Source organism: Bacillus salitolerans, assembly GCF_042680805.1.
Lineage (GTDB): Bacteria > Bacillota > Bacilli > Bacillales > SA4 > Bacillus_CJ > Bacillus_CJ salitolerans.
The window spans coordinates 517099-707650 of sequence record NZ_JBHUEM010000003.1; the positions used below are offsets into that span (position 1 = coordinate 517099).

Genomic DNA, 190552 nt, shown 5'->3' on the forward strand with positions numbered 1-190552 from the left:
ATCTTGTTACTGATGGTCTCCCAGCTATGGCTCTTGGATTAGACCAAGCTGAAGGTGATGTTATGAGAAGAGCCCCAAGAAATCCAAGGGAGGGAGTTTTTGCTAGAGGGCTCGCATGGAAGATTATTAGTCGCGGTTTCTTAATAGGGGGTGTAACTCTAGCAGCATTTATGATTGTCTATTACAGGGATCCAAATAACTTAATGTATGCACAGACGATAGCCTTTGCAACACTCGTAATGGCACAATTGATACACGTATTTGATTGTAGAAGTGATCGATCAGTATACCACCGAAATCCGTTTGAAAATAAATATCTTGTGTTTGCAGTTCTTTCATCGATCTTATTAATGTTAGTAGTTATTTACTATCCACCACTACAGCCAATCTTCCACACAACTGCGATTACACTAAGAGATTGGCTATTAATACTAGGTCTTTCTGCTGTACCTACATTCCTACTTGCAGGATCACTTTTAACAAAGAAAAAGGCATAGAATAGCTTGGAAAGGGCAATAGATAAAAATCTATTGTCTTTTTTTGTTTTAGGAAACGATAAACGCTCTTCACTTGTGAATAACTGAGTATGTGCGTACTAATCCTTCTCCAGTGCCCAGCCCCTCGAAATCAAATGCTCTGCCTGAGGCTAAACGGGGTTCATAAAAATGTTGTTCTAAATTTTTTGAAAATTATTGATAACCTGCTTTTCACTATCGAATTCTTGAAATAGGTGGTAAAATATATTGACTAGGAGTTAGGATGTGATAATATGCTAGCTAGTATGACTGGTTACGGACGGGTACAGAAACAATACGATAGCTTTTCTATTACAGTTGAAATGAAATCTGTCAACCACCGTTTTTGCGAGGTCAATATCCGTCTCCCAAGACAATTGATGATGCTTGAGGAAAAAATAAAGAAGACGGTATTACGTAACATTAACCGAGGACGGGTTGAGGTTTTTATTACTATTGAAGGAAATACCCTTTCAAATAAAACTTTTCAAGTAGATTGGGAACTACTTAAACAATATCATTCTGTTTTACATAATATGAAGCAAGTTTTTGAATTAAAGGATGAAATCACCTTAAATCTATTACTTAATCGAGCGGAAATCGTGGAAGTTATTGAAACAGATACTGAAAATCTAGAATTGGAACATGCTGTTATAGAGACTGTGCAACAAGCGACTATGCAGTTAAGAGAAATGAGATTGAATGAAGGAAAAGAGCTTTACAAAGATTTAAAGATTAATCTTGGCTTAATTGAAGAGTGTACAGAAATTGTTTCAAACTATGCACCTCTTGTTGTAGAACAATATCGAGAAAAGCTTATGAAAAGAGTAGCCGAATTTACAGAAGGATCCATAGATCAATCTAGGGTCCTAACAGAGGTAGCTTTATTTGCTGATAAAGCTGATATAAATGAAGAAATAACAAGAATTAAGAGTCATCTGTCCCAATTCCATATGACAATCGATGAAAACCAAGAAGTGATAGGGAGAAAACTCGATTTCCTTGTTCAAGAATTAAATAGAGAAGTGAATACAATTGGCTCAAAAGCAAATGACATACGTATTGCACAGCAAGTTGTTAATATGAAAACAGGGCTGGAGAAATTAAAAGAACAGGTTCAAAACATTGAATAGAAGGCTTATAATCCTTGATTAACAGGGTAAGAATAGATTTGTGACAATATAGGAGGATATAATGAGTATAAAGCTAATAAATATAGGATTTGGAAATATCGTTTCAGCAAATAGAATTATAGCAATTGTAAGTCCTGAATCTGCTCCTATTAAACGAACCATACAAGAAGCACGTGACAGAGGAATGCTAATTGATGCTACATATGGAAGACGTACGAGGGCTGTCATTATAACAGACAGCGGTCATACAATATTATCAGCAGTTCAGCCAGAAACAGTAGCACAGCGCTTTATAAATAAAGAAGATTTAACGGATGAAGGGTAGGTTTTAAAAACTCATGAGTGAGAGAGGGTTACTAATCGTACTGTCAGGTCCTTCTGGTGTAGGGAAAGGTACAGTAAGGAAAGAAATATTTAGCGATGAAAATACAAATCTTCAATACTCAATTTCCATGACAACAAGAAGCCCTCGAGAGGGAGAAATCGATGGTGTTGATTATTTCTTTAAATCACGGTCAGAATTTGAGAAGCTTATTGAAGAAAATAAGTTACTTGAATGGGCCGAATATGTAGGTAACTATTACGGTACACCTATTGAATATGTAGAAGAGACATTACAAAGTGGAAAGGACGTAATGCTAGAGATAGAGGTTCAGGGAGCTCTTAAAGTTCGCAATGCCTTTCCTGAAGGTCTGTTTATCTTTTTAGCTCCACCTAGCTTAAGCGAATTGAAAAATCGTATCCAAACGAGGGGAACTGAAACAGAGGAGCTTATAAATAATCGTATGACAGTCGCAAAGGAAGAAATTGAAATGATGGATGCTTACGATTATGTAGTAGAAAACGATAAAGTGGAGCTTGCCTGTGAAAGAATTAAGGCAATCGTCGTTGCCGAGCATTGTCGTCGTGAAAGAGTTGCGCCCAGATATAAAAAAATGTTGGAGGTTGATGAAAGATGTTAAATCCGTCTATTGATGCATTAATGAAGAAAGTAGATTCTAAATACAAATTGGTGACCGTTGCAGCTAAACGAGCTAGAGCATTACAAGATAAGCAAGGTCTATTAATTTCCAAGCCTGTATCACACAAATTTGTTGGAAAAGCGTTAGAAGAAATTGATGCTGGCGTATTAGTTGTACAAGATGTAATCGGACCATTAACTGTTGATGAACAAGATCAATAATCTGTTGAGTAATCAACATTTCATATTACTAACGATGAATAGTAAAAAGTAACAACCTATTTTAGGTTGTTATTTTTTTAAATGCTATCTTATTATATTTTCATTTGTAATCCGGCTCAGCACCTAGCCAAGATGAAATTATGACACTCTTTCTAATTTCATCCTACTTTAGGTAAAAAACGTTAGAGTAAAAGGAAGAGCGCCCTTTTTTCGATTAGAGGAACATTTGCTCTGGATGAGGCTAACGGTGCCCCGAGCCTTTTGTTCAAATGGGGGAGGAATTTTTCGATGCAAAAAAATATTTTACTATGTATTAGTGGCGGTATTGCAGTCTATAAGGCAGCATCGCTGACAAGTAAATTAGTACAAGCAGGCTTTCATGTGAAAGTCATCATGACTGAATCAGCTTGTCAGTTTGTTACCCCACTAACGTTCCAAGCATTATCTAGAAATCCAGTATATACCGACATTTTTGATGAAAAGGATCCGAGTGTGATTGCACATATTAATTTAGCAGATTGGGCCGATCTCGTTATAGTTGCACCAGCAACTGCAAACTCGATCGGAAAATTAGCGAATGGAATAGCTGATGATATGTTAACAACAACGCTGTTAGCAACAAGAGCTCCCGTTTGGATTGCGCCAGCTATGAATGTACATATGTATGACCATCCTGCGGTAAAACGAAATATTGAGAGACTATATCAAGATGGATATCGCTTTATTGAACCTTCTGAAGGATACTTAGCTTGTGGTTATGTAGGGAAAGGAAGGTTAGAAGAACCTGAAAATATTACACAGCTAGTTGAGGATCACTTCACGCTGAACCAGAACCTGCTTCAAGGAATGTCGCTACTTGTAACTGCTGGACCTACAAGAGAAAAAATTGATCCTGTAAGATTCTTTTCTAACCTTTCATCAGGAAAAATGGGGTTTGCTATAGCAGAACAAGCAGCAAAACTAGGTGCAAAAGTGACGTTAGTTACTGGCCCATCTCATTTAATAGATCCAGTAAATGTAAAAGTGATCAGAATAGAGTCGGCAAGTGACATGTATGATCATGTTATGGAGCAGTTTCCTTTAAACGATATAGTGATAAAATCAGCTGCTGTTGCTGATTATAAGCCCGCTATTACCTATAACGAAAAAATGAAAAAACAAGATGGAGTCCTAACGATTGAATTCGAAAGAACAATTGATATCCTAAAAACTTTAGGAACGATGAAAGGAGACAAAGTATTAGTTGGATTTGCTGCTGAGACGGGTCGTATAGAAGAGTACGCGAAGAAAAAACTACTTTCTAAAAACCTTGATATGGTTGTTGCTAACAATGTAAACGAAAAAGGTGCTGGTTTTCAAGGAGATACGAACATCGTTTCATTTTTCATGAAAAATGGGGTAGTAAAACATCTTCCAATGATGGATAAAAAAGATGTTGCCTTAGAACTGTTAAATGAAGTGTTTGCAATATGGAGCGAGAAAAAATGAAGATTGCTAAGGTCATTCTGGATGTTCAGGCTATTCAATTAGATCGTCCATTTGATTATTTAGTCCCTGAAGAACTAGTCGATATTATACAGCCCGGAATAAGAGTAATTGTTCCATTTGGTCCTAGGAGTGTACAAGGTTTTGTCATTGACATAGGTGAAAACACAGACATAAAAAAACTGAAGCAGATTACTAAAATATTGGATGTAGAACCTATTTTAAATAAAGAACTGTTAGAGCTTGGAACATGGCTTTCAAATCAGACGCTTTGCATGCAAATATCGTCTTATCAGGCAATGCTTCCTGTTGCTTTAAAAGCAAAATATGAGAAAGAGATTGTACTCACTGAATCTTGTAATCTTGATGACTTACATTCAAATTTAAAAGGCTTACTCTCATCTAAACACACGATAAACTGGACAGAGGTTGAGGAAAAGCCAGAGATATTTAAATTGGTAAAGCAAGAAATCCAAAGAGGAAATGTTGAAGTGCAATATCTCGTGAAAAATCGAGCCAATAAAAAAACACATAAGGTGCTAACGTTGGAAAAGAGTGTAGAGGACATACTCCAAATTATTAATACGTTTCCACAGCAAGCTGCGAAACAAAAAGAAGTTCTTGAATTTTTTATTGAAAAAAATCTCGATTCTTATCCTCGATTATCTTTAATGCAGGAGCTGTCTATTACAGATTCACCTCTAAAAGGATTGATTAAGAAAAATCTGTTAAAAGAACGAGAAGTTGAAATATATCGAGACCCACATGCCCAAAAGCGATTCAAGAAAACTACCCCCTTACCGTTAACAGTTGAGCAACAATCTGCTATCATGCCGATTCTTCAATCCATTGAAGAAAGTAAACATCAGTCTTATTTACTATTTGGTGTAACTGGTAGTGGAAAAACAGAGGTTTACTTACAATCTATTGAAGAGGTTTTGAAGAGAGGTAAACAAGCGATCGTGCTTGTTCCTGAGATATCATTAACTCCTCAAATGGTAGAACGCTTTAAAGGCAGGTTTGGATCAAGTGTTGCCGTATTACATAGTGGTCTATCAGTTGGTGAAAAATATGATGAGTGGCGAAAAATTCATCGAAAAGAGGTGAATGTTGTAGTTGGGGCAAGATCGGCTGTCTTTGCACCATTTGATAATTTGGGAATCATCATCATTGATGAGGAGCATGAAACGAGTTATAAGCAAGAAGAAAACCCCCGTTATCATGCTAGAGATGTTGCCATTTGGCGAGGAAAATACCATCAATGTCCTGTTGTATTAGGTAGCGCAACCCCTACACTTGAAACATTTGCTAGATCATCAAAAGGAGTCTATCAACTTCTTACACTTTCAAAGCGAATGCACGATAAAGGTATGCCAGATGTAGAAATCATTGATATGAGGGAAGAATTAAGAGAAGGCAATCGCTCAATGTTCTCTAAGCTTCTTTTTGAAAAAATGCAAGATAGACTTGAAAAAGGAGAACAAACCGTTCTGTTTTTAAATCGAAGAGGGTACTCAACTTTCATTATGTGTCGCGATTGTGGTTTTGTTGTAAACTGTCATGAATGCGATATTTCTCTTACATATCACCGAAATGAGCAAAAGGTCAAATGTCATTATTGCGGACATGAAGAGAAAGTACCTAGCTTATGTCCTTCTTGTAACAGTGAACATATACGTTTTTTTGGAACAGGCACTCAAAAAGTAGAAGAGGAAATCGGAAAACTGTTGCCCAATGCTCGTATTATTAGAATGGACGTTGATACAACTAGCAGGAAGGGGTCTCACGAAAAGTTATTAACAGCATTTGGCGAGGGAAGGGCAGACATTTTATTAGGAACTCAAATGATTGCTAAGGGTTTGGACTTCCCTAAAGTTACATTAGTTGGTGTACTAACAGCCGATACGATGTTACATTTGCCAGATTTTCGTTCAAGTGAAAAAACATTTCAATTATTAACACAAGTAAGTGGCAGAGCAGGAAGGCATGAACTGCCTGGAGAGGTTGTCATTCAAACGTATACACCAGAGCATTATAGTGTGCAATTAGCAAGCGGGCATGATTATATGCAGTTCTATCAAACTGAAATGGGACTTAGAAAAATTCATCAATATCCACCTTTTTATTTTTTAGCGCTTGTAACAATCTCACATCCAGAAATCACAAAAGTGGTTTCAGTTACTGAAAAGATATCCAGCTACCTATTGAATCATTTATCGAACAAAGCTATTGTTCTTGGTCCAGTAGCTTCTCCAATACCTCGAATCAAAAATAGATATCGATATCAGTGCATGATAAAATACAAAGATGAACCTTTGCTAAGGCATTATTTAAAAGAAATCATGAGTCATTATCAAAAAGACATGCAGCAAGAACTACAGATTACAATTGATATGAATCCATATATGATGATGTAAGTATCAATAGTCGGGAATTGAAAAACATCTCCCGGCTACTTACATTTTTCTCTCAGTATAAATTGAACTGCTCAAAAGCTAGAGAAGACATACATAATCTTGAAATAATTGAAAGGAGCGAAATGAATGAATATAAAAATTGTATTTATGGGTACTCCAGATTTCTCTGTTCCAGTATTAAAGCGACTAATCAACGATGGATATGATGTAATAGGTGTTGTCACTCAGCCAGATCGTCCTAAAGGAAGGAAAAAGGTCTTAGCACCGCCACCTGTTAAAGAAGAAGCTATACGACAAGGTATTCCAGTATTTCAGCCAGAGAAGATTCGTGTAAAAGAGGAATATGAAAAAATCATCGAAATGGGTGCAGATTTAATTGTAACGGCTGCCTTTGGACAAATTCTACCGAAGGAACTTCTAGAAAGTCCTCGGTTTGGATGCATTAATGTACATGCTTCCTTACTGCCTGAACTTAGAGGCGGTGCACCAATACATTATTCCATTCTTCTAGGAAAAGATAAAACTGGTGTAACCATTATGTATATGGTAGAGAAGCTGGATGCTGGAGATATTTTAACGCAGGCTGAAATTCCAATACTTGAAGAGGATCATGTTGGGTCACTGCATGATAAATTAAGTGCATGCGGAGCTGAATTATTATCCAGTACGATTCCTTCTCTCGTAAATGGTGAACTAACCCCTATTAAGCAAAATGAAAAAGAGGCTACGTTTGCCTATAATATCAAAAGAGAACAGGAACGAATTAATTGGTCCAATACAGGTGAAGTTATTTATAATCATATTCGAGGTCTCCATCCTTGGCCGGTCGCTTATACTTCATTAAAAGGCCAAGTGATGAAGGTATGGTGGGGTATGAAAGTAACAAGTAATCAATTATCAACTCCTGGAGAGGTAATTAGAATGGATGAGGATGGATTTGTGGTTGCCACAGGTAATATGACCGCGATAAAAATAACGGAGCTCCAGCCTGCTGGAAAAACCAAAATGAGTGGTGAACAATTTTTGCGCGGAGCTGGATCGTCTCTTCAATTAGGAGATATATTAGGAGATGAACATGAAGACAACAACTAAAAATGTAAGGGAAGTTATTGTTGATATACTCATGCAAATAGAGAAAAATCAATCATACAGTAATCTCCTTATCAACCAGGCAATTAAACATAATCATGTACCTATAAAGGATGTACCATTATTAACTGAAATTGTGTATGGATCTATTCAGAGGAAAATCACTCTTGATTATTACATAACTCCTTTTTTAAAGAATCCAAAAAAAATAGAAGATTGGGTCATCGTTTTATTAAGAATGACGGTTTATCAGATGTATTACTTAACTCGTGTACCGGATCGTGCTGCTATATTTGAAGCGGTTGAGATTGCGAAAAAAAGAGGTCATAAGGGTATTGCTTCAATGGTCAATGGTGTATTGCGATCGATACAGAGAGAGGGCAAGCAATCACTTGAAAAGATAAATAACCCAATCAAAAGATTATCACTTGAAACTAGCTTTCCTGAATGGATGGTTAATAGGTGGGTGAATCAGTTTGGTATGGAAGAGACAAGACAAATGTGTGAAGCTTCTCTCTCTCCTCCAAATGCCTCTGCAAGGGTAAATCAAACTCAGATTACGATTCATAATTTGTTAAACAAATTAGAGGAAGAAGGAATTCATGCAACAGAGGGAGATCTTTCAATTGACGCCATCAAACTAGAAAAAGGTAATGTTGCAAACACACTCGCTTTTAAAGAGGGCTTATTAACGGTTCAAGATGAAAGTTCGATGTTAGTGGCGCGTGCCTTAGGGATTCAAGAGAATGACAAAATTCTTGATTGCTGCGGGGCTCCAGGTGGTAAAACAACCCATATGGCCGAGATTTTAAGTGATACTGGTGTAGTAGTTTCAGTGGATCTACATGCCCATAAAGTCAAATTGATTGAAGAACAAGTTTCACGTTTAAAATTGTCAAATGTAGAGACCCTTGTAATGGATAGCCGAAAATTATCTGAAAGGTTTCAAAATGGACACTTCGATCGAATTTTAGTTGATGCTCCTTGTTCTGGGCTCGGGGTTATTCGGAGAAAACCAGATATAAAGTATCAAAAAAGGGAAGAAGATATTGACCATTTAGCAAATATCCAGTTAACGATACTTAGTTCTGTTGCTCCTTTACTGAAAAAAGGTGGAACGCTTGTATATAGTACATGTACAATGGATAAAGAGGAAAATGATGGGGTAGTTACTAAATTCCTTGAGAAATTTATAGACTTTGAGTTAGATACAGAATTAATGAACAGGCTTCCTGAAAAGATTCGTTTGAAATCTATATGCAAAGACGGACAAGTACAAATCCTCCCACATCACTTTAATACGGACGGATTTTTTATATCATGTTTTAGAAAGCGGGTGTAATAGTGGTAAGAGAACAAACATCAACGAGTGGTCAGCACGATCTTGAAAATAATAAAATCTCAATTTACTCTTTAAGACTTGAAGAACTTGAGTCTTGGCTAAAAGAAAACGGTGAGCCAAAATTTAGGAGTACACAAATTTTTAGCTGGCTTTATGAAAAAAGGGTTTCAGCCTTTGAGGAAATGACAAACATACCAAAGGCTTTACAAGAAAAATTAACGGAGCAATTTTCGATTACAACGTTGAAAACCCTTATCAAACAAGAATCAAAGGATGGAACGATTAAGTTTCTTTTCGAGCTTCATGATGGATATTCAATTGAAACAGTTCTGATGAGACACGAATACGGTAATTCCGTCTGTGTGACTACTCAAGTCGGCTGCCGAATTGGCTGCACATTTTGTGCGTCCACTCTAGGTGGACTAAAACGGAACCTTGAAGCAGGAGAAATCGTTGCTCAAGTCGTAAATGTACAGAAGGCTTTAGATGAAAGTAATGAACGGGTAAGTCATGTTGTTATCATGGGGATAGGAGAACCGTTCGATAATTACGATAATATGTTATCGTTCTTAAAAATCATCAATCATGATAAAGCCTTAAATATTGGTGCAAGACATATCACAGTTTCAACAAGCGGAATCATTCCAAAAATATATGCATTTGCAGATGAGCAATTACAAATTAATTTTGCTCTTTCCCTTCATGCACCTAACACAGAGCTAAGAAGCAAGCTAATGCCGATAAATAGAGCCTATAAGTTGGATGAATTAATGAAAGCCATCCGATATTATATTGATAAGACGGGGAGAAGAGTTAGTTTTGAATATGGATTGTTTGGCGGTGAGAATGATACGGTTGAACATGCAGAAGAGCTTGCAAAGTTGATTAAGGGTTTAAAATGTCATGTCAATTTGATTCCAGTAAACTATGTACCAGAGCGAAATTATGTTCGTACACCTAAAGAGCAAATCTTTGAATTTGAGCGGACATTAAAAAAACATGGCATAAACGTAACAATAAGAAGAGAACATGGCCATGATATTGACGCTGCCTGCGGACAATTAAGAGCGAAGGAGCGTAAAGAGGAGACGAGATGAAAGATGAATACGTTTTTTCTTACTGATAGGGGAAAAGTTCGGCAAAATAATGAAGATAATGGTGGAGTGTTTCAAAATCTAGATGGTCAAACCTTGACTATAGTCGCTGACGGAATGGGAGGACACCGTGCTGGAGATGTTGCTAGCACAATGACAGTGGAAGCTTTTAAACAATTTTGGTGTGAAGCAGAGTCCATTACCACACCAGAAACCGCAGAAAAATGGATTCAGGAGCACGTTAATCTTGTGAATGAATCTTTATATCATCATTCAATACAGCATGATGAATGCGAAGGAATGGGGACAACCTTAGTGCTTGCCATTTGTCATGATGAATTTATTACAATTGCCCATGTAGGTGATAGTAGATGTTACATTGTCAAAGAAAATAGTTTAACACAAGTAACCGAGGATCACTCCCTAGTAAACGAACTTGTTCGACATGGGCAAATTTCAAAGGAAGATGCAGAATATCATCCGAGAAAAAATGTTTTATTGCGTGTACTAGGGACGGAAAGAAATGTCCAGGTTGATATAAAAACAATAACGACTGATGATGTACAATATCTTCTTTTATGTTCAGATGGCCTATCAAATAAAGTGACATCAGGAGAACTGCTATCTCATATAGAGAATGATGGGACTCTTGAAGAAATAGGAACAAATTTAGTAATGAAAGCAAATGAATATGGTGGGGAAGACAATATAACTATCGTATTAGTTGATTTTGATAGATCCTTTGCTGAAAGTGGTGACCACGATGATAGGTAAACGATTAAACGGTCGCTACAAAATAATGGACACCATTGGTGGCGGAGGTATGGCAAATGTATATTTAGCAAGAGATATGATACTAGAGCGTAATGTTGCTGTAAAAGTACTTCGGCCAGATTTTTCAGACGATGAAGAGTTTATTAGACGATTTCATAGAGAGGCTCAAGCAGCAACCAGTCTTAATCATCCGAATGTTGTAAGTATTTATGATGTAGGTGAAGAGGATCAAATCTACTATATTGTGATGGAATATATTGATGGGACAACGTTAAAGCAATATATTCAAAAATATGGACCATTATCGAACGAAGAAGCCGTTAACATTATGATTCAATTAACATCGGCATTAGAACATGCCCATGAGAATCATATTGTTCACCGTGACATTAAACCTCACAATATATTAATCGATGAAAATGGGATTGTAAAAGTAACCGACTTTGGAATTGCCGTAGCTCTAAGCTCAACCACGATAACACAAACCAATTCTTTTCTTGGTTCCGTACATTATTTATCACCAGAGCAGGCACGTGGTGGAATGGCTACAAAGAAATCAGATATATACTCCTTAGGAATTGTGTTATTTGAACTGATTACAGGGAGACTTCCCTTTTTTGGAGAGTCTGCTGTCTCGATCGCTCTTAAACACTTGCAAAGTGATACACCGTCACCAAAGAGATGGAATCCCTCAATACCACAAAGTTTAGAGAATATCATACTAAAAGCAACTGCTAAGGATCCATTTCACCGTTATGATACAGTCGAAGCGATGGAAGAAGACATTAGAACGTCTTTAAATCCTGATCGTCTAAATGAGCGTCCGTTTAAAGTTCCGCAATTGGATGGTGAAGTAACTAAAGCAATTCCTATTATTACGTATGATAAGAAAATAGAAGAGTCGGAAAATACAATCGTACACAGTGAATATAAAAAAGACCCTGCTAAGAAAAATAAAAAAGGTAAAAAAATAGCTCTGTGGATTATCTCCATATTTTTTATGCTAGCTCTTGCAGGGGTTGCATCACTTACTATCATTCCTTCTCTCTTTCTTCCAAAAGATGTAATAGTACCAGATGTGTCAAACAAGGAATATGAAACAGCTTTTAAGGAGCTAAGTTCTTTAGATTTCAAAATCGGGGATACAATTGAAATCTTTGATCAAAATATTGCTGAAGGCTATGTCATTCGTACAGATCCTAGTGCTGGAGAAGTTGTGAAAGAAGGTAACTTGATTACCATTTATAAAAGTAAGGGTAAAGAAAAGGAAGAAGTAGAGAACTATATCGGACAAAACTTTGAAGACGTAAAGATGAAAATCTCTAATAAATTTGGAGTAGTAACGGACAATTACATACCTTCCTCAGATAAACCCGCTGGAGAAATACTAGAGCAATCACCAAAATCTGGTTCGTTTGTTTTAGAGGATACTGAAATCACATTTTGGATTAGTAAAGGTCCGCAGCCATTTACTTTTACCGATCTTAGAGGCTATACGATGAGTCTTGTAAATAATTACGTATTAGAAAAAAAGCTAAAATTATTAAATGTAGACGAACAACATTCAGATGAATACGAAAAAGGGACTATAATATCGCAGAAACCTGCACCGCATACCGAGTTAAAAGCAGGAGATGAAATATCAGTTGTAGTGTCATTAGGTCCAGAGGAAAAACCAAAAACCGTTAACAAGGATATCCTTGTTAAATATGAACCGTCCGAAGAGGGAATGCCTCAATCTGTTCAAATATATATCGAAGACTTAGATCATGAAATGACAGGTGAGCCTGTTGTCATTGAAGCTATTGTCGAGGATAAGTTGTTTTCTATACAGTTGAATATTCCTTACAAAAAGAGTGCGTCATATAAGGTTGTTAGAGATGGTACCGTTATACTAGAAGAGACGGTCATGTATGATCAGGATTAATGATCAAGGAGTGAGGATATGCCAGAGGGCAAAATTATTAAAGCATTAAGCGGCTTTTATTATGTAGCTTCAGAAGATGGTATAACGCAGTGTCGTGGCAGAGGTGTCTTTAGAAAAAACAAAGTGACACCGTTAGTTGGGGACAATGTTATCTTTCAAGCTGAGAATAAACAAGAAGGATATATAATGGAAGTATTGGATCGGAAAAATGACTTGATTCGTCCACCAATCGCGAATGTTGATCAAGCTATACTTGTATTTTCTGCCTTGCAGCCGGATTTTAATCCAGGATTATTAGACCGCTTCTTAGTTTTAATTGAGTCGAAGCATATATTACCCATCATCTGTATAAGTAAAATTGATCTTGTTGCAAAAGAAGATTATGCTACGATTGAAGCCTTTGCAAATGATTATAAAGATATAGGTTATGATGTGATATTAACATCAATGGATGATGAAAAAACAGTTGAGTTGTTGTTGCCTTACTTTAAAGATCGCGTGTCAGTTTTCGCAGGTCAATCGGGTGTTGGGAAATCTTCTATCCTACAAATACTCCGCCCTGATCTTGAAATAAAAACAGATGAAATCTCTGCCCATTTAGGTCGTGGTAAACATACTACGAGGCATGTAGAACTCATCGATATAGGAGAAGGATTAGTTGCTGATACGCCTGGATTTAGCTCTCTTGAATTCAATGACATTGATGACATGACAGAATTATCATCTTGTTTTCCAGAAATGAAGAGACTCCAAGTACACTGTAAGTTCAGAGGCTGCATGCACCTTTCTGAGCCTAAATGTGCGGTGAAAACGGCATTAGAAAATAAAGAAATAAAAGAGTACCGCTATCATCATTACATGAGTTTCATTCAAGAAATAAAAGATAGGAAGCCGAGGTATTAATGATGCATAAAATAGCACCATCGATATTGTCAGCTGATTTTGCCAAATTAGGGGAAGAAATAAAAGATGTAGAACTAGCAGGTGCAGACTATATACATGTAGATGTTATGGATGGACATTTTGTTCCTAATCTTACAATCGGACCATTAATTGTAAAGGCTATTAGGCCTGTTACGTCTCTTCCGTTAGATGTACATTTAATGATAGAAAATCCTGATAATTATATTCAAGAATTTGCGTTTGCAGGTGCTGATATTATTTCCGTTCATTTAGAAGCGTGCCAGCATCTTCACCGAACGATTCAACTAATTAAAGCACAAGGAAAAAAAGCGGGTGTAGTAATCAATCCAGCTACGCCTGCAGAAATGGTAAAGCCAATTTTATGTGATATTGATTTACTGTTAGTGATGACTGTGAACCCAGGTTTTGGTGGCCAATCTTTTATCTCTTCAACCATCCCAAAAATTAAACAAATAGCAGAGTGGATAAAGGAAGAGAATCTAGCTGTAGAACTGGAAGTTGACGGCGGAGTAAATCGCGAAACAGCTAGACTATGTATAGAAGCAGGAGCAAATGTTTTAGTCGCTGGTTCAGCTATATTTAATGAAGTTGATCGTCGAAAGGCTATTTCAGCTTTAAGATAATCTTCAATATATTTTTGAAGAAATAGACTGTTTTGATAGCAGTCTATTTTTGTTATTGTTTAGGTAACTATAAAAGCTCATCATTTGAGGATAGCTGATGATGTGCGTAGTAATCCGGCTCCAGTGCCAAGTTCGCCTGAGGTCAAATAACTTGTAATAAAAAAGAGAAAGGTTGCCCTTTTCTTTATTGCAGAACATTTCTCTGCCTATGGCTACCAGGTCGCCTTGAGCCTTTAGTTATTAGAGAAGTAACTTTATCAGTTGAGAGGAGAAAATGAATGATTATTCATATTGTTGCCGGTGGACCTATCGAAAACATCCCAGACTTAAGTCAATATAACTTGGAAGATGTAAGGTGGGTTGGTGTAGATCGCGGGTTGTTATACATATTAAAGAATGGAATTAAGCCAACCGTAGGATTGGGAGATTTTGATTCTGTTTCAAAAGAAGAGTTAGCTTGGATGCAACAACAATGTAAGTATATAGATATATCACCGGCGGAAAAGGACGAAACGGACAACGAACTCGCCTTATCTTGGTCACTAAGCCAGAATCCTTCTATTATTCGTATATTCGGTGCGACTGGAGGAAGATTAGATCACGAACTTATGAACTTTCAATTGCTTTATAAAGGTATAAAAGAAAAAATATTTATTGAAGTCATAGACCATAAAAATAGGCTAACCATGTTATCTCCAGGAACATATTCTTTTAACAGGACCAATTGCTATAAATATATTTCGTTTTTACCCTTTACAAATGAAGTGAAGGGTATTACGTTAAAAGGCTTTAAGTATCCACTTACGAACCATGAGATATCTTGGGGGACAACGTTATGTGTAAGCAATGAAATTCTTGAAGAAAGTGGTACTTTTTCCTTTACAGATGGCATAGTCATAATGGTAAAGAGTAAAGATTAATTTGGAGTATGTAGGTACTTTTTTGATTTTTACGAATATACTTATAGTGAAATTGTCTATGTTCATACTTTAATAAGTGTAATCTGTTTGAGGAGGGACATTATGAAATTTTATACGATTAAATTACCGAAATTCTTAGGAGGTATTATCCGCGCCATGCTAGGCTCCTTTAAAAAGGATTAGAAAAAAGCACCCAGTAGGTGCTTTTTTCAATGGGATAAAAAAGACGATGAATCCTATCATCGTCTTTTATACATTCATTATACGCGTTCTACTTTACCAGACTTAAGTGCTCTTGCTGAAACATAAACACGCTTTGGTTTACCGTTAACTAGGATACGAACCTTTTGAAGGTTTGCTCCCCATGAGCGTCTATTTGCGTTCATCGCGTGTGAACGGGAATTTCCGAAAGAAGCCTTTTTACCAGTGATTACACATTTACGAGCCATTTATTTTCCCTCCTTACTACTTATCCAAATAGCACTTTCTTTCATGTGCTGATTTATTTACATGTTTAAGGTAAAAATACTTTTTTACTTTATCATAACCATAACAATAATGCAATAATGGAATCAAGAAAAAAACCTTGACATAGTATTTTTTTAATTGCTGTATAATAATAGTAGCGGAATCTTTGTATATCGCCGTTTTTGCTTTTAAATCAATGATAAATATAGTAAAATGACGGTAGCCATTATGTAGCCAAACATATTGATCTCCTATGTCTGGACTCTAGTTCGAAAATTCAAAGGGGGAAACAAAATGTCCATCGAAATGAAAACACAGTATGGAAATATTGATATTTCAAATGATGTAATTGCGTGCATTGCTGGAGGCGCAGCTGTAGACTGTTATGGAATTGTAGGAATGGCATCAAAGAAACAACTAAAAGATGGGTTAACTGAGATTCTAAAAAAAGAAAACTTTACAAAAGGTGTAGTTGTTCGACAAGAAAATGATGAAATCTCAATCGATATGTATATAATTGTGAGTTATGGTACAAAAATCTCAGAGATTGCTCATAACGTTCAAACTAAGGTGAAATACACGCTAGACCAAACGTTAGGACTAGCTGTGGAAGCCGTCAACATCTATGTGCAAGGAGTTCGTGTGACGAACGTATAGTGAGGAGGAAGTTTTAGTGACAATTACAAAGTTGGATGGGAAACGTTTTGCACAAATGGTGATTCAAGGTGCTGAAAATTTAGCAAATAACGTTACCATGGTAGATGCTTTAAATGTTTTTCCAGTTCCTGATGGTGATACTGGGACCAATATGAACTTATCTATTAGTTCTGGTGCAAAAGAAGTAAGAAATAATGTAAGTCCGCATATAGGGAAAGTAGGAATAAGCTTATCGAAAGGTCTTCTGATGGGAGCGAGAGGCAATTCTGGAGTTATTTTATCTCAACTATTCAGAGGTTTTTCTAAGGCAATTGAGAATAAAGAGACAATCAACAGTGTAGAATTTGCGCATGCTTTAGAAGCAGGAGTTGAAACAGCCTATAAAGCTGTTATGAAACCGGTTGAAGGAACTATTCTTACAGTTGCAAAGGACTCTGCTAGAAAAGCGGTAGCTGTTGCAAAGAAAGAAACTGACATCGTTGCCCTTATGGAAGAGGTACTTAAAGAGGCAAGAGCGTCATTAAAGCGTACTCCAGATCTTTTACCTGTTTTGAAAGAAGTAGGAGTAGTTGATAGTGGTGGACAAGGACTCGTTATTGTTTATGAGGGATTTGTAGCTGAATTAAAAGGTGAACGCCTTCCTACCTCATCTATTACCCAGCCTTCCATGAATGAGTTAGTAAATGCAGAACATCATAAGAGCGTTCAAAGCCATATGAATACAGAGGATATAGAATTTGGATACTGTACTGAATTTATGGTCAAATTTGAACAAGATAAGATAAAAAATAATCCTTTTTCTGAAGAATCTTTTAGAAACGATTTAAGTAAGCACGGTGACTCCTTGTTAGTTGTTGCTGATGATGAGCTCGTAAAAGTACATATACACGCTGAATACCCAGGTGAAGTTCTTACTTACGGTCAAAAATATGGAAGTCTAATTAATTTGAAAATTGAGAATATGAGACAGCAACATAGTAATTTGTTATATGAAGAAAATCACTATCAAGCTCCTGTTTCTACTACTGAACAACCTAGCGTAGTGAAAGCAAAATCACCATATGGTATTGTAACAGTTGCTATGGGGACTGGAATTGCAGATTTATTTAAGAGCTTAGGGGCTGGCACTGTTATTGAAGGGGGCCAGACTATGAATCCAAGTACTGAAGATATTGTAAAAGCGATTGAAGAGGTTCATGCTGAACAAGTGTTCATTTTACCAAACAATGGAAACATTGTCATGGCTGCCGAGCAGGCTGCATCAGTTGTTGGAGAACATGTTGCAGTTATACCTTCAAAGACGGTTCCTCAAGGAATGTCTGCTTTACTAGCCTTCAATCCATCTCTTTCCATGGAAGACAATATAGAAGCTATGAAGGAATCGTTAGGAAATGTAAAAACTGGTCAAATAACATTTGCGGTGCGAGACACGACTATTGATGGTGTTACAATCGAAAAAGATGACTTCATGGGTATTGCAAATGGAAAAATTATTACAACATCAAAAAATCAACTTGATGTAGCAAAAAAGCTATTATCTGATATGATAAGTGAAGAGGATGAAATTATTACAATCCTCCAAGGGGAAGATGCAGCTGATGATGAAGTCGAACAACTAACCTCATTCCTTGAAGAAACATTTGAGGATATCGAAGTAGAAGTTCATAAAGGGCATCAGCCATTATATTCGTACATTTTTTCAATAGAATAGAAATGACATATAGAAGGGGTAATCCCTTCTATTCGTTTGTGTTTGTATGTAATCTGGAGGAGGGGAGATTCTATATGAAATATAGAAGTGTTTTTGATATTATTGGACCGATTATGATCGGACCTTCTAGTTCTCATACTGCAGGTGCTGCTAGAATTGGGAGAGTTGCTCGAAATTTATTTGGAAGAGAACCAAAGTGGATTAATGTATCATTTTACGGTTCCTTTGCCAAAACATATAAAGGTCACGGAACCGATGTGGCAATTATTGGTGGTGTTCTTGATTTTGACACGTTTGATGAACGAATTATTTCTGCAATTAAAATTGCAGAAGAAAAAGGGATCACAATCACATTTCAAGAAGAAGAAGCCATAACAGATCATCCCAATACAGCGAGAGTCAAAATTGGTGATGACCAAGGGGAGATTGAACTTGTCGGTATCTCAATTGGCGGTGGAAAAATAGAAATTACAGAGTTAAATGGATTTGAATTAAAATTATCAGGTTCAAACCCGGCTATCCTAGTGATCCATAATGATAGGTATGGAGCAATAGCATCGGTTTCTAATGTGCTTGCAAAACACGAAATCAATATTGGACATATGGAAGTCTCGAGAAAAGAAAAGGGACAACTTGCCCTTATGACGATTGAAGTGGATCAGCCAATTGATCAAAAGGTAATTGAAGAGCTAATGACTCTTCCAAATATATTACAAGTTACAAAGATTGTGGATTAAATGTAGATGATGTTTGTTAACGCTTACAAAATATCCCTAAAATAATGAAACAGGGGGGACGGATATGTTTAGAAATGTAGCAGAATTGGTAGAACTAGCTGAAACAAAAAATAAGAAGATATCAGATATTATGATAGAACAAGAAATGAGAGTTACAGGAAGAACCCGTGAAGAAGTAATCTCATTGATGGAAGCTAATTTAACTGTCATGGAACAGGCTGTTGAAAAAGGTATCGCCGGGGTTAAATCTCACTCAGGTTTAACCGGGGGAGATGCTGTCCTTCTTCAAAAATATATTGAAAAAGGTAATTTTCTAACTGGAAAAACAATACTTGACGCAGTAAGTAAAGCAGTTGCTACAAATGAAGTGAATGCGGCAATGGGAACGATTTGTGCAACACCTACTGCTGGTTCTGCAGGTGTAGTACCAGGAACTTTATTTGCAGTTCGAGATAAACTGAATCCTACTCGAGAACAAATGGTGGAATTTCTCTTTACAGCCGGCGCTTTTGGATTTGTGGTTGCAAATAATGCTTCTATTTCAGGGGCTGCTGGGGGCTGTCAAGCGGAAGTGGGATCTGCATCAGGAATGGCGGCTGCAGCCATTGTAGAGTTAGCTGGTGGGACCCCAAGCCAATCAGCAGAAGCGATGGCTATTACACTCAAAAACATGCTTGGTTTAGTGTGTGATCCAGTAGCAGGACTTGTTGAAGTTCCTTGTGTAAAGAGAAATGCAATGGGAGCTGCGAATGCAATGGTGGCTGCTGATATGGCACTTGCAGGAATTACAAGCAGAATTCCTTGTGATGAAGTTATTGATGCGATGTTTAAAATAGGACAATCAATGCCTACGGCTCTAAAAGAAACAGCTCAAGGTGGGTTGGCGGCTACACCAACAGGTCGAGAATTAGAGGCTAAGATTTTCGGTATTCCGCTTAATAAAAATGAATAGTGAGCTACATCAACCAGTAACTGTCGTAAAGGGTATTGGGGATGAAGGAGAAAAAGCTCTTAATGATATGGGAATATACACAGTATTAGACCTATTGGAGCATATTCCTTATAGATATGAGGATTACCGATTGAAACAACTAGAAGATGTGAAACATGATGAGCGTGTTACTGTACAGGGGAAGGTTCATAGCGAACCTTCTCTCACTTTCTATGGTCGAAAGCGTTCGCGCCTAACGGTTAGAGTTTTAGTTGAAAGGATATTAGTTACCGCGGTTTTCTTTAATCAAGCGTACTTAAAGAATAAAATTGAACTTGGTGGAAGTATCACATTAACCGGAAAGTGGGATCAACATCGGCAAACCATTAATGTAAGTGAAATGAAAATGGGAGATGTAACGAGGACTTCGGAATTAAAACCGCTATATCATACAAAAGGTGATTTAACAACGAAATCACTTCAAAGGCTTATTACAAATGCATTTCAGCAATATGAACATCATATAGCTGAAATAATACCTACAAGTCTTCTAAAACAGTATAAACTCCCCTCAAGAAGTCAAACCCTTCGACTATTGCATTTTCCAAACAGCTTCGAGCAAATTAAACATGCAAGACGTAGAATGGTTTACGAAGAATTTTTATTATTCCAGCTCAAGATGCAAGCGTTACGAAAATTTGAAAGAGAGAATTCTAGTGGGATCTGTCATGAATTTAAGCCTGAAGCATTATCAATGTTTATTCAGTCTTTACCTTTCCCATTAACAAAAGCCCAAGAACGTGTAGTTGAAGAGGTTATTGCTGATATGAAATCTCCATATCGAATGAACCGGTTATTACAAGGAGATGTTGGCTCAGGGAAAACGGTTGTCGCGGCTATTGCATTATATGTCTCCTGTTTAGCTGGCTACCAAGGAGCACTAATGGTACCGACTGAGATATTAGCAGAGCAACATGCTCACAGTTTAACGATTTTACTTTCTCCTTTGAATATAAGGGTTGAAATCTTAACATCCTCTATTAAAGGAAAACAACGAAAAGCAATCTTAGAAGACTTAAAGCAAGGAAACATTAACATTTTGGTTGGCACACATGCGCTTATTCAAGAAGAAGTTGATTTTCTTTCACTAGGACTCGTTATTACCGACGAACAACATCGTTTCGGTGTTGAACAGAGAAGAGTACTTAGAGAAAAAGGTGAATCTCCGGATGTGTTATTTATGACAGCTACACCGATTCCTCGGACATTAGCCATTACAGCATTTGGAGAAATGGATGTATCGGTTATAGATGAGCTCCCAGCAGGTAGAAAGCAAATTGAGACTTATTGGGTAAAACATAATATGCTAGATAGAATTCTTAGTTTCGTAGAGAAGGAATTACAAAAAGGTAGACAGGCTTATGTCATATGCCCTTTGATTGAAGAATCTGAAAAACTAGATGTACAAAATGCATTAGATGTTCATAGTATCCTTACTCATTATTTTGCTTCGAAGTACTCAGTTGGTTTAATGCATGGTAGGCTTACATCAGACGAGAAAGAAGAAGTAATGAGAGCATTTAGTACAAACGAGGTGAACGTCCTCGTTTCTACAACAGTTGTTGAAGTGGGCGTGAATGTACCAAATGCAACAATCATGGTTATTTATGACGCTGAAAGGTTTGGGCTATCACAGCTACATCAGCTTAGAGGGAGAGTTGGACGTGGTGAGAATCAGTCCTACTGTATTTTGCTTGCTGATCCAAAGTCGGAGACTGGAAAAGAACGAATGCGGATTATGACCGAAACGAACGATGGTTTTGTTTTATCTGAAAAAGATTTAGAATTAAGAGGACCGGGTGATTTTTTTGGAAAAAAACAAAGCGGTATGCCTGAATTCAAGATTGCTGATATGATTCATGATTATCGAGCGTTAGAGGTAGCAAGACAAGATGCCGTAAACCTAATACAGTCGAGGGAATTTTGGGATCAAGAGGAATACAAGCTTTTAAGGGAAAGAATAGAGAAATCAGGAGTATTAGCGGGAGAAAAGCTAGATTAATAATGTTGACTAAAGGCAGATTGTAACTAATGGTTGCATTCTGCCTTTTTAAATTATATACTACTTTTAGTACCTAGTCTTAATAGCGCGAAAGGTGTTTACGATGCGAAAAAACAAAAAGGAGAGGCAGCTTCTTCTTCAAGAGACTATAATAGAGAATCCATTTATTACGGATGAGGAGCTAGCTGAAAAGTTTACTGTAAGTATACAAACAATTCGGTTAGACAGGTTAGAACTATCGATCCCAGAATTGCGTGAGAGGATTAAACATGTAGCAGAAAAGCAACTAGATCAAGAAGTTAAGTCCTTACCAATTGAAGAAGTGATCGGTGAGATTGTCGATATTGAATTAGACCATTCTGCCATATCAATCTTTGATGTAAAAGAAGAGCATGTGTTTAAACGGAATCTTATTGCACGCGGACATCATTTGTTTGCACAAGCTAATTCGCTTGCTGTTGCTGTAATAGATGATGAACTTGCACTTACAGCAAAGGCGAATATTCATTTTACAAGGCAAGTGAAGGTGCATGAACGAGTAATTGCAAAAGCAAAAGTAGCAACAGGTGACAACAAAAAGGGAAGAACCATTGTTCAAGTAAATAGTTATGTAGGAAATGAGCCGGTTTTTTCAGGAGAATTCCATATGTTTCGTTCGAGTAATGTAGAAAATAAAAATTGAAATAGAATCCCCTAATAAGGATGATGATAATGAAAATAGCAATTGACGCAATGGGCGGTGATCATGCACCAAAAGAAGTTGTCTTAGGTGTAATGAAAGCCATTGAAACTTTCACAGATTTATCTGTAACATTAGTTGGAGATGAAAAGCAAATTCAGCCCTTACTTCGATCTTCCGATAGAATTCAAATAATACATACTGATGAAGTAATTGAGGCAACTGATGAGCCTGTTAAAGCCGTTAGGAGAAAAAAGAACTCGTCAATGGTGCTAATGGCAAAAGAAGTTAGTGAAAAAAGAGCAGATGCATGTATTTCAGCTGGAAATACTGGGGCACTTATGACGGCTGGACTTTTCGTCGTTGGTAGAATTGAAGGCATTGATAGACCAGCTCTTGCTCCAACTCTACCAACTATTAGTGGAGATGGCTTTTTATTTCTAGATGTCGGTGCAAATGCCGATGCAAAGCCAGAACATTTATTACAATATGCAATTATGGGTTCTATTTATGCTGAGAAGGTACGTGGCATTAAGAAGCCGAGGGTTGGACTACTAAATGTGGGAACAGAAGAAAAAAAGGGAAATGAACTAGCACGAGAAGCCTTTCGATTAATCTCAAATGAGGATTTGCATTTTGTTGGAAATGTAGAGGCACGCGATTTGTTAAACGGAGTAGCAGATGTAGTCGTTACAGATGGGTTTACAGGGAATGTTACATTAAAAACAATTGAGGGTACTGCTTTATCAGTATTTTCTATGTTGAAAACAGCTTTACATAGCAGTGTAACTAGTAAGTTAGCTGCAGCTGTGTTAAAGCCAAAATTAGTTGGTATTAAAAACACGATGGATTATTCTGAATATGGTGGAGCAAGCTTGTTTGGATTAAAGGCACCAGTGATAAAAGCGCATGGATCATCCAATGCTAATGCTGTTTTTCATGCGATTAGACAAACGAGAGAAATGCTTCAAAAACAAGTAACAGAAACCATAACATCTGCTGTCCAGACAAAGACAGAGGAGAGCAATGAAGAAAGGGGAGAATAATCATGAGTAAGATCGCTTTTATTTTTCCGGGGCAGGGTTCTCAAAGTGTAGGTATGGGGAAGCAATTAGCGGATTTGTATCCAGAGGTCGCAGATTATTTCAAGCGTGCAGACGTTAAACTTGGTACCTCATTATCATCTCTTATTTTTGAAGGTCCACAAGAGCAATTGACGCTAACGGCCAATACACAGCCTGCTCTTTTAACAACAAGTGTGGCAATCTATGAAAAGTTTAAGCAATCTGGGATTGTCCCTGATTACGTAGCTGGACATAGCCTTGGTGAGTATACCGCTCTTGTTGCTTCTGAAGCGATATCCTTTGAGGATGGGGTTTATGCAGTTAGAAAGCGCGGAGAATTTATGGAGGAAGCCGTACCTGCAGGTCAAGGTGCTATGGCGGCAGTACTTGGAATGGAAGCCGAATTACTAGATAAGGTATGTTCAAGTGTGAGCCAAGAAGGCTACCCTGTTCAACTCGCTAATTTAAACTGTCCCGGACAAATTGTCATATCTGGTTCTGCAAAGGGTGTAGAGATAGCTTCGATACGTGCAAAGGAGAATGGCGCAAAGCGTGTTATACCTTTAGAAGTCAGTGGTCCTTTTCACTCAAGCCTGATGAAGCCTGCAGCTGAAAAACTAAGACAAACATTGGAAAGTATTGAAATTAAGGAAGCTAAAGTTCCACTTATTGCAAATGTAAACGCTTCTCCTGTTACCAATTCAATGGAGATTAAGGATTTACTCATAGAGCAATTGTATTCACCTGTTCGTTGGCAGCAATCAGTCGAAAAGATGGTAGAGTATGGCGTGGATACATTTGTTGAGATCGGACCAGGTAAAGTATTATCAGGTTTAGTAAAAAAAGTAGATCGGTCATTAAAGGCATTTGCTGTGTATGATGAAGAATCTCTTCAACTCGCAATTCAGTCTTTAAAAGGGGGTAGTGAATAATGATTGAGGGTAAAGTGGCTTTAGTTACAGGTGCTTCAAGAGGAATCGGAAAAGCTATAGCTTTAGAGCTTGCAAGTAAAGGTGCAACAGTTGCTATTAATTATGCAGGTAGTGAAGCAAAAGCTAATGAGGTTGTAGATGAAATTAAATCGATGGGCCAAGAGGCAATAGCTATTCAGGCAGACGTATCAAGTAGTGAAGATGTTACAAATATGATTAAAACAGTAGTAGACACATATGGTCGTCTAGACATTCTCGTAAATAACGCAGGGATTACGCGGGATAACCTATTAATGAGAATGAAAGAAGAAGAGTGGGATGCTGTAATCAATACAAATCTTAAAGGCGTCTTTCATTGTACAAAAGGGGTTACTCGCCAAATGATGAAGCAAAGAAGTGGAAAAATCATTAACATTGCTTCAATTGTAGGGGTAAGTGGTAATCCTGGACAAGCTAATTATGTAGCAGCAAAAGCTGGTGTTATAGGTTTAACAAAAACAACTGCAAAGGAGCTAGCATCTAGAAATATAAATGTAAATGTCGTCGCACCAGGGTTTATTACAACAGATATGACTGACGAACTTCCAGAGGATGTAAAGAATGAAATGCTTAAGCAAATTCCATTGGCTCGGTTTGGTGAGCCTACTGACATTGCAAAAGTAGTATCATTTCTAGCTTCGGACGATAGTAAATACATGACAGGTCAAACTCTGCATGTAGATGGTGGCATGGTTATGTAACATAGGTATGTCCCAAAACTAGTATTTCTTGCAATAATTTACTATAATAACTTGAGGGGAGGTGATTTAAAGTGGCAGAAGTATTAGAGCGCGTAACAAAAATCATCGTAGATCGTCTTGGAGTAGATGAAGCGGAGATCAAGCTAGAATCGAAATTCAAAGATGATTTAGGTGCTGATTCCCTAGACGTAGTAGAACTAGTAATGGAATTAGAAGACGAGTTTGACATGGAAATCTCAGATGAGGATGCTGAAAAGATTGTAACAGTTGGAGATGCTGTTAATTACATACAAAGCAATGTATAATTTTTTCTCATCAAAGATTTGAATGGAAAGTCCCGTATTGATGTGCGGGGCTTTCCTAATATGTATTGAACTGCTTCACTAGAGACTATTATTATGTGTATTTTAATATGGAGGACAAGTTTCCGTGAAATCATCAAACAGAAGATCATTTAGCAAGCAAAAGGAAGCATTTCAAGCTTTTCAGCAAAAAATCGGTATTTACTTTCAAAACGAAAAACTATTATACCAAGCTTTCACGCATTCATCTTATGTGAATGAGCATCGTAAACGACCATTTGAGGACAATGAGCGATTGGAATTTTTAGGTGACGCCGTATTAGAGCTTACCGTTTCAAAATTTTTATTTGAAACTTTTCCTATGATGAGTGAAGGAGAGTTAACGAAGCTACGTGCAGCAATCGTTTGTGAACCATCACTTGTAAAGTTCGCCAATGAGCTTACGTTTGGTGAACTCATCCTATTAGGAAAAGGAGAAGAGCTTACCGGTGGAAGAGAGAGACCTGCTCTATTAGCTGATGTTTTTGAGTCTTTTATTGGCTCTCTCTATTTAGATCAAGGCCTTCCAATTGTGTGGAAATTTTTAGAAGATGTTGTCTTTCCAAAAATTCAAAAGGGTGCTTTTTCTCATGTGATGGATTTTAAAAGTCAATTACAGGAGCTTGTGCAACGTGATGCCATTGGGATTATCGAATATAAGATTTTACAAGAGAAAGGCCCTGCTCATAACCGGGAATTTGTCTCACAAGTATATTTAAATGGTGAAACACTAGGGACTGGGGTAGGAAAATCAAAGAAAGAAGCAGAGCAGCAAGCAGCTCAAATGGCCCTGCAAACATTAAAGGAAAAATAAAGGAATCCCTAAGAAAAAGGGGATTCCTTCTTCATTTTATGATAAAATCAAGCAGAAGAAGACTTATAATAATCGAAACATGAGATAGATAGTAGGAGTGGAATCAATGTTCCTCAAGCGTTTAGATATTGTTGGATTTAAATCATTTGCTGAACGAGTATCAGTAGATTTTGTACCAGGTGTTACAGCCGTGGTAGGCCCAAATGGTAGTGGGAAAAGTAACATTACAGATGCTATTAGATGGGTATTAGGAGAGCAGTCAGCCAGATCACTACGTGGTTCAAAAATGGAGGATATTATCTTTGCTGGAAGTGATTCACGTAAGGCTTTGAATGTTGCTGAAGTTACTTTGACGTTAGACAATGAAGATCAATTTCTTCCCATTGATTATCATGAAGTAAGTGTAACAAGACGAGTGTATCGTTCCGGAGATTCTGAGTTTTACATAAATAAGCAATCATGTAGATTAAAGGATATTGTTGATTTGTTTATGGATTCAGGACTTGGTAGAGAAGCATTTTCAATCATATCCCAAGGTAAGGTTGAAGAAATTTTAAGCAGTAAGCCTGAAGAACGTAGAAGTATTTTTGAAGAGGCGGCTGGGGTTTTAAAATATAAAACCCGAAAAAAGAAGGCAGAGTACAAACTCGCTGAAACACAAGAAAATTTAAACCGTGTTGAAGACATTTTGCATGAGCTAGAGAATCAACTTGAGCCCCTAAAGCTACAGGCATCAATAGCAAAGGACTTTCTTGAGAAAAAAGAAGAATTAGAAAAAATCGAAGTAGCATTAACTGTTTATGAGATTGAAGAATTGCATGAAAAGTGGGAAAGACTACTTAAACAACTTGAAGAGAATAAGGATAAGGAAATTGGTCTAGCTTCAACGATTCAAAAGGAAGAAATTGAATTAGAACAATTAAGGGACCATGTTCGTTCACTTGACGAATCAATTTCTCAGCTGCAAGAAGTATTGCTACTTGCAAGCGAAGAACTTGAAAAAGTAGAGGGGCGCAAGGAAGTATTAAAAGAAAGAAGGAAAAATGCTTCTCAAAATCAATCACAGTTAGAAAAGCAAAGGGCCGATAATGAACAAAAAATGAAAGATCTTCAGTCTGCGATTCTTCTCGAATCAGAAAGACTTTCTGAACTGAAAGGTGTTGTAGAAGAACTTTCCACTCAACTAGTAGAGAAAGAGAGATTATCGAAATCATACTCGCAAAATATTGAGGCAGATCTTGAGAATGTAAAAAGTGACTATATCGAGAAGCTGAATGAGCAGGCTACAACTCGAAATGAAATTACGTACATTGTTGACCAGTTAAAGCAACAACAAGCCAAAAGTGAGAAAATTGACTCTTCTAATGAGCAATTTCTTCTTCAGCGTAAAGAAGTTGAGTCTAAAAAACAAGAACTACAGGGCCAGCTACAATCACACCAAGAGGTCATTGATCATCAAATTACTGAATACCGAAAAAAACAACAGAAGCTGGAAAAGGATAAAGAAGAATATCAGAAAAAAGAATCCATGCTATACCAAGCTTATCAAGTCCTCCAGCAGACTAAGTCTAGAAAAGAAACATTAGAAGAAATGCAGGAGGATTATGCGGGCTTCTTCCAGGGTGTTAAAGAAGTTTTAAAAGCAAGAGATCATAAGTTAGAAGGCATCGAAGGAGCTATCGCTGAGTTAATAAGCGTCCCAAAAGATTATGAAATAGCCTTAGACATAGCACTAGGGGCTTCAACGCAGCATATTGTTGTGGACCAAGAAGTGAATGCTAGAAAGGCAATTGCGTTCCTCAAAAAAAATCATTATGGAAGAGCTACATTTCTACCAATGTCAGTTGTCTCGGGTAAAAGTGTTCAACAAGAACATATCCAAAAAATTAAACATCATGATTCCTTTATTGGTATCGCTGCAGATCTTATTTCCTATCAATCAAAACATGATCATGTTGTCAGAAGCCTACTCGGTAATGTCATTATTACGACCGATTTAAAAGGGGCAAACGAATTAGCGAAAATTATCAACTACCGTTATCGACTGGTCACCCTTGAGGGTGATGTTGTAAGTCCAGGGGGAGCAATGACAGGAGGAGCAGTTAAGCAGAAATCCAGTTCATTACTTGGGAGACAGCGAGAATTAGAGCAATTGACACAAAAGCTAGCTAGTATGGAAGAAAAGACTGAGAAGCTTGAAGGGTTTGTGAAGAATTTAAAACAGACAATCCTAGCAGATGAATCATCGTTAGAAGAATTAAGGGCAAAAGGAGAAAATTTGAGGTACGAACAACAAACCTTGAAAGCTTCCATACGTGAACTAGAGGTAGAAGAGAAAAACTTAAATGAAAGACTAGCTCTTTATGATCACGACAAAAAATTATTTCTATCAGACCAAAAGGAGTTAGGTGATCGGAAAGAACGACTTCAAAAGCAATTAGTAGTATTGCAACTCGACATAGAAAAACTTGATGTGACGATTAAGGAATTAACAAATTTAAAAACAGAACAACAATCATCAAGAGAAACAGTTCAATCTGAGATTACGAATTTAAAGGTTCAATTAGCTGAGAAGAAGCAGCTCCTGTTCAATCAACAAGAAAAAGTGGATCGATTACAAGAAGATAAGGAGAATGCCGCTTCTGCACTTCGATTAGTGTCAGACGATTTACAATTGCTTACTAGTGAGATGAATTCTACTGATTCAGGTGAAGAACAGCTTGAACAACAAGCGAAACAAAGACTCCAAGAAAAAAGTGATACCATATCTCTTATTTCTTCAAGAAGAGAAGAAAGACTTCAACTCCAAAACAAGATTGATGACCGAGAAAATGAGCTAAAAGAAATAAGAAGGGCTTATAAGCAACTTGTCGAGATTGTGAAGGATGAGGAAGTAAAGAGTAACCGTTTGGATGTTGAACTCGATAATCGATTAACTCATTTAAGAGAAGAGTATATGCTTACCTTTGAAGCTGCCAAAGAAAAATATCCACTTCACATAGAGGTAGCTGACGCTCGGAAAAGGGTAAAGCTGATTAAACTTGCGATTGAGGAGCTCGGAACCGTAAACTTAGGTTCAATAGAAGAGTATGAACGCGTATCAGAACGTCATCACTTTTTACTAGAGCAAAAGAACGATTTAGTTGAGGCGAAAGAAACACTATTTAGAGTTATTGATGAAATGGATGATGAAATGAAAAAAAGGTTTGAAACAACCTTTACGAGTATCAAATCCCATTTTGAAGGTGTTTTTCGCTCTTTATTTGGCGGGGGACGAGCTGATTTAGTGCTAACAAATCCAGAAGATTTGCTAAATACAGGTGTAGATATTGTAGCTCAGCCACCAGGAAAGAAGTTGCAAAATCTAGGCTTAATGTCTGGTGGAGAGAGAGCCTTAACAGCGATTGCGCTTCTGTTCTCAATATTAAAGGTACGCCCTGTTCCATTTTGTATTTTGGACGAAGTTGAAGCTGCATTGGACGAAGCAAACGTTCACCGATTTGCTATGTATTTAAAGAAATTTAGTAATGAAACACAGTTTATTGTAATTACTCATCGAAAAGGCACAATGGAAGAATGTGATGTCCTATATGGTGTAACCATGCAGGAGTCTGGTGTTTCAAAGCTAGTTTCAGTAAGATTAGAAGAAACAAAAGAACTAGTTGAATTATAAATCTGTGAAAGAGGGTTAAGGATGAGCTTCTTTAAAAATTTGAAAGAAAAAATTTCGAAACAAACTGAAACGGTAACAGAAAAATTCAAAGAGGGCTTAACGAAAACAAGAAATTCGTTTTCAGAAAAAGTGAATGATTTAGTATACCGTTACCGAAAAGTGGATGAAGACTTTTTTGAAGAGCTAGAAGAAATTTTAATCTCAGCTGACGTTGGGGTACAGACCGTAATGGAGTTAATAGATGAATTAAAGGATGAAGTAAAAAAGCGTAATATTCAAGATCCCAAAGATGTTCAGTCCGTTATTTCAGAAAAACTAGTTGAGATATACAATGGTGATACCGATGAAGAACAAGCATCACTCAATATAAAGGAAGGGTTAACGGTGATTTTAGTTGTTGGAGTAAACGGTGTCGGAAAAACAACCTCTATCGGGAAACTAGCCCATAAACTAAAACAGGAAGGGAAATCTGTACTTTTAGCGGCAGGGGATACATTTCGTGCTGGAGCAATCGAACAGCTAGAGGTCTGGGGCGAAAGAGTTGGGGTAGATGTGATTAAACAATCTGAAGGCTCAGATCCAGCAGCCGTCATGTTTGATGCTGTACAAGCAGCAAAGTCAAGAAATATAGATGTCCTACTATGTGATACAGCTGGAAGATTACAAAACAAAGTCAATCTAATGAAAGAATTAGAGAAGGTAAAACGAGTTATTGAAAGAGAAATTCCAGGAGCTCCGCATGAGGTTCTACTAGTTCTTGATGCAACAACTGGACAAAATGCAATGAGTCAGGCAAAGACGTTTACCGAAGCAACAGATGTTACGGGAATTGTGTTAACAAAGCTGGATGGAACGGCAAAAGGTGGGATTGTACTAGCCATTCGCAATGAATTAAATACTCCAGTTAAGTTTGTTGGACTAGGTGAAAAAATGGATGACCTACAAGAGTTTAACGCTGAGCAATTTGTATACGGATTGTTCAGTGATATGCTAGAAGAAGTAGAACAAGCCGAATAAAGAAATGATTCTTCGATACTAATTGTATACGGACAATAAGGACATCTGTCAAGATGAATAACTTGACAGATGTCCTGCTATACGGTAATATAATTGGTTGTAATGGCAATTCACTTAACAAGGGGATGTTCCCGTGCTTGAAAAAACGACGAGAATGAATTTTTTGTTTGATTTTTATCAATCACTATTAACGCCAAAGCAGCGAAGCTATATGGAGCTTTATTACTTAGAGGATTACTCATTAGGTGAGATTGCGGAAGAGTATGAGATTAGCAGGCAAGCGGTCTATGACAATATCAAAAGAACAGAAGCGATGCTTGAAGAGTATGAATATAAGCTACTGCTTTTTGAAAAATTTCAAACAAGAAAACAACTCATAAATCAATGTAAAGAACTAGTGAAGGAAAACGAACCTCTTTCTAGGCTGTTATCCGAGCTTGAGAAATTGGAGTAGGGGGTGTAAATCGTGGCGTTTGAAGGTTTATCAGAACGTTTGCAAAGCACAATCCAGCGTATTAAAGGTAAGGGGAAAGTAACAGAAGCAGATGTAAAAGAGATGATGCGTGAAGTTCGTCTAGCCTTATTAGAGGCGGATGTAAACTTTAAGGTTGTGAAGGACTTTGTAAAGCGAGTATCCGAGCGTGCGGTCGGACAAGAGGTTATGACAAGTCTAACTCCAGGTCAGCAAGTCATCAAAGTAGTGCAAGAAGAGCTTACCGCCCTTATGGGAGGAGAACAAAGTAAAATTGCGGTTTCTAATCGTCCTCCTACCGTTGTCATGATGGTTGGACTTCAAGGGGCGGGTAAAACTACCACTACTGGGAAGCTAGCAAACCTCCTCCGAAAAAAATATAATCGCAACCCGATGCTTGTTGCAGCGGATATTTACAGGCCTGCTGCTATAAAACAGCTTGAAACTCTGGGGAAACAATTAAGCATGCCGGTATTTTCACTTGGTGATCAAGTAAGTCCAGTTGAAATTGCTAAAAGAGCCATTGAAGAGGCAAAAAAAGAGCACTACGATTATGTCCTAATTGATACTGCAGGTCGTCTCCATGTAGATGAACACTTAATGGATGAGCTAAGAGAAGTTAAGGAAATTGCAAAACCTGATGAGATTTTTCTCGTGGTTGACGCGATGACAGGTCAAGACGCAGTTAATGTTGCAGAAAGCTTTAATGAACAATTAGACATTACTGGAGTTGTATTAACAAAGCTTGATGGAGATACTCGAGGTGGTGCGGCGCTATCTGTAAAAGCCGTTACAAATACTCCAATAAAATTCGTTGGACTTGGTGAAAAAATGGATGCCATTGAACCTTTCCACCCTGAAAGAATGGCTTCTCGAATACTCGGTATGGGTGATGTACTAACCTTAATAGAGAAAGCTCAAGCAAATGTAGATGAACAAAAAGCGAAAGAATTAGAGCAAAAAATGCGAACTATGTCTTTCACTTTTGATGACTTTCTAGAACAGTTGGACCAAGTTAGAAAAATGGGACCGCTAGATGAAATTCTTGGGATGCTCCCAGGAGCTAACAAAATTAAAGGCTTGAAAAATGTCCAGGTTGATGATAAGCAGATTAGTCATGTTGAGGCTATTATCAAATCGATGACGAAAAAAGAGAAAATTCAACCCGAGTTGATTAATGCAAGTAGAAAAAAGCGAATTGCCAAAGGAAGTGGTACTTCTGTTCAAGAAGTAAATCGCCTTTTAAAGCAGTTTGAAGATATGAAAAAAATGATGAAGCAAATGACAAACATGCAAAAAGGTAAGAAAAAAGGCGGGTTTAAATTACCTTTTATGTAATGATTGAATAGTCTAAATTTTGTGGGTTTCTTTTAAACATAGTTCTTTGGTAATCTGGCTTCAGTGCCCTGCCACTCGAGGTCAAATAACCCTTTTTCTCTCCAAGGAACATTTTCTTGTCGCGAGAGCACAGGATGTGCAGGGTTTGGCCGTTACCGACAGGAAGTCGGCGATTTTAGGCCAAACTGGGGGCACTTAAGCTTTTTTCTATAACTGTTAAGAAAAAATACTTTACAAACATTTTGCTTACTGATATTATAATCTTTGTTGTTTACTAACAAAGGTTTATAAATATAAACACATTACAGTAAAAATATTCGGAGGTGCTATATAAAATGGCAGTAAAAATTCGTTTAAAGCGTATGGGTTCAAAGAAAAATCCTTTTTATCGTGTAGTAGTAGCAGATTCTCGTTCTCCTCGTGACGGTCGTAATATCGAAGAGATTGGGACATACAATCCAGTTGCTGCTCCAGCTCAAGTGAATATCAACGAAGAGCTAGCTCTTAAATGGTTACAAAATGGTGCTAAGCCATCTGATACAGTTCGTAACTTATTTTCAAAGCAAGGAATTATGGAAAAGTTCCACAATGCAAGAAATAGCAAGTAGAACGTGGTAAATATGAAGGAATTAATCGAAACGATTGTAAAGCCTTTGGTTGACTATCCAGAAGAGGTTGTCATTACGGAAGTAGAGGACAATCACACAATCACGTATAAATTAGCTGTTCACAAAGAGGACGTAGGAAAAGTAATTGGTAAAAACGGACGAGTAGCAAAGGCAATCCGAACTATTATTTATTCCACGACTTCTAAAAACAATAAACGTATTCATCTAGATATTCAATAACACTAAAGATCACAAACGTTTCATCATGATCTACTAGAAAAAAGGGCGAGGATTTCCTCTCCCTTTTTTTAAATCTCAAGAATGTTTTACACCCTTTACCTCCAATCCTTGTTTCCTTTCACAGGTTTCAGTTTGAATACTTCGATACAACATTCAAATGAATTTTAGGAGCCTAATGTTTTTTAAAGCCTAGTCTTGATACATATTTTTAGGAGATGATATGCTTGAAAATCCTTCAAAAAGTGGTCGTCAAACAAGTCCTAACTGAAAAAAGCAAGCTGGAACTGAGTGAAAAACTGAATGAAAAAAAACTTCAGTTACAAAAGGAACATGAACAACTACGCTTTGAGCGAAAGAAACTTGAATCAACTACTTCATACCCATCTCCTGCAGCAAGAATATATGAGAAAGAAATGAAACAAAGATTGGAAAAAATTAAAAACATTGATTTTCAAATCCAACAACTACATATGCTACCATTAGGTAGTGAACTAAAAGAAAAAGAAGTACAAGCTATGGTTGACGTTAATGTCGGTGATAACTGGGTAGATCTTGACAAAACAATCATTATCAAGGAAGGCAAGGTAATTGAAATACGATAGAGGTGTTGTGAGTGCAAAAATGGTTTAATGTAGGGAAAATTGTTAATACTCAAGGAATAAAAGGAGAAGTTCGGGTCATTTCAACCACCGATTTCCCGCAGCAACGATATGCAAAAGGAAATATGTTATTTATCTTTACAAATCAAAATGAAAAACCGGTCCCTGTAAAGGTGGCATCTCATCGAGTGCATAAGAATTTCGATTTACTAACGTTTGAAGGACTCCATACTATTAATGATGTGGAAAAATTCAAAGGGAGTATATTAAAGGTTCCAGAAGAGCAGTTAGGAGAGCTAGATGAAGGTGAGTATTATTATCACGAGATCATTGGTTGCCAGGTAATTTCTGAAGATGGTCTTGAGATTGGTAAAATAAAAGAGATCATTTCAACCGGAGCCAATGATGTCTGGGTCATCAGTAGAGAAGGAGAGAAGGATGTCTTAATTCCTTATATTGAGGATGTAGTCTTACAGATTGATACAGAACATAAGAAAATCATAATTCATCCCATGGAAGGATTGCTTTCATAATGAAGATTGATATATTAACACTGTTTCCTGAAATGTTCGTGGGTGTGTTAAATAATTCGATTTTGAAAAAGGCTCAGGAGAAAGAGGCTGTAACGATACAAGCTCACAATTTTCGTGATTATTCTGAGAATAAACATAAAAATGTTGATGATTATCCTTATGGTGGAGGAGAAGGTATGGTTCTTACCCCTCAACCGATATTTGATGCTGTGGATCAACTCACATCCCATAAGGAAAAAAAACCTAGAATTATTCTAATGTGTCCTCAAGGGGAAACCTTTACCCAAAAAAAAGCGGAAGAGTTAGCTAATGAAGAACACTTAATTTTTATTTGTGGGCATTATGAAGGGTATGACGAACGGATTCGTGAACATTTAGTGACTGATGAAATATCAATAGGCGATTATGTCTTAACCGGTGGAGAGCTAGCTTCAATGGTGATTGTTGATAGCGTTGTGCGGCTTTTACCCGATGTGTTAGGAAATGAACTATCCCATATGAGGGACTCCTTTAGTACTGGTTATTTAGAGCATCCACAATACACGAGACCTGCCGATTTTAGGGGGATGGTGGTACCCGAGGTGCTTTTATCAGGTAATCACAAACATATTGAAGAATGGCGTTCAAAAGAGTCTTTAAAACGAACATTTCAGAGAAGACCTGATTTAATAAAAAAAGAGGTGCTTTCTGCTGAGCAAATAAAATGGCTAAAGGAATTTGAAAACGAATAGAACTAGCTATTGAATATATTTCATTCGTATGGTATGATATCACATGTGACTTAGGCAAATATGTCAGTCGTTATCAAGGTGTTCCGCTGCAATGATACAAGCATTGTTATGAGCGTCTGTTGGAAGGAGTTGAAGACGATGCAAAAACTAATTGAAGAAATTACAAAAGACCAACTTAAGTCTGACTTACCTGCTTTTCGTTCTGGAGACACTGTACGAGTACACGTAAAGGTAGTTGAAGGAAGCCGTGAGCGTATCCAGATTTTTGAAGGTGTTGTAATTAAGCGTCGTGGTGGTGGAATTAGCGAAACTTTCACAGTACGTAAGATTTCTTACGGTGTTGGTGTTGAGCGTACATTCCCTGTGCATACACCAAAGATTACGTTAATTGAAGTGATTCGACGCGGTAAAGTACGCCGTGCGAAGCTTTACTACTTACGTAACCTACGTGGAAAAGCTGCACGTATCAAGGAAATTCGATAATAAAAATGTAAAGGAGCTTGTGAATCAAGCTCCTTTTTCACACCAATAATATGAATCGTGGCACAAAGAAGCACTATTTTAATATTCTATGTTGGAGGAGAGAAAATGACTCGTCAAAAAAGCGAAGCATGGGAATGGATTAAAGCGCTTGCTATAGCCGTGTTACTAGCAGGAGCGATTCGCTATTTTCTTTTTGCACCAATAGTTGTAGACGGACTTTCCATGATGCCGACCCTCCATGACCAAAATAAAATGATTGTAAATAAGTTTAGTTACCAACTCGGAGAACCAAAACGATTTGATATTGTCGTTTTTCATGCACCTGAAGAAAAAGATTATATTAAGCGTATCATTGGTTTACCTGGTGATCATGTCTCTTATAAAAATGATGTTTTGTACATAAATGGTGAACCCGTTGAAGAACCTTATCTTCAAACCGCTAAAAACGAAATTGTTGATTCTCCATTGACCTATGATTTTGAGTTAGAGGAATTAACAGGTCAGAATGAAGTGCCAGATGGACATTTATTTGTCATGGGTGATAATAGACGTTTTAGCAAGGATAGTCGAAGCATCGGTTTTGTCCCAATGGATAAGGTTATTGGTAAAACAGGAATTGTCTTTTGGCCAATTTCAGAGTTCCGAATCGTAGAATGAGTTGTCCTATATTGACGGCTCGGATAAAAAGGGAAGAGTAAAACTCATTCCCTTTCTTTTATTGTTAAGGAAACTATAAAAGCTCATCACTTGTGGATAACTGAGTGATGTGCGTATTAATTCGGCTCCAGTGCCCAACCCGCCTGAGGGCAAATAACCTGTATGAAGAAATAGGAAAGATTTCCTTTTTCTTTATTACAGAACATTCGCTCTGCCTAAGGCTAATCGGGGCGCTTGCGCCTTTTTTCTTTGTTTCAAAGAATACTCTTCATCATATGGTTTAACTATAGGATGATACGATTGCTTGACGTTTTTTCTGATGGAAAAAGATATACGTTTTTAGACATAATAAAGACTACAGAGAAACTTATGAAAGTAAGGAGGTTCATCCGATGACAATTCAATGGTTTCCAGGGCATATGGCGAAAGCAAGAAGGCAAGTTCAAGAAAAACTAAAACTGATTGATGTAGTTATTGAATTAGCAGATGCGCGTATCCCTCACTCATCTCGGAATCCAATGATAGATGAAATTGTAACATCTAAACCTCGTTTAATGCTATTAAACAAGGCAGATTTAGCAGATGATAAAAAAACACGTGAATGGATTCAATTTTTTCAAACTAAAGGTATTAAAACCTTAGCAATTGATGCTCAATCTGGTAAAGGAATGAAGCAAATCGTTGAAGCGTGTCAAGGACTTGTAAAAGAAAAGTGGGAGAAAATGAGGGCTAAAGGGGTTGTATCCCCCCGCGCCATTCGCGTATTAATTGTTGGAATTCCGAATGTAGGTAAATCGACACTTATAAATAAGCTTGCAAAGCGGAATTTAGCAAAAACGGGGGATAGGCCAGGAGTAACAACAGCTCAACAGTGGATAAAAGTTGGAAAGGAACTTGAATTACTAGATACGCCAGGGATTTTATGGCCTAAATTTGAGGATCAGCAAGTAGGATTACGTTTAGCCACTACTGGTGCCATAAAAGATACAATCTTAAATCTTCAGGACGTTGCTGTTTTTGCTTTGAGATTTTTATCCACACATTACCCAGTTGAATTTAAAGAGCGCTATCAGCTAGATGAAATCCCAGATGAAATTGTAGACTTGTTTGATGAGATAGGTAAACGTAGAGGTTGTTTAATGGGAGGAGGAATGGTGGATTACGATAAAACGTCGGAATTAGTGCTTAGAGAAATCCGCGGAGGGAAAGTAGGAAAACTGACCTTTGAAGTTCCCTCAGATTGGGAGAACAGTCATACCTAGGTAGCTAAAATACTAACTCTTATGTATGTACATATAACGATTGGTATGAATAATAGCCAATTCGATTCGTTAGAATGCAACATGTAAATTGAATATTGTTAAACTGATTGAAAGCGAGCGCTTGTCAATTATTCTGAAATAGACCTGTTTTTATATCAGGTCTATATTTTTTGCCCAAATGGCCGATATAAAAGTAGAAGTGAGGGCGAACGAAAAATGAACAAAAACTATACTATTGAAGAAATTGGAGAGATTCTCTCAAAGAGTGAAGTTGATAAAAATATTCTAAGAGATCTGTATAAAGATAAAAGAAAAGGGGTCTTAAAGCTTCTTGAAAAATGGGAAAAAAAGCAAATGCTTCTTAAGCAATTACAAGGACAATTAACTGCAATGTCCGTATATGAAAAAGAGTATAAAAATCAGGGGTATGAATTCATAGCTGGTGTGGATGAAGTAGGAAGAGGACCATTAGCTGGACCTGTAGTTGCAGCTGCTGTCATACTTCCTGAAGGTTTTTCTGTCTTAGGCATAAATGATTCAAAACAACTATCAGAAGAAAAAAGAGAATACTTGTTTGATCAAATCCAAGCTTCTGCAATTAGTATTGGCATAGGAATCATTCCCGCTAAACAAATTGATGAAATAAATATATATGAAGCCACTAAACGTGCAATGCTTAAAGCAATCAACATGTTACAGGTAAAGCCTCACTATTTATTAATTGATGCGATGAAGCTTCCTATAAACATACCGCAACTATCACTTGTTAAAGGTGATCAAAAAAGTATTTCAATTGCCGCAAGCTCCATCATTGCAAAGGTTACGAGGGATCGTTATATGAAGAGAATGGGGGAAGCATATCCAGAGTATGGTTTTGAGAAGCATATGGGATATGGAACAAAGCAACATATTGAAGCTATTTCAATGCATGGAATTATCGGAGAGCATAGAAGGACCTTCTCTCCTATAAGAGAGGAAGTTAAGGAAGCAAAGGGGTGAGTGCATGAATCCAATTCAAATTATGCAAACCTTAGCCAAAAGTGACCATTTAGCTAAGGTGAACGTTTCGACATTAAGACCAGGACAATTGTTTTTTGGAAAGATTGAAAAGCTATTTCCAAATCAAACAGCTCTTGTTCAATTAGGGGCAATGAGAATACATGCACAACTCGAAGCCTCCTTAAACATCATGGAAAGACATTGGTTTGAGGTGCAGCCTAGTAAGGAAGGGGATATTAGATTAAGAGTATTAGATGAAAGACCGAATGGACACCATCGTAGTCAAGAATCTACCCACCTACTCTTAAGACAATTTAACCTACCCGAAAGTAAACCAAATCAACAATTACTCCAATTTTTACTTTCAAAGGAGCTTCCTTTTACGAAGGAGCTTTTACTCAAGGCAGCAGAGTGGGTGAAAGAGACAAAGGATATGTCGAAAGCATTGCCTGCATTAGAATTTATGATAAAAAAAGAGTTACCGTTTACACATCAGACCTATAAATCCATGGTTGCACTTCAAGATTCTTCGTCACTAACGCATCAATTAGAAAAGCTGAGTAACTTGATTAATGGTCCTAAGTTTGAGCATTCTACATCTATTCAACTTTTGAGGCATACAGTCTCTAGCTTATTAGGTCTGTCAACAGCTGATGAAGGAATAAAAGTTGCAACAGAGCTGTTAAAGCAATGGCTATCACCAAATTCAAACGTTGAGGGTCAAGAAACGTCTTATCGGCTACTCCAAAAACTTAACATCCTTCCAGCAAGAGGTTCACAGGAACAGGTTATTAGTGATTTGATTCATCAGCTTGATGTGAAAAAATCAATAACAGCACCCGTCCAAAACACTTCTGAAAAGCCGATGTTAAAGGTTAGTCCCACAGCAAGTGAAGGAAAGCAAACGAGTCAGTTATTGGACTTACTATTGAACTCCTCTAAAGTTACTCAAAGTATCATATCACCTGAAAGAACACAGAAGCTTCCAAGTCAGATTTCTGCTCTATTAAATTCGAATGAGTCTTTGAATGAAGCAGAAAGAAAACTTCTTCGACAAATTAATGACCAATACCTTCAACCTAAGTTAAAGCTTGATTCAGGAACTGATGTAAAGCAGCTTTTTAGGCAAGTGTTCGAATCACTAGGTCTTGAGTACGAAAAGAAATTGGAATCATGGGTAAAGTTTGGGAATCAAGAAATTGCCCAAGAGCTTGAGGAGTTGAAGCCACTTTTGATGAAGGTAATAAAGGAGGCTGGTGTAAGTGGAAAAGAACTTGAGCCCTTTATGCATAGATTAACTGGATTACAACTATTATCACAAGAAACATCAGGTCCTTTGCAGCAGCTATTCATGCAATTCCCTTTAAATTTTGGAGAAAAACGAACAGATTTGACACTTCAGTGGAGTGGTAGAAGGACAAAAGATGGACAAATTGATCCTAGTTTTTGTAGAATATTATTTTACTTGGATCTTCAAAATATCGAGCAGACAGTGATTGACATGCAAGTTCAAAATCGGGTCATTAATATTCATATTATTAACGATACTGAGGGATTAGAGTCGCTACTATTACAACATCAAGAGGTGTTAAAGGCTCAGCTCGCTGAATTGAACTATACTTTATCAAAGGTAAAATTGGTACCATCTACTTTACATCAAAAACCGTTGTCACATAAACTGCCTACTGGTAAAAACTTGTTTTCTCAAGAATCCTACCAAGGAGTTGATTTAAGGATATGAATGATATGCAAAAACATAAACGCGCAGAAGCGATAGCTCTTTCATATGATAACAATAAGCAATCAGCTCCTAAAGTAATCGCAAAAGGAAAAGGAATTATAGCCGAAAACATTATCGAGAAGGCGATCGAGCATGATGTACCTATACAAGAGGACCCGTCTCTAGTTGAAGTATTGAGCCAGCTTCAAATTAATGAGACCATTCCAGAAGAATTGTATCAAGCTGTTGCAGAAGTGTTTGCTTTTATTTACCGCGTAGATAAACATCACCCAAGAAAGTCTACTATGTAAAAATAGTAGACTTTTTTGATAGATAATTCGAAAAATTTAAATTTTTCACCGTTCAACCATTAAATCTTCTTGAATAGTAGACAATGATAGCGTCATTTTATACAATGAAAACGCAGTCTATTATTTTATGTATAATAAGGTATTGTTCGTACGTATTTTGTTTCGGTTTTTTGAAAAAAAGAGGGGCATGATATGATATGAGAATAGCCTTACATAATGTTAGGAGGATGAATAATGAATATCCATGAGTATCAAGGTAAAGAGATCCTCAGAAAATATGGGGTTTCGGTCCCAAATGGAAGAGTTGCATTCACAGTAGATGAAGCTGTTGAAGCGGCAAAGGAACTAGGAACACAAATTTGTGTTGTAAAAGCACAAATCCATGCTGGTGGACGTGGAAAAGCTGGTGGTGTAAAAGTTGCAAAGAACTTAGATGAAGTTCGTACATACGCTAACGAAATTTTAGGCAAGACATTAGTTACTCACCAAACAGGTCCAGAAGGAAAAGAAGTTAAGCGCTTACTGATTGAAGAAGGTTGCGATATTAAAAAAGAGTATTATATTGGTTTAGTTTTAGACCGTGCAACTTCACGTGTTGTTTTAATGGCTTCTGAAGAAGGTGGAACAGAAATTGAAGAAGTAGCAGAACAAACACCTGAGAAGATTTTCAAGGAAGTAATTGATCCTGCAATTGGTCTTCAAGGATTCCAAGCAAGAAGAATTGCATTCAATATTAACATACCAAAAGAATTAGTTGGTAAAGCTGTTAAGTTTATGATGGGATTATACACAGCATTCGTTGAAAAGGATTGCTCTATTGCTGAAATAAACCCACTTGTAGTAACAGGTGACGGGGATGTTATCGCACTTGATGCAAAGCTGAATTTTGACTCTAATGCTTTATATCGCCATAAAGACATCTTAGAATATCGTGATCTTGATGAAGAAGATCAAAAAGAAATTGAGGCTTCAAAATATGATCTGTCTTATATCTCACTAGATGGTAACATCGGATGTATGGTTAACGGGGCTGGTCTTGCTATGGCTACAATGGATATCATTAAGCACTACGGCGGAGACCCTGCAAACTTCCTTGACGTTGGTGGCGGAGCTACTGCTGAGAAGGTAACAGAAGCATTTAAAATCATTCTGTCAGATGAAAATGTAAAAGGGATTTTTGTTAACATCTTCGGTGGAATCATGAAATGTGACGTTATTGCTACAGGTGTCGTTGAAGCTGCGAAGCAAGTAGGATTAAAAGTGCCTTTAGTTGTTCGTCTAGAAGGTACAAACGTAGATTTAGGTAAGAAAATTCTATCTGAGTCTGGTTTAGATATTAATGCTGCAGATTCAATGGCAGACGGCGCACAAAAAATCGTATCACTAGTAGGATAAGAAAGGCAGGGGACAAACATGAGCGTATTTATTAATAAAGACACAAAGGTTATTGTACAAGGTATTACAGGTTCAACTGCGCTTTTCCATACAAAGCAAATGCTAGAGTACGGCACTAAAATTGTTGGTGGTGTAACTCCTGGTAAAGGTGGAACAGAGGTTGAGGGAGTTCCAGTATATAATACTGTTTCTGAAGCAGTACAAGCAACTGGAGCAAATGCTTCTGTTATCTATGTACCTGCACCATTTGCAGCAGATGCTATTATTGAAGGTGTAGATGCAGAATTAGATTTAGTTATTTGTATTACAGAGCATATTCCTGTTCTTGATATGGTAAAGGTTAAGCGTTATATGGAAGGAAAGAAAACTCGTCTTGTAGGGCCAAACTGTCCAGGGGTTATCACTCCTGAAGAGTGTAAGATTGGTATTATGCCAGGATACATTCATACAAAAGGTCATGTTGGAGTCGTTTCTCGTTCTGGTACACTAACATATGAAGCCGTTCATCAATTATCTCAAGCAGGTATCGGTCAATCAACTGCAGTAGGTATTGGTGGGGATCCAGTTAACGGAACAAACTTCATCGACGTATTAAAAGCTTTTAATGAAGATGAAGATACGTATGCAGTTATCATGATCGGTGAAATCGGTGGAACAGCTGAAGAAGAGGCTGCTCTATGGGTGAAGGAAAACATGACAAAACCGGTAGTAGGATTTATCGGAGGAAGAACTGCACCACCGGGTAAACGTATGGGGCATGCTGGTGCGATTATTTCCGGAGGAAAAGGTACTGCTGACGAAAAAATTCGCGTAATGAATGAATGTGGAATTAAGGTTGCAGATACCCCTTCTGTAATGGGTGAAACATTAATTTCTGTTCTTCATGAGCGTGGAATTTACGAAAAGTGTAAAACTCACTAAATATCATAAGTAGCTCCTCTAAAAAGGGGCTACTTCCTTTATATATTTTAATACTATGAAAAAGGAGGATGTAATGTATACGATTCAAACGCGTTTAATTCATATCCATCAATGTCAGACCATAACTTGGTCCAATCTATATCGCATCTTAAAGGTTGATCCTACTTTAGAAAGCCTCTATCATCTAACCCCAACTCAACTTCATAAGAAATTTAATCTCCCATTAGAAAAAATGAAAAGTTTATATAATAATTTGCAATCTTACCCAATAGACAGTATGCTAGAACAATATAAATGTCAAAATATTCAGTGCTTAACTCTGCTGGATTCTTTGTATCCATTTTCACTAAAACAAATTTATGACCCCCCTTGGGTGTTATATGTTAAGGGAAATATTGAAATATTAAATAATAAAAGGATTCTTGCTATTGTTGGATCTAGAACCCCAACATCTTACGGGAAAAATGGAGCACGGGAATTAACAAAAGCACTTGCTCATTACAATTGGGTTACGGTGAGTGGGTTAGCAATAGGTGTTGACACGATAGTTCATCGAACCACCTTAAATAATAATGGAAAGACAATTGCAGTGTTGGGTTCAGGATTGTTACATATTTATCCTACTGGCAATCGAATGCTAGCAGAAGAAATTGCACAGAATCATTTATTAATTTCAGAATATCCTTTAAACGCGCTTCCTCAAAAATGGCATTTCCCTGCTAGAAATAGGATAATTAGCGGACTAGCATTAGGGACGTTGGTTATTGAAGCCGCAGAGAAAAGTGGCTCTCTCATAACGGCAGATTTAGCTCTTGCTCAAAACCGTGATGTCTTTGCTCTTCCAGGACCGATTACTTCTAGGTTTTCCATAGGGACAAATCAATTAATTCAACGGGGGGCAAAATTAGTACAATCAGTAGAGGATATTTTTGTGGAATTTGAACATTTATCGTTATAAATAATCTTTATTTTTAACTTTTTGGTTAATTACGTTTGACAAATAGTATATGAAAATTTAATATAGGTGAAGATTTCATATACATAAATATATTCGTAATATTACCTCTTAAGGAGGAGCATATAGAATGGCAGAATACTTAGTTATAGTAGAATCGCCTGCAAAGGCAAAAACGATAGAACGTTATTTAGGAAAAAAATACAAAGTAAAAGCATCTATGGGACATGTTAGAGATCTCCCTAAAAGTCAGATGGGTGTAGAGGTGAAAGATCATTACTCGCCTAAGTATATTACCATTCGTGGTAAAGGACCTGTTTTAAAGGAACTAAAAACAGCTGCAAAAAAAGCAAAGAAAATTTATTTAGCAGCTGACCCTGATCGTGAAGGGGAAGCAATTGCATGGCACTTAGCTCACAGTTTAGATGTAGATATTCATTCAGATTGTCGTGTCGTATTTAATGAGATTACGAAAGATGCGATTAAAGAGTCTTTTAAACATCCACGTCCTATCAACATGGACCTTGTTGATGCACAGCAAGCAAGGCGTGTCCTAGATAGACTAGTCGGCTATAACATTAGTCCATTATTATGGAAGAAAGTTAAAAAAGGACTGAGTGCGGGAAGAGTTCAGTCAGTCGCTGTCCGTTTAATAATTGAACGTGAAAAAGAAATCAAAAAGTTTATTCCAGAAGAGTATTGGACGATTAAAGGAGAATTTTTAAAGAGTAAGGAAATTATAGAAGCACAGTTTTATGGTGTGGAAGGAAAGAAACAAGAATTAAAGACAGAGTCTGAAGTAAAAGAAGTACTGTCTAAAGTAAAAGGAAAAAACTTTTCGATAAAAAGTGTGACGAAGAAAGAGAGAAAAAGAAATCCAGCGGCACCATTTATCACATCATCGCTCCAACAGGAGGCTGCTCGTAAGCTGAATTTCCGTGCTAAGAAAACGATGATGCTCGCCCAACAACTTTATGAAGGAATTGATTTAGGAAAAGAAGGCACCGTTGGTTTAATCACTTACATGAGAACAGATTCAACAAGGATATCAGATACGGCGAAGGAAGAAGTATCTCAATACATTCTTTCAAATTTTGGTGAAGAGTATATTACGACTAAGGTAAAATCAGAAAAGAAAAAACAAAATGCCCAGGATGCTCATGAAGCAATACGTCCAACATCCACGCTTAGAACACCTAGTGAATTAAAGCAATATCTTTCTAGAGATCAACTTCGTCTATATAAGCTTATTTGGGAACGTTTTCTTGCTAGTCAAATGTCACCAGCTATCATGGATACAATGACCGTTGATCTAGAAAATAATGGTGTTATATTTAGAGCTACAGGTTCCAAAATCAAATTCCCTGGCTTTATGAAAGTATATGTAGAAGGAAATGACGATCAAGATGAAGAAAAAGATCGAATTCTACCTCCATTAGAAGAGGGAGAAGAATTAGTCATAAAAGATTTTGAGGAGAATCAACATTTTACCCAACCTCCTCCAAGGTATTCAGAGGCAAGACTTGTAAAGACCTTAGAAGAGCTTGGCATTGGTAGACCTTCTACCTATGCCCCTACTCTAGACACAATTCAAAAACGTGGGTATGTGGCACTAGACAATAAAAGATTTGTTCCTACAGAACTTGGAGAAATTGTAGTAAGCTTAGTTTCTGAGTTCTTCCCAGAAGTAATAGATGTTGATTTTACTGTAAATATGGAAACTAGCTTAGACAAGATTGAAGAAGGAGATATTGATTGGGTAAAAGTAATTGACTCGTTTTATAGAGACTTTGAAAAAAGACTAGAAATAGCAGAAAAAGAGATGGAATCAGTTGAAATCAAAGATGAGCCTGCAGGTGAAGATTGTGAAAAGTGCGGGCATGAGATGGTTTATAAAATGGGGCGTTATGGAAAGTTCATGGCATGTTCTAACTTTCCAGAATGTAGACATACGAAAGCTATTGTCAAAGACATTGGTGTAGATTGTCCGAATTGTGATAATGGGAAAATAATTGAGAGAAAAAGTAAAAAACGACGTATCTTTTATGGATGCGATCAATATCCAAAATGCGAATTTATCTCATGGGATAAACCTATTGCACGGAAATGTCCAAAGTGCGAAAGTTTGTTGGTAGAAAAGAAGCTTAAAAAGGGTATTCAAGTTCAGTGTATAACTTGTGATTATAAAGAAGACCAACAAAAATAATGATGTGAGCATAAAAGTGCTCACATCTTTCCATTTTTTATACGAATTTTTAGAATATTGATTAAATGGAGGGTTTGCAGTGACAGATGTAATTAATGTAATCGGTGCTGGTTTAGCGGGAAGTGAAGCAGCCTGGCAAATAGCAAATAGAGGATTAAAGGTTCATTTGTACGAAATGCGTCCAATCAAACAAACGCCAGCTCATCATACTGACAAATTCGCTGAATTAGTATGTAGTAATTCATTAAGAGCCAACTCACTAACAAATGCTGTTGGTGTGTTAAAAGAAGAAATGAGGAAACTGAATTCAATTATTATTCAATCAGCTGATGCTTGTTCTGTACCAGCAGGAGGGGCACTTGCAGTAGATAGACACGAATTTGCTGCACATGTTACAAAACATGTGCGGAATCACCCTAATGTTACGGTTATTAATGAAGAGATTATGGATATACCAACTGGTCCCACGATCATCGCGACAGGTCCTCTAACATCGAAAGCTTTATCAGATAAGCTTCAAAGTTTAACAGGTGAGGAATATCTATACTTTTATGACGCAGCTGCTCCAATTCTAGAAAAAGATAGCATCAATATGGACAAGGTTTATTTAAAGTCAAGGTATGATAAAGGGGAAGCGGCCTACTTGAATTGCCCTATGACAGAAGAGGAGTTTGACCGTTTCTATGAAGCAGTAATGGCTGCAGAGGCCGTACCTTTAAAAGAGTTTGAAAAAGAGATATTTTTTGAGGGGTGCATGCCCTTTGAGGTGATGGCAGGACGTGGGAAGAAGACACTATTATTCGGACCTATGAAACCAGTAGGTTTAGAGGACCCAAAAACTGGAAAGATACCTTATGCAGTTGTCCAACTTAGACAGGACGATGCAGCAGGTACCTTATATAATATTGTAGGATTTCAAACTCATCTGAAATGGGGAGCTCAAAAAGAGATTATTCAATTAATTCCAGGATTAGAGAACGCAGAAATTGTTCGTTATGGTGTTATGCATCGAAACACATTTATAAACTCACCGAAGCTCTTAAAACCAACCTATCAATATCGTGATCGAGACGACCTCTTCTTCTCAGGGCAAATGACAGGCGTAGAGGGGTATGTTGAATCTGCGGCTTCAGGATTAGTGGCAGGTTTGAACGCAGCGAAGTTAGTGTTAGGGGAAGATCTGGTTGTGTTTCCTCATGAAACAGCGATTGGAAGCATGGCTAGGTATATCACAACAGCCAGCCCAACTAATTTTCAACCGATGAATGCAAACTTTGGTTTATTCAAAGAGTTAGATAAGAAAATCAAAAATAAACAAGCAAGGAATGAAGCTCTTGCAGATAGAGCGCTAGAAACAATTCAGAATTTTATAAAAAAATAACATATTTTCATTGCAAGGGCGGATAAATTGTGTTACGATTTATTCGCCTTGTGAGGTGAATGAAGACGGGTATATGTCACTCTACATAAAGTTTAACAGAATATTAACAATTTTAACGAAACTACTCTAATGATTTAATCGTATACTATATATGACACAAAAAAATGTCATAATATGCTACAAGGATGGTTATTCGTACATAAACAGGCAATTATTATTAAATACAAAAACGATTGTGTGAAATTTTGAAACCATTCCGAGAGGAGACAAAAGATGTCAACATTTCATGCTACAACGATTTTTGCTATTCACCACAATGGTCAATTTGCCATGAGTGGAGACGGTCAAGTTACGTTTGGAAACGCTGTCGTGATGAAACATACTGCCAAGAAGGTTCGTAAGCTTTTTCAAGGGCGTGTCCTCGCTGGGTTTGCTGGCTCTGTAGCAGATGCATTTACACTGTTCGAAAAATTCGAGGGGAAATTAGAAGAATACAATGGTAACCTTCAACGAGCGGCGGTTGAATTAGCTAAGGAATGGAGAAGTGATAAGGTCTTAAGAAGACTAGAAGCGATGCTGATCGTAATGGACAAAAACCATTTATTATTGGTATCAGGTACTGGAGAGGTAATTGAGCCTGATGATGGAATACTCGCAATAGGATCAGGTGGTAATTATGCTCTGTCAGCAGGCCGTGCATTAAAAAAACACGCAGGTAATCACCTTTCCGCAAAAGAGATAGCTAAGGCCGCGCTTGAAACGGCAAGTGAAATTTGTGTTTACACAAATGATCAAATCATTGTGGAAGAACTTTAAAAGGGAGGCCTCATGATGAACTTAACACCCCGTCAAATTGTAGAGCGTCTAGATCAATTTATTGTCGGACAAACAAATGCGAAAAAAGCAGTTGCGATTGCGCTTCGAAACCGATATCGTAGAGGACTATTAACTAGTACTTTAAAGGATGAGGTAGTTCCAAAAAATATTATTATGATCGGACCAACAGGTGTTGGTAAAACTGAAATTGCAAGAAGAATGGCTAAGTTAGTTGGAGCTCCGTTTATTAAAGTAGAGGCGACAAAATTTACCGAGGTTGGATATGTTGGTAGAGATGTTGAGTCAATGGTACGAGATTTAGTAGAGACTTCTGTCCGTTTAGTAAAAGAAGAAAAAATGGTTGCTGTTAAGGATAGGGCACAAGAAAATGCAAACAAAAGAATTGTAGAACTACTAGTACCAGAGAAACAAAAACAAACGAGTATGAAAAATCCGTTTGAAATGTTGTTCGGCGGATCCCAGTCCAACCAAGTTGAAGATGAAGATATACAAGAAGAACAATCGATTGCTCAAAAGAGAAGGCAAATTGCCCATCAGTTAGCGCTTGGTGAACTTGAAGATCATATGGTTACGATTGAAATTGAAGAACAGCAACAATCCATGTTCGATATGCTGCAAGGGTCCGGTTTAGAACAAATGGGAATGAATATGCAGGACGCTCTAGGTGGACTTATGCCTAAAAAGAAAAAAAAGAGAAAACTTCCTGTTTCAGAGGCGCGAAAGGTCTTAACAAATGATGAAGCTCAGAAATTAATCGACATGGATGAAGTGACACAAGAGGCAATTGGACGTGCTGAACAAACTGGAATTATCTTTATTGATGAAATTGATAAAATTGCAGGCAAAAGCCAAAGTAGCTCAGCGGATGTGTCGAGAGAAGGTGTTCAAAGAGATATCCTTCCTATTGTAGAGGGATCTACTGTTGTAACAAAGTATGGTTCAGTCAAAACAGATCATGTCCTTTTCATTGCAGCAGGTGCATTTCACATGGCAAAGCCATCAGATCTCATACCTGAATTACAAGGTCGTTTCCCAATTCGTGTTGAATTGACTAAATTAACTGTTGAAGATTTTGTACGCATTTTAATTGAACCTGATAATGCACTGATTAAACAATACGTTGCACTATTGGAGACGGAAGGTATACAAATTGAATTTTCTGACGATGCTATTCGTAAGTTAGCTGAAGTTGCCTATCATGTAAATCAGGATACAGACAATATTGGTGCAAGGCGTTTACATACGATAATGGAACGTTTACTAGAGGACCTATCATTTGAAGCGCCAGATATCACTTTAGAGAAAATCACAATAACCCCGCAATATGTTGAAGAAAAGCTTGGTACTATCTCTAAAAATCGAGATCTAAGCCAATTTATTTTATAGAACTGTTTTAAGGTTTAAAACCTTAAACAATAGGAGGAGCAAGGTAAAATGGAATTATTAGAAAAAACAAGAAGGATTAATGCACTTTTGCAAAGAGCTGCAGGTAAGCCTGTGAATTTCAAAGAAATGGCTGAGACATTACGTGACGTTATTGAAGCAAACATCTTTGTAGTAAGTAGAAGAGGAAAACTTTTAGGGTTTGCGATAAATCAACAAATTGAAAATGAACGCATGAAAAAAATGTTAGAGGATAGACAGTTTCCTGAAGAGTATACAAACAGTTTATTTAATATTAATGAAACTTCGTCCAATCTTGATATCAACAGCCCTTACACGGCGTTCCCAATTGAAAATAAAGATCTATTCGAGAGGGGTTTAACAACTGTTGTCCCTATCATCGGTGGAGGAGAAAGACTCGGCACGTTAATACTAGCTCGTCTTACTGGTCCATTCTTAAATGATGATCTTATCTTAGGGGAATACGGTGCAACGGTAGTAGGAATGGAGATACTGCGTGAAAAAGCTGAAGAGATTGAGGAAGAGGCTAGAAGTAAGGCTGTTGTACAAATGGCAATTAGCTCACTTTCGTATAGTGAGTTAGAAGCGATTGAGCATATTTTTGAAGAGTTAAAAGGTAATGAAGGTCTGTTGGTAGCAAGTAAGATTGCTGACCGAGTGGGAATTACTCGTTCTGTCATTGTTAATGCACTTCGAAAATTAGAGAGTGCTGGAGTCATTGAATCAAGGTCTTTAGGTATGAAGGGAACTTATATAAAAGTACTAAATGACAAGTTTCTACATGAATTATCCAAATTGAAAACGAGCTAATTACGAAAAAGCCCAATATCCGTCGGGATATTGGGCTTTTTTTTGTGGGTCAAGTTGAGGGAATTCGAGGGAAATCGTCATTTTTTTAAAAAAAATAATGTTACAACATTCGACATTGTATATAATAGAGATACACATGAAAAAAAGTAGCGACAAAAAAAGACTTAGATAGGTCTATTCGCTTATTTTTTGATTGTACTTATAATCGTATAGACTTATCTATCGGAATTAAATAGAATAATAGTGAAAAAATATGTGAAAAAAGTATGGATTGCATTAATATAATTTCTAATATAAATTATTAAAAGACGAGGTGAAGTTGTATGAAACTCTTTTCTGGTACAATAAACAATTTAGAAAATTCGCTAAATTACTCCAATTTAAAACAAAAAGTAATTGCACAAAATATTGCAAATGTCGACACTCCTAACTATAAGTCAAAGGAAGTCCTGAAAACCTCGTTTCAATCAGAATTGAAAAGTGCAATGCAAGCTTTTAAAACAGATACTAGGCATTATGATTTTACAAATGCATCTGCAAGAACGAGCTTTCCGGTCGTTCAAAACTCTAACTCTTCATATAACCATAATGGTAATAGTGTAGATATAGATAAGGAAATGGCTGAATTAGCAGAAAATCAAATTTACTACAATGCACTAATCGAACGGATAAATGGAAAGTTTAATTCATTAAGAACGGTAATTTCAGGAGGGAAATAATAAATGTCGATGTTTCATGGTCTAAATATTACAGCGTCAGCCTTAACCGCCCAGCGATTACGTATGGATATCATTTCCTCCAATATGTCTAATGTTGATACGACAAGAGGAAAATTTGTCGATGGGGAATGGCAACCTTACCGTAGAAAGATGGTTGTTGTGCAACCTAATGAAACAAAATTTTCATCTTATTTGAACACGGCAATGAAGACTTCCACAACCCAGGCGGGAGCAGTTGGGAATGGAGTAAAGGTGACGAAAATTGCCGAAGATCAAACACCATTTAAGTTAGTGTATAATCCAGAGCACCCTGATGCAGACGAGGATGGATATGTGCAAATGCCAAATGTTGATCCTCTTAAAGAAATGGTTGATTTAATGAGTGCAACAAGGTCATATGAGGCAAATGTTACAGTATTTAATGCAAATAAAAATATGCTAATGAAAGCATTGGAAATAGGAAGGTAGGGTGTAGCATAGATGATAAATAAAATTGGCAACCAACCTCTCATCAATAATCAGATGGTAAACCAAATCGGTAAGGCTTCACCAGCTGATTCACAAAAGCAATTTGCGAGCTTTCTAAAAGATTCAATTAACAAAGTAAATCAAGCTCAGATTCAATCGGATATAGCTACTAACAAACTTGCAAATGGTGAAAATATCGATTTACACCAAGTGATGATTGCTTCTCAAAAGGGGAGTATCACGATGCAAGCTACAATTGAAATTAGAAATAAAGTAATAGAAGCTTACCAAGAGATTATGAGAATGTCAGTTTAATGGAGAGATAAGGTAGATAGACAAAGAATAACTGGGAGCGGTTATTACTCTTGCCGATAAACGACGACATAATAACCGGGGGAAACTAATGAACGAGAAAATGCAATTATCTCTAAATAAAATAAAAGATTTTTGGGGTAACAGATCAACAGCACAAAAGGGTATGTTGATTGGTTCTGTTATTCTCTTTTTCATTTTAATATTCGCAGTTGTGACGATGTCATCTAAGGTGAACTTTGTCCCTCTATACAGTAACCTTTCACCAAGGGAAACTGGTGAAATAAAAGCACAGTTAGATGGAAGAGGAATACAGTCACAGATTTCAGATAATGGGTCTACCATTTTAGTTCCTGAAGAGGTTGTAAATACTCTGAAAGTTGAACTTGCTGCTGAAGGATACCCAAACAGTGGGAGTATTGACTATTCATTCTTCAGTCAAAACGCTGGATTTGGTATGACTGATAATGAATTTAACGTATTAAAGCTTGAAGCTATGCAAACTGAGCTTTCAAACCTTATGAAGGGGATTGAAGGAGTACAAGATGCGAAAGTAATGATTAACTTGCCCCAGGAATCAGTGTGGCTAACAGATGATATTCAAGCAGCTTCTGCTTCAATTGTATTAAATACACAAGCAGGTTATCGCTTTGAACCAGAGCAGGTTCAGGCTCTATATAATTTAGTATCGAAAAGTGTTCCTAACCTTCCTACTGATAATATCGTCATCATGAACCAGTTTTTTGAGTATTTTGATTTAAAAAATGAAAATAATGCTAAACACAATGATCCTACTACTGCATTCCAAACTCAACATCAAATTAAACAAGAAGTCGAAAGAGATATACAACGTCAAGTGCAACAAATGCTTGGAATGATGATGGGTCAGGATAAAGTAGTCGTTTCTGTAACAGCAGATATTGATTTTACACAGGAAAACCGTGAGGAGAATCTAGTTTTACCAGTTGACCCTGAAAACATGGAGGGTATAGCTGTTAGTGTAGAACGAATCACTGAAACCTTCACGGGCAACGGAGCAGCAGCTGGGGGTATTGAAGGAACCGGCGAGACGGATATCGTGAATTATGCAACAGGTGCTGAAGGTGGAAATGGGGATTATGAACGAATCGAAGAGCGCATCAATAATGATGTTAACAGAATTAGAAAAGAAATCGTTGAGAGCCCTTATAAGGTAAGAGATATTGGGATTCAGGTTATGGTTGAACCACCAACTGCTGATGACCCAGCTTCATTACCACCACAGGCCATTGATGAAATAGAACAGATTTTAAGTACAATAATTCGAACTTCAATTGCTAAAGAAGCAGGACAGCCGCAATTAACAGATGAAGAAATTGCAACTAAAGTTGCTGTGTCTGTTCAACCTTTTAATGGCAAAGTTGATTTTGCTGCTCCAACACAAGCGATGATTCCTTTATGGGCATACATTGCTGGTGGTGCACTAGTAATTATCATTTTATTATTAGTATTTCTTCTATTTAGAAAGAAAAAGAAAGAGGAAGAAGAGGCAGAAGCGGAAGCTATGCTTAAGGAGTCAATGGCTGCTGCTATCAGTGTTCAGGATATTAATGATGAACGAGAGCAAGAATCAGATATCATTAGACAACAGCTTGAGAAATTAGCAAAAGATAAACCAGGAGACTTTGCAAAGCTATTAAGATCATGGATTGCAGAAGAGTAGGAGGATAGAAATGGCTAAAAAAGATAATAAAGGCGAGCTTAGTGGTCGGCAAAAAGCAGCCATCCTCTTAATCTCAATGGGACCGGATGTATCTGCCTCCGTATATCGACATTTGTCTGAAGAGGAAATTGAAAAATTAACCCTAGAGATATCAGGTGTTCGAAAGGTTGATTCAAGAGCAAAATCGGAAGTACTTGAAGAGTTCCATCAAATAGCTCTGGCTCAAGATTACATCGCTCAGGGTGGTATTGCATATGCGAAACAAGTACTTGAGAAGGCTTTGGGTTCTGACGATGCTGCTAATATTATTAATCGTCTGACATCCTCACTGCAGGTGAAGCCGTTTGATTTTGCGAGAAAAGCTGACCCAGCTCAAATATTAAACTTTATTCAAAATGAACATCCACAAACAATTTCGCTTGTGCTTTCATATTTAGACCCTGCTCAGGCAGGGCAAATACTTTCTGAGTTACCACAAGAAATGCAAGCTGATATAGCTAGAAGAATTGCACTTATGGATAGTACTTCACCTGAAGTCATAAATGAAGTTGAACAAATATTAGAAAGAAAACTATCAACAACCGTAACACAAGACTACACTCAAACAGGTGGAGTCGAAGCGGTTGTGGAAGTTTTAAATGGTGTAGACAGAACAACGGAAAGAACCATTCTCGATGCTCTTGAAATTCAAGATCCAGAACTTGCAGAAGAAATTAAGAAGCGTATGTTCGTATTTGAAGATATCGTTACGCTTGATAATCGTGCGATACAACGTGTTATTCGTGATGTGGATAATCAGGATTTACTTCTGTCACTTAAAGTGGCAAGTGAAGAAGTTAAAGAGATTGTCTTTAAAAATATGTCAAAACGTATGATGGAAACATTTAAGGAAGAAATGGAGTACATGGGTCCTGTACGTTTAAGGGATGTTGAAGAAGCACAATCAAGAATTGTAGCTATTATAAGAAGATTAGAAGAGGCTGGGGAAATAGTCATTGCTCGTGGTGGAGGAGATGATATCATTGTCTAGACTTATTAAGTCTCACAATATTAAGCCCCAACATGAAGAAAAAAAAGTAATACATCTACAATCATTACTTTCTATGGAAGAGCTTGAAGTGATATCTCCAAAGATTGAAGCCGATCAATTAAAAGAAGAGGCACAGCATATTCTCGAAGATGCCAGAAAGCAAGCAGAAACACTAATCAAGGAAGCTGAAGAGCAACTGAGAAAAGCTCAACTTGATATACAGCATTTAAAAGATCAATGGGAAAATGAAAAATTAGAACTTACTGAACGCACAACAAATGAAGCATTTAGTGAAGGCTATCAAAAAGGTGAATCGGAAGCTAAAGCGCATTTTTCTCTTATGTTGGAGCAAGTAGAATCAATTGTTAACCAAGCAAAAAATGACTACCACATGCAAGTAGAAAAGTCAGAGGAAACCATTCTAAGGATTGGTTTAAAAGTAGCTGAAAAAATTATTCATGTTCAATTAGACGAACATCGATCAGACTTCATGCAGGTCGTAAAACAAGCTATTAAAGAAGTGAAAGATCACTCTGATATTAATATTATTGTTCATCCGTCTGTCTATGAGATTGTTTTGGCTCAAAAAGATGAGCTTCAAGCCATATATAACCGAGAGAAAAACTTGTTTATTTACCCTGACGAGGATCTGAAGGAAACAGACTGCATTATTGAGTCTTCCTTTGGGAGAATAGATGCAAGTATCGATAGTCAACTTTCAGAGCTTAAAATAAAGTTATTTGAGTTGCTGGAGGAGGGGAAATCTGATGAAGGTATTAGATCTTATTCATGAAATCAATAGCTTAGACTCATATAAACGCTATGGAAAAGTAACTAGAGTTGTAGGGTTAATGATTGAGTCAAAAGGACCGGATGTGTCAATTGGAGATGTCTGTACCATTCATATCGACCATTCAAATAAGCCACAAACGGTTTCGGCGGAAGTTGTTGGCTTCCGTGATGAAAATGTAATCTTAATGCCATTTTCGAATATTAAGGATATTTCCCCTGGTAGTATTGTAGAGGCAACTAAAAAACCATTACAAATTAAAGTAGGATCAGGGTTAATTGGTAAGGTCGTCGACTCATTGGGCTACCCATTGGATGGTTCGGATTTACCAAAAGGTCTCTCAAGTTATGGTACTGAACATATGCCACCGAACCCAATGCTTAGACCCCCAATAGATGAGGGGATAGAGGTTGGAGTTAAGGTAATTGATTCGTTACTAACCGTTGGTAAGGGACAACGCGTTGGAATATTTGCCGGTAGTGGAGTTGGAAAGAGTACTCTATTAGGGATGATTGCACGAAATACAACTGCAGATTTAAACGTTATAGCTCTGATTGGTGAACGTGGCCGTGAGGTTAGGGAATTTATTGAACGGGATTTAGGACCGGAAGGACTCAAGCGTTCGATTGTTGTTGTAGCCACTTCAGATCAGCCTGCTCTTATGAGAATAAAAGGTGCTTATACAGCCACTGCAATTGCAGAGTACTTCAGAGATAAAGGATTAAATGTCATGCTCATGATGGACTCGGTTACGCGCGTTGCGATGGCACAACGTGAAGTCGGGTTAGCAATTGGGGAACCCCCTACGACAAAAGGGTACACTCCTTCTGTATTTGCTATATTACCTAAGCTTTTAGAGAGAACTGGTACGAATCAGCTTGGTACTATCACTGCGTTTTATACAGTATTAGTTGATGGGGATGATATGAACGAACCAATTGCCGATACGGTTCGAGGAATACTAGATGGACACTTTGTTCTAGATCGACAATTGGCAAATAAGGGTCAGTTCCCAGCTATTAATGTTTTAAAAAGTATTAGTCGTGTAATGAATCATATCGTCCAAGAGGACCACTTGAAATCTGCAGAAAGATTACGAGATCTCCTTGCAACGTATTTGAATTCAGAAGACTTGATTAATATTGGTGCATATAAACGGGGTGCATCAAAGGAAATAGACGAAGCTATTCGATTTTATCCGAAAATTGTTTCCTTTTTGAAACAAGGAACTTCTGAAAAAATCTCCTTAGAGGATAGTGTACAGATTCTAAAAGCATTAGTTAGGGCAGGTGAATAATTTATGGACTTTACTTTCAAATTTCAAAAAATATTATCCATAAAAGAAACTGAGAAGCAAAGAGCCCTAGAATCATACCAACAATCCATTAGCGAGTTCGAGTCAGTTGCTGAAAAGCTATATAGTTTTTTAAAACAGAAAGAAGATTTAGAAACAAATCAATTAAATAAAATATCCGATGGGATAAGTGTTCATGAGATAAAGTATCATCAGCAATTCATTATGAATCTTGAAAAAACAATCATGCATTTCCAAAAGCTGGTTATTTCTGCTCGTCAGAAAATGCATACACAGGAAGAAGCATTACTAGAAAAAAATATTGAAGTGAAAAAGTATGAAAAAATTAAAGAAAAAGAACGAGCAATTCAGCTTGAACTAACAAAGATAAATGAAAATAAGCTGATGGATGACATTTCAATCCAGCAATTTATGAACAGAGAAATTAGGTGATGATATGGAATTACAAGAAAAAGAATCAACTATAAAAAGTAAACTTCAATGGTTTCTTTTTGTTGTGCTTATCCCTTTTCTCTTTGCAATCACTGTAGCCCTTGTTGTGTTAACAATTGCTGGTGTAAATGTGTTTGATGCAGCAAAGCAGTATGGACAGCATATTCCTTTTGTTTCTAGTATCATCCCAGGAGTGGAGCCAGAGATCGATGCAGAAGACAAGCTAAGGGAAGACTTAATTGACCTTGAAGCAACTAATCAAGACCAGCAATCCCAAATAACCGATCTAAAGAATGAAGTTGAGCAAAAACAAGCTGAAATTGACACATTGAAAACAGAGATTGAAAAACTTAATGAAGAGCTCCTTGCAAAAGAAGAGGAGAACCAAGATACAACTCAAACTAAACAGGATCTTGCCAAAATATACGAATCTATGTCAACGAAAAATGCTGCAGCTATTTTAACTGAGCTTCAAGATGAAGATGCTCTAAATATCTTAAGAACGTTAAGTAGCGCAAAATTGAGTGCAATTTTAGCAAAAATGGAACCTGCTGATGCTGCAAGATACACTGAATTACTAGCTATCAACGAAGCGGAATAAAACAGAGCATTTGAAAGGAGGTGAAAAAATGAACGTCGCTGGAATTCCATTGTTTTCACAAGCACCTAATTCCAAAGTGAATGATCTAGGGAAATTATCAGGAAACCAATCAACCTTATTTGGTTCACTCATGTTGCAAAGCACAAGCGGATTACAAGCTGAATTAATTCAAGGTATGCAGGATGTAAACTTGCAGAACACCATGCACCCGTTACTTGCTCTTTTAATGAATAGTATGAATGGTGAGAGTGTTGAAGCGACCGAATCATCTGAGTCAGTACTTGGTGAAAATTTGCTTGAAGAGTTAAAATCGTTGCTTGATCAGTTAATACAAGAGGGGTTACTTCCCCAACATTTGAATGAACAAATGTTAGAAACAGAAGAATCTGAGTTACCAGCATGGTTTAGTTTATTGCCTGATGACCTGTTAACGAAATTAACAGCATTATTCAAGGAACATACTCCAATTGAAGAATTGTTAGGTACTAGTTCGGATCTGCAAAAAGTTGAGTCAATCTTGGCTAGCTATATTCTACTTGATAAAGGTAATACCCAACATTTATCTGGGGATCAAAAAGAAACGCTACAAGCTTTGCTTAAGGTTTTACATCAACAATTCACACAGCAACTAAAGAGTGAATCGTTTACATCTTTTATGAATCAGCCTGAATCAATTCAGCTCTCTAAAGAATTAGAAAAATTATTTACATCCATACTTGCAAAAGCGTCTGATGGCACTAAAGCTCAGGTAGAAACAGGTGTAAATAAGCTAGATTATTTACAGGCGTTATATCAAAGAGCTTCATTAGTTGAACGAAAACTAACGAGCACATCACAAGATTCGAATAGTAAGGTAGCTTTTATGGGGGTTGAAAACGCGGGTCCAATGAGCCGGGTTCAGCAATTCGCATTGTTTATGGAACAAGCACCAACAAAGCAAGTGAATCAAGAGCAATTTATTAAAGATTTTCAAAGTATTTTAGCTAAAAGTAACTTTCAAAATGCAACTGGCGGAATGAAGCTACTTATTAAATTGTACCCAGAAAACCTAGGTCAACTAAGAATTGAAGTTATCCAACAGCAAGGACAATTAATTGCAAGAATCGTTGCTTCAAACGCAACAGCAAAGGAAATGCTTGACTCTCAATTACAAGGACTTAAAAATGCCTTTACGAGCCAAAACATTCAAGTTGAGAAAATTGAAATACTTAATTCTCAAAATTTACAGCAACAATTTGACCGCTCGCTAGATAAGGACGGAAACAACCAACAGTCCTCTAATCGTGATAAGAACAAAGAACAAGAAGAAAATCAAAATGATTCATTTGAGTCAGCTTTTCAGGAAGAACTAATGAATCTAGAAGTGTAGGTGAGTAAATGTCTATTAGCTTTGATCCCACTTTATATTTAAAGAATCAAACAAAGGAACGAACAAGTAAGGGAGATGTTTTAGGAAAAGATGATTTTCTTAAAATCCTAATGACACAGCTTCAAAACCAAGATCCACTAAATCCGATGCAGGATAAGGATTTTATTGCCCAAATGGCGACCTTCACATCTCTTGAACAAATGACAAACATGAATAAAATGCTGGAGAACTTTATTAATACCCAGAATGCTGACAACATCCTGAAATATAGTGAGATGATAGGAAAGAAAGTAGAATGGGGCTATATCGAAGACGGTGTTACTGAAACTGGTGTTTCCATTGTTAAGTCTGTAATTCAGGCAAATTCACAAATATTGCTAGAGCTTGAGGATGGAACAAAAATTCCAACATCATTCATAACAAAAGTTATGAATCAGGAAAATCCTCAAGAAGGTAGTGACACTGCTGGAGGTGAATCAGATGGATCATCGGATACATCAACTACAACACCATCCACTGACTCTTCAAACTAAAAAAATTGAGAAAGACAAGGAAGTAAATACCAATTTTCGCGAGCTTTTGCACGAAGCACTTGGTCTGAAAATTAGTAAGCATGCACAAAAGCGACTTGCAGAGCGAAATATTGAAATTGGGAATGAAAAATGGGTAAAACTACAAGAAAAAATGGCAGAAGCAAGAGATATGGGAATAACGGAATCTCTCGTCGTGATGAATCAAGCGGCACTCATTGTGAACACAAAGAATAATACTGTCATAACAGCGATGAACCGTCATGAAGCTAGCTCGCAAATTTTCACTAATATAAACGGAACCATTTTATTAGATCAATAAGGCTGGACCGAAAGGAAGCCAAGGGTTGTGGACTGACAGAAGCAACTTAATAATTTGAGAGGGGAAAACACTCATGCTACGTTCAATGTACTCAGGAATTGCCGGAATGAGAAACTTCCAAACAAAACTAGATGTAATCGGGAATAACATCGCAAACGTAAATACTTTCGGATATAAAAAAGGAAGAGTTGTATTTAAAGATTTAATGAGCCAATCCATATCTGGAGCAAGTACACCTACCGATAATCGTGGAGGTACCAACCCTGCTCAAGTAGGTTTAGGTGCGACAATGGCAGCTATTGATATGGTAGCTACACAAGGAAGCTTACAAACAACAGGGCGCCAATTAGACTTAGCGATTAACGGAGACGGATTTTTCGTTGTAAATAGAGGTGGACTAAACATGTACACGCGTGCAGGTAACTTCTATTTAGACCAACAAGGCACACTTGTTACAGCAGATGGGTATAAGGTGCAAGGATATCAAGTAAGAGAAGATGGAACGATTGATCCACTTACATTAGGAGAAATCAAGGTTGACACAAATGCATTTATGTCACCAAAGGCAACAACACAAGTAAGTATGGTTGGGAATTTAAATGCAAGTGCTGAAATACCAACTTCAGGACCAACTAGTACTCCTATTACATCAGGTACTACACCTTTATCTACTCAACTTACGTCAAATGAGACATCTATGGACTTAAAGGTAAGAGATTCACTTGGAAATGAACACGATATTCGCGTGATTTATACTAAGACAGCCAATAACACTTGGGATTATGAAGCGTACCGTGTTGACTTTAGTACTGGTGTCTACGGTGACCGAGTTACAAATGGTACTGGAGGAACGTTAGCATTTGATTCAACTGGAAAGTTATCTCCAGCTCCAGCTTCAACAATTGAGGGCTTTACTATTTCTGCAGCTGCCTTAAACAATGGTGCAGACAACTTAGCTGTTAATTTTAATTTCGATTCGATTAGCCAAGTTAGCGGATCAAGCACAATAGCAGTAGGTGAAAAAGATGGTAACGGTGAAGGATACATTGAATCATTCAACATCGGTGCATCTGGTGAGGTAGTAGGCGTATTCTCAAACGGTGAAGTTCAAGTCCTAAGTCAAATTGGGGTAGCTACGTTTGCTAACAACGGTGGTTTAACAAAGTCTGGTAACAACTATTTCACAGAGTCTAATAACTCAGGTGTTGCCAAAATTGGATTTGCCGGAATTGGTCGTGGATCGATTCAATCAGCAGCACTTGAAATGTCAAATGTTGACTTATCTGAAGAATTTACTGAAATGATAACAGCACAGCGTGGATTTCAAGCGAATACTCGTATTATTACAACTTCTGATGAAATCTTACAAGAGCTTGTTAATTTAAAACGATAATATAAGGAGGTGGGGGACTTGAGATTCCTCAAGTCCCCATTCACTTTGATAAAACTAACTAGGTTAAATGGCAGCTCGTTTACAATAAATGCGATCTACATAGAACAAATACAGTCGTTTCCTGACACAACAATTTCTTTAACAACTGGTAAAAAAATTGTCGTGCGGGAGTCTGAAGATGATGTTATCCTACTAGTAAAGGATTTTTATCGACAAATTTCGATTGTGGGTGTTCAATCAAAAATGGAGGGTCCTCATTGTGAAGAACAATAAGCTATTAATTACGATGTTAATTATTATTTTAACGATTACATTAATTGGTGTGGTGGCCCTTTTGTTAATCACGTATCTAGATGATTCATCTGATAGTAAGGAGAAAGAACCGACTATCGATGAAATAGTTGAATACTCAGTCGATATTCCTGAAATTACAACGAACCTTATTTCTGGTGATTTTGTACGTATTCAATTCAAGATTCAAACAGACAATAAGAAGGCTAAGGAAGAATTGCAGAAAAGAGATTTTCAGGTAAAAAACATTATTATTCAAGAATTGTCTGAGATGAATTCAGAACAATTCAAGGGCAAAGAAGGAATTGCCAACCTGGAACTTCTAATAAAAGATGAAATGAATGCTCTGATGCAAGAGGGACACGTGGTAAAAGTGTACACCACCTCCTTTGTCTTACAATAATCGTACTTTAGTTGTTTTATAAAAGGAGGTGAAGCTTTTTGTCAGGAGAAGTATTATCACAAAATGAGATTGACGCCCTGCTTTCAGCTCTTTCGAGTGGTGAAATGGATGCAGATGAATTAAAAAAGGAAGAATCAACTAAAAAGGTAAAATCTTATGATTTTAAGAGAGCACTTAGGTTCTCAAAAGATCAGATTCGTAGCTTAACAAGAATTCATGAAAACTTTGCCAGATTACTGACGACCTTTTTCTCAGCGAAATTAAGAACATATGTACAAATTTCAGTTGCATCAGCAGACCAAATACCCTATGAGGAATTCATTCGTTCTATTCCGAAAATGACCATTCTTAATGTGTTTGAAGTCCCTCCTCTAGATGGAAGACTTATCATTGAGATTAATCCAAATATCGCGTATTCTATGATGGATCGAGTCCTTGGTGGACGAGGAATTAGTGTTAATAAGGTCGAGAACCTTACTGAAATAGAGACAAAGATCATGTCTCAGTTATTTGAACATGCAATGGACAATTTAAGAGAGGCATGGGGAACAATTGCAGATATTGATCCAGTTTTATCTGAATTTGAAGTGAATCCGCAATTCCTACAAATGGTTTCGCCAAATGAGACTGTCGTTGTAATTTCGCTTAACACACAAATTGGTGATACTAGTGGTATGATTAATATCTGTATTCCGCATGTTGTTTTAGAGCCTATTATTTCAAAATTATCCGTACATTACTGGATGCAAGCATCGAAGAAAGAAAGAGAGCCTGAAGAGCTCATTATTCTTGAAAAGCGAATTAAGTCTGCTAGTTTACCAGTCATTGCACAATTAGGAACCTCCCAGATCTCCATTCAAGAGTTCTTACATTTGGATGTAGGGGATGTAATCCAACTAGATCAAAGTATAGATAAACCATTAATAATCAATATAGGGAATGAGGCAAAATTTACTGCTCAGCCTGGGAAAGTAAATAAGAAAGTTGCCGTTCAAATTATGGAACCGATTAAGGGGGGAGATTCTGATGATGAATGATGATATGCTATCACAAGATGAAATTGATGCTCTTTTGAGAGGAAGCGAAGATATAGATGACCATCCTGAAGAGCAGCCCCCAGCTGAAGAGTATTTATCTGGGATGGAACAAGACGCATTAGGTGAAATAGGAAATATTTCATTCGGTAGCTCAGCAACAGCACTATCGACTTTATTAAATCAAAAGGTTGAAATTACAACACCAACAGTTTCTGTTATACACAAAAGTGAGCTTGTTGATGAGTTTCCTCAGCCTTATGTAGCCATTCAAGTCAGCTATACAACTGGATTTAGTGGAGCTAATGTGTTAGTTATTAAGTCAAGCGACGCTGCGATTATTGCAGATTTAATGTTAGGTGGAGATGGTCATAACCCACAGGATCTTCTTGGTGAAATACAATTAAGTGCTGTACAAGAAGCGATGAACCAAATGATGGGTTCAGCTGCAACATCCATGTCAACCGTATTTAAGAAAAAGGTAGATATATCACCACCGAGTATAGAAATGATGGATTTAACTGAAGGTGAGGGGGCAGCCCCGATTCCGGATCAGGATATATTAGTTCAAATTTCATTTAGGTTAAAAATTGGTGATCTAATAGATTCAAGTATCATGCAGTTACTGCCGCTTGAGTTTGCTAGAAGTCTAGTAAATGAATTACTAAATCCAAGCGAAGCGACAGCGCAACCTGCAGCAGCACCAAAATCTAATCAGCAACAAGTTCAACAAGAACAGAAAGCTACTCATGTACAAAGTGCTCCTGCTCAGCAATATCAACAACAGCCACAAGCACCACAAAATGTAATGGGGCATCCTTATCAAGCAGCACCAAGTAATCAACAACCAGATTTCTATCAGCAATCAGCACCTACGCAGCCGCAACATATTGGTACGCCTCATATGGCACCAAATGGCTATCAGCCAACCATTCAACCAGCTGCCTTTACAAACTTTGAACAGACACAATTAGCTGAGGCAGAGGCTAAAAATCTTGATATGCTTTTAGATATACCACTGCAAGTAACAGTCGAGCTTGGAAGGACAAAAAGGTCTGTAAAGGAGATCCTTGAACTATCTTCTGGATCTATACTTGAATTAGATAAGCTAGCTGGTGAACCAGTCGATATTCTTGTTAACAACAAGCTAGTAGCAAAAGGAGAAGTAGTTGTTATTGATGAGAATTTCGGGGTAAGAGTAACCGATATTATTAGTCAAAGCGATAGAATTAGAAAATTACGATAATCTAGGGGGACACAATAATGGCACACAAAATTTTAATCGTTGACGACGCAGCATTTATGAGAATGATGATTAAGGATATATTAAGCAAAAATGGTTACGAGGTTGTTGGAGAAGCTGCTGATGGTGTTCAAGCGGTTGAACAATATAAAGAGTTTAGCCCAGATCTAGTAACAATGGATATTACAATGCCTGAGATGGATGGAATCACGGCATTAAAAGAAATTAAGAAAATTAACCCAAATGCTAAGGTAATTATGTGCTCTGCAATGGGACAACAAGCTATGGTAATCGATGCTATTCAAGCAGGTGCAAAGGATTTTATCGTAAAGCCATTCCAGGCAGACAGAGTTTTAGAAGCGATTGGTAAGACTCTGGCTTAAAATATAAATGAGGTGGCAAATTTTGCTACAACAATTAAGAAAAATCGTATTTTTATTTTGTATGGTACTCCTATTTATGCCGCTTGTACAATCAAACGTGCAGGCGGAGACAAATAGTGGAAGTCAAAGTGTATCTGAATGGATTAAAGAGAATGAAAAAACAGATACCTCGGTTGACACTAAAGAAGAAAGTCCGTTGGACCCTGTTCAACAAGATGAAACTGTAATAGATACCGGAACTACTAATGTAACAAAAGTCGGTTTTGGAGATTTCTTTAATGTTATTTTTTCTTTTGCCATTGTACTATTTCTCTTACTTGCAACACTGAGGTTTATTAAGAAGAAGAACCAGAGCTTTGATTCTACTAGAAAAATCAATAATATTGGTGGGACAAGCTTAGGTGGTAATCGGTCTATTCAATTAATAAAGGTAGGAAACCGTATCCTTGTTGTTGGAGTTGGCGAAAATATCCAGCTGCTATATGAAATTAATTCAGAGGATGAAATAAATGAGCTTTTATCTCATCAGGATACAGAACTTCCAATACGCGAACCTCTATCTTTCTTGAAGAATAAAATTTTTAAAAAAGACGAGACATCTCAAGATTCTGTATCTGAGCAGAACTTTAAGGCAATATTTAAAGATCAACTAAGTCATCTTCAAAAAGATAGGAAAAAGCTTTTAGATGAGCTATCTAGAAAGGGAAAACGAGAACATGAATGAGTTTATGGAATTTTTTAATAATAGTGATCCGACCAATGTTGCGACATCTGTTAAACTTCTTCTGTTATTGACAGTTCTTTCTATTGCTCCAAGTATTCTCGTTTTAATGACTAGCTTTACAAGAGTACTCATTGTCCTTTCCTTTGTTAGAACAGCTTTAGGTACACAGCAAATGCCACCTAACCAGGTTGTTGTGGCATTGGCTCTTTTTATTACTTTCTTCGTTATGTCACCAGTCTTTTCTGAGGTGAATCAGCAAGCTCTTACACCGCTATTTAATGAAGAAATTTCACTTGAAGAGGCATATGAAAGAGCATCAACCCCGATGAAAGAGTTTATGAGTAAACATACGCGACAAAAAGATTTAGCCCTTTTTATGGGCTATGCTGGGATGGAAAAGCCTTCCTCAATCGAGGAAATTCCATTAACCGTATTGGTCCCTGCATTTGCTATTAGTGAAATAAAGACTGCTTTTCAAATAGGATTTATGATCTTTATTCCGTTTTTAATTGTGGATATGGTTGTAGCAAGTGTACTAATGTCAATGGGGATGATGATGTTACCACCCGTTATGATTGCTCTTCCATTCAAAATCCTACTATTTGTTCTGGTGGATGGTTGGAATTTAGTGATCAAGTCTTTATTAATTAGTTTTTAGAAAGGGAGGTTAAAGTATATGAGCCCAGAATTTGTTATTACAATGGCTGAACAATCTGTTTATACAGTTCTTGCAATCTCCCTTCCTTTATTATTAGTTGCACTCGGTGTAGGACTCCTAGTCAGTATTTTCCAAGCAACAACCCAAATACAAGAGCAGACGCTTGCTTTTATTCCAAAAATTGTTTCTGTTTTTGTTGCACTTATCTTTTTTGGACCATGGATGTTATCAAAGATGATTCGATTTACCTTCGATATCTTTAATAATCTTCATAAATTTATAGGTTAGAGATAAATGGATATTTTCAGCTTTAACTTGCTTGGCTTTTTGCTCATCCTACTAAGAGTTTCTGCTTTTTTCGTAGCTGTACCTATTTTTTCATACCGAACGATACCTACAACACACAAGATTGGTTTGGCTGTTTTTTTGTCATGGATTATGTATTATACTGTTGAAATTCCAACTTTTGCATTTGATGGTTTATATATATTATTGATTCTCAAGGAAATTATGGTAGGTTTACTAATTGGGCTAATTGCCACCATTCTGTTAACTGCAATACGAGTTGCAGGTGGTTTTATTGATTTCCAAATGGGTTTTGCTATTGCTAATGTCATTGATCCACAAACTGGGACCCAAAGCCCAATTACGGGTCAATTTCTATACATCTTTGCGTTATTATTTCTATTAGCAATAAATGGTCATCATATGCTGCTAGATGGTGTTTTTTACAGCTACCAAACTATCCCAATTGATCAAGTAGGGGTACCGTTTGGTGATGAAAAAATGCTGAATCATATAGTAAGCACGTTTAACTCAATGTTTGTTATTGCATTTCAAATGTCATTACCCATAGTCGGATCACTATTTTTAGTAGATGTAGCTCTTGGGATCATGGCTAAAACAGTCCCTCAACTTAATATTTTTGTCGTGGGATTTCCTATTAAGATAGCATTGAGTTTTCTGTTACTCATGATCGTAATGGGACCCTTTTTCATGTTGGTAGGGAATTTATTTGAACAAATATTAATTGCGATGAGAGGCTTGATGTCAATAATAGGAGGGGGTTAATGTGTACAGGTACCAACTTAACCTTCAATTTTTTGCAGGAGAGAAGACTGAAAGAGCTACTCCTAAGAAAAGACAAGATACTAGAAAAAAAGGTCAAGTAGCAAAGAGTCAAGATATCAATACGGCTATTCTTTTACTATTTGTATTTTTATTTTTTTGGTTTAGTGGCCAGGCTATGCTAGGGCGTTTAACAAACATTTTCACCCAAAGCTTTGAGCATAACATGTTAGTTACAGTCACTGAACAAACAGTTTTCTCTATATTTGTTGGTATGCTACCGGAAATAGGACTAATGGTATTGCCATTAATGCTAGTTGCAATGACGGGTGGGGTAGTAGCAAGTTATATGCAAATAGGGTTTCTGTTTTCAACTGAAGCGATTCACTTTAAACTGAATAAGCTTAATCCTATGAATGGTCTTAAGCGCATGTTTGGCTTGAAAGCCCTTGTCGAGTTATTAAAATCGATACTGAAAATTAGTCTAATTGGGACTGTTACTGTATCAGTATTATGGCTTGAATGGGAAGAAGTACTATTATTATCTCAAAAAAGTGTTGGTGCCTCGCTTGCATTTTTAGCGATGCTAGTGTTAAAGATGGGTCTTGCAGCCTCAGTCGTATTAATTTTCATTGGTATATTTGATTATTGGTATCAGAAGTATGATTATGAAAAGAGTATTAAGATGTCCAAGCAAGATATAAAAGATGAACATAAAAACGCTGAAGGTGATCCGCAAATAAAAGCAAAAATTAAGCAAAAGCAACGTGAAATGGCTATGCAACGTATGATGCAAGAGGTTCCAAAAGCTGATGTTGTTATTACTAACCCTACTCACTATGCGGTAGCACTTAAATATGATGAAACGAAAATGCATGCCCCATATGTGGTAGCACTTGGTGTTGATTATGTTGCCTTAAAAATTCGTTCAATTGCTCAAAATCACGATATCCCAACAATTGAAAACAGACCGCTTGCAAGAGCATTATATGATCAAACGGAAATTGGTGATGTCGTTCCAGATGAGTTTTTTAAAGCTGTAGCAGAAATTCTTGCTTATGTTTATAAGCTAAAGCAAAAGATATAAAAGGTGTAAGGAGAGTTGCAAATGTCAGCAAGAGATTTCCCAATAATAGCTGGTGTCGTTTTAATTGTAATCATGTTAGTTATTCCATTACCACCAGTTATGTTAGATATATTAATAATGGTCAACATTTCTCTTGCTCTCATTGTTTTACTTACATCAATGAACATGCAAGAACCGCTTCAATTATCAGTATTTCCTTCTTTATTGTTAATCTTAACTTTATTTCGATTAGGATTAAACGTATCAACAACGAGATCCATTCTTAGTAATGCAGAAGCTGGTAATGTTGTACACACCTTCGGGAATTTCGTTATCGGCGGTAATCCATTAGTCGGTTTTGTTGTATTTTTGATTCTTATCATTATTCAGTTTATGGTCATAACGAAAGGGTCAGAACGTGTTGCTGAAGTGGCAGCTCGCTTTACATTAGACGCAATGCCAGGTAAACAAATGGCGATTGATGCTGACTTGAACGCAGGCTTAATCAATGAGAAACAAGCGACTGGTAGAAGAGACAAGATCCAACGAGAAGCTGACTTTTATGGAGCGATGGATGGAGCGAGTAAATTCGTAAAAGGGGATGCCGTTGCTGGTATCATCATCACCATCATAAATATATTATTTGGAATTATCATTGGAATGGTTCAAATGGATATGTCTATTAGTGAATCTGGGTACACGTATATGTTACTTACTGTTGGAGATGGATTAGTATCACAAATACCTGCTTTAATGATTTCTACTGCAACAGGGATTATTGTTACTAGAGCAGCTTCTGATGGTAACCTATCACAGGACATCACAGGTCAATTATTTCGTTTCCCGAAAATGCTTTACGTAGCTGGTGGCACCATTTTTTTACTGGGGCTTGTAACACCTTTGAATGATATCCTTACCATTCCAATTGCGGCTATAATGGCAGTTGGTGGTTATTTAATTAGTCGTAAGCTAGTTCCTGATGAACAAGATATTGAAGAACTTGAAGAACAAATTGAAACAGATGAAATGAAAAGTCCGGAAAGTGTTGTCAACCTTCTTAATGTTGATCCGATTGAATTTGAGTTTGGGTATGGGTTAATACCTCTTGCTGATGCAAATCAAGGAGGAGATCTGTTAGATCGAGTTGTTATGATTAGACGACAGCTTGCAATCGAATTTGGAATTGTTATTCCAGTTGTAAGAATACGAGACAACATTCAGTTACAACCTAATGAATATCGACTTAAAGTAAAAGGAAATGAAGTGGCGAAGGGTGAACTTCTCTTAGACCATTATTTAGCGATGAGTCCAGGTGTTGATGATGATTCAATAGAAGGAATTGATACAATTGAGCCTTCATTCGGTCTCCCGGCAAAATGGATTTCAGAGGATGTAAAAGAACAAGCTGAAATGTTCGGTTATACTGTAGTAGACCCGCCATCTGTTGTATCAACACATATAACAGAGATTTTAAAGTCAAATGCGCATTTATTACTGGGTAGACAGGAAACAAAACAGCTTATTGACCATCTTAAAGAATCGTATCCTATTCTTGTTGAAGAGGTTACGCCAAATCCATTATCAATTGGCGATATACAAAAGGTACTTGCGAAGCTGTTAAAAGAAAAGGTGTCAATTCGCAACCTACCTGTCATTTTTGAGACATTAGCTGACTTTGGAAGAATGTCTACGGATACAGATCTTCTCACCGAATATGTACGACAATCGTTGGCAAGACAAATCACTTCTCAATTTGTAAGTGATGGTGAGATTTTGAGAGTTGTCACCTTATCAGGTAAGGTAGAAAAAGCAATCGCCGAAGGTGTACAGCAAACAGAGCATGGAAATTATTTATCACTTGATCCGACCATTTCGCAAAACATCATTCAATCAGTTGCCACACAAGTTGAGCAATTATCAATGCAAGAGCAACAATCCATTTTACTATGCTCTCCTGCTGTTAGAATGTACGTGAAGCAATTAATTGAAAGGTATTTACCTAATGTCCCAGTCTTGTCCTATAACGAATTAGAAGCGAATGTCGAAGTTCAAAGTGTAGGGGTGGTGAATATAGAATGAAGGTAAAAAAATATGTTGCTCCATCTATGCCCGAGGCAATGAAAAAGATTAGAGCCGAGTTAGGAAAAGAAGCGGTCATTCTCAATTCCAAAGTGATCCATACAGGAGGATTTCTCGGTTTTTTCACAAAGAAAAATATTGAGGTAATTGCAGCAATAGATCCATCTCCTTTTGAGAAAGAACAAACGAGGAAGGAGATGGAGATACCTCGTTCTCCTATGAAGGTGGAGGTCCCGTTAGAGAAGTCTGAGTGGAAAGATACTCCGAATAAGAATGTAAAGGAGAATCCAGAGCTCATACAAGAAATTGATGAACTTAAAAGGTTAATTAAGGGTATGAATCACTCTCAGCAAAATAATGTAAAAACAACAACTTTCTATCCTGAGGAACTTCAAATCATTGACAAACGATTAATCGATCAAGAAATTGACGATTCTATTCGTGGAAATATACTATCAAAACTAGTAGAGCGATGGTATAAGAATAATGCGGATGCTACAGAGGCAGAAGTAACGAATTGGCTTCATGAGCTACTTTTTCAAATGATTCAAGAATATAAGCACGGTGGTATTTCCTTTACGAAAAAGTTTGTAAATGTTGTAGGTCCCACTGGAGTCGGAAAAACAACATCTTTGGCAAAGATTGCCGCTGAATGTGTCATAAAGCATCACAAGAAAGTAGCATTTATTACGACCGATACATATAGAATTGCGGCAATAGATCAGTTGAAAACGTATGCAAAAATCTTAAATGTCCCGATCGAAGTCTGTTACAATTTAGATGATTTTGTAAAGGCAAAAGAAAAGTTTGAGGAGTACGATTTAGTTTTCATCGATACAGCCGGGCGAAATTTTAGAAATCAACAATATGTTGAAGATCTAAAAGAAGTGATTGATTTTACAGAGGAAATGGAAACATTCCTTGTATTATCACTAACAGCGAAGCAAAGGGATATGATGGAGATTTACAAGCAATTTTCACTTATTGATATCAATCGCTTTATATTTACAAAAGTGGATGAAACAAGTCAGTATGGCTCAATTGTCAATTTAATTCTTACACTCAATAAAGGTGTAGCCTATTTAACAATTGGACAAAACGTCCCTGATGATATCATAGAGGCAACACCAACTATCATTGTGAATACAGTTCTTGGAGTAGATAAAAAATGAGAGATCAAGCAGAAAGCTTAAGACTTAGACTTCAAAGAATAAATGATCAATCAGAAGCAAAGGTTATTGCAGTAGTTAGTGGAAAAGGGGGAGTTGGGAAATCTAATTTTTCCTTAAATTTCTCCATAAATTTAGCAAAAAGTGGGCAAAATGTCCTGTTAGTGGACATGGATATTGGTATGGGAAATATCGACATTTTAATGGGTCAAAGCTCGAAGGGGAGTTTTGTTGATCTATTTAAACAAGGTGTGACCATCCACGATTTGATAAAAAATGGCCCAGGAGGAATCTCCTATATTTCTGGAGGTTCAGGACTAGCTACTATCTTTAAACTTGATCATGACAAGCTCACTTATTTAATCAGCCAACTAGAAAAACTCTCTTTAGAATATGATTATATTTTGTTTGATATGGGAGCAGGTGTTACGGAGGATACACTTCAACTTTTATTATCAGTACATGAAATTTTTGTCATCACAACACCTGAACCTACATCAATTACCGATGCTTATTCAATGATGAAGTTTATTTGTTCAAAAGAACATCATGCTGAGTTTTATCTCGTTGTTAACCGAGTTCAAAGTGAAAAGGAAGGAATACAAACACTTACTCGACTAAGTGAAGTCATGAAACAATTTTTAAGAAAAGAAATTGTTAAATTAGGTTTTTTACCAGATGATAGGTCAGTGTACAAGGCAGTTAGTAGACAAATACCATTTTCTATTTATGATCCGAAGTCAGCAGCAAGTCGATCCATGAATGAACTGACTAAAAAGTATACAAGCGGTTCTATTGAGGGTGCTAAGCCGAAATCGAAGTCATTAGGCTTTATTACAAAACTCCGGCATTACTTCTCTGAAAGGTAGGGTGTACTTTGGAAAAAGTGAAAGTGTTAGTTGTAGATGACTCAGCATTTATGAGAAAATTAATCACTAGTTTTCTTGAAGAAGATCAAAGATTCGAAATTGTCGGAATTGCCCGGAATGGCCAAGATGCGGTTCAAAAGGCGAAACTGGTTTCTCCAGACGTCATAACAATGGATGTTGAAATGCCTATTTTAAATGGGATTGAAGCACTTCAAGAGATCATGAAATCAAATCCTATACCCGTTGTGATGCTTTCTAGCACAACTAAGGAAGGTGCAGAGAACACCATGCTTGCATTCCAGTATGGTGCAGTAGATTTTATCACCAAACCTTCTGGGGCTATTTCACTAGATCTTCATAAAGTAAAGGATGATATTCTTGAGAAGGTTTATTATGCTTCAAAGGTAAAACAAGAGAAATTACGCCGATATTCGGAGCCTCTGAAAACATCTATACCATATGTAGAAAATTGTAGTAAAATAGATAATAAGGAAAAAGTACTTAGGAAATTTGAATCAAAAAAGAAACTAGTTTGTATTGGAACATCAACAGGTGGACCGAGGGCATTACAACAAGTCATCACAAATTTACCAAAAGACATTGATGCCCCTATCTTAATTGTCCAACATATGCCTCCTGGATTTACAAAGTCATTGGCTTCAAGGCTAGACTCACTAAGTTTACTTGAAGTGAAGGAAGCAGAAGATGGAGAAATTATTCAAAATGGTGTTGCTTACATTGCACCGGGTGGCTTCCACCTTAAAGTAAGGAAAGTCGGTGCCTCATTAGCTGTTCAATTAGAGCAAACACCACCTAAGAATGGGCATCGTCCATCGGTAGATGTCATGTTTGAATCTATCAGTAAAATACCAGATTACGGTAAAATTGCTGTCATCATGACAGGGATGGGGTCTGATGGAACGGAGGGTTTGAAAACTATGAAATCATCAGGTGATGTACAATGTATCGCTGAATCTGAGGATACTTCCATCGTTTTCGGAATGCCTAAATCTGCAATTGCAAGTCAAATGGTTGATTATGTAACGAACCTTGACGAAATCTCAACACAAATAACTAAACTGCTGCTAAAGTAAGGGGTGCTTCGAGTATGGAAATGAGTCAATATTTGGAAGTGTTTATTGAAGAAAGTAAGGAACATTTACAAGCTGTTAATGATCACCTATTAGAATTAGAGAAAAACCCTACTAATCTATCAATTGTAAATGAAATCTTCCGATCAGCACATACGTTAAAAGGTATGTCAGCTACAATGGGTTATGAAGATTTAGCCAGCCTCACTCACCAAATGGAAAATGTATTAGATGGAATTCGTAATAATAAAATTAATGTAACACCGGGAATTTTAGATGTAGTTTTTCAGTCTGTTGACCATTTGGAAGAAATGGTCCTATCGATTGCCTCGGGTGGGGACGGAAAAAAAGATGTAAAAGATGTTGTAGTTAAATTAAAAATGATTGAAGAAGGAAAACAGCCTCAATCAGCTAATACAACAGAGACTAGCACAGAACAAGAAGGACAAACTAATACTGGTGCAACTTCTACCTCTGTTCCAAGTCAAGAGTATGATGAGTTTGAATTAACTGTTATTCAGCAATCTAAAGAACAAGGTTTTGAGGCGTTCGAAATTGAGGTTGAACTTAGAGAAGATTGTTTATTAAAAGCAGCTCGAGTATTTATGGTTTTTGAAATTCTTGAGCAACTTGGAGAAGTCATTAAATCTAACCCTTCAGTTGATTTACTTGAGGATGAAAAATTTGATCACCTCTTTACCGTTACGGTTGTGTCAAAGGAGACAGCAGATGACATTCAAAGTAAAGTACTAAAAGTGTCTGAAATTCATCACGTAAAGGTTCAAGCTATAAATCTAGGAAGTAATCGTTCTTCAATTTCTGAAGATTCCAAACAAGAAGAACAAACAATTACGAAAGTTGAATCGTCTGAAGTTGTGGAGTCTACTAAAAAGCAAACTACAACTAAAGAAGCAACCGTTAGCAATAAAACGATTAGGGTAAATATTGAAAGACTGGACGTATTAATGAATCTATTTGAAGAATTAGTCATTGATAGAGGAAGATTAGAACAGATTTCTAATGAACTCAACAATGCGGAGCTTCATGAAACAGTTGAGAGAATGACTAGAATATCGGGAGACCTTCAAAATATCATTTTGAATATGAGAATGGTTCCAGTAGAAACGGTCTTTAATCGCTTCCCTAGAATGGTTCGCCAATTAGCAAGAGATTTAGGAAAACAAATTGATTTGCAGGTAGTAGGAGCTGAAACAGAGCTTGACCGAACGGTTATCGACGAAATCGGAGATCCTCTTGTTCACTTAATTAGAAATGCATTAGATCATGGGATTGAGATGCCAGAAGTAAGAAGAAAGAATGGAAAGAAAGAAGAAGGAACTGTCATATTAAAAGCTTACCATAGTGGAAATCATGTCTTCATTGAAATTGAAGATGACGGTGGCGGAATTAGTCGTGATAAGGTTCTAAAGAAAGCAATCAGTAATGGAATCGTTTCAGAGCAAAGTGCAGCTACTTTATCTGATAAACAAGTATATGAACTTATCCTTGCATCTGGTTTTTCTACAGCTGAAACCATATCAGATATTTCAGGTCGCGGTGTAGGTCTTGATGTTGTTAAGAATACGATTGAATCACTCGGAGGTTCTATTACAATCGATTCTACTTTAGGGGAAGGCACAACGTTCTCCATTCAGCTTCCATTAACATTATCCATTATTTCAGTTATGTTAGTTGAACTACAAAGAGAAAAATTTGCGATCCCTTTATCTTCGATTATTGAAACAGCTATTGTTAAAAAAGAAGATATCCTAAATGCACATAATCAAAAAGTAATTGATTTTAGAGGTAAAGTTGTACCTTTAGTATATTTAAACGATATTTTCGAAGTACCTGTTTACGAACAAGGAGATCAATTCTTATCAGTTGTCATTGTTCGTAAAGGAGATAAGATGGCAGGATTAGTTGTAGATTCCTTCATCGGACAACAAGAAGTTGTATTAAAATCACTAGGAAATTACTTAACGTCTGTATTTGCAATCTCAGGAGCAACGATTTTAGGAGATGGACAAGTTGCTTTAATTGTGGATTGTAATGCATTAATTAAGTAAATTGAAGGGAGGATTATAAATGATTGAAATGGCTCAACAAGAGATAAAAGTGATTGTATTTCAATTATCAGATGAGGAATATGGGATACCAGTACAACAGGTAAGATCAATTGAAAAGGTACAACATATTACAAGAGTTCCTCGTACAGCGCCTTTTGTTAAAGGGGTTATAAACTTACGAGGTGTAGTTACGCCAATCATTGACTTAAGAACTCGTTTCTCACTTGGAGAGAAAGAGTATTCTGACTCTACTAGGATCATTATTGTTGCACTTGAAAATATGGAAGTTGGGCTCATTGTTGATGCTGCAAATGACGTAATTGATATTAAAGCAGATGCAGTTGAACCACCTCCAGAGGTGGTAGGAGCAGTTGAGGCTGATTATATAAAAGGTGTCGCTAAGGTAGGGAAGCGTCTATTAATCTTATTAAATCTAGATCATGTTCTTAATTCGGACGATTTGAAAGAAATAAAATAAAGGAAAATGTATCAATGTCTTTTTTAGAGAAAATAAATTCTACACATATTGATATCCTAAAAGAGGTTGGGAATATAGGAGCAGGGCATGCAGCAACTGCTCTTTCTCGCCTGTTAAATAAAAAAATAGATATGAAGGTTCCAGATGTGAAGATTGCTTCATTTAATGAAATGATGGACTTAATTGGTGGACCTGAGAATGTCGTAGCAAGTGTATTTTTAAGGGTTGAGGGGGATGCCCCTGGGAGTATGTTCTTTATATTATCCCTTGAACAAGCCTCTCATTTTATTCAATATTTAACAAATGATCCATCTTTTTCAATGGAAATACTGCCTTATCCAGAATTAGCAACATCAGCCCTTCAGGAACTAGGTAATATCCTTTCTGGATCATATTTATCTTCCTTTTCAGATTTTACAGGGTTAAATTTATATCCATCTGTTCCGGCAATAAGTATTGATATGATTGGCGCAATTATTAGTTATGGGTTAGTTGAGCTTTCACATGAAGGTGACTTAGCCATTGTCATTGATACAGCTTTTCAAGAAGAGGATCAGCCTATAACAGATAGTGTTAAAGGTCATTTTTTCTATCTTCCAGACCCAGAATCATTTCAGAAAATATTTAAGGCACTAGGGGTACAGGATGATGAATGAGATTTCTCAAGTTGTTAAAGTTGGAATTGCAGATATGAATATAGTTAAACCACCATGTGTTATTAGAACCTCTGGACTAGGTTCTTGTGTTGGGGTAGTCATATATGATGCAACAAACTGTATTGCTGGTATGGTGCATGTTATGTTACCAGACTCCTCTTTAACTAAAGGAGGAACTATTAATATTGCTAAATTTGCAGATACTGGAATTGAAGCATTAATTAATTTAATCGTAAAGGCAGGAGGAAGCAGGCAATTATTAAAGGCGAAAATGGCTGGGGGTGCTCAAATGTTTCAATTTACTTCGGGGAATGAATTAATGCGAATTGGACCTAGAAATGTTGAAGCAGTTAAGAGCGAGCTAGATAAATTTAATATAAAAATAGTGGCTGAAGATACAGGTGGAAACAGTGGTCGTACAATTGAATTTAACCCATGCAACACAGAATTAACCATTAGAACCGTAAACCAGGGAGTTTCAATACTTTAATGGCTGGGACGTGGGTATTTAATTTATTTTTCGCGTTTTTTGGATTTGCCTTGGTTTTTGTCTCTTCCTTTGCCCAAAATAGCTTTTTCACTTCTGTCTATCGCGGTTTTTTTGCATCTATTTTTTTCTTCCTCATCGCCTATTTTTTTAGATGGATGGTCTATTTTATTTTACTTGAACCACAGAGCAATGCAGATAAGCATGATGATAGTGATGTTGAATTAGATTCTGAAACGAATGAGAATCTAAGAGAAAACGAACATGTATATCAAGCTCCAGAGGCTTTAAGTGATGATGAAGCAAAGCTTGCTTCTCAATATATAAAAGAGTTACTTAACGAAAAGGATTAAATTCTAAACGTACGTGAAGAATTTTGATTATTATGGTGGATAATGTATAGTAAGATATGGCTTCACTGATAAAGAGAGATCTATACCGGCATGAAGAGGAGGATTGTTATGACTCAAATTACTTCAAATGAGGATCAAGTATACTGGCAAAAATGGGTAGATACGCGTGATTCTCATGCTGGTGACTCATTGATGAGGATATATATGCCACTTGTTCATTATCACGTCCAACGAATTGCTGTTGGACTACCCAAAAATGTTAGTAAGGATGAGTTAATCAGTCTCGGTATGTTAGGGTTATATGATGCGCTTGAAAAGTTTGATCCTTCTCGAGACCTGAAATTTGATACGTATGCTTCATTTCGGATTCGAGGAGCTATTATTGATGGTTTAAGGAAAGAAGATTGGCTTCCTAGAAGTTCAAGAGAGAAGACGAAAAGAGTAGATTCAGTCATTGAAAAGCTTGAACAAAAGTATATGCGGACGGTGACAGCAAAGGAAATTGGCGAAGAACTTGGGATGTCAGAAGATGAAGTAAATCAGACGGTTACAGAAGGATTTTTCGCGAATATTCTTTCGCTTGATGATGGTCTAAAAGAAACTGATGAATCAAAGGATGCCCCAAAGTTTACAATTAAAGATGAAAAAACCCTTACACCTGAAGAAAAAATGTTAAAGGATGAAATGATTAAAAAACTTGTGACAGGGATTGAACAACTCAATGAAAAAGAACAATTAGTCATTAGTCTGTTTTACAAGGAAGAACTAACTTTAACAGAGATTGGAAGCGTTATGGGGTTATCAACTTCAAGAATTTCACAAATTCACTCAAAAGCTTTATTTAAAATGAAAAAAATATTAGATCATTTATATTCATAAATTGTGATAATTCATCTAATGTTTTAGCATATAGTGATGTTAAGATCATTACTATTCAATTAAAAGGAAGTGAATGAAATTGAGTTTGAAATTAGTTGAGCTTCAGGTAGCGCTTCCAAGAACACAAATTGTAGGGAAAATTCACGATCAAATGGAACATCGTGGCCAAGTCATGCAGGAAAATATAGTGGCTTCAAAATTGAAAGAAGAAGATCGAAAGCGAAAGCAAGTACAAAAGAATGACCAAAAAGAAAAATCATCTTTAAAATCTGAGGATGGCACATCAAATTCCACTCATTATCTTCCTTTAGAAGCAGAGGACAAGAAGCAAGTCTTTCAAAAACAACAGCACCCTTATAAAGGGAAATCGATTGATATAAGTGGGTAAGGAGTGTTTATGAATACTTTTTTACTAGTTATTAGTTTCATCCTTCATGCAATTTCTTTCTTAATCATTGTCCTTCTATTTTACAAATTAGAGCAGACTAAAAGTATAGAACGAAAGCAAGAGGCCATGATGAAAGATATGGAAAACTTGCTTTCTTCGTATGTAATGGAGATGAAAGAAGAAAACGAGACGTTTCTAAGGATGGTTAGTCAAGAAAATCATCAAAACGCAAATAACTATCTCCAATCGGCTAAGCCCCCTATTGTTCAAGAGCAGGAAACTGTTCTATCAAAAATCGACCAGACAGAACAGCAGCTTTCGAATGAGGTTCTCCAAGACCTACTTCCTAAATATGAACAAGAGGCAAATACCCTCTTGCAAGCTGTACAAGAGTCAAAGGAAATTGATAGAATCAATAAACTTCCTATTCAAGAACAAGCAAAAATCTTACATAACCAAGGGCTTTCTATTGAGGAAATTGCAAAGAAACTGAGCAAAGGAAAGACCGAAATTGAGCTTTACTTAAAATTCTATTCCTAGTTTGATAAATCTAGCTTGATTATGGGTTTTTGTTATGTTATATTATTTCTTGGTGTTAATTACACACGCTTATTGATTTGGACAAAGGTGCTGCCATGCAGTCTTGTTCAAATATGATATAGGCGGAGGAACAAAAAACCATTTAGGAGGAAACACAACATGTCAGTAATCTCAATGAAGCAATTGCTTGAAGCTGGTGTTCACTTCGGTCACCAAACTCGCCGTTGGAACCCAAAAATGAAGAAGTACATTTTCACAGAGCGTAACGGGATTTATATTATCGATCTTCAAAAAACTGTGAAAAAAGTTGAAGAAGCTTATAACTTTGTTAAAGAACTAGCTGCAAACGGTGGAACTATGCTATTTGTTGGTACAAAAAAGCAAGCACAAGATGCTGTTAAAGAAGAAGCAGAGCGCGCAGGTATGTACTATGTGAACCAACGTTGGTTAGGTGGTACTCTAACAAACTTTGAAACAATTCAAAAGCGTATTAAGCGTCTTCGTGACATCGAAAAAATGCAAGAAGATGGAACTTTTGAAGTTCTTCCAAAGAAAGAAGTTATTAACTTAAAGAAGGAATTAGAGCGTCTTGAAAAATTCCTAGGCGGAATTAAAGACATGAAGCAAATTCCTGATGCACTATTTATTATCGATCCTCGTAAAGAGCGTATCGCAGTTGCAGAAGCACACAAATTAAACATTCCAATCGTAGGTATCGTTGATACAAACTGTGATCCGGATGAAATTGATGTAGTTATCCCTGCAAACGATGATGCGATTCGTGCTGTTAAGCTACTAACTGCAAAGATTGCTGATGCAATCCTTGAAGCTAAACAAGGTGAAGAGACAGCTACAACAACTGCTTAAGTTTATGTGAAGGTGATAAGAGGGATGAAAGCCTTTTTATCACCTTTTTTAAGGAAAGATATAAGATTTAATTTATTTATATTCGGCTATATTAATAAATAGCCCGAACAACTTTGTACATATTGCTTATGTTAATTAAAAGGAGGAAATAACAATGGCTATCACAGCTCAAATGGTAAAGGAACTTCGTGAAAAAACTGGTGCTGGAATGATGGATTGTAAGAAGGCATTAACAGAAACTGATGGAGATATGGAAAAGGCAGTTGATTTCCTACGTGAAAAAGGAATTGCAAAGGCTGCTAAAAAGTCGGACCGTATCGCTGCTGAAGGTACATCATATATCGAGGTGATGGGGAATGAAGCGGTCATTTTAGAAGTAAACTCTGAAACAGACTTCGTTGCAAAAAATGAAGGCTTTCAAACATTAACAAAAGAATTAGCTTCACATATATTAAAGAATAAGCCGGCTACTGCTGAAGACGCTTTAGAACAAAAAATGGACAATGGTGCAACTGTATCTGAACATATTAACTCTGCTATTGCTAAAATTGGTGAAAAGTTAACACTTCGCCGTTTCACTGTGGCAACTAAAGGTGACAATGATGCATTTGGCGCCTACTTACACATGGGTGGACGTATTGGTGTGTTAACAGTTCTTGAAGGAACAACTGATGAGTCAGTTGCTAAAGATGTAGCGATGCACATTGCAGCTGTAAATCCAAAATATATTGACCGTGATGCTGTAACACAAGAAGAGATTGATCGTGAGCGTGAAGTACTTACTCAACAAGCTTTAAACGAAGGTAAACCAGAAAATATTGTAGCTAAAATGGTAGAAGGACGCCTTGGAAAGTACTTTGAAGAAATCTGCTTATTAGACCAAAGTTTCGTAAAGGATCCTGACCAAAAGGTTCGCAAATTTGTTGAGAGCAAAGGTGCTACAGTAAAAAGCTTTGTTCGTTACGAAGTTGGTGAAGGTATCGAAAAGCGTCAAGACAACTTCGCTGAAGAAGTAATGAGTCAAGTAAACAAGTAAAATAAAACAGCAAAAGATGCTTGTTGCCTTATAGATAATTATTTAATTATCAATAGCCCCTATTATGTAATAGAATTTTACCCTCATGGGATGAATGGGTTATTGGGTAAACTAGTCACTAATGCTAGAAAAACAAAAAGATAGGGGACACAATTGTGTTCCCTCTTTTTAAAGCATCTAATGGCGTATATAAAGCGAACATATATTAAGTGTTAATAATTTACTTGTTTACAGGAGGTAACGATGAGTACTGCAAAATATAAGCGGGTAGTATTAAAGCTAAGTGGAGAGGCTTTAGCAGGTGAGCAAGGATTTGGAATTACCCCATCTATTATTCAATCCATTGCAAAACAAGTTAAGGAGATTGCCCTGATGGGTGTTGAGGTCGCCGTAGTTGTTGGTGGTGGAAATATATGGCGTGGTAAAGCTGGAAGTGATATGGGGATGGATCGAGCAACAGCAGATTATATGGGAATGCTTGCAACCGTAATGAACTCTTTAGCATTGCAAGACAGCCTAGAGAATCTAGGTATTCAAACACGAGTACAAACATCAATAGAAATGCGACAAGTCGCTGAGCCATACATACGTAGAAAAGCAATTAGACATCTCGAAAAAAAACGTGTTGTTATTTTTGCAGCTGGAACGGGTAATCCTTATTTCTCAACTGATACTACTGCTGCTTTACGTGCAGCTGAAATAGAGGCAGAAGTGATTTTGATGGCAAAAAATAATGTGGATGGTGTTTATAGTGCTGACCCATCTATTGATAAAAATGCGGTAAAATACGAGAGCTTGTCATACTTAGATGTCTTGAAAGAAGGACTAGCTGTAATGGATTCTACTGCTTCATCACTGTGTATGGACAATGATATTCCTTTAATTGTTTTCTCTATTATGGAAGAAGGTAACATTATGCGTGCTGTTTTAGGTGAAAATATTGGAACTTTAGTGAGGGGGAAATAACAATGTCACAACAAGTTATTAATAATGCTAAGGAAAAGATGGACAAAGCTATTCAAGCTTTTCAGCGTGAACTCGCTACCCTGCGCGCTGGTCGTGCAAATGCATCTCTTTTAGACCGTGTAACGGTTGATTATTATGGGGCTCCGACACCAGTAAACCAACTAGCTTCTGTGAATGTTCCAGAAGCACGTATGTTAGTTATTACTCCATATGATAAGTCAGCTTTAGGAGAAATTGAAAAAGCAATTTTAAAATCGGATCTAGGATTAAATCCATCAAATGATGGTTCCATTATCCGCATTACAATCCCTGCTCTTACAGAAGAACGTCGAGTTGAATTAACAAAACTTGTAAGAAAATATGCTGAAGATGCAAAGGTTGCTGTTCGTAATGTTCGTCGTGATGCTAACGATGACTTGAAGAAATTGGAGAAGAACGGTGAAATAACTGAAGATGAACTACGAAGCTTAACAGATGATATTCAAAAAGAAACAGATAATCATATTGCGAAGATTGATACTGTTGCAAAAGAAAAAGAAAAAGAAATTATGGCAGTTTAAGCCAAAAGACGATAAAATGATAATGAATAGACCCTCTATTTATAGGGGGTCTTTTTCATAGATGTTACATAATTGCGAGATACTTTCAATAAACTTCTATATGTATATATATGTTGCTCGTTCCATAGTAATCAGTTTTGGTCAAAAGTATTTTTGAACTGAGGTTAACCTTTGATTATAATGGTAATGATGGGGGATAAGAGAATGCTTGAAAAACTTAAATTGTGGAATAACAAAAAAACAACAACAGGGACAATATTTACAAAAGAGGAAGTATTGTCAAAAACGATTCCTAAACATATTGCCATTATAATGGATGGAAATGGACGTTGGGCTAAAAAACGCGCCCTTCCAAGGGTAGCTGGTCATCATGAAGGAATGAAGGTAGTAAGGCGGATTACAAGACTAGCAAATGAACTAGGGATAGAAGTATTAACCCTTTACGCATTTTCGACTGAAAATTGGAAGCGTCCCAAAACTGAGGTAGATTACTTAATGAAACTTCCAGAGGAATTTTTAGGAACCTTTTTACCTGAATTAATTGAGGAAAATGTACAAGTACAAACAATTGGTAATCGAAAGGAAATTCCGTTACATACACGTAATGCAATCGAACGTGCTATGAAAGATACAGCACAAAATAACGGACTTATTTTAAATTTTGCGTTAAATTATGGGTCCCGTGATGAGATCGTTCAAGCTGTAAAAAAAATTGCAGATGATGTAAAGTCAGGTCTTCTAGATCATCATGAGATTAATGAAGAAACTATTGAAAAATGTCTCATGACCTCCCATATTCAGGATCCGGATTTATTAATACGTACAAGTGGTGAGATTAGATTAAGCAATTTTATGCTATGGCAGCTTGCATATACTGAATTTTGGTTTACGGATGTGCTATGGCCAGATTTTTCCGAGGAAGAATTTCTACGGGCAATTGGTGAGTTTCAGCATAGAGGCCGGAGGTTTGGAGGAGTATAAAAGGTGATGAATTTAATATGATGCAACGAATTTTAACAGCAATTTTAGCAGCAGCGGTATTTTTGCCATTTGTCATAATCGGTGGATTACCTTTAACCTTATTTGTGTATGTGTTGGCAACAGTCGCACTGTTTGAATTATTAAGAATGAAACAAATATCGTTGCAAACATTTCCAGGTGTTTTGAGTTTATTATTATTGTGGCTCCTATTATTTCCAGGGCAGTCCATCGATTTTTTATCAGAAGTAAATATATCAAAGGCTGAGGTTGCATTGCTTGCCTTAGTATTTTTATTATCTTATACGGTCATTACGAAAAATAAATTCACATTCGATGATGCAGGGTTTGTCATGCTATCAACTATTTACATCGGAATAGGATTTTATTACTTTATAGCAACAAGTGACAAAGGGTTACATTACTTATTTTTTGCTATGTTCGTTATCTGGGCAACAGACTCAGGTGCTTATTTTATTGGTAGAGCTATGGGAAAGAGAAAGCTATGGCCAGAAATAAGCCCGAATAAAACAGTGGAAGGTTCAGTAGGAGGAGTAATTTGTGCCCTTGGTGTTGCGTTCATTTTTCAAGCCTTTTTCCCCATCAATGACTCTTTTCTGAAAATGATTGTAATTACAATCCTTCTATCTATATTTGGTCAAATGGGAGACTTAGTTGAATCAGCGTTAAAGAGACACTATCATGTGAAGGATTCAGGGACCATATTACCTGGTCACGGGGGAATCTTAGACCGATTTGATAGCCTACTTTTTGTGTTACCAATCTTTCATTTCCTTCAATTTGTATAATTGGGAACATAAATGTGAGGAGTTTAATAATATGAAAAAAATTAGTTTGCTCGGAGGTACTGGGTCAATAGGCACACAGACAGCAGATTTAGTAAGGTTACATCCAGAGCATTTTCAAATAGTTTCAATGTCCTTTGGTCGTAATATAGAATTAGGACTTAAAATGATTCATGAGTTTAAACCTAGTCTAGTCTCTGTTTTAACAAAAGAGGATAGAGACAAAATCGTTCATCATGTTCCCCATACAACAAAGCTTGTATATGGAGAAGAAGGTGTAATTGAAGTTGCAACTAAACAAAATGCAGATATTGTGGTCAATGCTCTTTTAGGAAGTGTAGGTTTAATACCAACTCTTGAAGCCATTAAGATGAAGAAAACCATTGCGATTGCCAATAAAGAAACATTAGTTACTGCTGGACATCTTGTGATGGGTCTTGCAAAAGCGCATAATGTTTCCATTTTACCTGTTGATAGTGAACATTCTGCTATTTTTCAATCATTAGTTGGACAAGATATCACAAAGATTAACCGGCTCATACTAACAGCTTCTGGAGGTAGTTTTCGGGATAAGACTAGAGAAGAGCTAAAGGGCGTGTCGGTGGAGGCAGCTTTATCTCATCCAAACTGGTCGATGGGTGCAAAGATAACCATTGATTCTGCGACCATGATGAACAAGGGATTAGAGGTAATTGAAGCAAGGTGGCTTTTTGATATACCATATGAGAAAATTGATGTAATTTTACATAAAGAGAGTATTATTCATTCTATGGTTGAATATGATGACACAAGTGTGATTGCACAGCTTGGAACACCAGACATGAGAGTTCCGATTCAGTATGCATTAACCTATCCAAAACGATTAAAATTCCCACAAGGAAAAATATTAAATCTATGGGAAATGGGCTCCCTACATTTTCAAAAAATGGACTTTAGTCGCTATAGGTGTTTAGAGTATGCCTATTATGCTGGTAAAAAAGGTGGTACAATGACAACCGTTTTAAATGCAGCGAATGAAGTAGCGGTAGATGGGTTTCTTAAGGGGAAAATCTCTTTTTTACATATAGAGGAATTAATAGAAAAGGCGTTACAAGAACATCACACTATTAACGAACCGGATCTAGATACCATTCAACAAGTTGACATTGAGACAAGAGAATTTGTAACATCATTATTATCGTAAAGGTGGGTTAAAGTGAACACAATTATAGCATTCGTCATCATATTTGGTGCACTTGTATTCTTTCATGAGTTAGGTCACTTAGTATTGGCCAAAAGAGCTGGTATATTATGTAGAGAGTTTGCAATTGGCTTTGGACCAAAGGTTTTTTCATTTAAGAAAAATGAAACTGTATATACAATTAGGCTACTACCAATAGGTGGCTTTGTAAGAATGGCTGGGGATGATCCTGAAGTAATCGAAGTAAAACCAGGGTATCATGTTGGGTTAATATTCAATCATAACGGTGAGGTAGCAAAGCTTATCATCAATAATAAGGATAAATACCCTGATGCGAAAATAATAGAAGTTGAGCAAGCGGATCTGGAAAAACAATTATGGATATCTGGATACGAACAGGATAACGATAGCCTTGAGCGATTTAAGGTCCATGAAAAAGCTTCTCTTGTAGTTGATGGATCTGAAACTCAAATTGCACCTTACAATAGACAGTTTGGATCGAAAACACTCAGTCAAAGAACACTAGCGATTCTAGCTGGTCCAGTGATGAATTTTTTATTAGCCTTCGTTGTATTCTTTTTGCTGGGCTTAATACAAGGCACACCTTCAGAGGAGCCGCGCCTTGGGGAACTTGTATCTGGCAAACCTGCTGCAGAGGCAGGCTTAAAAGAAGGTGATGTAATTAAGTCTGTAGATGGTATTGCTGTTGATTCATGGCAAGATATTGTTCAGATCATACAGCAACATCCAGAAGAGGAACTTGTTCTCACTTTCGAAAGAGCCGGTTCAACAAATCAAGTTGAAGTAGTACCTGATTTAGAATCTGATGGAACGATTACAAAAGGAGTTATCGGTGTCTATCCACCATTTGAAAAAGGGTTCGTAAGCTCAATTGTGCACGGAGCAACAGATACGGTGTATTGGACAAAGACGATCATTACCGGATTAGGGAAGTTAATCACGGGTCAATTTTCGATTGATATGCTATCTGGCCCTGTTGGTATATATGACGCAACAGATGAAGTCGCTCAAACAGGTGTATATAACTTAATGAGATGGGGAGCTATCTTAAGTATCAACTTAGGTATTATTAATTTGTTGCCGCTACCTGCTTTAGATGGAGGAAGACTAATGTTTTTTGCAGTAGAAGCAGTCCGCGGAAAACCAATTGATCGTCAAAAAGAGGGAATTGTCCATTTTATTGGATTTGCTCTTCTTATGCTACTAATGCTAGTTGTTACTTGGAATGATATTCAAAGAATTTTCTTTAGTTCGTAAAGAGGAAGATTGAGGTAATGTAAATGAGGTGTTCTAATTGAAGCAAAGTATGATGTTTATCCCTACTCTAAGAGAAATACCATCTGACGCAGATGTAAGAAGTCATCAGTTATTGCTACGAGCAGGATTTGTTCGTCAAAACGCAGCTGGAGTGTATAGCTTCCTTCCGCTTGGAAAGAAGGTTTTACAGAAGGTTGAGAAAATTGTAAGAGAAGAGATGGAACGTGCAGGAGCAGTAGAACTATTAATGCCTGCGCTTCAGCAAGCAGAATTATGGCAAGAATCTGGAAGATGGTATTCATATGGACCTGAAATGATGCGTATGCAAGATCGACATAACCGTGATTTTGCACTTGGACCAACACACGAGGAAATGATTACAAGCCTAGTTCGTGATGAAATCAATTCATATAAAAAACTACCGCTTACACTCTACCAAATCCAAACAAAATTTAGGGATGAAAAACGACCAAGATTTGGAATATTGCGTGGGAGGGAATTTTTGATGAAGGATGCTTATTCATTTCATGCCAATCATGAAAGTTTAGATGAGGTGTATGAAAAGCTGTTTCAGGCCTATTCGAACATCTTTTCTAGGTGTGGTTTGGACTTTAGAGCAGTCATAGCTGACTCTGGTGCAATGGGCGGTAAGGACACTCACGAATTTATGGTGCTATCAGATATTGGAGAGGATACAATTGCTTATTCTGATAGTTCTTCCTTTGCTGCTAATATCGAAATGGCACCAGTTATAGTCAATTATGAAGTGAGTCATGAAGCTGAGGCTCAGCTAGCAAAAGTTGACACACCGAACCAGCACTCTATTGAAGAAGTATCTAAATTCCTTAGTGTACCAAAAGAAAAATGTATTAAATCTATGCTTTTTAAGGTAGATGATCAATATGTTTTAGTGTTAGTTCGAGGGGATCACGAAGTTAATGATATAAAAATTAAGAACATTCTTGAGGCATCAGTGGTTGAACTAGCAACTCCTAAAGAGGCTAAAGAAGTATTAGGTTGTACGATCGGCTCATTAGGACCAGTTGGTGTACCGTCTTCAGTTTGTATATTAAGTGATCATGCAGTAAAGTTTATGGTGAACGGTATTTGCGGTGCAAACGAAGAGGGGATGCACTTTTCTGGGGTAAATCCTTTACGAGACCTAGAAAATATTCAATATGAAGATGTACGATTTATACAAGAGGGAGATCCATCTCCAGATGGAAAAGGTAAAGTTGTATTTGCCAAAGGAATAGAAGTAGGGCATGTGTTTAAATTAGGAACACGTTACAGTGAAGCGATGAATGCAACCTTCTTAGATGAAAATGGTAAGTCTAGGCCAATGATAATGGGGTGCTATGGTATTGGCGTTTCTAGAACTGTTGCCGCCATTGCAGAGCAATTTAATGATGAAAACGGTTTGGTCTGGCCGAGATCTGTTTCACCATTTGATCTTCATTTAGTACCAATTAATACGAAACAAGAAGATCAAAAAGAATTGTCGGACAAGCTATATGAATTACTTACAAAAGATTATGAAGTATTATATGATGACCGCATGGAACGACCAGGAGTTAAGTTTGCAGACTCGGATCTTATAGGTTTACCTATTCGAATCACGGTTGGAAAGCGGGCAGCAGAAGGTATCGTAGAAGTGAAGATTCGTCAAACTGGTGAGTCAATGGAAATAAATACTGAAAATCTTATCGAGACAATTGAGAAATTTATTGTAAAATAGATGTAGACAAAGAGGTACCTCTTTTTTATACGAAGAGGTACCTTTACCTATTAAATCGAAAGACGATACTAATAATTACTAGAGGTGTAAGTGATAGTCTAAAAGGGAGAGGAGTCTATCCATGACAGAACTTTCACAAGAAATGAAAGATCGTTTTCAAATCCTAGTGCAGCAATTGAAGTTAACAGAAGAAGTGCAGGATTACTTTGAGGACGCAGCAATAGAAAAATTAACTGTTCATAAACAAAGCGGTACTTGGCATTTTTCATTCATCTGGCAGAAGGTTATTCCATCAAAAATCTTTGAATTGTTTTCACATCAGTTAGTCCAAGCTTTTTCCCACATCGCAAATGTTGGGTTTACGATAAAAACTGTAGATAAAACATTCACTACTGAACAAATCAAGGACTACTGGCCCATTTGTATTGATTCTCTTGACCAAGTTTCACCTATGTTTCTACCATTATTAAAAGAGCAAGACCCTATTATTCAAGGTTCAAAAATAACGATTAAAACAAGAAATGATGCAGAAGCAGTATCAGTAAAGAAAAAATTTGGACAAGTGATTTCCATGCAATATGAAAATATGGGGTTCCCACCGTTTCAACTTGAAACAACCGTCGAATATTCAGCAGAAGAATTTGAGCGGTTTGTAGAACAAAAAGAGCAAGAGGACAGAAGTAAAGTTCTTGCTGCTATCACTGAAATGCAAAAGAAAGAGAGGGAAACTTCTTCTTCTGAAATCACTGGTCCAGTTATGATTGGATATACCATTAAAGAAGATCCAGTTAGTATTCAGTCTATACAAGAAGAGGAAAGAAGAGTTGTTATTCAAGGATATGTCTTTGATGCTGAAACGAAAGAGTTACGTAGTGGAAGACATCTATTAACCTTTAAAATTACTGACTATACAAGTTCGTTTCTAGTCAAAATGTTTTCTAGGGACAAAGAGGATATTCCGTTATTGCAGTCTATAAAAAAAGGAATGTGGCTAAAGGTTAGAGGTGGGGTACAAAACGATACGTTCGTGCGAGATTTAGTTATGATGGCTAATGACATACAAGAAATACAACCAGTAGAAAGACAGGACAATGCACCAGAAGATGAAAAGCGAGTGGAGCTCCACCTCCATTCGCCAATGAGCCAAATGGATGCTGTTACATCAGTTAGTAAGTTAATTGCACAGGCAAAAAAATGGGGACATCGAGCTATTGCTTTAACCGATCATGCTGTCGCTCAGTCTTTTCCAGAAGCGTATTCAGCTGGAAAGAAAAACGGAATAAAAGTATTATATGGTTTAGAAGCGAATCTAGTAGATGACGGTGTACCAATTGCTTACAATGAACAACATCGCTTGCTTTCTACTGATACGTTTGTTGTATTTGATGTTGAAACAACAGGTCTCTCAGCCGTATATGATACGATTATTGAACTTGCTGCTGTAAAAGTCCATGATGGTCAGGTTATTGATCGATTTGAAGCGTTTGCAAATCCTCACCATCCCCTTTCGGCTACCACAATCGAACTTACTGGTATTACTGACGATATGGTGAGAGATGCTCCTGAGGTGGCTGAAGTTGTTGAACGATTTAAAAATTGGATTGGAGATAGTGTATTAGTTGCACATAATGCTAGCTTTGATATGGGCTTTTTAAATGTGGCATACAAAAAACTAGGATATCAGAAGGCAGTTAACCCAGTTATTGATACGTTAGAATTAGCAAGATTTCTCCTACCAGATATGAAAAATCACCGCTTAAACACTTTATGTAAGAAGTTTGATATTGAGTTAACACAACATCACCGTGCAATATATGATGCTGAGGCTACAGGATACTTGCTGTTAAGACTTTTGAAAAATGCCGCTGAAATGGGCATTGAATATCATGATCAGCTGAATGAGAACATGGGAAAAGGAAACGCATATCAACGCTCACGACCTTACCATATGACAATCCTAGCTAAAAATGAAGTTGGTTTAAAAAACCTATTTAAAATAGTTTCGATATCTCATATGGATTATTATTACAGAGTTCCGAGAATCCCAAGGTCTAAATTAATGAAGCTTCGTGAAGGACTATTAATTGGATCTGCGTGTGACAAAGGCGAAGTGTTTGAAGCAATGATGCAAAAATCACCCGAAGAAGTAGAAGACATTGCACAATTTTACGATTACATTGAAGTCCATCCACCAGAGGTATATTCACATTTAATTGAACTTGACTTAGTTCATAGTCAGAATGCATTACTTGATATTATTACAAATCTTGTAAAGCTTGGAGAGAAGCTTGAAAAACCAGTAGTAGCAACAGGAAATGTGCATTACCTCCATCCAGAGGACCATATATACCGTAAAATTCTTGTAAGCTCTCAAGGGGGGGCAAACCCACTTAATAGACATAAATTACCGAAAGTTCACTTTAGAACAACCGATGAGATGTTAGAGGCCTTTTCGTTTCTTGGTACAGAAAAAGCAAAAGAAATCGTCGTAACAAATACAAATAGAATTGCAGACTCTCTAGAGGAAATCAAGCCAATTAAGGATGATCTTTATACGCCTAAAATTGAAGGAGCGGATGAAGAAATTAGAGAAATGAGTTATCAAATGGCAAGATCTATTTATGGTGAGAATCTGCCCAAAATCGTTGAGGATCGATTAGAAAAGGAACTAAAGTCGATTATCGGTCACGGGTTTGCAGTAATCTATTTAATTTCTCATAAACTCGTAAAAAAGTCACTTGATGATGGGTACCTAGTAGGATCACGTGGGTCTGTTGGATCGTCATTAGTTGCAACAATGACAGAAATTACAGAGGTAAATCCATTGCCCCCACACTATGTTTGTCCAAAATGTAAACATTCTCACTTTTTTGATGATGGCTCAATTGGTTCAGGATTCGATTTGCCAAATAAAGAATGTCCTGAATGCGGAGCTCAATATAAAAAAGATGGTCATGATATTCCATTTGAGACATTCCTTGGATTCAAAGGAGATAAAGTACCAGATATCGACTTGAATTTCTCTGGTGAATATCAACCAAGGGCTCATAATTATACGAAGGTATTGTTCGGGGAAGAGTTCGTGTATAGAGCTGGAACAATAGGAACAGTCGCTGAGAAAACAGCCTATGGCTATGTGAAGGGATATGCCAATGATCATAACTTAACAATTAGAAGTGCAGAAATTGATCGTTTAGTACAAGGTTGTACTGGTGTGAAAAGAACAACAGGTCAGCATCCTGGTGGAATAATTGTTGTACCTGACTATATGGATATATTCGATTTCTCGCCGATTCAATATCCTGCTGATGATTCATCTTCTGAATGGAAAACGACTCATTTTGATTTCCATTCAATCCATGATAATTTGTTAAAGTTAGATATTTTAGGACACGACGATCCTACGGTTATTCGTATGCTTCAAGATTTGAGTGGGATAGATCCCAAAACGATTCCAACTGATGACCCTGAAGTGATGAAAATTTTTGGAGGAACGGAATCATTAGGAGTCACACCAGAACAAATTATGTGTAAAACAGGAACATATGGAATTCCAGAGTTTGGGACAAGGTTTGTTCGTCAAATGTTGGAAGAGACAAAGCCGAATACATTTTCTGAGTTGGTCCAAATTTCAGGACTTTCTCACGGTACAGATGTTTGGCTTGGTAATGCATCTGAACTAATAGCAAATGGTACATGTACACTTAGTGAAGTGATCGGTTGTCGTGATGATATTATGGTGTATCTAATTTATAAAGGTTTAGAACCTTCTTTGGCATTTAAAATAATGGAGAGTGTTCGTAAAGGAAAAGGTCTACCAGATGAGTGGATTGAAGAAATGAAAAACAACAACGTACCAGATTGGTATATTGATTCTTGCTTAAAGATTAAATATATGTTCCCAAAAGCCCATGCTGCAGCTTACGTTTTAATGGCTGTTAGAATAGCCTATTTCAAGGTCCATCATCCAATTCTTTACTACGCAGCATATTTTACAGTTCGTGCAGATGATTTTGATGTTGAGGCGATGGTAAGAGGTTCAAATGCACTACGAGCTAAAATTGAAGAAATCAATGCAAAAGGTCTGGAAGCATCAACAAAAGAAAAAAATCTACTAACAGTTTTGGAAATTGCTTTTGAAATGTGTGAACGTGGTTTTTCATTCCAAAAGGTTGACTTATACCGTTCTAGTGCTACTGAGTTTATAGTAGAAGGAAACACTTTAATCCCACCTTTTAACGCAATACCTGGACTCGGTACGAATGCTGCTATCAATATTGTAAAAGCTAGGGAACAAGGAGAATTTTTATCAAAAGAAGACCTTCAACAGCGAAGTAAAATTTCAAAGACGGTATTAGAATATTTAGAATCACAAGGATGTTTAGAATCACTACCAGATCAAAACCAGCTTTCGCTATTTTAGGATTCATACTTTAAGTATCTATGAGTAACTTTTCTATTGTTCTAATTTGTATGACAATTAGAAGAGGATATCTTGAAGAGATAAAGGGATTGAGCAATCCAATTCTCTTCTTCAGAGATTAGCATTGTCAAGGCTCAACGTGCGAATCCACTTTTTTACTACAATTTGCATATTATAGTTGATTATGTTATAGTTACTGTGGAAATGCTATGAATAAGGGCAAGGTAAAAGAGTGGGGGAACCCGCTCTTTTGTATTACTATCCGAGTTTTCTACATAAAGTGAACTACATTAAGTGGGTATCACTGATTGTAATTGAGGCCCACATGATAGGGGTCACACAAAAGTTGCTACAGGATGTGGCGGTCTTAATCTGTGTTCTTATTATTTCAGGCTTTTACGGACAGTTAATCCCATTACGCTTTTTCTCACCTTTGATTGAACTAAGGTAAGAAATTACTGCCCGTTAAAGCGGGATAATGTCTTCGTAGAATCTCCCTGCTGTTAAAGCAGGGTATTTTCATCATGTGACTAGTGAAGGAGGGTATGAATGAGTAAAAAAGTAACGGATATTGTCGAGGAGCTAGTGACACCCATTTTGGAAGAACTAGAGTTAGAACTAGTTGATGTTGAGTATGTAAAAGAAGGAAAAGACTGGTTCTTGAGAGTATATATAGACTCAAATAATGGAATTGACATTGAGCAATGCGGTATAGTGAGTGAGAAGCTAAGCGAGAAGCTAGATGAGCTTGATCCTATTTCACACCTTTATTTCTTAGAGGTATCTTCTCCAGGAGCAGAGAGACCTTTAAAGAGAGCGAAAGATTTTGAAAAGTCGATTGGAAAACAAGTATTTGTAAAAACGTATGAACCGATTGATGGGGAAAAGCAATTCGAGGGTGAGCTTACGAATTTCGATGGTGAAACAGTTACAATCACCTATATGGTGAAAGCCAGAAAGAAGGTTGCAACAATACCATATGAGAAAGTAGCCAGTGCCCGCCTTGCTGTCACATTTAACTAAAAAAGCATAATCAATAGTCAATTCTAAACATGGAAAAAGGGGGATCCAATTTAATGAGTAGTGAATTATTAGATGCCCTGTTAATGCTTGAAAAAGAAAAGGGTATTAGCAAGGATATATTGCTAGACGCGATAGAAGCAGCACTTATTTCTGCTTATAAACGAAATTTTAATCAGGCGCAAAACGTAAGAGTAGATGTGAATCCTGAATTGGGAACAATGCGAGTTTTTGCTCGCAAAGATGTTGTAGATGACGTGTTTGATCCGAGATTAGAAATATCAGTTGAACAAGCGAAATCTATTAATCCTAATTATCAAGCGGGTGATGTACTTGAGCTTGAAGTTACACCTAAGGATTTTGGAAGAATTGCCGCACAAACTGCCAAGCAAGTTGTGACTCAGCGAGTTCGAGAAGCGGAGCGAGGAGTCATATATTCCGAATTTATCGACCGTGAAGAAGATATCATGACTGGTATCGTTCAACGTCAAGATGCTCGTTTTATCTATGTGAATTTAGGTAAAATTGAAGCGTTGTTACCAGCTGCTGAACAAATGCCGAATGAATCGTATAAACCACATGACCGAATTAAGGTTTTTATCACAAAAGTAGAGAAAACCACAAAGGGGCCACAAATTTTTGTTTCTAGAACACATCCTGGACTTTTAAAGCGATTATTTGAACTTGAAGTTCCAGAGATTTATGACGGAACAGTTGAGATTAAATCTGTTGCGAGAGAAGCTGGTGATCGTTCGAAAATCTCCGTTTATTCTGAGAATGAGGATTTGGATCCAGTTGGTTCTTGTGTTGGTCCTAAGGGACAACGTGTACAGGCAATTGTGAATGAATTAAAAGGTGAAAAAATTGATATTGTTAAATGGTCCAAAGATCCAGTAGAATTTGTGGCTAATGCATTAAGTCCTTCACAAGTGGAGGAAGTAAGAGTAAATGAAGAAGAGAAGGCGACGGTTGTGATTGTACCAGATAACCAGCTATCTCTTGCAATAGGTAAGCGTGGCCAAAATGCCCGTCTAGCAGCAAAACTGACAGGCTGGAAAATTGATATTAAAAGCCATTCAGATGCAGAAAAACTAGGGCTTTTTAACAATCAGCCACTTTTCAATGATAAAGAAGACTTTGAAGACGACGAACTGTCAACAGAAGAAATTGATTAAGAGGTGAGTGACAGTGAGCAATCGAAAAGTCCCACAGCGGAAGTGTGTCGTCACTCAAGAAATGATGGATAAAAAAGAGCTTATACGTATTGTTCGATCAAAAGAGGGAGAAGTTTCCATTGATTTAACAGGTAAAAAGTCTGGGCGCGGTGCTTATTTAAGTAAGAATAAGGATGTTATTTTACAGGCAAAGAAGAAAAACGTGCTCGCAAATCATTTAAAGGCTCAAATAAGTGACTCACTTTACGACGAACTACTCTCTCTTGTTGAGAAAGAGGGATAATATGATATGAATGAGCAGCCATGGAAATCTCTTCTTGGTTTAGCAGCCAGGGCGAGGAAGATTGTTTCAGGTGAAGAGTTAGTCGTAAAGGGAATTCAAAGAAAAACGGTGAAACTTGTGCTTTTATCGAAGGATGCTTCAGGCAATACGGAAAAAAAGATTACAGATAAATGCTCTTATTATCGTATTCCACTTCGCTTAGTAGAAAACCGTGATGAGTTAGGTCAAGCAATTGGAAAAGACGCAAGGGTCGTAATAGGAGTAATGGATGAGGGATTTGCCAACAAGCTAAACACATTGCTCGAGGAATAAATTCGGGGGTGAACGTATGAGTAAAGTGCGTGTATATGAATATGCAAAAAAACAGAACATTACAAGTAAAGAAGTGATTAACATATTAAAAGAATTAAATGTAGAAGTAACCAACCATATGTCTACAATTGAGGACGAAGTAGTCGAGAAATTAGACAGCCGATTCTCAAAAAAAGTGGGAAAAGCTGAAACCACAGCTATACAGAATAACGAAACTAAACAGGAAAAGACCGAAACTGATCAGCCAAAAGTAAAGAGTAAAGCTTATGAAACGGATGAAGATGAGGAAGAAATTGAAGTTCCTCGTAAGAAAAAAGGTGCAAATAAACGGAAAGAAAAAGATAATAAGAAGTCTAACCAACAGGAGCAAGCTGCATTGCAAAAAAATCGAAATAAAAAACATGGCAAACATAACCCAACACAAAAAGTAACAGAACTACCAGAAAAGATCACATTTGAAGGAACACTAACAGTGGCTGAATTAGCTGCAAAGCTTGGTAAGGAACCTTCTGAGCTAATAAAGAAACTATTCCTTCTAGGTACAATGGCTACAATTAACCAAGATCTTGATAAAGATACGATTGAACTTCTAGCAGGTGATTATGGTGTAGAAGTTGAGGAACTTATAACATATGAAAAAACAGAGTTTGAAGGATATGAAATTGAAGATAAACCAGAAAACTTAGAGGAGCGTCCTCCAGTCGTTACAATCATGGGACATGTTGACCACGGGAAAACAACTTTATTAGATTCTATTCGAAACACAAAGGTTACAGAAGGTGAAGCGGGTGGAATCACTCAGCATATTGGGGCTTATCAAGTAGTAGTAAATGAAAAGAAAATTACATTTTTAGATACACCGGGTCACGCTGCCTTTACAACAATGCGGGCTCGTGGTGCTCAGATTACAGATATTACGATTCTGGTTGTGGCAGCTGATGATGGTGTAATGCCACAAACGGTCGAGGCAATCAATCATGCGAAAGCTGCTGAAGTACCGATTATTGTTGCAGTAAATAAAATTGATAAACCTTCTGCAAATCCAGATCGTGTCATGCAAGAGCTTACAGAACATGGTTTAGTACCTGAGGCGTGGGGCGGAGATACGATTTTCGTACCAGTTTCAGCGTTAAGCGGTGAAGGTATTGATGATCTACTCGAGATGATTGTTCTTGTAAGTGAAGTAGAAGAGTGGAAAGCAAACCCAAAACGTTTTGCAACAGGAACTGTGATTGAAGCACAGCTTGATAAAGGTCGTGGATCAGTTGCAACCCTTTTAGTGCAGAATGGGACATTACGTGTTGGAGATCCAATCGTAGTTGGAAGTGCCCATGGGCGGGTTCGTGCAATGGTGAATGATATTGGCAGACGCGTAAAGGAAGCAGGTCCTTCCACGCCTGTTGAGATTACTGGTTTAAATGATGTTCCTCAAGCTGGGGACCAATTCATGGTATTTGCTGATGAAAAAATGGCACGCTCTGTCGGTGAAGCACGTGCACAAAAGCAACTCGCTGCCCAGCGTAGCGAAGGAGCTAAATTAAGCTTAGAGGATTTATTTGAACAAATTAAACAAGGTGATATTAAAGACATTAACATCATTGTAAAAGGTGATGTTCAAGGTTCAGTTGAAGCTCTTTCTGCATCTCTTTTGAAGATAGACGTTGAAGGAGTAAGAGTCAAGATCATTCACACTGGTGTTGGAGCAATTACAGAATCTGATATCATCCTTGCATCTGCTTCTAATGCAATTGTAGTTGGTTTCAATGTCCGCCCAGACGTTAATGCAAAACGCACAGCAGAGGCTGAAGATGTTGATATTCGTCTTCACAGAATAATTTATAATGTAATTGATGAAATAGAATCGGCGATGAAGGGAATGCTAGATCCTGAGTACGAAGAAAAAGTTATCGGTCAAGCAGAAGTTCGTACTACCTTCAAAGTATCGAAAGTCGGTACAATCGCAGGAAGCTATGTAACGGATGGGAAAATTACACGTGATAGTGGCGTGCGTGTCATTCGTGATGGAATTGTTATTTTTGAAGGTCAACTTGATACGTTAAAGCGATTCAAGGATGATGTAAAGGAAGTAGCACAAGGATATGAGTGCGGTATTACAATAGAGAAATTCAATGATATTAAAGAAGGCGATGTTATTGAAGCCTATGTTATGCAGGAAATCGCTAGAAAATGATTGGATTTGTTCAATGTGAATGCATCATTTATGATGCTGGGTCACTAAAGGAAAAACGTGCGGTTTTGCAACGGATTATGTCAAGAATAAAGCAGAAATTTAATGTTTCTGTATCAGAAATTGATCATCACGATGTTTGGCAACGGACAACTATAGGAATTGTTGCCATCACAACATCCAAGCATACGACAGAACGAGAGTTGCAAAATGCGCTGAATCTTATTGATTCTTTTCCTGAGATAGAAAGGGCTATTACTAGCTTTGAATGGTATTAAGACGAGGTGATCGTATGAGTTTACGTGCAACTCGAGTCGGGGAGCAAATGAAAAAAGAGCTAGGCGAGATAATTGGTCGAAAAATTAAAGATCCTCGCATTGGCTTTGTCACAGTAACAGATGTTGAAGTAACAGGTGATTTACAACAGGCAAAAGTGTTTATCTCTGTCCTAGGAGATGACGAACAAAGGCAAAACACGCTAAAGGGTTTAGCGAAAGCAAAAGGGTTTATAAGATCAGAAATTGGTCAGCGTATAAGATTGCGTAAAACTCCTGAAATAACGTTTGAATTTGACGAGTCTGTTGACTATGGAAATCGAATAGAGTCTTTACTGGCCGATTTAAACAAAAATACTAAGCATGATGACGCATAAGCTTTTGTAGCGGAGATGAAAGGCTTTTACCCTATTCTTCACCCATTGATTAAGGATAGACTTTATGTCTATCCTTTTATTGCTATAAAGCTGTTTGGAGGGTAAAAATGGACGGAATATTATTATTACATAAACCAAAAGGATTAACTTCCCATGACTGTGTCTTTAAAGTCAGAAAACTATTAAAAACTAAGAAGGTTGGTCACACTGGAACGCTGGATCCTGACGTAACAGGAGTTCTGCCTATATGTATTGGTAGAGCAACTAAAATTGCAGAATATGTTACAGGTACAAGTAAAACGTATATCGGTGAAGTAACCATTGGTTATTCCACCATTACAGAGGATTCATCAGGGGAAATCGTTCAAAAAAAGGAAGTAGATAGAACGATCACTAGAAGCGAAATAGAAGAAGTACTTCAAGGCTTGATGGGCAAGCAGCTTCAAACACCACCCATGTATTCAGCTGTAAAGGTAAACGGTAAACGCTTATATGAGTATGCTAGGAAAGGAATGGAGATAGAACGTCCGACTAGGGAGATTACCATACATGATTTACAGCTTTTAGATGATAGAAGTGTTTTTGAGGGAGAAACGATATCCTTTCAATTTAAAGTAACATGTAGTAAAGGGACTTATGTACGTACACTCGCTGTTACAATTGGAGAGAAGCTTGGTTTTCCTGCCCATATGTCACATCTTATACGCACTGCATCGGGAGGCTTTCAAATTGAAGAGTGTATTACCTTTGAAGAAATAGAAAAGGTGCTTGAGCTTGGTCAAATTCAATCCATTCTCATCCCACTGGAGCGTGCGCTTGCACATTTGCCTAACTTACAAATAGATGATAAAGTAGCAATGAAAGTTCGAAATGGAGCAGTCTTAGAAGCTGTTGAACTCCTAAATAACGCACCATTTATTGTATTGTTAGATGAAAGCCATAGGGCACTGGCAATATATGAGAAACATCCTAGTAAACCTGGATTAATGAAACCAATGAAAGTGTTACGTAATTAGGGGAATATGTTAGAAATAAGGTGATAAAAAGTGGAAACTTTTTTTCTTAACCATCCACATCATATCAAGAGAGAATTAACGAAACCGAAAGCGATGGCTTTTGGCTATTTTGATGGCGTCCACCTCGGTCATCAACAAGTGATAAACGAAGCTAGAAAAATGGCACATAGGAAAGGCTATCAGAGTGCTGTAATGACATTTCATCCACACCCTTCGATTGTCCTAGGCAAGAATAACCCAATTAGGCATTCATTAACTCCACTGAATGATAAAATTGAAATCATAGAAAGCCTTGGGGTGGATGAATTGTATGTAGTCGAATTTTCCGAAGCTTTTTCGATGTTACTTCCACAAGAATTTGTAGATAGCTATATCATTGGTTTACATGTTAAACATGCTGTAGCTGGATTTGATTTTACATATGGAAAAATGGGGAAAGGAACGATGGAAACACTCCCATTTCATTCACGCCATGAATTCGAGCAAACGGTAGTAGGAAAAATCGAATTAGCTCATAAAAAAGTAAGCTCTACTTATATTCGATCTTTACTCCAAGAAGGAGATGTATCAAAGGTACAGATGCTATTGGGTAGGAATTACAAAATTAAAGGTACTATTATTCATGGAGAAAAAAGAGGGAGAACAATCGGTTTTCCAACTGCCAATATAAAGATGGAAGAACAATACTTACTCCCGAAACTTGGAGTGTATGTAGTCAAATTAAAGGTTCGGGATACATGGTATGAAGGTGTTTGTAACATCGGACTTAAACCAACATTCCATGATGATTTAAAGGAAGTTTCCATCGAAGTGCACCTTCTTGAATTTAGTGATACGATTTATGATCAAAAAGTTGAACTGGAATTCATCGCTCGTATCCGTGATGAACAAAAATTTGGAAATATTCAGGAGTTAATTGATAGAATTCATAGAGATGTATCAGAAGCAAAAAACTTCTTTAATTCTTTAATCATCCCTACATTAAAAGATTAACCTAACCTGTAACCATTTAAAAAACTTGCATTATGATTTGAAATTATGTATGATAGAAAGCGTATGTTATGAACCATTGCTTGGCAAGTCGATTCACCGACGCTTGCTCGGTAATAGGGGATTTATAAAATAGGAGGTGAAAAGGATGGCTTTAACACAAGAGCGTAAGAACGAAATCATTGCTGAATACAAAACTCATGCAACAGATACTGGATCACCAGAAGTTCAAATTGCTGTCCTAACAGAGCAAATCAATACTTTGAACGATCATTTACGTACTCATAAGAAAGATCACCACTCACGTCGTGGTCTACTTAAGATGGTTGGTAAGCGTCGTAACTTACTTAACTACCTACGTAATAAGGATGTAACTCGTTATCGCGATTTAATTAACAAGCTTGGTCTTCGTCGATAAATGTTGGTTATGTTTAAGTAAAAGCGGGAAATATCCCGCTTTTTTATTATATTATTTATAAATCCCATTAATTTCCGGTTATACTAGTTTTTACTACGATTTTCGTTAAAAATTATTTACATATACTTCATCTATTTGATATGTTTTAATCAATATAGGAAATACTACATACTGGATTATTTATTTTCTAGGAATAAAATAGTAATTTTGGAAATGCAAGAGAGGGGTACTCATCAATATGGGACAAGAAAAACAAGTCTTCTCCATGGAATGGGCTGGTCGTCCACTGGTTGTTGAAGTAGGACAGTTAGCAAAACAAGCAAATGGAGCTGTACTCATTCGTTATGGAGATACTGCTGTTTTATCAACAGCAACAGCATCGAAAGAACCAAAAGATTTAAGCTTTTTCCCACTTACAGTGAACTATGAAGAAAGACTATATGCCGTTGGGAAAATTCCAGGTGGCTTTATTAAGCGTGAAGGTCGACCTAGTGAAAAGGCTATTCTAGCAAGTCGATTAATTGACCGCCCAATTAGACCACTATTTGCTGAAGGGTTTAGAAACGAAGTTCAAGTCATTAGTATCGTCATGAGTGTGGATCAGGATTGTTCATCTGAAATGGCAGCTATGTTCGGGTCTTCACTTGCCTTATGTGTTTCAGACATACCGTTTGAAGGACCTATCGCTGGGGTAACAGTTGGTAGAGTAAACGGGGAATTCCTAATCAATCCTTCTGTTGACCAAATGGAACAATCAGATATAGATTTAGTTGTTGCTGGTACAAAGGAAGCCATAAACATGGTAGAGGCTGGAGCAAATGAAGTTCCAGAAGAAACAATGTTAGAGGCAATCATGTTTGGACATGAGGAAATCAAACGATTAATTGAGTTCCAAGAAAAGATAGTTGGTCAAGTTGGAAAAGAAAAGAGAGAAGTTATTCTTTATGAAGTGAATAAAGAAATAGAAAATGAAGTTAGAGCACTTGCTGAAGAAAAAATGAAGTTAGCTGTTCAAGTCTTTGAAAAACATGCACGTGAAGAAGCGATTAACGAAGTAAAAAAAGAAGTTATGGCAGTTTTTGAAGAAAAAGAGCTTGATGATAAAGCATTAAAAGAAGTATCAGAAGTCCTTTATATGCTTGTAAAGGAAGAAGTTCGTCGACTAATTACACAAGATAAAGTTAGACCAGATGGTCGAAAGAAAGATGAAATCAGGCCATTAACTTCAGAGGTAGGTATATTACCAAGAACACACGGTTCAGGACTTTTCACCCGCGGACAAACCCAAGCTTTAAGTGTTTGTACATTAGGAGCTTTAGGGGATGTGCAAATTTTAGATGGGCTTGGAATTGAAGAAGAGAAGCGCTTTATGCATCATTACAACTTCCCACAATTTAGCGTAGGGGAAACAGGACCGATAAGAGGCCCAGGTAGAAGAGAGATCGGTCATGGCGCACTAGGAGAAAGAGCATTAGAACCAATCATACCGTCAGAGAAGGATTTCCCGTATACTATTCGCCTTGTTTCAGAAGTTCTCGAGTCTAATGGATCAACTTCCCAAGCAAGTATTTGTGCAAGTACACTTGCAATGATGGATGCAGGTGTGCCTATTAAAGCACCAGTGGCTGGTATTGCGATGGGGCTTGTGAAAAAGGATGAACACTATACTATTCTTTCTGATATACAAGGGATGGAAGATCACTTAGGAGATATGGATTTTAAAGTAGCTGGAACAGCAAATGGTGTCACAGCTCTTCAAATGGATATAAAAATAGATGGGTTGTCGAGGGAAATTTTGGAAGAAGCCTTAACCCAAGCTAAAGTTGGTCGTATGCATATATTAGAGCATATGTTAAGCACTATTAATGAGCCTCGTGTTGAACTGTCTCGTTATGCACCAAAAATCTTAACAATGAGTATTAACCCAGATAAAATCCGAGATGTGATTGGGCCAAGTGGTAAGCAAATCAACAAGATAATTGAAGAAACAGGTGTTAAAATTGATATCGAGCAAGATGGTACAATCTTTATCTCTTCCATTGATGAACCAATGAATCAAAAGGCGAAGAAAATTATAGAGGATATCGTACGAGAAGTAGAAGTTGGCCAAATGTACTTAGGTAAAGTAAAGCGTATTGAAAAGTTTGGCTGCTTTGTTGAGATATTTAGTGGAAAAGATGGTCTTGTCCATATTTCTGAATTAGCCGAGGAACGTGTAGGTAAAGTTGAGGATGTTGTGTCAATTGGTGATGAAATCTTAGTAAAGGTTACTGAGATTGATAAGCAAGGAAGAGTGAACCTATCACGTAAAGCAGTTCTAAAACAACAAAAGGAAGAAAACCCAACATCTTAGAAATAATCAGAACAGAAGCTGGGAGTACCGGCTTCTTTTTGTTGCATACCATTTAGAATTTGGAATTGAGCTACGTCCACTTTTAGTTCTACCTTGTCCCCCTTGTACATAATTTTTACTACAAAGGGGGAAGTATAAATGAAAAGAATGATGATTCAGCTAATTGCTTTTTCAACTATTCTTCTATTAACTTTTAGTTCGGTGCAAAATCCCTTCGCTAATGATTATTTAAGCCAAATGAAACAAGCGGCAATTACTGTTTCTACTGTGCATGATGATTTATTTAAGGAGATTGAATCGAAGAAAGCAGAATATGAAATACAACCACAAAATGCTGAAATACATAAAGTGTGGAAAGCAACACCTGGGTATAACGGTTTATCAGTTGATGTTGAAAAATCATATGAGAATATGAAGAAGGATGGTGTCTTTGACCCAAAAAGGTTAGTGTTTAAGGAGGTGCCGCCATCCGTACATCTATCTGACCTGCCGCCCCAGCCTATTTACCGTGGCCATCCAGATAAACAGATGGTAGCATTTTTAATTAATGTAGCTTGGGGGAATGAATATATCCCAACAATGCTTGAGATATTAAAAAAACATAAAGTAACCGCTACCTTTTTTCTTGAAGGCCGCTGGGTGAAAGAAAATCCAGAGCTCGCAAAGATGATTGTAGATGCTGGTCATGAAGTAGGTAATCATTCTTACAGTCATCCCAACTTGAAAACAATGACTGGCACTTTAGTAAGAGACCAGTTAGTTAACACGAATGAAGTAATTGAAGCAACTACAGGAGTAACACCTAAATGGTTTGCTCCCCCCAGTGGAAGTTATCGTCAAGAGGTCGTGGAAATTGCTTCTGAATTAAATATGAGAACGATTATGTGGAGTGTTGACACTATTGATTGGCAAAAACCATCACCTGAAGTCTTAATCAATCGAGTCATGCAAAAAGTACATCCTGGAGCCTTAATATTGATGCATCCAACTGAATCAACATCTCAATCACTTGATCGATTAATTGTCCAAATCAAAGAAAAAAAATTAAAGATTAGCAACGTATCTAACTTGTTGAGTGAGAAACGAGTAGAATAATCATTGCAGTATTTAAATAAAACTTATTCATTCTACTTTGTTATAAGCATCACGATTGGAGGAAAAGCAGTTGATAAAAAAATATACATGTAAAAACGGTGTAAGAATTGTATTAGAAAACATCCCAACGGTAAGATCGGTTGCAATTGGAGTTTGGATTGGCACCGGTTCTCGAAATGAGTCCAAAGAAAATAATGGGATCTCTCACTTTCTTGAGCATATGTTCTTTAAAGGAACAAAAACTCGTTCTGCAAGGGAAATTGCTGAATCTTTCGATAGTATTGGTGGTCAAGTGAATGCATTTACTTCTAAAGAGTACACATGCTATTATGCAAAAGTACTAGATGAACATTCTAACTATGCTTTAGAGGTACTTGCTGATATGTTTTTTAATTCTACTTTTGATGAGGAAGAACTAAAAAAGGAAAAGAACGTTGTGTATGAAGAAATTAAAATGTATGAGGATACACCTGATGATATAGTTCATGACTTGTTAAGTCGTGCCTCGTATAAAGACCATTCGTTAGGATATCCAATTTTAGGAACAGAGGAAACCTTAGCCTCTTTTAATGGCGACTCTCTCCGTCAATATATGAATGATACATATACCCCTGAAAATGTAGTTGTATCAGTAGCTGGAAATATTGATGAAACCTTTATTAAGGAGATTGAGGGATATTTTGGCGAATTTACAACAACGGGTGCACGGCCCGAAGAAACAGCCCCTTCCTTCTTTACTGAAAAGCTATCTAGAAAAAAGGAAACGGAACAGGCTCATTTATGCTTAGGCTATAAAGGTCTCCCTGTTGGGGATGAACATATATACAGCTTAATCGTTCTAAATAATATTTTAGGCGGTAGTATGAGTAGTCGCTTATTTCAAGAAGTTCGTGAACAAAGGGGTTTAGCCTATTCTGTTTATTCTTATCACTCATCCTATAAGGATAGTGGTATGCTTACGATATATGGTGGTACTGGAAGTGCACAGTTAAATCTTCTATTTGAAACGATCCAGCAAACATTAAATAAATTGATGGATTCAGGGATTACATCCAAGGAGTTAAAAAACAGTAAAGAACAGATAAAGGGCAATTTAATGCTAAGTTTAGAAAGCACGAACAGCCGCATGAGTAGAAATGGAAAGAATGAACTTCTTTTAAAGAAACATCGTTCTTTAGATGAGATTTTAGAAAATGTGGAGGAAGTAACAGAAGCGTCCGTAAATAACCTTGGAAGAAGACTTTTTCAATCAGATGTGTCTGTAGCTTTAATTAGTCCAGATGGTGCTTTGCCAGAGAATCTAAAATAAATAATTTGTAGAGTGCCTGTAGGTTAAGCAAACTTACAGGCATTTTTTAATTTGACTTCTTATACAATGATAAAAAGAGTGTACAAGTTAAGGAGGGGAAAATAATTGAGACTAAGTGAGTTAAGTGGTAAAGAATTAGTAGATTTAAAAAAGGCGGAACGTCTTGGTATTCTTGGGCAAACTGATTTAGAAATTGATGAAACAACGGGGCACATTAAGGCTTTCATTATTCCGTCTGTCAAATGGTTTGGATTTAGGAAACAAGGAAATGAAGTACGAGTACCATGGCATCATATAAAAAAAATCGGAACAGATATGATCATTATCGATATCCATGAGGATCATCATTAAAAACCCTTCTATCCTAGAAGGGTTTTTACTATGAAATAAGCTGATTCATTCACCTATATTTAACTACTTACATAAGATGTGGAAGTAAACAGATTCGTATGGCGTTAGACTTTTAAATAATCTGGGTCCAGCACCTAGCCAAGATGAAATTGCAAAGATTGTCGCAAATTCATCCTACTCGATAGAAAAAGAAATATCACTTCTTCCTTGGGCAAAAAACCCTAAAGAGTAAAAAGGGAGAAATGGCCTTTTTTCTCATCAAGGAACATTTGCTCTGCTTTAGGCAAAACGGGCGCTCTGAGCCTTTTCAAGCAAGACTAAAAAAAGAAGGTGAATGAAGACATGTTAACTGGATTGCATATAGCAATTATTGGTGGAGATGCAAGACAGCTTGAAGTCATTCGCAAGCTAACTGATTTAGATGCTAAGCTTTCCCTAATTGGATTTGATCAACTAGATCATGGTTTTACCGGTGCTTCAAAGGAACAACTTGACGAGGTGGATTTCTCAAATGTTGATTCCATTATCCTACCTGTCGCTGGTACAAATAATGAGGGTGAGGTAGATACAATTTTTTCTAATGAAAAAGTTGTATTAACAGAGGAACTTCTGTCAAATACACCGGAACATTGTGTGATCTATTCAGGAATCAGTAATCATTATCTTGATAACTTAGCAGAGAAAATTAAAAGAAGGCTTGTGAAATTATTTGAACGTGATGATGTCGCCATTTATAACTCCATTCCAACCGTTGAAGGAACAATTATGATGGTGATTCAACATACAGAATTTACGATTCACAACTCCAATGTTGCAGTCTTAGGAATGGGGCGTGTAGGATTAAGCGTTGCACGAACGTTTGCAGCTCTTGGGGCAAACGTGAAGGTTGGGGCACGAAAGAGTGAGCATATCGCAAGAATTTTTGAGATGGGAATGAAGCCGTTTCATCTATCTCATTTAGAAAGTGAAATCCAGGATGTAGACGTTTGTATTAATACCATTCCACATCACATTGTAACAGCAAGTGTTATTTCACGAATGCTTCCACACACTTTAATCATTGATTTAGCATCAAAACCTGGTGGCACTGATTTTAGATATGCAGAAAAAAGAGGGATTAAAGCTCTGTTAGCTCCTGGTTTACCTGGAATTGTTGCACCAAAAACCGCTGGGCAAATTGTCGCCAATGTTTTGTCAAAATTATTAAGAGAAGACATCTTAGAGCGAAAGGGGAATAAAGAATGACTTCACTTAAAGGTAAAAGAATAGGATTTGGATTAACAGGTTCACACTGCACGTATGATGCAGTGATACGTCCAATTGAACAGCTGGTGGAGGCTGGTGCAGATGTGTTACCAGTTGCAACTACTACGGTGATGACAACTGATACGAGGTTTGGTAAAGGGGAAGATTGGATAGCGAAGTTAGAAGAGATTACCGGTAACAAACTAATTGATTCGATTGTCAAAGCTGAACCTTTAGGCCCGAAGATTCCACTTGATTGTATGATTATTTCACCTTTAACAGGTAACTCCATGAGTAAATTTGCTAATGCAATGACGGATTCCCCTGTATTAATGGCTGCAAAAGCAACATTAAGAAACCAAAAACCTGTTGTTCTAGGGATTTCAACGAATGATGCTCTTGGTTTAAATGGTATGAATCTCATGAAATTAATGGCTACAAAAAATATCTACTTTATCCCTTTTGGTCAAGATGCACCAGATAAAAAACCTAATTCTATGGTTGCTAGAATGAGTGCTTTAAAAGATACGGTCATTGCAGCTATAGAAGGGAGACAAATACAGCCTGTAATCATCGAGAGATTTTTAGATGGAGAATAAAAAAGGGTGCGTAAAAATAGTAAGATTATGCTACAATGAATGCATAGTAAAGGAGAGAATCATGATATTTTCTCCTTTCTTTACTTCATTTTATCATTAACATTCCGAAAAGGGGTATATATATGGCAAATGGATTTCATGTTGCAGTTGTAGGTGCAACTGGTGCAGTAGGAGAACAAATGCTTAAAACATTAGAAGATAGAAATTTTCCAATATCAAAACTAACATTACTATCTTCAAAACGTTCAGCAGGAAAGAAGGTAGTGTTTAAAGGCCAAGAAATTGTAGTGGAAGAAGCAACACCTGGTAGCTTTGAAGGAGTCCAAATAGCATTATTTAGTGCAGGGGGATCAGTTTCTAAACAATTTGCTCCAGAAGCGGTAAAGCGTGGTGCAATTGTCATTGATAATACTAGTGCATTTAGAATGGATGAAGGGACTCCACTCGTAGTACCAGAAGTAAACGAAGAGGAACTTCATAACCACAATGGGATTATTGCAAATCCTAATTGTTCAACCATACAAATGGTTGTTGCATTAGAGCCTATTCGCAAGGCATTTGGTCTAAATAAGATTATCGTATCAACATACCAGGCAGTATCAGGTGCTGGTGCAGCTGCAGTTGAAGAATTAATGAATCAAACAAAAGCCATCATGATGGGAGAAGAGGTAAAACCGAATATTCTTCCTGTTGGCTCAGATGAAAAAAAATATCAAATAGCTTTTAATGCAATTCCACAAATTGATAAGTTCCAAGATAATGGTTATACGTTTGAGGAAATGAAGATGATTAACGAGACAAAGAAAATTATGAATATGCCCGAATTGCAAGTTGCTGCAACTTGTGTTCGACTACCGATTGCAACTGGACACTCTGAGAGCTTATTTTTAGAAGTAGAAAAAGATGGTGTGACAAGAGAAGATATCCAAAAATTGTTAGCTAATGCTCCTGGCGTCACTTTGCAAGATAATACAAGTGAACAAATATATCCAATGCCAGCACATTGTGTAGGAAAAAATGATGTATTTGTTGGACGTATCCGAAAGGATCTTTCTAACGATAAGGGCTTTCAAATGTGGGTCGTTTCCGATAATCTATTAAAAGGTGCAGCATGGAACTCTGTTCAAATCGCAGAAAGTCTAGTAAAACTTGGGATTGTCAAGTAACTTTAAAGTAAGGGACGATGTTTATCTCCCTGCCTCTTTACATCATGAATGGGGTGCTGACATGAAAATTATTGTTCAGAAATTTGGTGGTACTTCCGTTAAAGACGAAGAGAGCCGCCTACATGCAATCAAGCATATAGAAGTAGCGTTAGATCAAGGGTATAAAGTTGTTACAGTTGTGTCTGCTATGGGGAGAAGTGGTGATCCTTACGCAACTGACACTTTACTCAGTCTAGTAAATGGGTTAGACGGTAAGATTAGTAAAAGAGAATACGATTTATTGCTTTCATGCGGAGAAATTATCTCATCTGTTGTATTTTCAAACATGTTAAACGAACGGGGCATTAAGTCCGCAGCGATTACTGGAGCAAAGGCTGGATTTCGTACAAATAATGACTATCAAAATGCAAAGATTATCGATATGCAGTGTGAGCCGATTATTCAAATGCTTGAAGAGTTTGATGTCATTATAGTTGCCGGTTTCCAGGGGTTGTCAAAGGAAAATGAGGTTACAACACTAGGTAGAGGGGGGAGTGATACTTCTGCCTCTGCGCTCGGTGTAGCATTAAATGCAGAGTGGATTGATATTTTCACTGACGTGGAAGGAGTAATGACGGCAGATCCAAGAATTGTTGAATCTGCAAGACCTTTAAATGTTGTCACCTATACAGAAATTTGTAATATGGCCTATCAAGGTGCTAAAGTGATTCATCCACGAGCAGTAGAAATAGCTATGCAAGGTAAGGTCCCCCTAAGAATCCGATCTACCTATACAAATACTTTAGGGACACTGGTGACATCTCTTGGAGATGCAAAAAAGGGAACCGACTTTTCGGAACGAGTCATTACTGGAATTGCTCATGTATCGAATGTTACCCAAATAAAAGTCTTCTCTAAAGAAGGACATTATGATACTCAAACCGAAGTATTTAAGGGAATGGCAAACGCTGAAATAAGTGTTGATTTTTTTAATATTACACCAACTGGTGTTGTTTACACTGTTTCAGGTGAGAATACAGAGCCCGCCATTAAAATTCTTCAAAAACTAGGCTATGACCCTGTGGTTACGAGAAATTGTGCAAAAGTATCTGCTGTTGGTGCAGGTATGAGTGGTGTTCCTGGTGTAACTTCTAAAATAGTTACTTCTCTATCAGAAAACGGGATTCAAATTCTTCAATCAGCAGATAGTAATACAACCATCTGGGTTTTAGTGAAAGAAGAGGACTTAGTAAAAGCAGTAAATGCATTACATGATGCCTTTCAACTTTCGGAAGAACATGTAAAATAGGAAGTTCAAGGGGGATTTAGATTAATGGATTTTGGAAAAGTATCGACAGCAATGGTGACTCCTTTCGATTCGAAAGGAAATATTGACTTTGCGAAGACAACTCAATTAATTAACTATTTAATAAACAATGGAACAGACTCTTTAGTAGTTGGAGGTACTACTGGGGAATCACCTACACTTACATCGGAAGAGAAGATTGCATTGTTCAAGCATGTTGTCTCAACTGTTAATGGTAGGGTTCCTGTTATAGCTGGAACTGGTAGCAATAATACTAGGGCTTCGATTGAACTTACAAAAAAAGCTGAAGAAGCAGGTGTGGATGCTGTAATGGTCGTTGCACCATATTATAATCGTCCATCACAAGAGGGACTTTATCAACATTTTAAAGCAGTAGCTGAATCAACGAAGCTACCTTTCATGGTTTATAATGTCCCTGGACGTACCGCCGTCAATATTTCACCAGAAACTATTATCCGATTAGCTGAAATTGATAATATTGTAGCTGTGAAAGAGGCTAGTGGAGATTTAGATGCCATGACATTGATTATTGCTAATACAACAGATGATTTTCGCCTGTATTGTGGTGATGATGGACTCACACTCCCTGTCTTAGCAATAGGAGGTGCGGGGATTGTATCAGTAGCCTCTCATATTATTGGGCCTGAAATGCAGTCTATGATTCGATCATTTATATCTGGTGACCTACAAACGGCTGCCACAGAGCACGGACGTCTATTACCAGTTATGAAAGGGTTATTTATGGCACCAAGCCCAACACCTGTTAAAACGGCATTACAACTTAAAGGGTTGGATGTTGGATCTGTAAGGTTGCCGTTGATTCCGTTATCAGAGCAGGAGCGTCAACAGTTAATAAACATTTTAAATACATTAAATTAATGAAGAAGGTCAGCCATTTCGGTTGACCTTTTCCGCTTCACATCGCATTTTTTATTGAAAAATAACACCCTTCCCCTATTGTGACTAAATATAGAACGTATAAAATACAAAGTTGTTATAAGCGATGGTTTATTCTCAATTGATAATCTTGCCTAATGAGCTAGGGATAAATTCACTTGTCTTCCATTTCTTTCATCAGTTATAATGTTGATATGGTTTAAGGGACGGGGCTTATATTAGATACAGATAGTAGGAGGACTTGACATTGACGAATCAAGAGACAGAAAAAATAAAGGTGTTTGCCCTCGGAGGAGTAGGGGAAGTCGGGAAAAACATGTACGTAATTGAAACTGGTAGCCAAATTTTTATAGTGGATGCCGGATTAATGATACCAGAAGATGAAATGCTAGGTATTGACATGGTTATACCAGATATATCCTATCTAATGGATCATAAGACAAAGGTGAAAGCCATTTTTATCACTCATGGACATGAGGAACACATGGGGGCATTAACCTATATTTTACGTAAGTTAGAAGTACCTGTCTTTGGTACAAAATTTACGTTAGCACTTCTAAAGGAAGAATTAGAGCAGGCTAATGTAAGAAAGAGTGATCTTAAAGAAGTGGATCGAACAACTATTCTTACATTTGATGAAGTAAAGGTATCTTTTTTTAGAACGACCCATAGTATACCAGATTCCGTAGGTATTGTTTTTCATACTGATCAAGGTGCAATTGTACATAGTGGTGATTATAAGTTTGACCCTACATCGATAGGAGTGTTTAGCACCGATATTGATATAATGGCACAGGTGGGATCTGAAGGTGTCCTTTGTCTCTTATCAGACAGTATGAATGCTGAAAAGCCAGGACATACTGGCTCTGAAAACCAAGTGGGTCAGGAGTTTAGTGATGCCTTTTATAATATTGAAGGTCGAATTATTGTTGTAACATATGCAACCAATATACAACGACTTCAATCCATATTTCTTGCCGCAAATGAATCGGGTCGAAAAGTGGGGATTGTCGGTCAGAAGATGACACGAGTTGTCGAAATAGCAAAAGGATTAGGTTATTTGACTATACCAGAAGATACACTAGTCTCGTATAATGAAATCATGCAATTGCCAAGTAATCAGGTTGTAATGATTACGACCAATCACCAAGGAGAGCCAGTTGCTGCATTATCTAAGATTGCGAAGGGTACACATAAGCAAATTCAAGTTTCTCAAGGTGATACGTTTATTTTTGCAGCAGCTTCATCCCCAGGGACTGAAATTAGTATCTCTAAATCTGTCGACTTGTTATATAGAGCAGGAGCTAATGTGATTAGTGGAGGTTCAAAGAGATTCCATGCCTCTGGACATGGCAGTCAAGAGGATATAAAAATGATGCTTCATTTAATGAAACCAAAGTATATTGTTCCAATCCACGGTGAATATAGAATGCAAAAGGCTCATGCTAAAATTGCAAAGTCGATGGGAATGCAGGATGACCAAATCATCATTTTAGAAAAAGGTGAAGTCATTGAATTTACTGATCAAAAGGCAAGCTACGGCTCAAAAGTGTATGCCGGGAATGTTCTGATAGATGGACTTGGAATAGGAGACGTTGGTAATATTGTCTTGCGAGATCGTAGATTATTATCGCAGGATGGTATCTTAGTGATTGTTGTGACCTTAAGTAAGGATAGAAATGAAATAGTAGCTGGACCGGAGATTATCTCAAGAGGGTTCGTCTATGTGAGAGAATCAGAACAATTACTGATTGATGCAACGGGAATTGTTAAAGATATATTAGATAAATGCATAAAAGATCAAATTATGGATTGGTCTACATTAAAGCTAAGCATTAGAGATTCGTTAAATCAGTATTTATATGAAAAGACGAAGCGAAGACCGATGATATTACCGATTATTATGGAAGCATAAAAGAAAGTCTATCCTTTATAAAGGATAGACTTTTTATGTGTGCCAGGAATGTTCATCAACTCGACGGTGAAAGTCCGTTATGGGCGTTGGGATATGCGAACCACTATTCGAAGGCAGGTATTCTGTGGTGACATGGAATCTGAAGGAAGCCCTAGAAAATTCCTCGGTCTGAGGTACACTTCGAGGTTCCTATTTCAGGACGAATCGGCATAATAAGGTGAAGTCCAAAATATCCCCGGATGAAATTGGAATAAATGTGACAGATATTTTTTATCAGTCGTTATTTCATAAACTTTCGAACCGCCGTATACCGGACGGTACGTACGGCGGTGAGAGAGGTCGGTGCATTTTGGCGCCTCCTACTCGATTATCTATAAGTCTCGATCGCTTCTTTATTTCTCTTAGAATTAAATTAATATGAACGTTCATACTAAAGGTATCTTATTGTTTGAAAGGAGACTTCTCTGTTTATGGACAACATTTTTTCTGGACAAAAAAGTGAAGAAGAGCAAGAAAAAAAAGACGAAGCAAAAGAAGGACTTATCGATAAAATACAGCAGTTAGGTCAAACCAATATTCCACAAATGACAAATGATTCGAAAATTCATTGCTTAACCATAATTGGTCAAATTGAGGGGCATGTCCAGCTTCCCCCACAAAATAAAACAACCAAGTATGAACATTTAATTCCGCAAATTGTTGCAATTGAACAAAACCCTAAGATCGAGGGTTTACTTATTATTTTGAATACAGTCGGAGGGGATGTAGAGGCAGGTTTAGCTATTGCGGAAATGATTGCATCTTTATCTAAACCAACTGTCTCCATTGTATTAGGTGGAGGTCACTCAATTGGAGTACCTATCGCAGTTTCAACCGACTATTCTTTTATTGCTGAGACTGCAACCATGACCATTCATCCTGTTCGGTTAACTGGACTTGTTATTGGTGTTCCACAAACATTTGAGTATCTAGATAAAATGCAAGATCGAGTGGTTAGATTTGTTACAAGACATTCAAATGTTACAGAAGACCGATTTAAAGAACTTATGCTTTCAAAGGGAAATTTAACTCGCGATATTGGTACAAATGTAGTAGGTGAAGATGCAGTTAAATATGGATTGATTAATGAGGTTGGCGGTGTAGGTAAAGCCTTATTGAAAATTAACTCACTAATTGAAGAGAGAAATAATATAAAAGAAGATGGGAAGATGCTTCAATGATTCTATATACGGTGATGCCTCAAGAAGTTATGTTTCCTATGAATGAATCAGATTTTCAAAATCAACAGCTTATTTCTATGAATGGAGTTTCACTACTTGTCGAAAGAACTGATAATCAGGACTATCGGGTTATACGCTGTTTAAGCACAGATCCACAGCATTTCTTATGTGAACAATACGCTCCCGGTAATCTCATCTCAAATTAATAGTTTAGAACTTAAGGAAATCCTTAAGTTCTTTTTTTTGCTTAGGAAATGATAAAAGCTCACCATTTGTGGATAACTTAGTGATGTGCGTAGTAATCCGGCTCCAGAGCCCAGCCAAGATGAAATTGCAAAGATCGTCGCAATTTCATCCTACTCGAGGGAAAAAGAAAAATCACTTTTTTCCTTGGTCAAATAACCCTTGAAGAGTAAAAGGGAAAGAGCGCCCTTTTTCTCTTCAAGGAACATTTGCTATGCCAGAGGCTAAACGGGGCGCCCTGAGCCTTTTGTTCTTGTCATAAGGAAACAAGCATTGTATTATCAGAACAGTTATTCTTATAATAGAGATATACATATTAAGAAAGTAACAGAGGTGTAAGCATGGCAAAACAGAAGCAAAGGCAAAAGCGAAAAAGTCAAGAATGGAAGCAGACTCTTAAATATGAACTGATCGGATTAACTCTGTTTGCTGTTACGTGTATTGCAATTTCAAGTTTAGGTATGGTTGGTGGAGTCTTAACGAAATTCACAAGATTTTTCATGGGTGAATGGTACATGTTATTACTCCTAGGATTTCTAGTACTATCGATATACCTAATCTGGAAAAGGCAATATCCTCATTTATTTAAACAAAGGCTTATCGGAATTTATTTTATAACCGGTTCATTACTGCTGTTTAGTCATGTAAATTTATTTGAATTACTGATTAGAGATGGTGTATTTAAAGAACCTTCTGTAATTAAAAATACGTGGGAGCTATTTTGGATGGAAGTAAATGGTGATACTGCGACTACAGATCTTGGCGGAGGGATGATAGGAGCAACTCTATTTGCTTTATTCCACGTTTTATTTGCTGCACAAGGGACAGAACTAATTGCGTTATTGTTCATGGTAATTGGAGCAATCTTGATTTCTGGAAAATCGTTAAAGGATGTAATGGAAAAAATGGTTTCTCCTCTCTTCCAAATGTTAAAAAGGCAATTTTTTGCATTTCTTACAGATATGAAAGCATGGCTGAAAAATATCGGAAAACGAAAATCCTCATCTAACCGCGCAAATACAAAAAAGAAAAAAGAAGTGGTAATAGAAGATGATTCGAACCTTGATACTTATACAGATGAGATCGATCATGAGAATATCCAGGAAGAGGAGCCAATTATCGTTCGTCCTATCATTTCTAACTTTCAAGATCGTGCGACAAAAATGGATGTTCATCATGCAGCAGAAGAGAGTAAAGAACAAAGCCATGATGTAAATGAAGAACCATTAGATACTCTCACAAATTCTAACAAAATTACATTTGCAGAGGAGGAAAATCTCGATTATGAGCTTCCTCCCCTTGATTTACTCACGCAGCCAAAGAATCAATCAACCGGACAAGACAATGAGTATATTCGAATCAATATTCGTAAGCTTGAACGAACATTTGAAAGCTTTGGCGTTAAAGCTAAGGTAAAAAAAGTACACCTTGGACCGGCTGTAACAAAATATGAAGTGTATCCAGATGTAGGGGTCAAGGTTAGTAAGATTGTAAATCTTTCTGATGATCTTGCTCTTGCTCTTGCAGCGAAAGATATAAGAATCGAAGCACCTATCCCTGGAAAATCAGCTGTAGGGATAGAGGTGCCAAATGCAGAGGTATCAATGGTGTCACTTCGAGAAGTGCTTGAATCCCATAATCATAATTTGGATTCCAAGCTATTAATAGGTCTTGGTAGAGATATTTCTGGTGAAGCAGTCGTGTCAGAACTTAATAAAATGCCACATCTACTTGTAGCAGGTGCCACTGGCAGTGGAAAAAGTGTATGTATAAATGGAATCATTACGAGTATTTTAATGAGGGCTAAACCTCACGAAGTAAAAATGATGATGATTGACCCAAAGATGGTAGAGCTAAATGTATATAATGGTATTCCACACCTGTTAGCACCTGTTGTAACAGATGCTAAAAAAGCTTCACAAGCATTGAAAAAAGTTGTCTCTGAAATGGAAAGAAGATATGAGCTATTCTCACATACTGGAACTAGAAATATAGAGGGATATAATGACTATATAAAAAGACAAAACCAGTTAGAGGATGGAAAGCAACCGTTACTCCCATTTATAGTCGTGATTGTAGACGAATTAGCAGATTTGATGATGGTTGCTTCCTCAGATGTTGAAGATGCGATCACACGTCTCGCACAAATGGCACGTGCTGCTGGAATACATTTAATCATTGCGACACAACGACCATCTGTAGATGTTATAACAGGGGTAATAAAAGCGAATATTCCTTCACGTATCGCTTTTAGTGTATCGTCTCAAACAGATTCAAGAACTATATTAGATATGGGTGGAGCTGAGAAGTTATTAGGAAAAGGGGACATGCTTTTCTTGCCAGTAGGTATGTCAAAGCCTATCAGGGTTCAAGGAGCCTTCTTATCTGACCAAGAAGTTGAGGATATTGTAAATTTTGTAATAGAACAACAAAAAGCTCAATATCAAGAAAACATGATACCGACAGAAGCTCAGACTGTTCAAGAAGAGGTAGAAGATGAATTATTTGATGATGCCGTTCAGTTAGTTATTGAGATGCAAACTGCCTCTGTTTCTATGCTGCAAAGGAGATTCAGAGTAGGGTACACTCGCGCTGCAAGATTAATTGATGCGATGGAAGCAAGAGGGATTGTAGGTCCTTATGAAGGAAGTAAACCTAGAGAAGTGCTTGTCTCTGCAAACCAAGAAGAAGCATCATCATAAATAAAGAAGAGGAATATCCCTCTTCTTTTAAATCGCTTACATTATCGATAACAATTTTCGACAAAATCATATTTTCTATTTATTTCTTAAGCAAATAATGATATCATTTTCCATTAGGAGAAGGTATGTACATAAAGGTTAGACATCTTACTTTAGTTTTCATTCAGCTTGGAAAAGCAACTGGAGGTCGGCTCATGTCTATAAAATCCGATAACCGGCATTTGTATTTACAGGTGATTGACCGGTTAAAAGGTGATATTGAAAAGGGTTTTTATAAGGAGCGCGAAAAATTACCGTCTGAATTCGATTTGGCAAAACAGCTAGGAGTTAGTCGTGCTACATTAAGGGAAGCTCTTCGCATACTTGAAGAAGAAAACGTTGTCATTCGAAGACATGGCGTGGGCACGTTCGTAAATGCAAAGCCATTATTTACTTCTGGGATTGAACAGCTAAATAGTGTGACAAACATGATTATCCAAGCTGGTAAAGTACCTGGTACAATCTTTTTATCTTCATCTGTGCAAGGGCCGACAGAAGAGGATGTACGACGTTTCCAATGTTCTATTGATGATGAAATTACAGTAGTGGAACGAGTTCGTACAGCAGATGGCGAGCCAGTCGTTTATTGTATTGATAAAATTCCAAGTCAATATATCCCTCAGGGCTATAGCCATCGCGGGGAATCATTATTCGATTTGCTCGAAAAAGAAGGGAAATATATTTCATATGCTGTCGTTCATATTGAACCACTTGGTTATCACGAGAAAATATCTCCAATATTAGAGTGCGAGCCAGAGACAGCACTACTTTTATTAAAACAAATGCACTATGACCAAAACGATCACCCTGTGTTGTTTTCATTAAACTATTTTAGAGCTGACAAGTTTAGCTTTCATGTACTAAGGAAAAGGGTGTAAGACACTAAATCACCCACCCGAAATTAGACCTTTCTTGAATAGTTAACAGCAATTGTTTAAGGTTATAGAGGGGATATTTTTGTCAGATTTTGAGCAGTTTATGTAGGAATAGTTTTTTATTAACAAATACTTTAGGTCATTACTATTTAATAGTGACAATATATTATTATGAATTAGGGGGTACATAAGATGAAGAAGCGCAAATTTGGATTAGCTCTATCTTTATTCTTAGCTGCTGGTACGCTTTTAAGTGCTTGTGGAACAGCAGATGAAGAAGGTACACAAGGTACTGAAGGAACAGACGAAGCAACTGGAGATTTCAAGGTTGCAATGGTTACAGATACTGGTGGGGTAGATGATAAGTCATTTAACCAATCTGCTTGGGAAGGTCTGAAACAATTTGGTGCTGATAACAACTTAACAGAAGGTGAAGGCTTTAAGTATCTTCAATCAACTGCACCGACAGATTATGCTCCGAACTTAAATTCTTTAGTTCGTGAAGGGTATAACCTAGTGTACGGAATTGGATTCCTTTTAGCCGATGATGTAAAAACAGTTGCTGAACAGAAGCCAGATGCTAATTTAGCAATTGTTGATATGGTAGTAACAAATGACGCTGGAGAATTCTTGCCTAACGTTGCAAACATTACATTTAAAGAGCACCAAGGATCATTTCTTGTAGGATTAGTTGCTGGAAAGCAAACAACAACAAATAAGATTGGATTTGTTGGTGGAGTGAATAGTGACCTAATCAAGAAATTTGAAAGCGGATTTAAAGCTGGTGTTAAGGCGGCAAATCCTAATGCAGAAGTTATTGTACAATATGCTGAAGACTTTAATGCTCCTGAAAAAGGTACTCAAATTGCAAACACGATGTATGGACAAGGTGTAGATATTATATATCACGCTGCCGGTGGTACAGGTAACGGTGTATTTACAGAAGCTAAAAACCGTGCGAAGCAAGGTGAGAAGGTTTGGGTAATCGGTGTTGATAAAGATCAACATGAAGAAGGTATGCCAGAAAACGTTACACTAACTTCAATGGTAAAGCGTGTGGATACAGCTGTATATGAAGTATCAAAGATGGCAATGGAAGGAAACTTCCCTGGAGGACAAATCGTAGAATTTGGTCTTGATAATGATGGAGTTGGAATTGCACCAACTCAAGAAAACGTCACTGAAGAATCCTTAAATCTTGTTAAAGAATACGAAGAAAAGATTCTAAATGACGAAATTAAAGTTCCTGCAACTGATGCTGAATACGAAGAGTATTTAAATTCTCTATAATCAAAGATAGGGTGATAAAGGCTAGTGACTCTACTAGCCTTTATTTTTCCTATAAAGCCATTATTTAGTAATTTGAAGTAAGAGGTAAGTGGTCAATATCTATCCATTCCTTAAACAGTTCCTGCTTGATCCTTTACCTCTTGCTTTTAATAGTGAGGAAACATTTACACCATATAATAATCTTACATATGCTTTACATTTCTTATTATTCATACCTTAGGAGTTGATCATATGGAATATGTAATTGAGATGCTCAATATTCGAAAAGAATTCCCAGGAATTGTTGCGAATGACAATATTACGTTACGTCTTGCCAAAGGGGAAATTCATGCCCTCTTAGGTGAAAACGGAGCTGGGAAGTCAACATTAATGAATGTCCTGTTTGGTTTATACCAACCTGAAAAAGGAGAAATCAAGGTAAAAGGGCAATCAGTCAAAATAACGGATCCTAATGTTGCGAATGATTTAGGCATTGGAATGGTTCACCAGCACTTTATGTTAGTCAAAAATTTTACTGTTACAGAGAATATTATTCTAGGGAATGAGCCAACTTCTCGAGGGCGTATTAACATTGCAGAGGCAGCTGAGGAAGTTAGGAAGATCTCCGAACAGTACGGATTAAAGGTTGATCCTAATGCAAAAATAGAGGATATTTCGGTGGGCATGCAGCAGCGTGTTGAAATTTTAAAAACACTTTATCGTGGGGCTGAAATTCTTATTTTTGATGAACCAACTGCAGTACTAACCCCCCAAGAAATCATAGAGCTTATCCAAATCTTAAGAAAGCTTGTGAAAGAAGGTAAATCAATTATCCTAATTACACATAAACTTAAGGAGATAATGGAGGTTTGTGACCAGTGTACCGTCATACGAAAAGGGGTTGGGATTGGTACAGTAAAGGTGGCCGATTCAAGTCCTAAGGAGTTAGCAGAGATGATGGTTGGTAGGGCTGTAAACTTTAAGACAGAGAAGTCAGATCCTTCAATTGGAAACGATGTTTTAAAGATTAATAAACTTGTCGTAAAAGATTCCCGCGAAGTACCAGCAGTAAATGAATTAGATTTAACAGTTAGAGCTGGTGAAATTGTAGGAATTGCTGGTGTCGACGGGAATGGACAAACGGAATTAATAGAAGCAATTACAGGTTTGCGTAAAATTTCTTCTGGTTCCATTTTACTAAAGGATAAAGAAATCACCGGTCAAACACCAAGAAAAATTACTGAATCAGGAGTAGGGCACATTCCTGAGGACCGTCATAAACATGGATTAGTTTTAGATTATTCGATTGGAGAGAATATGGTATTACAAACGTATTATCAAAAGCCTTATTCATCAAATGGAATTCTTAACTTCAAACATATTTTTGATAAGGCAAGAAGTCTGATAAAGGAGTTTGATGTTAGAACTCCAAATGAACATACACCAGCAAGAGCATTATCTGGGGGAAATCAGCAGAAAGCCATTATTGCAAGAGAAGTAGATCGTAGCCCAGATTTATTAATTGCTGCTCAGCCTACACGGGGTCTTGATGTTGGGGCTATTGAGTTCATTCATTCCAAATTAATTCAAGAAAGAGATAACGGAAAAGCCGTATTACTGATATCACTTGAACTAGATGAAGTTCTAAATGTTAGTGACAGAATTGCTGTTATTTATGAAGGTAGAATAGTTGAAATATTAGATGCGAAAGAAACAAATGAACAAGAGCTAGGTATTTTAATGGCTGGCGGTAAGAGCAAGAGAGAAGGTGGAAAATAATGCAATCTATCTTGAAAAATGAGCGTCTTTTTCGAATTTTTATTCCTATATTAGCGGTCGTATTAGGCTTACTTGTTGGAGCTATTATCATGCTAGTAAGCGGTTATAACCCAATCAAAGGGTATGTGGCATTATTTGATGGTATCGTTGGGGATCCGTATGTGATTGGTGAAACGATTAGAGCCATGACTCCTCTTATCTTATCTGGACTAGCAGTTGCTTTCGCTTTTAGAACCGGGCTTTTTAATATAGGAGTTGAGGGACAGCTTTTAGTTGGTTGGCTTGCATCTGTATGGGTTGGTGTTGCATTTGATTTGCCTAAAATCATCCACCTTCCATTGGCGATCCTAGCTGCAGCGGCAGCTGGTGCACTATGGGGCTTTATTCCGGGATTATTAAAAGCAAAATTACGAGTACATGAAGTAATTGTTACAATCATGTTGAATTATGTAGCATTACACGTAACAAACTTCTTAATTCGTACATATTTACTTGCACCTGGGGAGAGAACTGACAAAATTAAACAAAGTGCATCACTTGCATCCGAAAACTTAATGGCTATGACTGAATTCTCACGTTTACATTATGGAATTATTGTTGCTATCATTGGTGCAGTTATTATGTGGTTCCTAATTGAAAGAACAACCAAGGGATATGAATTAAAATCTGTTGGTTATAATCAACATGCTTCTCAGTATGCGGGAATGAATGTATCAACCAATATCATACTATCAATGGTTATCTCCGGTGCCTTTGCTGGTGTGGCCGGTGCAATGGAAGGATTAGGTACCTATCAATACATGACAATAAATGGTTCCTTCACAGGTCAAGGTTTTGATGGGATTGCTGTAGCCCTCCTTGGTGCAAACAATGCGTTCGGAATTATTTTTGCATCTCTTTTATTTGGTGGACTAAAAATTGGAGCACTCACGATGCAATCAGCTGCAAAAGTACCAACTGAACTTGTTGAAATTGTTATTGCTTTAATTATTTTCTTTGTCGCGTCAAGTTATATTATTCGTTTAGTGATCAGCCGTCTAAATAAGGAGGGGAAATAGATGACCGTTCTAGATATATTAGGCCTTATCATACCAGCAGCTATCTATTCTGCAGCCCCTTTAATTCTAACTGCACTTGGTGGAGTATTTAGTGAAAGATCAGGTGTTGTAAATATTGGTTTAGAAGGATTAATGCTCTTTGGTGCGTTCATTGGTATTTTAACAACTCTAACAACAGAGGCGATGTTAGGGGATGTTGCTCCTTGGTTTGGTATTTTAGTCGGCGGTATTGTTGGTGGGATGTTTGCCCTCTTACACGCGTTAGCATCCATTACATTTAGAGCGGACCAAGTTGTTAGTGGGGTTGCAATCAACTTCTTAGCAGCCGGACTCTCAGTATTTTTGATCAAGAAAATTTATAATAAAGGTCAAACCGATTTTATTGATCATCGTATTTACAAACGAGATATTCCATTTTTGTCTGATATACCAATTATAGGAGATTTATTTTTCTCTTCCATTTATATAACATCGTACATTGCCATTGCTTTAGCATTTATCGTTTGGTATGTGATTTACAAAACCCCATTCGGTCTAAGATTGCGTTCGGTTGGTGAACATCCAATGGCAGCGGATACAATGGGGATAAAGGTAAATAGAATGCGATATATTGCGGTTATGCTTTCGGGAGTTTTTGCAGGTCTTGGTGGTGCTGTGTATGCGACATCCATTTCAGGTAACTTTACTGGCGGCACAATTTCTGGGCAAGGGTTTATGGCATTAGCTGCGATGATTTTCGGTAAATGGCATCCACTTGGTGCACTAGGAGCTGCATTATTTTTTGGTTTAGCTCAATCATTAAGTATTACAGGAGAATCAATCCCATATTTAAAAGAAGTACCAAAGATTTACTTAACAATAGCACCATATGTCTTAACGATTTTAGCATTAGCTGGTTTTGTTGGTAGAGCTGAAGCTCCTAAGGCGTTAGGTACTCCTTATGAGAAAGGGAAAAGATAAGGTTACATCGAACTATACTTTTAAAGTATAGTTCTTATTTATTTCAAAAAAAATATCCTAAAGCGAGAAGAAATAAATCAATCAGTCATTCAAAGAGAAGCTTACTTTTATAGATAATACATGATGGATATGAATAAATTACAATAGAACGATATATTGAAGGGAGTTTAATTACTCCGCAAAGATGGAACACTATGCTAAGGTAGTTCTAAAAAGGAGGTAGTAGTATGAAGGTAGATCAAGAAATTGTAGAAACAATCAATGGTATGACATTGCATACTATTGAAACGAAGAAATATAAAACCAATACATTCGTCCTTAAGCTCAAGGCACCTTTAACGAAAGAAGATGTAACGAAGCGTGCCTTGCTCCCTTACGTTTTACAGAGCGCTACAAGTTCCTATCCATCTACAAGTAAACTCAGAAGCTATTTAGATGAACTGTACGGTGCTTCATTAAATGTTGATTTATCTAAAAAGGGCGAATATCATATTATCACGATACGTATAGAGATCGCGAATGAAACATACTTAACGGATCAGACCCCCTTACTGGAGAAGGGATTAAATTTGTTAGCTGAAATCATATTAAATCCACTTCGGATTAATCAAGCGTTTGAAAGCTCGATTGTTGAAAAGGAAAAACGCTCATTAATACAACGTATACAAGCTGTTTACGATGATAAAATGCGGTACGCGAATCTACGACTTGTTGAAGAAATGTGTAAAAATGAGCCATACTCTTTACATGTAAATGGAGAGAAGGAAGATGTTGCTTCCATCACCCCTGAATTACTTTATGAATACTATCAAAAGGCTATCAAAGAAGATGAAATCGATTTGTATATTGTAGGAGACGTGGATTCTAATACAATTAGGAATTTGGCGTCAAGATTATTTACTATTGAAAATCGACATCCCACTTTCATAACAGAATCAAATGTAAGAGTAGTAAAGGAGAAGGAAGTAATTGAACAACAGGACGTGAAGCAAGGTAAGCTTAACATCGGATATCGTACCAATACAAAATACCAAGATCAAGAATATCCGGCTTTACAAGTTTTCAATGGAATATTTGGTGGTTTTTCCCATTCAAAACTCTTTATCAATGTAAGGGAAAAAGCTAGCCTTGCATATTACGCTGCATCAAGGGTAGAAAGTCATAAGGGACTATTAATGGTGATGTCTGGAGTCGATGCTAAAAATTATCATCAGGCCGTTACGATTATTAACGAACAAATGAAAGCAATGGAAAATGGAGATTTTTCCGACCAAGAAATAGAGCAGACGAAAGCCGTATTAATAAATCAAATTCTAGAAGCAATTGATACCCCAAGAGGACTTGTTGAGATTCTATATAATGAGGTTGTCGGGAAAGTGAAGGAATCAATTGAAAGCAGTCTTACTAGGATCGGTCAAGTAACAAGGAATGAAATTGTACATGTTGCAAACAAAATCGAATTAGATACCATTTATTTCCTTAAAGGAAAGGAGGAGGTTTGATGGAGAAGCATTACTTTGAGCAATTAAAAGAAGAACTATATCATGAAAAACTACCAAATGGACTGCAAGTATATATACTTCCAAAACAAGGCTTTAATAAAACGTACGCTACTTTTACAACAAAATATGGATCGATAGATAATCGCTTTATTCCTTTAAATGGTCAGGAAGAAGTACATGTCCCCGATGGAATTGCACACTTTTTAGAGCATAAGCTATTTGAAAAAGAAGATGGAGATGTATTTCAACAGTTTAGTAAACAAGGAGCATCAGCTAATGCATTTACATCATTTACAAGGACAGCCTATTTGTTTTCAAGTACTTCCAATGTAGAATTAAATCTTGAAACATTAATTGATTTTGTTCAAGACCCATACTTCACTGAAAAAACGGTTGAAAAGGAAAAGGGAATTATTGGGCAGGAAATTACAATGTATGATGATAACCCTGATTGGAAGTTATATTTTGGTGTCATTCAAAATATGTTTAAAAATCACCCTGTAAAGATTGATATTGCAGGTACCATTGATTCGATTTCAAAGATAACCGACAAATTATTATATACTTGCTATGAGACGTTCTATCATCCAAGTAATATGCTATTGTTTGTGGTTGGCCCAATTGATCCAGAAAAAATCATGAATCAAATTCGTGAAAATCAAGCGAAAAAAGAATATCAAGATCAACCACCTATTCAGAGATTCTTTGATGAAGAACCTGAAGAGGTTGAAAAGAAGCATCATGTATTAAAAATGTCTGTTCAATCCTCTAAATGTTTAGTAGGTATAAAAGTTAAAAAGCCAGGAAAATCAGGAAGTGAACTCCTTCGAAACGAATTATCAACGAATGTTCTTTTAGATATGCTATTTGGGAAAAGCTCATCAAACTATGAACAATTATACAATGATGGTTTGATTGATGATACATTTGCCTATGATTATACAGAAGAATTTGAGTTTGGTTTTGGATTAGTAGGAGGTGATACGAGAGAACCAGACAAACTGGGAGATACATTAAAAAGTATGCTTAAGAATTACCAATCAACGTTAGATACAGAATATTTAGAACGTGTAAAAAAGAAGAAAATTGGAGCATTCTTACGTGCTTTAAACTCTCCGGAATTTATTGCAAATCAATTCACACGTTATTCCTTTAACAACATGAACATGTTTGAGGTTGTTGAAGTTCTCGAATCTCTTACCCTAACTGAAATTGAGAAAAGTGCGAAACAAATTATTGATGAAAACAATATGACAGTTTGCCAAGTCGTGCCAAAGTAAACTTGACAGTTCAATGGGAAGAGTAGGACAATTTACAACAAGTCCTTCTCTTTTTTATATTGTGGCAATGCGACTTTTTAGAAGTGAAGGTATATGACTGCTGTGAAATAATCAATCGTTCTTTTTTAACAACTAATAAAGGAAGAATCAATCATGAAAAAATATGTTTTAATAACAGGGGCCAGTGGGGGCATTGGTAACGAAATTACGAGACAGCTTCTCAGAAATGGATACGGAGTTTATGCGCACTATAATCAAAATATTGAAGGCATACAACAAATAATAAAGGAATTTCCGAATGAGGAAGCTTTTATTGTACATAGTGACCTTTCAAAGGGAACTGGTGTAGAGAAATTACTTTCTCAACTACATCATTCAATTGATCATCTCGTTTTATGTAGTGGGAATACGTTTTATGGATTAATAACCGATATGACACACGAGGAGATCGAAGAAAGTATACAACTTCATATCACCAGTCCCTTTACGCTAACAAAACATCTATTACCTTCAATGATATATAAGAAAGAAGGTAATATTGTCGTTATTAGCTCAATATGGGGGAATGTAGGAGCTTCTTGTGAGGTTCTGTATTCCATGCTAAAAGGTGGACAAAATTCATTTGTAAAAGCGTTAGCTAAAGAGGTTGCACCTTCGAACATTAGAGTAAATGCTGTAGCACCTGGCGCTATTGATACTAGTATGCTTAGTCATTTTTCAGAAGAAGAGTTAGTAAAGCTTAAGGAAGAAATTCCGATGGGGAGACTTGGTAAACCAATTGAAATAGCTGAAATGGTATTATTCTTATTATCAGAAAAAGTTCCTTATTTAAGTGGACAAATCCTTACCGTAGATGGTGCATGGTATACATAACACCTCAATTTTGTGTACATACTTTCTTTGAAAACAGGCAAAATAACCATGTACCACACCTTAAAGGAGGAATTTCTTCATGTCGGTTTTAGATAACTGGGAACAATGGAAAGATTTTTTAGCTAATCGCTTGCACCATGCTGAAAATCAAGGTATGGATCAAAGCACGATCAATGACTTAGCTTATCAAATTGGTGGCTATTTAGCTAAACAAGTAGAGCCCCAAAATGAACAAGAAAAAGTATTAGCTGACCTTTGGAGTGTTGCTTCACCAGAAGAACAGCATGCTATCGCTAACATGATGGTTAAACTAGTTGAGAATAATGGGACTAGTAGTTAAGGGAGGGAGGTAAGCACCCTCTCTTTTTTTATTTTCCAATTAGGACTTTAAAGTTTAACCGGAAATTGTTTCCTCTTTACCTTTCCTAATATATTAAAATGCTTTATTATAGAGATATACTAGAATTTTATTCTACCTATAGGCTGGAAGGAGCTGGATATGTGGCAAAAAAAGAATGGTATCTTGAATATGAAATTCATAAAAACCGTCCAGGACTTTTAGGGGATATCTCTTCACTATTAGGAATGTTATCAATCAATATTGTTACCATAAATGGTGTTGAGGATATGAGAAGAGGAATGCTTCTTCTGTCCGATCATCAAGAACAAATCCTCAGGCTTGAATCAATCTTACGAACTATGGATAATATAACCGTTACAAAGCTTCGTGAACCTAAACTTCGTGATCGATTAGCTGTAAGACATGGAAGGTATATCCAACGCGATGCAGATGATAAAAAAACGTTCCGTTTTGTAAGAGATGAACTTGGACTTCTTGTTGATTTTATGGCTGAGCTTTTCAAAAAAGAAGGGCATAAGCTTGTTGGAATCAGAGGAATGCCTAGAGTAGGAAAAACAGAGTCTGTTGTTGCTTCAAGTGTTTGTGCAAACAAGAAATGGCTGTTCGTTTCCTCCACTTTATTAAAGCAAACAATTCGAAGCCAGCTAATAGAAGATGAATATAACGAAGAAAATTTGTTTATTATAGATGGAATCGTCTCTACAAGACGTGCAAATGAAAGACACTGGCAATTGGTTAGAGAAATTATGAGACTACCAGCAACAAAAGTTGTTGAGCATCCAGATATATTTGTTAGAGAAACGGAATACACACTTGATGACTTTGACTATATTATTGAACTCAGAAATGAACCTGATGAGGAAATTACATATGAAGTAGTGGAAGGGCATCAAATGATGTCAAATGATTCTTCTTTTTCAACATTCGATTTTTAAATATTGGTAGGTGTTAGGATTGGCTGAATTAGGGCAACGCTTAAAACAAGCGAGAGAAGATAAGAATTTAACACTTGAAGAACTACAAGCTATAACGAAAATCCAGAAGAGATATTTACAAAATATTGAAGAAAATAATTATTCTTCTCTTCCTGGTGTTTTTTATGCACGTGCCTTTGTAAAACAATATGCAGAAGCAGTAGGGCTAAATCCCGAGATAATTTTTGAGGAGTTTAAAGATGAAATTCCGAGCACTCAAAGTGACGCGATTCCTGAACAGCTTTCACGCGTGAAGCGAACAAGAGCAGAAGTGAATTCAAGTGATAATAGAGTTTTCCAAATACTGCCTAAGGTGTTAGTGTCAGTTGTGATTATTGGGGTAGCAATTGCCGTCTGGACATTATTACAGAACCAAAATAGCCCTGAAGAGTTACGAAATAACAATGAATCAGAAAATGGTGCTGAATTCGAAGAAGGTACTGAAAATCCATTAAAAACATCGCAACCTTCTGACAACAAGACAAATGAAGAAGATGAGACCAGTGCATCAGAAGAAGAGCAGGCTGAAGAGCAGGTTTCTGAACCAACACAACACGTACAGCTTGTTGAGTCATCTGGAAGAAACTCAATTTATACGTTAACTGGTTCAACAGAGTTTCTAGTAGAGGTTGAGACAACCGGAGAGACATGGCTTGACTTAAAGAACGGAAAGAATCGAAAGTTTTTTAGTGGGATGTTAACTCATAAGGCTGAAGATGAGATTCCTGACCGAACATCCTATGATTATTCAAATGAAACAGAGGCAAGAATCAAGGTTGGTAAAGCAATGGATTCTGTTATAAAAATTAATGGTGAGGTTCTAGCCATTCCAGAGGAACCGAAAGATGTTCAAGAAATTACGATCCGTTTTGAAAAACCACTGGAGTAAAACAGATGCTAAAGATGATGCCCACTATATTTTGTGGGCATATTTTCATCCATAAGATAACACAAAAAATAAGGGAGTCTTCAAATGAATCTACCAAATAAAATTACAGTTTCAAGAGTATTGCTAATTCCACTATTTATGATTGTAATGCTTGTTCCTTTTAATTGGGGAGAACTTGTGATGAAGGAATATACAATTCCGATTACTCACATAGTGGGAGCGACTATTTTTATTGTTGCCTCTTGTACGGATTGGATTGACGGCTATTATGCTAGAAAATTAAATTTGGTTACAAACTTTGGAAAATTTTTAGATCCACTCGCTGACAAACTTTTAGTTTCAGCTGCTTTAATCGTTCTTGTAGAACTTCAATTCGCTCCTGCTTGGATGGTTATTGTAATTATTAGTCGCGAATTCGCCGTGACAGGCTTAAGATTAATATTAGCGGGAGAAGGAGAAGTTGTTGCAGCCAATATGCTTGGTAAAATAAAGACTTGGACACAAATTATAGCAATTTCATTATTGTTAGTACATAATTTCCCATTTGCTTTCTTGAATTTACCACTGGATCATATCGCTTTATGGATTGCTGTTTTCTTCACTGTGATTTCAGGTTGGGACTATTTTTATAAGAACAAAGAAGCGATACTAAAGTCCAAATAGGAGAAGAGGGAATGTATTATGAACGCAGAAATTATTGCGGTTGGAACGGAATTATTATTAGGTCAAATAACAAACACCAATGCCCAATTCTTATCAAAACAACTCGCCGAACTTGGTATAAATGTTTATTACCATACTGTTGTTGGAGACAACCAAACTAGATTGAAAAGTGCTATTGAAATTGCAAAGAAAAGAGCCGACCTACTTATTTTCACAGGTGGTTTAGGTCCTACTAAAGACGACTTAACAAAAGAAACGATTTCCTCTTCATTAAAGCGCTCTTTAGTAATGGATGAAGAAGCCTTGTTATCTATTGAAGACTATTATAAGAAAATTAATAGAGAAATGTCTGAGAACAACCGTAAGCAAGCATTAGTTATTGAGGGATCTGAAGTATTACCAAATAAGCATGGGATGGCTCCAGGAATGCTCGTATCAATTCACGGAAAATCTTATATGCTTCTACCTGGACCACCAAAAGAAATGCAGCCAATGTTTATAGAATTTGGCTGTCCAGCAATCATGAAACAGCTAAAAATACAAGAAAGAATTGAATCAAGAGTTTTACGATTTTTTGGTATAGGTGAGTCACAACTAGAAACTGATATTTCTGATTTGATAGATTCACAAACGAATCCAACTATTGCTCCATTAGCATCCGATTATGAAGTAACATTACGTTTAACGGCAAAGCATGGAACATCTGAGGGAGCTAAAAAACTGTTAGATATGGTGGAAAAGGACATCTTGAGCCGTGTTGGACGTTTCTTTTATGGTTATAACGATACTACATTATGCGATGAAGTTATCAAAATGTTGACTGATAAATCCTTAACCATCTCAAGTGCTGAAAGCTTAACAGGTGGATTGTTTTCAGAGAGCTTAACAAGGGTGTCTGGTGCTTCTTCAATTGTTAAAGGTGGTATTGTTTGTTACACCAACGAGATTAAACAATCTGTTCTCCAAGTTTCTGAAATGACATTAAGCGAAAATGGTTCTGTAAGTGAACGTTGTGCAAGAGAATTGGCGATTAATGTAAAGTCATGCCTTTCTAGTAATATTGGAATTAGCTTCACTGGTGTTGCTGGCCCAGAGGAATTAGAAGGGAAGCCAGTAGGAACAGTCTATATCGGAATCGCTCTTCCAAATGATAAGGTTAAAATATACAATGTGTTATTAGCTGGGAGCAGGCAAGGTATTAGAGAAAGAGCTGTCAAATATGGCTTACACTATTTATTGGAAGAAATAAAAAACCTCTAAAATTGAATTTCACCTGTTTTTATATCACGATAATATATGAATGATTTAATAAAAATTACATTTTCTAAATTTATTTCCAAATAAAATTACCGAATGGATGTTCGTTTTTTTGCTTGGCAAATAGAGTGAAAACAGGTATAGTAGAAGTAGTTTCATAGAATAAAGGAGGAAATTTAGTGAGCGATCGTCAAGCTGCCTTAGAAATGGCATTAAAACAAATAGAAAAGCAATTTGGAAAAGGTTCCATAATGAAATTAGGAGAACAAACAGATAGAAAGATATCTACTTCTCCAAGTGGTTCGTTAGCATTAGATGTTGCACTTGGTGTTGGTGGCTATCCAAGAGGAAGAATTGTTGAAATATACGGTCCAGAATCCTCAGGTAAAACAACTGTTGCCCTTCATGCTATTGCGGAAGTCCAACAAAATGGTGGACAAGCAGCATTTATTGATGCAGAACATGCTCTAGATCCGGTTTATGCACAAAAGTTAGGTGTAAATATTGATGAATTACTACTATCACAGCCAGACACTGGAGAACAAGCACTAGAGATTGCTGAGGCACTAGTACGAAGTGGTGCTATTGACATTCTTGTTATTGACTCAGTTGCTGCACTTGTTCCTAAAGCAGAGATTGAAGGAGAAATGGGAGATTCACACGTTGGATTACAAGCGCGACTAATGTCACAGGCTCTACGTAAATTATCAGGTGCAATAAATAAATCGAAGACAATCGCAATCTTCATCAACCAAATTCGTGAGAAGGTTGGCGTCATGTTCGGGAACCCTGAGACAACTCCTGGAGGTCGAGCATTGAAGTTCTATTCGTCTGTTCGTTTAGAAGTTCGTCGTGCTGAAACATTAAAGCAAGGTAATGACATGGTCGGGAACAAAACAAAAATTAAAGTAGTAAAAAATAAAGTCGCTCCTCCGTTCCGTACTGCAGAAGTTGATATTATGTATGGAGAAGGAATTTCAAAAGAGGGCGAAATTTTAGATATGGGTTCCGAGCTTGATATTGTTCTTAAGAGTGGAGCATGGTACTCGTACAATGAGGAACGCTTAGGTCAAGGTCGTGAAAATGCAAAGCAGTTCTTGAAAGAAAATCCAGAGGTTCGTCTAGAAATTCAAAAATCGATTCGTGAGCATTATGCATTAGACGAAGCGAAAGTTGTAGATGAAAAGGATGAAGAAATCTTTGATTTGTTAGATGAATAACGAGTAATGAAAGGGGGCATAATCTTGCTCCCTTTCATTATATTCAAAAAATATGATATATCCAATTCCTGACTGACGACAACCCTTGACAATAAATTTTTCCAAATATACAATTATAGTGTATATTTTTATCTTATCCTTATTGTAAGATGTGAAAATACGAAACTTGAAACCCTATGTTCAAAAAATCTTCAAATGAAAATGTAAATTCCAATTCTGCAGAGGTAATGTAGCAGTTTACAAGAAGCTTTTTCATTTGGCCGCTGTTTGGACAACCTCGAATGGAGTCTTTGTCCTGTATATTGTTTATATAAGTTATCAATGTACATGGAGACAGTAGTTCATCAATTTATTTAAAAATATTCTTAGAGTTTGTTCAAAAAGATACGATCTGACAAATTCCTGCTAAAGAGCTTTATTTTGTGTACTATTAGAGTGTTTCTAACATACATGACAACCTTAATAATAAGCCAGCTAGCTGTGTAGGCTGTTATACCGGACTTTTTGAACATCTCTTAGGCAAATGGGAGGTGAAATGATGGATGTTATCGTACTTATCATCTCCACTTTGCTTGCCACAATCGTCGGTGCAGTTGTTGGATATTTTGTTCGTAAATCTATTGCAGAAGCGAAAATTGCTGGTGCGAAAAATGCAGCAGAACAAATCGTTGATGATGCAAAACGTGAGGCGGACGCATTAAAGAAAGAAGCGCTTCTTGAAGCAAAAGACGAAATTCATAAACTTCGTACAGAAGCAGAACAAGAAATTCGTGATCGAAGAAATGAACTTCAAAAGCAAGAAAATCGTTTATTACAGAAGGAAGAGAACCTTGATCGTAAAGATGAGAATCTAGACAATCGTGAGGCGATGTTGGAAAAGAAAGAGGGATCTCTAGCCCAAAAACAACAGCATATTGAAGAAATGGAAAGCAAAGTGGAAGAGATGATTAAGAAACAACAAGCTGAGCTTGAACGCATCTCTAGCTTGACACGAGAAGAAGCGAAAAATATTATTCTTGAAAAAGTTGAAAATGAGCTTTCCCATGAAATTGCCATGCATGTAAAAGAAAGTGAGCATCGTGCAAAAGAGGAAGGTGACAAAAAAGCAAAAGAAATTCTTTCTTTAGCTATTCAACGTTGTGCAGCTGACCATGTTGCTGAAACAACAGTTTCTGTTGTTAACTTACCAAATGATGAAATGAAGGGCAGAATCATTGGGCGAGAAGGTAGAAACATTCGTACCCTTGAAACACTTACTGGTATCGATCTTATTATCGATGATACACCAGAGGCCGTCATTTTATCAGGGTTTGACCCAATTCGTCGTGAAACTGCTCGTCTTGCATTAGATAAGCTAGTACAAGATGGTCGTATTCATCCAGCACGTATAGAAGAAATGGTCGAGAAATCTAGACGTGAAGTGGATGAATTTATTCGAGAAGTGGGAGAACAAACAACTTTCGAAGTGGGTGTTCACGGACTTCATCCAGACTTAATAAAGATACTAGGACGATTAAAGTTCCGTACAAGTTATGGACAAAATGTACTGAAGCATTCTATGGAGGTTGCTTACCTATCTGGGTTGATGGCAGCTGAATTAGGTGAAGATGAAGTACTAGCTCGTCGTGCTGGTTTACTCCATGATATCGGTAAAGCGATCGATCATGAAGTAGAAGGAAGCCACGTAGAAATTGGTGTAGAATTAGCAACGAAATACAAGGAACATCCAGTTGTCATCAATAGTATTGCTTCACATCATGGTGATTCAGAGCCAACATCAATTATTGCAGTTCTAGTAGCTGCTGCTGATGCATTAAGCGCTGCTCGTCCTGGTGCAAGAAGTGAGACATTAGAAAACTACATTCGTCGTCTTGAGAAGCTTGAAGAGATATCGGAATCTTATGAAGGAGTAGAAAAATCCTTTGCCATTCAAGCTGGTCGTGAGGTTCGGATTATGGTTAAACCTGATACAGTGGATGACCTTCAAGCACATCGTTTAGCAAGAGATATTCGAAAACGTATTGAGGAAGAGTTAGACTATCCTGGTCATATTAAAGTAACAGTGATTCGTGAAACGAGAGCTGTTGAATATGCAAAATAAAACGACGTGTAAACGTCGTTTTATTTTTTATATGTTTTAAAAGTAAAAGTTTCTGGTGTTTAGTTTATACAATGTTACGGCTAAATCCAGCTCCAGCGCCCAGCCAAGATGAAATGGCGACAATCTTTGACATTTCATCCTGCTCGAGGGAAAAGAAAAATCACTTTTTCCTTCGTCAAATAACCTGTCATGAATAAAAGGGAATCCACCCGTTTTTCATGCCAGAACATTTGCTTTTTGTGGCTAAGCGGGGCGCCCTTAGCCTTTTGTTCGTGAAATAGTAAATAGATTTTTGACTTCTATCAAAAAAATGTACAAACTAATAGAGAAGAAATCATGAAATAGTGAGGGTTTAAAATGAGAATACTATTTATTGGAGATGTTGTAAGTACTCCTGGAAGAGATATGGTACAGCAGTATTTACCACAGCTAAAAGCAAAATACGGACCAACAGTCACAATCATAAATGGTGAAAACTCTGCGGGAGGAAAGGGAATAACAGAAAAAATATACAGACAATTTTTAGAATGGGGCACCCAAGTCGTTACATTAGGAAATCATGCATGGCATAACAAGGAGGTATTTGAATTTATTGATCATGCCAAATACCTTGTCCGTCCAGCTAATTTTCCTGAGGGAAACCCAGGACAAGGAATTGTGTTTATAAAAATTAATCAATATGAGCTTGCTATCATTAATTTACAAGGTAGAACGTTCTTACCATCTATTGATTGCCCATTTAGGAAAGCGGATGAGCTAGTGGAAATTGCTAAAAAAAGAACTCCATATATATTTGTAGACTTTCATGCTGAAGCAACAAGTGAAAAGCAAGCATTAGGGTGGTATTTAGATGGAAGAGTCTCAGCGGTAGTTGGTACACATACTCATGTTCAAACTGCAGATGAACGGATTCTAACAAATGGAACAGCTTATATAACGGATGTAGGGATGACTGGTCCTTATGATAGCGTCTTAGGTGTTGAAAAAGAAGCAGTTCTGAAAAAGTTTTTGACTGAAATGCCAGTCCGGTTTGAGGTAGTAAAGGATGGACGTAACCAATTAAACAGTGTCTTAATTGACCTAGACCCTAAAACGGGATTAGCAACGAAAATACAACGAATTATCATAAATGACGACCACCCGTTTTTCTCCTAACGCTCGTTAAATTCTATTGATTTTGAATTTTTTGAAAAATTAACTCCTATGAAGCAGGAATACAAGCAGTTCCTCGTGAATATAGTATCAGTGGAATGATAATTTACTATTTGTTCTATTGAACTTACATCATTTACTGAAATGTACAAGGAGGAACTAGAAATGGAGATTTTAAAGGTTTCAGCAAAATCCAATCCAAATTCTGTAGCTGGTGCCCTTGCAGGAGTCCTTCGAGAGCGCGGAGGAGCAGAAATACAAGCGATTGGTGCAGGAGCATTAAACCAAGCAGTTAAAGCAGTTGCAATTGCCAGAGGCTTTGTGGCACCTAGTGGAGTTGATTTAATTTGTATCCCTGCATTTACCGATATTTTGATTGATGGTGAGGAGCGTACAGCCATTAAATTAATTGTAGAACCTAGATAAATGGTACTCATTTGTGTATATTAGTAAATAAGTATAACCTGTTTGCACATATGCGAGCAGGTTTTCTTTTATTATGATTTGGAGGGAACTTACATGAAAATTTTTGATGCACATTGTGATGTCTTATACAAATTATGGTTAAATCCAGCAATCAACCTTCAAGCGGAAGGGGATTTACATATTACAGTAGATAGGCTGAAAAAGGCGAATAGTAAAGTACAATGTATGGCTATTTATATACCAGAGGAGGTTTCCTATCAAGAGAGGTTTGAGGTCGCATTAGAGATGGTACATATCTTTCATCAAAAAATCCTTGCAGTATACCCATTTATCAAATTAGTAAAGGCAAAAGAAGATATTGAAAAGCTTAAGAGTGATGAGATTGGGGTAATATTGACTTTAGAGGGCTGTGATTGTATTGGACAAAGTATAACAAAGCTCCAAACTCTGTTTCACTTAGGAATAAAATCAGTAGGACTCACGTGGAATTACGGAAATGCTGTGGCTGACGGAATTCTTGAGCCTAGAGGTGCTGGACTATCGTTGTTTGGAAGGAAGGTGGTTGAAGAGAACAATCAATTCAAAGTGTGGACTGATGTTTCGCACCTTTCCATTAAAGGATTTTGGGATGTGTTAGAGTTAGCTAAATATCCGATTGCTTCCCATTCAAATGCTTTATCATTATGTAGTCATCCTAGAAACCTAAATGATGAACAGCTACTAGCTCTTATTAAAAAGGATGGCATGATTGGGATTAACTTTGTTCCATACTTTTTAACAGATAAAGATTCAGCAACCATAAGTGATGTAATTAACCATATTGAGTATGTATGCTCACTAGGTGGGGAAAGTAATATTGGATTTGGATCAGACTTCGATGGGATTTCAAAAACAGTAATTGGATTAGAGAACTTTGCTTGCTACAATAATTTAGTAGAAGAGCTTCTAAAGCATTATTCGCACGAGCAAGTCGAAGGGTTTTGTTACCAGAATTTTCTTAATCATCTTCCCTCATGAAAAAAATGATGAAGTTGTGTAAATAGTGATTACAAAAAATATTCGATAATTCGCCAAAAATTGACGTGAAAAGGGTTGCTTTTTTTGTGGGTTAGGTCTAGAATTGTAAGCGTTTAGTACATATCCAACAGGAATTTTAATTTCTAGTGATTTACTTGGAAAAGTGCTACACTATAATAGTATGTTCATTAAGTGTTGAAACCTAATAAAGAACATTTCTTTGGGGTGGATCTTTTTCTTTTTGAGCATCCTTATCATAAAACAACTATTCGATAGAATGAACGTAATTCAAAGGGGTGTAAAACACATGATCAATCAACTTTCATGGAAAGTTGGAGGACAGCAAGGGGAAGGTATTGAAAGTACAGGGGAGATCTTCTCAATTGCATTAAATCGCTTAGGGTATTATTTATATGGTTATCGCCACTTTTCTTCACGTATTAAAGGTGGTCATACGAATAACAAAATCCGTGTAAGTACAACGCAAGTTCGTTCGATCTCTGACGATCTTGATATTTTAGTAGCTTTTGACCAAGAGACAATTGATGTGAATTTCCACGAGTTACGCGATGGCGGGATTGTTATTGCCGATGCAAAGTTCGATCCAACTATTCCTGATAACTCAAACGTAACTTTATATTCTGTTCCATTTACTGACATTGCAACAGAACTTGGTACTTCATTAATGAAGAACATGGTTGCGATTGGGGCAAGTAGTGCAGTATTGGATCTTGATATTGATGTATTTAAAGAAGTAGTGCAAGAAATTTTCGGTCGTAAAGGTCAACAGATTGTAGATAAAAATATGGAAGCAATCAAACAAGGCTTTGATTACGTTGTGAATCAAACTGGTGATAACGTACAAACAATGCAACTTGAAAAGGCTGATGGAAAGAAACGTCTATTCCTAATTGGAAATGACGCTATTGCTATGGGGGCATTAGCCGGTGGAGCTCGTTTTATGCCCGCATACCCAATTACACCAGCTTCAGAAATTATGGAATATTTAATTAAGAAGCTACCAAAGTTTGGTGGAACAGTCATTCAAACAGAGGACGAAATTGCCGCTTGTACAATGGCAATAGGTGCTAATTATGCTGGTGTCCGTGCTTTGACAGCATCTGCAGGGCCAGGGCTTTCGTTAATGATGGAAGCGATTGGTCTTTCAGGTATTACAGAACAACCTCTTGTAGTGGTTGATACACAACGTGGTGGTCCTTCAACGGGTCTTCCAACAAAGCAAGAGCAATCAGATTTAATGGCAATGATCTACGGTACTCATGGTGAAATACCGAAAGTGGTTATTGCACCAAGTACAGTTCAAGAAGCATTTTACGATATCGTTGAAGCGTTTAACATTGCAGAAGAATATCAAGTACCAGTTATCTTCTTAACAGACCTTCAACTTTCATTAGGTAAACAAACGGTAGAGCCTCTTGATTACAACAAGATAGAAATTCGCCGTGGTAAGCTTCAAACAGAAGAACTACCAGAAATTGAAAATAAAGAATATTTCAAGCGTTTTGAAGTAACAGAGGATGGAGTATCTCCTCGTGTTCTTCCAGGTATGAAAAATGGTATCCACCATGTAACTGGTGTTGAACATGAAGAGGCTGGTAAACCATCAGAATCACCAACAAATCGCCATGCTCAAATGGATAAGCGTCTACGTAAATTAAACGCGCTAGTATCTAAATTCGATACTCCAGTTCATATAAATGCAAAGCATGAAGAAGCAGACATACTATTAGTTGGTTTTAACTCTACTCGTGGTACGATTGAAGAAGCTATGGGACGTCTAGAACAAGACGGAATTAAAGTTAACCATGCACATGTTCGTTTAGTTCATCCTTTCCCAGCAGATGTGATACTCCCGTATGTGAAGTCTGCGAAGAAAGTAGTTGTTGTTGAAAACAACGCAACTGGTCAGCTTGCTAACATTATGAAAATGAGTGTAGGTCATGGTGAGAAGATCGCTTCCTTATTGAAGTATGATGGAAACCCATTCCTACCAAAAGAAATTCACAACAGAAGCAAGGAGTTGTTATAAACAATGGCAACATTTAAAGACTTTCGTAACTCTGTAAAACCGAACTGGTGCCCAGGTTGTGGAGACTTCTCCGTACAGGCTGCTATTCAGCGTGCTGCTGCTAACGTTGGACTTGAACCTGAACAGCTAGCAGTTGTATCTGGAATCGGATGTTCCGGTCGTATATCAGGTTATATTAATGCATTTGGATTCCACGGAATCCACGGACGTTCTTTGCCAATTGCACAAGGTGTAAAAATGGCAAACAAAGATTTAACGGTTATCGCTTCTGGTGGTGATGGAGACGGATTTGCTATTGGTCTAGGTCATACCATTCATGCCATTCGTCGTAACATCGATGTTACGTATATTGTAATGGATAACCAAATATACGGTTTAACAAAAGGTCAAACTTCTCCTCGTAGTGAGGTTGGTTTTAAGACAAAGAGTACACCTCAAGGGTCTATCGAGCCAGCATTAAACGTAATGGAAATGGCATTAACTGCTGGTGCTACATTCGTTGCACAAAGTTTCTCTACAGATTTAAAAGAGCTTACAGCTCTAATCGAAGCTGGAATTAATCATAAAGGCTTCTCTTTAATCAACGTATTCAGTCCATGTGTAACCTACAATAAAGTAAACACATATGACTGGTTTAAAGAAAACCTTGTTAAATTAAGTGATATTGAAGGGTATGACCCTCATAGTAAAATGAAGGCAATGACAACGTTAATGGAGAACAAAGGTCTTGTAACGGGATTAATTTACCAAAACAAAGATCAAAAATCTTACCAAGAACTTGTTACTGGTTATAGTGAAACTCCACTATCACAAGCAGATTTAAAGATTTCTGAAGAACAATTCAATGAATTAGTTTCAGAATTTATGTAAAAAAAAGTCATTTCTCCTACCTGGAGAAGTGACTTTTTTTTTAAAAAAGATAAGAAAGTATAAGTTTCTGGTGTTTAGTATAAACAATGATACTGCTAAATCCAGCTCCAGCACACAGCCAAGATGAAATGGCGACGCTCTTTACCATTTCATCCTACTCGAGGGAAAAAGAAAAATCACGTTTTCCTTGGTCAAATAACCTGTCATGAATAAAAGGGAAAACCACCTTCTTTTCATGACAGAACTTTAGCTCTGCCTTAAGCTTAATGGTGCGCCCTGAGCCTTTTGTTCAAAACAGGATTTTCCTATCAATCAATAATTTACATTCGCATTTTACCGTAAAAGAGTGTACAATTTTCTACAAATTGCTTTTTTCATTGTTTATAGAAGTCCAAACCTATATACTATGGTAGTATGTACCTTATTTAATACAATAATAGAATGTTGCTTTTATATATAGAAAGGAGATTGACGATATGAACGAAAAACAACGACTTGAATCACAACAAGTACAAGCCCAAGATTCAACGGACAAAAAATCCGGCAAGGATTACAGCAAGTACTTTGAAGCCGTGTACATGCCTCCTTCTTTAAAAGAAGCAAAGAAGCGTGGCAAAGAAGAAGTTGCTTATCATAATGACTTCGGTATACCTGAAGAGCTACTTGGGATGGGAAAAGGCCGTAAGTTTTATATTCGCACGTATGGCTGTCAAATGAATGAGCATGATACAGAGGTGCTTGCGGGTATTTTTATGCAGCTTGGATTTGAACCAACAGACTCTAAAGAAACCGCTGATGTCATTCTCTTGAATACATGTGCTATTCGTGAGAATGCAGAGGATAAAGTGTTTGGAGAGCTGGGTCATTTAAAGCCACTAAAGAAAGAAAGACCCGATCTGTTAATCGGGGTATGTGGTTGTATGTCTCAAGAGGAATCGGTTGTAAACAGAATACTCCAGAAACATCATTTTGTAGATATGATTTTTGGAACCCATAATATTCACCGCCTTCCACAAATTTTGAATGAAGCTTATCTTTCAAAGGAGATGGTTGTGGAGGTATGGTCGAAGGAAGGAGACGTTATTGAAAACCTTCCAAGAGTACGTAAAGGAAACATTAAGGGCTGGGTTAATATTATGTACGGCTGCGATAAGTTCTGTACGTACTGTATAGTTCCATATACTCGTGGAAAAGAAAGAAGCCGTCGTCCAGAAGAAATTATTCAAGAGGTGCGACACCTTGCCGCTCAAGGATATCAGGAAATCACGTTACTCGGTCAAAACGTAAATGCGTATGGTAAGGACTTTCCAGACATGGAGTATGGTCTAGGTCATTTAATGGATGAATTACGTAAAATCGATATCCCACGTATTCGTTTTACGACGAGTCACCCGCGTGATTTTGATGATTATTTAATAGAAGTACTAGCGAAGGGTGGAAATCTCTTAGACCACATACACCTGCCAGTACAGTCAGGAAGCTCTGAAGTATTGAAATTAATGGCGCGCAAGTATAGTCGTGAGCATTATTTAGAACTAGTTCGAAAAATTAAAGAAGCAATGCCTAACGCATCTTTAACAACAGATATCATTGTAGGATTTCCGAATGAAACAGAAGAGCAATTCGAAGAAACGCTTTCATTGTATCGTGAAGTTGAATTTGACTCAGCTTATACATTTATTTATTCTCCGCGTGAAGGAACACCAGCTGCGAAGATGGAAGATAATATCCCAATGGAAGTGAAGAAAGAACGTCTACAACGATTAAATAGTGTTGTAAATGAAATATCTGCTAAGAAGCTTAAAGAGTATGAAGGTAAGATTGTAGAAGTACTTGTTGAAGGGGAAAGTAAGAATAACCCAGAGGTTCTTGCTGGCTATACATCAAAGAGTAAATTAGTTAACTTTAGGGCACCTAAGTCGGCAATTGGAAAAATTGTTAAGGTGAAGGTAGTTAAGGCTAAGACATGGACACTAGATGGAGAAATGGTTGAGGAAACGGTAGAGGTGAAATAGGATGGCATATACAAAAGAAGACATTATTACAAGAGCAAAAGATTTAGCGAAAATGATTGCTGAAACTGAAGAAGTTGATCTTTTTAAGAAAGCAGAAGCACAAATTAATCAAAATAGTAAAATCCAACAAACAATTGCTCAAATAAAAGCACTTCAAAAACAAGCTGTAAACTATCAACATTTTGGAAAACAGGAAGCATTAAAAAAGGTAGAAGAAAAGATTGATGCTTTGCAAGATGAACTAGATAATATTCCGGTTGTACAAGATTTTAAATCATCACAAATGGACGTAAATGATTTATTACAAATTGTTGCAGCCACTATTTCAAATACAGTAACTGATGAAATCATTGAATCAACTGGTGGTAATGTCCTTAGAGGCGAAACTGGTTCAAAGGTAAATGGTTCAAGCGGAAGCTGTGGCGACGGCTGTGGCTGTCACTAAAATATGAAAGAAGCAGAGTCCATCTCTGCTTCTTTTTTCAATTATTAAGAAGTATAAAAGTTTTTCAGCAATAAAATGGGCTAGTGACTTGGAATCCAGCTCCAGCACCCAGCCACTCGAGGTCAAATAACCCTAAATGAGTAAAAAGAGGGAAAAGCTCCCTTTTTCTCATTTAGAAATATTTGCTCTGCCTGAGGCTAAACGGGGCGCCATTAACCTTTTGTTCTGGTCCAAGGTGCATTTTGGGGTCATCCTAACCTGGCACCCAGCGAACCTAATGTCATAGAAGCTACCGTTTTATTCTGAAGGAATACTTCGTCGGTGTGTCTAGAAGATGGTGGCTGGATCCCTATGTTCATGTCTATTTGATTCAGTAGAGCATGCTGACTCCTCACTTCAATAAACTTATCATAAATATAAAAATATGGTACATATCTGGGCTTCCGTGCATACAATGAACTATACCGCCTAATTATGGTCAAATGGGAACTTTTTTTATTACTTAAAAATTTGTAGCACACTAGTCATTTGTCACGCATAGGATGAATTGAAGATTTAATTGAGGAGGGTTTGTTCTTATGTCCCAATACAGAGAGATTATTACAAAGGCTGTCGTTGGAAAAGGTAAAAAATTCACGCAGTCCACTCATACGATTTCACCTTCGCACAGACCAACAAGTATCCTTGGCTGCTGGGTAATCAATCATGTTTACAATGCAGAAAAATGTGGGGATGTAGTTGAGGTAGAAGGACGTTATGACATTAACGTATGGTACTCTTACAACGACAATACAAAAACAGAGGTTGTAACAGAAACAGTATCATATAAGGATGTAGTCAAACTTCGTTACCGTGATGAAAATTTCTTCGGTGACGAACACGAAGTCATTGCCCGAGTCGTTCAACAGCCTAACTGCTTAGAAGCAACGATCTCACCTAATGGCCACAAGGTTGTGATAGAAGTCGAAAGAGAATTTCTAGTAGAAGTGATTGGTGAAACGAAAGTATGTGTTGCTGTAAATCCAGATGCATGCGAGGATGACTTCGATTTTGATTGCGATGATGATGAGGATTTCGAAGATCTAAATCCAGACTTCTTATTAGGCGATGAAGAGGAATAACCAGTAACTAGGGAGGATAACTTCCTAGTTTTTTTCTTGGGTACAGGATGTACCTACTCGGCGTTGGCGACAGGACGTCGCCGTTCTTAGCCGAGTATCCTTTGAATAGGATGTGGGTACTGGGCGCTATCGCCAGAACACCTGAGCATTTTTTGTGTATCTACTTAGGATAACTATACGCGATCCGCGTTCTTCTTCATGCCCCCTTTTAACACACCAATTTTTGCATTTAACCTCTATAAATGCCACCTTTGTAAACACGTAAATGTGTTACTTTTCCAAACAAGAAAATTGTAGAATTATGCTATAATAGAAAGAAAGAACTTTGATCAATACACTTGAGTTATAAACATGCACTCGTTGTATTTCTAAAAAATAGATTTATAGTTTCTCGTTATGGGGGTTTATGATGGCACAGTACACGCCAATGATTCAACAATACTTAAAGATTAAGGCAGAATATCAGGATGCCTTTTTATTTTTTCGTTTAGGTGATTTTTATGAGATGTTTTTTGAGGATGCCGTAAAAGCGGCTCATGAACTAGAGATTACCCTAACAAGCAGAGAAGGTGGAAGCACTGAAAGAATACCAATGTGCGGAGTCCCTTATCACTCTGCACCTAACTATATAGAACAATTAGTGGAAAAAGGGTATAAGGTTGCTATCTGTGAACAAACAGAAGACCCGAAACAAGCTAAAGGCGTCGTAAGAAGAGAGGTTGTTCAATTAATTACTCCGGGAACAGTCATGGAAGGAAGGAGTTTAGAGGATAAAAGTAACAATTACATATCAACATTATCTCAGTTTGAAGATGGTTCATATGGCTACTGTTATAATGATCTTTCCACTGGAGAACTGTATGTAACGCAGCTTACAAGCTGGGAGGATTGTGTTGGAGAAGTCTTGTCAACCAATGCGAAGGAAATCGTTGTACCAAGTACATTTGCCGGTGAAAAAACTAGATTGTTAATTGATCGCTACCAATTAACTATTTCCTATGAAGATGAGACGTCGATCATACTAGAGAATAACGCACTTTTTCAAAACATTAGACAGGAATTGCTTGTTCAGACAGTGTTAAGACTGCTGCATTATTTAAAAAGAACACAGAAGAGAAGCCTAGATCATTTACAACCAGTAGTGTTCTATCAAATGAATGAATTTATGAAAATAGATGTTCACTCTAAACGAAATTTGGAGTTAACGGAAACCATTCGGTCTAAAGGGAAAAAGGGTTCATTATTATGGCTACTTGACGAAACGATGACATCGATGGGTGGGCGGATGCTGAAAATGTGGATTGACAGACCGCTTATTAGTCGCGATAAGATACAGAATCGACATGATATGGTCGGTGTCCTTATGACCCATTTTTTTGAAAGAGAAGAATTAAGAGAAAAACTAAAAGAAGTATACGATATTGAGAGACTTGTTGGTAGGGTAGCTTTTGGAAATGTGAATGCTAGAGATCTCGTTCAACTAAAACGTTCCCTCCAGCAAGTTCCGTTTATCCAAGATATCGTAGCAAAGTTAGAATTGCCTTATGCGAAAGAGCTTTCAACGAACATCGATCCGTGCGAAGAGCTAACAGATTTATTAGCTGTTTCCTTAAAAGAAAATCCTCCGCTTAGTGTTAAAGACGGTGACATCATTCAAGATGGATATAATGAAAAGCTTGATCAATATCGTGATGCGAGTAGAAATGGGAAGACGTGGATTGCTGAATTAGAACAGAAAGAGAGAAAATTAACAGGGATAAAGTCACTTAAGATCGGCTATAACAGAGTATTTGGTTATTTTCTTGAGGTTACAAAAGCCAATATCTCAATGCTTCCTGAGGGAAGATACGAACGGAAACAAACGTTATCAAATGCTGAACGATATATTACCCCTGAATTAAAGGAGAAGGAAACCTTAATCCTTGAAGCTGAAGAAAAAATCGTTCAGCTTGAATATGAACTCTTCCAGACAATACGTGAACAGGTTAAGGAATACATTCCAAGGCTGCAAAATCTTGCCAAGCTTATTAGTGAAATTGATGTATTACAAGGCTTTTCAAAAGTTAGTGAGGAACGTCATTTCAAAAGACCGATACTTTCAACTGAACATGTACTTCATGTGAAAAATGGTCGACACCCTGTAGTAGAAAAAATGATGAATGCGCAAGAATATGTAGCGAATGATTGTTTCCTTAACCAAGACCGACAAATGCTCTTAATTACTGGACCAAATATGTCAGGTAAAAGTACATTTATGAGACAGATTGCTTTAACGGCTATTCTTTCTCAAATCGGATGTTTTGTACCTGCAGAAGAAGCACACCTCCCTATTTTTGATCAGGTGTTCACAAGAATTGGAGCAGCTGATGACTTAATATCGGGTCAAAGTACGTTTATGGTTGAAATGCTCGAGGCGAAAAATGCAATTGCCAATGCAACAAAGCAAAGTTTAATTCTTTTCGATGAAATTGGAAGAGGAACTTCAACCTATGATGGAATGGCTTTAGCACAAGCTATCATTGAATATATCTATGAGCATATCGGAGCTAAAACCTTGTTCTCAACACACTACCATGAATTGACTTCATTAGAAGAGGAGCTTCCCCATCTTATAAATGTTCACGTTAAAGCTGTAGAGCAAAACGGAAAAGTAGTATTTTTACACAAAGTTCTAGAAGGAGCAGCAGACAAAAGTTACGGTATACATGTCGCTGAATTAGCTGAACTACCACCATCATTAATATCACGAGCTAGACAGCTACTTAGTAAGTTTGAGTCAATTGAAAAGATTAATACTGATGAAGTAAAAGAGTCTGAGCAATTATCATTCTTTGGACAAGCTCCTTCTCAAAGCAAAGGAAAGAAAACATTCGATCATGAGAATGATATCATTACATCTCTTAAGTTGGTCAATTTAATGGAGATGACTCCAATGGATGCTATGAACAAGCTATTCGAATTGCATAAAAAAGCTAAAAAGCAGTAAGAAAGGGGGAGGCTAGATGGGAATCATTCGAAAACTAGATGATTCACTTTCAAACAAAATTGCAGCGGGAGAAGTAGTCGAGCGTCCTGCTTCGGTTGTAAAAGAATTAGTAGAAAATGCTATAGATGCTGGAAGTACAATCATTGAAGTGGAAATAGAAGAGGCTGGCCTCTCAAAAATTAGAATTATTGACAATGGTCATGGGATTAGGGAAGATGATGTTTTAGTTGCATTTGAAAGACATGCAACAAGTAAGATTAAAGATGAAAATGATCTATTTCGAATTCGCACATTAGGTTTCAGAGGCGAGGCGCTTCCGAGCATTGCATCTGTCTCGTATTTAGAAATTAAAACATGTACTGGGGATGGACCTGGTACCTATCTTTTACTTCGTGGCGGAGAAATTCAGAAGCACGAACAGACAAACAGCCGCAAAGGAACAGAAATAACAGTTAGTAACCTCTTCTTTAATACTCCAGCTAGACTGAAGTATATGAAAACCATTCATACGGAGCTGGGTAATGTTACAGATGTCATGAATCGGATTGCACTGGCTTATCCAGGAATTTCTTTTAAGCTGGTCCACAATGATAAAAGAATACTCTACACTACTGGCAATGGTGAAGTAATCCAGGTGTTAGCAGCCATTTACGGTGTGTCTATTGCGAAAAACATGATACCTCTTAAACTAGACTCGCTAGATTTTCAAGTCACAGGCTATATTTCTTTACCAGAAATAACAAGGGCATCACGAAATTATATGTCACTTATCATTAATGGGCGATATGTAAAAAACTTTCCATTAGCCAAAGCGGTACAGGATGGATACCACACCTTACTCCCTATTGGAAGGTATCCAATTGTGTTGCTTGAAATTAATATGGATCCTTTACTTGTGGATGTTAACGTTCATCCTGCAAAATTAGAGGTAAGGTTAAGTAAGGAAACAGAGCTTCATCAATTGATTGAGGAGGGTATACAGAATACCTTCAAAAAACAGCAGCTTATCCCTTCGATTCCAGCAAAAAAGGAAATGAGGAAGGATCATACTGTTCAAGAAGAACTTAGTTTTTCTCATACAATTCAAGAAGCATCGGTGCCAATATTGGGTACAAAGGAACGAGTAGAAAAAACAACTTATGATATAAGTAATAAACCTTCAATAGATAGAAGCTTGAATGGAAACGAATCATTATTGCCAGGGAATATTGACCTGAAGATGAATGATCCTCATTTCTCTGCAACAAGACAGGTGGAAGGTGAAGTATACGAGGGTGATCATGACCAGCATAACCGAATCCCTCCTTTGTATCCAATCGGTCAAATGCATGGGACATATATTATTGCTCAAAACGAAAATGGGTTATATATTATCGACCAGCATGCAGCTCAAGAGAGAGTGAAGTATGAATATTTTCGCGAAAAGGTAGGAGAGGTAAGGAGAGAGCTTCAAGATTTACTCGTTCCATTAACCTTTGATTTTTCACAAAACGAATCTTTAATTCTTCAAGAACATTTATCTCTATTACAGGAGGTTGGAATCTTTTTAGAGGAATTTGGTTTAAATAGCTATATTGTAAGATCCCATCCTCAATGGTTTCCAAAGGATCATGAAGCAGAGGTAATCGAGGAGATTATAGAGCAAGTATTAAAAGAAAAGAAGCTAAGTATAAAAAAACTTAGAGAAGATGCGGCGATTATGATGAGCTGTAAAGGGTCCATTAAAGCAAATCAATTTTTAAGGGAGGCGGATATCTTTTCATTGCTAGAGTCACTTAGAAAATCTCAAGATCCCTATACATGTCCCCACGGCCGCCCAATTATTGTTCATTTTTCAACGTACGAGATGGAAAAGTTATTTAAACGTGTCATGTAAAAGCTGCCTCAAGCAGCTTTAATTTTTTTGTGAAATTATACTGAATGGACGAGGGAATATTGGATATAATGATTAGATGTTATGAAACTTATGTTAAAATAAGAGAAATTTGATACATAAGGAATGGGATTAGGTTTGGGAGAACGTGAAAAAGAAAAACTTGTTGTTTTAATTGGTCCAACAGCAGTTGGGAAGACGAAATTAAGTATTGACATTGCTAAAAGGCTAAATGGCGAGATTATTAGTGGAGATTCCATGCAAATTTATCGATCTATGGATATTGGTACAGCAAAAATTACGAAGTCTGAAATGGAAGGCGTCCCCCACCATTTAATAGATATTAAGGATCCGACTGAATCCTACTCTGTTGCTGAGTTTCAACAAGATGTTAGAAGCTTAATTACGGATATCACAAATCGAGGAAAGCTACCAATGATTGTCGGTGGTACTGGATTATACATACAATCTGTAATTTATGATTATGTTTTCTCAAGTATTGGTTCTGAAACAACGGTAAGAAATCAGCTAGAAAAAGAACTCGGTGAGACAGGGATAGAACCACTGTATGAAAAGTTAAAGACATTAGATCCAATTAGTGCGGAGAGGATTCATCCAAATAATCATAGACGGGTAATCCGAGCACTGGAAATATTTTTAACAACAGGCAAAACAATGACAGAATATCAAGATGAACAGGAAGAGGATATTTTATTATATGATGTAGCTTTAATCGGTCTAACTATGGACCGCGATAAGTTATATGAAAGAATTAATAAACGAGTAGATATTATGGTTAGGGAAGGTTTAGTGAGTGAAGTAACAACTTTATTTAATCAGGGGATAAGAGATGTTCAATCCATTCAAGCGATTGGATACAAGGAAATTTACGAGTACTTGGAAGGGAAAGTAAGTTTTGATGAAGCCATTGAAACGTTAAAAAGGAACTCGAGAAGGTATGCTAAACGCCAGTTAACTTGGTTTAGAAATAAACTGAATGTTACATGGATTGATATGACTGATTCTGACTATGAAAAAAAGTTAACACAAATTATACAAATAATAGCAGGAAAGCTACAATCTTAAATCGAAATAATCTTTATAGAGAAAAAGAGGAGGACATAAATATGAAGCAGTCAATTAATATTCAAGACCAATTTTTAAATCAACTCCGAAAAGATAATGCATTCGTCACAGTGTATTTACTTAATGGCTTTCAATTAAGGGGTTTGGTAAAAGGGTTCGATAATTTTACGGTTCTTCTGGAATCGGAGGGTAAACAACAACTTATTTACAAACATGCCATATCGACGTTTGTTCCACAAAAAAACGTTCAATTAGAACTAGATACTCATTAACACAACCTCTTTCGTAAACAAAGGATTTTCTATTTTATTGTAAGTTATGAAAGTATAAGTTTCTGGTGTATAGTTTATACAATGTTACGGCTAAATCCAGCTCCAGCGCACAGCCAAGATGAAATGGCGACAATCTTTGCCATTTCATCCTACTCGAAGTTAAATAACCTGTCATGAATAAAAGCGAAAACCATCTTTTTTCATGACAAAACAATTGCTTTGCCTGAGGCTAAACGGGGCACCCTGAGCCTTTTGTTCATAAAACTAAACGAAGAGTTACCTCGATTCCTGTTTACATAAGGGTGTTAACATCATTCGAACAAGTAAAATTTTGTGTAAATATTGTTATAAACATGAACTCTGTGAAAACGGGGTTTTTTTTATTGGTTTAGGAATATGTATCATATAAGGCCAAATCATATATGATCTATTTCTTGGGAAAGCGCATATTTTGACAAGGTGTAACAAATACATGCATACTATTGAACGTTTACACTTGAGGAAATGCTGGAAATTTGTAATATATGGGCATTTGTCACACATTTTATGCTACGGGCGTATACTAATAAGGAAATGTGAGGTGATAGTCCTTGGATCAACCAATAAAATTAAAAAATAATGGACAAATCAATATTATCCTACATGATCAAAAGGCGCGTTCCAAGCCAATAGAAAAAGAACGAGAAACGATTTCACAAACTGAGGTACCTTCTAAACACGCAGAACTAAGACAAATTGAAGAAGAGATGTCTGCTTTAATAGGTCTTGATGAGATGAAAAAAATGGTGAAAGAGATTTATGCGTGGTTATATATTAATAAGAAAAGAGAAGAACAAGGACTGAAGGCAAGTAAGCAAGTCTTACACATGTTATTTAAAGGAAACCCTGGAACGGGAAAAACGACAGTAGCTAGATTACTAGGTAAATTATTCTTTCATATGAATGTACTATCTAAAGGACATTTAATTGAAGCTGAAAGAGCTGACTTAGTTGGAGAATATATTGGTCATACTGCACAAAAAACACGCGACTTAATTAAAAAGGCAATGGGGGGCATTTTATTTGTTGATGAGGCATATTCCCTTGCGAGAGGTGGGGAAAAGGATTTTGGTAAAGAAGCCATTGATACATTAGTAAAGCACATGGAAGACAAACAACATGACTTTATTCTCATTTTAGCGGGGTATTCTCGAGAGATGGATCATTTTTTATCATTGAATCCTGGCTTAAAATCAAGGTTTCCAGTTGTTTTAGATTTTCCAGATTATACTGTTGAACAATTACTAGAGATTGGCCGGCGGATGGTAGCAGAAAAGGAATATCAGCTTTCAAAAGAGGCTGAATGGGAATTGAGGAATCATTTAAGGGAAATCACAAGTAAAAACCAGAAATCATTTAGTAATGGAAGATATATTCGGAATATTATAGAGAAAACGATTCGATCCCAAGCAATGAGATTATTAATGCATGAATCCTATGAGCGTACAGAGCTTATGACCATTCATAAACAAGATCTTGATTTTGATTTGTGAAAGCTACGTTAAAAACGTAGCTTTTTCTATGAGACGATATGTATGGATCAGAATAGAATTGTCCTTACTAGTTAGTGGAAGGGTTAATGGTTTCGAATCTGTTTTTTATTTGATATGATATTGAGTACCTACCTGTACTTACATATGGAATGGGGGATTATGTTGACTGAAAAAACAATTGAGGCATTAGAAAAAGTGATTTTAGTCGGTTGTCAGTTGCCGACAGATGATGATAGACAGCTGGAGTATTCATTGGATGAGCTGGCTTCTTTAACTAAAACAGCAAATGGGAGGGTTCTCACAAGCGTCATACAAAAGCGAAATAGTATTCATTCTGCGACATATATAGGAAAAGGGAAAGTAGAAGAAATTCTAGCACTTGAACAAGAACTAGAACCTGATGTTATTATTTTTAACGATGAACTCTCACCAAGTCAACTAAGAAACTTATCAAATACATTTGAGGCTAGAGTTATTGATCGGACACAATTAATTCTAGATATATTTGCGAGTAGAGCTAGGTCTAGAGAAGGTAAACTTCAAGTAGAATTAGCTCAGTTACAGTATTTATTGCCACGTCTCGTTGGAAAAGGCGTTTCACTCTCAAGGCTAGGGGGAGGTATTGGAACAAGAGGTCCTGGTGAAACAAAGCTAGAAACGGATCGCCGACATATTCATCGAAGAATTGATGAGATTAAAGCTCAGCTTACAAGTATCGTACAACATAGAGAACGATATCGAGAACGTAGAAAACATAATCAAACGTACCAAATTGCGCTAGTTGGGTATACAAATGCAGGTAAATCGACCTTATTTAATCGGTTAACGGAGGCTGACTCTTTTGAAGAAAATCAGCTTTTTGCAACCCTTGATCCTATGACAAGAAAGTGTATATTACCTTCTGGATTCACGGCTTTACTAACAGATACAGTAGGATTCATTCAAGATTTACCTACATCATTGATAGCGGCATTTCGTTCGACATTAGAAGAGGCAAAAGAAGCTGATCTGATTTTACACGTTGTAGACTCTTCTAATCCAGATTACTTTAATCATGAGCAAACCGTTTATAAATTGTTGGAAGAGTTAAAAGCAGATCAAATTCCTGTATTAACTGTTTACAATAAGCGCGATGAATTGCATCACGAGTTTGTTCCTTCATCAAAAAGCGCTTCATTGCTAATAAGTGCTTTTAATAGTAAGGACCAAGAAACATTAAAACAAAAAATCCAATTGATGATGAAGGAAAGTATGGAAGAATATAGTGTTTGTCTTCCCAATTCCGAAGGAAAGCTTCTTGCATTATTGAAATCAACGTCTGTTTTAACTGAACTTACTTATCAGGAGGACAAAGATTGTTATAAATGTACGGGCTATATCCAACCAAGTCTTTCGCTGACGCAGCAACTAAAAAACTACATGCAGTAGAAGAGGGGAAAAACATGTTAGAAAAATTGAGTTATGGTCATGTATTGGCACCAATTGTTTCAGAGATTGAACAACAAATAAAACCGATTCAAGAAAGGATAGACCAACTTGCTGAAAAGAACCAATTTCGCATTTTACAAAGTTATCAACATTTTCAGGTAAGTGATTCTCACTTTATACCTTCTACAGGCTATGGTTATGATGATAGAGGTAGAGATACGCTTGAAAGTATATATGCTGAAGTTTTTGGTGGTGAGGCTGGGTTAGTACGCCCTCAAATAATTTCAGGAACTCATGCAATTTCGATCGCTCTATTTGGTGTTTTACGGCCAGGTGATGAGCTACTATACATAACTGGAAAGCCCTATGATACACTTGAAGAAATTGTTGGCCTACGGGGAAATGGAGTTGGCTCTCTAAAGGATTTTCAAATTGGGTATAAAACTGTAAACCTGAAAGAAAGTGGTCTTATTGACTATGATGCTGTTCGGAATAAAATTAAGCCGAACACGAAAATGATAGGAATTCAACGTTCAAAGGGATATGCGACACGACCATCCTTCACTATTTCTGAAATAAAGGAAATGATTGAATTCGTAAAATCAATAAATAAAGATATCATCGTATTTGTAGATAACTGCTACGGTGAATTTGTTGAAGAATTTGAACCTTGTCATGTTGGGGCTGATTTAATGGCAGGGTCATTAATAAAAAATCCAGGTGGAGGTTTAGCTAAAACTGGTGGATATATAGTCGGCAAGCAGTCATTAGTTGAAGCCTGCAGTTACAGGATGACTTCACCAGGTATAGGGGCGGAAGCAGGAGCATCTCTTTATAGCCTCCTAGAAATGTACCAAGGCTTCTTTTTAGCTCCCCACGTTGTTAGTCAAGCTTTAAAAGGGGCGGTGTTCACGTCAGCTTTCTTAGAAAAACTTGGCTTTAATACGAGCCCAAGATGGGATAGTAAGCGAACTGATTTAATTCAGTCAGTTCAATTTGACGATCGCGAAAAAATGATTGCATTTTGTCAAGCCATTCAATACGCATCTCCGATAAACAGTCACGTTACGCCCTATCCAAGTTACATGCCAGGATATCAAGATGACGTCATCATGGCTGCTGGAACGTTTATTCAAGGTGCAAGTATTGAACTATCAGCAGATGGTCCATTGAGGTCACCGTTTGTTGCTTTTGTCCAAGGTGGACTTACATATAGTCATGTTAAAACGGCAATTCTGTCTGCCGTAAATTCATTACTTGAAAAAAGGTTGTTTGAAATATGATTAATGGGGTGGAAATGTATGAACTAACATACATTTCTTTTTTTGAATTTATTCATGTAAGAAAACATAACATGATATTGACAGTTTACCTTACATGGAATATGATGTAAGTATGAAGAAAAAATAAAGGAGGATTTGAAGTGAGTGACAAACACATTCGTCGTAATATGCCATTATTTCCAATTGGAATTGTTATGAACTTAACCGATTTGTCTGCTCGCCAAATCCGGTATTATGAAGAACATGGATTAGTGACACCTGCAAGAACAGATGGGAATCGTCGTTTATTTTCCTTTAATGACGTTGATCGACTCTTGGAAATTAAAGATTTAATTGACCAAGGTGTAAATATGGCAGGGATCAAGCAGGTTTTCCAAGTAAAACACCAATCAGATGAAACAGAAAACAAGCAAGTTGAAATTGTGAAAAAAGAGTTAACGGATGAGGAACTTCGTAAAATGCTTAAAGATGAACTCATCCAGGCCGGTCGATTTAACCGTACATCTTTAAGACAAGGTGACATGGCCAGATTTTTCCATTAAAAGAGATGAACACTAAGGGAGGAAATTAGAATGTCAAGATTTACAAAGGAAGATATTTTTAGAATTGCCAATGAAGAAAATGTAAAGTATATCCGCCTTCAATTTACTGACTTACTAGGGATTATTAAAAATGTTGAAATCCCTGTTAGTCAATTAGAAAAAGCACTTGACAATAAAATGATGTTTGACGGTTCTTCTATTGAAGGGTTTGTTAGAATTGAAGAATCAGATATGTACTTATACCCAGATTTAGACACGTGGGTTGTATTTCCTTGGACTGCTGAAAAAGGAAAGGTTGCACGCTTAATTTGTGACATTTACAATCCAGACGGCACTCCATTTGAAGGAGATCCACGAAATAATTTAAAGCGTGTGTTAAGAGAAATGGAAGCTCTAGGCTTTACTGATTTCAACCTAGGACCTGAACCAGAGTTCTTCTTATTCAAGCTAGATGAAAAAGGGGAACCTACTCTTGAGTTAAATGATGCGGGTGGATACTTTGACCTAGCACCAACTGACCTAGGGGAAAATTGCCGTCGTGATATCGTACTTGAATTAGAAGAAATGGGCTTTGAAATTGAAGCTTCACACCATGAGGTTGCACCTGGACAGCATGAAATTGACTTTAAATATGCTAATGCTCTCAAGGCATGTGATGATATTCAAACATTTAAACTAGTAGTAAAAACAATAGCTCGTAAACATGGTTTACATGCTACTTTCATGCCAAAACCATTATTTGGAGTGAACGGCTCTGGGATGCATGCTAACGTTTCGTTATTCAAGGGTAACGAAAATGCGTTCTTTGATCCAAGCAAAGATTTGCAATTAAGTGACGATGCAATTCATTTTATCGCTGGTGTGTTAAAGCATGCGCCTAATTTTACAGCTGTAACAAACCCTACTGTAAATTCATACAAGCGACTAGTTCCTGGCTATGAGGCACCTTGCTATGTTGCGTGGTCTGCAAGAAACAGAAGTCCACTAATTCGTATTCCTTCTTCACGTGGCCTAAGTACTCGTGTAGAAATACGAAGTGTGGATCCTTCTGCTAACCCATATTTAGCAATGGCAGTACTACTAGCTTCAGGTCTTGATGGTATCAAGAATAAACTTCAAGCTCCTAAGCCGGTAGATCGTAACATCTATGTAATGAACAAGCAAGAGCGCTTAGAAAATGGTATCGTTGATTTACCAGCAACACTTTACCATGCACTAGAGAACCTAAAAACAGACGAAGTCATTAAAGGGGCATTGGGAAGTCACTTACTAGAGCACTTTATTGAAGCAAAGGAAATTGAATGGGATATGTTCCGTACTCAAGTTCATCCTTGGGAACGTGAGCAATATATGTCAACGTATTAATATATATAAAACCTTGATACCATTGGTATCGAGGTTTTTTTATTAAACTAAGAAAGTATAAGTTTCTGGTGTTTAGTTGATACAATGTTACGGCTAAATCCAGCTCCAGCACCCAGCCAAGATGAAATGGCGACGATCTTTGCCATTTCATCCTACTCGAGGGGGAAAAGAAAAATCACTTTTTCCTTGGTCAACTAACCTGTCATGAATAAAAGGGAACACCACCCTTTTTTTCATGACAGAACATTTGCTCTGCCTTAGGCTAAGGGGGGCCCCCTGAGACTTTTGTTCTGAAAAAAACTGAATTCTGTGAAAAGAATGTATGTTACAGAGAATTAAATGATGTGTAATAGAGAACAGAATTATTAAAAATGTAGCAAGGAATTCGTCATTTTATGTCGAAGAATATTGTATAGTAGACATTTAGTGAAAATAAATCCTTTCATAAAAGAAAGTACTTCATCAAGGTTTATCAAAGGATACGGGACGAATCATACTTAGGAGAGAATAGATATGCGGTTAGTACCACTAGAACGATGTGAATCAAAAATGATGTTAGGGCAATCGATTTATGATGGAAATGGAAGAGTTCTTCTAGCTAAAGGGACTGAACTTTCTGATCGCTTAATCCAGAGACTTAAAAAACTTCATATTTATTCTGTCTATATAGAAGATGAACTTTCGCAAGGAATAGAAATTGTTGAATCAGTTCCTGAGAGGCTTCGTATAGAAGCAGTCAATGTAATTACAGATAGTTTAAACACTATCGCTGAACTAAAGGATACAAGCGGTAGCAACCTACAAGGAATGATGAAGACAGGAAGAGCAATCCGAAGCTTGCAAAAAGTTTTTAAGGACTTATTATCATGCCTTTCAGAAAACAGAACAGTTATTAATTTATTGGCTACTACAAAAATTCACGGAAATGATATTTACCAGCATAGCTTAAATGTGACCATATATGCATGTCAATTAGCCATTGAGAATGGATTGCCACTAAAAAATATTGAAGAAATCGGATTAGGTGCAATGTTACATGATGTAGGAAAGGTGTTTATCTCCCATGAGGTATTAAATAAACCTGGAAAACTAACAGAAGAGGAATATGAATATGTGAAGAAACACACAGAACTGGGGTTTGATCTATTACGTAAAATTCATGAAATTCCAATGACTGTCTCACATTGTGCACTTCAACATCATGAAAAATTAGATGGAACGGGATATCCAAGAGGGTTAAAAGAAACTGAAATTCATAGTTATGCAAAAATTATTAGTGTTGCAGATGTATTTAGTGCATTGACAAGTCATCGAGCTTATCGGACGCCTTTTTTGCCACATGAAGCATTAGAAATTTTGTATGCTGGTAGTGGCTCCCAATTTGAAAGTAAACAAATTCAATTATTTAAAGGGTGTATTGCAATTTACCCTCAAGGATTAACAGTGAAAATGAATGATGGCAGGATAGGAATTATTTCGGATTATAATTTTCATTCGGTAGGTAGACCAAAAGTAAGGATCATTCGAGATGAATATAACCAAAAAATTGTACCTTATGAAATCGATTTATCCTCGAAGGAGCATTTAACGCTTGATATCATTGAATCAGATCCATTGCTCTATTAATGCAAAAAGTGTAGTAAATAGATTGTTTGTTAGAAAAGAATGACAAAAGTCTTGGGTTTTCCAAGACTTTTCTTCTTAGTGTAATGTTCGATAGACACCAATGACTTTACCCAGTATTGAAACACTTTTTAATAGAATTGGCTCAAGACTGGAATTTTCAGGTTGCAAACGAATATAGTCTTTCTCTTTAAAAAACCTTTTCACTGTTGCTTCATCTTCTTCAGTCATAGCAACAACAATATCCCCGTTATTGGCTGTTTTCTGTTGACGGACAAGTACGAGATCTCCGTCAAATATCCCAGCTTCAATCATGCTATCACCCATAATTTCTAACATAAATACATTTTCTCCAGGTGTTACATACCGGTCAGGTATAGGAAAGAAATCTTCTATATTTTCTACCGCAGTAATGGGTTGTCCAGCAGTTACTTTCCCGATAATCGGTACATTAATAACAGATCCATTAAAAACAGGCTGAACAATATTGTCTTGATCAAGAATTTCAATAGCTCTTGGTTTAGTAGGATCTCTTCGAATTAATCCCTTACTCTCTAATCTTGCGAGATGACCATGGACGGTGGAACTAGATGCTAGGCCAACGGCCTCTCCAATTTCACGAACAGAAGGTGGATAACCCTTTAGCTGAACCTCGCGTTTAATAAACTCCAAAATATCTTGTTGTCGTTTTGATAGTTTCTTCATAGTAAAACACTCCAATAGCTCCATATAATTACAAACAGTATACCATGCCTACTACAAATATACAAACATAAGTTCGAGAAAAATGATTGACAAAAACAAATGTTCGTATTAAATTAATCATATAAGAACATACATTCTATTTTTGGGGGTCGCTTATATGAAAATAAAAATGATGAATCTATCATTCTATATACTTTTCCTGTTCACAATTTTTTCTATTTTCTTTGTTTCTTCCTATATCAATAAAGATAGTCGACTAGAAGAAGAGTACTTGTTTATTCAGCTATCTTCTGGGGATACGTTATGGGATGTTGCTGAACAGTTTGCAGATCAACATGGTTTAGCGACGACTCAGTTTATTAAATGGGTCGAAGAAAAGAATAACATTGACGGAAACCTTATTGTTGCGGGTGAAAGGATTGTAATACCTGTTAAAAAGGAACATATATCAGATACAGTTTTACTTGTCGCTGATGGATCAGTCGCTCATTAAGCTCATTAATTAGATGAAAAATGTAACCTGCTTGATTCCAAGCAGGTTCTTTTAGTATCATACGTATATGCTTAAGACCGAAGTAAAGGAGTATACTAAAAATGCTATCACAGGAAAAATTAGCTAGAATTAACCATCTATCGAAGAAATCAAAAGAAGTTGGGTTAACAAAGGAAGAAATGGAAGAACAGAAAAGTCTTAGGGAAGAATATTTAAAAGCTTTTAGAGGTCAAATGGTAGATCATTTACATTCTATAAAGGTTGTTGATGAAAAAGGAACAGATGTTACCCCAGAAAAGTTAAAGAAAAGTAAAGCACAGAGAAAAAATCTTCATTAATTTTGTTCTTATCATTGATATACTATATATAAGAATAAGCCAATCTATAAAAACATATTAGTTTAATTAGAAAGGATGTTGAATTTGACAGAAACTATCGATCATTTATCTATTAACGCTATTAGAACATTGTCAATCGATGCAATTGAAAAGGCGAATTCTGGTCACCCAGGGATGCCAATGGGGGCTGCTCCAATGGCATATACATTATGGACGAAATTTATGAATCACAATCCTAAAAATCCAAGCTGGTTTAATCGCGATCGATTTGTATTATCAGCTGGTCATGGTTCAATGCTTCTATATAGTTTATTACATATTTCAGGTTATGACCTCTCAATGGATGATATTAAAGCATTCCGACAGTGGGGAAGTAAAACACCAGGTCACCCTGAATATAAGCACACACCTGGAGTAGAAGCAACGACAGGTCCTTTAGGACAGGGGATTGCAATGGCGGTTGGAATGGCAATGGCTGAAAGCCATTTAGCAGGCAAATATAATCGAGATAATTTGAACATCATTGACCATTTTACATACACCATTTGTGGCGATGGAGATTTAATGGAAGGTGTATCTGCTGAAGCTGCATCTTTAGCTGCTCATTTACGATTAGGAAAATTAGTTGTTCTTTATGATTCAAACGATATTTCGTTAGATGGTGAACTAGACAAAGCCTTTACAGAAAGCGTGGAAGACCGTTTTAAAGCTTACGGTTGGCAAGTTATTCGAGTGGAGGATGGAAATAGTGTTGAGGAATTAAGTCGGGCACTTGCCGAGGCAAAAACAGAACTTAATCGTCCAACATTAATTGAAGTAAAGACTACAATTGGCTATGGTTCTCCAAATAGAGCAGGAACATCAGATGTCCATGGTGCCCCACTTGGGTCAGATGAGGCAAAACTGACGAAAGAAGCTTATAAATGGACTTTTGAAGAAGATTTCCATGTCCCAGAGGAAGTATATAGACATTTTCATAAAACCATAGTGGAAAAGGGTAAAGAGAAAGAGCAAGAATGGGAACATCTGTTTAAAAAGTATCAGGAAAACTATCCGGATCTAGCTTCGGAGCTTACTTCAGCAATGCAAGGTAAACTACCTGATGGCTGGGCTAATGATCTTCCTACTTATGAAGCAGGGAAGAGCTTAGCCACTCGTGCATCATCTGGAGAAGCGTTAAATGCAATTGCAAAAGGTGTACCGTTTTTCTTCGGTGGATCAGCAGATCTAGCAGGGTCCAATAAAACGATGATAAAAGGAACGGTAGATTTTTCTCATGAAGACTACAGTGGAAGAAATATATGGTTTGGTGTAAGAGAATTTGCAATGGGTGCTGCGCTAAATGGTATGGCTCTTCATGGTGGGTTAAAAGTATATGGCGGAACATTTTTTGTGTTTTCAGATTATCTTCGTCCGGCCATTCGTCTTTCAGCCCTTATGCAAATCCCTGTTACTTACGTATTCACTCATGATAGTATTGCAGTTGGTGAGGATGGACCTACACATGAACCGATAGAACAACTTCCGTCATTAAGAGCAATGCCTGGGTTAAGTGTTATTCGACCAGCTGATGGTAATGAAACTTCAGCTGCTTGGAAATTGGCAATTGAATCAGAGGATACTCCAACTGTTCTAGTTCTTACTAGACAAAACTTAGTTACAATGGATTCTAGTAAAGAACTTGCCTATGATGGTGTGAAGAAAGGTGCTTACGTTGTGTCAAGCGCAACGAAGGAGATACCGGATGGAATCCTACTTGCTAGTGGTTCTGAAGTAACACTTGCAATTGAGGCCCAAAAAGTATTAGAAACAGAAGGTATTTCAGTTTCTGTCGTCAGTATGCCTTCTTGGGATCGTTTTGAAAAACAAACACCTGAATATAAGCAGTCAGTTATTCCAAAGGATGTAAAAAAACGTTTAGCCATTGAAATGGCAAATCCTCTTGGGTGGGAGCGTTACACAGGTGATGAAGGTAAGATCATTGGTATTCATACATTTGGTGCTTCTGCGCCAGGTGAAATCGTTATGAAAGAGTATGGCTTTACCGTTGAAAATGTTGTGTCCCAAATGAAATCATTACTGTAAATAATTAATCCAAAATGCCCCTTATATTATAAGGGGTGTTTTTTCGACAAAAATAGAGCCTTCGCGCGTCAGTGTTAGACAATCCTTTTAATAATCCTCCTGTATAATCATACATATAATATAGGTTGCTGTATGAAGCGGGGGGAGTAAAAGGATGAGGCAATATCAAATTTATTGGGTAGAAGAAGAATTTGCGAATCATTACTTCGGAAGGGAAATCATGTTCTATAGGTTATTTTTTCAGTTTAATGAGGAACGAAATGAAGAGAGAAAAAATATTCTTAATAAGCAGGTTGAATATATAACAAAGCCTCTTCCAGCTATACAGCTTAATCAGTTTATAGAATCAGAATTGAAGGGGAATATCAATTTCACCATCACAACAGAAGGTTTTATGTTTCATGATCAAGCAACTAGAAGTGGAGCTAGTCTTTCTGTTCATGAACGGTATATATGGGTAGTAGGAACTGGAAACTATGAGACTGAAATGATGCTATTTGATTTATTAAGGAAATGGGATTCTAGATTTTTAGCCATTGATTTAGGACAAGCAAGGTACGGTTGGCTTTCACCCATAAAGCAACGAAAATTTGTGTAAATATTATTTTCATATTGTATAATAGATTCTGTTTGTGTAAACTGTAAAATAGACAACTTGAAGGAGGAAGAAATATGGATTTATGGGTCGTTATTCTAGTTGGTGTTCTAGCTCTAATAGCTGGGGTCGCTCTAGGATTTTTCATTGCTCGTCAATATATGATGAGTTACTTAAAAAAGAATCCACCGATTAATGAACAAATGCTACGTACTATGATGATGCAGATGGGTCAAAAACCATCTCAAAAGAAGGTTAACCAAATGATGAAGGCGATGAATAATCGCATTAAATAAAGGAAAGACGAAGCACTCGCATACCGGGTGCTTTTCTTTAGTTTATGAGAGAGCATAAATTTTTCCTATCATAGAAAGAATGGAGAAAAACAGTACCATTCATTCCATTAAATCAATAATAAGAAAGTCATAGTGCATTCTATTGGTTTAAGTCCAGCAATTGTACAAGATTTCAATAAAAAAGGGTGAATTCAAACGTGGAAGGAAAACTTGAAGTTCCAAAAATATCGATTTCTAGCCTGTTAAAAGGTGATTATTCCTTAATAGATGTTCGTTCACCAAGTGAATATAGAGAGTTTCATATTCCTGGAGCGATTAGCATGCCTATATTTTCCGATGAAGAGAGAGCTATTGTCGGAACAACCTATAAACAAGAAGGAAAAGAATTTGCCAAGCATCTAGGTGTTGATATACTTTCATCGAAGTTACCTCATTTTTATCAAAATATTAAAGATTTATATCATCAACAAGGTATAGAAAAAAAACCAATTGTTGTATACTGCTGGCGAGGAGGGATGAGAAGTAAGTCGATTGTTTCTATTATGGGCATGATGGAAATTCCAACTTTACAACTAGAAGGTGGAATAAGGTCATATAGGCAAATCATAATGGATGAGCTTGAAAAAGCTAAAAAGGTAACAAAAAAATATATTGTGCTAGAAGGTTTGACTGGGACAAAGAAGACAGAAATTTTGGCAAGGTTACAACAATTGGGGTATCCTGTTATCAACATAGAAGAATTAGCATCTCACCGAGGTTCCTTATTCGGTCAAATTGGCCTAAAACCAAGAAGTCAAAAGGAATTTGAAAGTTTACTTTATCATCGTTTACAACAATTGCAGCATTCATCTTATTATATTATTGAAGCGGAAAGTAAGAGGCTAGGTAGTATTATTATCCCAGATTTTCTCCTAGAAGGGAAAGAACAAGGTGCAAGAATTCATATTGAAATGGAGCTTCAAAAGAGGGCTGAAACCATTTGTGAGACGTATAACCTTGATAACCATAGGATAGAGTTTGTAGAAGGTATCCAGCTTTTAAAGAAAAGGCTGTCTAAAGAATCTAATGAATTGCTTGAGGAATACCTTCAAAAGGGGGATTTGCAAGCTGTCGTGACTATATTATTAAAAGATTATTATGATCCAAGATATGTCCATACCTCGTTAAAATATAACACTCCTGTTGAAACTATATTGATTAACGATTTGCAGGACGGAATTAGTAAGGTGAGGGATAAGATAGAGGAGATTATCGGACAAATACAGCTTGTGTAGAAGGGAGCATGCCATGCTCCTTTTTTTAATTATTTTGAAAGTATAAAAGTTTTCAGCAAGAGAATGGGCTAGTGACTTGGATCCAGCACCAGCACCCAGCCACTTGAAGTCAAATGTTCTGTCATGAATAAAAGGGAAAACCACTCTTTTTTTCATGGCAGAACATTTGCTCTGTCTGAGGCTAAACGGAGCGCCCTGACCCTTGTGTTCTTTTCATGACAACAGGCAGAAAAAATCAGTATTTACGTGGAATAAAACAATTATGATAAGAATAACTTTAAGGATTTTTACAACACTTTCCAATACATTTATGCTAAAATATGTTGGATATATAACGGGGATGGTGAAAGTATGAGTATCTTTAAGGATTTATGGTGGTTTTTTAAGAAAGAAAAAAGATCTTATATGTTAGGTATTATCCTTCTAGCATTTGTTGCACTATTAGAATTAATCCCACCGAAAGTTATCGGAATTGTAGTCGACCATTTAACCGTTAATACTCTTACAAAGGATATATTACTAAAATGGCTTGGAGTCCTTTTAGGTATGGCGATAACAGTCTATGTTCTACGGTATTGGTGGCGTATTATGATATTTGGTGCCTCTGTGAGACTAGCTAGACTCTTACGCAACCAATTATTTGAGCATTTTACTAAAATGTCTCAAAATTTTTATCAAAAGCGCAGGATTGGTGACCTAATGGCTCACTCTACTAATGACTTACAAGCGATTCAGCAAACAGCAGGGGCTGGGATTCTTACGTTAGTCGATTCACTTTTAACCGGTGGATTTGTTATGATCACGATGGCATTAACGATAAGCTGGAAATTAACATTGATTTGTTTAATCCCCATGCCGTTTATGGCTATTTTAACGAATCACTATGGAACATTATTGCATAAAAGTTTTCATAAAGCTCAAGAGGCTTTTTCTTCGTTAAATGATAAAGTGCAAGAAAGTATTAGCGGAATTAAGGTGATTAAAACATTTGGCCAAGAGAAAGAAGATACAGACAGCTTTGTAAAGCAATCAAAGGATGTTGTGGATAAGAATATATCGGTTGCTAGGGTGGATGCTTTATTCGATCCTACCATTTCCTTAATTGTAGGAATTTCCTTTTTCCTTGCTATACTGTTTGGCTCAAGATTCGTTATGAACGGTGAGATGACAATAGGAGAATTAATATCATTCACTACATATTTAGGGTTACTTATTTGGCCGATGCTTGCCTTTGGATGGTTATTTAATATCGTAGAGAGAGGAAGAGCATCTTATGATCGAGTAAACTCTTTATTGGCCGAGAAAGAAGATATAACAGATGTTAGGGGGGCAATAATGACACGCCCAACTGGAGATATACAATATAACATTCAATCATTTGCTTATCCAACTAGTGATGAAATGGTCTTGAAAGACATTATCTTTACCTTGCATAAAGGGCAAACATTAGGGATTGTAGGAAAAACAGGTGCAGGCAAAACAACATTATTAAAGCTTCTATTTCGAGAGATTGAAGGATACGAAGGAGATATCAAATTCGGTGGGAACTCAATTGATTCGTATAGTCGTGAAGCGCTGAGATCATCTATCGGCTATGTTCCACAGGATCACTTCTTATTTTCAGCTACAGTAGCAGATAATATCTCTTTTGCTAAACCAGATGCATCGATTGGAGAAATATATGAAGCAGCAAAACTTGCTCATATTCATCATGATATTATTCAGTTTACAGATGGCTATGAAACAGTAGTTGGTGAAAGAGGTGTGTCGTTATCGGGTGGACAAAAACAAAGGATATCAATAGCTAGAGCTTTAATCGTTGATCCAGAAGTACTCATTCTAGATGATTCTTTATCAGCAGTAGATGCTAAGACAGAAGAAGCTATTTTGAGTTCTTTAAAGCAGAATCGTCAAGGAAAGACAACAGTTATTACTTCCCATCGTTTAAGTGCAATTGAACATGCGGATCTTATTATCGTATTAGATAATGGGGGAATATCCCAGTATGGAACACATCGAGAGTTAATGAATGAGACAGGCTGGTATAAGGATATGTATCACCGTCAACAACTAGAAATTCTCGTGGAACATGGAGGTTGAGATAATGGACGAGAATTTGATAAAAAATAAAACTTCTAAAGTTCAGCGTATGGTACTCCTGCGTTTGCTATCGTATGCAGTACCTCATAAATTATCATTAATCGTTGCGTTCATCTTATTGGTTTTAGCTACAATTGGAGAAACGCTTGGACCATATTTAGTAAAGGTATTTATTGATGAATATTTAGTAAAAAATTCATTTCCATATAAACCTATTTTATATTTAGCAGTTGCCTACATCACGATTCAGATTGCAAAAGTTTTTATTACCTATTTCCAGCTTTATTTATTTCACAAGATTGCGCTGAAGATTATCCAACAACTACGAATAGATGTTTTTTCTAAAGTGCAGCAGCTAGGATTGAAGTTTTTTGATAAAACACCAGGTGGAAGTATTGTTTCTAGAGTAACGAACGACACAGAATCAATTAAAGATCTCTTTGTTAGTGTTTTATCTGTCTTTGTCCAAAACTTTTTCTTTTTATTTGGTATTTTTATTGCTATGTTCCTCTTAAATGTAAAGCTTGCCTTCTTCTGTTTAGGGATAATCCCTATAATTTTTCTTATCATGAGCACTTATCGTAAATTAAGCTCGATATATTTTCATGATATGAGAGAGAAATTAAGTCAACTCAATGCTAAAATCAATGAGTCTCTCCAGGGCATGGCAATCATTCAAGTTTTTAGACAGGAACGTAGATTGAGAAGAGAATTTGAAGATATAAATGAGGGACATTATCAAGCAGGTATAAAAGGTATAAAATTAGATGGGTTACTATTACGTCCTGCTGTTGACTTGGTTTATGTAAGTTCTCTTATATTAGTTCTTAGTTTTTTTGGAATTCAATCATGGAATAGTCCTGTAGAAATTGGTGTTCTGTATGCTTTTGTAAACTATCTTGAACGTTTCTTTGAACCTGTTAATCAAATGATGATGAGATTATCCATGTTTCAACAAGCAATTGTTTCAGCAAGTAGAGTGTTCGACTTGTTAGATCATGATGAACTTGCTCCAAAGGCGATTGGGGACAAAAATCCAAAGATAACAGATGGAGTAATTGAATTTGAAAATGTAAGCTTTTCTTATGATGGTAAACGGGATGTATTGAAAGACATTTCATTTACCGCAAAACATGGAGAAACTGTTGCACTTGTTGGTCATACGGGAAGTGGTAAAAGCTCAATAATCAATTTACTAATGAGATTCTATCACATTGATCGAGGGGATATAAAAATTGATGGAGTATCTATAAAGGAATATCAGGACCAGGAGCTTAGACGAAAGATGGGGTTAGTATTACAAGACCCATTCCTATTTGCTGGTACAATAAAGCAAAATATACAGTTATACAATGAAGATATCACAGACGCTGATATAGTAGAAGCTGCAAAATTTGTTCAAGCTGCTTCCTTTATTGAAAAATTACCTGAACAATACAACCAGGAAGTAACTGAAAGAGGGACAACATTCTCAAGTGGCCAACGACAGTTAATTGCTTTTGCCAGGACAATTGCAACAAATCCTAAAATACTTGTATTAGATGAAGCTACAGCGAGTATTGATACCGAAACAGAAGGGAGTATTCAAGAAGCACTAGAAATAATGAGAAAAGGTAGAACAACGATTGCAATTGCACATCGTTTATCGACGATACAAGATGCTGATCAAATTCTTGTACTGCACCAAGGGCAAATCGTTGAAAAAGGTACACACCAGGAGCTATTGGATCAAAATGGTTTATATTACAAAATGTATTTATTACAAAATCAAGCGACAGAATCGATTGAAAATATTGTATCTTAAAACAAAAAGGGCCTCCATTTAAGAGGCTCTTTACTTATGTAAGACATTTAAATAAAGTCGATTATACTTATTGAGTAGATCATCTAATTGTTTACTAGATTCAATAGTTATTGACGAAGTAAGCCCGTTATAGGCAACAATTTGAATCAGCTCTTGTCGTTTCTGTTCTATAAGTTGTAGAAGTTCATTTTTACCCACGAGTACTTGTCCTTTCAGTTCACTTTATAATCATATGGTTAGTCTGTAATTAATAATTATAAATACTTATGTAAATTAATTCAATGTAAATATCATTAAAAAATAGAAATACTAGTAACCTAATTCTACCATTCTATCATTCCATTTCAAAGCAAAATGCATAAATTTATAGTTTTTTCCAGTTCGCGTTTTGGACACAAAGGTGTCAAGCTTTAGGTAGGATTCTTTCAACTGAATTTGGTAAAATGGAATGAAAGTTAAAGAAACATAGGGAGTTGACTAACGTTGACAGATATTAATTTATTTTTAGCATTCGGTGCAGGGTTCTTATCATTTATTTCACCTTGTTGTCTACCGTTGTATCCTGCATTTTTATCTTATATTACAGGAATGAGTGTTAGTGATTTAAAAACCGAAAATGCAATGCTTCAAAAGAAAAGCTTTCTACATACTGCATGTTTTCTAGTCGGCTTCTCTGTTATCTTTTTAGCAATAGGTTTTGGCACAACTTTTGTTGGATCGTTTTTTGTGGATTACCAGGATTTAATTCGGCAATTAGGTGCCATCTTAATTGTATTTTTTGGTTTTATGGTAGTCGGTCTACTAAAACCAGATTTCTTAATAAAAGACCGCAAAGTAACCTTTAAGAGCAGACCGACTGGCTACTTTGGTTCCTTTTTAATTGGGTTAGCATTTGCAGCAGGATGGACCCCATGTACAGGGCCAATTCTACTGTCTGTTATCACGTTAGCGGCATCAAATCCAGGTTCGGGATTAATCTATATGATTGCATACATTTTAGGATTTGCAATACCCTTCTTCATTTTGTCATTCTTTATTAGTCGACTTAACTGGATCAAGAAGTATAATGTGAAGATAATGAAAATTGGCGGTTATTTGATGATTGTTATGGGAGTATTTCTATTTTTTGATTGGTTAACTAGAATAACGATCTTTTTTACTAATCTTTACGGAGGATTTACTGGATTTTAATTTTATTACCTGCATTGTGAATGAAAGTATATTATAATGTTATAGACTAAGTAGAAAAACAAACAAAAAGGAAGGGAAGAGAAGATGAAGACAAATGATTTAATACTCAAAACAACGACCAATATCATTGTGTTTATCATACTGGCCTTCTCATTCAAATTATTTTTAGTAGGTCACAATAACCCTGGTGGAGGATTTATTGGAGGATTAATGACTTCTGGTGCTTTAATTCTGATGTACTTAACATATGGAATAGGTCCAATGAAAAAAGTGCTTCGTGTTAGTTTCACCTTTTTAATTTCTTTAGGGTTAGCTATAGCGGTTGCAACAGGAATTGGTGCGTTTCTTTTTGATGCTCCATTTTTAAGTCATACAGATGGGTATTTCTATTTACCTTTTTTAGGTAAAACACATCTAGCTACTGCTGTACTATTTGATGTTGGGGTATACTTAACAGTCATTGGAGTAACGATGACGATTATTTTATCAATTGCAGAGGATAAATAATCATACTGGTTCTTTTTGCCTATTGAAGAGTAGGACTTTTTTCGCTAAAGTGAAAGAAGGTTTAAAAAATTTTGATTATTTATTTTATATTTTCTTGGTTTTAGGGGAGGTGTATGTTCAATGGCAAGAATTTTAATAGTTGATGACGCAAAATTTATGCGAGTAACTTTATCAAATATTTTACAAAAGGGAGATCATGAAATAGTAGGAGAAGCTGAAAATGGCACTCAAGCCATCCAGCTTTTTGAAGAGCTATCCCCTGACCTTGTAACTATGGATATAACAATGCCGGAAATGAATGGACTTGACGCACTTAAGGCAATTAAGAATAAAGCACCTCAGGCTAAAATCATCATGTGCTCTGCTATGGGGCAACAAAAAATGGTGGTTGAAGCCATTGAAGCGGGTGCAAAGGATTTTATTGTGAAACCGTTTGAGGAAAGTCGTGTCTTAGAAGCTATTAATCGAGTTTTAGGATAGTACAGGTAGCCATTTAAGTACCAAACTTAATGGCTTTTTTTATGTTGTTCGAGTTATAATACAAATAGTAAGGAAAAAAAGGGTTGATGTTATTGGTAGTAGTTTCATCTATTTTAGCCATCATAATGGCAACTTTAGCCATTTTTATCCGGATGAAGGCCGCAAAAAGACCTGCATCTGTAAAAAAAATCATTTTACCTCCATTATTTATGAGCACAGGATCACTCATGTTCGTTTTTCCTATGTTCCAAGTCTCCCCACTTCAAGTGCTAGAGGCGGTAAGTGTTGGGATGATATTTTCGATATTTTTAATAAAGACTTCCCATTTCGAAATTAAAGATGATGAGATTTATTTACAGCGTTCAAAAGCGTTTATTTTTATTTTATTTGGTCTCCTCATCTTACGTATCATCTTAAAAACCGTATTGAGCTCTTCTATTGATTTTGGTGAATTAAGTGGAATGTTTTATCTACTAGCATTAGGTATGATTGTTCCATGGAGAATTGCTATGTACTTCTCTTATCGAAAGCTGTATACAGAGCTTGTACAAAAAATTGGAAATCCTACCATATAAAAAGCTCACTGGCAGTTTTGTGCCAATGAGCTTTTTGGTGTTACGGATCTAAGATAATAGCTCTTCATAAGGTCTAAGATCTATGTTTTTATTCTTCAGCGTTTTAATTAAGAATTTGTAATCTCTTTTTGGAGTAGCGATGATATAACCACGTATAACTAAATCTTGAGTAATAGAGGATGCTTTTTCTTTAAGTGCTAATTCCCCAATCTTACCGGCAATTTTTTGACGTGCCACGTCACGAAATAGCTCGGGAACAGGTTTTACTAAATCTTCTAACAATAGCTTTTGGTCATCTGTCCATAAATCTATTGTTTTCTGTAAATAGTAGTCCTGCCAGTCTAACTCGCTTTTACCATCATTTTTGGGAAGTCTTTTTAAAAACTTTCGGAACATAAAAAAACCACCAATTGCCATCATTGTGACTAAAAAAACGACCCAAAATAAGATAAACCATAGAAACCAACCTTCTAATTGCAATTCCTTCACCTCATAGTAACAAACTTCCTAGCATTATTATCGTAAAAAATGATTCATTATTCAAGTTTTTACCACTGGTAAAGGGTAACACATTATAGTGGGACATACAGAACTGACATTCAATTTGTAGAAGAGTGGAATGTAAAAAAGTGAAAATGCAGGAATCGTTTTGTACAGACAATGCAGTGAAGCCTTGCTTTAAACATTCCTTTGCTGTGATATCGACAAAAATAGTACCTTAGAACAACATTAGATGAATATTGCAAAGCACCTAAATTACACTCTTTGACAATGTGTTTGATATTTCGACAATCATGCTGATAATTAGACATATTCAGAAAATTTTAACGAATCAGTTATATACTATATATAAGCATGTAGTGGAATTTTCAGCCATGAGAACTGATTTATAATATATATTAGGTAATGATAACGCTTTCACTCACTAATTGAGCCTTTTCCTTATGACTTTCCGTAAAGTTCTTGAAACATATTTCGTACATGGTAGTATTAAAAACGTTGTTGTTAATGAGAACAAAAATACGAACGTCTAGGGAGAGATTTCATGTTAAAAAACAAGAATATCGCATTTTTAGGTGCTGGATCGATGGCAGAAGCAATGCTTGCTGGGATCGTAAGTGCAAATAAAGTATCCAAAGAACAAATATATGTCACAAATAAAAGTAATGAAAGACGTTTAAAAGAGTTACAAAAGAGGTATGGAATTCAGGTATCGAAAGGAGATCAGCTTTCTTTTGATCATATAGATGTATTTATCCTTGCAATGAAACCAAAAGACGCAGAAGCAGTACTCACCTCCATAAAGGACCGCTTAAAACCACATCAACTTGTTGTATCAGTCCTAGCTGGTATTACAACTTCTTATATGGAACACCACTTACAAGACGGTCAACCAGTTATACGAGTGATGCCTAATACATCTAGTATGATTGGAGAATCAGCAACAGCCATATCTCCAGGAAAGTATAGTTCTAATGAACACATTAAGATTGCAACAGAGCTTTTAACTAGTATTGGTGAAGTATTTGAAATAGAAGAAGAGCAAATGGACATCTTTACAGGAATTGCTGGAAGTGGACCCGCTTACTTTTACTATTTGATGGAGCATATGGAGAAAGCGGGTAAGGATGGTGGATTGGATACAGAAACAACTCGCCATATTATGGCGCAAACTATATTAGGTGCTGCAAAAATGATTTTAGAAAACGATGAAACACCTTCTCAATTAAGAAAGAATGTGACATCACCGAACGGTACAACTGCTGCTGGTTTAGAAGCACTTGCCCAATATGGTGGAGGGAAAGCTATTTCACAAGCGATAAAGCATGCAGCAAGTAAATCAATGGAAATTAGCTCGCAATTAGAGAAAAAGCTATTTATACAAATATAATCTAAAGGCAGAAGATAAATACAGGAGTGATAGAATGAGCCCAGACGCAGACAATAGGCGCGTTGTCATTAAGATTGGAAGCAGTTCACTTACAAGCTTACATGGTGAAATTAGTCGGAAGAAACTAGAGAAGCTTGTAGATGAAATCGTTACATTAAAGGATTTAGGTCATGAAGTATTACTTGTTTCATCTGGGGCGGTAGCAGCTGGCTATCGTAAGTTAGGATTTCTAGATAGACCCACTCTATTACAAGAGAAGCAAGCAGCTGCTTCTATTGGGCAAGGTTTACTAATGGAAGCTTACTCAGAGTTGTTTTTATCTCATGGCTATGTAGCTTCACAAATTCTAATCACAAGAAGTGATTTTTCAGATGAGAATCGTTACAAGAATGTTAGAAATACATTAAATGTATTACTAGACAGAGGAATTATCCCCATTGTAAATGAAAATGATACTGTTACAGTTGACAGACTAAAATTTGGTGATAACGATACTCTTTCGGCTAAAGTTGCAGGTCTTATAGAGGCAGATGAATTATTAATTTTATCAGATATAGATGGATTATATGACTCAGATCCTCGTAAGAACCCAAATGCAAAGCTACTTGAGAAGGTGTATGAAATCACATCAGAAATTGAGGCATCAGCAGGAGGATCTGGTAGCACAGTTGGAACCGGTGGCATGAGATCTAAAATTGACGCTGTCAAAATTGCCATGGCTTCTGGAATCCGAACATTCCTAGGTAAGGCAGGTGTGAACAATATTATATTTGATGCGGTACAGAAAAAAGCAAAAGGTACCTATTTTGAATCTACAGAGCATCACCTCAATCTAAATCAGAAAAAACAATGGATTGCGTTTCACTCTGGTCCAGAAGGAGAAATTACGATTCATCAGGAAGCGAAAAAAGACCTTGTGGAAAAGAAAAGTAACTTGTTTGCGACAGGATTACTTGCTGTGAATGGTAGGTTTGGTAGCAATTCAGTTATTCGAATATTAGATGATAAAGGACTAGAAATAGGATTAGGAGTTGTCCGATATTCATCTGAGGAGTTAATTAACTTACAGATTGAAGACAAGGGAAGAAATGTCTCAATTATAGATAATGAAAATTTCGTTTGTAAACTAGAGGTTCAATTACCAGTTGGTGTCTAATCATACAGGGAGGTATTTGATGACAATTAAAGAAAAAGTAAACGTTGAAGAGCAGGCAATAAGAGCAAAGAAAGCTGCAAAAGTGCTAAGCACATTATCGACTGAAAAAAAGAATGAAGCTCTAATGACCATTGCAAATTTTTTAGAAAGAGAATATCATGAAATTCTAAAAGCGAATGTAGTAGATTTAGATAATGGGAAAACCAAGGGGTATGATGAGGCCTTTATGGATCGTCTTTCATTATCAAAAGAAAGAATCTTTGAATTCGCAAATGGATTACGAAATGTAGCAATATTGGATGATCCAACAGGCAAGGTATTATCGGGATGGACTCTTGATAATGGCCTAACCGTTGAAAAGATATCAGTTCCATTAGGGGTAATTGGAATGATATATGAAGCAAGACCTAATGTTACAGTAGATGCAACAGGCTTAGCCTTAAAATCAGGTAATGCCATTGTATTAAAGGGAGGTTCTTCAGCCATTTCATCCAATGAAAGAATAGTAGATGTAATCCACCAAGCGTTAGAAGAGACTGATATTCCTAAAGACGCTGTACAATTTATTGCAACTACTGATAGAGAAGCGACTAAACAATTATTTACAATGAAACAACATATTGATGTACTTATCCCCCGCGGAGGAGGTTCATTGATTAATGCAGTTGTCAATAACGCGACTGTACCAGTATTAGAAACAGGTGTAGGGAACTGTCACATATATATTGATAAAGAAGCAGATTTACAAAAGGCTTTATCCATCTTTGTAAACGCTAAGACAGACCGTCCAGCTGTTTGTAATGCTGCAGAGACTTTAATTGTTCATAAGGAATGGTTTACAAACCATCACCAACATTTAGTTGCGACACTTGCAGAACATAATATTACAGTATACGGTGATGAGCATATTATTTCAGTTATTCCTGATGCAAGAAAAGCTACTGAACATGAATGGGCAAATGAATTTCTCAATATGAGTATTGCTATAAAAGCTGTTGATCATGTATCAGAGGCCATTGAACATATTGATGAATATGGAACTAAACACTCTGAAGCCATTATTACAGAAAACAAAGAAACAGCACATGAATTCTTTAAACAAGTTGACGCTGCAGCACTTTATCATAATGCCTCAACTCGGTTTACTGATGGAGGAGCTCTTGGTTTCGGTGCTGAAATCGGTATTTCCACTCAAAAACTACATGCACGTGGTCCGATGGGGTTACCAGCTCTAACAACCGTAAAATATATCATGACCGGTGACGGTCAAATTAGGTGAAAAATAACTCGGAATCTGATGATTCCGAGTTATTTTGTTGCTTAGGAAATGATAAAAGCTCACCATTTGTGGATAACTTAGTGATGTGCGTAGTAATCCGGCTCCAGCGACCAGCCACGATGAAATTGCAAAGATCGTCGCAATTTCATCCTACTCGAGGGAAAAAGAAAAATCACTTTTTCCTTGGTCAAATAACCCTAGAAGAGTAAAAGGGAAAGAGCGCCCTTTTTCTCTTCAAGGAACATTTGCTATGCCTGAGGCTAAACGAGGCGCCCTGAGCCTTTTGTTCCGAGAATATAAAAACGCCTGGACTATGTCCAGGCGTTTTTTTGTATCCCTTCCGATCCGTACATTGGTTAAGTGTCCCGCAACAAGCGAAAGGTTTCGGAAGGGAATACTTCTATTATATACAATAACATCACTCTCTATCACCTAAAACAGGTATTTTTTAGAAACTCACTCATAGATATTAGTTAATGTAGGTAATGATAGTGGATAATAAGAGATTAATGAATAAAAAGTAAACCTATGATAAATAATGTAATAAAGGACTTTGTAGATTAGCGGTTAGATCAACTTAGTGCCATCACTAAGTATGTCGGGAGTTCGAATCTCCCCAAAGTCCTCCTACATATTTTAAGTGATTGTAAAAAAAGCCACAGGTTCCTTTTGTGGCTTTTTTCCTTTTTCAAGTTTTGGGGAAACCGTGAAAAGGTCAGTTATTAGAATTTATGTATATCACCTGTTTTTTAAAATGCAATTGAAAACAAGTGTAACACGTATAGGGTAGCGATACTAAGAAACATTAATGTAGATATTTTCTTAAGTCTATTAAGATCAAGTTTAAGGTTCATTTAGACTTGCCTCCTCCTCTATGACTTTTGATAAGTATCTACATAATTAGACGATGAATATTCGAAAACGTTTCAATTTATTTGGAAAAAAGTAGATTTTTTTGTAAATTGATGTATATTTTTATAATAAATCAAACTATTTCCGACATTTGATTAATTGGTTAGGATAAATACCTTGAATTTGTTATGTGAATAGAGTTATAATATTTAGGCACCTTAAATGGGGCTGAATGGGGTACTGGTGTCCCCCACGGTCTTCAAAACCGCTTGTGACCACCGTGCGTGGTTAGGTGGGTTCGATTCCCACGCAGTCCCGCCATATTTTACCGTCATATCAACGTTTTTACCTCGTTTATGGTAACGGTGCGTTGATCGGTGATTGAGTCGGACCCCCCACGTATTTTTATCAATTTATACGGAAGTACGTTGATGACCGGAAGCTAAATACGTTTGTACTAACGCCTAAAGAAAGGGCGTTATTTTTATGGAATTAAAGAACACAGGGTTAGGGGATAGGGGGGATACGCAATGACATACCGCGAGCTAGACGTCGTAAAAACGAAGGACGGCCGAGAAGGGACCATTCTTCTTATCTACGGCGATCCTGTTGAAGCGTACGAAATTGAATATGCAGGCGGTAAAGGAGATACACATACAATTCCGGTTGATGATGTAGAAGAATTAGTGCGGAGAATGCCATGCGGAACATAAATCAGCACCGAAATCACAGCTGCCTTTCGTTACTTCAGCGCGATAACCTAAACGTTCAAATAATGGCGCTAGGTAATGCTCGAAGTCATGGCCATCCATTTCATCGACTTCGTAAAACTCTTTAATACGGTAATGCTTGCGTTTCTTAATAAAAAAGAAGTAAAAACCGAAAGCTAATGCCGTTGCAATTAAAAACGGAGAAGTTTCAGCAATTAAAACTGCAAGAAATTCATGCCCTTGACGCGTAAAGAATATAATAAACACAAAAGCTGCGCCATATACCACGGCTTTTGCTTCGCTCGAGTATTCGTTCTTGACAATATACTCACCTCATTGTGTTTCATTTATTGTCTCCATACGTAATTCCATTCATTCCCTCGTCAGAATTACGGCAATTACTGCTACAATTAGGATGAGGTGTTTTTATCACCAAAGTTACTACACAAAATGGATGAACCGTTCGACTCAACGGACTACATCACCGAATTAAAGCTCAACAGTATCTGTTTACTATATACTGTTGATGTGCAAGATAAGGTGCGCTTATACAAGTCACAAAAACGAAGGAACCGTAAAGTATATTGAGTTAGTTACGTTAAACCTACCGCCATGCATGCTGTGTATTTGAACATGTTTTGTCATTAGTTTAGCGATTCGTTGTGATAGATTATATTACAAAAAGTCATAAAGTTTGCTAACAGTATTAGTATATACCTATTAATACTGTTGTCTGCGAATAATAATGTTGTTTTAAAAATCAAACCATAGAGAATTCATGATTCATGATATCCCTAAAGTGTGATTTTTTATGAGTAAATCATGGTAGTAATAAAAGTCCTGAAGTTCTCCGTTTTGGATATCTTCGGAGCTATTTTTGTTGGTTTGTCCTGAATGTATCTCGTTCACAATGACTGTGGAGACTTAAACATATTTACCATAACCATAATTTAATCACTTCTAGATGAGATGTCTAATTGGTTTTTCGTGTTTCTCATAGTAAGCTGAAAGGTCAAAAAATAAAATATTCCTGAACCAATTAGAAGGATTGCAGCTACGTTAAGAGCAGGTACTACCCCAATGGATTTTTCCAATAAACCAGAGAGTAACATTCCCGAAATTACTGCAATTCCAATTACTGTACCGTAAGCTCCATAAAATCTCCCTCTATAGTTTTCATCAACGGTTTCTTGAAGTAAAGATTCAATACTTACCAGAAATATTACACTAGGGATTTCTAATAATACATACAAAAAGAGAGCCAAAAGTAGAGATGGGAAATTAAACACAAATAAGTAAACAACTCCTGTTAATATGGAACAGTAAATAATGAGTCGATAAATAGAAAAAATTTTCTTTATGCGAAGGAGTATGATTCCCCCTAGAATTCCTCCGACACTTGCTGCTGATTGAAGCCAGCCAAGCTCCATTGCTCCCCCATTCAATACATCTTTAACAAATGGAAGAAAAAGTACGTTAATAATTCCTAGGGATATCCATACTATAATCATAAAAACTATAGCAGAATATAATATTTTATTCTTTAATATTAAGCAAAGACCTTCTCTTATTTCGTACAGTATATTCTTAACTTGATCATTGGTATTGTTAGAATATGTTGACTTAATACTATTACTATTATTGTTACCAATATCAATAAAAAATGTTAAAAGCGCTGAAAGAAAAAACGAGACAGTGTCCACAAAAACAACCACCGTGAAACTTCCTAAACCTAAAAGAGCCCCACCTAGTGAAGGACCTATTAGATTGATGATATTGCTACTAACAGAAATGATAGAATTTGCTTCCATTAAATTTTGTTTATCAACTACTTTTAAGAGAATCACACGACTGGCTGGATTAAAAAAAGAAGCTATACTTGACTGAATAAAAGCAACAACATAAATCATCCATAACATCTCAGCAGAATTAACAAATACTAATGAAAAAAGTAAGAGTGCCCTTAATATGTCAGATACTATCATTATCTTTTTTTGGTCCCATCGATCAACAAAAACACCTGCTATAAGACCAAATAATAAATTGGGAGCCATTTGGGCAATGAACATAGTGCCTGCAGCTAAAGCAGATCCGGTAATGTCATAAATAAAGAACGGTAAAGCAATAAGTAATATTCCATCACCTAATTTTGAGATTTGCCTACTAAGTAATAACAGAGTAAAATTACGTTGAAACAAAACTTTTGACATAATTTTTTCTCCCCTGTAGATCCAATTAATATGAAGACCTTCTTGAATAAGAAGGTCTTTAGAAATAGATAATTTTGTATTATTACAGAGCTAATATATCGGCGAGATTTACAAGTTATTCCAATTATTTTTAGGATTTATTCGACTCTAAATTGCTATAGATGAAGCAGTGACTCACTTGCCGCTGATTGATCGTAAGGAGATACTTGCGCATTTAATTCCTGATGATACTGTCTTACTCGCAAAATCACAATTCATTGAAGGTAATGGCACGGCTTTATTTGAATAAACTCGGGATCAGTGATTAGAGGGCATTGTGATGAAACGAAAGCATTCTAAATACGAGGTAGGTAAACGTAGTCATAGCAGGCTGAAGTGTACTAATTACCTATATGCTGACATAATTGTTACAGGTTGGCGGAAGTCAGAGTTCGGTTGGTTACTAAGTGATCCTACGGTAAGAAACTTGGTATTATGGAGTTAGGCGTGCCACCGCTTGTTTAGAAAGAAAGGTTAAGAGGTTGCGCGAAGTTGATGACTTCGTGTATGTGGAGCCTTTTGAATGTCGCATTAAGTTTCGCGAATATAAAAAGGTTAGATTATTCGCCTGCCTTCGTTCGCCTAACGGCGGGATTATTTATTTTAGACAAAGGACAAAAAGTAAATAAGGTCGAAATACATAAAGGAGTTTAGTTTTGGAAAAGAGAGGTTGTAAAAAGTGTCACTAACAACAATGTAGAAATACGTGTGGCCGTTGAGTTGACGGTGATTGACTGGAGTTTTAAACCCCACGGTCTTCAAAACCGCTTGTGACCACCGTGCGTGGTTAGGTGGGTTCGATTCCCACGCAGTCCCGCCAATAAATACATAGAATTTAGTTATCGTTACCTAGGGAATGGGTAACTTTTTTTATTTTATATTTGCAACATTCATCACTTGAAACTGCCTCTAAATCAAGGTAAAGTTAATAGTGCTATTGACATACAAGGAAGTGAACGAATATGAGTATTCATTATTATACGGTCGGGATGGCAGGTCATATTGATCATGGAAAAACTTCGCTTACGAAAGCATTAACAAATATTGATACAGATCGATTAAAAGAAGAGAAGGAAAGACAAATCTCGATAGAGTTAGGCTTCGCTCCGTTAGATCTTGGTGACAATATTTCCGCATCCATTATTGATGTTCCTGGACATGAAAGGTTTATTAGGCAAATGATTGCAGGAGTAGCTGGGATTGACTTAGTCATTCTTGTCGTTGCGGCTGATGAAGGTGTTATGCCACAAACAAAGGAACATTTGGATATTCTTTCTTTTCTAGGTATCAAAAGAGGGATTGTGGCGATAACCAAAATAGATAAAGTTGAATCAGATTTTGTAGAGCTTGTGAAAGAAGAAATAAAGGATCAATTACAAGGAACTGTATTTTCAGAATCTCCTCTTGTTCTTGTAGACAGCTTGAAAGAAATAGGAATAGATGATTTAAAGAATATAATAAAAGAAGAGCTTCATCAAACAGAAGAGAGAAATGCAAGTGGAGCATTCCGTCTCCCGATTGATCAAGTATTTACGGTTAAGGGTCAAGGAACGGTCGTAAGAGGTACCGTATACGAAGGAACGGTTATAGAGGGTCAGTCACTACTTGTGCTTCCTTCAAGACGGGAAACAAAAGCTAGACAATTGCAGGTTCATCATCGCCCTGCACAATCAGCGGTTGCTGGGCAGCGGGTAGCGGTTAACTTATCCAATGTTACAAAAGAAGAGATTGAACGCGGGGATGTAATTGTTGATAAAGAACATTTTTTTGTGACCGATACTATTGATATTTCGATTTCATTTATTCCTAGTTTAAAATATCCAATTAAACAACGTTCACCAGTTAGATTACATTTAGGTACTTCAGAAGTTATGGGGAATATTGTCTTTTTTGATCGAAATGAAGTGACCGGTGATGTAGGTGAAGTTTTATGTCAGCTTCGATTAGATGAAGAGGTTGTAACAAAAAGAGGAGACCGATTTATTTTACGACGGCCTACACCTACAGAAACAATTGGTGGAGGTTGGATTATTGATCCGAATGGAGAAAAATATCGTTTTAGTGATGCAACGATCGAAATGTTACATAAGAAAAAAGAAGGCTCCCAAGCTCAGCGAGTGGCTGAACTATTAAAGGAAAGAAAGTATCTTCGGAAAAAGGAGTTGTTCCAGCTAACTTCAATTAAAGAAGAACAAATGCCAGAAGTGATGAGTGAGGATTCCAATATTATTGAAATACTTCAAGGTTATTCATTAAAATCGGAACAAATCAACTTATTATCAATAATAAACGAAACTTTAGTTCTATATCACCAAAAGCATCCGATGCGGTTTGGTATAAATAAAGCAGAGCTTGTAAATTTATTGAGCCAATCAGCTCCAAAAGAATGGGTAATCTATGTAATTGAAGATTTAATAGATGAAAAAGCTTTACAAAGACTAGGACAGTTTGTTTCTACTTCTGACTTCACACCTTCATACCCAACACAATGGGAAAAAAGGATTGTTCAAATGATCCAGAGGCTAGATGATGACTTACTTGAAGTTAAACAATGGGATGAATACGGCAAAGACTCGGGCATACCGAAGGAAGTATTAGATGAACTTAAGCATTATTTACTGCAAACAAGTAAACTATATGTATTAGATGAGAAACATTTTATAACCAAACAATCGTTACAAGAAGTCATTCAAACATTACGAAAAAATACAAATCAACAATTTGATTTAAAAGTAGCCAAGGATAGTTTGAATACATCAAGAAAATATTTAATACCACTCCTTGAACTTCTTGACACCTTAGGAATTACGAAGCGAGATGAACAAAATCGAGTGTGGGTGAGAGATACCATTGAGTAAGTTAAAAATAGGCTTTTTTACACCGTATTACAAAAGTAATCGAGGGAATGCAACAACGACAAGGCGAATTATTCATGGCCTTAATCGTGCTGGAGTAGAAACATATGTAGTCCCATATCTAGAAGAATCGTGGTCAGAAGAAAAAGACGCTAAACTAGCAGAATGTCAACTTTATCACATGGTTCATTTATTTCGCTTTACAAGATGGAACATGTGCAGGGAGCTACCTCTTACAAAACCATATATTTTAACAAGTGGGGGTACAGATATTAACCATGATATTGCTAATGCAGATCAAGTAAAAGAAATGGCTTATCTTGTCGATAATGCCTCATTTATTACTGTATTTACTGAAGATGCTAAACAAAAATTAGCGGAAGCATATCCTAGTAAGGTAAGTGAAATAAATATCATTCCTCAAAGTGTATGGTTTGAAGATAGCAGCGATCAGCGTTTATTAAATATTCCAAAGGGTAAACCGACAATATTTTTACCTGCGGGAATACGTAAGGTAAAAGACCCACTCTATGTATGGAAAGAGATTAAGACATTAAAGGATAAGTATAAAGACTTACAATTCATCATTGCTGGGGTTGTTATTGAAAAGGATTTATTTAAAGAAATTCTTAGCCTTTGCCAAAAGTATGATTGGGTTCACTTTTTTGAGAATGTTCCTTTTGGACAAATGGAGCAACTTTACCGGCAAGCTGATATAACCATTAATACATCCATTTCTGAGGGACAATCATCTGCATTGATTGAAGCTATGTATTGCGGGAGTCCACTAATTGTAAGGAAGAATGAAGGGAATTTAAGTGTAGTGACTCATGGAAAAACTGGGTTTGTATTCGAAAAGCAAGCGGAATTTCATTCTTTAGCGATAGCTTTATTAGAAAATAGTATACAAAGAAAAGAAATAATAGCTAATGCCCATTCATATGTTCTAAAGCATCATTCGTTAGAAACGGAGATCAGTCGATATGTCTCCCTGTACAAACAATTGGTATAGGCAATATATTAGACAAAATCTGATTGCTTTACTATGATAATATACGGTAAATATATAATGGGGGTTTTGGAATGAAAAAAGTAGGGGCATTACTATCTATTTTAACTTTGCTTCTTCTAGCTGCATGTGGCGGGGGAAATGAATCCGTAGAGAATACAGATGAAGAAACGAAAACAGAAACAGTGAAATTAGAAAAATTAGTAGTTGGCGTTATTCCTTCCTTAAATCAAGGGAACATGCAAGCGGCTATGGATAAATTAACCACTCACTTTGAGTCTGAGCTAGGTATGGATGTTGAAATTACTGTATATCCTGATTACCAAGCTGTAGTAGAAGCAATGAATTTTGATGAAGTAAATATGGCTTATTTCGGACCATCTACATACGTTGATGCAAATGAAGAAAGTGGAGCTCGTGCAATTATGACTCAACTAGTAGACGGAGAACCATTTTATTACTCTTATATCATCACGCATATAGATTCTGAGTTAAAAACAATTGAGGATCTTATCGCTAATAGTAAAAAGATTACGTTTGCATTTGGTGACCCTAAGTCAACCTCAGGTTCTTTAATACCGAGCATTGAATTAAAGAAACAAGGTGTTTTTACGAACCAAAATGAACATGAATTTAAAAACCTTCTCTATACAGGTGGTCATGATGCAACGGCAATTGCGGTAGAAAATAAACAAGTAGAAGCTGGTGCAATTGACAGTGCCATCTTTAACACATTATTAGAAAATGGTACGGTTGGAGATAATTTTAAAACAATCTGGCAATCAGAGAAGTTATTTCAATATCCTTGGGCAGTTAGTAAAGCGGTCAGTGATGAGCTTGCAGCAAAAATACAGGACGCATTTTTAAAGGTAGAGGATCAAGAAATATTAGATGCATTTGCTGCTTCTGGTTTTACAAAAGCAACAGATGAAGATTACGAAGCGATTCGTGAAGCTAAAAAAGAAGCTAGCCAATAAGCTTCTTTAAAGAAGGTGCTATGAATGAAAGGCATGAATAAATGGTCGTTGGCTATATTGTCAGCGACTATTCTTTTATGGAGTGCGTACGGAGTTGAATTTAATATAAGGGAATTTTTTGACTTTGGTAGAACCATTGAATTTTTTCAAAGGAAATGGTGGCCGCCGGATTTTTCGATTGCTAACTATGCTTTAAAGGCATCTATTATTACTCTTCAAATTGCCATCATGGGAACTTTTCTTGGTTTATTATTTGCCCTCCCATTAAGCTTTTTAGGAGCTTGGAATACATCTCCCACAAAATCGATTTACAATATAACAAGAGCAATCATGAATTTCTTTCGTTCTGTACCAGAAATCGTATTTGGACTCTTATTAGTACCGACATTTGGACTAGGTCCATTTCCGGCAGTGTTGGCTATAGCGCTTCATAATATTGGAGTGTTAAGTAAGTTAATCTCAGAGTTAATAGAAGCGGCAGATGAAGGGCCTCAAGAGGCTGTCCGATCAGTCGGGGCAAAAAGAATATTAGTGGTTACCTATGGTATATTACCACAAATCATCCCCAATATATTGTCGCACTACTTTTATCGATTAGAAGTAGGGATTAGAGCCTCCCTTATTTTAGGTTTTATCGGAGGTGGCGGAATCGGAAGTATGTTATATATTGATTTCAAGATTGCAAATTATCAAATGGTAGCCACCGAAGTCATTTTTATAATGGGACTTGTGATGCTAGTTGATTATATTGGGGCATTTGTTCGTAAGAAGGTGATTTGATGATCGAAGTAAAAAACCTCCATAAGCAATATCCAAAGAGTACCCAAGCTGCATTACATGATGTAAGCTTTTCAATTAACGAAGGAGAATTTGTTGCTGTACTTGGTTTAAGTGGGGCGGGTAAGTCTACTTTAATAAGGTGTATTAACCGGTTGGTAGAGCCAACTGGTGGCCAGGTTATATGGGGTGGTAACGATGTTCTTTCCTATAAAGGTGAGAAGCTTCGGAAATATAGAAGCTCAATTGGAATGATTTTTCAGTCTTTTAATTTAATCGAACGTATGTCTACTATAGTTAATGTACTCGTTGGCATTATAGGTACTATTCCACTAAGAAGAGCACTCTTTTTCCAATTTAGTAAACAGGAAAGGGAGGGAGCACTTGAAGCACTTGATAGGGTAGGGTTAAAGGAACATGCGAATAAACGAGTCAGTCAACTAAGTGGCGGTCAGAGGCAGCGGGTAGCCATTGCAAGGGCTCTTCTTCAAAAGCCGAAGCTTATTTTAGGAGATGAACCAGTTGCTAGTTTAGATCCGAATACTTCTGTTCAAGTGATGTCTTTACTAAAAAAAATCAATCAAGAAGATAAAATAACTATGATGATCAATCTACATGATGTAAAACTTGCAAAAGATTTTGCAACAAGAATTATTGGAATTTCAAATGGTCGGGTTGTTTTTGATGATATCCCTGATAAATTAACTGCGGAAGATCTTGAGAACATCTATTAAATAAACCAGAAGCTGAGCTTCTGGTTTATTTTTCTACATATATACAACATTCTTTCTTTTCTGTTACATCTCCTACTATTGAAGCCTCTGCAATTCCACTAGAACGAAGTCTATCTACATACTGTTTAGCTTCTTCAGTTGGTAAACTTACAAGTAAACCACCTGATGTAACTGCATCACAAAGAATATATTTTTCTGTTTCTGATAGAGCCTCCCCATAAACAATGGAGTCCTGCAACCATTCATAATTGGATTTGGTTCCACCTGGAATGATACCTTTTTCTGCTAACTCTACTGTTCCTTCAAGCAAAGGCACTTTATGAAAGTGGATAGTTAAACTACTATCACTCCCTCTTGCCATTTCACTTGCATGTCCTAACAATCCAAATCCAGTAATATCAGTACATGCATTCGGATGAAGACCTTCTAGACACTCAGCCGCAACTTTGTTAAGTGTAGCCATTGTCTCTGTTACTTTTTGAAGTTGTTCTTCGGTAACCATATCACGTTTAATACCTGTTGTCATAATTCCAACACCGATAGGTTTCGTAATAACTAAAGAATCCCCAGGTTTGGCGCCGACATTCTTTAGAACTTTATCTGGGTGAATGAGACCTGTTACAGATAGTCCGAATTTTGGTTCTTGATCGTCGATGGAATGTCCACCAACAAGAAGTGCATCTGCTTCTTTGACTTTATCTGCAGCACCCTTTAATATTTCTGCTAACATATCTGGACCTAATTTTTTTATTGGATAACCAACAATATTTAAAACTGTTTTTGGTTTTCCACCCATGGCATAAACATCGCTAAGTGCATTGGCAGCAGCGATTTGTCCAAACATGTATGGATCATCAACGATTGGTGTAAAATAGTCAACCGTTTGTATGATAGCTATATCATCTGTTAGTTTATACACTCCTGCGTCATCAGCAGTATCTAATCCAACTAATAAATTTGGATCGTGTTCTCTCTCGGGTAAAAGACGCAATACTTGCGCCAGGTCACTTGGACCGATTTTGCATCCTCAACCAGCTTTAGTTGATAATTGTGTAAGTCGAACCTTTTCTTGATTAGTCATGATTCTAACACCTCCTGTCCAATATTATATAGCTTTGTATTTATATTTCCAAAGAAGATGCATTTAAATCCTATCTTTTGATTCCAATACTAACATGTATTAAAATATAGGAAATATTGAAAAGCTTTTGATGAGACGTTTTTTAAAGGAGGAAGGATCATGAGTTACAAGGTATCAGTTGAGTTTTGCATGCAGTGAAACTATGCGCCAAAGGCTGCGAGTTTCGCAGAAGAATTATTCAGTCATTTCCGTCATGATATAACGAGTTTAGAGCTTGTTCCTAGTTCGGGTGGTGCTTTTGAAGTTACTGTAAACGGAGATAAAATATACTCTAAGCTAGAAGTAGGGAAATTTCCAAACTTAGAAGAGATTATATCGAAATTGTGAAATAGTTAAAGTGAAGGGAAGTGTCATGATTTGATACTTCCCTTATTATTTAGAGAGAAAGGTGTTTATCATGGATTATACCCAACAAATAGAAGAACTTGCGTTCGCCTATTTACAATCATTTTCTAATCGAATTGATAAGGAGTGGGGCATTCTATTTTATCAGGAAGAACAGCCGATGTATTATGATGCTAATCATGCGCATATCAATTGAAAATTATCATCAAGCCGTTTCGGTCGAGTGACAGATAACGAATTATGTGGAAAGGAGGTTCGAGAAAGGGCATTTGAGATTTAGTTTCAAAACAACCATTATCAACACTATAAAATATAATGGTATTTCCTTGTTCGATAGCATGTTTATTTCGACAAGGCAATCAAGGAAGGGTTGAAAGTGTGGCAACACTAGAAGAATTAAGGGCTAATAGGGTATTTACTTCAGCATTTACAAATTAAAGCTAATAGATTAGATTTATCTAATCTTTGGGTCTATCCGATCAATGTACAAGTGGGTAAAGGTATACAGCAAATGGGGTTTTGAAACTGTTTCTATTCTTAAAACTGTACATGCCTTCTTAGTGGTAAAAGAATTAAGAAAATAAAAAAAGACAGGTTCTCCTGTCTACTTTATGTTAATATTTCTTTCGTGGTTCTTAACTTCCCCAGCTTTTTGTATCGTGATTTCCAGTATATCCTTACTATAAGTTGCTTTAATTATTTTTCTGCATATCGTAACAGGAAGAGTGACAAAACGACTAGTATTAATCTTTTTATTACGGCATTGTATCCGAAGACCATTTTTTTCGACCTCAATTAGAAGGTCTTCTTTTTTATAACCAGGTGTAGTTGCCTCCACTATATATGAATGTTCAGTTTCAAATAAATCTAATCTAATACCATCTTCGCTTCCATCAAAAAAAGGGTCTGTGATAAACTGTTTCATCCAGTCCTCGATTCCTTCTAAATCTAACGAGTAACCTTCGTTCTTCTCATCTACCATTACAAGCCCTCCAACTGGTTCTTGGATTATCGTATTCACCTTCATATAAAGTTGTGAATAATAAGTCTCCCTCTATTTAATTCATAAAATATAAGCAGGTCACAGTATTTGAGAATAACGGAAGTGACTATTATAATAAACAGTATGATAAAACGGAGGGAAGTTAATGTGAAACATTTTCTACGATTATTACCACCTGTTCACGAATTACAAAAAGATAAACGATTTTCTATTGTTCAGCAAAAATACAATTTAGATACGAATGTTTTAACAGAAATGCTACAAGAAAAAATGCAGCTGGTGAGAGATTCATTACTTAGAAATGAGTGGAGTGAGCAAGAGCCAACTAAAGAAAAGTTTACTGATGAGCTTTTTCTACTGATAGAAGCAGATGCATCATCATATGGTGATTACTACTTAAAAAAGGTAATAAATGCAACAGGTACGATATTGCATACAAACTTGGGTCGTGCACGTTTAAGTGAGGAAGCTATCGAACATGTATCAACTATTGCTAAGTATTACTCAAACCTAGAGTATCGTATTGAAGAAGGTGAGAGAGGATCAAGGCACGATATTATTGAAGGAATAATTGCGAAGGTTACAAATGCAGAAGCAGCGATGGTGGTCAATAATAATGCAGCAGCGGTCTACCTCATATTACGTGCGCTAGCAAAAGATGCGGAAGTGGTCGTTTCGAGAGGACAGCTTGTTGAGATTGGTGGTTCCTTTCGTGTTTCTTCCATTATGGAGGAGAGTGGTGCCAAGCTTGTGGAAGTAGGGACAACTAATAAAACTCATTTGTACGACTATGAAAATGCAATTAATGACCAAACGAAAATGATTATGAAGGTTCACACAAGTAATTTTAAAACAATTGGGTTTACTAAGAGTGTATCTACAGAGGAACTTGTTGATCTTTCACGAAACCATGAAGATGTCGTATATTATGAAGATCTAGGAAGTGGAGTATTGTTTGATTTTAAAAAGTATGGAATAGGGGACGAACCAGTAGTAAGTGATGTCATAAAACTAGGTGCTGATATTGTTTCGTTTAGCGGTGATAAACTATTAGGTGGCCCGCAAGCAGGTATTATAGTCGGTAAAAAATCTCTAATTCAAAAGCTAAAGAAACATCAATTAGCAAGGGTACTACGAGTTGATAAACTAACGTTTGCAGCTCTTGAAGCAACTTTAATAGCTTATCAAAAAGGGACTAACAGTATTTTAAACCTACCTGTTATAAGGGACATGCTTATAAAACCTGAGGAAATCAGAATAAAGGCACTTGGATTCATCGATAAATTAACTGATACTACCTATAAGTCATTTTTAGAAGAAGATGTATCTCAAGTTGGTGGAGGAACAATGCCAGAAGTTGAACTTCCAACCTATATTGTTTCTGTTCAACACAAAACAAAAAACGCGGAGACCTTAAGTAAAGACCTCCGCATTAGTACTCCAAGTATTGTTACTCGTATTAAAAATGATAAAGTCATTTTTGACTTTAGGACGATACAGGATGATGAAATGTTAGATATCGTTATTGCTCTTAAACAAATTAACTAATTACATATCGTGTCCTTGGTTGTTTTTCTGTCTTGTGTGGTTATGATTCTTTACTTTCTTTGAACCGCTTAAAGGTTCAGGTTGCCCTGGGTTATTCCCCTTAGGTGCATTTTTACGCATGTCTTTCCCGTCATTTTTATTTACCATTGTTTATCCCTCCTTCTTGATTAGGATGAAAAAAATAAAGACTTTTATTCTTAGAATGATTCTTAATTACTTGGATAAAAATAAAAAGGTAATAAATAAATGAAGGAGAGAATGCTCAATGCCATATCATAAGGATAAACAACAAGCCTTTCAAGCAGCTCAACAAGGAACTCATCAGGCAAAGGATATATATGAGAATATGGAAGTTACTGGTGGAGATTATGGGGCTCACCTAAATCATTTAAAAAATGAAGTTAATGAAGCATACGAACAGATAAATAACGCTATGGAGGTAGCTTCTGAAACACAAAAGGATCAATTACGTCAGTTTCAACAAGATTTAGAACAAATCGTAAATGATATAAATAAATAATAAATGAAATGGGTAGTGAAACTATCCATTTTATTTTTTATAAGTAAGAAATTATAATTTCTGTGTTTAGCTTATACAATGTTACTGCTAAATCCAGCCCAGCGTGTTTTGTTCTAGCATTTGTCTTCTTATTTACAAGTGATTTCTATCTTCAAAGAAATCAAGCTTTTTCGTTTTAATCTTTGTGATAGTTGAGCCTAAAGGCAAGATTATTTTGTAGATTAGAAAATGGAAGGGAATTGTTATTGAACATATACAATTAGACATGGTATAGTAATCATCCGCTCATTGAGAGCAACAAGGTTTAATGGAAGAAAATGATATTGAATCACTTCTATAAGACATGATATAGTAATTATCCGCTCATGAGAGCAACAAGAGAAGATGAACGACACAGGTTAAATGGAAGAAAATGATATTGAATCACTTCCATAAGACATGATATAGTAATTATCCGCTCATGAGAGCAACAAGAGAAGATGAACGACATACGGTTAAATGGAAGAAAATGATATTGAATCTCTTCTATAAGACATGGTATAGTAATCATCCGCTCATTGAGAGC

The 190552-nt window shown here is 36.8% G+C and carries 184 protein-coding genes, 2 tRNA genes and 2 pseudogenes (1 of these 188 cut by a window edge); 179 read left to right on the plus strand and 9 right to left on the minus strand.

Annotation, left to right across the window (positions count from 1 at the left end; genetic code table 11):
* The 16 genes from ACFSCX_RS04185 to spoVM all read left to right on the plus strand — a co-directional run.
* Nucleotides 1–497, plus strand: the end of a protein-coding gene (locus ACFSCX_RS04185) for a calcium-translocating P-type ATPase, SERCA-type (RefSeq protein ID WP_377926859.1). It extends 2182 nt beyond the left edge of the window; 497 of the gene's 2679 nt are visible here — the last part of the coding sequence; its start codon lies off the left edge, out of view; its stop codon occupies nucleotides 495–497.
* A gap of 272 nt (nucleotides 498–769) precedes the next feature.
* Nucleotides 770–1648 carry a YicC/YloC family endoribonuclease gene (locus tag ACFSCX_RS04190; protein ID WP_377926860.1) on the plus strand — a complete coding sequence of 293 codons (879 nt, stop codon included), beginning with the start codon at nucleotides 770–772 and terminating at the stop codon, nucleotides 1646–1648.
* 61 nt (nucleotides 1649–1709) lie between these two features.
* Complete coding sequence (gene remA, locus ACFSCX_RS04195; protein ID WP_377926861.1) at nucleotides 1710–1973, plus strand: extracellular matrix/biofilm regulator RemA; 264 nt, start codon at nucleotides 1710–1712, stop codon at nucleotides 1971–1973.
* Between the two features lie 13 nt (nucleotides 1974–1986).
* The gene (gene gmk, locus ACFSCX_RS04200) at nucleotides 1987–2610 is read left to right on the plus strand and encodes a guanylate kinase (protein WP_377926862.1); all 624 of its coding nucleotides are present in this window, start codon (nucleotides 1987–1989) and stop codon (nucleotides 2608–2610) included.
* A complete protein-coding gene (gene rpoZ, locus ACFSCX_RS04205) occupies nucleotides 2604–2831 on the plus strand; it encodes a DNA-directed RNA polymerase subunit omega (protein WP_377926864.1) in 228 nt (75 codons plus the stop codon). Before gmk ends, rpoZ begins: the two co-directional genes overlap by 7 nt.
* Before the next feature lie 288 nt (nucleotides 2832–3119).
* Entirely contained in the window at nucleotides 3120–4319 is a 1200-nt protein-coding gene (gene coaBC, locus ACFSCX_RS04210; protein ID WP_377926865.1) for a bifunctional phosphopantothenoylcysteine decarboxylase/phosphopantothenate--cysteine ligase CoaBC, read from the plus strand.
* Nucleotides 4316–6733, plus strand: coding sequence for a primosomal protein N' (gene priA / locus ACFSCX_RS04215; RefSeq protein ID WP_377926866.1), 2418 nt, complete (start codon nucleotides 4316–4318; stop codon nucleotides 6731–6733). Before coaBC ends, priA begins: the two co-directional genes overlap by 4 nt.
* Before the next feature lie 126 nt (nucleotides 6734–6859).
* The gene (fmt, locus tag ACFSCX_RS04220) at nucleotides 6860–7825 is read left to right on the plus strand and encodes a methionyl-tRNA formyltransferase (protein ID WP_377926867.1); all 966 of its coding nucleotides are present in this window, start codon (nucleotides 6860–6862) and stop codon (nucleotides 7823–7825) included.
* On the plus strand, nucleotides 7809–9164 hold the full coding sequence (gene rsmB / locus ACFSCX_RS04225; protein ID WP_377926868.1) for a 16S rRNA (cytosine(967)-C(5))-methyltransferase RsmB: 1356 nt from the start codon (nucleotides 7809–7811) through the stop codon (nucleotides 9162–9164). The genes fmt and rsmB overlap by 17 nt, the downstream gene beginning before the upstream one ends.
* A gap of 2 nt (nucleotides 9165–9166) precedes the next feature.
* Nucleotides 9167–10261 carry a dual-specificity RNA methyltransferase RlmN gene (gene rlmN / locus ACFSCX_RS04230; RefSeq protein ID WP_377926869.1) on the plus strand — a complete coding sequence of 365 codons (1095 nt, stop codon included), beginning with the start codon at nucleotides 9167–9169 and terminating at the stop codon, nucleotides 10259–10261.
* 3 nt (nucleotides 10262–10264) lie between these two features.
* Nucleotides 10265–11032 (plus strand): Stp1/IreP family PP2C-type Ser/Thr phosphatase, encoded by a 768-nt coding sequence (locus ACFSCX_RS04235; protein ID WP_377926870.1) that lies wholly within the window; start codon nucleotides 10265–10267, stop codon nucleotides 11030–11032.
* Nucleotides 11022–12959, plus strand: coding sequence for a Stk1 family PASTA domain-containing Ser/Thr kinase (pknB, locus tag ACFSCX_RS04240; protein ID WP_377926871.1), 1938 nt, complete (start codon nucleotides 11022–11024; stop codon nucleotides 12957–12959). Before ACFSCX_RS04235 ends, pknB begins: the two co-directional genes overlap by 11 nt.
* Nucleotides 12960–12977: 18 nt before the next feature.
* Nucleotides 12978–13862, plus strand: coding sequence for a ribosome small subunit-dependent GTPase A (gene rsgA / locus ACFSCX_RS04245; RefSeq protein ID WP_377926872.1), 885 nt, complete (start codon nucleotides 12978–12980; stop codon nucleotides 13860–13862).
* Between the two features lie 2 nt (nucleotides 13863–13864).
* A complete protein-coding gene (gene rpe, locus ACFSCX_RS04250) occupies nucleotides 13865–14506 on the plus strand; it encodes a ribulose-phosphate 3-epimerase (RefSeq protein ID WP_377927073.1) in 642 nt (213 codons plus the stop codon).
* Nucleotides 14507–14784: 278 nt separating this feature from the next.
* Entirely contained in the window at nucleotides 14785–15426 is a 642-nt protein-coding gene (locus ACFSCX_RS04255) for a thiamine diphosphokinase (RefSeq protein WP_377926873.1), read from the plus strand.
* 102 nt (nucleotides 15427–15528) lie between these two features.
* Entirely contained in the window at nucleotides 15529–15609 is an 81-nt protein-coding gene (gene spoVM, locus ACFSCX_RS04260) for a stage V sporulation protein SpoVM (RefSeq protein ID WP_101565213.1), read from the plus strand.
* 77 nt (nucleotides 15610–15686) lie between these two features.
* On the opposite strand, the gene rpmB is transcribed toward spoVM, so the two are convergent.
* Nucleotides 15687–15875: a 50S ribosomal protein L28 gene (gene rpmB / locus ACFSCX_RS04265; RefSeq protein WP_377926874.1), complete on the minus strand. Its 189-nt coding sequence runs from the start codon at nucleotides 15873–15875 to the stop codon at nucleotides 15687–15689.
* 313 nt (nucleotides 15876–16188) lie between these two features.
* Here rpmB and ACFSCX_RS04270 point away from each other — a divergent pair, with 313 nt between their 5' ends.
* The 135 genes and pseudogenes from ACFSCX_RS04270 to ACFSCX_RS04940 all read left to right on the plus strand — a co-directional run bounded on the left by ACFSCX_RS04270 (nucleotide 16189) and on the right by ACFSCX_RS04940 (nucleotide 158501).
* The gene (locus ACFSCX_RS04270; protein ID WP_377926875.1) at nucleotides 16189–16551 is read left to right on the plus strand and encodes an Asp23/Gls24 family envelope stress response protein; all 363 of its coding nucleotides are present in this window, start codon (nucleotides 16189–16191) and stop codon (nucleotides 16549–16551) included.
* 16 nt (nucleotides 16552–16567) lie between these two features.
* Nucleotides 16568–18262 carry a DAK2 domain-containing protein gene (locus tag ACFSCX_RS04275; protein WP_377926876.1) on the plus strand — a complete coding sequence of 565 codons (1695 nt, stop codon included), beginning with the start codon at nucleotides 16568–16570 and terminating at the stop codon, nucleotides 18260–18262.
* Between the two features lie 74 nt (nucleotides 18263–18336).
* Nucleotides 18337–18999, plus strand: a complete 663-nt coding sequence (gene sdaAB / locus ACFSCX_RS04280; protein ID WP_377926877.1) for an L-serine ammonia-lyase, iron-sulfur-dependent subunit beta — start codon at nucleotides 18337–18339, stop codon at nucleotides 18997–18999.
* Nucleotides 19000–19063: 64 nt separating this feature from the next.
* On the plus strand, nucleotides 19064–19951 hold the full coding sequence (sdaAA, locus tag ACFSCX_RS04285) for an L-serine ammonia-lyase, iron-sulfur-dependent, subunit alpha (protein ID WP_377926878.1): 888 nt from the start codon (nucleotides 19064–19066) through the stop codon (nucleotides 19949–19951).
* The gene (gene recG, locus ACFSCX_RS04290; RefSeq protein WP_377926880.1) at nucleotides 19944–21992 is read left to right on the plus strand and encodes an ATP-dependent DNA helicase RecG; all 2049 of its coding nucleotides are present in this window, start codon (nucleotides 19944–19946) and stop codon (nucleotides 21990–21992) included. The genes sdaAA and recG overlap by 8 nt, the downstream gene beginning before the upstream one ends.
* A 103-nt stretch (nucleotides 21993–22095) precedes the next feature.
* Entirely contained in the window at nucleotides 22096–22674 is a 579-nt protein-coding gene (gene fapR, locus ACFSCX_RS04295) for a transcription factor FapR (protein ID WP_377926881.1), read from the plus strand.
* Between the two features lie 29 nt (nucleotides 22675–22703).
* The gene (gene plsX, locus ACFSCX_RS04300) at nucleotides 22704–23717 is read left to right on the plus strand and encodes a phosphate acyltransferase PlsX (protein WP_377926882.1); all 1014 of its coding nucleotides are present in this window, start codon (nucleotides 22704–22706) and stop codon (nucleotides 23715–23717) included.
* Nucleotides 23718–23719: 2 nt separating this feature from the next.
* Nucleotides 23720–24667: an ACP S-malonyltransferase gene (fabD, locus tag ACFSCX_RS04305; protein WP_377926883.1), complete on the plus strand. Its 948-nt coding sequence runs from the start codon at nucleotides 23720–23722 to the stop codon at nucleotides 24665–24667.
* The gene (gene fabG, locus ACFSCX_RS04310) at nucleotides 24667–25407 is read left to right on the plus strand and encodes a 3-oxoacyl-[acyl-carrier-protein] reductase (RefSeq protein ID WP_377926885.1); all 741 of its coding nucleotides are present in this window, start codon (nucleotides 24667–24669) and stop codon (nucleotides 25405–25407) included. The genes fabD and fabG overlap by 1 nt, the downstream gene beginning before the upstream one ends.
* A gap of 71 nt (nucleotides 25408–25478) precedes the next feature.
* Nucleotides 25479–25712, plus strand: a complete 234-nt coding sequence (gene acpP / locus ACFSCX_RS04315; RefSeq protein ID WP_377926886.1) for an acyl carrier protein — start codon at nucleotides 25479–25481, stop codon at nucleotides 25710–25712.
* A 124-nt stretch (nucleotides 25713–25836) separates the two neighbouring features.
* Entirely contained in the window at nucleotides 25837–26562 is a 726-nt protein-coding gene (rnc, locus tag ACFSCX_RS04320) for a ribonuclease III (protein ID WP_377926887.1), read from the plus strand.
* 106 nt (nucleotides 26563–26668) lie between these two features.
* Nucleotides 26669–30235 carry a chromosome segregation protein SMC gene (gene smc / locus ACFSCX_RS04325; protein ID WP_377926888.1) on the plus strand — a complete coding sequence of 1189 codons (3567 nt, stop codon included), beginning with the start codon at nucleotides 26669–26671 and terminating at the stop codon, nucleotides 30233–30235.
* Between the two features lie 21 nt (nucleotides 30236–30256).
* Entirely contained in the window at nucleotides 30257–31252 is a 996-nt protein-coding gene (gene ftsY / locus ACFSCX_RS04330; RefSeq protein WP_377926890.1) for a signal recognition particle-docking protein FtsY, read from the plus strand.
* Between the two features lie 133 nt (nucleotides 31253–31385).
* The gene (locus ACFSCX_RS04335) at nucleotides 31386–31706 is read left to right on the plus strand and encodes a putative DNA-binding protein (RefSeq protein WP_377926892.1); all 321 of its coding nucleotides are present in this window, start codon (nucleotides 31386–31388) and stop codon (nucleotides 31704–31706) included.
* A 12-nt stretch (nucleotides 31707–31718) separates the two neighbouring features.
* The gene (ffh, locus tag ACFSCX_RS04340; RefSeq protein ID WP_377926894.1) at nucleotides 31719–33062 is read left to right on the plus strand and encodes a signal recognition particle protein; all 1344 of its coding nucleotides are present in this window, start codon (nucleotides 31719–31721) and stop codon (nucleotides 33060–33062) included.
* 335 nt (nucleotides 33063–33397) lie between these two features.
* A complete protein-coding gene (gene rpsP, locus ACFSCX_RS04345) occupies nucleotides 33398–33670 on the plus strand; it encodes a 30S ribosomal protein S16 (protein WP_377926895.1) in 273 nt (90 codons plus the stop codon).
* Between the two features lie 12 nt (nucleotides 33671–33682).
* The gene (locus tag ACFSCX_RS04350; RefSeq protein ID WP_377926897.1) at nucleotides 33683–33910 is read left to right on the plus strand and encodes a KH domain-containing protein; all 228 of its coding nucleotides are present in this window, start codon (nucleotides 33683–33685) and stop codon (nucleotides 33908–33910) included.
* Between the two features lie 224 nt (nucleotides 33911–34134).
* Nucleotides 34135–34512 (plus strand): YlqD family protein, encoded by a 378-nt coding sequence (locus ACFSCX_RS04355; protein ID WP_377926898.1) that lies wholly within the window; start codon nucleotides 34135–34137, stop codon nucleotides 34510–34512.
* Nucleotides 34513–34523: 11 nt separating this feature from the next.
* Nucleotides 34524–35042, plus strand: a complete 519-nt coding sequence (rimM, locus tag ACFSCX_RS04360; RefSeq protein ID WP_377926899.1) for a ribosome maturation factor RimM — start codon at nucleotides 34524–34526, stop codon at nucleotides 35040–35042.
* A complete protein-coding gene (trmD, locus tag ACFSCX_RS04365; RefSeq protein WP_377926900.1) occupies nucleotides 35042–35773 on the plus strand; it encodes a tRNA (guanosine(37)-N1)-methyltransferase TrmD in 732 nt (243 codons plus the stop codon). The genes rimM and trmD overlap by 1 nt, the downstream gene beginning before the upstream one ends.
* 138 nt (nucleotides 35774–35911) lie before the next feature.
* Entirely contained in the window at nucleotides 35912–36256 is a 345-nt protein-coding gene (gene rplS, locus ACFSCX_RS04370; protein ID WP_377926901.1) for a 50S ribosomal protein L19, read from the plus strand.
* Nucleotides 36257–36361: 105 nt separating this feature from the next.
* Complete coding sequence (gene lepB, locus ACFSCX_RS04375; RefSeq protein ID WP_377926902.1) at nucleotides 36362–36913, plus strand: signal peptidase I; 552 nt, start codon at nucleotides 36362–36364, stop codon at nucleotides 36911–36913.
* Between the two features lie 392 nt (nucleotides 36914–37305).
* Nucleotides 37306–38175, plus strand: a complete 870-nt coding sequence (gene ylqF / locus ACFSCX_RS04380; protein ID WP_377926903.1) for a ribosome biogenesis GTPase YlqF — start codon at nucleotides 37306–37308, stop codon at nucleotides 38173–38175.
* Nucleotides 38176–38391: 216 nt separating this feature from the next.
* On the plus strand, nucleotides 38392–39174 hold the full coding sequence (locus ACFSCX_RS04385; RefSeq protein WP_377926904.1) for a ribonuclease HII: 783 nt from the start codon (nucleotides 38392–38394) through the stop codon (nucleotides 39172–39174).
* A 4-nt stretch (nucleotides 39175–39178) separates the two neighbouring features.
* Complete coding sequence (locus tag ACFSCX_RS04390) at nucleotides 39179–40915, plus strand: hypothetical protein (RefSeq protein ID WP_377926905.1); 1737 nt, start codon at nucleotides 39179–39181, stop codon at nucleotides 40913–40915.
* Nucleotides 40912–41205 carry a FlhB-like flagellar biosynthesis protein gene (locus tag ACFSCX_RS04395; RefSeq protein WP_377926906.1) on the plus strand — a complete coding sequence of 98 codons (294 nt, stop codon included), beginning with the start codon at nucleotides 40912–40914 and terminating at the stop codon, nucleotides 41203–41205. The genes ACFSCX_RS04390 and ACFSCX_RS04395 overlap by 4 nt, the downstream gene beginning before the upstream one ends.
* 234 nt (nucleotides 41206–41439) lie before the next feature.
* Nucleotides 41440–42600 (plus strand): ADP-forming succinate--CoA ligase subunit beta, encoded by a 1161-nt coding sequence (gene sucC, locus ACFSCX_RS04400; RefSeq protein WP_377926907.1) that lies wholly within the window; start codon nucleotides 41440–41442, stop codon nucleotides 42598–42600.
* An 18-nt stretch (nucleotides 42601–42618) separates the two neighbouring features.
* Entirely contained in the window at nucleotides 42619–43521 is a 903-nt protein-coding gene (gene sucD, locus ACFSCX_RS04405; protein WP_377926908.1) for a succinate--CoA ligase subunit alpha, read from the plus strand.
* A 73-nt stretch (nucleotides 43522–43594) separates the two neighbouring features.
* Nucleotides 43595–44479, plus strand: coding sequence for a DNA-processing protein DprA (gene dprA / locus ACFSCX_RS04410; protein WP_377926909.1), 885 nt, complete (start codon nucleotides 43595–43597; stop codon nucleotides 44477–44479).
* 127 nt (nucleotides 44480–44606) lie between these two features.
* The gene (topA, locus tag ACFSCX_RS04415; RefSeq protein WP_377926910.1) at nucleotides 44607–46682 is read left to right on the plus strand and encodes a type I DNA topoisomerase; all 2076 of its coding nucleotides are present in this window, start codon (nucleotides 44607–44609) and stop codon (nucleotides 46680–46682) included.
* A 79-nt stretch (nucleotides 46683–46761) separates the two neighbouring features.
* Entirely contained in the window at nucleotides 46762–48063 is a 1302-nt protein-coding gene (gene trmFO, locus ACFSCX_RS04420; RefSeq protein ID WP_377926911.1) for an FADH(2)-oxidizing methylenetetrahydrofolate--tRNA-(uracil(54)-C(5))-methyltransferase TrmFO, read from the plus strand.
* Between the two features lie 273 nt (nucleotides 48064–48336).
* Nucleotides 48337–48879, plus strand: a complete 543-nt coding sequence (gene hslV / locus ACFSCX_RS04425) for an ATP-dependent protease subunit HslV (protein WP_377926913.1) — start codon at nucleotides 48337–48339, stop codon at nucleotides 48877–48879.
* Between the two features lie 15 nt (nucleotides 48880–48894).
* Nucleotides 48895–50286 carry an HslU--HslV peptidase ATPase subunit gene (hslU, locus tag ACFSCX_RS04430; RefSeq protein ID WP_377926914.1) on the plus strand — a complete coding sequence of 464 codons (1392 nt, stop codon included), beginning with the start codon at nucleotides 48895–48897 and terminating at the stop codon, nucleotides 50284–50286.
* A 48-nt stretch (nucleotides 50287–50334) separates the two neighbouring features.
* A complete protein-coding gene (gene codY / locus ACFSCX_RS04435; protein WP_377926915.1) occupies nucleotides 50335–51114 on the plus strand; it encodes a GTP-sensing pleiotropic transcriptional regulator CodY in 780 nt (259 codons plus the stop codon).
* A 323-nt stretch (nucleotides 51115–51437) separates the two neighbouring features.
* Complete coding sequence (gene flgB, locus ACFSCX_RS04440) at nucleotides 51438–51833, plus strand: flagellar basal body rod protein FlgB (protein WP_377926916.1); 396 nt, start codon at nucleotides 51438–51440, stop codon at nucleotides 51831–51833.
* Nucleotides 51834–51836: 3 nt separating this feature from the next.
* Nucleotides 51837–52301: a flagellar basal body rod protein FlgC gene (flgC, locus tag ACFSCX_RS04445; RefSeq protein WP_377926917.1), complete on the plus strand. Its 465-nt coding sequence runs from the start codon at nucleotides 51837–51839 to the stop codon at nucleotides 52299–52301.
* 54 nt (nucleotides 52302–52355) lie between these two features.
* Complete coding sequence (gene fliE / locus ACFSCX_RS04450; RefSeq protein ID WP_377927074.1) at nucleotides 52356–52616, plus strand: flagellar hook-basal body complex protein FliE; 261 nt, start codon at nucleotides 52356–52358, stop codon at nucleotides 52614–52616.
* A gap of 88 nt (nucleotides 52617–52704) precedes the next feature.
* Nucleotides 52705–54315, plus strand: a complete 1611-nt coding sequence (gene fliF / locus ACFSCX_RS04455) for a flagellar basal-body MS-ring/collar protein FliF (protein ID WP_377926918.1) — start codon at nucleotides 52705–52707, stop codon at nucleotides 54313–54315.
* A 10-nt stretch (nucleotides 54316–54325) separates the two neighbouring features.
* Nucleotides 54326–55345 carry a flagellar motor switch protein FliG gene (fliG, locus tag ACFSCX_RS04460; RefSeq protein ID WP_377926919.1) on the plus strand — a complete coding sequence of 340 codons (1020 nt, stop codon included), beginning with the start codon at nucleotides 54326–54328 and terminating at the stop codon, nucleotides 55343–55345.
* Nucleotides 55338–56138, plus strand: coding sequence for a flagellar assembly protein FliH (gene fliH / locus ACFSCX_RS04465; protein ID WP_377926920.1), 801 nt, complete (start codon nucleotides 55338–55340; stop codon nucleotides 56136–56138). Before fliG ends, fliH begins: the two co-directional genes overlap by 8 nt.
* Nucleotides 56113–57432, plus strand: coding sequence for a flagellar protein export ATPase FliI (gene fliI, locus ACFSCX_RS04470; RefSeq protein WP_377926921.1), 1320 nt, complete (start codon nucleotides 56113–56115; stop codon nucleotides 57430–57432). Before fliH ends, fliI begins: the two co-directional genes overlap by 26 nt.
* Before the next feature lie 3 nt (nucleotides 57433–57435).
* Nucleotides 57436–57882, plus strand: coding sequence for a flagellar export protein FliJ (fliJ, locus tag ACFSCX_RS04475; protein WP_377926922.1), 447 nt, complete (start codon nucleotides 57436–57438; stop codon nucleotides 57880–57882).
* A 4-nt stretch (nucleotides 57883–57886) separates the two neighbouring features.
* The gene (locus ACFSCX_RS04480; RefSeq protein WP_377926923.1) at nucleotides 57887–58483 is read left to right on the plus strand and encodes a MotE family protein; all 597 of its coding nucleotides are present in this window, start codon (nucleotides 57887–57889) and stop codon (nucleotides 58481–58483) included.
* Nucleotides 58484–58511: 28 nt separating this feature from the next.
* Nucleotides 58512–59852: a flagellar hook-length control protein FliK gene (locus ACFSCX_RS04485; protein ID WP_377926924.1), complete on the plus strand. Its 1341-nt coding sequence runs from the start codon at nucleotides 58512–58514 to the stop codon at nucleotides 59850–59852.
* An 8-nt stretch (nucleotides 59853–59860) separates the two neighbouring features.
* Entirely contained in the window at nucleotides 59861–60385 is a 525-nt protein-coding gene (gene flgD, locus ACFSCX_RS04490; protein WP_377926925.1) for a flagellar hook assembly protein FlgD, read from the plus strand.
* On the plus strand, nucleotides 60333–60704 hold the full coding sequence (locus ACFSCX_RS04495) for a TIGR02530 family flagellar biosynthesis protein (protein ID WP_377926926.1): 372 nt from the start codon (nucleotides 60333–60335) through the stop codon (nucleotides 60702–60704). Before flgD ends, ACFSCX_RS04495 begins: the two co-directional genes overlap by 53 nt.
* A gap of 73 nt (nucleotides 60705–60777) precedes the next feature.
* Nucleotides 60778–62097: a flagellar basal-body rod protein FlgF gene (gene flgF / locus ACFSCX_RS04500; protein ID WP_377926927.1), complete on the plus strand. Its 1320-nt coding sequence runs from the start codon at nucleotides 60778–60780 to the stop codon at nucleotides 62095–62097.
* A 45-nt stretch (nucleotides 62098–62142) separates the two neighbouring features.
* Entirely contained in the window at nucleotides 62143–62370 is a 228-nt protein-coding gene (locus ACFSCX_RS04505; protein WP_377927076.1) for a flagellar FlbD family protein, read from the plus strand.
* Nucleotides 62357–62791, plus strand: coding sequence for a flagellar basal body-associated protein FliL (gene fliL, locus ACFSCX_RS04510; protein WP_377926928.1), 435 nt, complete (start codon nucleotides 62357–62359; stop codon nucleotides 62789–62791). The genes ACFSCX_RS04505 and fliL overlap by 14 nt, the downstream gene beginning before the upstream one ends.
* A 38-nt stretch (nucleotides 62792–62829) precedes the next feature.
* Nucleotides 62830–63828: a flagellar motor switch protein FliM gene (gene fliM / locus ACFSCX_RS04515; protein WP_377926929.1), complete on the plus strand. Its 999-nt coding sequence runs from the start codon at nucleotides 62830–62832 to the stop codon at nucleotides 63826–63828.
* Nucleotides 63818–65071 (plus strand): flagellar motor switch phosphatase FliY, encoded by a 1254-nt coding sequence (gene fliY, locus ACFSCX_RS04520; protein ID WP_377926931.1) that lies wholly within the window; start codon nucleotides 63818–63820, stop codon nucleotides 65069–65071. Before fliM ends, fliY begins: the two co-directional genes overlap by 11 nt.
* A 17-nt stretch (nucleotides 65072–65088) precedes the next feature.
* Nucleotides 65089–65451, plus strand: coding sequence for a response regulator (locus ACFSCX_RS04525; RefSeq protein WP_377926932.1), 363 nt, complete (start codon nucleotides 65089–65091; stop codon nucleotides 65449–65451).
* A gap of 22 nt (nucleotides 65452–65473) precedes the next feature.
* Entirely contained in the window at nucleotides 65474–66175 is a 702-nt protein-coding gene (locus ACFSCX_RS04530) for a flagellar biosynthetic protein FliO (RefSeq protein WP_377926933.1), read from the plus strand.
* Entirely contained in the window at nucleotides 66168–66833 is a 666-nt protein-coding gene (fliP, locus tag ACFSCX_RS04535; RefSeq protein WP_377926934.1) for a flagellar type III secretion system pore protein FliP, read from the plus strand. The genes ACFSCX_RS04530 and fliP overlap by 8 nt, the downstream gene beginning before the upstream one ends.
* Before the next feature lie 18 nt (nucleotides 66834–66851).
* Nucleotides 66852–67121 (plus strand): flagellar biosynthesis protein FliQ, encoded by a 270-nt coding sequence (gene fliQ / locus ACFSCX_RS04540; RefSeq protein ID WP_377926935.1) that lies wholly within the window; start codon nucleotides 66852–66854, stop codon nucleotides 67119–67121.
* A gap of 6 nt (nucleotides 67122–67127) precedes the next feature.
* Nucleotides 67128–67904, plus strand: a complete 777-nt coding sequence (gene fliR, locus ACFSCX_RS04545) for a flagellar biosynthetic protein FliR (protein ID WP_377926936.1) — start codon at nucleotides 67128–67130, stop codon at nucleotides 67902–67904.
* A gap of 1 nt (nucleotide 67905) precedes the next feature.
* Nucleotides 67906–68988: a flagellar biosynthesis protein FlhB gene (flhB, locus tag ACFSCX_RS04550; protein WP_377926937.1), complete on the plus strand. Its 1083-nt coding sequence runs from the start codon at nucleotides 67906–67908 to the stop codon at nucleotides 68986–68988.
* Nucleotides 68989–69009: 21 nt separating this feature from the next.
* Complete coding sequence (gene flhA, locus ACFSCX_RS04555; protein ID WP_377926938.1) at nucleotides 69010–71046, plus strand: flagellar biosynthesis protein FlhA; 2037 nt, start codon at nucleotides 69010–69012, stop codon at nucleotides 71044–71046.
* Nucleotides 71043–72218, plus strand: a complete 1176-nt coding sequence (gene flhF, locus ACFSCX_RS04560; protein ID WP_377926939.1) for a flagellar biosynthesis protein FlhF — start codon at nucleotides 71043–71045, stop codon at nucleotides 72216–72218. Before flhA ends, flhF begins: the two co-directional genes overlap by 4 nt.
* Nucleotides 72215–73084, plus strand: a complete 870-nt coding sequence (locus ACFSCX_RS04565) for a MinD/ParA family protein (protein WP_377926940.1) — start codon at nucleotides 72215–72217, stop codon at nucleotides 73082–73084. The genes flhF and ACFSCX_RS04565 overlap by 4 nt, the downstream gene beginning before the upstream one ends.
* Before the next feature lie 8 nt (nucleotides 73085–73092).
* On the plus strand, nucleotides 73093–74178 hold the full coding sequence (locus tag ACFSCX_RS04570; RefSeq protein ID WP_377926941.1) for a protein-glutamate methylesterase/protein-glutamine glutaminase: 1086 nt from the start codon (nucleotides 73093–73095) through the stop codon (nucleotides 74176–74178).
* A gap of 14 nt (nucleotides 74179–74192) precedes the next feature.
* Entirely contained in the window at nucleotides 74193–76244 is a 2052-nt protein-coding gene (locus ACFSCX_RS04575) for a chemotaxis protein CheA (protein WP_377926942.1), read from the plus strand.
* 19 nt (nucleotides 76245–76263) lie between these two features.
* A complete protein-coding gene (locus ACFSCX_RS04580) occupies nucleotides 76264–76722 on the plus strand; it encodes a chemotaxis protein CheW (RefSeq protein WP_377926943.1) in 459 nt (152 codons plus the stop codon).
* 14 nt (nucleotides 76723–76736) lie between these two features.
* Complete coding sequence (locus ACFSCX_RS04585; protein ID WP_377926944.1) at nucleotides 76737–77378, plus strand: chemotaxis protein CheC; 642 nt, start codon at nucleotides 76737–76739, stop codon at nucleotides 77376–77378.
* Complete coding sequence (locus ACFSCX_RS04590; RefSeq protein ID WP_377926945.1) at nucleotides 77371–77868, plus strand: chemotaxis protein CheD; 498 nt, start codon at nucleotides 77371–77373, stop codon at nucleotides 77866–77868. Before ACFSCX_RS04585 ends, ACFSCX_RS04590 begins: the two co-directional genes overlap by 8 nt.
* Nucleotides 77868–78218, plus strand: coding sequence for a hypothetical protein (locus ACFSCX_RS04595; protein WP_377926946.1), 351 nt, complete (start codon nucleotides 77868–77870; stop codon nucleotides 78216–78218). Before ACFSCX_RS04590 ends, ACFSCX_RS04595 begins: the two co-directional genes overlap by 1 nt.
* A 108-nt stretch (nucleotides 78219–78326) precedes the next feature.
* Entirely contained in the window at nucleotides 78327–79097 is a 771-nt protein-coding gene (locus ACFSCX_RS04600; RefSeq protein ID WP_377926947.1) for a FliA/WhiG family RNA polymerase sigma factor, read from the plus strand.
* Between the two features lie 79 nt (nucleotides 79098–79176).
* The gene (locus ACFSCX_RS04605; RefSeq protein ID WP_377926948.1) at nucleotides 79177–79485 is read left to right on the plus strand and encodes a hypothetical protein; all 309 of its coding nucleotides are present in this window, start codon (nucleotides 79177–79179) and stop codon (nucleotides 79483–79485) included.
* A 9-nt stretch (nucleotides 79486–79494) separates the two neighbouring features.
* On the plus strand, nucleotides 79495–80025 hold the full coding sequence (locus tag ACFSCX_RS04610) for a hypothetical protein (RefSeq protein ID WP_377926949.1): 531 nt from the start codon (nucleotides 79495–79497) through the stop codon (nucleotides 80023–80025).
* Between the two features lie 159 nt (nucleotides 80026–80184).
* On the plus strand, nucleotides 80185–80892 hold the full coding sequence (rpsB, locus tag ACFSCX_RS04615) for a 30S ribosomal protein S2 (RefSeq protein WP_377926950.1): 708 nt from the start codon (nucleotides 80185–80187) through the stop codon (nucleotides 80890–80892).
* Between the two features lie 154 nt (nucleotides 80893–81046).
* Nucleotides 81047–81928 (plus strand): translation elongation factor Ts, encoded by an 882-nt coding sequence (tsf, locus tag ACFSCX_RS04620; protein ID WP_377926951.1) that lies wholly within the window; start codon nucleotides 81047–81049, stop codon nucleotides 81926–81928.
* A gap of 243 nt (nucleotides 81929–82171) precedes the next feature.
* Nucleotides 82172–82894 carry a UMP kinase gene (pyrH, locus tag ACFSCX_RS04625; protein WP_377926952.1) on the plus strand — a complete coding sequence of 241 codons (723 nt, stop codon included), beginning with the start codon at nucleotides 82172–82174 and terminating at the stop codon, nucleotides 82892–82894.
* Nucleotides 82895–82896: 2 nt separating this feature from the next.
* On the plus strand, nucleotides 82897–83454 hold the full coding sequence (gene frr, locus ACFSCX_RS04630; RefSeq protein ID WP_377926953.1) for a ribosome recycling factor: 558 nt from the start codon (nucleotides 82897–82899) through the stop codon (nucleotides 83452–83454).
* Nucleotides 83455–83658: 204 nt separating this feature from the next.
* Nucleotides 83659–84435 carry an isoprenyl transferase gene (locus tag ACFSCX_RS04635; protein WP_377926954.1) on the plus strand — a complete coding sequence of 259 codons (777 nt, stop codon included), beginning with the start codon at nucleotides 83659–83661 and terminating at the stop codon, nucleotides 84433–84435.
* A gap of 17 nt (nucleotides 84436–84452) precedes the next feature.
* Entirely contained in the window at nucleotides 84453–85241 is a 789-nt protein-coding gene (locus ACFSCX_RS04640) for a phosphatidate cytidylyltransferase (RefSeq protein ID WP_377926955.1), read from the plus strand.
* Between the two features lie 31 nt (nucleotides 85242–85272).
* Nucleotides 85273–86421 (plus strand): 1-deoxy-D-xylulose-5-phosphate reductoisomerase, encoded by a 1149-nt coding sequence (locus ACFSCX_RS04645; protein ID WP_377926956.1) that lies wholly within the window; start codon nucleotides 85273–85275, stop codon nucleotides 86419–86421.
* Nucleotides 86422–86433: 12 nt separating this feature from the next.
* Nucleotides 86434–87696 carry an RIP metalloprotease RseP gene (gene rseP, locus ACFSCX_RS04650; RefSeq protein WP_377926957.1) on the plus strand — a complete coding sequence of 421 codons (1263 nt, stop codon included), beginning with the start codon at nucleotides 86434–86436 and terminating at the stop codon, nucleotides 87694–87696.
* A 37-nt stretch (nucleotides 87697–87733) separates the two neighbouring features.
* Nucleotides 87734–89434, plus strand: coding sequence for a proline--tRNA ligase (locus tag ACFSCX_RS04655; protein ID WP_377926958.1), 1701 nt, complete (start codon nucleotides 87734–87736; stop codon nucleotides 89432–89434).
* Between the two features lie 121 nt (nucleotides 89435–89555).
* The gene (locus tag ACFSCX_RS04660; protein WP_377926959.1) at nucleotides 89556–93857 is read left to right on the plus strand and encodes a PolC-type DNA polymerase III; all 4302 of its coding nucleotides are present in this window, start codon (nucleotides 89556–89558) and stop codon (nucleotides 93855–93857) included.
* Nucleotides 93858–94406: 549 nt separating this feature from the next.
* A complete protein-coding gene (rimP, locus tag ACFSCX_RS04665) occupies nucleotides 94407–94880 on the plus strand; it encodes a ribosome maturation factor RimP (protein WP_377926960.1) in 474 nt (157 codons plus the stop codon).
* A 53-nt stretch (nucleotides 94881–94933) separates the two neighbouring features.
* Nucleotides 94934–96052: a transcription termination factor NusA gene (gene nusA, locus ACFSCX_RS04670; protein ID WP_377926961.1), complete on the plus strand. Its 1119-nt coding sequence runs from the start codon at nucleotides 94934–94936 to the stop codon at nucleotides 96050–96052.
* Between the two features lie 13 nt (nucleotides 96053–96065).
* Nucleotides 96066–96335, plus strand: coding sequence for an RNase P modulator RnpM (gene rnpM, locus ACFSCX_RS04675; protein ID WP_377926962.1), 270 nt, complete (start codon nucleotides 96066–96068; stop codon nucleotides 96333–96335).
* A gap of 6 nt (nucleotides 96336–96341) precedes the next feature.
* Nucleotides 96342–96647 carry a YlxQ family RNA-binding protein gene (locus ACFSCX_RS04680; protein ID WP_377926963.1) on the plus strand — a complete coding sequence of 102 codons (306 nt, stop codon included), beginning with the start codon at nucleotides 96342–96344 and terminating at the stop codon, nucleotides 96645–96647.
* Nucleotides 96648–96663: 16 nt separating this feature from the next.
* Complete coding sequence (gene infB / locus ACFSCX_RS04685; protein ID WP_377926964.1) at nucleotides 96664–98838, plus strand: translation initiation factor IF-2; 2175 nt, start codon at nucleotides 96664–96666, stop codon at nucleotides 98836–98838.
* The gene (locus ACFSCX_RS04690; RefSeq protein ID WP_377926965.1) at nucleotides 98835–99113 is read left to right on the plus strand and encodes a DUF503 domain-containing protein; all 279 of its coding nucleotides are present in this window, start codon (nucleotides 98835–98837) and stop codon (nucleotides 99111–99113) included. Before infB ends, ACFSCX_RS04690 begins: the two co-directional genes overlap by 4 nt.
* 14 nt (nucleotides 99114–99127) lie before the next feature.
* Nucleotides 99128–99487: a 30S ribosome-binding factor RbfA gene (gene rbfA, locus ACFSCX_RS04695; protein ID WP_377926966.1), complete on the plus strand. Its 360-nt coding sequence runs from the start codon at nucleotides 99128–99130 to the stop codon at nucleotides 99485–99487.
* Nucleotides 99488–99594: 107 nt separating this feature from the next.
* Entirely contained in the window at nucleotides 99595–100503 is a 909-nt protein-coding gene (gene truB, locus ACFSCX_RS04700) for a tRNA pseudouridine(55) synthase TruB (protein ID WP_377926967.1), read from the plus strand.
* Nucleotides 100504–100533: 30 nt separating this feature from the next.
* On the plus strand, nucleotides 100534–101496 hold the full coding sequence (ribF, locus tag ACFSCX_RS04705; RefSeq protein WP_377926968.1) for a bifunctional riboflavin kinase/FAD synthetase: 963 nt from the start codon (nucleotides 100534–100536) through the stop codon (nucleotides 101494–101496).
* A 145-nt stretch (nucleotides 101497–101641) separates the two neighbouring features.
* Nucleotides 101642–101911 (plus strand): 30S ribosomal protein S15, encoded by a 270-nt coding sequence (gene rpsO / locus ACFSCX_RS04710; RefSeq protein WP_377926969.1) that lies wholly within the window; start codon nucleotides 101642–101644, stop codon nucleotides 101909–101911.
* A 238-nt stretch (nucleotides 101912–102149) separates the two neighbouring features.
* Nucleotides 102150–104264, plus strand: coding sequence for a polyribonucleotide nucleotidyltransferase (pnp, locus tag ACFSCX_RS04715; RefSeq protein ID WP_377926970.1), 2115 nt, complete (start codon nucleotides 102150–102152; stop codon nucleotides 104262–104264).
* A 138-nt stretch (nucleotides 104265–104402) separates the two neighbouring features.
* Nucleotides 104403–105359, plus strand: a complete 957-nt coding sequence (locus tag ACFSCX_RS04720) for a polysaccharide deacetylase family protein (RefSeq protein ID WP_377926971.1) — start codon at nucleotides 104403–104405, stop codon at nucleotides 105357–105359.
* A gap of 70 nt (nucleotides 105360–105429) precedes the next feature.
* Nucleotides 105430–106668, plus strand: a complete 1239-nt coding sequence (locus ACFSCX_RS04725) for a M16 family metallopeptidase (RefSeq protein ID WP_377926972.1) — start codon at nucleotides 105430–105432, stop codon at nucleotides 106666–106668.
* Between the two features lie 105 nt (nucleotides 106669–106773).
* Entirely contained in the window at nucleotides 106774–107019 is a 246-nt protein-coding gene (locus ACFSCX_RS04730; protein WP_377926973.1) for a YlmC/YmxH family sporulation protein, read from the plus strand.
* Nucleotides 107020–107361: 342 nt separating this feature from the next.
* The gene (dpaA, locus tag ACFSCX_RS04735; RefSeq protein WP_377926974.1) at nucleotides 107362–108264 is read left to right on the plus strand and encodes a dipicolinic acid synthetase subunit A; all 903 of its coding nucleotides are present in this window, start codon (nucleotides 107362–107364) and stop codon (nucleotides 108262–108264) included.
* Complete coding sequence (locus tag ACFSCX_RS04740) at nucleotides 108261–108863, plus strand: dipicolinate synthase subunit B (RefSeq protein ID WP_377926975.1); 603 nt, start codon at nucleotides 108261–108263, stop codon at nucleotides 108861–108863. Before dpaA ends, ACFSCX_RS04740 begins: the two co-directional genes overlap by 4 nt.
* A gap of 122 nt (nucleotides 108864–108985) precedes the next feature.
* Entirely contained in the window at nucleotides 108986–110029 is a 1044-nt protein-coding gene (gene asd, locus ACFSCX_RS04745; protein WP_377926976.1) for an aspartate-semialdehyde dehydrogenase, read from the plus strand.
* A 61-nt stretch (nucleotides 110030–110090) separates the two neighbouring features.
* Nucleotides 110091–111317, plus strand: coding sequence for an aspartate kinase (gene dapG, locus ACFSCX_RS04750; protein ID WP_377926977.1), 1227 nt, complete (start codon nucleotides 110091–110093; stop codon nucleotides 111315–111317).
* Between the two features lie 24 nt (nucleotides 111318–111341).
* Nucleotides 111342–112214 (plus strand): 4-hydroxy-tetrahydrodipicolinate synthase, encoded by an 873-nt coding sequence (dapA, locus tag ACFSCX_RS04755; protein WP_377926979.1) that lies wholly within the window; start codon nucleotides 111342–111344, stop codon nucleotides 112212–112214.
* Between the two features lie 265 nt (nucleotides 112215–112479).
* The gene (locus ACFSCX_RS04760; protein ID WP_377926980.1) at nucleotides 112480–114147 is read left to right on the plus strand and encodes a ribonuclease J; all 1668 of its coding nucleotides are present in this window, start codon (nucleotides 112480–112482) and stop codon (nucleotides 114145–114147) included.
* Nucleotides 114148–114617: 470 nt separating this feature from the next.
* Nucleotides 114618–115367, plus strand: a complete 750-nt coding sequence (locus ACFSCX_RS04765) for a ClpP family protease (RefSeq protein ID WP_377926981.1) — start codon at nucleotides 114618–114620, stop codon at nucleotides 115365–115367.
* Nucleotides 115364–115573 (plus strand): YlzJ-like family protein, encoded by a 210-nt coding sequence (locus tag ACFSCX_RS04770; protein WP_377926982.1) that lies wholly within the window; start codon nucleotides 115364–115366, stop codon nucleotides 115571–115573. Before ACFSCX_RS04765 ends, ACFSCX_RS04770 begins: the two co-directional genes overlap by 4 nt.
* Nucleotides 115574–115951: 378 nt before the next feature.
* Complete coding sequence (locus ACFSCX_RS04775) at nucleotides 115952–118312, plus strand: FtsK/SpoIIIE family DNA translocase (protein WP_377926983.1); 2361 nt, start codon at nucleotides 115952–115954, stop codon at nucleotides 118310–118312.
* Between the two features lie 194 nt (nucleotides 118313–118506).
* On the plus strand, nucleotides 118507–119229 hold the full coding sequence (locus tag ACFSCX_RS04780; protein ID WP_377926984.1) for a GntR family transcriptional regulator: 723 nt from the start codon (nucleotides 118507–118509) through the stop codon (nucleotides 119227–119229).
* A 189-nt stretch (nucleotides 119230–119418) separates the two neighbouring features.
* On the plus strand, nucleotides 119419–120516 hold the full coding sequence (locus ACFSCX_RS04785) for a BMP family lipoprotein (protein WP_377926985.1): 1098 nt from the start codon (nucleotides 119419–119421) through the stop codon (nucleotides 120514–120516).
* Between the two features lie 231 nt (nucleotides 120517–120747).
* Nucleotides 120748–122274 carry an ABC transporter ATP-binding protein gene (locus ACFSCX_RS04790; RefSeq protein ID WP_377926986.1) on the plus strand — a complete coding sequence of 509 codons (1527 nt, stop codon included), beginning with the start codon at nucleotides 120748–120750 and terminating at the stop codon, nucleotides 122272–122274.
* Nucleotides 122274–123332, plus strand: a complete 1059-nt coding sequence (locus ACFSCX_RS04795; protein ID WP_377926987.1) for an ABC transporter permease — start codon at nucleotides 122274–122276, stop codon at nucleotides 123330–123332. Before ACFSCX_RS04790 ends, ACFSCX_RS04795 begins: the two co-directional genes overlap by 1 nt.
* Nucleotides 123333–124292, plus strand: a complete 960-nt coding sequence (locus ACFSCX_RS04800) for an ABC transporter permease (RefSeq protein WP_377926988.1) — start codon at nucleotides 123333–123335, stop codon at nucleotides 124290–124292.
* Nucleotides 124293–124519: 227 nt separating this feature from the next.
* The gene (gene yfmF / locus ACFSCX_RS04805) at nucleotides 124520–125794 is read left to right on the plus strand and encodes an EF-P 5-aminopentanol modification-associated protein YfmF (RefSeq protein WP_377926989.1); all 1275 of its coding nucleotides are present in this window, start codon (nucleotides 124520–124522) and stop codon (nucleotides 125792–125794) included.
* Nucleotides 125794–127074, plus strand: a complete 1281-nt coding sequence (gene yfmH, locus ACFSCX_RS04810) for an EF-P 5-aminopentanol modification-associated protein YfmH (RefSeq protein WP_377926990.1) — start codon at nucleotides 125794–125796, stop codon at nucleotides 127072–127074. The genes yfmF and yfmH overlap by 1 nt, the downstream gene beginning before the upstream one ends.
* Before the next feature lie 153 nt (nucleotides 127075–127227).
* Nucleotides 127228–127947 carry an elongation factor P 5-aminopentanone reductase gene (gene ymfI, locus ACFSCX_RS04815; RefSeq protein ID WP_377926991.1) on the plus strand — a complete coding sequence of 240 codons (720 nt, stop codon included), beginning with the start codon at nucleotides 127228–127230 and terminating at the stop codon, nucleotides 127945–127947.
* Nucleotides 127948–128026: 79 nt separating this feature from the next.
* On the plus strand, nucleotides 128027–128287 hold the full coding sequence (locus tag ACFSCX_RS04820) for a DUF3243 domain-containing protein (protein ID WP_377926992.1): 261 nt from the start codon (nucleotides 128027–128029) through the stop codon (nucleotides 128285–128287).
* 161 nt (nucleotides 128288–128448) lie between these two features.
* Nucleotides 128449–129243, plus strand: a complete 795-nt coding sequence (locus ACFSCX_RS04825; protein WP_377926993.1) for a DUF3388 domain-containing protein — start codon at nucleotides 128449–128451, stop codon at nucleotides 129241–129243.
* A 19-nt stretch (nucleotides 129244–129262) separates the two neighbouring features.
* Nucleotides 129263–130171, plus strand: coding sequence for a helix-turn-helix domain-containing protein (locus ACFSCX_RS04830; protein WP_377926994.1), 909 nt, complete (start codon nucleotides 129263–129265; stop codon nucleotides 130169–130171).
* Between the two features lie 84 nt (nucleotides 130172–130255).
* Nucleotides 130256–130834: a CDP-diacylglycerol--glycerol-3-phosphate 3-phosphatidyltransferase gene (gene pgsA / locus ACFSCX_RS04835; protein WP_377926995.1), complete on the plus strand. Its 579-nt coding sequence runs from the start codon at nucleotides 130256–130258 to the stop codon at nucleotides 130832–130834.
* A gap of 18 nt (nucleotides 130835–130852) precedes the next feature.
* Nucleotides 130853–132094 (plus strand): competence/damage-inducible protein A, encoded by a 1242-nt coding sequence (locus ACFSCX_RS04840; protein WP_377926996.1) that lies wholly within the window; start codon nucleotides 130853–130855, stop codon nucleotides 132092–132094.
* Between the two features lie 176 nt (nucleotides 132095–132270).
* The gene (recA, locus tag ACFSCX_RS04845; RefSeq protein WP_377926997.1) at nucleotides 132271–133311 is read left to right on the plus strand and encodes a recombinase RecA; all 1041 of its coding nucleotides are present in this window, start codon (nucleotides 132271–132273) and stop codon (nucleotides 133309–133311) included.
* Between the two features lie 538 nt (nucleotides 133312–133849).
* Nucleotides 133850–135412: a ribonuclease Y gene (gene rny / locus ACFSCX_RS04850; protein WP_377926998.1), complete on the plus strand. Its 1563-nt coding sequence runs from the start codon at nucleotides 133850–133852 to the stop codon at nucleotides 135410–135412.
* A gap of 357 nt (nucleotides 135413–135769) precedes the next feature.
* Complete coding sequence (locus ACFSCX_RS04855; protein ID WP_377926999.1) at nucleotides 135770–136567, plus strand: TIGR00282 family metallophosphoesterase; 798 nt, start codon at nucleotides 135770–135772, stop codon at nucleotides 136565–136567.
* 162 nt (nucleotides 136568–136729) lie between these two features.
* Nucleotides 136730–136990 carry a stage V sporulation protein SpoVS gene (gene spoVS, locus ACFSCX_RS04860; RefSeq protein ID WP_010193268.1) on the plus strand — a complete coding sequence of 87 codons (261 nt, stop codon included), beginning with the start codon at nucleotides 136730–136732 and terminating at the stop codon, nucleotides 136988–136990.
* 93 nt (nucleotides 136991–137083) lie between these two features.
* Complete coding sequence (locus ACFSCX_RS04865) at nucleotides 137084–138007, plus strand: dipeptidase (protein WP_377927001.1); 924 nt, start codon at nucleotides 137084–137086, stop codon at nucleotides 138005–138007.
* 307 nt (nucleotides 138008–138314) lie between these two features.
* Nucleotides 138315–140074 (plus strand): annotated as a pseudogene (locus ACFSCX_RS04870) (2-oxoacid:acceptor oxidoreductase subunit alpha).
* Nucleotides 140061–140927 (plus strand): 2-oxoacid:ferredoxin oxidoreductase subunit beta, encoded by an 867-nt coding sequence (locus tag ACFSCX_RS04875; RefSeq protein ID WP_377927002.1) that lies wholly within the window; start codon nucleotides 140061–140063, stop codon nucleotides 140925–140927. The pseudogene ACFSCX_RS04870 and the gene ACFSCX_RS04875 overlap by 14 nt, the downstream one beginning before the upstream one ends.
* Nucleotides 140928–141403: 476 nt before the next feature.
* A complete protein-coding gene (miaB, locus tag ACFSCX_RS04880) occupies nucleotides 141404–142942 on the plus strand; it encodes a tRNA (N6-isopentenyl adenosine(37)-C2)-methylthiotransferase MiaB (RefSeq protein ID WP_377927003.1) in 1539 nt (512 codons plus the stop codon).
* Between the two features lies 1 nt (nucleotide 142943).
* Nucleotides 142944–143387, plus strand: coding sequence for a YlbF/YmcA family competence regulator (locus ACFSCX_RS04885; RefSeq protein WP_377927004.1), 444 nt, complete (start codon nucleotides 142944–142946; stop codon nucleotides 143385–143387).
* Between the two features lie 578 nt (nucleotides 143388–143965).
* The gene (locus tag ACFSCX_RS04890) at nucleotides 143966–144508 is read left to right on the plus strand and encodes an outer spore coat protein CotE (protein ID WP_377927005.1); all 543 of its coding nucleotides are present in this window, start codon (nucleotides 143966–143968) and stop codon (nucleotides 144506–144508) included.
* 409 nt (nucleotides 144509–144917) lie between these two features.
* A complete protein-coding gene (gene mutS / locus ACFSCX_RS04895; protein WP_377927006.1) occupies nucleotides 144918–147494 on the plus strand; it encodes a DNA mismatch repair protein MutS in 2577 nt (858 codons plus the stop codon).
* 16 nt (nucleotides 147495–147510) lie between these two features.
* Nucleotides 147511–149370 carry a DNA mismatch repair endonuclease MutL gene (gene mutL / locus ACFSCX_RS04900; protein WP_377927007.1) on the plus strand — a complete coding sequence of 620 codons (1860 nt, stop codon included), beginning with the start codon at nucleotides 147511–147513 and terminating at the stop codon, nucleotides 149368–149370.
* A gap of 135 nt (nucleotides 149371–149505) precedes the next feature.
* Nucleotides 149506–150453: a tRNA (adenosine(37)-N6)-dimethylallyltransferase MiaA gene (miaA, locus tag ACFSCX_RS04905; protein WP_377927009.1), complete on the plus strand. Its 948-nt coding sequence runs from the start codon at nucleotides 149506–149508 to the stop codon at nucleotides 150451–150453.
* Between the two features lie 41 nt (nucleotides 150454–150494).
* Nucleotides 150495–150725, plus strand: coding sequence for an RNA chaperone Hfq (gene hfq, locus ACFSCX_RS04910; protein ID WP_377927010.1), 231 nt, complete (start codon nucleotides 150495–150497; stop codon nucleotides 150723–150725).
* 590 nt (nucleotides 150726–151315) lie between these two features.
* Nucleotides 151316–152257, plus strand: a complete 942-nt coding sequence (spoVK, locus tag ACFSCX_RS04915; RefSeq protein ID WP_377927011.1) for a stage V sporulation protein K — start codon at nucleotides 151316–151318, stop codon at nucleotides 152255–152257.
* A gap of 159 nt (nucleotides 152258–152416) precedes the next feature.
* Complete coding sequence (hflX, locus tag ACFSCX_RS04920) at nucleotides 152417–153685, plus strand: GTPase HflX (RefSeq protein WP_377927012.1); 1269 nt, start codon at nucleotides 152417–152419, stop codon at nucleotides 153683–153685.
* A 14-nt stretch (nucleotides 153686–153699) separates the two neighbouring features.
* A complete protein-coding gene (locus ACFSCX_RS04925) occupies nucleotides 153700–154968 on the plus strand; it encodes a methionine gamma-lyase family protein (RefSeq protein WP_377927013.1) in 1269 nt (422 codons plus the stop codon).
* Between the two features lie 167 nt (nucleotides 154969–155135).
* A complete protein-coding gene (locus tag ACFSCX_RS04930; RefSeq protein ID WP_377927078.1) occupies nucleotides 155136–155510 on the plus strand; it encodes a MerR family transcriptional regulator in 375 nt (124 codons plus the stop codon).
* 30 nt (nucleotides 155511–155540) lie between these two features.
* Nucleotides 155541–156875: a type I glutamate--ammonia ligase gene (gene glnA / locus ACFSCX_RS04935; protein WP_377927014.1), complete on the plus strand. Its 1335-nt coding sequence runs from the start codon at nucleotides 155541–155543 to the stop codon at nucleotides 156873–156875.
* Nucleotides 156876–157388: 513 nt separating this feature from the next.
* A complete protein-coding gene (locus tag ACFSCX_RS04940) occupies nucleotides 157389–158501 on the plus strand; it encodes an HD-GYP domain-containing protein (protein WP_377927015.1) in 1113 nt (370 codons plus the stop codon).
* Nucleotides 158502–158576: 75 nt separating this feature from the next.
* On the opposite strand, the gene lexA is transcribed toward ACFSCX_RS04940, so the two are convergent.
* Nucleotides 158577–159203: a transcriptional repressor LexA gene (gene lexA / locus ACFSCX_RS04945; RefSeq protein WP_377927016.1), complete on the minus strand. Its 627-nt coding sequence runs from the start codon at nucleotides 159201–159203 to the stop codon at nucleotides 158577–158579.
* Nucleotides 159204–159360: 157 nt separating this feature from the next.
* Here lexA and yneA point away from each other — a divergent pair, with 157 nt between their 5' ends.
* The 8 genes from yneA (at nucleotide 159361) to ACFSCX_RS04985 (ending at nucleotide 168188) form a co-directional block, all read left to right on the plus strand.
* On the plus strand, nucleotides 159361–159696 hold the full coding sequence (yneA, locus tag ACFSCX_RS04950) for a cell division suppressor protein YneA (protein ID WP_377927017.1): 336 nt from the start codon (nucleotides 159361–159363) through the stop codon (nucleotides 159694–159696).
* A gap of 101 nt (nucleotides 159697–159797) precedes the next feature.
* Nucleotides 159798–160034 carry a DUF896 domain-containing protein gene (locus ACFSCX_RS04955; protein ID WP_377927018.1) on the plus strand — a complete coding sequence of 79 codons (237 nt, stop codon included), beginning with the start codon at nucleotides 159798–159800 and terminating at the stop codon, nucleotides 160032–160034.
* 84 nt (nucleotides 160035–160118) lie between these two features.
* Nucleotides 160119–162119: a transketolase gene (gene tkt / locus ACFSCX_RS04960; protein ID WP_377927019.1), complete on the plus strand. Its 2001-nt coding sequence runs from the start codon at nucleotides 160119–160121 to the stop codon at nucleotides 162117–162119.
* Between the two features lie 154 nt (nucleotides 162120–162273).
* Entirely contained in the window at nucleotides 162274–162717 is a 444-nt protein-coding gene (gene sirA / locus ACFSCX_RS04965; protein ID WP_377927020.1) for a sporulation inhibitor of replication protein SirA, read from the plus strand.
* A gap of 74 nt (nucleotides 162718–162791) precedes the next feature.
* Complete coding sequence (locus ACFSCX_RS04970; protein WP_377927021.1) at nucleotides 162792–163010, plus strand: YneF family protein; 219 nt, start codon at nucleotides 162792–162794, stop codon at nucleotides 163008–163010.
* A gap of 197 nt (nucleotides 163011–163207) precedes the next feature.
* The gene (gene mnmH / locus ACFSCX_RS04975; protein WP_377927022.1) at nucleotides 163208–164284 is read left to right on the plus strand and encodes a tRNA 2-selenouridine(34) synthase MnmH; all 1077 of its coding nucleotides are present in this window, start codon (nucleotides 163208–163210) and stop codon (nucleotides 164282–164284) included.
* 351 nt (nucleotides 164285–164635) lie between these two features.
* On the plus strand, nucleotides 164636–166384 hold the full coding sequence (locus ACFSCX_RS04980; RefSeq protein WP_377927023.1) for an ABC transporter transmembrane domain-containing protein: 1749 nt from the start codon (nucleotides 164636–164638) through the stop codon (nucleotides 166382–166384).
* Between the two features lie 4 nt (nucleotides 166385–166388).
* Nucleotides 166389–168188, plus strand: coding sequence for an ABC transporter ATP-binding protein (locus tag ACFSCX_RS04985; protein WP_377927024.1), 1800 nt, complete (start codon nucleotides 166389–166391; stop codon nucleotides 168186–168188).
* Nucleotides 168189–168218: 30 nt separating this feature from the next.
* On the opposite strand, the gene ACFSCX_RS04990 is transcribed toward ACFSCX_RS04985, so the two are convergent.
* On the minus strand, nucleotides 168219–168386 hold the full coding sequence (locus ACFSCX_RS04990) for a Spo0E family sporulation regulatory protein-aspartic acid phosphatase (protein WP_377927025.1): 168 nt from the start codon (nucleotides 168384–168386) through the stop codon (nucleotides 168219–168221).
* Nucleotides 168387–168671: 285 nt separating this feature from the next.
* Between ACFSCX_RS04990 and ACFSCX_RS04995 the strand changes: the two genes are divergently transcribed.
* The 4 genes from ACFSCX_RS04995 to ACFSCX_RS05010 all read left to right on the plus strand — a co-directional run bounded on the left by ACFSCX_RS04995 (nucleotide 168672) and on the right by ACFSCX_RS05010 (nucleotide 170941).
* Complete coding sequence (locus ACFSCX_RS04995) at nucleotides 168672–169379, plus strand: cytochrome c biogenesis protein CcdA (protein ID WP_377927026.1); 708 nt, start codon at nucleotides 168672–168674, stop codon at nucleotides 169377–169379.
* A gap of 84 nt (nucleotides 169380–169463) precedes the next feature.
* The gene (locus ACFSCX_RS05000; protein WP_377927027.1) at nucleotides 169464–169886 is read left to right on the plus strand and encodes a Na(+)/H(+) antiporter subunit B; all 423 of its coding nucleotides are present in this window, start codon (nucleotides 169464–169466) and stop codon (nucleotides 169884–169886) included.
* 120 nt (nucleotides 169887–170006) lie between these two features.
* Entirely contained in the window at nucleotides 170007–170366 is a 360-nt protein-coding gene (locus ACFSCX_RS05005) for a response regulator (RefSeq protein WP_377927028.1), read from the plus strand.
* 86 nt (nucleotides 170367–170452) lie between these two features.
* Nucleotides 170453–170941, plus strand: a complete 489-nt coding sequence (locus ACFSCX_RS05010) for a CcdC family protein (protein WP_377927079.1) — start codon at nucleotides 170453–170455, stop codon at nucleotides 170939–170941.
* A gap of 48 nt (nucleotides 170942–170989) precedes the next feature.
* Here ACFSCX_RS05010 and ACFSCX_RS05015 read toward each other — a convergent pair whose 3' ends face one another.
* Complete coding sequence (locus ACFSCX_RS05015) at nucleotides 170990–171421, minus strand: DUF2621 domain-containing protein (RefSeq protein ID WP_377927029.1); 432 nt, start codon at nucleotides 171419–171421, stop codon at nucleotides 170990–170992.
* A gap of 565 nt (nucleotides 171422–171986) precedes the next feature.
* On the opposite strand from ACFSCX_RS05015, the gene proC reads away from it, so the two are divergent.
* The 6 genes and pseudogenes from proC (at nucleotide 171987) to ACFSCX_RS05045 (ending at nucleotide 176832) form a co-directional block, all read left to right on the plus strand.
* Nucleotides 171987–172832, plus strand: coding sequence for a pyrroline-5-carboxylate reductase (gene proC, locus ACFSCX_RS05020; RefSeq protein ID WP_377927030.1), 846 nt, complete (start codon nucleotides 171987–171989; stop codon nucleotides 172830–172832).
* A gap of 34 nt (nucleotides 172833–172866) precedes the next feature.
* Nucleotides 172867–173988, plus strand: a complete 1122-nt coding sequence (gene proB / locus ACFSCX_RS05025) for a glutamate 5-kinase (protein ID WP_377927031.1) — start codon at nucleotides 172867–172869, stop codon at nucleotides 173986–173988.
* Between the two features lie 16 nt (nucleotides 173989–174004).
* A complete protein-coding gene (locus tag ACFSCX_RS05030; RefSeq protein ID WP_377927032.1) occupies nucleotides 174005–175267 on the plus strand; it encodes a glutamate-5-semialdehyde dehydrogenase in 1263 nt (420 codons plus the stop codon).
* A 549-nt stretch (nucleotides 175268–175816) separates the two neighbouring features.
* Nucleotides 175817–175892, plus strand: a pseudogene (locus ACFSCX_RS05035).
* Nucleotides 175893–176343: 451 nt separating this feature from the next.
* Nucleotides 176344–176440, plus strand: a tRNA-Sec gene (locus ACFSCX_RS05040).
* Nucleotides 176441–176649: 209 nt separating this feature from the next.
* On the plus strand, nucleotides 176650–176832 hold the full coding sequence (locus ACFSCX_RS05045) for a hypothetical protein (RefSeq protein WP_377927033.1): 183 nt from the start codon (nucleotides 176650–176652) through the stop codon (nucleotides 176830–176832).
* Here ACFSCX_RS05045 and ACFSCX_RS05050 read toward each other — a convergent pair.
* Nucleotides 176803–177117 (minus strand): restriction endonuclease, encoded by a 315-nt coding sequence (locus ACFSCX_RS05050; RefSeq protein WP_377927034.1) that lies wholly within the window; start codon nucleotides 177115–177117, stop codon nucleotides 176803–176805. The two genes, ACFSCX_RS05045 and ACFSCX_RS05050, sit on opposite strands and share 30 nt — an antisense overlap.
* Before the next feature lie 662 nt (nucleotides 177118–177779).
* A complete protein-coding gene (locus tag ACFSCX_RS05055; protein WP_377927035.1) occupies nucleotides 177780–179039 on the minus strand; it encodes an MFS transporter in 1260 nt (419 codons plus the stop codon).
* 765 nt (nucleotides 179040–179804) lie between these two features.
* On the opposite strand from ACFSCX_RS05055, the gene ACFSCX_RS05060 reads away from it, so the two are divergent.
* The 6 genes from ACFSCX_RS05060 to phnC all read left to right on the plus strand — a co-directional run bounded on the left by ACFSCX_RS05060 (nucleotide 179805) and on the right by phnC (nucleotide 185430).
* A tRNA-Sec gene (locus tag ACFSCX_RS05060) sits at nucleotides 179805–179898 on the plus strand.
* Nucleotides 179899–180040: 142 nt separating this feature from the next.
* Nucleotides 180041–181936: a selenocysteine-specific translation elongation factor gene (gene selB, locus ACFSCX_RS05065; RefSeq protein ID WP_377927036.1), complete on the plus strand. Its 1896-nt coding sequence runs from the start codon at nucleotides 180041–180043 to the stop codon at nucleotides 181934–181936.
* Nucleotides 181929–182945 carry a glycosyltransferase family 4 protein gene (locus ACFSCX_RS05070; RefSeq protein WP_377927037.1) on the plus strand — a complete coding sequence of 339 codons (1017 nt, stop codon included), beginning with the start codon at nucleotides 181929–181931 and terminating at the stop codon, nucleotides 182943–182945. Before selB ends, ACFSCX_RS05070 begins: the two co-directional genes overlap by 8 nt.
* Before the next feature lie 71 nt (nucleotides 182946–183016).
* Nucleotides 183017–183919, plus strand: coding sequence for a phosphate/phosphite/phosphonate ABC transporter substrate-binding protein (gene phnD, locus ACFSCX_RS05075; protein ID WP_377927038.1), 903 nt, complete (start codon nucleotides 183017–183019; stop codon nucleotides 183917–183919).
* 24 nt (nucleotides 183920–183943) lie between these two features.
* A complete protein-coding gene (gene phnE / locus ACFSCX_RS05080; RefSeq protein WP_377927039.1) occupies nucleotides 183944–184699 on the plus strand; it encodes a phosphonate ABC transporter, permease protein PhnE in 756 nt (251 codons plus the stop codon).
* Nucleotides 184699–185430, plus strand: coding sequence for a phosphonate ABC transporter ATP-binding protein (phnC, locus tag ACFSCX_RS05085; RefSeq protein ID WP_377927040.1), 732 nt, complete (start codon nucleotides 184699–184701; stop codon nucleotides 185428–185430). The genes phnE and phnC overlap by 1 nt, the downstream gene beginning before the upstream one ends.
* Before the next feature lie 25 nt (nucleotides 185431–185455).
* Here the strand turns inward: phnC and selD are convergent, their stop codons facing one another.
* Nucleotides 185456–186511, minus strand: coding sequence for a selenide, water dikinase SelD (gene selD / locus ACFSCX_RS05090; protein ID WP_377927041.1), 1056 nt, complete (start codon nucleotides 186509–186511; stop codon nucleotides 185456–185458).
* Nucleotides 186512–186670: 159 nt separating this feature from the next.
* On the opposite strand from selD, the gene ACFSCX_RS05095 reads away from it, so the two are divergent.
* Both ACFSCX_RS05095 and ACFSCX_RS05100 read left to right on the plus strand, forming a co-directional pair.
* Nucleotides 186671–186898, plus strand: a complete 228-nt coding sequence (locus ACFSCX_RS05095; RefSeq protein ID WP_377927042.1) for an Rdx family protein — start codon at nucleotides 186671–186673, stop codon at nucleotides 186896–186898.
* Nucleotides 186899–186968: 70 nt separating this feature from the next.
* On the plus strand, nucleotides 186969–187112 hold the full coding sequence (locus ACFSCX_RS05100) for a hypothetical protein (RefSeq protein WP_377927043.1): 144 nt from the start codon (nucleotides 186969–186971) through the stop codon (nucleotides 187110–187112).
* Between the two features lie 408 nt (nucleotides 187113–187520).
* Here ACFSCX_RS05100 and ACFSCX_RS05105 read toward each other — a convergent pair whose 3' ends face one another.
* On the minus strand, nucleotides 187521–187898 hold the full coding sequence (locus ACFSCX_RS05105; RefSeq protein ID WP_377927044.1) for an Hsp20/alpha crystallin family protein: 378 nt from the start codon (nucleotides 187896–187898) through the stop codon (nucleotides 187521–187523).
* Between the two features lie 168 nt (nucleotides 187899–188066).
* Between ACFSCX_RS05105 and selA the strand changes: the two genes are divergently transcribed.
* Nucleotides 188067–189467: an L-seryl-tRNA(Sec) selenium transferase gene (gene selA / locus ACFSCX_RS05110; protein ID WP_377927045.1), complete on the plus strand. Its 1401-nt coding sequence runs from the start codon at nucleotides 188067–188069 to the stop codon at nucleotides 189465–189467.
* Here the strand turns inward: selA and ACFSCX_RS05115 are convergent, their stop codons facing one another.
* Nucleotides 189468–189614 carry a small acid-soluble spore protein P gene (locus ACFSCX_RS05115; RefSeq protein WP_377927046.1) on the minus strand — a complete coding sequence of 49 codons (147 nt, stop codon included), beginning with the start codon at nucleotides 189612–189614 and terminating at the stop codon, nucleotides 189468–189470.
* A 118-nt stretch (nucleotides 189615–189732) separates the two neighbouring features.
* On the opposite strand from ACFSCX_RS05115, the gene ACFSCX_RS05120 reads away from it, so the two are divergent.
* A complete protein-coding gene (locus tag ACFSCX_RS05120; RefSeq protein WP_377927047.1) occupies nucleotides 189733–189987 on the plus strand; it encodes a hypothetical protein in 255 nt (84 codons plus the stop codon).
* Nucleotides 189988–190552: the final 565 nt, after the last annotated feature.

What these genes read in the sequence shown, in the direction of transcription:
- ACFSCX_RS05010 (WP_377927079.1), top strand. Translation starts at nt 170,453, where the DNA reads ATGTTATTGGTAGTAGTTTCATCTATTTTAGCCATCATAATGGCAACT.
- phnE (WP_377927039.1), top strand. Translation starts at nt 183,944, where the DNA reads ATGAAAGGCATGAATAAATGGTCGTTGGCTATATTGTCAGCGACTATT.
- ACFSCX_RS04255 (WP_377926873.1), top strand. Translation starts at nt 14,785, where the DNA reads ATGATTATTCATATTGTTGCCGGTGGACCTATCGAAAACATCCCAGAC.
- rpsP (WP_377926895.1), top strand. Translation starts at nt 33,398, where the DNA reads ATGGCAGTAAAAATTCGTTTAAAGCGTATGGGTTCAAAGAAAAATCCT.
- fliF (WP_377926918.1), top strand. Translation starts at nt 52,705, where the DNA reads ATGAACGAGAAAATGCAATTATCTCTAAATAAAATAAAAGATTTTTGG.
- ACFSCX_RS04925 (WP_377927013.1), top strand. Translation starts at nt 153,700, where the DNA reads ATGTTAGAAAAATTGAGTTATGGTCATGTATTGGCACCAATTGTTTCA.
- ACFSCX_RS05055 (WP_377927035.1), bottom strand. Translation starts at nt 179,039, where the DNA reads ATGTCAAAAGTTTTGTTTCAACGTAATTTTACTCTGTTATTACTTAGT.
- pknB (WP_377926871.1), top strand. Translation starts at nt 11,022, where the DNA reads ATGATAGGTAAACGATTAAACGGTCGCTACAAAATAATGGACACCATT.
- ACFSCX_RS04800 (WP_377926988.1), top strand. Translation starts at nt 123,333, where the DNA reads ATGACCGTTCTAGATATATTAGGCCTTATCATACCAGCAGCTATCTAT.
- sdaAA (WP_377926878.1), top strand. Translation starts at nt 19,064, where the DNA reads ATGTTTAGAAATGTAGCAGAATTGGTAGAACTAGCTGAAACAAAAAAT.
- ACFSCX_RS05045 (WP_377927033.1), top strand. Translation starts at nt 176,650, where the DNA reads ATGACATACCGCGAGCTAGACGTCGTAAAAACGAAGGACGGCCGAGAA.
- ACFSCX_RS04690 (WP_377926965.1), top strand. Translation starts at nt 98,835, where the DNA reads ATGATTGGATTTGTTCAATGTGAATGCATCATTTATGATGCTGGGTCA.
- priA (WP_377926866.1), top strand. Translation starts at nt 4,316, where the DNA reads ATGAAGATTGCTAAGGTCATTCTGGATGTTCAGGCTATTCAATTAGAT.
- ACFSCX_RS04865 (WP_377927001.1), top strand. Translation starts at nt 137,084, where the DNA reads ATGAAAATTTTTGATGCACATTGTGATGTCTTATACAAATTATGGTTA.
- ACFSCX_RS04790 (WP_377926986.1), top strand. Translation starts at nt 120,748, where the DNA reads ATGGAATATGTAATTGAGATGCTCAATATTCGAAAAGAATTCCCAGGA.
- topA (WP_377926910.1), top strand. Translation starts at nt 44,607, where the DNA reads ATGGCAGAATACTTAGTTATAGTAGAATCGCCTGCAAAGGCAAAAACG.
- fliE (WP_377927074.1), top strand. Translation starts at nt 52,356, where the DNA reads ATGGTAAACCAAATCGGTAAGGCTTCACCAGCTGATTCACAAAAGCAA.
- spoVM (WP_101565213.1), top strand. Translation starts at nt 15,529, where the DNA reads ATGAAATTTTATACGATTAAATTACCGAAATTCTTAGGAGGTATTATC.
- ACFSCX_RS04970 (WP_377927021.1), top strand. Translation starts at nt 162,792, where the DNA reads ATGGATTTATGGGTCGTTATTCTAGTTGGTGTTCTAGCTCTAATAGCT.
- ACFSCX_RS04350 (WP_377926897.1), top strand. Translation starts at nt 33,683, where the DNA reads ATGAAGGAATTAATCGAAACGATTGTAAAGCCTTTGGTTGACTATCCA.
- rpe (WP_377927073.1), top strand. Translation starts at nt 13,865, where the DNA reads ATGCATAAAATAGCACCATCGATATTGTCAGCTGATTTTGCCAAATTA.
- ACFSCX_RS04480 (WP_377926923.1), top strand. Translation starts at nt 57,887, where the DNA reads ATGGAATTACAAGAAAAAGAATCAACTATAAAAAGTAAACTTCAATGG.
- ACFSCX_RS04645 (WP_377926956.1), top strand. Translation starts at nt 85,273, where the DNA reads ATGAAAAAAATTAGTTTGCTCGGAGGTACTGGGTCAATAGGCACACAG.
- ACFSCX_RS04720 (WP_377926971.1), top strand. Translation starts at nt 104,403, where the DNA reads ATGAAAAGAATGATGATTCAGCTAATTGCTTTTTCAACTATTCTTCTA.
- sirA (WP_377927020.1), top strand. Translation starts at nt 162,274, where the DNA reads ATGAGGCAATATCAAATTTATTGGGTAGAAGAAGAATTTGCGAATCAT.
- hflX (WP_377927012.1), top strand. Translation starts at nt 152,417, where the DNA reads ATGTTGACTGAAAAAACAATTGAGGCATTAGAAAAAGTGATTTTAGTC.
- ACFSCX_RS05005 (WP_377927028.1), top strand. Translation starts at nt 170,007, where the DNA reads ATGGCAAGAATTTTAATAGTTGATGACGCAAAATTTATGCGAGTAACT.
- flgD (WP_377926925.1), top strand. Translation starts at nt 59,861, where the DNA reads ATGTCTATTAGCTTTGATCCCACTTTATATTTAAAGAATCAAACAAAG.
- ACFSCX_RS04930 (WP_377927078.1), top strand. Translation starts at nt 155,136, where the DNA reads ATGCCATTATTTCCAATTGGAATTGTTATGAACTTAACCGATTTGTCT.
- ACFSCX_RS04955 (WP_377927018.1), top strand. Translation starts at nt 159,798, where the DNA reads ATGCTATCACAGGAAAAATTAGCTAGAATTAACCATCTATCGAAGAAA.
- mutL (WP_377927007.1), top strand. Translation starts at nt 147,511, where the DNA reads ATGGGAATCATTCGAAAACTAGATGATTCACTTTCAAACAAAATTGCA.
- rplS (WP_377926901.1), top strand. Translation starts at nt 35,912, where the DNA reads ATGCAAAAACTAATTGAAGAAATTACAAAAGACCAACTTAAGTCTGAC.
- ACFSCX_RS04600 (WP_377926947.1), top strand. Translation starts at nt 78,327, where the DNA reads ATGACTCAAATTACTTCAAATGAGGATCAAGTATACTGGCAAAAATGG.
- remA (WP_377926861.1), top strand. Translation starts at nt 1,710, where the DNA reads ATGAGTATAAAGCTAATAAATATAGGATTTGGAAATATCGTTTCAGCA.
- flgC (WP_377926917.1), top strand. Translation starts at nt 51,837, where the DNA reads ATGTCGATGTTTCATGGTCTAAATATTACAGCGTCAGCCTTAACCGCC.
- rsgA (WP_377926872.1), top strand. Translation starts at nt 12,978, where the DNA reads ATGCCAGAGGGCAAAATTATTAAAGCATTAAGCGGCTTTTATTATGTA.
- ACFSCX_RS04635 (WP_377926954.1), top strand. Translation starts at nt 83,659, where the DNA reads ATGCTTGAAAAACTTAAATTGTGGAATAACAAAAAAACAACAACAGGG.
- truB (WP_377926967.1), top strand. Translation starts at nt 99,595, where the DNA reads ATGGACGGAATATTATTATTACATAAACCAAAAGGATTAACTTCCCAT.
- smc (WP_377926888.1), top strand. Translation starts at nt 26,669, where the DNA reads ATGTTCCTCAAGCGTTTAGATATTGTTGGATTTAAATCATTTGCTGAA.
- dpaA (WP_377926974.1), top strand. Translation starts at nt 107,362, where the DNA reads ATGTTAACTGGATTGCATATAGCAATTATTGGTGGAGATGCAAGACAG.
- ACFSCX_RS04585 (WP_377926944.1), top strand. Translation starts at nt 76,737, where the DNA reads ATGTCTTTTTTAGAGAAAATAAATTCTACACATATTGATATCCTAAAA.
- rbfA (WP_377926966.1), top strand. Translation starts at nt 99,128, where the DNA reads ATGAGTTTACGTGCAACTCGAGTCGGGGAGCAAATGAAAAAAGAGCTA.
- ACFSCX_RS04190 (WP_377926860.1), top strand. Translation starts at nt 770, where the DNA reads ATGCTAGCTAGTATGACTGGTTACGGACGGGTACAGAAACAATACGAT.
- ACFSCX_RS04985 (WP_377927024.1), top strand. Translation starts at nt 166,389, where the DNA reads ATGGACGAGAATTTGATAAAAAATAAAACTTCTAAAGTTCAGCGTATG.
- ACFSCX_RS04270 (WP_377926875.1), top strand. Translation starts at nt 16,189, where the DNA reads ATGTCCATCGAAATGAAAACACAGTATGGAAATATTGATATTTCAAAT.
- yfmH (WP_377926990.1), top strand. Translation starts at nt 125,794, where the DNA reads ATGGAGAAGCATTACTTTGAGCAATTAAAAGAAGAACTATATCATGAA.
- sucC (WP_377926907.1), top strand. Translation starts at nt 41,440, where the DNA reads ATGAATATCCATGAGTATCAAGGTAAAGAGATCCTCAGAAAATATGGG.
- ACFSCX_RS04485 (WP_377926924.1), top strand. Translation starts at nt 58,512, where the DNA reads ATGAACGTCGCTGGAATTCCATTGTTTTCACAAGCACCTAATTCCAAA.
- flhA (WP_377926938.1), top strand. Translation starts at nt 69,010, where the DNA reads ATGTCAGCAAGAGATTTCCCAATAATAGCTGGTGTCGTTTTAATTGTA.
- ACFSCX_RS04740 (WP_377926975.1), top strand. Translation starts at nt 108,261, where the DNA reads ATGACTTCACTTAAAGGTAAAAGAATAGGATTTGGATTAACAGGTTCA.
- ACFSCX_RS04640 (WP_377926955.1), top strand. Translation starts at nt 84,453, where the DNA reads ATGATGCAACGAATTTTAACAGCAATTTTAGCAGCAGCGGTATTTTTG.
- rpsO (WP_377926969.1), top strand. Translation starts at nt 101,642, where the DNA reads ATGGCTTTAACACAAGAGCGTAAGAACGAAATCATTGCTGAATACAAA.
- sucD (WP_377926908.1), top strand. Translation starts at nt 42,619, where the DNA reads ATGAGCGTATTTATTAATAAAGACACAAAGGTTATTGTACAAGGTATT.
- ACFSCX_RS04785 (WP_377926985.1), top strand. Translation starts at nt 119,419, where the DNA reads ATGAAGAAGCGCAAATTTGGATTAGCTCTATCTTTATTCTTAGCTGCT.
- flgF (WP_377926927.1), top strand. Translation starts at nt 60,778, where the DNA reads ATGCTACGTTCAATGTACTCAGGAATTGCCGGAATGAGAAACTTCCAA.
- ymfI (WP_377926991.1), top strand. Translation starts at nt 127,228, where the DNA reads ATGAAAAAATATGTTTTAATAACAGGGGCCAGTGGGGGCATTGGTAAC.
- ACFSCX_RS04575 (WP_377926942.1), top strand. Translation starts at nt 74,193, where the DNA reads ATGGAAATGAGTCAATATTTGGAAGTGTTTATTGAAGAAAGTAAGGAA.
- hslV (WP_377926913.1), top strand. Translation starts at nt 48,337, where the DNA reads ATGTCAACATTTCATGCTACAACGATTTTTGCTATTCACCACAATGGT.
- ACFSCX_RS04495 (WP_377926926.1), top strand. Translation starts at nt 60,333, where the DNA reads ATGGATCATCGGATACATCAACTACAACACCATCCACTGACTCTTCAA.
- fliR (WP_377926936.1), top strand. Translation starts at nt 67,128, where the DNA reads ATGGATATTTTCAGCTTTAACTTGCTTGGCTTTTTGCTCATCCTACTA.
- ACFSCX_RS04890 (WP_377927005.1), top strand. Translation starts at nt 143,966, where the DNA reads ATGTCCCAATACAGAGAGATTATTACAAAGGCTGTCGTTGGAAAAGGT.
- lexA (WP_377927016.1), bottom strand. Translation starts at nt 159,203, where the DNA reads ATGAAGAAACTATCAAAACGACAACAAGATATTTTGGAGTTTATTAAA.
- spoVS (WP_010193268.1), top strand. Translation starts at nt 136,730, where the DNA reads ATGGAGATTTTAAAGGTTTCAGCAAAATCCAATCCAAATTCTGTAGCT.
- ACFSCX_RS04770 (WP_377926982.1), top strand. Translation starts at nt 115,364, where the DNA reads ATGATTCTATATACGGTGATGCCTCAAGAAGTTATGTTTCCTATGAAT.
- ACFSCX_RS04875 (WP_377927002.1), top strand. Translation starts at nt 140,061, where the DNA reads ATGGCAACATTTAAAGACTTTCGTAACTCTGTAAAACCGAACTGGTGC.
- glnA (WP_377927014.1), top strand. Translation starts at nt 155,541, where the DNA reads ATGTCAAGATTTACAAAGGAAGATATTTTTAGAATTGCCAATGAAGAA.
- rny (WP_377926998.1), top strand. Translation starts at nt 133,850, where the DNA reads ATGGATGTTATCGTACTTATCATCTCCACTTTGCTTGCCACAATCGTC.
- fliQ (WP_377926935.1), top strand. Translation starts at nt 66,852, where the DNA reads ATGAGCCCAGAATTTGTTATTACAATGGCTGAACAATCTGTTTATACA.
- mutS (WP_377927006.1), top strand. Translation starts at nt 144,918, where the DNA reads ATGGCACAGTACACGCCAATGATTCAACAATACTTAAAGATTAAGGCA.
- fapR (WP_377926881.1), top strand. Translation starts at nt 22,096, where the DNA reads ATGCGAAAAAACAAAAAGGAGAGGCAGCTTCTTCTTCAAGAGACTATA.
- ACFSCX_RS04795 (WP_377926987.1), top strand. Translation starts at nt 122,274, where the DNA reads ATGCAATCTATCTTGAAAAATGAGCGTCTTTTTCGAATTTTTATTCCT.
- ACFSCX_RS04235 (WP_377926870.1), top strand. Translation starts at nt 10,265, where the DNA reads ATGAATACGTTTTTTCTTACTGATAGGGGAAAAGTTCGGCAAAATAAT.
- dprA (WP_377926909.1), top strand. Translation starts at nt 43,595, where the DNA reads ATGTATACGATTCAAACGCGTTTAATTCATATCCATCAATGTCAGACC.
- pyrH (WP_377926952.1), top strand. Translation starts at nt 82,172, where the DNA reads ATGAGTACTGCAAAATATAAGCGGGTAGTATTAAAGCTAAGTGGAGAG.
- nusA (WP_377926961.1), top strand. Translation starts at nt 94,934, where the DNA reads ATGAGTAGTGAATTATTAGATGCCCTGTTAATGCTTGAAAAAGAAAAG.
- fliJ (WP_377926922.1), top strand. Translation starts at nt 57,436, where the DNA reads ATGGACTTTACTTTCAAATTTCAAAAAATATTATCCATAAAAGAAACT.
- rpoZ (WP_377926864.1), top strand. Translation starts at nt 2,604, where the DNA reads ATGTTAAATCCGTCTATTGATGCATTAATGAAGAAAGTAGATTCTAAA.
- flhF (WP_377926939.1), top strand. Translation starts at nt 71,043, where the DNA reads ATGAAGGTAAAAAAATATGTTGCTCCATCTATGCCCGAGGCAATGAAA.
- ACFSCX_RS04885 (WP_377927004.1), top strand. Translation starts at nt 142,944, where the DNA reads ATGGCATATACAAAAGAAGACATTATTACAAGAGCAAAAGATTTAGCG.
- plsX (WP_377926882.1), top strand. Translation starts at nt 22,704, where the DNA reads ATGAAAATAGCAATTGACGCAATGGGCGGTGATCATGCACCAAAAGAA.
- ACFSCX_RS04780 (WP_377926984.1), top strand. Translation starts at nt 118,507, where the DNA reads ATGTCTATAAAATCCGATAACCGGCATTTGTATTTACAGGTGATTGAC.
- infB (WP_377926964.1), top strand. Translation starts at nt 96,664, where the DNA reads ATGAGTAAAGTGCGTGTATATGAATATGCAAAAAAACAGAACATTACA.
- ACFSCX_RS04855 (WP_377926999.1), top strand. Translation starts at nt 135,770, where the DNA reads ATGAGAATACTATTTATTGGAGATGTTGTAAGTACTCCTGGAAGAGAT.
- ACFSCX_RS04980 (WP_377927023.1), top strand. Translation starts at nt 164,636, where the DNA reads ATGAGTATCTTTAAGGATTTATGGTGGTTTTTTAAGAAAGAAAAAAGA.
- tsf (WP_377926951.1), top strand. Translation starts at nt 81,047, where the DNA reads ATGGCTATCACAGCTCAAATGGTAAAGGAACTTCGTGAAAAAACTGGT.
- ACFSCX_RS04765 (WP_377926981.1), top strand. Translation starts at nt 114,618, where the DNA reads ATGGACAACATTTTTTCTGGACAAAAAAGTGAAGAAGAGCAAGAAAAA.
- ACFSCX_RS04840 (WP_377926996.1), top strand. Translation starts at nt 130,853, where the DNA reads ATGAACGCAGAAATTATTGCGGTTGGAACGGAATTATTATTAGGTCAA.
- fabG (WP_377926885.1), top strand. Translation starts at nt 24,667, where the DNA reads ATGATTGAGGGTAAAGTGGCTTTAGTTACAGGTGCTTCAAGAGGAATC.
- yneA (WP_377927017.1), top strand. Translation starts at nt 159,361, where the DNA reads ATGAAAATAAAAATGATGAATCTATCATTCTATATACTTTTCCTGTTC.
- recG (WP_377926880.1), top strand. Translation starts at nt 19,944, where the DNA reads ATGAATAGTGAGCTACATCAACCAGTAACTGTCGTAAAGGGTATTGGG.
- ACFSCX_RS05105 (WP_377927044.1), bottom strand. Translation starts at nt 187,898, where the DNA reads ATGGTAGATGAGAAGAACGAAGGTTACTCGTTAGATTTAGAAGGAATC.
- ACFSCX_RS04590 (WP_377926945.1), top strand. Translation starts at nt 77,371, where the DNA reads ATGAATGAGATTTCTCAAGTTGTTAAAGTTGGAATTGCAGATATGAAT.
- ACFSCX_RS04525 (WP_377926932.1), top strand. Translation starts at nt 65,089, where the DNA reads ATGGCACACAAAATTTTAATCGTTGACGACGCAGCATTTATGAGAATG.
- hfq (WP_377927010.1), top strand. Translation starts at nt 150,495, where the DNA reads ATGAAGCAGTCAATTAATATTCAAGACCAATTTTTAAATCAACTCCGA.
- ACFSCX_RS04595 (WP_377926946.1), top strand. Translation starts at nt 77,868, where the DNA reads ATGGCTGGGACGTGGGTATTTAATTTATTTTTCGCGTTTTTTGGATTT.
- ACFSCX_RS05100 (WP_377927043.1), top strand. Translation starts at nt 186,969, where the DNA reads ATGGATTATACCCAACAAATAGAAGAACTTGCGTTCGCCTATTTACAA.
- proC (WP_377927030.1), top strand. Translation starts at nt 171,987, where the DNA reads ATGTTAAAAAACAAGAATATCGCATTTTTAGGTGCTGGATCGATGGCA.
- selB (WP_377927036.1), top strand. Translation starts at nt 180,041, where the DNA reads ATGAGTATTCATTATTATACGGTCGGGATGGCAGGTCATATTGATCAT.
- dapA (WP_377926979.1), top strand. Translation starts at nt 111,342, where the DNA reads ATGGATTTTGGAAAAGTATCGACAGCAATGGTGACTCCTTTCGATTCG.
- ACFSCX_RS05000 (WP_377927027.1), top strand. Translation starts at nt 169,464, where the DNA reads ATGAAGACAAATGATTTAATACTCAAAACAACGACCAATATCATTGTG.
- ACFSCX_RS04390 (WP_377926905.1), top strand. Translation starts at nt 39,179, where the DNA reads ATGAATCCAATTCAAATTATGCAAACCTTAGCCAAAAGTGACCATTTA.
- hslU (WP_377926914.1), top strand. Translation starts at nt 48,895, where the DNA reads ATGAACTTAACACCCCGTCAAATTGTAGAGCGTCTAGATCAATTTATT.
- fliP (WP_377926934.1), top strand. Translation starts at nt 66,168, where the DNA reads ATGAATGAGTTTATGGAATTTTTTAATAATAGTGATCCGACCAATGTT.
- ftsY (WP_377926890.1), top strand. Translation starts at nt 30,257, where the DNA reads ATGAGCTTCTTTAAAAATTTGAAAGAAAAAATTTCGAAACAAACTGAA.
- fmt (WP_377926867.1), top strand. Translation starts at nt 6,860, where the DNA reads ATGAATATAAAAATTGTATTTATGGGTACTCCAGATTTCTCTGTTCCA.
- rsmB (WP_377926868.1), top strand. Translation starts at nt 7,809, where the DNA reads ATGAAGACAACAACTAAAAATGTAAGGGAAGTTATTGTTGATATACTC.
- dapG (WP_377926977.1), top strand. Translation starts at nt 110,091, where the DNA reads ATGAAAATTATTGTTCAGAAATTTGGTGGTACTTCCGTTAAAGACGAA.
- ACFSCX_RS04940 (WP_377927015.1), top strand. Translation starts at nt 157,389, where the DNA reads ATGCGGTTAGTACCACTAGAACGATGTGAATCAAAAATGATGTTAGGG.
- yfmF (WP_377926989.1), top strand. Translation starts at nt 124,520, where the DNA reads ATGAAGGTAGATCAAGAAATTGTAGAAACAATCAATGGTATGACATTG.
- ylqF (WP_377926903.1), top strand. Translation starts at nt 37,306, where the DNA reads ATGACAATTCAATGGTTTCCAGGGCATATGGCGAAAGCAAGAAGGCAA.
- phnD (WP_377927038.1), top strand. Translation starts at nt 183,017, where the DNA reads ATGAAAAAAGTAGGGGCATTACTATCTATTTTAACTTTGCTTCTTCTA.
- rimP (WP_377926960.1), top strand. Translation starts at nt 94,407, where the DNA reads ATGAGTAAAAAAGTAACGGATATTGTCGAGGAGCTAGTGACACCCATT.
- codY (WP_377926915.1), top strand. Translation starts at nt 50,335, where the DNA reads ATGGAATTATTAGAAAAAACAAGAAGGATTAATGCACTTTTGCAAAGA.
- pgsA (WP_377926995.1), top strand. Translation starts at nt 130,256, where the DNA reads ATGAATCTACCAAATAAAATTACAGTTTCAAGAGTATTGCTAATTCCA.
- fabD (WP_377926883.1), top strand. Translation starts at nt 23,720, where the DNA reads ATGAGTAAGATCGCTTTTATTTTTCCGGGGCAGGGTTCTCAAAGTGTA.
- ACFSCX_RS04565 (WP_377926940.1), top strand. Translation starts at nt 72,215, where the DNA reads ATGAGAGATCAAGCAGAAAGCTTAAGACTTAGACTTCAAAGAATAAAT.
- phnC (WP_377927040.1), top strand. Translation starts at nt 184,699, where the DNA reads ATGATCGAAGTAAAAAACCTCCATAAGCAATATCCAAAGAGTACCCAA.
- pnp (WP_377926970.1), top strand. Translation starts at nt 102,150, where the DNA reads ATGGGACAAGAAAAACAAGTCTTCTCCATGGAATGGGCTGGTCGTCCA.
- ACFSCX_RS04680 (WP_377926963.1), top strand. Translation starts at nt 96,342, where the DNA reads ATGAATGAGCAGCCATGGAAATCTCTTCTTGGTTTAGCAGCCAGGGCG.
- ACFSCX_RS04385 (WP_377926904.1), top strand. Translation starts at nt 38,392, where the DNA reads ATGAACAAAAACTATACTATTGAAGAAATTGGAGAGATTCTCTCAAAG.
- frr (WP_377926953.1), top strand. Translation starts at nt 82,897, where the DNA reads ATGTCACAACAAGTTATTAATAATGCTAAGGAAAAGATGGACAAAGCT.
- fliY (WP_377926931.1), top strand. Translation starts at nt 63,818, where the DNA reads ATGATGAATGATGATATGCTATCACAAGATGAAATTGATGCTCTTTTG.
- fliG (WP_377926919.1), top strand. Translation starts at nt 54,326, where the DNA reads ATGGCTAAAAAAGATAATAAAGGCGAGCTTAGTGGTCGGCAAAAAGCA.
- ACFSCX_RS04580 (WP_377926943.1), top strand. Translation starts at nt 76,264, where the DNA reads ATGATTGAAATGGCTCAACAAGAGATAAAAGTGATTGTATTTCAATTA.
- ACFSCX_RS05120 (WP_377927047.1), top strand. Translation starts at nt 189,733, where the DNA reads ATGCCATATCATAAGGATAAACAACAAGCCTTTCAAGCAGCTCAACAA.
- ACFSCX_RS04395 (WP_377926906.1), top strand. Translation starts at nt 40,912, where the DNA reads ATGAATGATATGCAAAAACATAAACGCGCAGAAGCGATAGCTCTTTCA.
- rpmB (WP_377926874.1), bottom strand. Translation starts at nt 15,875, where the DNA reads ATGGCTCGTAAATGTGTAATCACTGGTAAAAAGGCTTCTTTCGGAAAT.
- asd (WP_377926976.1), top strand. Translation starts at nt 108,986, where the DNA reads ATGGCAAATGGATTTCATGTTGCAGTTGTAGGTGCAACTGGTGCAGTA.
- ACFSCX_RS04660 (WP_377926959.1), top strand. Translation starts at nt 89,556, where the DNA reads ATGACAGAACTTTCACAAGAAATGAAAGATCGTTTTCAAATCCTAGTG.
- rpsB (WP_377926950.1), top strand. Translation starts at nt 80,185, where the DNA reads ATGTCAGTAATCTCAATGAAGCAATTGCTTGAAGCTGGTGTTCACTTC.
- ACFSCX_RS04610 (WP_377926949.1), top strand. Translation starts at nt 79,495, where the DNA reads ATGAATACTTTTTTACTAGTTATTAGTTTCATCCTTCATGCAATTTCT.
- proB (WP_377927031.1), top strand. Translation starts at nt 172,867, where the DNA reads ATGAGCCCAGACGCAGACAATAGGCGCGTTGTCATTAAGATTGGAAGC.
- fliI (WP_377926921.1), top strand. Translation starts at nt 56,113, where the DNA reads ATGAAGGTATTAGATCTTATTCATGAAATCAATAGCTTAGACTCATAT.
- flgB (WP_377926916.1), top strand. Translation starts at nt 51,438, where the DNA reads ATGAAACTCTTTTCTGGTACAATAAACAATTTAGAAAATTCGCTAAAT.
- ACFSCX_RS05115 (WP_377927046.1), bottom strand. Translation starts at nt 189,614, where the DNA reads ATGGTAAATAAAAATGACGGGAAAGACATGCGTAAAAATGCACCTAAG.
- gmk (WP_377926862.1), top strand. Translation starts at nt 1,987, where the DNA reads ATGAGTGAGAGAGGGTTACTAATCGTACTGTCAGGTCCTTCTGGTGTA.
- trmD (WP_377926900.1), top strand. Translation starts at nt 35,042, where the DNA reads ATGAAGATTGATATATTAACACTGTTTCCTGAAATGTTCGTGGGTGTG.
- sdaAB (WP_377926877.1), top strand. Translation starts at nt 18,337, where the DNA reads ATGAAATATAGAAGTGTTTTTGATATTATTGGACCGATTATGATCGGA.
- lepB (WP_377926902.1), top strand. Translation starts at nt 36,362, where the DNA reads ATGACTCGTCAAAAAAGCGAAGCATGGGAATGGATTAAAGCGCTTGCT.
- ACFSCX_RS04820 (WP_377926992.1), top strand. Translation starts at nt 128,027, where the DNA reads ATGTCGGTTTTAGATAACTGGGAACAATGGAAAGATTTTTTAGCTAAT.
- ACFSCX_RS04775 (WP_377926983.1), top strand. Translation starts at nt 115,952, where the DNA reads ATGGCAAAACAGAAGCAAAGGCAAAAGCGAAAAAGTCAAGAATGGAAG.
- coaBC (WP_377926865.1), top strand. Translation starts at nt 3,120, where the DNA reads ATGCAAAAAAATATTTTACTATGTATTAGTGGCGGTATTGCAGTCTAT.
- miaB (WP_377927003.1), top strand. Translation starts at nt 141,404, where the DNA reads ATGAACGAAAAACAACGACTTGAATCACAACAAGTACAAGCCCAAGAT.